The following is a 230,686-nucleotide window of genomic DNA, read 5'->3' on the forward strand; positions in this document are numbered from 1 at the left end:
GCCCGCTGGGCCGCACCCCCTTCGACAGGTCGGGAGTCCCACAGGTGACCGGTAAGGAGCTCAGCCCCTCCGCGCACCAGAAGAGCGAGGTCCGCAACGTGCTGCGTGCCCTGGTGGCGGACGGGTGGACGCTCCGCGGGGAAGGTCACTGGGGGCGGTTGCACTGCCCGTGCGGGTGTTCCGCTATCCAAGTGCCGGGCACGCCCCGCAATCCGGGTCAGGCGGCCCGGCGCATCCTGCGGGAGGCGCGGCGCTGCCCGCTGCCGCAGGACGATCCGCGTCGGCTCCGGCCCCGGTCGGACAGCTCCCCCACCTCGTCGCGTTGACGTTTGTCAACAGCGATGCGAGACTGGACCATGGCTGGGCGCCTGCCTTCCCCCGCCCGTTGCGCCCACCCTTCGGAAAGGGACCGCTGTTGCCCGACTACGAATTCATTTTCGTGGTCGACGGGATCACTCTCGACGACCACGCCGCCGTCAACGCTCTCACTGACGAACTCGACGCCGTGCTGTCCTGCTCGCACGGCGTGCACCGCATGACGGTGTCGGGCAGCGGGCCCGACGCGGTGACTGCGGCCGGGTCCGTAGTGGCGCGGGCGCGCGCCCTTGTGCCCGGCATGCGGATCCTGCGGCTCGACCCCGACCTGGTCGGCGTGTCCGACATCGCGGAACGCACCGGCCGCAGCAGGCAGAACGTCACCCAGTGGATCCACGGGCAGCGCCGCGACGGTGTCCCCTTCCCCGCCCCGGAAGGCACGGTCGGCCGGTCCCTGGTGTGGCTGTGGTCAGACGTCAACGCTTGGCTGCGCGGTATCGGCTTGGACGACGGGGAGGACCGGCCCACGCGGGACGAGGCCACCGAGATCAACTGGCTGCTCCGGCACGGGGTGCCGCCGGTACACGTCAACGTCGACGTGGACTTCGATGTGCTGCCTGGGCGGGAGGACACGCAGCGCATCGCCGCGCTCCTGGTGGAGCACGCCCGCATGACTCCCCGGTTCATCGAATACCTGCTGCGGCATCCCCAGGTGCGGGATGCCCGCGGCCGCTCCACGGTCGTGGTGTGCTCGCCGGAGCACCTGGCCGCGGACGTGTTCGCCCGGTTGCGCGCCTATGGGCGTCCCGTCGTGGTCGCCACTATCACCACGGGGGTGTTCGCCCAGGTGATCAGTGCGTCCCGGCGTCCCGGCAGCACGCCGGTGGAGCTGCCGCCGGGGGCGACGGTGCGGGACTGGATCGGCCTCATCGCCTTGTACCCGGACCGGGAGTTCTCTGTCGGCTCCGACGACCTGGGTGCGATCGGGGAAAGCGACCCGCTGGAATTCGCGTCGCGGTGACCGTTCCGCTGCTCGTCGGCCGCACCACTGGCACGAGCTTGCTTTCCCGGTGTTTTTCTGCGCGTTTCCGGTAATGGCGTTCCCCACCACCCCCATTTACTGTGATGTACATCACTCTTTGGGGCTGGTGTGACCGGTGAGGTTCCCGGTTCCCCGTTCCCGCAGAGGAATGCGGCAGGGGTGGCCGATAATGGTCCGACGGTTAACGTTCTGCCCGACAACGCACGGAATGGGATTTCAGACGTCAATGGACCCGGACGCGACTCAGGTACTGACCTGGACCGGAGAATTCGCCAGCCCCGAAGCCCCTCTCCCGCAGTGGGAAGCCGACGTCCGCGGCCAACTCCACGCAGCGTTGGAGCGGTTCACCGGGCCCTTGCAGGACCTCATCGACCGGGACGCCAACGAAGGCGACACCCGGCTGCTGGTCACCGACTTCTTCAGCGACGGGCTGGGCTACAACAAGTACGACGAGGTCACCACCGAATACCGCACCAAGAACGAGTCCGTCGACTACGGGCTGAAGGTGGGGGACGACGTCTTCGCCCTCGTCGAAGTGAAACGCTGCGGCCAAGACCTCAACGCGCGCAGCCTGCGCCCCGCCCGGCTCAGCGCTGCGGAGGAAGGCGTCCAATGGCTGGTGCTCACCAACGGCCGCAACTGGGAGGTCTACTACGCGGAGACCGCTGAGGACTCCCCCATGCGGATCCTCGAGGTGGACCTGCTCGGCGACGCCGACCCCAAGGCCAAAGTGGACGCGCTGTTCCACATCAGCCGCGCCGGAGTGGTGAGCGGACGGCTGGACACGCTGCTCAAATGGCGGAAGGCGCTGCTGGGTGCGCCGCTCGCCGAGGCGCTGCAGAGCCCGACCGTGCTCGAAGCGATCCGCGCTGAGGTGCGGAACCGCACTGAGCACGTCGGCCACCTGGGGGACTTGGACGACGTGCTGCACGCTCTCCGCAAAGAAGTCATCCCGCCCCGGCTGTTGAACTGACCCCGCTGCCCGCGATTCCGGGCAGGGCGTCGACACGGCTCCGGTCGGCAGCGCGGGCAGGCGCTGCCAGCCGGAGCCGGTATCCATCCCGTGTGTGCGGCGGCAGCGCCGCTTTTTTCGTGCCCGCGGCCGGAATGCCGTGCCGCGCCAGCCCGGCTGCGGGGGCAGTACCGGGCCGAGACACCTAGCCTGAAACGCTGCGGCTGCGTTGCGGGACGGGCAAGGACCACCCGCCCCGCAACGGGAAGCGGGTTACTTCAGGGCCGCGTCCAAGGTGATGGGAGTGGCCGCCAGCGCCTTGCTCACCGGGCAGTTCTCCTTGGCGCCCTCGGCCGCCTTGACGAAGTCGTCGGCGGAAATCCCCGGGACCTCGCCGCGGACCACGATGTGGATGCCCTTGATGCCCTCACCCGGCTGGAAGGTGACCTGGGCTTCGGTGTGCAGCGACTTCGCCGGGGTGCCCGCCTTGGCCAGGGCGTTGCTCAACGCCATGGAGAAGCAGGACGAGTGGGCGGCCGCGATCAGCTCCTCGGGGCTGGTGAGGCCGCCGTGCTCCTCGGCACGGGCCTTCCAGGTGACCTTCTGCTGGGGCAGGTTGGACGAGTCGAAGAAGACCGTTCCGCTGCCCTCGAACAGGGTCCCCTCCCACACGGTGTGGGCGTGAGAGACGAGCGCCATGGCAGACTCCTGAATCTCTGTTGTCGTATTCCAACGTGGCTGTTCGACCGGGGGCGCGGTACTCCCGGCCCGGCGCACCCGCGGATGCACCGGAAACGATCATTCCTGATCCTCTGGGGATTGCGGTACGGCAGGGGCCTAGAACACCCCCGCACTTTCGCGCGCACACCGGTAACAGTACGGTGACGGTACGCAACCCCGGGCGCGCCTCTACCCTGCCGCGCCCCTGTTGACGCACCCCTGCAGCAGGAAAAGGGGGGACGGCACCGACCGTTCATCCCCGCTCCCAGATTGGTTTAGACCTTTTTGTCTACGATGAGAGCGCTCCCAGGTGTGAGGAGCACGCGACTCCCGGGCGAGAGCGGCGTCCGGGATCGACCACCGCCGACCCTGAAGAGAGGGCGCATGATCCTCACAGTTACTCCCAATCCCAGTGTCGACCGCACCCTGGAGATTGACACCTACGTGCGCGGTGCGGTCATTCGCATCCACAACGCGATGGCGCACGCCGGAGGCAAAGGCGTCAACGTCTCCCGTGCCCTGCGCAACCACGGTGTCCAGACGGTTGCCGTGCTTCCCGTCGGCGGTGCGGAAGGAGCCCAGCTCACCGCCCTGCTCGGCGAGCACGGTATCGCCGCGGTGACTGTTCCCGTTGCCGCGGTCACCCGGTGCAACATCACCACCGCGGAAGCCGACGGCACCACCACCCAGCTCAACGTGCCCGGCGCATCGCTGAGCGAAGCCGAAGTCGCGGCCCTGCTGCGTGCCGTCGAATCCCAGTTGCGGCACCACCCCAAGTGGCTCGTGGCGGGCGGCAGCCTGCCGCAAGGCACCCCCACCGACTTCTATGTGCGGCTGTCCGTGCTGGCCCGCCGCTACGGGGTGCCGATCGCCGTGGACACCTCCGGGGAGCCGCTCGCCGTGACTGCGCGGGCCGGGGCAGCCAACCTGCTCAAACCCAACCACCACGAGCTCGCGGAACTCCTCGACCGGGAACTCACCACCCTCGGCGACGTGGTGGACGCCACCCGGGAAGTGCTGTCCTGGGGCAACGACGCGGCCCTCGTCACCCTGGGCAGCTACGGGGCGCTGCTCGTGGAACCGGACCGCTTCTGGTGGGCGGGCGGACCGCCGATCGTGCCGCGCAGCACCGTGGGCGCGGGCGACAGCACGCTCGCGGGCTTCCTGTTCGACGACGGTGCCCCGGAAGAACGGCTGCGGCGCGCCGTGTCGTGGGGCAGCGCAGCAGTGGCCCTGCCCGGCACCACCATCCCCGGTCCCGCGGACATAAACGACGAAGGGGTCGTGGTCGTCCCCGAACCCGACCTGTCCCTGCCCATCACCGACCTGCCCGCGAAACTCGGCTCGGAAGCCGCGCGCAGCAGGCCATGAACAGCCGTGGGCCGCGCCGTGGCCGCCGTCCCCCGTTGCGGGGAGCGGCGGCCCGGGACCGGCCCCGCGGGCCCCAGTACGGCAGCGGGCGGCACGCGCAACGCCCGGGCGGAAGCCAGGAATAATGAGCGTCTGACTGCCTTGTTTCGCCCCTGGTGGCACGGCTTTCGAAGGAGGGGCACAGCGGTGGATGTCCGTACCCTGGCAGCCCGCATCCGCAACTCAAGCTACGGTCCGGCCAGCCCGGAAGCGGTGAAACGGCAAACCGTGGCGATCGCCCAACGGCTGACCCGGTACGCGGCAGAGTTCGGCTACAACCCGGCCGCATTGGAACCGGAGCAGGCCGACGCGTTATCCGAGGTCTACCTCGCGGAACGGGACGTGCCCGTGGTGGAGGCCGACCACATCCGCGAACTGTACGAGGCACACGACATGGATGCGATCCCGTACAACGACGACATCGCGGTGCTGGCGATCGACCCGGACGTGTGGGACGACTACGCGGTGATGAGCGCGGGCGAAGCCCTCGTCAAAGGCATGCGCACCGTCTACCACGCGCGGAAGCTCGCCGAACGCCTCGCGGGCGCTGAACTCACCGACGAGCTCGCCGAAGAGATCGCCTGGGAAATCACCAGCGAAGTCTCCCCCTACTAAGCGGTCTGCTCACCCGGTCTGGCAGCCCGGACACCAGTAGAGGGAGCGTCCCGCCAGCTCGGCGGAGCGGATCGGGGTGCTGCAGACCCGGCACGGCTGCCCGGTCCGGTAGGCCACATAGTGGGCTTCTTCGCGGGGGATGTCCGGTCCGGGATGGGTGCGGTGCTCGGGGCGGGTGGTGATGATCCGGCCGTCGCGCACCCCGTCGCGCAGCAGGTGGACCAGGTCCGCCCACAGCGCCTCCCACTGGGGTTCCGTAAGGTCGCGGCCCGGTCGGTAGGGGTCGATGCCCGCGCGGAACAGGGACTCGGCCCGGTAGATGTTGCCTACCCCGGCGATCACGTCCTGGCGCATGAGCAGCACCGCGATCGCGGTGCGGGACCGGCGGATCTTCTGCCACGCCGCGGCCGGGTCGGCGTCCGCGCGCAGCGGGTCCGGGCCGAGCCTGGCCTGCACCGCCTGTTTGCCTGCCGGGTCGATCACCTCGCACGCGGACGGGCCGCGCAGGTCCGCCCACGCGTCCGCGCTGACCAGCCGCAGCCGCACCGCCCCGGTCGGGGGCGGCGGGACCACGAACCCGTCCGCGTCCCGCTGCAAGGCCCGTTCCGTGCCCGCTTCGGTGCGCGGCGCGCCCAGGCTGCGCTCCCCAGTGGCGTCCCCGAACGTCCACGCCCCGTACAAGCCCAAGTGCACGCGCACCCATTCGCCGGAGTCAAACCCTAAGAACAGGTGCTTGCCGTGGGCTTCCGCCTCCCCCAGCACCCGGCCGTCGATCCGCTGCGCCCCTTCCGCGAACCGCCCCTGCGGGCTGGCGGCGCGTACCCGTTGTCCCCCGAACGTCTTCGTGAAGTGGATCGCTAGTCGGTGCAGCGTGTGGCCTTCGGGCACGGTGGTGTCGCCTCCTCCACTCCTCGCAGCCACCTCACGCGATTGTGCTGGCGATTGCACCCTACTTGACCGTTGTGCGGCATCCGCGTGGTGTGCGGGGGTGGGGAGGTTCAGGCCTTGCCGAGCAGGATCTCCTTCGCCAAGTCCACGGGGTTGTGGAGGCAGCGCCACAAGGGGACGCGCAGCACGGGCAGGTCGGTGACCTCCCGCAGCCGCTGCTGCCGGTCGAGCAGGCGGCGCAGGCCGCGGCCGTCCCGGGTGCGGTCCACGAGAATCAGCATCTGCCCGAGCGGGGTGGTCACGCACAAGTCCACGCGGTAGCCGGCCACAGCCACATTCGTCTCCACTTGGGCGGCCAGGTCGCTGAGCGCGTGCAGCAGAGGGCGCGGCACTTCGCTGTCCGCGGCCTCCCCGGTGCCGGTCTCCGCGGCTTCCACGACTGCGGCGGGCACTCCGCCGCCCGCTGCCCACAGGGCGCGGTCCCCGACCACGACAAGCTGGGCGATCGTGCCGGTGAGGATGGGATGCCACCACTGGGCGGTGGCGAGGGTGCGCGCCACCGTGCGGTGCGGGGTGTTCTGGCTCAGCACGGGGGAGACCACGAGCGCGTCGCACGGCTGGGCGCCGAACGCCTGCGGGGAGTCCACGCGGATCTCCCGCGAATAGCGGCGGCGGCCGGTCAACTGCCGCAGCAGCGCGCGCTGCCCCGCGAACGGGCTGGTCACGCCGAGAGTGGCTTCGTCGGGGAGGCGGAGGTCGAGCGCGGTGAGGACCGCTGCGACCCGGTGGGCCTCCGCGCGGTTCACATACGAGCCGTCCTCGTCCGTCTCATACTCCCCGGTCACGTCGTGCCACTGCACGGGCCGGGCCGGGTCCCCGGGCAGGCTCCACGGGTCGGTAAGCACCGTGGACTTGCCGCCGTAGCAGCACCGGTCCGCGAGCGCAGCGATCGCAGGCTGGGCCCGGTCGTGCTCGTCCAGCCACAGCACCCGGCCCCCGGTTTCCGTGCGGATGCGGGCCAGCGCCTGGTAGGCGGAGACGGTTTCCGGGCCCCGCCTGCCGAGCAGGGGCGTGCTCCCGGCTGCTGCCGGGTCGCCGATGATGAGGGCGCGGCGGGCCCGGTACAGCAGCGGCAGCACTTCGCGGATGCCGCACCGTTCCGCCCGGTCCACGATCACCAGGTCGAACATGCCGGCGCGGGGCGGCAGTTCGTGGTCCTGCCCCACGGCGACCGCCCACACCGGAGTGGTGGGCTCGGGCCGTTCCGCGCCGTTGCTGCTGCGGGTGTGGCGGGCCCGGGCGTGCACGGCGAGGTAGGCGGCGCTGGACCTGCGGTGGGCTTCGAGGGCCGCGACCAGGTCCGCGTACAGCTCGTCAAGAGCGGTGGCGCGGCGGCGCGCGTCCAAAGCGGCACGCCACTCCTGTTCCACGCGGGCGATCTGGCTGATCCGGGCGAGCACGGCCGGATCGGTTCCGGCCGCCATCCGCCGCGACGCGGTCCGCTGCCGGGAGCGGAAAGGGAAGCGCTGGGAGGCCTGTTCCGCCCAGCGCAGCCACTCGCGTGGACTGGTGGTGCGGAACAAGGCCTTGGGATCCCAGCCGGCCGCGATGATCTGCCCGCGCGCTTCTGCGAGGAGAGCTAGGTCGCGTTCGATGCGAGCGATCGCATCGATAGCTGCGCGGGCCACGCACACCGCGGCCCAGTCTCGGTAGAGGGCGGTGCGCGCCTCCGTCTCCTCCTCGGCACGGGTGCGGCACTCTTGGAGGGTGCCGTGCCCCGAGCCGCGGCCGCGCACCGCTGCTGGTCCGCCCGCGACCAGGTGCGCTGTTTCCAGTTCGGTGCGGACTTCGACGGTGAACGCGTCAGCGGACGCGGTGTCGGAGGCGACGAAGAGCACGCTCTGCCCGGAGGCGACAGCGGTGTGCGCGACTGCGGTCGCCAGGGTGTGTGCGCCGTTGCCGGGCGGGGCCGCCACCACGGTGAGGCGGCGGGTCATCGCCGACTCCACGGCGCGGTGGTGGGATTCGCTGACCGGGGCGGCGCTGATCGGGATCGCGGGGTCCCCTCTTCTCCCCGGTTCGGGGACGTGGGCGAGGCTGGCGAGCGCGGTGTCGCCGAACCGGGCCACGTCCAAGCCTTCGACCACGGCCAGGTCGGTCAGCAGCGACCGCGGGTCGGGGTGCTGGCCGTTGGCGTGGGGTTGTTGCCTCGGGGTGGGCGGGCCGCCGGGCTGGCGGGCCAGTGGCACGGGGGGTGCGTCGGTGATGAGCACGGGCCGGGCGTCCCCGCTCGTCGCCCGGTTCAGGTATTCACTCAGGTCTCCGGTGTCGATCCAGCCGTCGCCGTCCCGGTCGGGTGCGGCCCCGCGCAGGGCGCGGGCCACGTGCAGGCTGAGCGGTGTGGCCGTGGGATAGCCGACTCCTGGGGCGGCGAGCACGGTGCAGCCTTCGCGGGGGAATGCTCGCCGCAGGTCGAGTTGGGGGACTGTCGCGGTGAAACCGTCCGGCCCGTCGTCGAACCAGCCACTGTAGCCGCAGTCGAGCAGGATGACTGTGCTCCGGACCGGGGCGGTCTGGATCACTTCGCTCACCGTGTCCAAGAGCACGGCCCCCGAGACGAACCGGCGTCCCCGGGCGGCGGGGAAGCACAGGCGGCCGTCGCTGTCCCGCACCACGACGCCGTGCAGCGAGAGCAGGAGCACGTCGGTGGGTTCCGCTGCCGAGAAGAAGGAGCGCAGCTCCTCCACCATGCGGGTGCGTCCCGGGTCGTCCAAGGCGCGGACTTCGTCGAACGCGATGTCGGTGAGTGCCGAGCCCAGCGCTTCCACGCCCAGCCGGATCGTGGCCTCGTACCCGGGCCTGTCGCCGTGGGCGGTGGCTGCGATGAGGAGCGCCCTGCGTGTCCGAGGCCTCATCGCCGTCCCGTTCCGTGCCCCGTCCCCGGCGTGAACGGTGGAGGAAATGTGTGGAATAACCGCACGTGACACCTCTGTTCCCACTGACCGACCAAAACCGGACTGTCAGGTGACGAATGAGTCACTCAAAGCGACTTATCGCATTCTCGCGATCGATAGTCCCATGTGTGGTACGTATGCGAAAAATATCCGGACGGATTCTCCGAACCGGGGTGTACCACCACGCGTGCACAACGGTAATCCCGGGTAGGGAGCATTCGCGCCGCCTGGGCCAGAGTCATCTCATACCGTGTTCCGATTCTGGGTGTGTCCGACACCGTACCGTGTCTCCGCTCCTGGGTGTGCCAGTGTGCGGTGTGCTGCTTTTGATTCTCGCCTCTCCGCGGGCTTTCACGGTACTCCCCGACACAGGGGTGATTTCCTTATTTCTGGATCGTCTTTCCTGGTCAGATCGGGTCTGACCGTGTTCAGGAAGGTGTGCGCTGCGGTTTGTGCTCCACATCCACTGCCCGTCAGATTTTCCAGTATTACCGGTATGCCGCTTTGACGAATTTACCTCATGACAGGAATGCACGGTATGCCGTTTTTATTCCTTCAGGAAAGACGTGGACTTAGCGTCCTTTACACCGGTATCGACGGGGGAATCTCTTGTGCTCCGTTGCAGGGGACACCTCAGAACAAATCGCGAACTTTCTCCCTTATTTCCCTGATGGGATTTTTGCGGGGGCACCGGTTCTCGAATTTCCGTGCCCCGCACTCCAGGAATCCCGCCACCAGCGTGCCGGACCTTCCCCCGCTCTGGGGACAGGTTTTCCGGATGATGTTCCTGCCCATGGCATCCGGTTTACTCGCCCCGCGGGTGCGGCTGCGCCGCATCGGCACCGTCCTCCACCGGCGGGGCCGGCCACGGGATCTCCTTCTCCTGGCGGACCGGGATCATGAGCAGTGCCCCCACCCCCAGCACGATGAGAAAAGGCAGCGCATACAGCAGGACGTCGATAAGGCGTTCGACGGCACTGTTCCCCTCCGACGCGTCCTCCAGCCGCGCCGCCAGCGCGGTGAGCGTGGCCGTGGCACTGTCGCTGTCCCGGGCCCCCGTCACGATCTGGGACAGGCTGCCCTGGTCCAGTTGGGACCGCAGCCCCACCGCCGTGCTGCTCGCCGACCCCGCGGTCACCCGCCCGTTCTCGTCCACCAGGTAGACCACGGCAGGCACATCCCGCTGCCCCTGCACCAGCTCCGCGATATTGCCCGCCCCGCGACGCACCACCCCACCCTCGTACTCGACCGCGTCCCGGGGCAGGAGCGCCACCCGCACCGGCTCCGGCAGTCCAGCGAACCGCTGCGCCAGGTCGCGAATCCGCTGGTCGGTGAGATCCGTGGACAGTCCCGGGGACACGTACAGCGACGTCTCCGCGAGCTGCTGCGCGGCCGTAGACAGCACCTCCCCCCGCAGGATCACCGCCACGGCTGCCACGTGGACGAGCAGGTCGTCGGGGGCGACCCGGCGGCTCGGCCCCGCCAAAGTCCGCTTGGTCCGCGGGACTTCCGCACCCGTCACCACATCGGCGCGGAACGCGTCCCCCTGCCAGGTGTAGAGGGCCACCGGCTGCCGTCCCTGCGCCAGGTGAAGCTGGGAGGCAAGTTCGGGCGGAGGGGTCTGCGGCTGGAGGACCACCGCCACCCGCGCCGCGGTCTCCTCCCCCAACGCCTCCGCCACAGCTTCCGCAGTGACCTCGGGAAACATGGCGGTGATCCGGTGGTGGACGTACACATCCGACTGCTCCCAGGCACTGCGGACCTCCTCAAGGCAGGAACAGTCGCCACCACCGGACAACGGCACCGCCGGGACCGCTGCCGCCCCCGCCGGGGCGCCCGCCAGCAGCACCGCCAGTAGGCCCACCCCTGCCGCCACTGCCCGTAGCGCACGCCTGACCATCGTTCCCCTGGCTTCGGCTCCTCGCGTCCCCACCCACAGCCCTGGGGTGGCCTCGCACCCGCGCCCCGAATCCGACATTCCGCCATCGGGGTCGAAACACCACCCCAACACGAGGCCACCCGCCTGTTCCTGAAGAACCCGCTAGTTTCGGCACAGGATGCGGCAAAAGATCCACCAACCGGCGGGGCGCACCGAACCGGCCTAGTCCCGTTCCGTCATCCGCAGCGCCAGCCACAGCTCTGCCCGGTAGTCGGGGTCGTCCAAATCCCCAGGAAGCAGTTCGCGGATCCGCGCGATCCGGTAGCGCAGCGTGTGCCGGTGGACCCCCAGCGACTCGGCTGCGGCATCCCACCGGCCCGATGCGGCGAGATAGGCGCGCAGTGACGCCAGCAAGTCCGCGCTAGCCCGGTGCTCGCGCAGCGGGGCGAGCAGCCGCTGGGCCATGCCTGTCCCGGCCGGGGTGTCCAACAGTCCCAGGAAACCGCCTGGCAGGTCGGTGTGGCGGACCAGGGCGGCAGCGTCGCGCTGCGCGACCTCCAAGGCCCGCTCCGCCTGGGCCAGCGCTTCGGGAAGCGCGTCGTAGCCGACCTCCTCGCTCACGCCCACCGGGCCCCCGGTGAACGCGGCCAGGCTGCCCGCCGGATCCGAGCGGGCACTGCCCAGGAACGTGAACCGGCCGTCCACCACAGCGGCCAGGCCTTCCTCGGCGCCGCGCCCCCACGACACGGCGGCCGGGCTCGGGTCTGCGGCGACGACCACCACCGGTTCGGCGGGCAGAGCCGCCCGCAACGCCTCCGCCTCCGGCCCGGTCACGGTCACCGCCCCGCGCACCAGCGCGTGCAGCAGGCCGCCGCGCAGCCGGTCGGTGACCGCGGAATCGCCGCGCTCCAATTCCAGCGACAGCAGGGAGCTGGCCGCGTTGAGCAGGGTGCGCTCCTCAGTGCCGAGTGCGCGGGGCGCCCCCACGGCCAGGAACCCGCGGACCCGTCCCGCCACGCCCAGCGGTTGGACAGTGATGTGCCGGGAATCCGCGGACAGGGAGACGCTGGCGGGTTGGCGCAGCTCCTGCAGGCGGCGCAGCTCCCCGGCGAGTCCGGCCGCATGGGACGCGGCCTGCGCGGGCCGGGCGTGCAGGGGGGAGCCGTCCGGGGCCAACAGCAGCACCCACCCTTCGGGCAGCTCCGCGCCGAGCCGGTCCACCACCGCTTCTGCGCCCTGCAGAGCGGCCCGCGTCAACTGGCGCTGCGCGGCGAACGCCTTCGTCAGCCCTTCGTACTCTTCCCGCGCCAGCATGCGGGAGACCTCTTTGCCGATGGCGATGAACGGGGTGGGGCGGGGCACCGCGATCAGCGGCAGCCCGTATTCGGCGACCGCGTCCACCAGGGTCGACGGCACCTGCTCGTGGACCACCCCGATTCCGAACCCCAGGCCCGCGACCCCGCGGTCCACGAGGCGTTGGACGTAGGCGCGGGCGTCCACCATCTCGTGCGTCCACCGCATCCCCGTGGTCAGCAGGAGCTCTCCGCCCTCCAAGTAGGGGGTGGGGTCGGTGAGTTCGCTGACCGCCACCCAGCGCACCGGGGTGTCGAGTTTGTCGGTGCCGTGGAGCAGCCGTAACTGCAGCCGGGGAGTGCGCAGGATTGCTCCGAGAGAAGGCGGCACGCTCACTCCTCGCTTGCTCCAGGCCAGGCCCACACCACGACGTTTCCGACAAAAAGTCTAAGAACCTTCCGAAAGCCTATCCATACCGGCGAGGAAATTCGGAGGTTATTCGCTTACTGTCGATCCGGTAACCACGGATCGCCAACCACACCCACGGAGGAGGGCAGGGAACCATGGCTAGCGAGCACGCGGATCTCCCCCAGGAACGTCGGCTCGTCACCGAGATCCCCGGTCCCCGGTCGCGTGCGCTGCAGGAGCGCCGGACCGCGGCCGTCGCTCAAGGAGTAGGCAGCTCCCTGCCGGTCTACGTGGTGCGGGCCAGCGGCGGCATCGTTGAAGACGTGGACGGCAACCGGCTCATCGACTTCGGTTCCGGTATCGCCGTCACCAACGTGGGTAACGCCAACCCCCGGGTGGTGGCCCGCGCCAGCGAACAGCTCGCCCGCTTCACCCACACCTGCTTCATGATCAACCCCTACGAGGGGTACGTGGACGTGTGCGAGGCGCTCAACCGGATCACCCCCGGCGACCACGAGAAACGCTCCATCCTCGTGAACTCGGGTGCTGAGGCGGTGGAGAACGCGGTCAAGATCGCGCGGCACGCCACCGGACGCCAGGCAGTGGTCGTGTTTGACCACGCCTACCACGGCCGCACCAACCTGACGATGGCGCTCACCGCCCGGAACATGCCGTACAAGCAGGGCTTCGGCCCGTTCGCCGGCGAGGTGTACCGGATGCCGATGGCCTACCCCTTCCGCTGGCCGACCGGGCCGGACAACTGCGGTCCGGAAGCCGCCGCCCAGGCCATCGACCTGATCACCACCCAGATCGGCCCGGAGAACGTGGCCGCAGTGCTCATCGAGCCGATCCAAGGCGAGGGTGGTTTCATCGTGCCCGGTGAAGGGTTCCTGCCCGCGCTCGTCGAGTTCTGCCGCAAGCACGGCATCGTGTTCATCGCCGACGAGATCCAGACCGGGTTTGCGCGCACCGGCCGCCTGTTCGCTTGCGAGCACGAAGGGATCGTGCCGGACCTCATCACCACGGCCAAGGGCATCGCCGGCGGTCTGCCGCTGGCCGCAGTGACCGGCCGCGCCGAGCTCATGGACGCCGTGCACGGCGGAGGCTTGGGCGGCACCTACGGCGGCAACCCGGTGGCCTGCGCGGCCGCGCTCGCCGCCTTGGAGACGATCGAACAGGACAACCTGGTGGAGCGCGCCCGCGCTATCGGGGACGTGCTGCTGTCCCGGCTGCGCGCGCTGGCGGAACGCTACGACATCATCGGCGACGTGCGGGGACGCGGCGCCATGGTCGCCATGGAACTGGTGGCGGGTGCGGGCGACAAGACCCCCAACCCTGAAGCGCTCGCCTCCGTCGTCAAGTACTGCCACGCCAAAGGCCTGATCCTGCTGACCGCGGGCACCTACGGCAACGTGATCCGGCTGCTGCCGCCGCTCGTCATCAGCGACGCGCTGCTGGACGAAGGCCTGACCATCATCGAAGAAGCGTTCGCGCAACTGTAGCGGAGCTTTCCAAGCCGGGCCGGGTACGGGCAGACGCTGGGGGGATCGTCTCGTCCCGTCCCGGCCCTTTACTGTGGTGTGCGTCCGCAGCCGGAGCGCTGCGCAGCCCAGAAGCACACACCAGTGGGGAGCAGGCATGGTCGGGGTGGCCGTCGCACAGTTCGCACCGGGAATGGACAAGCAGGCGAACCTGCGCCGGGCTGTCGAACTGGTCCGCGCCGCCGTCGACCAGGGGGCGCGTCTCGTCGTGCTCCCCGAGTATGCGATGTTCACCGCCCCCGCCACCGACCACCGGTTCGTGGCCGCTGCGGAACCCTTGGACGGCCGCTACGTGTCCGGGCTGCGGGACCTGGCGCGCGACTGCGGCGTGTACCTCGTGGCCGGGGTCAACGAGGCGGTAGACGATCCGGAACGGTTCGCCAACACGACCGTGGCTGTAGGCCCGGACGGGGCGCTCCTCGTCTGCTACCGCAAACTGCACTTGTACGACGCTTTCGGCTTCACCGAGTCCGCGGTGGTCCGGCCCGGGGAGATCACCGATCCTGCGGTGTTCACCGTCGACGGGCTCACCTTCGGCGTGCAGACCTGTTACGACCTGCGGTTCCCCGAAGTCACCCGCAGGCTGGCCGACGCGGGCGCCCACGCTGTCGTGCTCGGCGCGGAATGGGTGCCGGGCCCGGAGAAGAAAGAGCACTGGAAGCTGCTGGTGCGCGCCCGGGCCGTGGAGAACACCCTCTACGTTGCTGCCGCCGGGCAGACCGCGCCGATGGGGTCCGGGCACAGCATGGTGGCCGACCCCATGGGAGTGGTGGTGGCGTCCCTCGCCGACGACGAGGGGGTCGCGGTCGCCGCAGTGGACCCGGCCCGGGTCGCGGAAGTCCGCGCACTCAACCCGGTGCTGGAGCTTCGGCGTTTCACCGTGGCGCCGAAATACCCCGTGTGATCCCGCCTCCCGGTGCGCTCCCCTTTTTCACACCAAAAATTGCGGTATGCAATTCCGGTTTTGACTACTCAGAGTTAACGACACTAAGCTCCAGGTCACAGTTTTGATTCTGCTTTATTCAGCGAACACATCCGGTCTGATTGAATCCAATCACCGGCATCTACCTGTCTGTCTGCATCAATCCGCGACTGTCCTGTGCCACGGGGGGAGTAGGGACGTTGAGCGGTATGAGCACTATGTGCGAACGCGGGGCGCCCGCGGACCATGACGACGACTACGTCGTCGCACCGGAAGGACTCAGCGACGCCCAGGTCATGGGGGAGGCCTGCGTCGTCTGCCATGCCCGCTGGCCGAGGCCACGCCGCCAACTGGGCGTACTCCCCGACGGGACCCGTCTCTACGGCTGCTCCGAGTGCGCGCAACTGGCCATGGGCGCCCCCGCGGATTTCGACTTGCTGGTCACCCACTGAGCGGGGTGGGTAGGTGTAGGGAGTACTCCGGACTGGGGGGAGAGACGGTCCGGAGTACCCCTTCACCGTGCGCCCGATTCCGGAGGGGGGAGGGGAATTGGACGCATATCCTCACGGTTTCCACCGTCGACGGGGGGTGTGAACCGGCCAGCATCCCCGAGGTGGCGAACCGGCAACCACGATACTCCGCACAGTGGGCAACTGATCATCAGTAGGGCAATCCGCTGTCAATTCGTGCGCGAGACAACCGTTTCGTTGGAATCGGCCCTTACTTCGTGGTGGGGAAACCGAGGTTGACTCCGCCGTGGCTGGGGTCCTGCCAGCGCACGGTGACCGCTTTCGTGCGGGTGTAGAAATGCACGCCTTCGGTTCCGTGTGCGTGCGAGTCGCCGAACAGGGAATTCTTCCACCCGCCGAACGAGTAGTAGGCCATCGGCACCGGAATCGGCACGTTGATACCGACCATGCCCACTTCCACCTCGTTCTGGAAGCGGCGTGCCGCCCCGCCGTCGTTCGTGAAAATCGCGGTCCCGTTGCCGTAGGGGTTGGCGTTGATGAGGTCGATCGCCTCCTCGTAGGTGTCGACGCGCAGGATCGACAGCACCGGGCCGAAAATCTCGTCGCGGTAGCAGGCCATGTCGGGGGTGACGTGGTCGAGCACCGACGGACCCAGCCAGAAACCGTCGCGTTCCCCGCCGATCACCGGGTGGATCCGGCCGTCCACGACCAGGGTCGCGCCTTCGCGCACCCCGGACTCCAGGTAGGAGGCGACCCGATCGCGGTGCTCCCGGGTGACCAAGGGCCCCATTTCGCTGCGTTCGTCATCGCCGGGGCCGACACGCAGTTGCGCCACCCGCTGCTTGATCCGCGCCACCAGGTCGTCGGCGATGCCGCCCACCGCCACCACCGCGGAAATCGCCATGCACCGCTCCCCCGCCGAGCCGAAGCCCGCGGAGACGGCGGCGTCCGCAGCCAAGTCCAGGTCCGCATCGGGCAGCACCACCATGTGGTTCTTGGCGCCGCCCAGCGCCTGCACGCGTTTGCCGTGGGCGGCCGCGGTCGCGTAGACGTAGCGGGCGATCGGAGTGGAGCCGACAAAACTGACCGCTTTGACGTCCTCGTGGGTGAGCAGCGCGTCCACCGCTTCCTTGCCGCCGTGCACCACGTTGAACACGCCGTCAGGCAGTCCGGCTTCGGCCCACAGCTCGGCGAGACGCATCGGGGCGGACGGGTCCTTCTCGCTCGGTTTGAGCACGAACGTGTTCCCGCAGGCGATCGCGATGGGGAACATCCACATCGGCACCATCGCGGGAAAGTTGAACGGGGTGATCCCGGTGACCACGCCCAGCGGCTGCAGGATGGAGTAGGCGTCCACGCGGGTGGAGACGTTCTCCGAATAGCCGCCTTTGAGCAGGTGCGGGATCCCGCAGGCGAACTCGACGACCTCCAGTCCGCGGGAGACTTCGCCGAGCGCATCGGAGACCACTTTGCCGTGCTCGGCGCTGATGATGCGGGCCAGTTCGTCGCGGTGGGCGCGGACCAGTTCCCGGAACGCGAACAGGATCTCGGTGCGCCGGGACAGGGAAGTGTCCCGCCAGGCGGGGAATGCCCGCTTCGCGGCGGCAACTGCGGCGTCGACTTCAGCCGGTCCGGCGAAGTCGACGGTTCCCGACACGCGCCCGGTGGCCGGGTTGTAGATGTCGCCGCGGCGCTCGGCCGGGCCCTGCCAGGGCTTGCCATCGATCCAGTGGGAAACGTGCGTGACAGACAACGGACAACCTCTTCGGGTGACGAGAGTGTGCGGGCAAGTGGGGGGCGCACCCCCGGGTGCGGCGTGAGGGTGCGCCCGTTCAACTGGTTACGCGACGGCGTCGTTGACCGCGGTGACCGCGTCGACGAGGATGGCCGCCCCTTCTTCTGCTTCCTCCTCGGTGAGGGTGAGCGGCGGCGCCATGCGCAGGGTCTGGCCGTGCAGGCCGCCCTTGCCGATGAGGAGGCCGCGCTTGCGGGTCTCCTCCAGTACAGCGACTGCGAGTTCCGCGGAGGGCGCGCCCGTGGCCGGGTCGGCCATGTCGATCGCGAACATGAGGCCCCGGCCGCGTACCGCGCTGACCGTGGGCAGCTGCTCCAACGGTTGAAGCCGTTCCAGCACCAGCGGGCCCAGGCGTGCCGCGTTGGCTTGCAGGTCGTGGTCGAGGACGTAGTCGAGGGTGGCGTTGGCCGCGGCAGTGGAGATCGGATTGCCGCCGAACGTGGAGACCCCGTTGGCCGGGAGGGCGTCCATCAGGTCTCCGCGGGCCACCACCCCGCCGATCGCGAACCCGTTCCCCAGGCCTTTCGCGAACGTCATCATGTCGGGGGTGACGCCGTGGTTGCCGATCCCCCAGAAGCTGGTGCCGGTACGGCCCCAGCCGGTCTGCACTTCGTCGGAGATGAACAGGATGCCCTGCTCGTCCAGGACTTCCTTGTAGGCGGCGAACAGGCCGTCCGGGGGCATCACGAACCCGCCGACGCCTTGGATGGGTTCCGCGATCAGGCAGGCCACGTTCGGTGCGGTGGTGCTGAGCACGTCGCGCAGGTCGGCCACGCACACGTCGATGTACTCGCGGTCCGACAGGTGCGCGAACGCCGGGTGGGAGCGGTCGGTGCCGTGCAGGTAGTGCACGGTGAGCGGGGAGAGCGACGAGTTCTTCCACCCGCGGTTGCCGGTGACCGCGATCGTGCCGTAGGAGCGGCCGTGGTAGCTGTTGCGCAGCGCGAGCACTTCGTCGCTGCGGCGCGCATAGGTGGCCAGCAGCAGCGCGGTCTCGTTGGCTTCGGTGCCGGAGTTGGTGAAGAACACCTTGGCATCGGGGATCCCGGAGAGGCGGGCGATCTTCTCGGCCAGCTCCACCTGGCCGCGCAGCAGGTAGAGGGTCGAGGTGTGGACGACTCCGCGGGCGAGCTGGGCTTCGACGGCCTCCCGGACTTCGGCCACGTCGTAGCCGATCATGTTGGTGACGATTCCAGCGAAAAAGTCCAGGTAGGTGTTGCCGTCAGCGTCGACGACCCGGTTTCCTTTGCCGCTGACGATCTCGATAGGCGTCTCGTAGTACAGGGGCATCCACGCGGGCATGACCGCGCGGTGGCGGGCGAGCAGATCCGACATGGTTTTAGTCTCACCGCTCGCCGCCCCCTTGACTAGCGACAGAGTGGTCGCCTTTCGCTGCTTTGCTTGACATGGTGTCAATCGTGCCTGGTAGTGCGGCGTACACTCAGGCCGTGGTGCTCTCCCTCGCTGATGTCCTCGACTTGCCCGTGGTGCGGCGGGCCCGGCCCCGGGTCGTGGTGGGCGCGGACCGTCTCGACACGCCCGTGCGCTGGGCGCACGTCGCCGAAGTCACCGACCTGGCGCATCTGCTGCGCGGCGGTGAACTCGTGCTGACCACGGGGATCGCGCTTCCCGACGCCGCAGCAGCGCTGCGCCGGTACGTCACCGACCTGGCCGAGGCCGGGGTCAGCGGGATCGCCGTCGAGCTGGGCCGCAAATACCGGCGGAGGCTGCCGGATGCGCTCGTGGACGCGGCCCGGGAGGCGGGGGTTCCCGTGATCTGTCTGGAACGGGAGACCCGGTTCGTGGAGATCACCGAGGCCGTGCACAGCCGGGTGCTCACCGAGCAGTTAGAGGAGTTGCGCGCCTCCGAGCGGATGCACACCGTGTTCACGGAGCTGTCGCTGGAAGGGGCGCCCCGGGACCGGGTCCTGCGGGAGGTGGCGCGGCTGTCCGGTTGTCCCGTGGTGGTGGAGAACCTCGCCCACCAGGTGCTGGCCTACGACCTCAACGGCGAAGACCCGGGAGTGGTGCTCGCGTCCTGGGAGAACCGGTCCAGGTCGGTGGCTTCCACGCGGCGGACCTTCCACGACCCGGTGACCGGCTGGCTGGTCACCACGGTGGGGGCGCGCGGCCAGGACTGGGGGCGGCTCATCCTCGTCTGCGGGGCCTCCCCCACCCCGTCGCAGACCACACTGGTGGAGCGGGCGGCGACCACGCTCGCGCTGGGCCGTCTGCTGGAACGGCAGCAGGAGAGCCTGGAACGCCAAACGCATCGCACGATCATCGCGGGGATCATCGACCGCTCCTACTCGGACCCGGAAGAAGCACTGGTCCGGGCCCGGGCTGTGGGCGTGCCGCTGGCCGGCCGCACCCTGGTGGTCGTGGTGCTGCGGCTCCGCGACGCGGGTACCGGGCTCGCCACGCAGGCCCGGCTCGCCGAAGCAGCTGAGAACGTGGCCCGGGTGTGCCGGGAGCTGCGGCTGTCCGCCCTGGTGGGGTCGCTTGACGACCTGCGCGTAGGCGTCCTGCTGGCGCTGCCCGCCACCCAGCGGGTGGAGCGCTGCCTGGACCGGCTCGCCCCGCTCATCCACGAGCACGCCGGCAGCAGAGTGGTGGTCGCCGTGGGGTCACCGGTTGACGACATCCGGCGGGTGCGGTCCTCGTTCCTGGAAGCCCGGCAGGTGGCGGACGTTGCCGTGCACCAGGCCGCGGACCGCCCCTACCACCGGCTGTTCGACCTGCGGCTGCGCGGCCTGCTGCACCTGCTGCGGGACGACGAGCGGCTGCAGACCTATGTGGAGCGGGAGCTGGGCCCGCTGCTCGCCTACGACGCCCAGCACGGCGAAGACCTCACGTCGATCCTGCGGCACTATTTGGACGCGGGGCGGAACAAGGCGCTGGCCGCGTCCCGTGCCCACCTGTCCCGTCCCGCTTTCTACGGCCGCCTGCACCGCATTGCCCGTATCCTCGGCGCGGATCTGGACTCGGTCGAGACCTGTCTGTCTCTCCACGTCGCGCTTTTAGCGCTGGAGTCCGTACGCGACCGAATCTCTCGGTAAGGTTTCCACGGCTTTCCCATCCCGACGGAACCTTTTGATTCCGTTGCAGGGTCTATCCTTAACAACCAATTCGTGAAATTTCACGAGAAAAACTCACTGATAGCGGAGGGACAGGTGACTGGGGGTTCGGAGTCCACGCCCACGCAGCGCCGCAACAGTGGCGGAGTGGTCCTCGACGACACCGCCAAGCGGATCATCGAACAGCTCCAACAGGACGGGCGACGCTCCTATGCCGCGATCGGCAAAGCCGTCGGCCTGTCGGAAGCCGCGGTACGCCAACGCGTCCAACGCCTCCTCGAAAACGGTGTCGTCCAAGTCGTGGGCGTCACCGACCCCATGATGCTGGGCTTCAAACGCCAAGCGATGATTGGGATCCGCTGCAACGGCGACCTCAACGAAGCGGCCGACGCGATCGCGGACATCGACGGCGTCGAATACGTCGTCATCACCGCGGGCTCCCTGGACATCCTGGCGGAAGTCGTCGCCGCCGACGACGAGCAGCTCCTCAACATCCTCACCCGGATCCGCTCGGTGCCCACGGTCATCTCCACCGAGATCTTCCTCTACCTGAAGCTCCGCAAGCAGACCTACGCGTGGGGCACCCGCTAGCAGACCCGGTCAGGCCCGCCGCGCACCGCAGAGCCGTCACCGCGGTCGCAGCCCCCACCAGCACCGCGACACGGGTGTACAGGTCACCATGGTTACCGCGACGCAGACGGCCAAGGGCATCCGGACCGTCCCCGCCCGCACCGGGCCCGCCAGGAACAGGGGAACACTGGTCGACGCCCTCACCGCGACCAGTCCGGCTCGCCACGCCGGATGCCCCTCGGCCCTGTCGTGCTCCCGGGCTCCGCGCCCGCCAGTGTCCTGGCCCCTCGGAGGCGCGCCGCACCTGGGAAACCGCGAACGTCCCCGCCGGAGAGTAGGCGGTCTTCCCCCGGGCCTGCCCCGCACCGCGACAACCCCAGCGGCCCGCCTCGCCGAGGAGGCCTCGGAGGTGCGGCACGGCAGCACCGCGGACACCAGTGCGACGCCGGCGGGACCGCTTCCCTACCGGGGCTGTTCACGCCGCTACGCCCCTGACGCGGCGAGCTGGCCGCAGGCCCCGTCGATCTCCCGCCCCCGGGTGTCCCGGACCGTCACAGAAACCCCGTGCGACCGCAGCCGGCGCACGAACTCCCGTTCCACCTCGGGCCGCGACGCCGTCCACTTGGACCCCGGCGTGGGGTTCAACGGGATCAGGTTCACGTGCGCCAGCCGGCCCGCCACCAGCCGGCCCAGCAGGTCCGCCCGCCACGCCTGGTCGTTGATGTCCCGGATCAGGGCGTACTCGATCGACACTCGACGCCCTGTCGTGTCCGCGTACCGCCAGGCAGCGTCCAGCACCTCGGCAACCTTCCACCGGTGGTTGACCGGCACCAGCTCGTCGCGCAGCTCGTCGTCGGGCGCGTGCAACGACACGGCGAGCCGCACCTGCATCCGCTCCGCGGTGAGCTTCTCAATCGCCGGAACCAGGCCCACCGTGGACACGGTGATCCCGCGCTGGGAAATCCCCAGCCCGTCCGGCACCGGGTCGGTGATCCGTCGGATCGCCGCCAGCACCCGCTTGTAGTTGGCCAGCGGCTCCCCCATGCCCATGAACACGATGTTGGAGATCCGCCCCGGGCCGCCCGCAACCGTGCCGCGCGCCAGGTCTCGGGCACTGGACACCACCTGGTCGACGATCTCCGCGGTCGACAGGTTACGGGTCAGCCCCGCCTGGCCGGTAGCGCAGAACGGGCAGTTCATACCGCACCCGGCTTGGGAGGACACGCACAAGGTGACCCGGTCCGGGTAGCGCATCAGCACCGACTCCACCAGCACCCCGTCGAACGCCCGCCACAGCGTCTTGCGGGTCATCCCGTTGTCGCACGTGACGTGCTTGACCGGGGTGAGCAGTTGCGGCAGAAGCGCTTCGCCCAGCCGTTCCCGGGACGCGGCCGGCAGGTCCGTCATCCGGGCCGTGTCCGCCTCCAGACGACCGAAATAGTGCTGGGCCAACTGCCGGGCCCGGAACGGTTTCTCCCCCAGTTCCGCAACCGCGTCCCGCCGCTCCTGAGGGTCCAAGTCAGCGAGGTGGCGGGGTGGCGGCGTCCGGCGCGGCGCTACAAACGTGAGCTCAGCAGGCATGGATTCAGGTCCAAGTCGAGAAAGGGTGTCTGTCGTCGGCGACAACGGTGAAGGTTGGGCAGTGCGCGGTAATTTGGAGCCGACTACAACGCTTTCCCGGGAAAGGTGGCGTGTTCCCCCAACCGGCACTGTCGTCCATACTATGCGGCGCGGGGAGGCCCGCGCGCGGTGAACAAGAGACGAGGAGGAGTGTGTGGCCCCGACCCAGGTTCTCCTCGACGAGACCAGTCCCTACCGCAGTCGCCGGGTCATCGTCGAGTACGACACCCGCACCACCGCTGCCTATCTCCTAGACCCGCGCGGCCAAGTACGGGTCCCCGTGTGGCTGGCCAACCACGAAATCGCCCCGGAAACCAGTGACGCCTCGGGACTCTACGAAGGCCGAGCCCCGCTGATGCCCGCCGCCCACACCAAGCACCCCCAGGGCCGCGCCCCGTTCGACCCCGCCACCCTGCGGGCCGTGTGGTTCGAAGAAGGCGACGGCGTAGCCCTGCTCGACGAGGAAGGGCTGCTCGCCGTCATCCCCGGCTGGGCCGAAGCCGACCGCGGCCTGCCCGGCTACTCGCGTGACGCGATCGGCCGCAGCGCCTACGCGTGGGCGCTCGACGACGTCGCCGCCCAACTGTGGCCCCGCGTCGTCCACGCCGAAGCATACTGGTCGTGGCGGTGCGCCCCCGGGGCCTGGCGCAGCGTGCAGCGTTCCGTGTTCAACCACCTCCGCACGCTCGGCCCCGCCGGACACTACTGGGACGTCTCCGACGGCTACGACCCGCTCATCCGCGTCTCCGAACGGCCCCCCACCCCGACCAGGCCGTACACGATCCTCAGCACCGTCGGCATGTGCGGCCAGCGCATGCCCACCCTCGACCGCTACATGGCGGACACGTCCGCTTATGCGCGGATCGAACTCGCCCTCGCCACCACGGCCCCCGCCCACTTGGCGGCGCGGATCTTCCGCTGGCTGGGCACGTTCCCCTGGCGGGCCGTCACCTGGTTCGGCCCCGGCCACAGCGTCAAATGGCTGGACAACGGCGAAGACTCCCCGCTCCGCGGCAACCACACCGCGGTCCTGCTCGTCTCCGACCCCGGTGTCCTCGCCGGACCGCCCCCGCCCGACCTGTCCGGACTGACCTTCCACGGCGATCCGGTGAACTGGCTCTGGGTCATCCCCATCACCCGCCCCGAGCACCTGTTCGCTAAAGAACACGACGCGGAAACCCTCATCGCCAAACTCGCCGCGGAGGGACGTAGCTGGATCCTCGGCTGACCTCGCGGTCTAGCCTGGTCTCTGCCTGACCTACGTGGACGGAAGGAAGATCGGGTGTTTCCCTTGCTCGAACGCGGCACACACGCCTACCTCAGCACTCTGCTCCGGCTCGCCCAACAGGAGGGGCTGCTGACCTTCCACGAGGATCAAGGACGCGACGTCTACCGGATCACCACTCGGGCGGGACGCACCCTCACCCTCACCCCCGACCAGGTCGTCCCGTTCTGCGAAGGGCTCTGCGCGGCCCACGCAGCACTCGCCGACGAACCTTTGGGCACGGTGGCCCGCGCTATCGACGAAGGCCTCGGCACCGTGTCCTGCAGCGCATGCCGGGCCCCCAACCCCAAGCACGCCCTGCGCTGCCGGATCTGCGGGCAGCGCCTCCTCGACGAACTTCCCCCGGAAACGTGACAAGCGGGCTTGCGCCCGCCTCCATGCGCGGGGCCGCGACAAGAGACGCCGCGGCCCCAAAACTCTACGGTCAGCCCGTGACCGGAACGAGCAGACTCAGCACAATCCAGGCCACCGGCCCCGCGATCAGCAGCGAATCGACCCGGTCCAGCACACCGCCGTGACCTGGCATGAAAGACCCCATGTCTTTGAGGCCGAAGTCGCGTTTGATCAGCGACTCGATCAGATCGCCCACGGTTGCGGCAAGCACCACCGCAACCCCGAGCACCGCCCCGACCCACAACGGGCCGTCCAGCATGAGAGAGACCGTGAGCACTCCGGCGACCATGCAGCTCAGCACGGACCCGGCAAACCCCTCCCATGTCTTGTTGGGGCTGATCACCGGTGCCATCTTGTGGCGGCCGAACAGGATGCCCGCGAAATAGCCGCCGATGTCGCTGCTGATCGTCACCACGATGAACGCGATGATCCGCAGATGGCCTTCCGGCTGGGCGAGCAGCAGCAGCCACGTGCCCAGCAGCAGCGGGAGGTACACCAGTGTGAACAGGGTTGCCGTGGAATCCTGGACATACCCTTCAGCCCCGCCGCGCAGCCGCCACACCAGGCTGAGGATCGCTGCCACTGCCAGCGTTCCCACCAGCCACAGCGGCCCGCCGAAGAACGCCGCCACCTGCATGGCCACGCCCCCGGCGAGGAGGGGGACCACGGCCAGGTGCACGCCCCGCGAAGCGAACGCCCGCCGCAGCTCCCGCACCCCCAGCACCACCGCGAGCGAGGTGACGATCACGAACAGGGGCGGGTACGGCACGATCGTGACGTAAGCGAGCGCGCCCAACGCCAACCCGCTCGCGATCGCTACGGGCAGGTTGCGTCCGGTGCGCACGGGCTTGCCACCGGGCTTGTGCAGGGTGAAACGCTTCGGGGAGTCAGCAGCGTGGTCCGTTCCCGTCCCGGCCTCCTGGGACGGAAGCGCCTGGGAGTCGCCCCGCGCCGGCATCGCACCCTCGAAGGAATCAGAATCGGACAAGGATCAGACCTCGAGCAGCTCTGATTCCTTGTGCTTCAACAGTTCGTCGATCTCGCCGACGTACTTCTGGGTGAGCGCGTCCAGCTCCTTCTGGGCGCGGTGCCCCTCGTCCTCGCCGATCTCGCCGGCCTTGACCGCCTTGTCGATGGCGTCCTTGGCCTGCCTGCGCACGTTCCGGACCGACGTCCTGCCGTCCTCAGCCTTGTTCCGCGCGACCTTGACGTACTCTTTGCGGCGCTCCTCCGACAGCTCCGGGAAGACCACCCGGATGATGTTGCCGTCGTTGCTGGGGTTCACCCCCAGGTCGCTTTCCCGGATCGCCTTCTCGATCGCAGGCATCGCCGCTTTGTCGTACGGGGAGATGATCACCATGCGCGGCTCGGGCACCTGGAACGACGCCAACTGGTTGACCGGGGTCATCGCCCCGTAGTACTCCACGGTGATCCGGCTGAACGTGGCTGGGCTGGGACGCCCGGTACGGATCGAGGCGAAGTCTTCCTTGGTGACGAGGACGGCCTTCTCCATTTTCTCCTCTGCTTCGAGGAGTGTTTCTTCGATCATTTCGGGACTCCCGTGTGTCGCTTTGCCGGAGTAATACGAGGACTGGGCAGACCTGTCAGACATCCGGGGGACACACGATCGTGCCGATCTTCTCCCCCTGCACCGCGCGGAGGATATTGCCCTTGCCCATGAGGTCAAAGACCACGATCGGCAGACCGTTGTCCATGCAGAGACTCACCGCTGTGGCATCCATGACCTTCAATCCGCGGGTGAGCACTTCGTTGTAGTCAAGACGGTCGAATCGGACCGCCGCAGGGTTCTTGCGCGGATCAGAGTCGTAGACGCCGTCGACCTGGGTGCCCTTGAGCACGGCCTGCGCGCCAATCTCCAACGCCCGCTGTGCGGCGGCGGTGTCAGTGGAGAAGAAGGGCGCTCCAAGTCCCGCCCCGAAAATAACGACGCGGCCCTTCTCCAAGTGTCGGATCGCGCGACGCGGGATGTAAGCCTCGGCGACCTGGCTCATGTGGATCGCGGTCTGGACCCGAGTCTCAATCCCCAGCCGCTCCAAGAAGTCCTGGAGCGCGAGACAGTTGATCACGGTGCCCAGCATGCCCATGTAGTCGGCACGGCTGCGTTCCATACCGCCCTGGGACAGTTCGGCACCTCGGAACATGTTGCCGCCGCCGATGACGACAGCTACCTGAATGCCCTTGGCGACAGCTTCAGCGATCGCTTGGGCGATATAGCCGACAACCTTGGGAGAGATGCCCAGTTGTTCTTCGCCTGCGAACGCCTCCCCCGACAGCTTGAGCACCACGCGCTTCCATCCACCGTCGCGCCTGGCCACACTGTGCTGTCCCTCGTTGTCCGGCACGGAGATCGGCCCCCTTCTGGTTCCCCGGTGGTTGTGCTGCGCGAACCCGCTGGGTTTCCAGGAGGCTCACACACCGTCCAGATTTGATGGAGGTGCCGGAGAAATTCATCCCGGCACCTCCATCATCGCAGAAGCTTTAGGCCTGACCGACCTTGAAGCGGACAAAGCGGCGCACGGTTACGCCCGCTTCGTCGACAACCTGCTGGATTGTCTTCTTGTTGTCCTTGACGAACGGCTGACCGAGCAGCGTCGCGTCCTTGAAGAAGCCGTTGAGCCGGCCCTCCACGATCTTGGGCAGTGCCTGCTCCGGCTTGCCCTCCTCGCGCGCGGTGGCCTCGGCGATACGGCGCTCGTTCTCGACGACGTCGGCCGGCACGTCGTCCCGGCTGATGTACTTCGGCGCCAGCGCGGCGATCTGCTGCGCCAGGTCCTTGGCGACCTCGGCGTTCGGCTTGTCCAGCTCGACCAGCACACCGAGCGTGGGCGGCAGGTCAGGGTCGGACTTGTGCATGTAGCTGGCCACGTAGGCGCCCTCGACCTTGGCAAAGCGCCGGAGCTCGATCTTCTCCCCGATGACCGCGCTGAGCTCCTCGATCACCTGGGAGACCGTCTTGCCGTCGGCGTAGTCGGCGCTGAGCAGCGACGGCACGTCGCTCGGGCTGGTGCGCGCCACGAACCCGGCCAGCTCGGCGGCGAGTTCCTGGAACTTGTCGTTCTTCGCGACAAAGTCGGTCTCGCAGTTCAGCTCCAGCAGCACGGCGGAGGTGTCGCCGTCCTGGGCCAGCGCGATCAGACCGTTGGCCGCAGTACGCTCGGCGCGCTTGCCGACGTCCTTGGCGCCCTTGATCCGCAGGGCCTCGATCGCCTTGTCGAAGTCGCCGCCGGACTCCTCCAGGGCCTTCTTGCAGGCCATCATGCCAGCGCCGGTCAGCTCGCGCAGCCTCTTCACATCGGCGGCGGTGTAGTTCGCCATAGCTTCGTTTCTCTATCCGCTAGGTGTGGATCGGGAAAGGACTGTGGAGGATCCTAGGCTTCCTCGCCGCTCCCGGCTTCTTTTTTTTCCTCCGGGGCCTGGGCCTTCTCTTCCTTAGCCGGAGCCTCAGCGGCGGGAGTCGCTTCCTCGCCCGCAGCCTCGGTCTTGCCTTCCAGGAGCTCGCGTTCCCACTCGGCCAGCGGCTCCCCAGCGCCCTTCTCCGAACCCGGGGCACCGCCGGAGCGGATCATCAGACCCTCGGCGACAGCGTCCGCGACCACGCGGGTCAGCAGGCTGACGCTGCGGATCGCGTCGTCGTTGCCCGGAATCGGGTAGTCGACCTCGTCCGGGTCGCAGTTGGTGTCGAGGATCGCCACCACCGGGATGTTGAGCTTGCGGGCCTCGCTGATCGCGATGTGCTCCTTCTTGGTGTCCACGATCCACACCGCGCTCGGCACGCGGTTCATGTCGCGGATACCACCCAGGGTGCGCTCCAGCTTCTCCTTCTCCCGGCGCAGCCCGAGGAGCTCCTTCTTCGTCAGGCCGGAGGAAGCGACGTCGTCGAAGTCGATCTCCTCCAGCTCCTTGAGGCGCTGCAGGCGCTTGTGCACGGTGGAGAAGTTGGTGAGCATGCCGCCCAGCCAGCGCTGGTTCACATACGGCATGCCGACGCGGCGCGCCTGCTCGTAGATGGCTTCCTGAGCCTGCTTCTTGGTACCGACGAACAGGATGGTGCCGCCGTGCGCGACCGTCTCCTTGACAAACTCGTAGGCGCGGTCGATGTAGGACAGCGACTTCTGCAGGTCGATGATGTAGATGCCGTTGCGCTCAGTGAAGATGAAGCGCTTCATCTTCGGGTTCCAGCGCCGGGTCTGGTGCCCGAAGTGAACGCCGCTCTCCAGCAACTGGCGAATGGTCACCACTGTGGCCATGAGCTTCGGCCCTTTCTTGTGCGGCGGACATGCCGTCCGCCTCCGGTTACTCCTGACGCCCCGACCGGACCGCCGCGCCACCCTGAGGTAGGACACGGACCGTAAGTCCGATCCCTCCACCTAGGGGAGGTTAAAGGACGTGCGTGATAGGCGGCCCGTGAACGGGCCACTTAACGGATTCTAGCCCTCCGTCGGGCCGGGCGCGTTGCTGCATGGCGCGCCTCCGCGTCTGTCCACAGGCGCGCAGTCCACTGCTCGCCGTCCCGAAACGATCCCCCACGCTGGAGCCATGTCTGTACTGCTCCGCGTGCTCGTGCCCACTGTTCTGCTGCCTCTAGCGGTCGCAGCCGTCCCGGCTCGCCATGCCGCGGCCGACACCGGCCCGTGGACGTGGCCGCTGTCCGGCACCCCCGTAGTGCTGCGAGCCTTCGACCCGCCCGCGCAGCGCTGGCTTGCTGGCCACCGCGGGGTCGACCTCGCCGCGGAGCCGGGGGATCCCGTGCTCGCCGCGGGAGCGGGCCGGGTGGGTTTCGCCGGAACCGTGGGCGGGGTCCCGGTAGTGACCGTCGTCCACGGCACGCTGCGCACCACGTATCTTCCGGTGGCGCCACTCGTCCGCAAAGGTGAGGAAGTCCACGCCGGGCAGCCGATCGGACACCTGGCCGAGCATCCCCGCCACTGCGCTCCGCGGCCCTGCCTGCACTGGGGGCTGCTGCTCGGCCGCGACTACATGGACCCGCTCTCCCTGCTCGGGGAAGCGGCTGTGCGGCTGCTCCCCCTCACCGGCGACCTATCACGCCCGCGGATGGGCCTGCTGGTAGACGCTGGCCAGCCGCCCGATAGAGACGTGCGTGTAGATCTGGGTGCTCGCCAGCGACGCATGGCCGAGGATCTCCTGCACGCTGCGCAGGTCAGCACCCCCGTTGAGCAGATGGGTGGCGGCGCTGTGCCGCAGCCCGTGCGGACCGGTGCGCGCCACCGCCGCGGTGGCGGCGTAGACGTCGCGGCGGGCGGTGCGCTCCCCCAGCCTGCCGCCGCGGGCCCCCAGAAAAAGGGCGCGACCGCTGTGCGCGGTCGCCCACTGGGGGCGGCCGTCCCGCAGCCACCGGTCGACAGCGTCGAGCGCGGGAACCCCGATGGGCACCACTCGTTCCCGGCCGCCTTTGCCGAGCACCCGCAGGGTGTGCCGTTCCCAGTCCACGTCGTCAAGGTCCAGCCCGCACAGTTCCGCAACCCGGATCGCAGTGCTGTAGAGGACTTCCACCACGGCGCTGCGGCGCAGCACGAGCGGTGATTCCTCCCCGTCACGGGCGGCTGCGCACACGCGGGCGGCTTGGTCCTCGTCGAGGACGGCGGGCAGGCGGCGGTGCCGCCGCGGCGTGGCCAGCCGCAGCCCTGGGTCGGTGGCGAGCCGTCCACTGCGGTGCAGGTAGGCGGTGAAGACCCGTGCCGCGGCGGTGCGCCGCGCCATCGTGGCCCGGCTCGCCCCCGCGTCGTGGAGTGTCCCTAGCCAGCCGCGGAGCGTTGCCAGATCGAGGTCCTCCAGGCCGCCTGCGCCCGTGTCCGCGAGATAGTCCAGCAGGCTGCGCACGTCGGTGAGATAGGCGCGCACCGTGTGTGGCGAACAGCCGCGTTCCACGCGCAGATGCCGGTCGAATTCGGCGAGGATGCGCGCGGTGTCCGCTGTCGTGGGAGAGTCGGTCATCACCACCAGCTTTCCGGCTGCACTGCGGGAGGAAACCGGGTCTTCGCCGGTCTGTTGCGCGGCCAGGGGCGTTAGGACGCGGTGTCCGTGGACGGGGCCGGTTGGACCGCCACCGCGTCGATTTCCACCAGGTAGCGGGGATCCACCAGTCCGCTGCTCTCCACCAGGGTTCCCGCGGGGCGGGGTTCGTAGACCAGTTCTTCGTCTAAAACGAGGTGCAGCGCGGGCAAGTCGGCGATGTGGCGCAGATAGTAGGTGAGTTTGACGACGTGGCGCAGGTCCGCGCCGTACGGGGCCAAGGCGGCTTTGAGGTTCGCGAAGACTTGCCGGGTCTGCGCGATCGCATCGCCTTCGGCCACACTGCCGTCCGCAGCCTCGGGCACCTGCCCGGAGACGAAAATCAGCGGTCCTTCGGCGAGCCGGACGGGACTGGAATACCTGCTCACGCTCAGCACCCTACCCACGAGGACGGCGCCAACCGGGGATTCCGTCAGCAGGGCGCCTGTTCTTCGGTGGTGGAGTAAGCCTCGACCGTGGAGAGGGTGCGGCAGCAAAGCCGGAGAACCGCCCGTGGCTGCGCAGGCTGGGCCAGTGGAAAGCCAACGTGCGCGGCACAGCAGCCGCGGTCAGGCGAGGGAATTCTGCCGTGGGAAAGAACACCCGTCGCGTGCCCTATCCCCATCCCGGAATCTGATTGGCGAGGTAGCCGATCACCCCGCCGACCAGCGTCCAGAAAGCAGACACGCCGCGGTCAGCGAAAAGCCGCTCTATGAAGGGAGGGCGTTCCGATCTGGGCACATTGAGGATGACGTCCTCAAGCTTGTTCTTCTCCATGATGGCTATATCAGCCAGAGAGAAAAACGCAAAAATAGCGAGAACAACAGAAAACAGCACGGTCCACTGAGAAGAGCTTAGCTGCTCTTTAAGCAGAGGACTCAACAAGGCGAATACCACGAAGAGCAAGAAATAGAGGAAAATCCTCCACCCGCGCCGGACAACACGAGGAGCGCAGATCTCCTTGATCCTTGCCTGCGCCCCTCGAGCTGCCAGCCCAGGCTCGATGACCTCTATCTTTGCCCCTTGGCCCAGCTCGACTCTGACCATGGCCTCACCTGCAGCGGCCTCCATCACCACGCTCTCGAGCCGTTCGGGGAGCTGGTTGCCGAGTTCAGCGAATCCCCCGGGATCGCTGCACCGCACTTCTCCGTTGACGGTGATCTCCAAGTCACCGAATTCATCCAATGTCTTAGCGATAGCTTCCAGGTCATCCCGGTAGAGTCTGAGCGGCCCGAGACGTTCGGTCTCTTGGCGTTTTCTGATCTGCTTCCACGACATGACTGAAATTTTGCCATAGGGCAGAACAAAAGCTCCAGAGAATACCTGCATGCCAAGCGCATATCCTCACCTTTCCCGGCTTTTACTCACCCGGCTCCCCTCCCGCTGAGGAAATAACCCGAAGACAGGCCGCTGCGGAATGGCGGAACAACAGGAGAGCAGCACCAGGGGGAGAAAGGTACGCGGAGATTCCTGGCTGCCCCGGTGCGCTATCCGCGGGGCCGACGTGCACCGGGGATTCGTCGCCGCCACCCTGTGGGGGTACGTTCCACATGCCCCGCGGCGGCGAGCAGGCCGAGCTGCCGCAGCGCCGCGTCCGGGCCCAGCCCGCTGGCTGCCGCGATCCGCGCCACGCCCGCGCTGCCCCGCTCCGGCAACGCGCCCAGCACGCGTTGTGCAGTGTCGTCAAGCAGGTCGGCACTCACCTGGACTCCCCCGCTGCTGTCGCCCTCCGCTGCGCCCAGCGGACTGAGCTGTTCCATGACGTCGCGGGCACCGGTCACGCACACCGCCTGGTAGTCGCGGAGCAGGCGGTGGCATCCCGCTGACAGCGCCGAAGTGACCGGTCCGGGCACCGCCATCAGCGTGCGGCCCAGCTCCTGGGCGTGCGCGGCCGTGTTCATCGCCCCGCTGCGCTGCCCGGCCTCGACCACCACCGTTCCCGGGGTGAGCGCGGCAATCAGCCGGTTACGCACCAGGAAAGCGTGACGGGTCGGCGCAGTACCCGGGGGATACTCGCTCACCACCACCCCGTGGTTGACGACCTCCGCGAAAAGCTGCTCGTGCCCTTTCGGATAGGCCAGGTCCACCCCGCACGCTAAGACAGCCACCGTGGCCGCGTCCCCGCTCAGCGCGCCCCGGTGGGCTGCCCCGTCAATGCCGTACGCTCCGCCCGACACCACACACCAGCCGTGGTGGGCCAGTGTCGCAGCCATCTCCACCGCCACGTGGAGCCCGTAGGCGGACGCGGCCCGCGACCCTACGATGGACACCGAGCGCAGGCACGCGTTCCGCAAGTCGTGCGTACCGCGAACCCACAGCGCGTACGGGCGGCGTTCCGCGAGCAAGTCGAGCTGGCTCGGCCACTCGGGATCCCCCGGCACGACCAGGCGGATACCGAGCTCCCCGGCGCGGGTGAGCATCCCATCGACGTCGGTGTCACGGGCGCAGGCCTGCCACCGTTCCCATCGGCGGTAGGCCGTCGTGCTCACCGCCGTGCCGGGCAGCGGGAGCGGTGTTCCTGCACGCACCGCCTCCCATGCCTGTGCGGCAGAATACGTGCGCAGCAGCGCGTCAAGCACCGGATCCCCCGGTTCAGCGACTGCGCTCCACCCGGCCCGGGCTGCCGCCTCCCCCGCCGAGCATGCTGCTTGCGGCTGTTCCGCCGGGGTCACTGGGCGCTCCCCGTCCACAAGGCGAGCGCATACCCGACCTCTTCGGCAGTGGGCCGGTCTTTGTCTGCCAGGTCGGCGATCGTCCACGCCAGTTTGAGGACCCGGTCGGCGCCGCGGGCGCTCAACGTGCCCCGGTCCATGGCTTCGCCGAGCACGCGCAGCGCTTCCGGCTGCGGCGGGAAGCGGCGGCGCAGTTCCGTCCCTGGCACTACCGCGTTGCACGACCACGGGGTTCCCTGCAGGCGGGACGCTGCCCGCTCCCGGGCTTGGGCGACCCGCTCGGCAACCATGGCGGAAGACTCCACGAACGCCTGGTCGGCGAGCAGCTCGGCGCGGGACACCGGGTGCAGCTCCACTTTGAGATCGACCCGGTCCAGCAGCGGCCCCGACAGGCGGCCGAGATAGCGGCGACGGGCCGCCGACGGGCACACGCACCGGGGGCCCGACGTGCCGCACGGGCACGGATTCGCCGCCATGACCAGCAGAAAACGGGCGGGAAACCGGGCGGTGGCGGCGGCGCGCGCCACCGTCACCTCCCCGTTCTCCAACGGCTGGCGCAGGCAGTCCAACACTCCCCGGGCGAATTCGGGGGCCTCGTCCAAGAACAGCAGTCCACGATGGGCGAGGCTCACCGCGCCCGGCCGCAGCATGCTGCTGCCGCCGCCGATGATGGCGGCGCGGGTCGCCGTGTGGTGCGGGGCGCAGAACGGCGGCCGGGTGATCAGCGGCTTGTCCGGGGGCAGGCTGCCCGCTACCGAGTGGATCGCGGTGACTTCGAGCGCCTCCTCGCGTTCCAAACGGGGCATGATCGTGGGAATGCGTTCCGCGAGCAGGCTTTTGCCGCTGCCCGGCGGCCCCAGCAGGAAAAGGTTGTGTCCCCCGGCCGCGGCGATCTCCGCTGCTTTGCGGGCCACGGGCTGGCCTAGCACGTCGGCGAGGTCGGGGCGCGGCCCGGCCGTGCCCTCCCGGGACTCTGGTAGGGCACTGGCCTGCTCCTCGGTGTCGGCTGGCTCGGTGGCCTCGACGGGTTCGCCTCGGAGCCACTGGACGACTTCGGCGAGCGACCCCAGGGCGTGGACGTCGGCTTCACCTACTAGCCGGGCCTCCGCTGCGTTGGCCCGCGCCACCACGAACGTGCGGCAGCCGTGCACGGTCTCGGCCAGCACCATGGGGAGGATCCCGTGGATAGGGCGGGTCCGCCCGTCCAGGCTCAACTCCGCCAGGAACACGGTCTTTTGGACCTTTGCTGCGGGGACGACGCCGCTGGCCGCGAGGATCGCCACCGCGATGCTCAAATCGAAGCCGCTGCCGCGTTTCGGCAGGCTGGCGGGGGACAGGCTGACCGTGATGTGGGTTTCCGGCCAGTGCTCGCCGCTGTTGACGATCGCGGCCCTGATCCGGTCGCGGGCCTCCCGTAGCGCGGCATCCGGCAGGCCCACGAGTGTCAGCCCGGGTTTGCCGGTCCCAATGTGGGCTTCAACGTCGATGCCGTAGCCTTCCACCCCGAGCAGGGCTACAGAACGGGTGCGGGCGAGCGCCATCGCTACGCCACCCCCCGCTGGTGGCGGAGGAACCACTGGTTGCCGGGGAGTACGAGGATCCCCACCACGTCCACCCGGATCCGGGCGGAGCAGCCGTGGTCCCGCGCCCAGCGGTATCCCAGAGCGCGCAGCCGGGCGCGTTTCGTCTCGTCCACTGCTTCGAGCGGGGTACCGAAGCGTCTCCCCGCCCGGGTCTTCACTTCCACCACCACGAGAGTGCGGTCCTGGCGGGCGAGAATGTCGATCTCGCCGTCACGGCACCGCCAGTTGCGCTGGAGGACGCGCATCCCGTGCCGGGTCAGATAGCGCGCGGCAAGCTCCTCGCCGCGCTGGCCCAATGTACGGCGTTGGTCCGCCAACCGTGCTCGTGTGCGCACCCGCACCACCTCCCCCAGCTACGGTGGTGGACGAGCACGGGGCGTAGCGTGAGCTTTCTTCAGCTGTGGACAACCGTCACGTACCAGTGACCAGGCGGGGTAGGCGTGCCGTGCGCCGCACAGCCCCGCTGCAGGTCCTCACGGGGTGTCGCCGTTCCCGACCTGGTGAGGGGGTCTTCCCATCATCGGAGCAATTCCGAGGTGATGCGTCCTTGCTGCCTGCCCAGGAGGCCGCACGACGGCGGTCATGTCCACGGTTTCGCGGGAGAGGGGGGGCAACCGCGAACGCCAGCTCAGTCCCCGGGATGGTGCGGCGGGATCTCCAAGTCGGTCTTGGTGATCTCTTCGATGTTGACGTCCTTGAAGGTCACCACCCGGACGTTCTTGACGAACCTGGCCGGCCGATACATGTCCCAAACCCAGGCGTCCCGCATGGTGACCTCAAAGTACATTTCGCCGTTCTCGGCGGAACGCGGCTGCAGGTCCACGTGGTTGGTCAGGTAGAAGCGGCGCTCAGTCTCCACCACGTAGCTGAACAGTCCGACGACGTCCCGGTACTCGCGGTAGAGCTGGAGCTCCATCTCGGCTTCGTATTTTTCCAGGTCCTCAGAACTCATCACACAGCTCGCTTTCGTTGTGCCGTTCCGGTACGGTGACCCGACCCCCTTATCGGTCACGCCGCGGGACGCATATGCCTCATCACTGCGGTGAACGGAAATACACCCACAGCACCATAGTGAGGCACATGTCAACTACCCGCAGCTAGTTCTGGCAATGCCCGTCTGCTCCGCCGCTCCGCCACCTGCGGATCACACCCCGTCCCAGCAGGTGCACGGGGACTGCACCGGCGAGCCCCAGTGCCAAGGGGAGCGCTGCTGCAGCCTGGTCTGCGACTTTGCTGTTCTCGTTGAACTCAGCGAACGTGTCCGGCGACGAAAGCAGCCCGATGTTCTCCGGCGGCCAGACGATGACGAACGCGTGGCCGACCACCGACTCCTCGGGGATGCTGCCGCCCCCGTTGTCGCTCTGGTGCATACGGGAGTCGTAGGAGATGGCGCGGTGGTCGCCCATCACCCACAGGTGGCCTTCCGGAACCGTGACCGGGCCGAACTCCTGGTGCGTAGCGAGACTGTCCGGGTAGAGGTAGTCCTCGTCCAGCGGCACCCCGTTGACCATGAGCCGGTTCTGCTCATCGCAGCATTCCACGGTGTCGCCGGGCAGACCGATCACCCGTTTGATGTAGTCCTTGCCGGTGGGAGCGGCCCCCATCTGCTGGCCGACCCAGGTGAAGAACCGCGAAATCGGGTTGCCGCCTGAAGGAACGACAACGTCGCTGCCCTCGTCCCAGCTTCCACCGCCGTTGAAGACAATGACGTCGCCGCGCTCGATGTCGCGGAACTGGTAGACCAGCTTGTTCACCAGCACCCGGTCGCCCACCATGAGCGTCTCTTCCATCGACCGGGACGGGATGTGGAAGGGCTGGACTACCCACCTTTGGATGACGAACGCCAACACTAGGGCGATCACGATCAAGATGGGGAGTTCCTTCCAGAAGGATCCCTGGTTCTCTTCGCCCTTCTTTTTCGCGTTCATGGTGTCATCCGAATTCTTTGCGGTGTCGTCGCGCCCTGCGGCTGCCCTTTCGGAAAGCACGTCGGCTCCCCCGTGCGCAGGCACGGGGGAGCCCGGGGTGTCGACCGGATCACCTGCAGCGGGACGGCCGACAGCGTCGTTTGTGTCGTCGTTCCTGGCTGGGCCAGACCGTTCGTCGTTGCTCATCGAATCTGAAGCCTAGCCGAGCGCAACGACTTCCGCCGCTAGCGATGCCGTGACTCGCGGGCACCACCCCGCCGCTGTCGCGGCACCGCACGGACCGACTAGCGGCGCTCGCGGATCCGGGCGGCCTTACCGCGCAGGTTGCGCAGGTAGTAGAGCTTGGCACGGCGGACCCGGCCGCGGGAGACAACCTCGATCTTCTCAATCACCGGGCTGTGCACCGGGAACGTCCGCTCCACGCCCACGGCGTAGCTGATCTTGCGGACGGTAAAGGTCTCGCGGATCCCCGACCCCTGCCGCCGGATCACCACACCCTTGAAGACCTGGATCCGAGTCCGGTTGCCCTCAGTGACCCGAACGTGGACGTTCAGCGTGTCGCCCGGACGGAAGTCGGGCACGTCGGAGCGCAACTGGGCTTTCTCAAGCTCCTGAATGGCGGTGTGCATCTCAGCGGTTCCTCATCGACAGCGCGCCGCGCCGACGGGTTGCGCTCGCGCGGGCGGATTGCTGGGTGGAAATGTCGCCCCTGCTACCCGAGCCCGATCCCTGTGAGGAAACCCTAGGGCTCACGGAACGCCGACACAGATCGGCTGTCAGGGACAACCCTTCCTAGTCTGCCACAGGTTCCGAGGTCTCCTGTAACCCCACCTCTGCAAGGACCTCGCGGTCCCGCTTGTCAAGGCTCTCCGGGTCCAGGCGCCTGATCAGGTCGGGACGGTTGCGGGCGGTCTTGCGCAGGGCCTCGTCGCGCCGCCAGCGGTCGATCGCCGCGTGGTGCCCGGACAGCAATATCGGCGGCACCTCGTGGCCGCGCCAGACCGGAGGCTTAGTGTAGACCGGTCCCTCTACCAGATTGTCCATCGTCCCCGGCGCGAACGAGTCCTGCGTGATGGACTCCACATTGCCGAGGACGCCGGGCAGCAGCCGAGAGATCGCCTCCACGATCACCAGCGTCGCGACCTCGCCCCCGTTGAGCACATAGTCGCCGATGCTGAGCTCCTCGACCGGCATGCGCTGGGCCGCATCCACCGCCACCCGCGCGTCAATACCCTCGTAGCGCCCGCACGCGAAAATCAGCCAAGGCTCCTTCGCCAACCGGACCGCGTCCTGCTGGGTGAAAGGCAGTCCGCTCGGCGTCGGCAGGATCAGCCGGGGAGTCCCCGCGTCCGCGTCAGCGGTGATCTCATCCAGCGCCTCCCCCCACGGCTCCGGTTTCATCACCATGCCGGGCCCGCCCCCGTACGGGGTGTCGTCCACGGTGTGGTGCCGGTCGTAGGTCCACCGCCGCAGGTCGTGGAGGCGCACGTCGATCAGCCCGGAACGGCGTGCCTTGCCGATCAGGGACAGGTCGAGCGGGGTGAAGTAGTCGGGGAAGATCGTGATGATATCGATGCGCATAGGCTCAGGGCGGCCTTTCCGGCTCCCGGGCCGATCCGGTAGCGCGCTGCGGCAGCACACGCGGACCAGGCCCGCATCCTAATCTCTCTCGCCCCCGGCCGGGCTCTGCGTCCCGACACTGCTCCCCGGGCAGCAGACAGCAACGCTCCCCGGCGGAAGGCCCGCAGGGCACGGTCAGCGACCGAGTTCCAGCAGGCCGGGGGGCGGGTCGATGACGACACGGCCTGCCGCGGTGTCGACGTCGGGGACCAGCTCGCGGACGAACGGCACGAGGACCTCCGAGCCTTTCTCCCCGCTGACCACCAGCATGTCCTGGGCGTGGTGCAGGACGTCCACGACTTCTCCGACCGCTTCGCCGTCGACCGTCTCCACCCGCAAGCCGATGAGCTCGTGGTCGTGGAACTCGTCGGGGTCGTCCAACGGGGGCAGCTCGGCAGAGTCCACGACTAGGAAGACGCCGCGCAACTGTTCAGCCGTGGTGCGGTCGGGAACTTCCTCGAAACGCACCAGCAGCCGGTCCTTGTGCCACCGCTGCGCGGTGATCGTCAACGGTCCGACGTCAGCGGGGTCGGTCTCCAGTGCCTTGCCCACCACGAAGCGTTCCTCGGGTGAGTCGGTCCGCACCTCAACGGTCACTTCGCCTTTGACCCCGTGCGGGCGGCCGATTCGTCCAACGACGAGACGCACTCTCTTGTCTCCCGGGCAACGTGTGGTTGCGCGTCACAGCCGATGCCGCAGAACACGCCAGTGGAGGAACAGACGGCAAAGCGAGCGCGCGGACAGAGCAGTCCCCTGTCCTCGCGCTCGCATCACAAGTATGGGGACGCCGCTCGTTCCGGCGTCGTGGGCGCGAGTCAGTGCACCTCGTTCAGGTCGAGCAGGTCGACCCGGACGTACCGGTTGCCTGCCAGAGAACCAATAACGGTCCGCAGCGACTTGGCGGTACGGCCGTTGCGACCAATGACCTTCCCGAGATCGTCAGGGTGGACCCGGACTTCGAGTACCTTGCCCTTACGAATCCTGCGGGACCGCACGTGAACGTCGTCGGGATTCTCTACGATCCCCTTGACGAGGTGCTCAAGCGCCTCTTCCAGCACGTCAGGCCTCGCCCTCGGACTTCTCCGCGGTCTTCTCGGCCGACTTCTCCTCGGCCTTCTTGGACTTTCCGCCCTTGTTCTCGCTGCCCGGCAGGACGAGCTCCTTCAGGACAGCCTGGAAGGCGGCCTCCTGAGCCTCCTTGTCCTTGGGCTCGGCGACCTTGAGCGGCTTGGTCGGTGCGGGCAGCCCTTTGAACTTCTGCCAGTCACCGGTGAGCTTGAGGATGTGCCGCACCGGGTCGGTGGGCTGAGCCCCCACGGACAACCAGTACTGCACCCGCTCGGAGTTCACCTCGATGAGGCTCGGCTCCTCTTTCGGGTGGTACTTGCCGATCTCCTCGATCGCCTTCCCGTCACGCTTGGCACGCGCGTCGGCCACGACGATCCGGTACTGGGGCGTACGGACCTTCCCCATACGCTTGAGCTTGATCTTGACAGCCACTGGTGTGGTCTCTCCCGGTTAAGCGGAAACACCCTGGCCGACACACCGCGTGGGGCTGCGGTGCCGCGTCGGGTGGGACGTGGGCGTGAGGAGTGAGATAGAGGGCTGACTCCGCACGCCGTTAGTCACCACCCAATTGTGCCAGATAATCGGACGCGGGTTGTGCAGGCTCCCAAACCGTGGCGCGGCCGTTTCCGCGGCCCGGAGCGGCACAACGCTGCCACTCCGGCAGCCAGGGTGTTCGGTCCTACTTTTTCTTCTTCGGCGGTTTGAGAGCGGACAGGTCCGGAAGCCCGCCCCCGAACGCGGGAGGCAACTGGGGCATTCCGGCGCCCAGCCCCGGCGGCAGGGTGGGGGGAGCGGGCTCCTCGGCCCGCTTCCGTTCGCGCTGTGCGGCGCGCTCGGCCTCCTGCTGCCGGGCTTTCAGCGGGTTGCCGCTGCGCTGCTTGTTCTTCTTGCCCTTCTTCCCCGCTGCCTTGGCCGCCTTCTTCCGGCCGGGCCCCATGCCGGGCATGCCGGGGAAGCCGGGCATCCCGGGCATGCCGGGGAGCCCGCCCTGCTTGAGCTGGCGGAGCATCTTCTGCGCTTCGAAGAAGCGCGTGACCAGGCCGCTGACGTCGCTGACCTGGGTTCCCGAACCCTTGGCGATCCGCAGGCGGCGGGAGCCGTTGATGATCTTGGGGTTGGCTCGCTCTTCCGGGGTCATCGACCGGATGATGGCCGCCACCCGGTCCAGCTCGCGCTCGTCGATGTTCTCGATCTGCTCCCGCATCTGCCCCATCCCCGGCATCATCTGCAGCAGTTTGCCGATGGGGCCGAGCTTGCGGATCATCATCATCTGCTCGAGGAAGTCTTCCAGAGTGAAGTCCTCGTCCGAGGCCAGCGTGCTGGCCATCTTCGCGACTTCCTCTTCCTCGAACGTCCGCTGCGCCTGCTCGATCAGGGTGAGCACGTCACCCATGTCGAGGATGCGCGACGCCATGCGGTCGGGGTGGAAAAGGTCGAAGTCCTCGAGCTTCTCCCCCGTGGACGCGAACATGATCGGCCGACCGGTGAGGTGCCGGATCGACAGCGCGGCACCGCCCCGCGCGTCGCCGTCCAACTTGGTCAGCGCGACCGCGTCGTAGCCGACACCTTCCAGGAACGCCTGCGCCGTCGTCACCGCGTCCTGACCGATCATCGCGTCGACGACGAAGAGGATCTCGTCCGGGGAGACCGCGTCGCGGATGTCGGCGGCCTGCTGCATCATCTCCTCGTCGATGCCCAGGCGGCCCGCGGTGTCGATGATGACGACGTTGTAGTTGTTGCGCCGCGCATAGTCGATCGACGAACGGGCCACCTCGACCGGGTCGCCCACGCCGTTGCCCGGTTCAGGCGCGTACACCGCGACATTCGCCCGCTCCCCCAGCACCTGGAGCTGGGTGACCGCGTTGGGGCGCTGCAAGTCGGCTGCGACCAGCAGCGGAGTGTTGCGCTGGTCGGCCAGCCACTTGGCGAGCTTGCCGGCCAAGGTCGTCTTACCGGCACCTTGCAGACCCGCCAGCATGATGACCGTCGGCGGGGTCTTCGCGAACCGGATCGTCCGCGTCTCCCCGCCGAGGACCTCGATGAGCTCCTCGTGGACGATCTTGATGACCTGCTGGGCCGGGTTCAGCGCCTTGGAAACCTCCGCACCGCGGGCCCGCTCCTTGACCCGTGCGATGAACTCGCGCACGACGGGCAGCGCGACGTCGGCCTCCAGCAAGGCGACACGGATCTCGCGTGCGGTGGTGTTGATGTCCTCCTCAGAGAGACGGCCTTTGCCGCGCAGCGAGGAGAAGACCGTGGTCAGGCGGTCGGAAAGCGTCTCGAACACGGGTGAGCTCTGTCCTTCGTCTCTCGGGTTAGACCCTCAGGGTACCCGCCGGGGGGCGAGGGCCGCGCCGGCTGTGGTGACGGTGTGAGAAGCCCTTGCAGTGGCGCCAGCCGTGCCGGGTCAGGCTTCCTCCCCCTCGTCCGCGTCCTCCCCGGCGTCACCGGACAGGGTGGCCTCCCGCTGCTCCTTGAGCGCGGCGACCAGCTCCTCGCGGGCATCCCCAGAGAGTGCACGGGTGGACAGTTTGGCTTTGAACTCGATCTGGTAGGTGACCGGGTCCGGGCTCGGCGCCAACGCGTAGTCGATCGAGCACGAGAGTTCGAGCGTGCCGCCGGCCTTCAGGCTGCCGGTCGTGTTGCACGTCTTCTCTCCCAGCTCGTCGTTGGTGAAGGAGCCGTCCATGCGCACCAGGATGGAGCCCTCGGTTGCCCCGCTGATCTCCTTGACCTTGCCGATCATGGTGCACGCGCCGCCGGTCTGGCAGTCACCACCGAGCTCCTCTTCTGCCCAGGCTACCTCCAAACGGGCATCCCGCGCAGATCCCAGCTCCTCTTCGGCGTAGGCGACGAGATCGTCGTAGAGCTGTTCCACGGTGGCGGTGTCCACCTCGGCGAAGCTCGCGTCGATCCGGCTGGCCACCCCTTCCCCGTCTGCCGGGGCGAGCTCCTCGATCTGCATGCGGACCAGCGTGTGCGGGGCTTCCGAGGTGATCCACGCCGTGCCGCCCGCCAAGTCGACGCGGTAGACGACAACCCCGTCCAGCTTCTCCTCGACGGCTTCGGCGTTGTCGCTGGGGGCCTGGGCGCGCAGGCTCTCGGCGAGCTTCGGCGGTGCCAGCACGCCTCCCGGGTCGAGCCCGAACTGTTCTTGGGTGACCCGCACCCAGTGGTCGGGGTAGGCGTCCCCGTCCGGGTTGAACACGTCGTGGGTCAGCCAGTAGTCGGAGTCGGCTTTGAGGAAGAGCTTGCCGTCGGCTTCGAAGTAGTCGGCTTCACTGCCCGAACGGGCCTGGAAAGTGCCGAGTGCCGCCCCGGTGTTGGTGACCGTCACCGAAGTGCTCACCACGTCACTGGTGTCGTCGGGGTCGGAGAACTGTCCCTGGATCTGGATCGCGGCGGCTTCTTCTAACGCGGCCACCGCCTCTTCGAAGAGCGGCCCCGCGCTCACCGGAGTCGGGGAGGGCGACGGCTCCGGCCCTTCTCCTGGTCCCATGCCGAGCAACCCACATCCGGTGGTGCTGAGTGCGAACACCGCGACCCCCGCGACGGGGATTGTCGTTCTCACTGATCGCCAAGGCATGCGAATCGCCCGCGCCATAGTGCCTCCTGGCCTTCACTGAAGGGGGATGGGGGTGTACTCGAAGTTTTTGGACGTACCGGGGTCTGCTCTGGTTCTGCGGGAACCGAGAAACCCGGAGGATCGCGATCGTGCCGTGTGCCTCCCGTCCACCACGCGCGGGGACTAAGTTCCGACCGGCACGGCGTCGAGTCGGGTTCTGAGCCTATCCAACCTCACCAGGGTTCTCGCAGCGGTTGGACGACCCCCGGTCGCGTCCCGGCCGAAGAATTATGGTCGCAGACGACAGCGAGGCCGGTGAGGGTTTTCCTCACCGGCCTGCCGTCCCCATCGCCTACGGCTTAGGCTGCGTCCTCTCCGTTGGGGACGCTAGACCCGCACCTGCGCTGAGGGCTTCTCCTCGCCCGGAGGCAGCGACGAGGAGAGTTCCACGGTGTCGAGTTCGTCGAAGGCGTAGGCGGACTGAGCGTGAAGCTCGGTGTCCAGCCCGTTGGTCTCCACGTGCTCCGGCAGGCGGAAGCCCATCGCCATGTCGATGGCCTTGGCGATGAGCCACGTGACCGCGAAAGAGTAGAGGGTCGTGGCCGCCACGGCGATGAACTGCACGAGGAGGAACATCGGGCTGCCGCCGAAGAGGATGCCGTCGGGTGCGCCCTCCCCCACGGTGGCGGAGGCGAACACGCCCAGCGCCAGCGAACCGATGATGCCGCCGACCATGTGGATGCCCACCACGTCGAGGGCGTCGTCGTACTTGAACTTGAACTTCCAGCTGATCGCGTAGGCGCAGACCGCTCCGGCGACCAGGCCCAGCACCACTGCCCAGACAGGAGTGAGGTTGGCGGCGGCCGGGGTGATCGCGACCAGCCCGGCGACGGCCCCCGAGGCGAATCCGAGCGCGGTCACCTTGCCGTAGCGGACGCGTTCCACCAGCATCCACGCGGCGGTCGCTGCGGCGGTGCACACCTGGGTGTTGACCAGGGCCAGGCTGGCGGTCTCGTTGGCGCCGTAGGCGGATCCGGCGTTGAATCCGAACCAGCCAAACCACAGCAGTGCCGCGCCGAGCAGAACGAACGGCAGGTTGTGCGGGCGCATGGACTCGGAGCCGAACCCTTTGCGGCGGCCGAGGACGAAGGTGAGGGCGAGCGCGGCAGCACCCGCGTTGATGTGCACCGCGGTCCCGCCAGCGAAGTCGACGACGCTGGCACCGAACCAGTCAGCCAACTGGTCGAACCAGCCGCCGCCCCACACCCAGCGGGCCACAGGGAAGTACACGAACAGGGACCAGAGCGGGACGAAGAGGAGCCAGGCGCCGAACTTGGCGCGGTCGGCGATGGCACCGCTGATCAGGGCGACGGTGATGATGGCGAACATCATCTGGAAGCCGACGTCGACCAGGAGCGGGTAGCCGCCCTCCTCGTCGACAGCGTTGACGAAACCGCTGGAGCCGAAGTCACCGAGACCGCCGATGAGGTGGGTGAGCGGGCCGTAGCCCGGGCTGTAGGTCAGCGAGTAGCCGACCAGCACCCACAGGACGCTCACGATGGCGATGCTGGTGAAGCTCATCAGCATCATGTTGAGGACGCTCTTGGCCCGCGCCATGCCCCCGTAGAAGAAGGCGAGGCCGGGGGTCATGAGCATGACGAGTGCGGCGCTCATTAACAGCCAGGCAGTGGTACCGGTATCGAGCACGTTGCCTCCATGATGGTGCGCGCGGGGATGGTTGGGGTCCAGGGCTTGGGTTTTCGCTCGGGTGTGCCCTCAAGCGCGTTCCGCCCTTGCCCTGAAAGCTTCCGCCGGGCGTGTTACACGGTGTGCTGCGGACTGTTGCGCGCACGTGAAGACCTGAAGCGGTGCGTTACAGGCGTGTGAAACGTGCTGGACCCTGCCGGGCTTCCGCCGGCTGCGGCCAGTGTGGGGTGGGGACGGGCGGGAGCGGGACGGGATAAAGAAAAAGACCGTGCGGGATGCGGCTCCCACCGGTCTGCTGTCTGCTGGCTGCCCGCGGTGTGCCCGTGGGGCTGTTCGGCGCGGCGCGGGTCGCCCCGCGCCGCGGTGGTTCAGGAGGTCTCCAAGATGGCGTCGACGAAGGTTTCCGGGTCGAACGGCGCCAGGTCGTCGGGGCCTTCACCGAGCCCGACGAGTTTGACCGGCACCCCGAGCTCCCGCTGCACTTGGATGATGATGCCGCCCTTGGCCGTGCCGTCCATTTTGGTCAGCACGATGCCGGTGACGTTGACGACCTCGGCGAACACGCGCGCCTGCCGCAGGCCGTTCTGCCCAGTGGTGGCGTCCAGCACCAGCAGGACCTCGTCGACCTGGGCTTTCTTCTCCACGACGCGTTTGACTTTGCCCAGCTCGTCCATGAGGCCGGTCTTGGTGTGCAACCGTCCCGCGGTGTCGATGATGACGGTGTCGGCCCCCTGCTCGATGCCTTGAGAGACCGCGTCGAAGGCCACGCTGGCCGGGTCCGCGCCTTCGTGTTTGCGCACCACGGTTGCGCCGACGCGCTCTCCCCAGGTCTGCAACTGGTCTGCGGCGGCTGCCCGGAACGTGTCCGCAGCGCCCAGGACGACGCTGCCGCCGTCGCCGATCACGACCCGAGCCAGTTTGCCCGCGGTGGTGGTCTTACCGACCCCGTTCACGCCCACCACCATGATCACGGCGGGACGCTCCCCCGGCCCTTTGGTGCGGACGGTACGGTCCAGCTTCGGGTTGATGTGGGCGAGCAGTTCTTCTCGCAGCAGGGCACGGACTTCGTCGACACTGCGGGTGCCGAGCACACGCACCCGGGTGCGCAGCCCTTCGGTGATCTGCGTGGCCGAGGTGACACCGACGTCGGCGGTGATGAGGGTGTCCTCGATCTCCTCCCAGGTGTCCTCGTCCAGTTTGTCGCTGGCCAGCAGGTTCAGCAGGCCGCGGCCGAAGACGTTCTGCGACTTGGCGAGACGGGCGCGCAGCCGCACCATCCGCCCGGCCGAGGGCGGCGGGAGTTCGATCTCCGGTGCCGGGGGAGGTGCCGGCACCGGAGGGGCTTCGGGTTCGGCGACCGCGGTGGCCCCCTCGGTCTCTTCCGGTTCGAGCACCGCGGTGGCCCCCGCACCCGAACGGCCTTCCGGCTGGTCGAGTTCGGGTTTCTGCTCCGCTTTCCCCACCCGGCGGCGCGGAACGATCAGCAGCGCGCCCCCGACCGCCACCAGTGCCACGATGGCGATCGCGATGACAACAATCGTGTAGTCCATAGCGCCTTCAGTCTTCCAGACCGCGGGTCATGTGCCGGTATCCCCTCGTCGTGGCGTCTTCGCGGTGCTGCGGGGCAGCTACCTGGCCCGCGACCGGGTGGCGCGCAGGACGAGCACGAAGAAGGGGGCGCCGACGAACGCGGTCACCACGCCGAGGGGAAGCTCGGCCGGGGCGAGCAGGGTGCGGGCCGCGATGTCCGCGACGACGAGGAAGGCTCCGCCGAACAGCAGCGACACTGGGAGGATGCGCCGGTAGCCGGGGCCGGCCAGGCGGCGCACGATGTGCGGGACGACGAGGCCCACGAAGCCGATCAGGCCGCTGACCGCGACGGCTGAGGCGGTGGCCAGGGACGCCGCGAAGATCACGACAATCCGGACGAGGCCGGGCCGCACTCCCAGGCTGACGGCTTTCTCGTCGCCGAGGGCGAGCAGGTCGAGGAGGAATCCGCTGCCGAGCAGGACCGCTATGGCCACGGCCGCATACGGCACGACCAGCCCCAGGCCTTCCCAGCCGCTGTATCCCAGACCGCCGAGCATCCAGGCGTAGACGCGCCGCAGCTCGTCGATCCGCGCCTGCTGGATGAACGTCTGGGTGGCGGTGAGGAAGGACGACACTGCGACCCCGGCGAGCAGCAGGGATGCCGTGCCGCCGCCCCCTGCCGTGCGTCCCAGCAGGTAGGCGGACATCACCCCGACCAGGGCCCCGAGGAACGCGGCGACCGGGATGAGCTGCGGCCCGCTCGGCAGGAATCCGCCGCCCACGATGACCAGGGTCGCGCCTAGCCCGGCCCCGCTGGCCGCGCCCAGCAGGTAGGGGTCGGCCAGCGGGTTACGGAACACTCCCTGATAGGCGGCGCCGGCGCTGGCCAGCAGCCCGCCCACCAGGGCACCGAGGACGACCCGGGGCACCCGCAGTTGGTCGAGCACGGCCCGCTGCCGGTCGTTGAGCGTGGACTCCACGTCGAGGAACGGGATGCGGCTCAGGAACTCCCGGACGATCTCGGCCGGGGTGAGGGAGGCCGCGCCCGCGCTGATCCCCAGGACCATCGCGCTGCACAGGGCGACCAGCCCCACCCCGAGCCAGAGCGGGCCGAGTAGGTCCCGGCGTCCGACGCCCATCCGAAGCCCTGCCTGGGGGCCAGCTCGGAAGGGCTCACTGATCATTCGCTGCGCGCCGTTTCGATGGCCTCAGCCACTTCCTCGACGAAGTCGGCGACCCGCGGCCCCCACCGGGAGGAGATGTCGGCGTCCACTTCGACCACGTTCTTCTGCTGCACCGCGGTCACCGTGGCGAACGCGGGACGGCCCAGGACGTCGTCCACGCCGCCCGGGTAGGAGACGAAGATGAGGTCGGGGTCTTGTTCGACGATGAACTCCGCGGACAGTTGCGGGTAGCCGCCCGCGGGGTCTTCTGCTTCGTCGGCGATGTTGACCAGGCCGAACAGGTCGTAGATCTGCCCGATGAAGGTGTCGGAGGTCACCGAGTACAGTTGGGCGTCGATCTCGTGGTAGTAGCTCAGCCCGGCTGCGCCGTCGTCGACGACCTCCGCGACGATGGCGTCCATGCGTTCCCGCAGTTCTTCGGCTGCGGCGATGCCTTCGTCGGCGTTGCCGGTGGCTTCGCCCAGCAGTTCCATCTGGGCGAAGGTGTCTTCCAGTTTCTCGGCGGCGGGCAGCAGCAGGACCGGGATGTGGAGCTTCTCCAACTGTTCGGTGATGTCGCTGCTGTCGCCGGAGAGCACCACCAAATCGGGTTCGTAGTCGGCGATCGCCTCCACGTTGGGGGTGAACCCGGACAGGTCGGTGGTGGGGGCTTCCGGCGGGTAGTTGGAGTATTCGTCGACGGCGACGACCTGGTCGCCGGCGCCCACCTCGAACAGGATCTCGGTCAGGGACGGGGACAGCGAGATGATGCGGGTGGGCTTTTCTTCGATGGTGACGTCACCGCGCGCGTCGGCGACGGTCACGGGGAACTCTCCTGTGCTGGACGACTGGTCCGCGGCGGGTTCTTCAGCGGGGGAGCCGCAGGCGGCGAGGGCAAGCAGGAGAGGAAGCGACAGCGCGGTGAAGCGACGTGCAACACGCACTTGGGGCTCCTTAGGCACACGTCAGGGGAATAGAGCCCGCAGCAATGACGGACCGCTCTTCCCACGAGAACAGTGAACGTCGGCGACCACGCAAGGCGACCTGGCTCCACTCCGTTCCCGCCGGGGCGGGAGCGGAGTGTCACAGTTGCGGGGACAGCGCCGGTTTCAGACCGGACTTCGCTTACGTGGTGCCATCGCCTCGTACCTGTGCGTTTCCGCCGTAGTACGACGCGACCAGGCCATCTTAGGCCGCCGCTGATCTTGTCCGCCAGGAAGGGTGGACCAAAAGGGCAAAAAGGGCTTTCCCCTGGAGTCTGCCGTGGTCTCCTCGCTGTCGCCCCGAAGCAATGCAGGCCAGGTCAGCTCGCTTTCCGCTCCAGCTTCTGGCTGATCACCTGGGAGATCCCGTCGCCCTGCATCGTCACGCCGTACAGGGCGTCAGCGATCTCCATGGTGCGCTTCTGGTGGGTGATGACGATGAGCTGGGACGTGGCCCGCAGCTCTTCGAAGACCACGAGCAGCCGCTGCAGGTTGATGTCGTCCAGCGCGGCCTCCACCTCGTCCATCACGTAGAACGGGGACGGCCGGGCTTTGAAGATCGCGACGAGGAAAGCGACCGCGGTCAGTGACCGCTCCCCACCGGAGAGCAGGGAGAGGCGCTTCACCTTCTTCCCGGGCGGGCGGGCCTCCACTTCGACCCCGGTGGTGAGCATGTCGTCGGGGTCGGTGAGGACGAGCCGCCCCTCCCCTCCGGGGAAGAGGCGCGCGAAGACGCGGGAGAACTCCCGTGCCACGTCGGCGTAGGCGGCGGAGAAGATCTCCTGAACCCGGTCGTCGACCTCTTTGACCACGGTCATCAGGTCGCGGCGGGTCTTCTTCAAGTCCTCCAACTGGGCGTTGAGGAAGTTGTGCCGCTCCTCCAGGGCAGCGAACTCTTCCAACGCCAGCGGGTTGATCTTGCCGAGCTGGTTGAGCTGGCGTTCCGCGGTCTTCGCGCGCTTCTCCTGCACTGCGCGCACATACGGCACCGGGACAGCCTCGTCCTCCGGGGTGCCGGGGGGCGGGGGCACGGGCACGTGCGGGCCGTACTCGGCCACGAGCGTCTCCACTTCCATGCCCCACTCTTCACGGGCGCGCGTCTCCAACTGTTCCAGCCGCAGGCGGCGCTCGGCGCGGGCCATCTCCCCGCTGTGCACGGCGGAGCGCAGCTTCTCCAGTTCCGTGGAAAGTTCCCGGATCCGCACCCGAACCGTTTTGAGTTCGGCTTCCCGGGCGTCGCGCTGCTCCTCGGCGAGCCGACGCTCCCCGTCGGCTTCGGCGAGGGAGACGGTGATCCGTGCCAGCGCCTGGGAGGCGCCTTCCGCGACCGCCTGGGCGACCTTGGCTTGGGCGGCGCGGCGCTGTCGGCGACGGGCCGCCTCCTCCCGGGCCCGGCGTTCCGCGGCTGCGGCCCGCAGGAGCCCTTCTGCCCGCCCAGTGATCGCGCGGACCCGCTCTTCAGCGGTGCGCACGGCCAGGCGCGCCTCCATTTCCACGGACCGCAGCCGAGCGGCTTCCGCGGCCCACTGGTCACGGCGGGCCGTGTCCGGCTCGCTTTCGTCCACGGGTTCGCTCTCCGCCTGGGCGACCCGTTCCTCGAGTTCCGCAAGGGCTGCCCGGGTGGCTTCGCGTTCACGGACGGCCTTCTCCACGGCAGCGGTGTACCGTTCGGCTTCCTGGGTGGCTGAGCGGACTTGAGCGCCGAGACGGCCCACGCGCTGCGCAATCTCGCTGCGGCGCCGGTCCACCTCCCGGCGGCGGGCGGTGATCGCGTCCACGGCTGCCGCCGCCCGCTCCCGTTCGAGCTGGGCGTCACCGAGGTCCTCGGTGATCCGCTTGCAGACCTCCTCGGCCGCGGCCAACTGGCTGGCTGTTTCGTCGATGGCAGCGCGCACTTCCAGTTGACTGGGCCCGGTGGCGGCGCCGCCGTGCACAAACGCGGAAGTGAACACGTCCCCTTCCGGGGTGACAGCGCGCAGGGCGGGACGTTCCGCGATGACACGGGCAGCCGTCGCCATGTCGGGGACCAGCACGGTATCGGCGAGCAGCGCAGTGACGGCGGAGCGGAGCCGCGGGGGGACGGTGACGGAGTCCACCGCGTAGCGGGCGCCCGCGGGCGGGTCGGGCCACTGCTCCCGCGGCTGGACCTCAGCGCTGTCGGCGACCACGATCCCGGCTCGGCCGGCGTCACGCTGTTTGAGGAGGTCCAGGGCGCTGCGGGCGGCGTCGTGCGTGCCGACGACCACTGCGTCCGCGGCCGCGCCCAACGCCGCGGCGATCGCGCTCTCGTCGCCCGCGGCCACGTCGATGAGGGAGGTGAGGGCGCCGATCAGGCCGAGCGCGTCCCCGTCCGCGGTGAGGAGGGCGGCAGCACCGTCCCGGCGCTCCAGCCCCATCTGCAGGGCGTCCCGCCGGGCCTCCAAGGCGGCACGTTCCCGCTCCGCGTTCCGTTCTGCGTCGCGCAGCTCAGCCAGGCGGGCCTCCGCGGCGGCGAGCTCTTCGCGGGCCTGCTCGTAGGCTTCGTCGAGTTCGCTGTCCCCGAGGTCCAGGCTTTCCGCGTCGGCGCGGGCGTCCGCGAACTCCTCTTGGGCTTGGGCGGCGCGTTCCCGGGCTTCCGCGGCAGCCTGGGTGAGGCGTTCAATCTCAGCGTCCTGCGCTTCCAGGGTGCGGCGCAGCGCTGCGGCGCGTTCGTGGAGCCGGGCCAGGCCTTCCCGGCGGTCGGCGGCGGCACGCACGGCCGCGGCCACCCGCTGCTCTTCGTCGCGCAGCGCCGCCTCGGCTTCGGCCCGCTCCACGACGACCTCTTCCAGCCGGAGGCGCGCCTCTTCCAGTTGGGCGCGGAGCTCTTCCTCCTCGGCGCGGATCTCCGCGGCTTCCGCTTCCAGCTCTTCCGGGTCGCGGCCGCGGTGCTCTTCCCTGCTGGCGGCGCTGAGGTTGCGGTGGCGTTCCGTGGCGAGGCTGGCGACCGCGCTGAGCCGCTCTTTGAGCCGCTGCAGGGCGTGGTAGGCCTCTTGGGCGCGGGCGAGCAGCGGAGCGGCTTCGGCTGCGGCCTGCTCCAACTGGTTTTCGCGCTCCTGGGCTTGGGTGAGCTCTGCTTCGACAGCGGCGCGGCGGGCGCGGACCTCGGCCTCGTCGGCTTCCTCCTTGGCGAGGGCTTCCCGCAGGGTGACGATGTCGTCGGCGAGCAGCCGGAGCCGGGCGTCCCGCAGTTCCGCTTGGATGACCGTGGCGCGGCGGGCCAGTTCCGCTTGGCGGCCGAGCGGTTTGAGCTGGCGGCGCAGCTCCGCGACCAGGTCACTCACCCGGTCGAGGTTGCTCTGCATCGCGGAGAGTTTCCGCAGCGCTTTCTCTTTGCGTTTGCGGTGTTTGAGGATGCCCGCGGCTTCTTCAATGAGCGCACGGCGCTCCTCCGGTCCGGCGTGCAGCACCGTGTCGAGCTGCCCTTGGCCGACGATGACGTGCATCTCCCGGCCGATACCGGAGTCGCTGAGCAGTTCTTGGATGTCGAGGAGGCGGCAGGGGTCGCCGTTGATGGCGTACTCTGAGCCGCCGTTGCGGAACATGGTCCGCTTGATGGTGACTTCGGAGTAGTCGATGGGCAGCGCACCGTCGGTGTTGTCGATAGTGAGGCTGACTTCGGCGCGGCCGAGCGGAGGGCGGGACGACGTTCCCGCGAAGATCACGTCCTCCATCTTGCCGCCGCGCAGCGTCTTCGCGCCCTGTTCCCCCATGACCCACGCCAGGGCGTCAACCACATTGGACTTTCCCGACCCGTTAGGTCCGACCACACAGGTGATCCCGGGTTCGAAGCGGAGTGTGGTGGCCGACGCGAAGGATTTGAATCCGCGCAAGGTGAGGGTCTTCAAGTACACGGTTGCGCGTTCACCTCCGCGGTCTCCCGACTTTGTCGCTGTCAAGCGTGCCATGCCTTGGCGAGTGCATGGCACGCTTTCGGGACGCTGTGGCCTTGCCTTTCATGGGGCAGGGCGCGGTATGCGACAGGATGTCGGTCGACCCACGACAGCGGAGAACCCTGCGTGGCGGAAGGTCTGTTCTGGCCCCTATAACGCGGCGCGGTGCGGGGCGTCAGAACCGGGTCGGAAGACGAAGAGGCGACCGGAAACGGCCTCTTCTCCCGCTGCGACACACCGGGATGGCCGCCACTGGGATCATACGGAGCGCTGCCCGGACCTGGTGTGTTGGCAACGTCGGGAGGAATATGATCTTTCAGGATTACGGAAAAGGATTTCCGGGTAAAACCTGGTTAATTCCAAGGGAAAGAAAGATCTTCACAGTGCTCTGCGGTTTCCCGCGTTTTCGAGGGCGCCAGGAGATTTGAGGTGCAGGCGCCCTTCGTCGACTGGGATCCGCGCAGCGCTGGTGGGGTTGGATCAGGCCAGAGCCGGCTCGCGATCGGAGGTGGAGACGGTGAGATCCGTGATCGTCTCGGAAAGCCGGTCGTTTTGGGCCTGGAGCCTCATGACCTCGTTTTCGAGGTCGCGTACGCGCTTCTGCAAACGCCGCAGTTCCTGGACCATACGAGGGTCCGGACCTCCGACGTGACCAAACAGAGCTTTTGCCATGATTACGGGTCCTCCACACTGAGTGACCAACGGGAATCGCACACGGAAATGACGCCACGGCCAGGTAGGAGAAATGCCTGAGTCAGCCTGGCGTGAAGGTGGATAAGCGCATTATGTACCTTCCAGCGTCTCACCGTGCGCGCCGTCGGTCAAGAATTGGACGAAAAAGCCGGCGACAACTGTGTCTGTACACCGTTATTGGGCATGCGAGGTCACGCGATTCGTCGGTGATCCCCCGGGTGGGTGGTGCTCTATCCCCGGGGCGGGGTGAGAGCCCTCTCAGCAGTCCCGTGTCGCGTTCCGGGTTCTCACACGAATCGCGTCCCCATATCCAGGATACTCACCGCTCCTCGAATCCGGTGAAAGAACCCCTATGGTTTGTCCAACGCTCAACGACGGAATCCACACGCCCCGGTGTCTGGCCGCTGCGCAGCAACTCGAGGAGCCGTTCACAGGCCGTGCGATCCCCTTCCGCGACCACTTCCACTCTGCCGTCATCCAGATTGGTCGCGGCTCCGGTAAGTCCGAGCTCCAATGCGCGTGCTCGCGTCCACCACCGGAAACCTACGCCCTGGACGTGCCCGCGCACCCATGCGGTCAGACGAACCTTCTCCATGACTCCCCTGGTGACTCTCGGTGCGCTTACCCGGGAAAACAAGCGCTCACGCTCGCGCGTGCCGCGGTCTCGGCTGGCACCGCGGACAACTGTACGACGAGCGGTTCATGAACGTCTCCCGTTGGATCGGCGTGCCGCAGCGTGCACACGGCTGGTCGTTCCGGCCGTAGGCGTTGAGACTGCGCGCAAAATAGCCGCTCTCCCCGTTGACGTTCACATAAAGGCTGTCGAACGAGGTCCCGCCCTGGGCCAGGGCCGCGACCATCACCTCGCGGACCGCGGCCAGCAGCGTGGCGACCTGGGAGCGCGACAGGGCCTCGGTAGGGGTCGCCCAGTGCAGTTGGGACATCCACAGCGCTTCATCGGCGTAGATGTTGCCGATCCCGCTGATGAGGGACTGGTCGAGGAGGGCGCGTTTCAGCTCAGTGCGTTTGCGGCACAGCGCCGCGGCGAACGCGTCCTCGTCGAAAGCAGGGTCCAGGGGGTCGCGCGCAATGTGGGAGATCACCGAAGGCAGCCCGGTACCGGTGCCGTCATCCACCAGCCGGTCCACGAGCAGGTGGCCGAACGTGCGCTGGTCGACGAAACGCAGCTCTTGCGGGGCCTCCGGGTCGTGGCCTTGACGCGCCGTCAGGGGCAGGCGGACCCGCAGATGCCGTTCGGCTGCGGCATGGCGCGGCTGGACCAGCAATTGGCCGCTCATCCCCAGGTGGGCGAGGAGCGCCTCCCCGGAGTCCAAGGTCAACCAGAGGTACTTGCCGCGGCGGCGCGCCTCCGTGACCCCGCACCCGCTGACGCGCGCGGCGAAATCCGCCGCACCCGGCGCGTGGCGCCGGACCGCACGCGGATGCAGGACCTCGACCTCGCCGAACGACGCGCCGACCACCCACTTTTCCAGGCCGCGCCGCACCACCTCGACTTCAGGCAGCTCCGGCATGCCCTCAGCTCTCCTGCTTGGCTTTCTCGGTGGCGGCGCGGATCGCCTTCCACGCGGATTCCGCGGCCTGCTGCTCTGCTTCCTTCTTGCTGCGGCCCTCTCCCGAGCCGTAGGTCTGCCCGGCGACCCGCACCGTGGCGCGGAACGTCTTCTGGTGGTCCGGGCCGCTCTCTTCCACCACGTATTCGGGAACACCGAGCAGTTCAGCCGCGGTGAGCTCCTGCAGGGACGTCTTCCAGTCCAGTCCCGCGCCCAAGCCGGAAGCCCGGGCGATCAGCGGGTCGAACAGCCGGTGGACCAGCTCAGACGCCTCGTCCAGTCCGCGGTCCAGGTAGACGGCCCCGATCAAGGCTTCCAACGTGTCGGCGAGGATCGACGACTTGTCGCGGCCGCCCGTGGCCTCCTCGCCGCGTCCCAGTCGCACATAGCGGCCGATCCCCAGTTCGCGGGCCACATCGGCCAGCGCCCGCATGTTGACCACCGCGGCGCGCAGCTTGGCCAGTTGCCCTTCGGACAGGTCCGGGTGGGTGCGGTAGAGGGTGTCGGTGACCACGAGGCCGAGCACTGAGTCGCCCAGGAACTCCAACCGCTCGTTGGTGGGAAGACCGCCGTTCTCGTAGGCGTAGGAGCGGTGGGTGAGGGCGCGGGTGAGAATGTCGGGAGCGATCTCGACCCCGACAGTCTCCTGGAACTCACGGACTTCGGCAGGGGAAAGCTGCGTTCCCATCGACCTTCACATCCTTACGGATCATGCGGAGCTCCCGCCTGAGGCAGGAACCGCCGCAGGATGAACTGACCGTTGGCACCGGCTGCAGGACCGGGAGACTCCGATCCGGTCGAGAACGCTCGAAGACGAGGTGGACGTCGTGGGGCGCGCACGGCAACCACCACGGCTTCGGGGATTCCCGAACCATGTCGGAAAAAGACAGCACGCACCGGCAGCGCGTTGGCGGAGGTACGGAACGGCGGGCCCGACCATCTGCGGACCCGCCTTCGTGCTGTCACGCCGGGTTGATGACCTGGCGGTTGCTGTAGGTACCGCACGTAGGGCAGGCGACGTGCGGGAGCTTCGGGTCACGGCAGCGCGGGCAACTGGTCAGCAGCGGGCGCGCTGCCTTCCACTGAGAACGGCGGACACGCGTGTTGCTCCGCGACATCTTCCGCTTCGGGACGGCCACTTCAATCCTCCTGGGTCATGGCCCGCTTTCGCGGGGGTGCGTGTGCTCCTCGATGACCTGCCCGCCCGCGGCGCAGGAGAGGTCCCGGTACGAAGAGCACGGAGTTACCGGGCTTCGCCGGCCAACCCGCCCGGCGCCCGTCGGTGGCACGCTCAGCTCCCTCCGGACTCCTCGCGCAGTTGACGCAACGCCTCCCACCGGGGGTCGAAACTCTCGCCGTGGCTGTGCTCCGGGCCAACGTCAGCTAGTTTGACGCCGCACTCCACGCACAGGCCAGGGCAGTCGTCCCGACACAGCGGCGACTGCGGCAGTGCAAGCACTACCGCATCGCGGATCACCGGTTCGAGGTCGAGCAGATCGTCCTCAAGATAGTAGTCCTCATCCTCATCGCCGACGTCCACCTCGTCTACGAGAGGGTGGTCGTCGTCGAGCGGATAGCGGAACAGCTCCTGGAAGTCGACCTCCAGCTCCCTGGACAGCGGATCCAGGCAGCGCGCGCACTCGGCGGCGTACCGGGTCCGCGCCTCACCCGTCACGAGCACGCCCTCCATGACAGCTTCGAGCCGCAGATCCAGCTCGATGTCGCTGCCCGCGGGCACCTCGGCCATGCCGACAGCCATCGGCGGAGGCGCGGGGACGACACGGGTTTCCTTCCGCATCGAACCGGGCTGCCTGCCGAGCGGTCGGGTGTCGACCACAAGCGGAGATTCGGAGTCTAGACGAGACAGAGTGATCGCGCTTTCGGTTGAGACGGGTCCCACACGCGGTGGGAACAGGGACTAACCGGACCGGCAGCCGGAGACCGGCGCCGGATGGCTGTCCCGAGGGCACACTTTGCCCCGGAACCAGCCAGTCACCGATTCTACCTGCGGGGTCCTTCCGTCCCAAACCGCGGAACCTGAGGACTCTAGCCCTAGCCGTTCTTCTTGGCCAGCTCGGCGTACTTGGCGCGCAGGCGCTCCTCCACATAGGGCGGGACCAGCGCGCTCACGTCCCCGTTGTACTGGGCGATCTCCCGCACCAGGCTGGAGCTGAGGAACGAATACTTGGGATTCGCGGTCAAAAACAGCGTGTCGATCCCCGAGAGCTGGTAGTTCATTTGGGCGATCTGCAGCTCGTAGTCGAAGTCGCTGACCGAGCGGAGGCTCCGCACGATCGCGGAGACGTCGTGGGCCCGGCAGAAGTCGACGAGCAGCCCGTCGAACTTGGCGACGGTGACGTTGTCGAACTCCTTGGTCGCTTCCCGGAGCATCTCGAGCTTCTCGTCCGCCGTGAAAAGCCCACGTTTATTGACGTTCACCAGCACCGCGACAATGACTTCTTCGTTCTGTTTCGCCGCTCGGCGGATGATGTCGATATGGCCATTGGTGACGGGATCGAAAGATCCAGGGCAGACGACACGGCGCACGGGACCGCTCCTCTCTGACTGGTTTGCGGATCAGCGAGCCGGTATCACAGGATTCTGCCCACCAGGTCAGTCCCGATCAGGGAGGCTCGCGGCGTGACCGTACCAAAGGGACGTTTCGCCGTATTGACGGACCTTGCCTTTTTGGTAACCGTCAGGCCATCCCATGGGTTCCTTTCGAGATGAGCGTTCCACAACGATGAGAGTGCCCGCGGTCAGCCAGCCGTGGTCGCGGAGTGCCTCCAATACCGCGGTGACCTCGCGGTCTTCAATCGCGTAGGGCGGGTCAGCGAACACGAAGTCGTAGGGGCCGCCGTCCGGGCCGCGGGACAGGACGCGTTCCACCCGGTCGACGACCAGCCGCGCCCCGGGCAGTCCGAGCTGGGCGATATTGCGGTCAATGACCGCGGCCGCGCGCCGGTCGGCCTCCACGAGCAGGGCGTGCGCGGCTCCCCGGGAGAGCGCTTCCAGCCCGATTGCGCCGGAGCCCGCATAGAGGTCGAGCACCCGCAGTCCCGCGAGCGTGCCCAGTTCCGACAGCACCGAGGCGAACAGGGCTTCGCGTACCCGGTCGCTGGTGGGCCGGGTGGTCCGGCCTCGGGGGACAGCCAGGCGACGGCCTCCCGCAGTACCGGCGATGATGCGGGTCATCGGTGGTGTGCTCCCTCGTCTGTGCGCTGTTTTCCGCCCACCCTAGACCGGGTCCCGCAGGCGCCGGGACGGGCCGCAGCGCGGTGCCGCACTGCGGCGGCTCCCCTCAGGCTTTCTCTAGGTACTCTGCGCGGTCGTCGCCGAGCAGTTCGGTGAGGGCCTGGGCCAGCACGGGGTGGTCGGACAGCTCCGGGTCGGCGTCCACCAGGGCGGTGGCCTCCGCACGGGCCTGGCCGATCAGCTCCTCGTCCTGCTCGTGGGTGATGGTGAGCAGCCGCAGGGTGCCGCTGCGGCCGGACTGGGCCACGCCGAGGATGTCGCCTTCGCGGCGCTGCTCCAAGTCCAGCCGGGACAGGGCGAACCCGTCGGTGGTGGACGCCACCGCGTCCAGGCGCCGCCGGGCCGGGCTGCCCTCTTCAGCCTCGGTGACCAGCAGACACAGTCCGGGCAGGCTGCCCCGGCCGACCCGGCCGCGCAACTGGTGCAGTTGGGAGACCCCGAACCGGTCCGCGTCCATGATCATCATCACAGTGGCGTTGGGCACATTCACGCCGACTTCGACCACGGTGGTCGCCACGAGCACGTCGATTTCGCCCGCGGCGAAGGCCCGCATGACCTTGTCCTTCTCGTCAGGGGCCAGCCGGCCGTGCAGCGCGGCCAGCCGCAGGCCTGCAAGCGGCCCCTGCTCGACTTCGGCGAGCAGGTCGACAACGGCGAGCGGGGCGCGCCGCCCCGCGGTCTCCCCGCCGTCCGGTTCGGCGAAGAGCCGTCCGTTCTCCTCGGGGTCTTCGGCTTCCCCGCCGATCCGGGGGCAGACGATATAGGCCTGGCGGCCCTGCGCGACTTCTTCGCGGATGCGCTCCCAGGCCCGGGCCAGGTAGTGCGGTTTGTCGCGGGACGGGACCACGTGGGTAGCGATCGGGGACCGCCCGGCGGGGAGCTGCCGGAGCGCCACCACGTCGAGGTCGCCGTAGACCGTCATCGCCACGGTGCGCGGAATCGGGGTCGCGGTCATGACGAGCACGTGCGGCCGGCCACGGGTGGACTTGTCGCGCAGCGCGTCGCGCTGTTCTACGCCGAAACGGTGCTGCTCGTCGATCACGACCAGGCCGAGGTCGGCAAACGTGACCTGTTCTTGGAGCAGGGCGTGGGTGCCGATGACGATGCCGGCCCGGCCGGAGGCTGCGTCCAGCAGCGCTTCCCGGCGGGCGGCCGCGCCGAGCGAGCCGGTGAGCAGGGCGACGCGGGTCGCCTGTTCCGCGCCGTCGAGCTGGCCAGCCCGGGCCAGGGGGCCGAGCATCTCAGTGATCGAGCGGTGGTGCTGCTGGGCCAGCACCTCGGTGGGGGCGAGGAGAGCCGCCTGCCCGCCCGCATCCACCACTTGGAGCATGGCGCGCAGGGCGACCAGGGTCTTGCCTGCGCCGACATCGCCTTGGAGCAGGCGGTGCATGGGGTGGTCGGAAGCGAGGTCGGCGGAGATCACCTCGCCCACCTCGCGCTGTCCGTCGGTGAGCGTGAACGGCAGGTTCGCGTCGAAGGCGTCGAGGATCCCGCCGGAGATGCGGGGGCGGGGCTGGGCGGGCTGCCGCTGGGCGGTACGCCGCCGCTGGGCGAGCGCCACCTGGATGACGAACGCCTCGTCCCATTTCAGCCGCTTCCGTGCCGCGCGCACATCATCCCAGTCTTTCGGGGTGTGGATGAGCCGGTAGGCCTCGGACAGGCTCACCAGGCCGTGCCGGGCGCGGAGGTCGGCGGGCAGCGGGTCGGGGAGGTCCCCCAGGATGTCGAGGACCGTGGCCACGGCTTTGGCGATCTTCCACGAAGTGATCTTTTCGGTCGCCGGATAGATGGGGATGAGCGTGTCCGCGTAGGTGCGGGCCCGTTCCTGGATCGCGTCGTCGGACTCGAACAGCTCGTATTCGGGGTGGGCGAGTTGGCGGCGCCCCCGGTAGACGGAGACTTTTCCGGCGAACAGCCCGCGCCGGCCCGGCAGGAGCCGGTCGCGGTGCCAGCCGACCCGGTGGAAGAAGAGCAGGGAGAGCCGGCCGCGGCCGTCGGTGACGACGACTTCGAGGATGGAGCCGCGCCGCTGGCGCATCGGGCGGACCGTGCAGGTGAGGACTTCGGCAAGGACAGTGACCTGTTCCCCTTCGACCAGCCCGTCCAGGTCGGTGAGCTCGCCGCGGCGGTCGTAGCGCCGGGGGTAGTGGCGCAGCAGGTCTCCCACGGTGTGCAAGCCCAGTGCGGAAGCCAGGACCTTCGCGGTGCGGTCCCCGACGACGCGCAGCGACTCGGTCAAGTCGGTCATGGTCCCCCGCCTTCCCAGCCTCGTTCCCTGGCCGTGCGGCCCGCCACTGTGGCATCTTACGGATCGTCGCAGGGCTATACTTGGAGAAGCGTTGTGTCTTGGGACGGCTCCTCAGCGGGGGACTTCCTGAGCCGGATTCTCCCTTCCGGTTGGTGATCCGGCGCTCGTCCGGAGACATGGATCCCTGGTGTGGGGTCTTGTCCTGTCTTCGGGTACGCTTCCACGGTTGGCGTTCCGCGTCGACCTGCTTGCCCATCAGACCTTTCTCGGGTCATCGACGTGCGTGCGAGCACAGCCGGCCCGAGCGCGTGAATGGAGTTACCGTGGCTTCCGTCTGTGACATCTGCAGCAAGGGACCGGGGTTCGGGAACCGTATCTCGCACTCGCACCGCCGTACCCGCCGCCGCTGGAACCCGAACATCCAGACTGTCCGTACCCGGGTGGGGGGTACGCCGAAGCGGCTGAACGTGTGCACCTCCTGCATCAAGGCGGGCAAAGTCGATCGTTTCTGAATGCCCTTTCAGCGCGCACTCCGCGTGCGCACCATCGTCGAGCGTCACAGACGAACTGTCGTGGCGCTCGATCGTTTTTCTGGGCAGTGTGCGGCAAGGGAGTTCCCCAGGCCGGGAGACAGACGGCTTGCCGCTCACAGGGAGCAGGGCACGCCGTTGAACGAGCAGCTTTCCGGGGTGTGACTGGTGCCCCGCGCCGTGAAGCTGATGGTGATGGACTGCCCCGGGGGAATACCGTTGGACCAGTGCGGCTGGCGGGCGATGAACCCGCCGGGGACCGGTTCCCATTCGGTGCCCCAGGCGGAGACGATGCGGGCGTCGCTGAACTTCACTCGCAGTTCCCAGTTCTCCACCACGGCATCGCTGGCGTTGGTGATCGTCACATGCCCCATGAAATGGGTCTCGTCGTAGGCGATTTTCTGGTAGGAAACCCGCGGGGTTCCGGGCGCGCTCTGCGGGACGGGGAAAGACTGGTGTCCGCCGGGCGGGGCCGTTTCTCCGGGATCTGGAACCGGTGCCGTGCGCTCCGTTCCGTCGGGTGCGTCCTGTGACGGGGAGGGGGCGCTGCTCTCCTCGGCCCCCACGGTGATCTCCACTTGCGTGGAGATCGCTGCCTGCGGGCTGCCGTGTCCGTCCGTCGGCGGGGCTGCCGACGTGGTGACGCTCGGTGCCGGCGGCGTCTGGTCAGGTTCGGTAAAACGCAGGTAGATCTGGGTGGTGCTGTAGCTGAACAGCAACGCGCCGACGATCGCTCCGGAGACCACCGCGACGCGCAGCGGCCGCGGTGGGGATACGCGTTTGGGAACGGTGCTGCCCAGCACATGGCCCACTGTGGCCAGTGGGCCGCTGCCGGTGGGCTCTGCGCGGTGGGCGCCGCGTCGCCCCCGTCCCCGTCCGTGCCTCCGCATAGCTTCCGCGCCTTTCCGCACTCCTGTCGACCGGATCCGTGCCCTGGGCGTTTCCGGTAACGGACAAGCCGTCGGTCGCCAGAGCTTAGCGCGGCCAGTCACCCAAAACCGGAATCTTGCCTCTGGGTGACTTACTCATGACCGATCACTGTTGTCTGGCGTTCTTCGGAAATGGTCCCATCCGGAAAGTTTCGGGATTGCCCCATCGACCGTGACCCCGTCGCCGTCGACCACGGTGCCGATCACGGTCCACTGGCGGGGCAGTGACGTGCGGGGAGGGAAGGTGGCGGCGAGCGCGTGGTCCTCTCCGCCAGCGAGCATGTAGTCGAGCGGCGAGCGTACGGCGTTTCCGCCGCGGATCAGTGTCTCAACCGCCTCGACCAGCCCGGCAGGCGGGTGCAGGTCAGCGCTGCGTACCGCGATTCCCACCCCGGAGGCCGCAGCGATATGGCCGAGGTCTTGGAGCAGTCCATCGCTGATGTCGATCATGGCGGTGGCGCCCAGCCGCGCCGCTTCCGGCCCCGCTGGATAGGGGGGTGCAGGGCGGCGGTGTGCGGTCAGGCAGTCAGGGTGCCCTTCAGCCTGACCGGCGTGGAGAAGGGCGAGGCCTGCTGCGGCGAGTCCGAGATTACCGGTGACGGCGACGAGGTCGCCAGGCCGGGCCCCGTCCCGGCGGACGGGGGCAGCGCCGCGCAGGTCGCCGAGCGCGGTGATGGCGATGGTGAGGGTGTCGGAGCTGACGACGTCCCCTCCCACGACCGCGGCTCCGGCAGCGGCGCACTCGTCGCGCAGCCCGACGCTGAACTCGTCGGCCCAGGCGGTGGGGAGGTCGGCGGGGGCTGCGAAGCCGACGAGGAGCGCGGTGGGGTAGGCCCCCATGGCGGCGATGTCGGCGAGGTTCTGCGCGGCGGCTTTGTGGCCGACGTCGCGCGCACTGGACCAGTCCCGGCGGAAGTGCCTTCCCTCCACGAGCAGGTCGGTGGTGGCAACGACGCGGCCGTCAGCGGCCCGGACGACGGCTGCGTCGTCGCCGGGGCCGAGCAAAACGTTCTCGGTGGCGGGGAAACGGGCGGTGACCCGAGCAATCAACCCGAATTCACCGAGATTTCCGATAGTGCTTGACACGGTCTCCAGGGTACGGTGACCCTTCCGGTCACAGTGGTCTAGACCCGTGCCCCGTTCCGGACGCGGGATTGCCGGCGGTGCGGTCCGTGCGGGTCCCCACACGACAGACGCTCCAACGCAGAGTCGCGGAGGCTCACCCATGGTGCAGGCGTACATTTTGATCCAGACCGAGGTCGGCAGGGCAGCCCAGGTAGCGTCGGCGATCTCCACGGTAGAAGGGGTCACCCAGGTGGACGACGTCACCGGACCCTACGATGTGATCGTGCGCGCACAGGCCGAAGACATCGATGCCCTGGGGCGCCTGGTGATCGCGCGCATCCAGCGGCTCGACGGCATCACCCGCACTTTGACGTGCCCGGTTGTGAATGTGGAGTCCTAGTCCCGTGTGTGGAGTCGATCTCTGATGCACCCTGCGTCTCGTGCGGTCCGCGGCGTTTCGCTGCTGGTCGTGCTGTTGGCTGCGGCCACCGGGTGCGGTGTGGTCCGGATGGAGCCCCCCACTCCGGATGCGCACACCGCGAAACTGTGCCGATCGATGATGGCACGGCTGCCCGACACGCTTTATGAGCAGGAACGCATCCGAGTCGAGCCTGACTCCGAGTTGGTGGCGGCCTGGGGGTCGCCGACCATCGCGGTGCGGTGCGGGGTGGAGCGTCCCGCGGGGCTGCGTCCCGACTCGCAACTGCTGTCGGTCAACGACATCGCGTGGCTTCCCGAGCCCGCGGATGCGCCGACCCTGTTCACTGCGGTGGGCCGCGAAGCGTACGTGGAGCTGACCCTGCCGGCGACATACTCCCCTGCCGCCGAAGCGCTGACGACGCTCAGCGCACTGATCGACCAGGAGATTCCGGCCCTACCCCCGGGAGAACTGTGAGCGGGGCGCCTTGGCGCCCCGCTTGACCGCCGCCGTACCGTGGGACACGGCTGGGGAGCTACTGGTCTTCGCTCTGCTCCATGGTCTGGACTTCTCCGAGCAGGGCTTCCCACTCTTCGTCCGAGTCGGCGGTGGTCAGACCGACCGCGCCGTGGCAGGCAGCCCCGGGTTCCGGGGTCTGGGGGCCGCGCTCGTAGGCACGCAGGAAGCGGGGCAGTCGGGGGTCGTCGGCGCTCTCCACGCCCAGTTGCAGGCCCCAGGCGGAGGCCACGATGGGCGCGGGCATGTCGCCCTCGTACGGGCTGACCAGGACGTAGCTGCCTGGGGTGTAGAACTCCGCGAGTTTCTTGACTTCGTCTTCGGGCAGGTCGGGCCGGTAGGTGATCCAGACCGCGCCGTGTTCCAGAGAGTGGACGGCGTGGAGGTCGCGCAGCGGGGCGTCGTAGACGCCGCAGTTCTGCCAGGCCGCGTGGTGGTCGCCGCCCACGGGCGGGCTCTGCTCGTAGTCGACGTCTTCGGTGACGTGCTTCCGGGTCAGTCCGGTGTACTCCTTGAGCCCTTCGATGTTGCGGTCGCGGTAGTCGAGGTAGAAGAGGTAGCCGATTCCTCCCGCCACCAGGCTGACCGTCGCGATGATCGCGGCGATCTTGGTGATCTTGCGGTTCCGGGCTTCGCGCTCCCGCCGTGCACGCATTTCTAGGGCTACCTGGCGGCGCCGTTCCGCTGAACTCTTGCCCACCCGTTACTCCTCGTGGTTGTCCTCGATGAGGACTGTAAATTTTGTCACTTATGCTCCACTAGGGAACATACGCACCCTTAACGCAATTTCCCCCCAGGATGGTTCCGTTGGGTAACGAAGGCGATGCCAGAGCCGTAACAGGCCCACTACCGTGGGTATCGCGACGTGTTCCGCTGCCGGTCGTCCTCTTTCTGGTCGTGCTGACCGCAGCGGCGACTTTCCTGTTCACCAACCGGTCCGACAGGCCGTTGGACACCTCCGCTGACGTGGGCTTCCTGCGCGACATGAGCGCACACCACGCCCAGGCGGTGGAGATGGCGCTGATCATCTACGACAAGACTGAGGACCCCAAGCTGAAGACGGTCGCCTACGACATGGCCGTCACCCAGCAGGGGCAGATCGGGCGGATGGACGGGTGGCTGGCCGCGTGGGATCTGCCGATGCGCAGCAACCAGCCGCCCATGGCCTGGATGGCCGGGCACGACCACGGCGGTGGGGGCAGCGGCGAAGTCCCGGACCGGATGCCCGGGCTGGCCACGGACGAGCAGATGGCGCAGCTGCGGGAGGCGACCGGCCTGGAGGCGGAGGTCCTGTTCTTGGAGCTGATGATCGAACACCACCGCGGCGGGGTGGACATGGCCGAGGCGGCGGTGAGATTCGCCACTGACGAGAAGGTGATCTCGCTGGCTCAGGGCATGATCGACGCCCAGGAGAGCGAGATCGACCTGATGAACGAGATGCTGGTGGAAAGGGGCGCTGAGCCGCTCGAATAGCGGCCGCGCGCCTCGCGTCATCCGGCCCTGTCTGGCGGACGGCACGGTCTGCCGGGCAGGGCCGGATTGCTGTTTTCCCCGGTCGTTGCAGGGTTTTGCGATCTACTACACATCGTAGAACTACAACTTGTAGTAGTAGACTGCGAGGTAGTACGGGCCACGGGGCCGTTCCGGCTTTCGGAGAGGCGGTATGGACGCACTAGACCTTGCTCGGTGGCAATTCGGCATCACCACCGTCTACCACTTCCTATTCGTCCCGCTGACGATCGGACTCTCCGTCATCGTCGCCAGCCTGCAGACGGCCTGGTACCGCACCGGCAAGCACGAATACCTGCAGGCGACCAAATTCTTCGGGAAGCTCTTCCTCATCAACTTCGCCATGGGCGTGGTCACCGGCATCGTCCAAGAGTTCCAGTTCGGCATGAACTGGAGCGAATACTCCCGATTCGTCGGTGACGTGTTCGGCGCCCCGCTGGCGATGGAAGCCCTCCTCGCCTTCTTCCTGGAGTCCACCTTCATCGGCCTGTGGATCTTCGGCTGGGACAAGCTGCCCCGCAAGATCCACCTCGCCACCATCTGGGCAGCGGCCATCGGCACCAACCTGTCCGCCTACTTCATCCTCGCCGCCAACGCCTGGATGCGGCACCCGGTGGGCTACCAGGTCAACCCCGAAACCGGACGCGCGGAACTCACCGACATCTGGGCGGTGCTCGCCAACGACCAGGCCTGGTCCACCTACCTCCACACCGTCGCCGGGTCGTTCATCGCCGCAGGCCTGTTCGTGGTCGCGGTCAGCGCCTTCAAACTCATGCGCGCCCGCTTCCACGGTGACACCGGCACCCCCGGACAGGCCCCGCACCCCAGCGAACACGGACTGTTCCGCAAGACCCTGCGCGCCGGCCTGGCCGTCACCGCTCTCGCGGGCATCCTCGTCGCCTTCTCCGGCCACCACCAGGCTCAGCTCATGGCACAAGACGAACCCATGAAGCTGGCCAGCGCGGAAGCGCTGTGGGAAGACGAAGACGGCGCGGGCTTCTCGATCTTCGCGGTCGGCGACGTCGTCGACGGACGCAACCACATCAACATCCAGATCCCGCACCTGCTGAGCATCCTCGCCACCAACAGCCTCGACGGCAACGTCCAGGGCATCAACGACGTGCAGGAACGCTACGAAGCCCAGTTCGGTCCCGGATCGTACGTGCCGAACGTCCCGGTCATCTACTGGTCGTTCCGGCTCATGATGGGCTTCGGCCTGGCCGGAGTCGCCGTAGGCTTCATCGGCCTGTGGCTCACCCGCCGCGGCCGGCTGCCCGAGCACCGCTGGATGTACTGGGCCGCCATCCTCGGCCTGCCCGCGGCTCTCGCCGCCAACATCTGCGGCTGGATCCTCACCGAGATGGGCCGCCAGCCGTGGACCGTCGTCGGGGAGCTCCTCACCGCGGCCAGCGTCTCACCCGGTGTCTCCTTGACCGAGGTGGCGCTCTCCCTGGCCCTGTTCACGCTCGTCTACGGCGTGCTCGCCGTCATCGAGGCCGGGCTGCTGTGGCGCTACGTCAAGGCAGGGCCCACCCACGTGGTGCCCCCGCAGGACGACGACTCGGATGAAGACCGCGACGCCCCTGTCCCCGCGTTCGTCTACTAGGAGCCCGGCATGGATCTTCCAACTCTCTGGTTCGCCGCCATCGCGGTGCTGTGGATCGGCTACTTCGTCCTCGAAGGATTCGACTTCGGCGTCGGCATCCTGCTGCCCTTCCTCGGCAAGACCAACACCGACCGCCGCGTCATGATCAACGCGATCGGCCCGGTGTGGGACGGCAACGAGGTGTGGGTCCTCACCGCGGGAGGCGCGATGTTCGCCGCCTTCCCCGCCTGGTACGCCTCCCTGTTCAGCGGCTTCTACCTGCCCCTGTTCCTCGTGCTCCTCGCCCTGATCGTCCGCGGCGTGGCCTTCGAATACCGCGGCAAGGTCGACAGCGTGCAGTGGCGGGCCCGCTGGGACCAGGCGATCTTCTGGGGCAGCGCCATCCCCGCCCTGCTGTGGGGGGTGGCCTTCGCCAACATCGTGCGCGGTGTGCCGATGGACGCCGACCACATCGTCACCGCCAACCTGCTCGACCTGCTCAACCCGTACGCGCTGCTCGGCGGACTGACCACGCTGTCCCTGTTCACCCTGCACGGCGCCATGTTCCTCAGCCTCAAGACCGGCGGTGAAGTGCGGCTCCAGGCGCGCCGCGCCGTGCCGATGATCGCGCTGGTCGCGGTGCCCGCTGCGGCCGGATTCCTGCTGTGGACCCAGGTCTCCTACGGGACGACGTGGACGCTCCCGCTCGTCGCTATCGCCGCTCTCACCCTGGTTGCGGCCGTGGCGCTCGCCCTGCGGGGCCGGGAAGGCTGGTCGTTCACCGCAACCGCCACCACCATCGCCGTCGCTACGGTAGTGCTGTTCGGCTCGCTGTTCCCGAACGTGCTGCCCTCCACCACCAACCCGGCGTACAGCCTGACCGTGGAGAACGCGGCGTCGGCCGACTACACGCTGTCCGTCATGACCTGGGTGGCGGTGATCTTCCTTCCCGTGGTGCTCGGCTACCAGAGCTGGAGCTACTGGGTGTTCCGCAAGCGCATCACCCGGGAACACATTGAGCCGACCCTTGTCCCCGCCGGACGCCCCGGCGACGCCTGATCACTCCGTGAGGAAGCCGCTGTATGAAACCCCTCGACCCTCGGCTGGTGCGCACCGCTAGCGCGGTCCGGGTCCACCTCGCCGTCACCGTGCTGTGCGGGGTCGCCACGACCGGGCTCGTCCTCGCCCAAGCCTGGCTGATCGCCCGTGTCATCTCCGGCGCGGCCGCGGGCGAGGGGCTCACCGAACTGTCCTGGGCGATCGCTGCCGTCGCCGCGATCGCCCTGGGCAGGGCAGCGGTGTCCTACGGCACCGAAGCCGCCGCCCTGCACTCGGCGGCCCGCGCCAAATCCCAGCTCCGCCGACGCCTCATCGCCCACGTCACCGGCGTCGCGGTCCCCGGCTCTCCCGAACCGCCCCGGGGAGGGCCGGCACCGGGACCGGTCTGGTTGTCAGGGGCCAGCGGTCCCGCCGACGGCGAGGGGACGGGCACCCCGCGGGCCGGGGAACTGGCCACACTCGCCACCCGTGGCCTCGATGCACTGGACGACTACTTCGCCCGGTACCTTCCCCAACTGGTGCTCGCGGTCCTCGTCCCCCTCGCTGTCCTCGCCGTCGTCGCCCAAGCCGACTGGATCTCCGCGCTCGTCATCGCCCTCACCCTGCCCCTCATCCCGATCTTCATGGCGCTGGTCGGCTGGCACACCCAGGCCCGCACCCAGCGCCAGTGGCGGCTCCTCAACCGCTTGGGCGGCCACTTCCTCGACGTGGTCGAAGGGCTGCCCACTCTCGCCGTGTTCCGGCGCGCCAAAGCCCAGGCCGCGATCATCCGCCGGATCACCGACGAGCACCGGCACGCCACGATGGGCACCCTGCGGATCGCGTTCCTGTCCGCGCTGGTCTTGGAACTGCTGTCCACGATCGCGGTCGCCCTGGTGGCCGTGGAGATCGGCCTGCGTCTCATGTACGGGCTGCTCGACTACCAGACCGCGCTGCTCGTCCTCATCCTCGCCCCCGAGGCGTACCTGCCGCTGCGGGAAGTGGGGGCCCGCTTCCACGCCAGCATGGAAGGGGTGGCCGCGGCGGAACAGGTCTTCGCCGTGCTGGACGAACGCGCCGACCAGGCCAGGACGCAACCCGAAGCGGACTCCGCCCCGGCCCGGGAAACCGCCTCCCGCGCCCTGGTGCGCCCCTGCCTCGACAACGGCTGCACCGCCCCGCAGATCCGGTTCGCCAACGTCTCCCTCACCTACCCGGGGCGCAACCTGCCCGCGCTCTCCCAGGTCTCCCTGGTCATCCGCCCCGGGCAGCGGCTCCTGCTCACCGGTCCCAGCGGGTCCGGGAAGAGCTCCCTGCTGGCGCTGCTGCTCCGCTTCGTCGAACCCACGGAAGGCGCCATCCTCGTGGAACGCCCCGGCGGGACGGGGAGTGCGCCGCTCAGCCACATCCCCGCCGACCTGTGGCGGCAGCTCATCGCCTGGGTGCCCCAGCACCCCTACCTGTTCGACACCACGGTCCTCGAGAACATCCGGCTCGGCAAACCCGAGGCGAGCGTCGCCGAAGTGCGGCGCGCCGCGGAACTCGCGGAAGCACACGACTTCATCTCCACCTTGCCGTTGGGCTACGGCACCCGGCTCGGAGAGCGTGGCACGCGCCTGTCCGCGGGACAACGCCAGCGGATCGCCTTGGCCCGCGCTTTCCTGCGCGACGCGCCGATCGTGCTGCTGGACGAGCCCACCGCCCACCTCGACCCGGACCATGCCGCTGCGGTCCGCCGCGCGGTCGCCCGCCTCCTGGAGGGCCGCACCGGAGTCATCGTCGCGCACGACACCGGATGGTCGGAACTGGTGGACGAGACCGTGCACCTTGCTGGCGGTCGGATCGGAGCCCCACTATGAACCTTCCCGCACCGAAACCTGCCTGTCGGCCACTGCTGCGGATGATCGCGCTGGCCCGCCCGCGCACCACCCGGTTCGTGCTGGGAGTGCTGCTGGGGGCGCTGGCCACCGGTGCGGGCGTCGGCCTGTTGAGCGTGTCCGCGTGGCTGCTGGCCACCGCGGCCACGCACCCGCCGATCACCGCGCTCGGGGTCGCCGTGGTCGCCACCCGGGCCCTGGGCGTGACCCGGGGGGTGGCCCGCTACTTGGAACGCCTCGTCACCCACGATGCGGCGTTCCGCACGCTCGCCGAGGTGCGTGTGCGGGTCTACGAGCGGCTGGCCCGCAGCGAACCCGTGCGCCGCTTCCGCTCCGGTGACCTGGTGTCGCGGCTCGTCAACGACACCGACGCCACCCAGGACCTGCTGGTGCGCGGCCTCACCCCGCCGCTGTCCGCCCTCGCCGTCGGCAGCGCAGTCGTCCTGTTGAGCACTGTGCTGTTCGTGCCCGGCGGACTGCTGCTCGCTGCCGGGCTGCTCCTCGGCGGGCTGGCGGTGCCGCTGTTCGCGGCCGCGCTGGGCCGCACGTCGGGGCGCCACCAGGCCGCAGCGCGGGGAGAACTCTCCAGCTCCCTCGTCGACACGCTCTACGGGGCCCCGGACCTGGTGGCCTATGGGGCTATGGAGCAGGCGGTGCGCCGCGTGGAGCGGGCCGACGCCGAACTCACCCGCCTGGCGCGGCGGGACGCCGCGGTGCTGGGCCTCGGCACGGGTGCCAGCGCGCTCGTGGCAGGGCTGACAGTGTGGGCCACTCTGCTGCTGGGCGTCGCAGCGGTCGCGGGAGGCACCCTGGACGCGATCGCGTTCGCGGTCGTGGTGCTGACCGCGCTGGCTGCTTTCGAAATCGTCGCGCCCCTGCCCGCAGTCGCCGCGAAACTCGAGGCGATCCGCACGGCAGGCGCCCGCCTGTTCGACGTGCTCGACACCGAACCCGAAGTGAAAGCCGCGGCCGCTCCCGAACAGTCTGGGCTGCCCGACCAGGCGGCCACCCTCCGGGTGCGGGACCTGCGCGTCCGCTACGGTCCCGACGAGCCGTGGGCACTGGACGGCGTGGACCTCGACCTTGCTCCGGGCAAGCGGATCGCGGTGCTGGGGCCGAGCGGATCAGGAAAGAGCACTCTGGCTTCGGTGCTGTTCCGGTTCCGCGACCCGGATGCGGGCACGGTGACCCTCGACGGTGCCGACATCACCGACTACCCCGTGGACGAGGTGCGCCGCCTCATCAGCGGGGTGCCCCAGGACCCGCACATTTTCGCGAGCACGCTGCGCGAGAACCTGCGGTTGGCCCGGCCCGGCGCGGACGATGCGGAACTGTGGGCGGCCCTTGAGCGGGCCCGGCTGGCCGACGACATCCGCGCGACCATGCCTGACGGGTTGGACACCGAGGTCGGCGCGCACGGGGCCCGGCTCAGCGGGGGCATGCGGCAGCGGCTGGCCCTGGCCCGGGCACTGCTGGCGCAGCCCCGCATCCTGGTGCTGGACGAGCCCACCGCGCATCTGGACCCGGACACCCGGGATGCGGTCCTCGACGACCTGCTGGCGGCGTCCGCGGGCTATGCCACGCTCCTCATCACCCACGACCTGGCGCGGCTGGAGGAGATAGACGAGATCTATGTGATCGTCGACGGCCGGGTGGTGCAGCGCGGCTCCCACGACGAACTGCTGGCGGAGAAAGGCTGGTACCGCAACGCCCACGGCTTGGGCGACCCGCCGCGCGGCGGACTGCGGGCTGTGCGCTGACCCGGGGCGGCCGCGGTGGGCTGCCCGGTACGGCCGGGCGGGTCCGCGGGGACAGGGTTCGCACCCCAAGGCCGGTCCCGCTACGGTTGAGACCGTCATGCCCACCGTGCCGGGGTTGATGGGTGTCTGCGAGCCCCGCTGGTGGCTGAACTGTCGTCCCCCGTTATTGTCGCCCCGTGACTCTGCTGCGCGAAATCTTCACCGGCATCGGCACGCTCCTCCGCGGGTTCAGCATGATCCTGCGGCGGCCCAAACTGTTCTTCCTGGGAGCGCTGCCGCCTTTCCTCACGTCCATCCTGTTCGTCATCGCGCTGATCGCGCTGCTGGTGCGCCTCGACGACCTCACCACCTGGATGACACCGTTCGCCGCGGACTGGGCGCCCGGTTGGGCCACGACGGTGCGCGTCATCCTCGGCATCGTCGTCGTGGCCGCGTCCGTGCTGCTCATGGTCATCGGGTTCACCACGGTCACGCTCGCCCTCGGCTCCCCGCTCTACGACATGATCGCCGAAGAGGTCGAGGAGGAGCTGGGCAACGCCCCCAAGGCACCAGACGAACCGCTGCTGCGGTCACTCCTGCGCGCGCTGCGGATCTCGCTGGCCCTGATCTCCCTCTCCGTGGCCGCGGCGATCCCGCTGTTCTTCGCCGGGTTCATTCCCGTCGTGGGCCAGACGGTCGTGCCGGTGCTCTCCACCCTGGTCGGCGGCTGGCTGCTGGGCGCGGAACTCATCGGCTCGGCGTTCGACCGGCGCGGCCTGGTCCGGCTCCGGGACCGGTTCGCGGGACTGCGGCGGCGCCGGCTGCTGTCCCTCGGTTTTGCTGTGCCCGCCTTCCTGCTGCTGTCCATCCCGTTCGTGGCAGTCCTGGTGTTCCCGGCGGCCACGGCGGGCGGCACCATCCTGGCCCGCAGTCTGCTTCCGCCCTCACTCACACCGCAGGCGGAAACGGAACCTTCCCGCCACCCGAACGGTGTTTCCCGCCCGTGAGGGCGGAGTGAGGCGCGGGCCCCGGCGGCACGACAGCGGTGTCCCGGGGCTCTTTGCGCTGCGGCAGGACTAACGCAGGCCGGTGCGACGCACGAGCGCGGTGCGGATCAGCCGGTCCACCAGCGCCGGGTAGTCCAGACCGCTCGCCGCCCACATCTGCGGGAACGCCGAAGCCGGCGTGAAGCCCGGCATGGTGTTGATCTCGTTGATGTAGATCTCCCCGTCGTCGCCGTAGAAGAAGTCCACGCGGGCCAGTCCTTCGCAGCCCAGCGCGTCGAACGCTTCCGCGGCGAGTTTCCGCACCCGCTGGGTCACCTCGTCAGGCAGGTCCGCGGGGATGCTCAGACCGCTGTTGGAGAGGTACTTGGCCTCGAAGTCGTAGAAGTCGTACCCCTCGGCCACGTGGATTTCCGCGGGCAGCGACACGTCAGGCTCCCCGCCGTCCAGGCTCTCCAACACGCCGCATTCGATCTCCCGGCCCTGGATCCCGGCTTCCACGATGACCTTCGGGTCGTGGGCGCGTGCGGCCTCGATGGCTTCGGTGACCGCGGCGGTGTCGGTGGCGTCGGGCACCCGGCTGATGCCGATGCTGGACCCGGCGCGGGCAGGCTTGACGAACACCACCCCGCCGAGCGCGGCGATGTTGTCCAGCACGCGTTTGCGGTGGCGGGTCCACGCCCGGTCACTGACCGCAAGATACGGGCCGGTCTTCAGGCCCTGCGCGGTGAGCAGCGCCTTCATGAAGACCTTGTCCATGGAAGCGGCGCTGGCGAACACTCCGGCACCCACGTAGCGGACTCCGGCGAGTTCCAGCAGCCCTTGGATGGTGCCGTCCTCCCCGAAGGGGCCGTGCAGCAGCGGCAGCACCACGTCGACCTGGCCGACGAGCCGCGGCAGGCTGTCCGGGGCGACCTCCAGGAAAGCGCCGGGCGTGTCGAGGGCCAGGGCCAGTCGCGCGCCGCTGTCGGGCACGGCCGGAAGCTTGCCGTCAACGATTGCCAACTCGCTGGGATCCGCGGTGACCAGCCTCCAGTCACCGTCCCGCGTGATTCCGATGGGCAGGATGTCGTAGCGGTCGGTATCGATGGCGGACATCACGCTTCCCGCGGTCACGCAGGAGATCTCGTGTTCGGAACTGCGTCCGCCGAAGATGACGGCAACCCGGATCTTTCGCTGCTCACCCATGATGCTTGACCTTATCCCGCTCCACCCCACCCGTGACAATGGTCGCGGCCCACGGAAACACGGGATTTGTCACTTTTTGACCGGCAGTCCGTCGAGGGCCTGCCGGGCATCGGCGATCAGGTCGGCAGGGTCTTCCACGCCGATGGAGAACCGCACTGCTCCCGGGTCGATCCCGGCTGCGTGCAGGGCCTCGTCGCTCATCTGCCGGTGGGTAGTGGAGGCGACGTGGCTGACGACGGTGTGGGTCCCGCCCAGGGAGGGGGCGATCGTCGCCAGGCGGAGCCGGTCCGCGAACGCGATGCCCGCTTCCCGGCCCCCGCGCGGGGTGACCGTGACGACCGCGCCGTAGCGGGGGCCTTCAGGCCCGGTGTCGAAGAGTTTCCGGGCCAGTACGTGCCCCTGGTGGGTGGGCAGGCTCGGATGGTCGACGCGGGCCACGGCCGGGTGCTCGGCGAGAGCAGCGGCGAACTCGGCTGCGGTCGCGCACTGGCGGGCCATGCGCAGCGGCAGGGTCTCCAAACCGCGGTGGAGCAGGAACGCCTCATCGGCGGCCAGGTGCGGCCCCAAGTCGATGCGGGCTTCACGGATACGGGCCAGCAGGTCGGGGCGGCCCACCGCCACTCCCCCGGTCGCGTCCGAGTGCCCGCCAAGGTATTTGGTGGCCGAATGCAGCACGATGTCGGCGCCGTGCTCCAGGGGACGGCACACCACGGGGGAGGCGAAAGTGGAGTCCACCACGAGCAGCGCCCCCGCCTCGTGGGCGAGCGCGGCGAGCACGGGCAGGTCCGACACGGTCATGGTCGGATTGGCCAGCGTCTCGGTGTAGACGAGCACCGTCTCGGGGCGGAACGCAGCGCGCACCGCGGCCGGATCGGTGATGTCCACGAAGTCCACGGCCACCCCGAACCGGCGCAACACGACGTCCAGCAGTTTGTAGGTGTTGCCGTAGAGGGCGCGGGAGGCTACAACGTGGGCTCCGGCATGGGTGAGGGCCAGCAGGGTGGTGCTGATCGCGGCCATGCCGGAGGCGAACCCCTGCCCGTGGACTTCACCCTCCAGGTGTGCTCCTTCGAGGGCGGCGACTGCCGCGGCGAACGCGTCGCTGTTGGGGGAGTCGATGCGCGCATAGGCGTACTGCCCATCGCCGGTCAGGCTCGCGGCATAGTCGCGGGAGGTCGCAAAAGCGTAGGTGGAGGCGCGGTATACCGGGATGCGCATCGGAGTGCCCGGTGCCGGGGCTGCGGCAGTCGCGCGGACCGCCCTGGTGTGTTCGCCGTAGTGCTGTGCCATGTCGCCTCCTTGGAACGCTGCTCCCGAATACGCCCCCATGACATAAAACCGGATAACGACAGCGAAGGTTGCAGGGAGGAGGGGGACAGGCCGCGGGCACGGCCCTGCGTGAAGCCCGGCAGCCCCGCACCGCAGGCACCGCCTGCCTCCGCGAAGGTGCAGCCTATGCCCGGCTCAGACCCCGTAGCGTTCCGGTTTGGCGCTGCGGGACATGAACGCCAGCAGCGCCTCAGCGGGCGGCAGGCCGTGGTACATCATCGCTACCACCGCCTCGGTGATCGGCATCTCTACGCCGTGGGCGCGCGCCAGCTCCAGGATCGACGTGGAGGACTTGACGCCTTCCGCGGTCTGCTTCGTCTCCGCGATCACCTCGTCCACGGTCATCCCGGAGCCCAGCTTCTCCCCGAATGTGCGGTTGCGGGACAGCGGAGAGCTGCACGTGGCCACCAGGTCCCCCAGGCCGGCCAGCCCGGCAAGCGTGTGCTCGTCGGCGCCGAGCGCCACCGCGAGCCGCACCGTCTCCGCCAGGCCCCGGGTGATCAGCGCAGCCTTGGCGTTGTCCCCGAAACCCATGCCCACGGCCACGCCCACCGCCAGCGCAATGACGTTCTTGACCGCTCCCCCCAGCTCCACGCCGATGACGTCGGTGTTGGTGTAGGGGCGGAAGTAGGGGGACTTGCACAGGTGCTGCAAACGGACAGCAGTCTGCTCGTCCGTGCAGGCGACCACGGCGGTGGCGGGCTGCCGTTCCGCGATCTCCCGCGCCAGGTTGGGGCCGGACAGCACCGCGATGCGGTGGTCGGGGAGTTCCAGCACCTCCGCGATGACTTCGCTCATCCGGAGGCAGGTGCCGACCTCGATCCCCTTCATCAGGCTGACGACAACCGTGCCGGGGTCCAGTGCCTCAGACCAGGCGGCCAGGTTCGTGCGGAGCGTCTGCGCCGGGACGGCGATCACCGTGAAGTCGGCGCCCGCCATCGCCTCGGCCACGTCGGTCGTAGCGGTCAGCCGGGGGTTGAGGGTGATCCCTGGCAGGTAGTCGGGGTTCTCGTGTTTCGTGTTGATCGCCTCGACGATTTCGGGCCGTCGGCCCCACAGGACTGTCTCCGCGATTCCCGCATCGGCCACCACGTTCGCGAAGGCTGTTCCCCACGAACCGCTGCCGAGCACCGCCACTTTGGTCACTTCGCGCCCTCGCTGTTGTTGGGTCCCAGGTTCTGTCCGCGCGCCTTCTTGGGATCGTACGGTTCGAGCGGCGGCTCTTCGCCGCGGATCTCGGCCTGGAGCCGCGTGATGGCGGTCATGATCTCCGCGGTCGCCTCACGCAGCGTGGTCGCGGTCAACGGCTGCTCCCGGTAGCGGGACAAGTCCACCGGCGGCCCAGCCACTACTTCGACGGGGGTGCGGGGAAAGAGCCGCAGCTTTGCGGTGCCGTAGGGCAGGAGGTGCTGCTCCCCCCAGTGGGCGACGGGGATCACCGGGACACCGGTACGCAACGCGAGCCGCGCCACCCCGGTCTTGGCGACCATGGGCCACAGGTTGGGGTCCCGGGTGCAGGTGCCTTCCGGGTAGAAGATCACCGCAGCACCGTGCTGGGTGAGCGCCTCCTCCGCTTCGTGCAGTGCTTTAGCCGCGTCAGTGGTGCCGCGGTGCACGGGGATCTGGCCGAGCTTGCGCACCGCCGGTCCCACGATGGGGATGCGGAAGACCCCTTCCTTCGCGGTGAACGTCGGCCAGCGGCGCCCGGCCACGTAGAGGAAGTGCGCCACGGTCAGCGGGTCCGCCACGGACAGGTGGTTGGCCGCGATGATCACCCCGCCTTCCCGGGGGATGTGCTCTTGGCCGCGCCAGGTGGGTTTGGTGACCGCGGCGATGAGGGGGCGCACGACGGTGACGGCGACCGCTTTCAGCCAGCGCGACTCGCGGCGTTTCATGTGGACTCCTCCGATCGGTTGATGTTGGGCGCCCGCCCCGTCGCGGGTGTCCGCGTCATCTTCCAGCACTCCATTGTCCGGGCTATGGGAAGGGCCCGTTCCCCCGTTTTCTGGCTGGGACATACTCTCTTCTACCGGTTCCGATCGACCGGGCGGGGGGATGGTGACGCTGTGGACACACGTCAGCGCTGGTCGGTGGTGATACCGGTGAAGCGGTTGTCCATGGCCAAGTCCCGACTCGCCGAGTTCGCCGGCGAACGCCGACCGGAGATGGCCTTGGCCGTGGCCTGCGACACGGTACGCGCGGTCACGGCCACCCCCGAAGTGGCGGCGATCTTCGTGGTCACCGAGGATGCCACGGCAGCCGCGGCACTGGAACGGTTCGGGGCGCACGTGGTGACCGGGGAGCCGGGCACGGGGCTCAACGCCGCGCTGCGGCACGGTGCGGCCCGGGCCCGCCTGGCCTATCCGGACGCGGGGGTGTGCGCGCTCTCCGCTGACCTTCCGGCACTGCGCCCAGCGGAACTCTCCCAGGTGCTGGCCGCAGCGGCAACCTACCCCAACGCTTTTCTCGCGGACGCCCACGGGGTGGGGACCACGGTGTACAGCGCTCTGCCGCGGGCGGTGTTCGCTCCCGCGTTCGAGGGGTGGTCGCGGCTCCGGCACCGGCAGAGCGGTGCGGTGGAGCTCGAACTGGCGGGGGTGCCCACGGTCCGGCACGACGTGGACACTCCGGAGGACCTGTGGGCTGCGGCACGGCTCGGTGTGGGCCCGCACACGGCTGCCCTGCTGGACTCGCTGGGTCTGGCGCGGACCGGCGGCTGATCCGGGCAGAAAGACGCCGCTGCCCGGGGCCTTGACGGGCTCCCGGGCAACGGCTGTGGCCGAGTGTCGTGGTGGTTACTTCTTGCCGTTGTTCACCAAGGCTTTGAAGTCAGCTCCGGGACGGAACTTCGGAACGTAGCTCGCCGGAACGTGGATGGTGGCGCCGGTGGAAGGGTTTCGCGCGGTCCGGGCCGCCCGCTGGGCTTTCTCAAAGACCCCGAACCCGGTGATGGCCACCTTGTCACCCTTGGCGACAGTCTGCTGGATGGTCTCCAGCACGGCGTTGACGGCTTCGGTGGCGGTCTTCTTGTCCCCCAACCGCCCCGAGATTGCGTCGATCAGATCACGTTTGTTCATAGTTCCTCCGGTTCCCCCTTGCTCGCTTGAAACTAGGGGAAACCGTGGCCGGGTACAAACACTCAACGCCGATCTGATCAGCGTGTCGGGGTTTCTTTCGCCGTCTGACCCAGCTCAGCCAGCATGCGATCTAGGCGTTCTGAAGCTTGAACTGGGTCTCTTTTGACCCGCTCTGTCACCATTAAAAGCTTACGAATCACCGGAATTCGGACGGATTCCGGAAGAGCATTGGCTTTGCGATGGGCATCTTTAAGCCGCTTTGCCAAATCTCGGTAAAATTCCCACTCCGCCGCGAATTCCGGGTCATCGTCGGTCGCATCAGGTCCTATTGGGTGACCGGAAGCCATGGCTTGCGGCGCTTCTCGTACTCGGCGATCGCGTCGACGTGACGCAAGGTCAGGTCGATGTCGTCGAGCCCTTCCATGAGGCGCCACCGGGTGTAGTCGTCCAGTTCGAACGGCTCGACGATGTCCTTGGCGCGCACCTCGCGATTCACCAGGTCCACGGTGATCTCGGTAGCGGGGTCGGCCTCGACCATCTCCCACAACTGCTCGATGACCGGCTGCGGGAGCACCACGGTCAGCAGACCGCCTTTGAGGGAGTTGCCGCGGAAGATGTCGGCGAACCGTGAGGAGAGCACGGCCTTGAACCCGTAGTTCTGCAGCGCCCACACGGCGTGCTCACGCGACGAGCCGGTGCCGAAGTCGGGTCCGGCGATGAGGATGGTGCCGTCCTTGTACTCCGGCTTGTTCAGGACGAAGTCGGGGTCAGTACGCCAAGCGGCGAACAGGCCGTCTTCGAACCCGGTGCGGGTCACCCGCTTGAGGTAGACGGCGGGGATGATCTGGTCGGTGTCCACGTTGCTGTAGCGCAGCGGAACCGCACGGCCGGTGTGGACAGTGAACTTCTCCATGGTGACGTTTCCTCGACAGTCGCGGGCGGGCTACAGGTCGGCGGGAGAGGACAGCGTGCCGCGCACCGCGGTGGCGGCGGCGACCAGCGGCGACACCAGGTGGGTGCGGCCGCCCTTGCCCTGCCGGCCCTCGAAGTTGCGGTTGGAGGTGGAGGCGCTGCGCTCCCCGGGCTTGAGCGTGTCGGGGTTCATGCCCAGGCACATCGAGCATCCCGCTTCACGCCACTCGGCGCCAGCAGCCTTGAAGATCTCGTCGAGGCCCTCGGCCGCGGCCTGCTGCTTGACCCGCTGGGAGCCGGGGACGACCAGCATCCGCACCCCGTCGGCCACCTTGCGGCCCTTGAGGACCTCGGCGGCGGCGCGCAGGTCCTCGATCCGACCGTTGGTGCAGGAGCCCAGGAAGACCGTGTCGATCTTGATGTCCCGCATCCGGGTGCCGGGCTTCAGGTCCATGTAGGCCAGGGCCTTCTCGGCGGCGGCACGCTCGACCGGGTCGGTGAAGGACTCGGGGTCGGGGACGACCGAGTCCAGGGGGACGCCCTGTCCGGGGTTGGTGCCCCAGGTGACGAACGGGCTGAGCTCGTCGGCGTTGAGGAAGACCTCCTTGTCGAACACTGCGCCTTCGTCGGTGGGCAGGGTCTTCCAGTATTCGACGGCCTGGTCCCACAGTTCGCCCTTGGGGGCGTGCGGACGGCCCTTGAGGTAGTCGAAAGTGGTCTGGTCGGGGGCGATCATGCCGGCCCGGGCGCCCGCCTCGATCGACATGTTGCAGATGGTCATGCGGGCTTCCATGGACAGCGACCGGATGGCCTCGCCCCGGTACTCGATCACGTGGCCCTGGCCGCCGCCGGTGCCGATCTGAGCGATCACGGCGAGGATGATGTCCTTGGCGGTCACCCCCGGCTTGAGCTTGCCCTCGACGTTGACCGCCATGGTCTTGAACGGCGTCATCGGCAGCGTCTGGGTGGCCATGACGTGCTCGACCTGGCTGGTACCGATGCCGAAGGCCAGCGCGCCGAACGCGCCGTGCGTGCTGGTGTGGCTGTCGCCGCAGACGATGGTCATCCCCGGCTGGGTGAGGCCCAGCTGCGGGCCGATGACGTGCACGATGCCCTGGTCGATGTCGCCCATCGGGTGGAGGCGCACCCCGAACTCCGCGGCGTTCTTGCGCAGGGTTTCGACCTGGGTGCGCGACACCGGGTCAGCGATCGGCAGGAAGATGTTCTCGGTGGGGACGTTGTGGTCCTCGGTGGCGATGGTGAGGTCCGGGCGGCGCAGCTTCCGGTTGGCCAGGCGGAGCCCTTCGAACGCCTGAGGGCTGGTCACCTCGTGGATGAGGTGCAGGTCGATGTAGAGCAGGTCGGGTTCACCCTCGGCTCGCCTGACGACGTGCTCCTCCCAGACTTTTTCGGCCATCGTGCGGGCCATGGACGCCTCCTCGCGTCTCGATGATTGTCGTGGGGTTCTCGCCGCCGTACGCCGATCCCCTCGGCGACCGGCGCGGACATCCTCCCCGCGCGGTCCGCACGTACGGGCTGGCGGATTTGCATTCCAAATAGCGAGACGGCAATATCAAGCCATGGACAACTCTAGCCCATCCAGCGGGGTAGGTGTGCTGGACAAGACCATGTCCGTCCTCACCGCCCTGGAATCCGGTCCCGCGTCCCTCGCCCAGCTCGTACGGCTCACGGGACTGTCACGGCCTACAGCGCACCGGCTGGCGGTCGCCTTGGAGCGACACCGCATGGTCGCTCGGGACAGCCAAGGGCGCTTCATCCTGGGGCCCCGGATCACCGAGTTGTCCATCGCCACCGGGGAGGACCGGCTGCTGGCCGTCGCCACCCCGATCCTCGCCCAGTTGCGCGACCACACGGGGGAAAGCGCGCAACTGTACCGCCGTCAAGGGGACGTCCGGGTGTGCGTGGCCGCCGCGGAACGCATGAGCGGACTGCGCGACACGGTCCCGGTGGGCAGTGAGCTTCCCATGACCGCGGGCTCAGCCGCCCAGGTCCTGCTGGCCTGGGAGGACTCTGAGCGGATCCGCCGCACGCTGCGCGGCGCGCACTTCACCGCGGCGACCCTGGCCCAGGTGCGCCGCCGCCGGTGGGCAGAGAGTGTAGGCGAACGGGAGCCGGGGGTCGCCTCCGTGTCCGCGCCGGTCTTCGCACCGAGCGGGCGCATCATCGCCGCGGTCTCCGTCTCCGGTCCGCTGGAACGGCTGACCCGCTCCCCAGGCCGGCTGCACGCCCCCGCTGTACTCGCGGCCGCAAACAAGATCAGCGAAGCGCTGCGCCACACCTGACCCGGGTTGCCTGGACCGGCCGCGGCCAAGGACTACGACCCGGTGTCCAGCGGAAGGCGCAGGATCCGGTCGTCGTCGGCGTCCGGGTCTCCCCGGCCGTCCCGGTTGCTGGTCGTCACCCAGATCGCCTGCCCGCCCGGTTCAGCTTCGACCGCGCGCAGCCGGCCGTAGTCGCCGACGAGGAGCGCTTCCGGGGCCCGGACCGGCTCTGCGGCGTCCCCGGTGAGCGGTACCCGCCACAGGCGTTCGCCGCGCAGTGCGGCCACCCAGAGCGCCCCGCCCGCGATCGCTGCCCCGCTGGGGGACGCCTCCTCGGTGCTCCAGGTGACCACCGGGTCGGTGTACTCGGGAGCACCGCCGATCCCCTCCACCTCCGGCCACCCGTAGTTGCCGCCCTTGACGATCACGTTCACCTCGTCGACCGTGTTCTGCCCGAACTCGGTGGCGTACAGGGTGCCGTCCTCATCCCAGGCCAGTCCTTGCACATTGCGGTGCCCGTAGCTGTGCACGAGGTTGCCGAAAGGGGCGTCGGCAACGGGCGCGCCGTCCGGGGTCATCCGCAGGATCTTCCCGGCCAGGGAGTCCGTGTCCTGGGCCAGCTCGGGGCGGCCCGCGTCACCGGTTCCCGCGTACAGCGTCCCGTCGGGGCCGAACGCGATCCGCCCGCCGTTGTGCAGGTCGGCTTTGGGGATACCGTCCACGACGACCTCTGCCGTGCCGAATCCGCGTTCCGGGTCGTAGGGCATGCGGATGATCCGGTTGTCTGATTCGGTGGTGAGGTAGGCGTAGACCAGCGAGTCTGTGGCGAAGTCCGGGGAGACCGCGAGCCCGAGCAGACCGCCCTCCCCCTGCGGGACGACTCCCGGTACGGTCCCCGCCTCGGCGACGGCGCCGTCCGGAGCAACTCGGAGGACGCGCCCCGAATCGCGCTCTGAAACCAGTGCCGCGCCGTCGGGGAGGAACGCCACCGCCCAGGGCACGTGCAGCCCGGAGGCGACCGTGGTCGCCTCCCCCACGCTGGCGTGGCCTTCCGTGGACTGTGCGGCGGACGGGGTCGCAGGGCCTGGGGCCTGCCCCGTATCCGTGGTGCATCCCGCGGCCAGTAGGAGCACGGCCGCTGCTGCCCACACTCGTCTCCCCATGGCTGTGCCCTCTCCAGTGTCGCGCTGCGCTCTTCGGGCCTGTGCCCGGTGGACGCGCCCTCACACGTCCCGAGACCCGGCTGCGCGGCACAGGTGCGGCTTCCTGCGCCACCTGAGAGGCAGGGAGGGAGAAAACGGGGAAGCCCCGCCTCACGTGAGGCGGGGCTTCCCCGTGTGGTACCCCCGACCGGATTTGAACCGGCGTTACCGCCTTGAGAGGGCGGCGTCCTAGGCCGCTAGACGACGGGGGCCGTGGACAACTCAAAGCCGTGGTGGAGGTTCAACGCGGAAAATCTTCCGAGGAGGACCACCGCTGGGGTACCAGGACTCGAACCTAGACTAACTGAACCAGAATCAGTCGTGCTGCCAATTACACCATACCCCAGTGCTCACGAGGGACCGGTTCCTTTGGATCCGCTCCCCGCGGCCATGCATAACTCTAGCGAACATTTTGCGCAGGTGCGAACGGATACCCGGCAAAGCCGGTGGGGCGGCGCTCCACCGCCCCACCCCGGGCTCACTCACCAGCAGCTTTGAGCTTCTCCAACGCCGCGCGGAGACGCTCCTGGACCCGGCTCCGGCCCAGCAGTTCCAGCGACTCGAACAGGGGGAGCCCCACCGTGCGTCCAGTGACGGCGACACGGACCGGCGCCTGGGCCTTGCCCAGCTTGAGCCCCTGTGCCGCGGCAACCTCCTCCAAGGCAGCCTTGAGCGGCTCGGCCCGCCACTCCAGGTTCGGGTCGGAGAACCGCTCCAAGGCCGCGGTGAGCATCTCCTCACCCACCCCCGGCTTCATGGCCTTGGCCCAGCTCTTCTCGTCCTCCACGGGGCGGTCCAGGAAGAGGAAGTCCACGTAGGAGACGATCTCGCTGAGGACCGAGATCCGGGTCTGCGCCAGCGGCGCCACGGCCTCGAACACCTGGGCGTCGAAGTTCTCCGCCGGCCAGGGCGCCTTCTCCGATCCCAGCCAGGGCGCACACCGCTCCACGAACTCGGTCGTGTCGAGCGCGCGGATGTACTCGCCGTTGAACGCGCGCAGCTTCTTCTCGTCGAAGAACGCGCTCGAACTGTTGACGTCCTCCAGCCGGAACAGCGGCACCATTTCGGAGAACGGCATGATCTCCCGGTCGTCGCCCGGGCCCCAGCCCAGCAGCATCAAGTAGTTGACCATCGCCTCGGGCAAGTAGCCTTCGGCGAGGTAGTCCTCGAGCGCTACCTTGTCGCGGCGCTTCGACAGCTTCTGCCGTTTCTCGTTGACGATCACCGGCAGGTGGGCCCAGACCGGCGGAGTCTGGCCCAGCGCCTCCCAAAGCAGTTGCTGCTTGGGCGTGTTGGACAGGTGCTCTTCGCCGCGGACCACGTGGGTGATGGCCATTTCCACGTCATCCACCACGTTCGCCAGGACGAACAGCGGGGAGCCGTCCGAGCGCGCGATCACGAAGTCTTCGATCGCGCTGTGGTCGAACTCCACCCGGCCGCGGATCTTGTCGTCCACGACGGTGGGCCCGCCCTCGGGTACCCGGAAGCGCAGGGCCCGGCCCGGCCCCGGCTCCAGCCCTCGGTCCCGGCAGTACCCGTCGTAGCCGAGGTGGGGGTTGCCCCGCCGCTCTTGGATCTGTTCCCGGGTGCAGTCGCAGTAGTAGGCGCGGCCCTTGCGGTAGAGCTCCTCTGCGACCTCCCGGTGCTTGTCGGCGTAGGCCGACTGGAAGTAGGGCCCTTCGAAGTGCGGGTCGCGTTCGTCGATTCCCAGCGCGGACAGGGCGCGCAGGATGCCCTCGGTCCATTCGGGGCGGTTGCGCGCGGCGTCGGTGTCCTCGATCCGGAGCACGAACTTGCCTTCCGGCTGCTGCAGGGCGAGCGCCCAGTTGAACAGCGCCGAACGCGCGCCGCCCACGTGGAACATCCCTGTCGGAGAGGGCGCGAAGCGGGTACGAATAGCCTTGTCAGTCACGGAGTTCAGCCTATCGAGGGGCGTCGCCCGCGCCGGTATGCAACGAACTGCCCGCGGTGTCCCGCCTCCGGGCGGTGCGGCGGCCCGCAAGCCAGGGCTGGGCCTGTCCTCAGCGTCGGGATGCCGCGGCCGCGGTCGTTGGCCACCGCTCCTGTCTCGGAGTAGGTGACACGTGGTGCCAGCGGGGCACCGGAACGGAAATTGTCAGAAAACATCAAGAAAACGCTGCGGCCTCTCGGTTATCCGCAGGCGCAACAGAATCGTTTTCTCCTCGGTTTCCCTGTTTTCTCTCCTCCGCAATCAGAACTGCGCCAGCGTCCCACTGCACCGCTGTGACCAGCATCGATAGCGCTCCAAGCGGCCGCTGTCTTCCGCGAAGGCTTCCCTAGACCGGGACACGCCGCCGCAATCTATATAAAAATGGATTTCTGAACGTGCGCCCGCTATGTCCGTTTAGCTCGGAGACAATAGCTGCCGTCTGACCGACGGGGGAAGGGGAATCATGACCGGACACGACCCCACCGGACCACCGACATCCGACGACGCGGGTACCCACGAGCCCCGGGAGTCGACCGCTCCCGCCCAGCCTGCTCCCCCGTCGCTGAGAGGCCCGGTCCGCCCCGGGGAGCGCGCCTTGGCGCCCGACCTGGCACGCGGCTTCATGCTGCTGCTCATCGTGCTCGCCAACTCGACCTGGTACCTGTGGGCCGCGAGCCCCGGCGAGCTGAGCATCCACCCCTCCGACGGCTCGCTCCTCGACCGGATCGTGCAAGGCGTGCTCATCACCGCGGTGGACGCTCGTACCTACCCCATATTCGCCTTCCTATTCGGCTACGGCATGGTGCAACTGTGGCTCCGGCAGCGGGCCGCTGGAGCTACGGAGCGGGACGTACGCGCCCTGCTACGCCGTCGCAACCTGTGGCTCCTGGTGTTCGGCTTCGTCCACGCCGCACTGCTGTGGCTGGGGGACGTCCTCGGCGCCTACGGCTTCGCCGGTCTCATCTTCGGCTGGCTCTTCCTCCGCCGCACCGACCGGACCCTGCTCGTCTGGTCCGGCATCTTCACCGGGCTCCTCGCGGCCTTGACCGCGCTGTCCGTGCTGGCCTTCATCGTCGCGCCGGAAGGCGCCGCGCCCGCAGAGCCCGCAGAGTCCGGCTCCCCCTCGTGGTTCCCGTCCAGTGAGCTCAACGCCGAAGAGAACTACCTCGCCTCCATGGTGCTCCGGATCCAGGTCTGGGCCTTCCTGGTGGTCGGCCAAGGACTGCTGACCATCAGTGTCCCGATCGCGATCCTGCTGGGCTTCTGGGCTGCCCGCCGCCGCATCCTGGAGGAGCCCGGCAACCACCTGCGCCTGCTGCGCATCACCGCTGCCGTGGGCATCCCGCTGGGCTGGCTCACCGGACTGCTGCACGCTCTGGACCACGTCGGCATCCTGTCCCTGTCTGCGGAGGAGAGCGTCGCAGTGGCCTCGATCGCTTCGACGACGGGGATCGCTACCGGGCTAGGCTACGTCGCCCTGTTCGGCCTCATCGCGCACCGTCTCAGCCGCCGCACCAGCCGCGGCCCCGTGCTCACGGCTCTCACCGCGGTGGGCAAACGCTCTCTGTCGTGCTACCTCGCCCAGTCGGTGCTCTGCGCCCCCGTCCTGACGGCCTGGGGCCTGGGGCTGGGCGCCCACTTGCACAGCGCCACCATGGCCTTGTTCGCCACCGGGGTGTGGCTGGTCACGGTGCTCCTCTCCTACCTGCAGGAACGGGCTGGCCAGCGCGGTCCCGCGGAGGTCCTGCTCCGGCGGCTTTCCTACCGCGCCTCCTACAGCTAGTCGGCGTCGTCGCCCTGGACCCGTGGCCCAGACGGGTGCCTCCGCAAGGCACGATGGGGCCACGGGTCCGACGCGTGTGAGGCCTGCGGCGGCGAGGGGCATCCACGGACAGCGCGGCCCCGGCTGCTCCTGCGGATGCGGTGTGTCGGTGCGGGCTTCCTGCACACCGCACGACGGTGCGCCTCCCCGCAGTGCTGCGGGCCGGCAGCGGCTCAGTCGCGGGCCACCACCGGGTTGCTCAGTTCCCCGATCCGGTCGATCGCCACGGTCATCCGCTGGCCTACCCGGACCGGTCCGACCCCTGCGGGGGTGCCGGTGAGGATCACATCCCCCGGCAGGAGCGTCATGAAAGAGCTCACGTAGGAGATGATCTCGGGAATGCTGTGGATCATCTGCCCGGTGTTGCCGTCCTGGCGGACCTCCCCGTCCACGGTGGTGGTGATGCGCAGCTGCGAGGCTTCCTCAACGCTGAGCCCGGTCTCAATCCACGGTCCGAGCGGGCAGAACGAGTCGAACCCCTTGGCGCGGGTCCACTGGTGGTCGGCCTGCTGCAGGTCGCGGGCGGTGACGTCGTTGCCGATGGTGTAGCCGAAGATGACGTCCTTGGCGCGTTCGGCCGGCACCTCCCGGCAGAGCCGGCCGATGATCACAGCCAGTTCTCCCTCGTAGTCCACCCGCGAGGAGAGTTTCGGGTGGAAGACGGGGTCGTTGGGCCCGACCACGGCGGTGGAGGGCTTGAGGAAGACGACCGGCTCCTTGGGGTCCCGTTCGTCCTCAGCGCTGCCTCCCATCTCCGCGATGTGGTCGGCGTAGTTTTTGCCGATGCACACGATCTTGGTGGGCAGGATCGGGGAGAGCAGCCGCACGTCTTCGAGTTTGGTGCGTTCTCCGGTGAGCTGGATCGGCCCCACCAACGGGTGGCTCTTCATCCGGGTGACGAACTGGTTGCCCTCATCGTCGGTATCGACCAAGCCGAAACCTACGTCATCACCGGCCGAGAATCTCGCGATACGCACGGGATTCCCCCTCATCATTTCAGGTGCGGTTAGTTCCCCCAGGCTACCGAGAACCGAATTTCGGTCCGTTTTTCTTGCGCGAGCCCTGAGACCGTTTCCTGTTCCGTTCCGTCACCATCCTTGCGCGTCCCGTCGGAGGGGGGAAAGCACCCCGCGAGATGGCTCCGCCACGGCCTGTTTCCGACCCCCGTCACAAAAGCCCATTTAACGCGGTATTTACAACCGGTCATGAAGTGGCTACTCTCTTTTGGGAGCGCTCCCGTGCCGCTAGTCACACTGGGACGTGAATGGCGTCACGGTAGGGCTCGTCGTGTGACACGCATTTTCGACCCTGCTTTAAGTCCCTAAGTGGGAGCGCTCCCAGCCTTCGGGAGAACTCCCACACAACCAACCGTCCGACGCCACTCTCCCAGCGCTCAAACGGAGGCAGCAGTGTTCACCATCCCCCGCTCCCCTCCGGGGCGCCCGGCCGTCGTCCGCGCAACCACGCCGACCGGTCGGCTGAACACTGCAGCGTCCGGTTCTCGACCATCCCCTTGCGAGAGAACATCCTCCAACCAAGGAAGACACCGATATGAGTAAAGTTCGTGCCACGAACAGACGTTCGTGGATGCGGCGCGGCCTGGCAGCCGCCTCTGGACTGGCGCTTGGCGCCTCTATGGTGGCGTTCGCTGCTCCGGCCAACGCCGCCGGCTGCTCGGTGGACTACACGGTCAACTCCTGGGGTACCGGGTTCACCGCCAACGTCACCATCACCAACCTCGGCAGTGCGATCAACGGCTGGACCCTGGAGTGGGACTTCCCCGGCAACCAGCAGGTGACCAACCTGTGGAACGGGACCTACACCCAGTCCGGGCAGCACGTGTCGGTCAGCAACGCCCCGTACAACGCCTCCATCCCGGCCAACGGAACGGTTGAGTTCGGGTTCAACGGCTCCTACTCGGGCAGCAACGACATCCCCTCCTCCTTCAAGCTGAACGGGGTTACCTGCGACGGCTCGGACGACCCCGACCCCGAGCCCAGCCCCTCCCCCAGCCCTTCCCCCAGCCCCACAGACCCGGATGAGCCGGGCGGCCCGACCAACCCGCCCACCAACCCCGGCGAGAAGGTCGACAACCCGTTCGAGGGCGCCAAGCTGTACGTGAACCCGGTCTGGTCGGCCAAGGCCGCCGCTGAGCCGGGCGGTTCCGCGGTCGCCAACGAGTCCACCGCTGTCTGGCTGGACCGTATCGGCGCCATCGAGGGCAACGACAGCCCGACCACCGGCTCCATGGGTCTGCGCGACCACCTGGAGGAGGCCGTCCGCCAGTCCGGTGGCGACCCGCTGACCATCCAGGTCGTCATCTACAACCTGCCCGGCCGCGACTGCGCCGCGCTGGCCTCCAACGGTGAGCTGGGTCCCGATGAACTCGACCGCTACAAGAGCGAGTACATCGACCCGATCGCCGACATCATGTGGGACTTCGCAGACTACGAGAACCTGCGGATCGTCGCCATCATCGAGATCGACTCCCTGCCCAACCTCGTCACCAACGTGGGCGGGGACGGCGGCACCGAGCTCTGCGCCTACATGAAGCAGAACGGCGGCTACGTCAACGGTGTCGGCTACGCCCTCCGCAAGCTGGGCGAGATCCCGAACGTCTACAACTACATCGACGCCGCCCACCACGGCTGGATCGGCTGGGACTCCAACTTCGGCCCCTCGGTGGACATCTTCTACGAGGCCGCCAACGCCTCCGGCTCCACCGTGGACTACGTGCACGGCTTCATCTCCAACACGGCCAACTACTCGGCCACTGTGGAGCCGTACCTGGACGTCAACGGCACCGTTAACGGCCAGCTCATCCGCCAGTCCAAGTGGGTTGACTGGAACCAGTACGTCGACGAGCTCTCCTTCGTCCAGGACCTGCGTCAGGCCCTGATCGCCAAGGGCTTCCGGTCCGACATCGGTATGCTCATCGACACCTCCCGCAACGGCTGGGGTGGCCCGGACCGTCCGACCGGACCGAGCTCCTCCACCGACCTCAACACCTACGTTGACGAGAGCCGTATCGACCGCCGTATCCACCCCGGTAACTGGTGCAACCAGGCCGGTGCGGGCCTCGGCGAGCGGCCCACGGTCAACCCGGCTCCCGGTGTTGACGCCTACGTCTGGGTGAAGCCCCCGGGTGAGTCCGACGGCGCCAGCGAGGAGATCCCGAACGACGAGGGCAAGGGCTTCGACCGCATGTGCGACCCGACCTACCAGGGCAACGCCCGCAACGGCAACAACCCCTCGGGTGCGCTGCCCAACGCCCCCATCTCCGGCCACTGGTTCTCTGCCCAGTTCCGCGAGCTGCTGGCCAACGCCTACCCGCCTCTGTAAAGCGGAGTGAGGCAACGGCTGACAGCCTCAACGAGGAACTGATCAGCACCTCCTAGCCGGAGACGGCGCCCGTCCACTCCCCGTGGGCGGGCGCCGCTTTTATGCCGACCCGTGCCCCAGCCGCAAGGGGCACGGGTCGGCCTATTCCGGCGATGTCGGTCACGTCGCCCTAGCACCCGGAAACGCCGAGAAAGACTGCCCCGAAACGGTCCTCTCCCATCCCTGCATTAGGTTGGGCCGCAGTCCGGCCTATGGCTTCGTGGGCCGGAACCCAACCCACCATCAACGAGAGGTATCACCATGGCCAGTGTGGTGAAATTCAATGTGCTGACGGTTCCTCCCGGTGCCGGCGCCACCCTGGAGGAGCGTTTCGCCAAGCGCGCAGGCCTCGTGGAGAACCAGCCCGGCTTTGAGGAGTTCCAACTGCTGCGTCCCGTCGACGGGACCGACAAGTACATCGTCTACACGCGCTGGCGCTCCGAAGAGGACTACCAGAACTGGCTGAACAGCGAGGCCTTCCAGCGCGGACACGCCCAGGCCTCTGAAGACTCCCGCCGCAGCAGCCAGGGCGGCCCGGCCGCGTCCGCGAGTGAACTCTGGTCCTTCGAAGTCGTCCAGCACGTCCAGGCCCAGGACTGATCCCGGTGCGGCCCTCGGTTCTTCACCGGGGGCCGCCCACCCCCTTCATCCCTTTTCTTCTCCCCCGCACCCCTTTTGATCTGCAATGATGGAATTTGCGATTCTTGAGAAAGGCCGATCGTGTCCATGACTGCGCAGAAGGCAGGACGACCACGCCGTACCGGTCGACATCGACGGCGTCAACTGCCAGTGGGGACTATCGCGGGGCTGATTGTCGCGCTGTCAGGCGTGGGGATGGTCTCGGCCAACGTGCTCCCGTGGGAACCGTCGGACCCGGCATCCGTGGTCCCCGCCACCTCGCAGGGCAGCAGTTCTCCCATGACGCCGGAGCCCTCGCCGTCCCCGGTACCCCCACTGCTGCGCTCCGTGGTCGAAGAGGTGCCCAGCGCAAGCGGAGAACTGCGGGTCGTCGAAGGTGACGGGGAGGTCGTCGGCGAAGGCACGCTCCTGCGCTACCTGGTGGAGGTCGAAGAAGGGCTTCCCGGAGACCCCGCCGACTTCGCTGCAGCGGTCGAGCACGTGCTCAGCGACCCCCGAAGCTGGACCCACGACGGCACGCTGGCCTTCCAGCGGGTCGACGAAGAACCAGTGGACTTCCGGGTCACCCTCGCCTCCCCCGAGACCGTAGACCAGCAGTGCGCGCCACTGCAGACCAACGGCTACGTCTCCTGCTTCTCCGGGGAACGCGCGATGATCAACCAGAACCGCTGGGTGTCCGGCGTGCCGCACTTCGACGGCGACCTGGAGACCTACCGCGCCTACGTCATCAACCACGAAGTCGGCCACGCGCTCGGCTACGGCCACGTGGACTGCCCTGCCCCCGGGGAACCCGCGCCAGTCATGCAGCAGCAGACGTTCGGGCTGCAGGGGTGTGAGAAGAACGGGTGGGTGAGCCCCTGACCAGGGTCAGGGGCCGCCCGCGCGGCAAGGGCAGCCGGGCAGCGCCCTGTCCCGGCTGCCCGCCACGTCACTGCTGGGTGTAGCCGCGGCGCAGCAGCCCGTAGGTGAGGGCCTGCTCCAGCGCCGTCCACGACGCCTCGATGACGTTCTCACCCACTCCGACCGTCGTCCACTCGCCCTGCCCGTCACTGCAGTCGATGAGCACCCGGGTGACCGCGTCCGTTCCGGACGTGCCCTCCAGGATGCGGACCTTGTAGTCGACTAGTTCCATCGTGGCCAGGTCGGGGTAGACGCTCTCCAGCGCCGAGCGCAGTGCCCGGTCCAGGGCGTTGACCGGACCGTTGCCTTCCCCGGTTGCCACCACCCGCTCACCCTTGACGTAGAGCTTCACCGTGGCCTCGCTGGCGCTGGACCCGTCGGGGCGCCGCTCGGAGATAGTGCGCCACGACTCCACTTCGAAGTACCGCACCGGCTGGCCGATCTCTTCGCGCAGCAGCAGCTCCAAGGAGGCGTCGGCCGCTTCGAAGCTGTACCCGGCCATCTCCATGTCCTTGACCCGCTCCACGATCCGGCCCAGGGTCTCGCGGTCGCCGGACAAGTCCACGCCGAGCTCTTTCGCCTTCAGCTCCACCGAGGCCCGCCCGGCCATGTCGGAGACCAGCATGCGCATGTCGTTGCCGACCAGCGCCGGGTCGATGTGCTGGTAGAGGTCCGGGTCCACCTTGATCGCAGAAGCGTGCAGCCCGGCCTTGTGGGCGAAGGCGGAGATGCCGACGTAGGGCTGGTGGGTGGCTGGAGCGATGTTCGCGATCTCGGCGATGGCCTGGGACACCCGGGTCATCTCGCGCAGGCAGCCTTCGGGCAGCACATTGCGGCCGCGTTTGAGCACCAAGGCGGGGACGACCGAGAACAGGTTGGCGTTGCCGACCCGCTCCCCGTACCCGTTGGCGGTGCACTGGACGTGGGTGGCGCCCGCGTCGACCGCGGCCAGCGTGTTGGCCACGGCGCACCCCGAGTCGTCCTGGGCGTGGATGCCCAGCCGGGCCCCGGTGGCTTCGCGGACTTCGCTGACGATCTGGAAGACGTCGGACGGCAGCATGCCGCCGTTGGTGTCGCACAGCACCACCACGGAGGCCCCCGCCTCGGCCGCGGTGCGCACCACACGGAGTGCGTATTCGGGGTTGTGCCGGTACCCGTCAAAGAAGTGCTCGCAGTCAACGAAGACGCGCTGTCCCTGGCCCAGCAGGAAGGAGACCGTGTCCGCGATCATCTCGAGGTTCTCCTCGAGCGTGGTGCGCAGCGCCAGTTCGACGTGCCGGTCGTCGCTCTTCGCCACGAGGGTGACGACGGGCGCCCCGGAGTCGCGCAACGCGAGCACCTGGGGGTCCTTCGCAGCCGTGGTTCCCGCCCGCCGGGTCGAGCCGAACGCGGTGAGCTGCGCATGTTTGAGGGACAGTTCTGTTTGGGCCCGTCGGAAGAATTCTGTGTCCTTCGGATTCGCGCCGGGCCAGCCGCCCTCGATGAAACCCACACCGAACTCGTCGAGCAGCTTCGCGACCGCAAGTTTGTCGGCGACGGTGAAGTTGATGCCTTCGCGCTGAGCGCCGTCACGCAGGGTCGTGTCGAATACGTGGAAACTGTCGTCCAGCATGTGGGAACTCCCGGGTCTGGTCTGTGTCACCTGGTGGCCGACCCGCTCCCGCCAACAAAAAAGACCTCTCGTGGACACGAGAGGTCTGCGCGCTGGCGGGGTCCGTTTCAGCCAGCGCGCCTCACGATAATGATCGCCTGAGGCGGCATAGCACCAAGTGTGCCACATCTTGTTCTCTGGGTGCACCCAGGCCCCACATGCACCTGGGGTTTCCCGAGCGGGGGTAGCTCGGGAAACCCCAGGATCGTCACACCGGTGTGCTGGGCTTATGGCCGGTTCGCTCACCCGCGCCCATTAGCGGCCGAACTTGCGGATCCAGCCGTGGGAGTCGGGGCGGGTGCCGTACTGCAGGCCGACGAGCTCCTCCCGCAGGCGCATGGTGATGGGGCCGGGGGTGCCGTCACCGATCTGGAACTCGCCCTGCCGACTCTTCACGTGCGAGACGGGGGTAATGACGGCGGCAGTACCGCAGGCGAACACCTCGGTGAGCTCTCCACTGGCCGCGGCCTCCCGCCACTCGTCGGTAGAAATCCGCCCCTCTTCCACCGGGTAGCCGAGGTCGGGGGCGAGCTTCAGCAGCGAGTCACGGGTGATGCCGGGCAGGAGGGTGCCGGTCAGTTCAGGGGTGAGGAGGCGGGCGTTCTCTCCGGAACCGAAGACGAAGAAGAGGTTCATGCCGCCCATCTCCTCCACCCAGCGGTGTTCCACTGCGTCCAGCCAGACGACCTGGTCGCAGCCCTGTTCGACGGCTTGGGCCTGGGCCAGGAAGCTGGCCGCGTAGTTGCCGCCGAACTTGGCCGCACCGGTTCCGCCGGGCGCAGCCCGCGTGTAGTCCTCGCACAGCCACACGGTGACCGGTTTGACCCCGTTGGCGAAGTAGCCGCCGGACGGGGAAGCGATCAGCACGAACAGGTAGCTGCTGGACGGGCTGTTGACGCCCAGGCCGACGTCGGTGGAGATCATGAAGGGGCGCAGGTACAGGCTGGTGTCAGCCTGGGTGGGGACCCAGTCGCCGTCGTAGGTGAGCAGGGTGTCGATCGCCCCCAGGAACAGTTCTTCGGGAAGTTCCGGCATCGCCATGCGCTTCGCACTGGAGTTGAACCGTGCGGCGTTGGCTTCCGGCCGGAAGCAGGCGATGCTGCCGTCGGGGTGGCGGTACGCTTTGAGCCCTTCGAAGATCTCCTGGGCGTAGTGCAGGACTGAGGTGGCCGGGTCCAGCGACAGCGGCCCGTAGGGCTCGAGTCGGGCATCGTGCCAGCCGCGGTCTGCGGTGTAGCGGATGGTCACCATGTGGTCGGTGAACACTTTGCCGAACCCGGGGTTTTCCAGGATCGCCTCTCGCTCCTGCGGGGTCTTCCGCTCGGTGGAGAGTCGAATATCGAACGTCAACCCGCTTGTGGTGGTGCCGTTGCTCATGTGCTGCCGATCCTCTCGGATACGTCGGAACGGCGACGCTGCCGTCCCGAGGACTCTAGTGTGACGGAAACGACGCACCCGGAGCCAGAGCCAGACCCAAAACCGTGGACACGGCGACGGGCGCGCCATGGGCGCGCCCGTCGCATCAAGGGGTACTGGTGCTCAGCCGCGCCGCGCGTGAACAGCAGGGCATGAGCGGTGGTGTCCGCCTAGCCCTGCTCCGCTACTCGCTGAGCGATGTCGTCGCCAATCTGGGTGGTGGAGCGGACTCCACCGTTCTTAGCACGTTCCTGCAGGTCCTCGGCTACCGCCTGGTCGATTTGTGCTGCTGCGTCGGCGTAGCCCAGGTGTTCCAGCATGAGGGAGACAGACAGGATGGTCGCCGTGGGGTCAGCCTTGCCCTGTCCTGCGATGTCGGGTGCGGATCCGTGCACCGGCTCGAACATGCTGGGGAAGTCGCCCTCGGGGTTGATGTTGCCACTAGCGGCCAGGCCGATACCGCCGGCCACGGCCGCGCCGAGGTCGGTGATGATGTCGCCGAAGAGGTTGTCGGTGACCACCACGTCAAAGCGCCGCGGCTGGGTCACGAAGAACATGGTGGCTGCGTCGACGTGCAGGTAGTCGACTTCGACCTGGGGGTATTCGGCGCCGACCTCGCGGACCACGCGCTGCCACAGTTCGCCGGCGTAGGTCAGCACGTTGTCCTTGTGGACCAGGGTGAGCTTGTGACAGGGACGCTCAGCGGCTTTGGCGAAGGCGTAGCGGACGACGCGTTCCACACCGAGACGAGTGTTGACGCTGTCCTGGGTGGCGATCTCGTGGGGGGTGCCCTTGCGCAGCACGCCTCCCATGCCGGCGTAGGGGCCCTCAGTTCCCTCGCGCACGACCAGCATGTCGATGTCTTCGGGTGCGACACCGGCCAGCGGGGTGGTCACCCCCGGGTAGAGCCGGACCGGCCGCAGGTTGACGTAGTGCGAGAAGTTGAAGCGCAACCGCAGCAACAGGCCACGCTCCAGGACTCCACTGGGCACCGTGGGGTCGCCGACCGCTCCAAGGAGGATGGCGTCGTGCTGGCGCAGCTCCTCCTCGACCGCGTCCGGCAGGACCTCACCGGTGGCATGCCACCGTTGGGCACCCAACTCGTACTCGGTGGTGTCGAGGGTGAGTCCGTGCCGGGGGGCGACGGCGGAGAGGACCTTGAGCCCTTCGGCAACGACTTCGGGCCCGATGCCGTCACCGGGGATCACGGCCAGCTTCACAGTACGAGCGGACATAGGGAGCCTTGCCTGCCTTCAGTCTGATGGTGTCTTCACGGTGCGGCCGACACGCCGGGTTCCCAGCGGCGGACACGCGACCCGGTGTCTCATGAGTTGAGACGAGCGACAACAGGGATGAGACAAGAGTACCGAAGCAGGCGGGTTGTCGGTGAGGTCAGCACCCTTCCCCCGGGTGGAGGGCGCGCCGCCCAGTGGGAGTCGGCCGCGCACGGACCGGGCCCTCAGTGGCCGGTGGGGCCGCCGTTGTCTCGACGGTCCAGGGCGCGCTGCACGGCTTCGCGTGCCTCGTTGGCTTCAGCAGTCGTGGTTTCGTCCATGGTCAGTCCTCGATTCCTGATCCGGGAACCCATCGGGTTCAGGCATACGCCCCGATGGGTGAGCGTGGAGAAGCCGGACTCCCGGGCTTGAGGAGTGGGGCCGGGTCCGGCGTGACAACGCCTCCGGTGGGATCACCTGACCGGTCCGCAGTGCCAACGTCCTGGGTGAGGTAGTGGCACACCGTTCGCGCCGCGGGCGGTTCTCGTGGTCCGTCGCCCAGCAGGCACGCAACGCTATCTGCTAGGAAGACAGAATATCGGACGCCCAACTAAAAGGGCGGTCCAGGGCCCGGAAAATAGCGCCATACCGGACAAAGCACCCTGATGCCCGGCATAAGAAAAGGGCCCCTCCGAAGGAGCGGGCCCTGGCACGCTGCTGCCGGTCAGTCAACCAAGTCCACGCGGCTGATCTCGGCGCCGATCTCCTTGGAGATCGTCTCGAGGGTCTCGTCGGGGATCGCCGAGTCCACGGTCAGCGCGATCAGCGCCGCACCGCCCTCCTTGTCCCGGCTGACCTGCATGCCGGCGATGTTCACCTGCGCCTGTCCGAGCAGTTGGCCGACTACGCCGACCACACCGGGACGGTCGTGGTAGGAGAAGAACGCCATGTGCTCGCTGGGCGCGATCTCCATGGTGTAGCCGTTGACCTCGACAAGCTTCTCCAACTGGCGCGGCCCGGTCAGCGTGCCCGAGACCGACACGCGCTGGCCGTCGGAGAGGATGGCCCGCACCGTGATGACGTTGCGCCAGTCGGGGCTCTCCTCCTCGGTGGTCAGGCTCACCTCGATACCGCGCTCCTTGGCTACCAGAGGCGCGTTCACGTAGGTCACAGCCTCTTCCACGATGTCCGTGAAGAGGCCCTTGAGCGCGGCCAGCTCGATCACCTTGACGTCGTGGGCGACGATCTCGCCCCGGACCTCCACCTCGACCCGGGTGATCGCACCGTCGGCGAGCGCGGCGAGGATACGGCCGAGCTTCTCCGTCAGCGGCAGCCCCGGCTTGATGTCCTCGGCCACGCCCTTGCCCTGGATGTTGACCGCGTCCGGCACGAACTCGCCGGCGAGCGCAAGCTTGACGGACCGGGCCACCTGGGTCCCGGCCTTCTCCTGCGCCTCGTGCGTGCTGGCCCCCAGGTGCGGAGCCACCACCACGTTCTCCAGCTCGAACAGCGGGCTGTCCGTGCAAGGCTCCTTGGCGAACACGTCCAGCCCAGCGCCGGCCACACGACCTTCCTTGAGCGCGTGGTAGAGGGCCGTCTCGTCCACGATCCCGCCGCGCGCAGCGTTGATGATCCGGACCGTCGGCTTGACCTTGCGCAGCTCTTCCTCGCCGATCAGGCCGATCGTGTCCTTCGTCTTGGGCAGGTGGATCGTGATGAAGTCGCTGCGCTCCAGCAGCTCGTCGAGCTCGACGAGCTCCACCCCCAGCTGCGCGGCCCGGGCAGGCTGCACGAAGGGGTCGTAGGCGATCAGCTTGGTGCCGAACGCCTGGAGCCGCTGGGCGACGAGCACGCCGATCCGTCCCAGGCCCACGATGCCGACGGTTTTGTCGTACAGTTCGACGCCGGTGTACTTGGAACGCTTCCACTCGCCGCGCACGAGGGCCGCGTGGGCAGCAGCAGTGTTGCGGGCCGTGGCCAAGAGCAGGTTGATGGCCTGTTCCGCTGCACTGATGATGTTGGAGGTGGGCGCGTTGACGACGAGCACGCCCGCCTTGGTGGCGGCCTCGACATCCACGTTGTCCAGTCCGACGCCCGCACGCGCCACAACCTTGAGGGAGGGCGCCGCGGCCAGCACCTCAGCGTCCACTTTGGTGGCGCTGCGCACGATCAGCGCGTCGACTCCGGCGAGCGCGGGAAGGAGCTGGGAACGGTCGGCGCCGTTGACGTGGCGGACTTCAAAGTCCTCTTCCAACAGCGCGATTCCTGCGGGCGAAAGTTCTTCCGCGACCAGGACGACTGGCTTGGGCACAACGAATTCCTTAGAGGGAGTGCGTGTGGGTTCGACTGCGGTCGCAGCCACGACATTGCCGGCGTCGGCTCCGGCCAGGCGCCAGAACGAGGAGAAGTCTAGCGCTGGGTGGCTCTACCGTGACAGGAATCCAGCTTAACCGACCCCCTGTCCCGGGATTGGTGTGGACCACCCCTCCACGCGAGGAGGGTCCCGGAGTGTCACACACCCGGGACCCGTGAGCGACTGCCGTAGCCGGATCAGTTCTTCAGCCAGCTCATCAGCGAGCGCAGCTCAGTGCCGACCTTCTCGATCTGCTCGCCCTGCTCGGCCTCACGCCGCTTGAGGAAGTTCGGACGGCCCTTGTCGAACTCCTCCACCAGCTCCTTGGCGTAGGTGCCGTCCTGGACCTCCTGGAGGATCTTGCGCATCTCCTCGCGGGTGGACTCGGTGATGACGCGCGGACCCCGGGTGTAGCCGCCGTACTCGGCGTTGTCCGACACCGACCAGTACATCTTGGAGATGCCGCCCTCGTACATGAGGTCGACGATGAGCTTCATCTCGTGCAGGCACTCGAAGTAGGCCACCTCAGGCTGGTAGCCCGCCTCGACCAGGGTGGCGAAGCCGGCCTTGATCAGCTCGGAAACGCCGCCGCAGAGCACGGCCTGCTCGCCGAACAGGTCGGTCTCGGTCTCTTCCTTGAAGGTGGTCTTCAGCGCACCGGCGCGGGTGCCGCCGATGGCCTTGGCGTAGGAGAGGGCCAGGTCCCAGGCCGAACCGGAGGCGTCCTTCTCCACGGCGACCAGCACGGGAACGCCGCGGCCGGCCTCGAACTGGCGGCGCACCAGGTGGCCCGGGCCCTTGGGGGCGACCATCGCCACGTCCACACCCTCCGGCGGGGTGATGAGGCCGTAGCGGATGCTGAAACCGTGCCCGAAGAACAGCGCGTCGCCCTCGTTGAGGTGCGGGGCGATCTCGTTGGCGTACAGGTCGCGGTGGATGTGGTCGGGCACCAGGATCATGATGAGGTCGGCTTCCTGGGCCGCCTCCGCCGGTGTGACGACCCGCAGGCCGTCCTCTTCGGCCTTGGCCCGGCTCTTCGAGCTCTCGGGGAGCCCGACCCGCACGTCGACGCCGGAATCCCGCAACGACAGCGCGTGCGCGTGCCCCTGGCTGCCATAGCCGATGACGGCGACGGTACGCCCCTGGATGATATTCAGGTCTGCGTCGTCGTCGTAGTACATCTGTGCTGCCACTTCGGCTTAACTCCTTGCTGAGAGATCTGTCGTCCGTACGACGCGACGGGCGGAACCGGGCCGGACGCCGCCGCGCCGGGACTTGTGGAATCCCCGGCGGGAATCCCCGGGATACAGGGTCAGGCGCTGCGCTCGACCACGCGCAGCGACCGGTCAGTGATGGACCTGGGACCGCGGCCGAGAGCCACCACTCCCGACTTCACTAGTTCCTTGATCCCGAACGGCTCCAGGTTACGGATCAGCGCTTGGAGCTTCTCCGGTTGCCCGGTGGCCTCGATGACCACCACGTCCGGGTTCACGTCGACGACGTTGGCGCGGAACAACTGGGCCGTCTCCAGCACGTGGGAACGGTTGCTCGAATCGGCTTTGACCTTGATGAGCAGCAGTTCCCGACGCACCGACGCCTCGGGGTCCATCTCGACGATTTTGATGACGTTGACCAGCTTGTTGAGCTGCTTGGTCACCTGCTCCAGGGGATGGCGGTCGCAGTTGACCACGATTGTCATGCGGGACAGCCCCTCATATTCGGTGGGTCCCACCGTGAGGGAGTGGATGTTGAAGCCGCGACGGGAGAACAGGGAGGCTACGCGAGCGAGCACTCCAGGCGTGTCCTCCACCAGGACGGACAGCGTGTGCAGACTCATTCGTCAACCTCTCCTATTCTTCCTCGTCGTCCCATTCAGGCGCCATGTCGCGCGCGTACTGGATGTCGTCGTTGCTGACTCCAGCCGGGACCATCGGCCAGACCATTGCGTCGTGGTGGACCGTGAAATCGATCACCACGGGCACGTCGTTGATGGCCATGGCTTTCTCGATGGTGGCGTCCACGTCTTCTGCGCGGTCGCAACGCAGCCCGACACAACCGTACGCCTCTGCGAGGCGGACGAAGTCCGGAATGCGCACCTTCCCGTCTTCGGGGGTGGGCGCGGTGTGCAGGTTGGTGTTGGAGTAGCGGCCGTCGTAGAACAGGGTCTGCCACTGGCGGACCATACCGAGGTTGCCGTTGTTGATCACCGCAACCTTGATCGGGATGCCTTCGATCGCGCAGGTGGCCAGCTCCTGGTTGGTCATCTGGAAGCAGCCGTCGCCGTCGATCGCCCAGATGACCCGATCGGGGTCGCCGACCTTGGCGCCGAGGGCCGCGGGGATGGCGAAGCCCATCGTTCCGGCGCCGCCCGAGTTGACGAAGGAGCCGGGACGCTGGTGGTCGATGAACTGGGCAGCCCACATCTGGTGCTGGCCCACTCCGGCGACGTAGGTGGCGTCGGGGCCGACGATCTGGCCGATGCGCTTGATCACGTACTGGGGGGCGAGCGAACCGTCCTCCGGCTCGGTGTAGCCCAGCGGGTAGGTCTCGCGCATTCGGTTGAGCTGCTCCCACCACGCGGTGTAGTCGCCCTGGCGTCCGGCGGCTTGGTCGGCACGGACCGCCACGATCAGATCCGCGATGACCTCCCGGCAGTCGCCCACGATCGGCACGTCGGCGTACCGGTTCTTGGAGATCTCGGCCGGGTCGATGTCGGCGTGCACGATGGTGGCGTGGGGGGCGAACGAGCTGAGCTTGCCGGTGACCCGGTCATCGAACCGGGCGCCCAGCGCCACGATCAGGTCGGCGCGCTGCAGGGCGCCGACCGCGGCGACGGTGCCGTGCATTCCCGGCATGCCGAGGTTCTGGGGATGGCTGCTGGGGAAGGTGCCCAGTGCCATGAGGGTGGTGACGACCGGAATCCCTGTCAGTTCAGCCAGTACACGCAGTTCTTTGGACGCACCCGATTTGAACACTCCGCCGCCGACGTAGAGCACGGGGCGTTTGGCTTCGGCGATCAGCCGTGCCGCCTCCCGCACCTGCTTACCGTGCGGTTTGGTGACGGGGCGGTAGCCGGGCAGTTCGGGCCGTTGCGGCCATTCGAAGCGGGTCTGTGCTTGCAGCGCGTCCTTGGCGATGTCCACGAGGACCGGGCCAGGACGGCCGGTGGAGGCGATGTGGAAGGCCTCGGCGATGGTGCTGGCGATCTTGGAGGGGTCCCGGACCAGGAAGTTGTGCTTGGTGATCGGCATGGTGATGCCGCAGATGTCGGCTTCCTGGAACGCGTCGGTGCCGATCGCCGGGCTGGCCACCTGCCCGGTGATCGCGACCACGGGGACCGAGTCCATGTAGGCGTCTGCAAGCGGGGTCACCAGGTTGGTCGCGCCGGGGCCACTGGTGGCGATACACACCCCTGGTCGTCCCGTGGCGTAGGCATATCCTTCGGCTGCGTGCCCGGCCCCCTGCTCGTGGCGCATGAGGATGTGGCGCACCTTGGTGGAGTCGTACAGCGGGTCGTAGGCGGGGAGGATCGCCCCCCCAGGGATTCCGAACACGACATCGACGCCGACATGCTCCAGCGCCCTGATGAGCGATTGGGCTCCGGTCATCTGCTCGGTCATCACTAGATCCTTCGGAGAGGGCGGGTAACGCGTGACTGGCAACAAAAAAACCCCCACCGCGTAGCGGTTGAGGGGAGCGCGCAGCGTCGACTCGGTCAGCGGGCTGCGCGCTGACCAAGTACGAGAATCAGAAAGTTGCTCTGCACGTCAACAACAATGACCGAGCTGAGGGTGTCACGTCAAACAGAACGCCCATTCGTCTCACAATGTGAGATACACACTCCGCTATTCGAACCGGGGGCGCCTGATGGGCACCCTCTCCCCCACACCCGTCTGACCTGGACTTTCTTGGGGTAAGCGCCGGCATTCTCCGGCCGCCGTGGACGGACTGTGCCGGGAATCTCACAGCGCGGCGGCGTTCGTTTCGCCGCCCACCAAGGCTTCCACCCCGGCAGCGTCCATCGGCCGTCCCACCAGGAACCCCTGGCCGTAGGCGCACCCCATCTCCCGCAGCCGCCGCAACTGCCACGGGTGTTCGATCCCCTCAGCGACCACCTGCACCCCCAGGTCCTGGCCCAGGCGGATGAGAGTCCGCGTCAACAGGGTCACCGTCTCATCGGCGTCCAAGTCTCGGACGAACGACGGGTCGATCTTGATCTCGTCCACGCGCAGCCGCCGCAAATGGGACAGGGACGCGTGGCCCATCCCGAAGTCGTCCACGGCCAGCCGGACCCCCAGCTCGCGCAGCTTGGTGAGGTGCTCCGCCGCGACCACCGGGTTCTCCAGCAGGACCTCCTCGTCGACCTCCACGGTCAGCGCTTCCGCGTTGAGCCCGCTCTCCGCGAGCACTTCCTCCACGCTCTGCACGAACCCCGCGGAGAGCACCTGCCGGGCCGACACGTTCACTGACAAGCCGATGTCCAACCCTGTCGTGGCGCGCCACACCGCGACCTTCTGGCAGGCCTCCCGCAGGATCCACTCGCCCAGCGGGACGATGAGCCCCGACTCCTCAGCAGGGCCGAGGAACTCCTCCGGGGGCACGAGCGACCCGTCCGCCCGCCGCCACCGCACGAGCGCCTCCACCGCGGTCACCTGGGAAGTCTCCAAGCTGACGACCGGCTGGTACTCCAGGACAAACGCGTGCTCCGCGAGCGCCTGCCGCAGCTCGGTCTGCAGTTCGAGCCGCTCCACCACCTGGGCGTGCATGTGCGCCGCGTACACCTCGACGCGGCCGCCGCCGTGCTCCTTGGCCCGCGCCATCGCCATGTCCGCGTTGCGCAGCAGCTCCGCCCCGTCGATCCCCGGCTCCGCGAACGCGACCCCCACGCTGGCGGTCACGATCACGTCGCGGTCCGCCACCGGGAAAGGCTCGCCCTCGATCACCTGGATCATCCGCTCGGCCAAGTCGACCACGCTGTCGGCCCGCGGACGGTCCTCCACCAGCGCCACGAACTCGTCGCTGCCCCACCGGGCCAGCGTGTCACCCGTGTCCAAAACTGCGCGCAGCCGGTGTCCGACCTGGGCGAGCAGGTAGTCGCCGAACGCGTGCCCCGCAGAGTCGTTGACCGCGGTGAACCCGTCCAGGTCCAGGAAAATGACGGCGACCTCCGGCTGTTCCCGGCCGCCCTCCGCCTCAGCGTGCCCGCTCAGCACCTCCCGGACCCGCTCTTCGAGGTAGGCGCGGTTCGGCAGCCCGGTCACCCCGTCGTGGAAAGTCAGGTGGTCGACCTGCTTCTGCAGCTCCACCTGGGCGCTGATGTCGCGCGTGGTCAACAGGAACCGGACCGGCTCACCGGGGCGTTCGTATACCGAGACGGTGGACGTGGTGTGCCGCCAGGTGCCGTCGGCGGCACGCACCCGGGCGCGCACCCGCGCGCTCTCCGCCCCGTTCCGCAGCTCGGCGGCGGCAGCGGCCAAGTCGGGCAGGTCCTCGGGGTGGACGAGCGACGTGACCGGCTCCGCGAGCAGCGGATCGCCGTCGCGGTACCCGAACATGGCGCCCGCCCCCGGGCTCATGTAGCAGATCCGGCAGTCCTCTTCCAGGATCACGATGATGTCGCCGCTGTGCTCCGCCAGATCGTGCAGGTGTCGCTCCCGGGTCTGCACGATTCGCGCCAAGACGGTGGTCTCGTCCATCAAGCCGACCATGCGCACCAGGAGGACGAGGACCGCGGATCCCGCGGTGAGCGGGAGCACCGGGGCGATGCCTTCCGCGCGCAGCCCGGCAATGGTGATGACCACGGCCGCCGTGCTCAACGCGGTGACCGCGGCGATCTCCGGGGCGACCCGGTAGAGGCCGCGTCCGGTGATCCGCCGGGGCGCCGTTCCCGGCTTCCGCTTCACCACTGCCGGGATCGCGCCCAGCAGCAGGAAGCCCAGCAGCCGCACCGGGTACTCGATTCCTCCCGCGACCGCCTCCCCGGACAGTCGGCCCACCGCCCCGATGAGGTCGGCAGCGCAGATGGTGACGAACGCGCCCATCGCGAGCAGCACCGCGCGCCGGGTGCTGTGCGGTGAGGTGAGGACCAGGGGCGCCAGCAGGCACACCACGGCGATGTCCGTGACCGGATAGACCAGCGCGAACGCCATGGCCCCCGCATTGCCGCCCAGCTCCTGGTAGAGCGGTTGGAAGAGCACCAGCCACACGGTGCTGAACACCGCGGCGGCGCACACGTAGCTGTCTGTGACATGCCGGACCAGGGCCCGGGGGCGTCGCGGCAGCGGCGCGAACCGCAGGAAGCCCACCGTGAACAGGGGCAGCGCCACCAGGGAGAACAGGTCGCCGAAGGTCAGTGAGAACGCGCCCGCGTTGAGGAGGCCGGTGACCCCGTAAGTGATTGACCCCGCACACCAGGCCAGGGCAGCGAACCCGAACAGCCGCAGCGCCCCGGCACTGTCCGGGACGTCGCCGTCCGCACCCTCGACGCGCATCCGGGCGCGGGCAGCGTAGAGCAGTGCAGCTGCCGCTCCTGCGGCCGCCACCGCTGTGGGCCACGTCCCCGCCCATACAGTCAAGGGCACCTCACCGACACGGACGAGGGTGCCCAACACGTAGCTCAGGAACAAGCCCAGGATCGCGCTCAGCCATACCCGTGTCCCGCCCTTCATGGCGCCCTCCTCGCCTGGAGGGCTCCCTGAAGGGCGCTTCCGCTTCTGCGGAGGCTTTTCCTGGTGGTGTTGACCGCAGCCATGGGCACCCCTCCGTTGACGGCAGTGGAGTCCTTCGGGCTCACGTCCCGGGATGCGCCCCGGTGCACTGACAGGACCTACGTCCAGGTGGTCTGCCGGGCTTGCGTCGCTCTCTCCCGACCTTGCGCACCCGAAGGCCGCGGGGCCAGGCAGACCACGCTCCCGATAGGGGTGCGAGGTCTTCTCACGGCTTCTTCAGGTTGTCTCACGCTAGTCAACCAAGGTCACGGGGAGGTTGAGAGCATAGCGAGAATATGTGACATGTTGATCACTCTCGGTGATCAACATGTCTGTCATCCCCGGTGGAGGCCCGTGCCGTAGCACTCCTCCGTCAGCCCGAGACCCCCAGCCGCTCCAGGATGAGCTGCCGTGCCCGTCCCGCGTCCGCCTGGCCCTTGGTCTCCCGCATGACCGCACCGACCAGGGCGCCCACCGCGGCGATCTTGCCGTTGCGGACCTTCTCGGCGGCGTCCGCGTTGTTCGCGATCGCCTGGTCGACGATCGCGCCCAGGGCAGCGTCGTCGCTGACCACCCGCAGCCCGCGGGCTTCCACCACCTCGTCCGGCTCGCCTTCTCCTGCGAGCACCCCGTCGACCACCTGCCGGGCCAGCTTGTTGGTGAGCGACCCCTCGGCAACCAGCTCCACGACCCGGGCGACCTGGGCCGGGGTGATCGGCAGCTCGCTCAGCTCCACACCGGTCTCCGTGGCCCGCCGCGACAGGTCGTTCAACCACCACTTGCGCGCCTCAGCCGGGGGAGCGCCCGCGGCAACAGTCTGCTCGACCAGGTCGACCGCGTTCGCATTGACGAGGTCCTGCAGCTCCTTGTCGGTCAGGTTCCATTCGGCCTTGAGCCGGCGCCGCTTCGCGGAAGGCAGTTCCGGCAGGGTGGCGCGGAGCTGCTCCACCCATTCGCGGTCGGGCGCGACCGGCACCAGGTCAGGGTCGGGGAAGTAGCGGTAGTCCTGCGCCTCCTCCTTGCTGCGCCCCGCCACAGTGGTTCCCGTGCTCTCCTGGAAGTGCCGGGTCTCCTGCACGACGCGGCCGCCCGCGGACAGGACCCCGCCCTGCCGTTCGATCTCGTGGCGGACCGCCCGCTCGATCGAACGCAGCGAGTTGACGTTCTTCGTCTCAGTCCGGGTGCCCCACTCCGTGCTCCCGCGCGGCTTCAGCGAAACGTTGACGTCGCAGCGGAGCGAACCCTCCTCCATGCGCACGTCGGAGATCCCCAGGGCGCGGATCAGGTCACGCAGCTCCCGTACATAGGCGCGGGCCACCTGGGGAGCCCACTCCCCGGCGTCCTCGATCGGCTTGGTGACGATCTCCAGCAGCGGAATCCCCGCGCGGTTGTAGTCGACGGTGGAGTACTCGGCGCCGTGGATCCGGCCGTCAGCCCCGCCCACGTGCGACGTCTTACCGGTGTCCTCCTCCATGTGGACGCGCTCGATACCGATCCGGAACTCGCGCGGCCCTTCCGGGGTGTCCACCGTGACGTCGAGGTACCCGTCGTAGCAGAGCGGCTCGTCGTACTGCGAGATCTGGTAGTTCTTCGGCATGTCCGGATAGAAGTAGTTCTTCCGGGCAAACCGGCACCACTCGGCGATAGAGCAGTTCAGCGCAAGACCGAGCCGGATCGCGCTCTCCACTGCCGCGCTGTTGACCACCGGCAGCGCACCCGGCAGCGCCAGGCACACCGGGCACACCTGGGTGTTCGGTTCGGCGCCGAAAGTAGTGGCGCAGGAGCAGAACATCTTCGAGCGGGTACCCAGCTCGACGTGGGTCTCCAATCCCAGTACCGGCTCGTACCCGCGCAGTACCTCGTCGTAGGGCATCAGCGCCGTAGCACCGCCCTTGGCGGAGTGGTCACTCGTCACCGCGCTACCCATCGCCGCACAACCCGCTTCCGTTGTTTTTCGTTTCGAACCGTTCCCGTCCGGTGCTGCCCCACCGAACAGGTCACTTGTCGTTGAGCACCTCGTGGCCCGCCGTCCGGGCAGCGCACCGACGGGCACCTTCCGAGCCTACCGAGGGCCGAACACAGGGATGACTTTTTAGGGCCGCATCGGCGAAGGCTTCTGGGATATTACGGGAAGCGTACGATTGTTCAGCGGTTTCGCCGGGACCGCCAGCGGGTCCCGCCCCAGAGGTTAGGCTTTCCTTCGACCGTTCCGACCCCGCGCCAGCCAGCCCTGAGCTCGCGCCGGGAGCCACTTCCCCGCCACCCGCTGTTTTCGCCTGGAAGACATCGTGCCGAGTCTGCTGTCCCGCGTGCGATCCGGACTGTGCGCCGCCACCGCAGCCATCCTCCTCGCCTGCTGGGGGCCTTCGCTTCCCGCGGCCGCGGAGTCCACGTCTATTGCACGTGTCGACCGCAACGGGACCCCTGGCGAGAACGTCCACTTCACCAACGGGGAATCCGCCACCACCACGCTGTTCGAACTCCGAGTGGACGACGACACGACGGTGGCCGCCTACTGCGTGGACGTCAGCCGCAACGTCGACTACACGGCTGCCTACACCATGGCGGAGTGGCCGCAGCTTCCGGGGGCCGCCCACGCCGGCAAGATCGTCTGGATCGTGCGCAACTCCTACCCTGTGCTGCCGTTGGAGGAAGTGGCGGAGCACAGCGGCATCGACGGGCTGAGCGCCGAACAGGCGATCGCGGGCACCCAGGCGGCGATCTGGCACTTCAGCAACGGCATCCAGTTGCGTCCGCCTGGTTTCGGGGACTCCGGTGCCGCACACGTGCACGCGCTCTACCGGTACCTGCTGGACCATGCGACTCCCGTAGCCGAACCCGACGCCCCGCTAGGGCTCGTCCCGACCGAGGTCGTCGGGGAGACGTCGTCCTCGCTGGGCCCGCTGACCGTGCACACCACGGGTGACGCACCGGTACGGCTGACCGTGAACGGGATTGGAGAAGCCGCGCTGGTCGACGCCGACGGCTCCCCGGTCTTTGAAGCCCGTGACGGCGATGAAATCCTCCTCGCGCTCCCCGCAGACGTCGAGGAGGGCACGGCCACCGTGTATGCGCGCACCGACCAGGCAGAAATCCTGCCCGGCCTGGTCTACACGGGTAAGGACGGGGTGCAGACCCAGCCTTTGGTCGTCGCTGATACGGCGACCATTGCCCTGACTGTCGCGGCGCGCGTGAGCTGGAACGCGCCTGATTCCGCCGCCTCCGCGTCTCCTTCCGGATCGCCCTCGGATGCCCCCGCCCCCGAGCAGTCCGCCTCAGCGCCTGCCCCTACGCCGCCTGCTGAGCCTGCCGCGCCGATCGTCGCCGAGGACAAGCGCATCGAAGCGGACCTGCCCCTCACCGGCACCTGGCTGGGTGCTGTCCTGGCCGGCGCGCTGGCACTGCTGGGCCTCGGCGCAGTACTGATCCTGGTGACCTGGCGTAGGCGGCGCTGACGTTTCCCGCACGTGAGACGGCACACACAGTGAGGTGACCGAGACCGACCAGAGCTTTCCGCTTTCCCCAGAAAAATCATCAACTTTAGGTAATCCGGACACCTGTTCTGCGCGTCCTCTTCCCCTGGAGACTATCCGGCATCATAAAAATTGATGACCCACGCCGGAGATGTCCGGTTCATTACTCCTATTACCGCAGGTCGCCGCGGGAAAAGAAAAACCCGCGGAAGTTTGTGTGCATATATCACCTCATGGTTGATACCTCAAGAACCAAAAGCACTTCCGGGGTTTTCTCCTACCGTAGAAAGATCGGATAAAGACGGCTATTATCTGCCGTGCGGTGATACCCACCGCCCCGCGGCTTTGGTGCCGGTGGTCTGGTGAGCGGCCTGACGCCACACGTCCACTCTCTGCTGCGACCGGGCACCCGCATCGAAGCACCAACGATCGAGTTGCTTTCCTCAAACGCGGTCCCCGTGCGACCCCTGGCCGCACGCGGCGTCCCGCACGGTCGGATCGCCTGTCCACCCCCTCAACAACTCTGGGATACGACTTGTTGACCACAGACTCTTCCTCCCGTACACCCCGCGGTGTGCGGCGCGCGCTGGTCACTGTCGCCGGTACGGCGACCGCCGCGTTCCTCGCCTTCGGCATGTCGGCCGCACCCGCGTTCGCTGACCACTACTCCGGTGGTGCCGACGCCCAGTACACGGGCAACGTCGCGAGCGGTCACACCCTGTCGTTCGACCGCGGTTCGGTCGGCACCGTCCTCTTCCAGCTGACCCTCAGCGACGGCACCAAGATCCCCGCCTACTGCATCGACTTCGAGACCCCCATCCGGTCCAAGGCGAAGTACGAGGAGGGGGACTGGAGCGAATACCCCGGTGAGGGCGAGTTCGCCAACTCCCAGCCGGGCAAGGTCCTCTGGATCCTCCAGAACTCCTACCCCGAGCTCTCCGCGGACCAGCTCAGCGAGCGGACCGGGATCAAGGACCTCACCGCCAAGGACGCCCTCTCCGCCACCCAGGCCGCGATCTGGCACTTCAGCAACGGTGTCAACCTGAAGGAGAAGGGCACCCCGAAGAAGGTCTGGAAGCTCTACAACTACCTCATCGAGAACGCCACCGAGATCCAGCAGGCTCCGGCCTCGCTGACCATCAGCCCCAACGAGGCTTCGGGTGAGTCCGGCGGCCTTATCGGTGAGTTCACGGTCTCCACCACCGCCAGCTCGGTGCCGCTGACCCTGAACGGCCCGGAGGGCGTCCAGACCGTTGACCTCGAGGGCAACCCGGTCACCGAGGTCGGCAACGAGGACAAGTTCAGCGTGCTGGTGCCGGAAGGCACTGCGGACGGCGAGGCCACCGTCAGCGCTTCCGTCTCCGCGACCGTGGAGATCGGCCGCCTGTTCAAGGGCCTGCAGGGCGACCCGCCCACCCAGACCCTGATCACCGCAGACAAGGCCGAGACCACCGCCAGCGCTGAGGTCAAGGTCACCTGGACCGCTCCCGCCCCCTCGGACGACGAGACCCCGGGCGATGACGAGACCCCGGGTGACGACGAGACCCCGGGCGATGACGAGACCCCGGGTGACGACGAGACCCCGACCCCGGGCGACGACGAGACCCCGCCTGCCACGGAGTCGCCGAAGCCCACTCCTCCGGCTGACGACAAGCCCGGCCTGCCCGTGACCGGTGCTGCGCTCGGCGGTCTGATCGCCGCTGCGGTCGTCGCCGTCGGCGGTGGCGGTGCCGCAATGTACCTGGCCCGCAAGCGCAAGAGCAACGCTGACGACGCCTGATCCGTCTCCGCTCTGCTGAGAGACGCTACCTGACGCGAAGGCCCCTGCCGCAGCCGCGGCGGGGGCCTTCCTCCTGTGTGCGGGGTGCCGTGCCCCGCACACAACACACAGCGCCTCCGGGAGGCTCCCGGAGGCGCTGCAGCGGCTTCAGGACGTGTTTAGACCGCGTAGGCGCACTGCGACAGCAGGTCGCCGCCCCACTTGTCCCGCAAGGCCGCCTCCACGGCCGCACCCGCCTGGTAGGCGCGGTCGTCGGCCAGCGTCGGCGCCATGATGTGCAGGCCCACCGGCATGTTGTCTTCCGGAGCGAGCCCGCACGGCACCGACAGCGCAGCGTTCCCCGCCAGGTTCGTCGGGATCGTGCACAGGTCGGCCAGGTACATCGCCATCGGATCGTCGATGCGCTCGCCCAGCCGGAACGCCGTAGTCGGCGTCGTCGGCGAAACCAGCACGTCAGCCTGCTGGAACGCGGCTTCAAAGTCCCGTTTGATGAGTGTGCGCACCTTCTGCGCCGACCCGTAGTAGGCGTCGTAGTAGCCGCTCGACAGCGCGTAGGTGCCCAGGATGATGCGGCGCTTCACCTCGGGACCGAACCCTTGGGCGCGGGTCAGCGCCATCACCTCGTCGGCGCTCCGCGTCCCGTCGTCGCCGACCCGCAGGCCGTAGCGCATGGCGTCGAAGCGGGCCAGGTTGGACGAGCACTCGCTGGGCGCGATGAGGTAGTACGCCGCGAGCGCGGCGGTGAAGCTCGGGCAGGACACTTCGACGATCTTGGCGCCCAGCGACTCGAAGAGCTCCACAGCCTCGGTGAAACGCTGCATCACACCCGGCTGGTAGCCCTCGCCGGACAGCTCCTTGACCACGCCGATGCGCATTCCGGAAACGTCGGCGCGTCGGGCCGCTTCCACCACCGGAGGCACCGGCTCGTTCACCGACGTAGAGTCGCGCGGGTCGTGCCCGGAGAACGCCTCGTGCAGCAGAGCCGCGTCCAGGACATTGCGGGCGATCGGCCCGGGCGTGTCGAGCGAGGACGCGAAAGCGATCAGACCGTAGCGCGACGACGTGCCATAGGTGGGTTTGGCGCCGACGAGGCCGCACACAGCCGCGGGCTGCCGGATGGAGCCGCCGGTGTCGGTTCCGGTCGCCAGCGGGGCTTCGAAAGCGGCTACTGCGGCAGAGGAGCCTCCGGACGACCCGCCGGGCACCCGGTCGGTGTCCCACGGGTTGCGGGTGGGACCGTAGGCGGAGTTCTCCGTCGAGGACCCCATGGCGAACTCGTCCAGGTTGGTCTTGCCGAGAATGACGAGCCCGGCGTCCCGGAGACGTTCCGTGACCGTGGCGTCGTAGGGCGACTGCCAGCCCTCGAGGATCTTCGACGCCGCGGTGGTAGGCATGTCCTTGGTGGTGAACACGTCCTTGTGCGCCACGGGCACCCCGGCCAGCGGACCGAGTTTCTCCCCTGCGGCGCGCCGGGCGTCCACCGCGCGGGCCTGTTCCAGCGCTTTGTCGGCGGCGACGTGGAGGAACGCGTGGATCTGGCCGTCGACTTCCGCGATCCGGTCCAAGTAGGCCTGGGTGGCTTCGACCGCGGAGGTCTCCCCTGAAGCGATGGCCGCGCCGAGTTCAGCAGCGCTCAGCTTGAGCAGCTCGGTCATCCTTCCTCCCCCAGGATCTGCGGGACCCGGAACCGGCCGTCCTCCACCGCTGGAGCCTCCGCCAGCGCCTGGTCGGGGGTGAGGCCGGGCTTGACCTCGTCAGGACGGTAGACGTTGGTCAACGGCAGAGCGTGCGAGGTCGGTGGGATGTCGCCCTTGGCGACCTCCTGCACCTTGGCCACAGCGGAAATGATCACATCAAGCTGGGCAGCGAGCTGGTCGAGCTCGTCCTCGGGCAGCGCCAGCCGCGCCAACCGGGCGAGGTGCGCGACCTCATCACGGGTGATGGCGGACATGGATTGCAAACCGTTCCTTCGGCAGATTCGGACAGGTCAATCCTATGGCTGCTGCGGGGTGGTCGGTGGTCTTATTCCGCTGTGCGGCCAGGATGTCCCGGTGCTGCTCGCCGACGGCGAGATCGCCAAGTCACCATGCTCCAGCAGCCATCCGGTGACCGCACCCGCATCCAGCGGCGGGGTGAAGTACCGGCCCTGGGCCGCATAGCAGCCGAGGGCGCGGACCGCTTCGACCTGCTCCGCATTCTCCACCCCTTCGGCGATAGCCCGCAGTCCCAGCGTGTTCATCAGGTCCACAGCGGCTTCTACGACCACCTTGCTGTCGGAATCATCGATCACGTGGCGGACGAACGACCCGTCCACCTTGACTTCCCCGACGGGCAGGCCGTTGAGGCGGGCCAAGGTGAAATAGCCGGTGCCGAAGTCGTCCAACGCGACCGTGACTCCCAGCTCCGCAAGGGACATGATGGCGGGAATGATCGCTTCCGCGTCCGAGACCAGGGCGCGTTCGCTGATCTCCAGCCGCAGGGCCTTCGGCTGGAGCCGGTACCGCCGCAGCCCGGATTCGATGCTCTCCGGCAGGGTCGGGTCCAGCAGCTCCCGGGCAGACAGGTTGATCGCCACGGGCAGGGTGATGCCCTCGCTCCACCAGCGGGCAGCCTGCGCGCACGTCTGCTCGATGACCTCGTGGGTGAAGCTCCGCATCAGATAGGACTGTTCCACCATGGGGACGAACTCCTCCGGCGGGAGGATCCCCCTCCGGCGGTGCCGCCAGCGCACCAAGGCTTCCAGCGCGACCACGCGCTCATCGGCCAGCGCGACGATCGGCTGGTAGAACATCTCCAGCTCGTTTTCGATGAGGGCGCGGCGCAGTTCCCCGAACAGGCTCAACCGGGCCGCGGAGTTCCGGTCCTTGTGCGGAGCGTACAGCTCCACCCCGGTGCGCTGTTCCTTGGCCACGTACATGGCCACGTCGGCGCGCTGCATCAGCAGTTCGAAGTCGGGGGCGTGGTCGGGGTAGAGCGCGATGCCGATGCTGGCTTCCAGGTCGAAGTCCATCCCGTCCAGGCGCAGGGGTTCCGCCAAAGCGACCCGCAGCCGCGCCGCGACTTCGCGGGCCGAAGCCGCGTCCCGCACCTGGGGCAGCAGCACCGCGAACTCGTCCCCGCCGAGCCGGGCCACCAGGTCTCCGGGGCGCACGCTGTGGGTGAGGCGGTAGGCGACGGTCTGCAGCAGCCGGTCGCCGGTGGGGTGGCCCAGGGTGTCGTTGACTTCTTTGAAACGGTCGAGGTCCAGCAGGAGGAGTCCGACGCACTGCCGGCGCTCCTGGGCTTCGCTGAGCGCCTCCTGGGTGCGCAGAATCAGCAGCTTGCGGTTGGCCAGGCCGGTGAGTTCGTCGTGGTTGGCCTGGTATTCGCGCTTCACCGACAGGGAGGCGCTGCTGTACAGCGCGGCAAGCGGGAAGAAGAACAGCGGCACCAGCCAGATCGAGTGCGCCATGGCGATGACGACGAGCGGCGCCAAGCTGAGGAGGACCCCGGCGACGAAGAGGCGGTAGCCGAGGTCCTTCATCAGCACCCGGTGCAGCGGGATGCGCTCGTGCATGGCGACCGCGCACTCGACCAGCAGCAGGTTGGTGACGAAATAGGCGCCCGCGGCCAGGACGACCATCACCAGCCCCGACCCCTGCGGCACCCACGGCACGAGGGGGGTGCGGGGGTAGGCCAGTTGGATGACAGCGTCCGCGACCCCGAAGCTCAGCGTGTACTGGGCGATGTTGAACGCGATGCGGTGCGGCTCCTGTCCGCGCGTGACCCCTGCCAGGAGGGAGCCCACGGCCTGGACCAGCCCGGCGATCGGCAGGCCGTGGTAGATGACGAGGGCGAAGGAGAACGGCAGGGACGTAGGGGCGTTCCCGCCCGTGGGCCGCTGCGCGGCGATAGGACGCAACTCTCCGATGATCACCATGCACAGCAGGACCCACACGAGCGGCTCGGTAGCGAACACCTGGAGTCGGTCAGCCCCCAGCCAGATCAGGGACACGACGAGGAGAACGCAACCGGCCACCGTGGTACTGGCGAAGTACAGCCACAGCGGCGTCCCGACCCGGGGGCCGACATCCCGGGTGCTGGTGGGATCTTTCATGACGTCCTCGGGATGGTTCGTGGAACGCGCGGACGGCCGAATTCCCCTCCGCCCTTCGCGCCCCGCACGGGTTCTGACACGACGGTTTTCCGGACATGTCCGGACCCGGAAAACGGTCGCGAACGGCTTGGACCGCTGCTGGTCAGCTTACGCCGTTTCGTCACCAAGTGTCGCTGATTGCAGACTTTCAGTAAACCGATGGTTGTGGCGGGTGTCCCTTTCCGCTTCAAACGACACCGCAGCGGTGACCTTTCGATCGCGTATCGTATTACTCCCCTAGCAGACTGACATCAGGTCCTGGTGGTGATCAGACCGACTTTTTGGCCGGGAATGCTCAGCTCAGGACGGATTCATCCTCGGAGAGACGGGCTGCCCTGGCCGCTTCCGGACCTTGAGTGAGCAACACCTCGAACCCTGCCTCGTCAAGGATCGGCACCCCCAGCTTCACAGCTTTGTCGTACTTCGAACCGGGGTTTGCTCCGACCACGACGAAGTCAGTCTTCCTGGACACCGACCCGGTGACCCTGCCACCGAGCTTCTGCACCGCCTCCTTCGCTCCGTCCCGGCTGTACTTCTCCAGTGTGCCGGTGATCACCGTGGTAATGCCGTCCAGCAGGCGGGGACCATCGTCGGCGCCCTCCTCCTCCATGCGGACCCCTGCGGCCCGCCACTTCTCCACGATCTCACGGTGCCAGTCCACGGAGAACCAGTCGACGATGGACCGGGCAATGGTCGGACCGATCCCCTCGACTGCCTCCAGCTCCTCCTCACTGGCCTGAGCAATAGCATCCAAGGAGCGGAAGTGGCGGGCAAGGTCCTCGGCAGCGCGCGGGCCCACATGCCGGATGGACAGGGCGACCAGCACGCGCCACAGCGGACGCTTCTTCGCTTCCTCCAGCTGCTGGAACAGCTTCTCGACGATCTTCTTCGGCTCGCCCTTCTGGTTAGCGAAGAAGCTCACCACCTTGGGTTTGCCGGTCTTCGGGTCGATCTTCGGCTCGGCGGTGTCCGGGTCGAGGACAAGCGTGCGGATCGGCAGCAACTGCTCAACCGTCAGGTTGAACAGGTCGCCTTCGTCCCGCAGCGGCGGTTCGGCCGGCTCCAACGGCTGGGTGAGGGCGGTGGCCGCCACGTAGCCCAGGGCTTCAATGTCGAGGGCTTTGCGTCCGGCGATGAACGCGAGCCGCTCCCGCAACTGCCCTTTGCAGTAGCGGGTGTTGGGGCAGCGCAGGTCGACGTCGCCTTCCTTCTGCTGGCCGAGCGGGCTGCCGCACTCGGGGCACTCGGTGGGCATCACGAACGGCCGCTCGGTGCCGGTGCGCTTCTCCACCACCGGGCCCACGACCTCCGGGATGATGTCCCCGGCTTTGCGGACCACCACGGTGTCGCCGATCAGCACGCCTTTGCGGGCCACTTCCTGGGCGTTGTGCAGGGTGGCGAACTCGACTTCGGATCCGGCGACCTTCACCGGCTCCAGCACCGCATAGGGGGTCACCCGCCCGGTGCGGCCCACACTGGTTTTGATGTCGAGCAGCTTGGTGGTCACTTCCTCGGGCGGGTACTTGTAGGCGATCGCCCACCGCGGGGCCCGGCTGGTGGAGCCGAGGCGGCGCTGCAGGGAGACATCGTCGACTTTGACGACGACCCCGTCGATCTCGTATTCGGGGTCGTGGCGGTGCTCCGCGTAGTAGGCGATATATTCGCGCACCTCGTCCAGGGTGGAGACCACCCGGACCCGGTCGCTGACCGGCAGTCCCCATGCGGCCAGCAGCTCGTAGGACTGCGACTGGTGGGTGATGGTCACCCCGCGGTGCGCGCCGATCCCGTGCACCAGCATGCTCAACGGCCGGGACGCGGTGACCCGCGGGTCCTTCTGCCGCAGGGACCCGGCCGCGGCGTTGCGGGGGTTGGCGAACGGGGGCTTGCCTTCGTCAGCGAGCCGGGAGTTGAGCTGTTCGAATGCCTTGACCGGCAGGAACACTTCACCGCGCACCTCAAGCAGTTCGGGCGCGGGATAGCGGGACTCGTCCAGGCGGAGCGGCACCGTGTCGATGGTGCGGATGTTGAGGGTGATGTCCTCCCCGATCCGGCCGTCTCCCCGGGTGGCGGCACGCACCAGGCGCCCCTTCTCATACACCAAGGCCACGGCGAGACCGTCGATTTTGAGCTCGCACAGGAACGCGTCAACCGGGACTTCCGCGCTGACCCGGTGCGCCCACGCCTCCAACTGCGCGTCGCTGAACGCGTTGTCGAGGCTCTGCATCCGCTCCAGGTGCTCTACGGGAGCGAACTCGTTGCTGATGGGCGCGCCCACCTTCTGGGTGGGCGAATCAGGGGTCACCAGGGACGGGTACTGGGCTTCCAGGTCCCGCAGCTCCGCCATCAACTGGTCGTACTCGGCATCGGAGATGATCGGCGAGCCGAGGTAGTAGCGGTAGCTGTAGTCGTCGAGATCCTGGCTCAGCCGGGCGTGCCTTTCCCGCACGTCAGCGGGGACGTCGTCAGAGAAGGTCGGGTCTGGTGCGCTCACGCACGCGTCCTTTCGTTCACTGCCGGGGCCGTGGTTCCTCACGCAGCACCCGAGCGGCCTCGCGGCACAGGTCGAGTGCGGCTCGGGCATGCCGGGGGGATGCTCCGGCAAGCCCGCACACGGGGGTGATGACCACGTCACGGGTCGCGTGTTCGGGGTCGAAACCGATGCGGTGCCACAGTTCACGTACTGGTTCGACCGTATCGACCGGGGGTGACATCCGGCTGTCGACCGCGGGTACTACGCCGAGGAGGAGTCCCACCCCGGACTCCACTGCCGTGCCGATGGCCTCATCGGATTCGCGGGTGAGCCGGGTGGCGTCGAGGCTGAGGGCGCGGGCCCCGCACCGGCGCAGCAGGTCGACGGGGACTCGGGGGGCGCAGCAGTGCACGAGGGGATACCCTCCGGCGGTGTCGATCGCGGAGAACAGGGCGCGCAGCCGCTCTTCCACGAGGACTCGGTCCACGGCGCGCAGCCGCCCGTATCCGCTCGCGGTGGGTACTGAGCCGGTGAGCACGGCGGGCAGCGACGGTTCGTCGACCTGGACCAGGATTGTCGCTTCAGGGACCCGTTTGCGCACTTCGGCAAGGTGGGCGAGCAGTCCTTCGCGGAAGGATTCGCACAGGTCCGCGACTGCTCCGAGGTCGGCGATCATCTTCTCGCCGTTGCGGAGCTCTACCGAGGCCGCCATGGTCCACGGCCCGGTCGCCTGGATTTTCAGCGGACCCGTATAGCCGGAGGTGTGCTCTTCGAGGGCGTCGAGGTCCCAGGAGAGGAAGCTGCGGGCCCGTGTCAGGTCGCGGCCTGCCCGCTGGGTGACCCGCCACCCTGAGGGCTGCACCTCGATCGGCAGTTCCACCAGCAGGGCCCCGGTGCGGCCGATCATGTCGGCTCCCGGGCCGCGTCCCGGGAGTTCCGGGAGGTGCGGCAGGTGGGGAAGCTCCCCGAGGATGGTGCGGATGGCTTCGCCCGGATCGGTGCCGGGCCAGGATCCGATACCGGTGTAGGCCCCCGGTTGCCAGGGATGGCGCTGCTCCTCATTCACGAGGCATCAGAGTAGACGACTCGCTTCCCCGCACTGGGAATCTTCCCGACCGTGCGGGGTTCCGCGTGGTCTACGGCTGTGGCGGTGCGGTAGTGCACCGCTCGCAGGCGTGCGGTCTGCCCAGGCCCTGGGGCCGCGCAGCCGCGGCACGGTCGCCGCGGGGCGGCCCGGGCCGGAGCACGGTGTCGAGGGCCGCCGAGGGCATCGTCCCGCTGGCTGCGGGTCCGGCTGGACGCGTCCCCGGCACAGGGGCTACGGCGCTGGTGGCAGGGTGGGGGCTTCGGCGTGCTGCGGCGCCGACTCTGCCGGCTGCTGCGCTTGCACCGGTGCGGGGGCCGGTGCCGTCGGCGATAGGCCTGCGGGTGCCGCCGCGCTGCGCCGCTTCCGCCAGGTTTTCACGCCCACTACCGCGGCGATGACGGCTGCTGCCGCCGCTGTGGCCGCCCACGGCGAGTGGAGGAACAGTCCCCACCAGGCAGCGAGGACTGCCATTCCGCCGAGGCTGTAGATCGCGGCCCAGGCCAGGCAGCCCACGAACATCGCGATCAGGTAGCGGACGAAGCGCATGCGCATCGCCCCGGAGGTGAGGTTGACCGCGGTCTGGATTCCTATGGTGAGGAAGGAGAGGGTGACCGCGGGAGGGCCGTACCGGTTGATGAGGTTTTCGGCATGCTCCAGACGGGGTCCGATGCGCTGGCCGAGGCGGGAGCGGTGCACTCCGGCGCCGAGCCCGCGACCGAGCCAATAGGTGGCCTGTGCCCTCGCGAAGACGATGCCGAGCAGGGAGAGGTAGACCACCCAGAAGGGACGGCCCTCCAGGAACTCGTACGGCATGCAAAGCCCTCCCAACACTCCCAGGGAGAACTATGCTATGCCTTACCTAACTTAAAGCGACAGAGTCGGACGAAAAGAACTTTTAGGACTTTCGCCCCGCTCATTCGGCGTGGTTCGCTGCCGCCTGCTCCACCCGGGAGGTTTCAGCGATCGTCGACGAGCCCATCACCACGTCGCCGTCGTACAACACCGCTGCCTGCCCCTTCGCCACGCCGAGCGCTGGCTCGTCCAGCAGGATCTCGACCCGCCCCTCGTACTGCCGTGCCCGGCAGGAGTACACCTCGCCATGGGCCCGCAGCTGGACGAGGAACGGCGTCCACTCCTCCGGCGGCTCACACCCCGACCACACGGGACGCTCCCCGACGATACGGTCCACCTTGAGCGCCTCGCGCGGCCCCACCCGCACTGTGTTGCTCACCGGTTCGATCGACAGGACATAACGGCGGTGGGGGGCACCGCTCAGGTTGAGCCCGCGGCGCTGGCCGACAGTGAACGCGTGTGCTCCCAGGTGCTCGCCGACCACCTGGCCGGTCTCGTCCACGATGGGACCCGGGTTGCTGCCGAGCCGGCGTTCCAGGAAACCGCTCGTGTCCCCGTCCGCGATAAAGCAGATGTCGTGGCTGTCCGGCTTGTCCGCCACGGTGAGCCCGCGTCGCGCAGCCTCGGCCCGCACCTCCTCCTTCGTGCAGTCACCCAACGGGAATATGGCGTGGGCGAGCTGCTCGCGGGTGAGCACCGCCAGCACGTACGACTGGTCCTTGGCCGCGTCGACACTCCGCCGCAGCCGGCCGTTCTCCAAACGCACGTGGTGCCCCGTGCACACCGCGTCGAAGCCGAGAGCCAGAGCCCGCTCCAACACCGCCTGGAACTTGATCTTCTCGTTGCAGCGCAGGCAGGGGTTGGGGGTGCGGCCGGCCGCGTACTCGGCGACGAAGTCCTGCACCACGTCGCGGTCGAACTCTTCGGCCATGTCCCAGATGTAGAACGGGATACCGATCACGTCGGCAGCCCGGCGGGCGTCCCGAGAGTCCTCGATCGTGCAGCAGCCACGTGCCCCCGTCCGATACGACTGGGGGTTGGACGACAACGCCAGGTGCACGCCGGTGACGTCGTACCCGGCCTCGACGGCCCGTGCGGCGGCCACGGCGGAATCCACGCCGCCCGACATGGCGGCCAATACTCGCAGAGTCATAACATCTTCCAGCCTAAACGTTCTTTCCCACCCCTCTTACCGGAAAAGGAAACCAGGGGCGGCAGCGCGGTGTTCCCGGCGAGAACACCGCGAGACTCTGCGAAAATCAGGGTATGGCTCTGTTCCGTCGCCGCCGCTCCGACGAGTCCGCTGTCGCCATCGACGACTTCTGGTCCGGGTGGGGTGAGCTCCGCAGCGCTTTGGCCGCGTCCATCGACGAAGGGGCCCCGGTTCCCGCCGAGGTCGCCCAGCAGCTCGATGAGAGGGTGCAGCGTATCCACCCCTCCCTCACCTGGGAGGTGTCGCGCGCGCCTGAACCCGCGCCCACCAACCTCGCCTCCTCCCCGTTCGAGTCCCTGGACAGCCCGGAAGCGCTCTTGGCCAGCCTGGACGCCGAACCGGCCTCCGCACGCGCCTCATATGCGCTAACCTTGCGGGCCGGGGACGACGACGAGGCCCGCGTGCTCGCGGAACGCTGGTACCGCGCCGCGCCGGAGGACGCCGAGTGGACGTTCTTCCCGGCCCGTCCCGCCGACCACGCCCAGCTGTCCCGCACGATCACGTGGCACGACCACGAGCTCGACCTGTCGCACGTCTCGGTGTCGATGCGGGTGAACCACGCCACCGGGAAGATCGAGGCGGGCGTCTACCACCCTGACTTCATGTTCCTCCCGGAGGAGACCCAGCGCGAGGTCGCCGAGCATGTGATGCTGCTGGCTGTCGGCGAAGACGACATGGTGCGCTGGGTCGACTCGGTCAAGCCGCTCGTGGAGAAACCCCTCGACCCGCTCCCCCCGACGTCGGTGCCTGCCGTGGTCCGGCAGCTCTCCGGGATGAGCGGGGGAGGCGGATGGGTCACCTTGCAGGGGCGGATTCCGCTGCGGGGCGCCATGCAGTTGTCGGCACGCCATCCCCTGCACCGCCGCGACTATCCCGCGCTCACCTTGTACGTCCAAGTGGTGGCCTCCTACACGGAGGCAGACAAGGACCGCCTGCCCACGGGCTCCTCAGCGGCGGCCTTGGAGTCCTACGCCTTGCGGCTGCGGGAAATGCTCGGCGCCAACGGTGCCCTGTTCGCGGTGCAGACTCTCGGCGGTCAGCGGGTCTTCCACTTCTACCTCGACCCGGAGTCGGGCATCTTCCCCGAGTTCGAGAAGGCTGCCCGGGAGTGGTCGGAAGGCCAGGCCTCCGTCACCAGTGAACTGGACCCTGAGTGGCGCATTATCGAGCAGCTCCTCAAACCCATCCGCAAGCAGTTGGGGCGCTGATGCCCGCCCTGGCGGGGTGCACGCGTGCCGGACGCGTGCACCCCGCCAGTCGCGGAAGCAGCCGAGGAGAAGGACGCGCTGCGGTTAGGCGCGGCGGCGGGCCCGCGCCTGCCGGGCGCGCGCCACGGCCGGGCCGATCGCGTCCGCGAGGGCTTTGATGTCGGCTGAAGTAGAGCCGCGGCCCAGGGAGAAGCGCAGCGATTCCCGCGCTGTGTCCGGGTCGGCGCCCATCGCCAGGAGCACGTGGCTGGCCTGGGAGACGCCAGCGGAACACGCTGACCCGGTAGAGCAGTAGATGCCTTGGGCGTCCAGCAGCATGAGCAGCGCGTCCCCTTCGCAGCCGGGGAAACCGATATTGGCGTGGCCGGGGAGCCGCTCGGTGGGATGCCCGTTGACCCGGATGTCGGGCACGACTCCGCGTACCGCGGCGACAAGCTCGTCACGCAGGTCCGCCAGGTGAGCTGCGTGCTCTTCCCGCTCGGCTACCGCGAGCCGCACCGCGGTAGCGAACCCGCGGATCAGAGGGGTGGCCAGGGTCCCGGAGCGGACGTCGCGCTCCTGGCCGCCGCCGTGGAGCACCGGGACCGGGTCGACGCCGCGGGCGAGCAGTAGCGCCCCCACCCCCACAGGCCCGCCCAGCTTGTGCCCGGTGAGGGTCAGCGCGGACACGCCGCTCGCCGCGAAGTCGATGTCTTCGAGGCCCACGGCTTGGACCGCGTCAGTGTGGAACCAGATGCCGTGCTCGGCGGCGATCGCGGCGAGCTCCGGGATCGGCTGGAGGGTGCCGACCTCGTTGTTGGCCCACATCACGGAGACCAGTGCCACGCTCGCGGGGTCGCGTTCGATCGCTTCCCGCAGGGTGTCCGGGTGGAGCCGCCCGTAGGAGTCCACGGGAAGTTCTTCCACGACGGCCCCCTGGTGGTCGGCCAGCCACCGCGCCGGGTCGAGGACCGCGTGGTGTTCGACCGCGCTGACGAGGATGCGCTGCCGCGTCGGATCTTGGGCGTTCCGCGCCCAGTAGAGGCCTTTGAGCGCGAGGTTGTTGGCCTCGGTGCCGCCACTGGTGAACACGACCTCGTGCGGGGTGCAGCCCATCGCTTCGGCAAGGGTCTCCCGGGCTTCTTCCACCACTCGCCGGGCATGCCGTCCGGCTTCGTGCAGCGAGGACGCGTTGCCGAGGAGGCCGAACGCGTCCGTGAGGTCGGCGAGCACCTCGGGACGTACCGGGGTCGTGGCGGCGTGATCGAGATAAACCATGGCGTTTTCAGGATACGGCCGGGATGCCCGGACAGGTCCGGGGCGGTCAACCCGGCGCAGGGGTCTGCTTCCCGGCCTTCCCCGGTGCTGCGGACGGAAGCGTGCCTCACCCGCCTCGACTGCCCGCTCCAGCAGCGTGGCCCCCACCGGAACTCCGGTAGGGGCCACCGCGATCAGTGCGGTGCGCTTACTTGCGCTTGTTGATCTCCTCGGTCAACTGCGGGGCGACCTTGTGCAGGTCACCGATGACCGCGAAGTCGGAGATCTCCAAGATCGGAGCCTCGGGGTCCTTGTTGACCGCGACGATCGTCTTGGAGGTCTGCATACCAGCCCGGTGCTGGATCGCGCCGGAGATGCCCAGAGCGATGTACAGGTTGGGCGAGACGGTCTTACCGGTCTGGCCGACCTGGAAGGCGTGCGGGTACCACCCGGCGTCAACCGCGGCCCGGGAGGCACCTACGGCGGCGCCGAGCGCGTCCGCGAGGTTCTCCACCACGGAGAAGTCCTCACCCACACCGCGGCCGCCGGAGACTACGATCGCGGCCTCGGTGAGCTCGGGGCGGGCACCCTTCTCTTGCTTGACCCGGTCGGTGATCCGGGCGGCCTTGGCGGCGTCGGACAGCTCGATCTCGACGGCTTCCACCGCGGCGGCACCAGCCGACGGCTCGGCCGGGATGGCGTTGGGCCGCACGGCGACCACGGGAACGCCCTTGGTGACCTTCGCGTGGGTGATGATGGAGCCACCGAAGATGGAGTGCTCAGCCACCAGCTCGGAGTTGATGTCCACCACGTCGGTGAGGACACCGGAGCCCAGCTTGACCGCGGTGCGGCCGGCGATCTCCTTGTTCTCCGGCGTAGCCGAGACCAGGACGGCGGCAGCGGACTTGTCGTTGGCGAGCTTGGCCAGCAGCTCGGCCTTGGGCGCCACCACGTAGTCGTCGAGCTCAGCGGGAGCCGTGTAGATCTTCTCCGCGCCGTACTCGCCGAGCTTCGCCTTCAGCTCGTCGGTGGGCTCTCCCACGACCACCGCCGCGGGCTCCCCGATCCGGCGAGCCGCGGTCAGCAGCTCCAGAGTGACCTTCTTGACCTGCCCGTCGACGTGGTCGACGAGGACGAGGACCTCAGCCATGTTCTCTTCCCCTCTCTCGTCTCGCCGCTACACGAACTTCTTGCTGGCCAAGAAGTCGGCGATCAGGACGCCGCCGTTGCCTTCGTCCTTGACGACAGTGCCCGCGGTACGCGGCGGAGCCGGTGCGAAGTCGACAACCTGAGTGGTGGCGTTGGCCAGGCCGACCTTGTCCGCGTCGATCCCCGCCTCGGCAATGCTGAGCTTGGTGACCGGCTTCTTCTTGGCGGCCATGATCAGCTTGAACGACGGGTAGCGCGGCTCGTTGATCTTCTCGACCACCGAGATGACGGCCGGAAGGGTGGCCTCGACCACCTGGTAGCCGTCGTCGGTCTGACGCTGGATCTTCACCGACGTGCCGTCGACGTCGACCTTGTTCGCGAGGGTGAGCTGCGGCAGGCCGAGGTACTCGGCCAGGGCGGCACCCACCACACCGGTTCGGGCGTCGGTGGACTCCGAGCCCAGGATGACCAGGTCGTATTCGAGGGTGCCCAGGGTCTGCGCGATCGCGTAGGCGGTCTGCAGCGCGTCAGAGCCGGCCAGGGCGTCGTCGCAGACGTGGACCGCCTTGTCCGCTCCCATGGAGAGCGCCTTGCGGATCGAGTCGGTGGCCTGCTCCGGGCCGACGGTGAGGATGGTGACCTCGCCGCCGTGCTTCTCCTTGAGCCGGAGCGCCTCCTCGATGGCGTACTCGTCGAGCTCGTTGATCACACCGTCGGAGGCAGCACGGTCTACCGTGCTGTCCGCGGGGTCGAGCTTGCGTTCGGTCTCGGTATCCGGGACCTGCTTGACCAAGACGACAATATTCATGTCGGTGGTCGACCTCCCTGCCCTTGTCTGCACCGTTCTGGTGAACGGTCGGGACGCGGGCGCGTCCGTGGTTTCTCCCCAAGAGTGCCAAACAGCCGAACAGAATTCGGAGCCGGGTCGGTGTTAGCACCGACCGCTGCCGCGGCGTGTGGTGTTCTTGTCTCCCCACCAAATGTTACTGGCTAGTAGCATGAGGCGCGACCGCGAACAGGCACCCTTATTGGGAAGGCTATGACCAGGTCAGGAGCCAAACCACTCCGAAGGTCCGGGAATGGGGTCCCATGCTGGCACCAACTGGACACCAAATACCACCAGGAACAGGGCGAGCAGGCTGATCGCGATGATGGTGCCCCAGTAGACGTAAGGGTTGCGGATCGTGATCTTGCTGACCAGCCACCGCGACTGGCGCTGCGCACCCCGGGCATGCGGGCCGAACAAGAAATTCATCAACACCACGACGCCGAGTGCCCACGAGCCCACGACGTTGGCGGAACTATTGCCGCTGACCATTCCGATCGCGATACCCACCACGATTCCGGCCAGCAAGTAGCCAAGGCCGTAGAGCGCGGCGTGGCCCAGCGTGCGGAGCAGCGCCCACGGCATGCTCAACGCGATCACCACGTTGTCGGAGCTGCGCGGCCCGCGTTCGTGCAGTCGGCGGGCATGCTCGCGGCGGGCTAGGTCGAGACCGCCGAGCACGGTGACAGCGAGAGTCCCCAGGATGAGACCGATCGTCGGCATCATGAGCGTGAGCCCGACGATCCCCAACGCCACCGGGACCACCATCACCCACGGCAGGCGCTTTGCCTCGTACTCGTCGTAGTAGTCGTCCTCGTCGTCCGAGAAGTAGTCGGAGAGCCGGTCCTCGCCCCTGCGGTAGGCACGGAACCGCTCCAGCAGACTGGGCGGCTCGTCGTCGTAGTCGGCAGAGTCCCGATTCCGCCCTTCGTAGTCGACGGGGGTCAGGATGTCGCGGAACTCTTCGGGGCGCAGCGTGGCGTCGTAGTAGTGGTCGTAGCGGCGCCCGCTGTCCTGCTCCTCCTCGTCGTCACCGAAGCCTTCGGGGGCGACCATGGTGCGGTCCGGGGCGGCAGCCTCCGCTACCGCAGTGGCCTGGTTCTCTTCGGGCTCCGGCGGGGCAGGCTGGGGGGTGCTCGTCGGCAGGTCAGCGGAGACCGTGTGCAGGCCCGTCATCCCCGACGAGCGGTACTCGTCCTCCATCCACGGCAAGTCGAGGTTGAGCTGCTCGGTCCGGGCCACCAGCTCTTCAGCGGTGGGACGCTTCCGCGGGTCGCGCTGGACCGCGTCCTGAACGATCGGGCGCAGCGGCTCCGGAACCCCGTCGAGGTTGATCTCTCCGTTGAGGATGCGGAAGAAGATCACTTCGAACGCGCCCGCGCCGTACGGCGGGTTGCCGGTGGCGGCGAACGCGACCGTCGCACCCCAGGCGTGGATGTCCGTGGCCGGGCTCAGGTCCGAGCCTTCGATCACCTCGGGGGACAGGTAGCTGGGCGTGCCGACGAACGTGCCGGTCTGGGTGAGTTTGGAGCCGTCCACCGCGTACGCGATACCGAAGTCGATGATGATCGGCTCGCCGTTGCAGATGATCACGTTGCCGGGCTTGAGGTCGCGGTGGATGATCTCGGCCGCGTGGATGTCCCGCAGGGCGCGCGCTAACCCGGTGACGACACGGGTGAGGGCCCGTCCGCGCAGCGGGCCGTGGTTGGTCACCGTGGAGTCCAGCGTGGGGCCCGGAATGTACTCGGTGACGACCCAGGGCAGCGGCGCGGTGGTGTCGGCGTCGATGACCTCGGCCACGTTGCGGCTGCGTACCCGCCGCATGGTCATGACCTCACGGGCCAGCCGGGCACGGGCGATATCATCCCCCGCCACCTCTGCACGCAGCACCTTGACCGCGACCAGACGGTCCTGAGGGTCTACGGCTTGATACACAACGCCCATACCGCCTTGGCCGATGCGCCGGCGGATCTTGTACGGGCCGATGTACTCCGGCAGCTCCTCACCATCGGGGAAACCTGCCGCCATTGCCATAGTGATCTCATCCCCTCGAACACCGTTTGGTGCAGCCTATTCGGCCGGGATCCACCGGACTGTGCGGTGTTGACCCGACCGCTTCGGAGCCGTGACCGCACAGGCCCGACGACACAGCTTCTCGGTGACACCAGACTGACGGAGAGCGGTACCACCGCAGTTTTCTCACGCTAGTCGGATCACGCACGGCCGCAAACGGGGCGTTCGTGCTGACCCCACGTCTTTGGTGAAGCGACTCAATGAGTATGACGGAAAAAGTCGAAGTGAGGTTCCGGTCAAGGTTACGGTTGAACCACCATGCTGCCATCCCCCGCTTCTAGCCTGCACACAGTACGCACAGTAGAAGGATTCTTATTCTGAGTGACAGGGAGGCGGGAGGATCCCGCCTCCCTGTCACGCCGGTCGGGCGAGACCGTCGAGGACTTCCGCGCCCGGCAGTTCGGCGAGGGCCGCTCCCGGAAGGATGAGCTTAGAGCGGCGCAGCCCGCTGCCCACCACAACCTCGGGCTGGGCGACCACGGCGGAGTCGATGAGAATCGGCCACTCCGGGGGCAGTCCCACCGGGGTGATCCCGCCGTACTCCATCCCGGTCTGCTGCACCGCCTCCTCTTGGGGGGCGAAACTCGCTTTGCGCGCCCCCAAGTGGCGGCGGACCACCCCGTTGATGTCGGCGCGGGTCGTGGCAAGGACCACACAGGCCGCCAACCGGGTCTCCCCGCCGCGCCGGGCCGCGACGATGACGCAGTTGGCCGACGCGTCCAGCGGCACCCCGTAGGCCGCGCAGAAGTTCGCGGTGTCAGCCAGTTCCGGGTCGATAGCGGCGACCCGGAGCCGGTCCACCGGGGTGTCGTGCTTCCACTCGGTCACCGCGGCGGCAACCGGGGCGGCGAGCAGGTCGGTCCGCTCCGCGGCGGGATACTCGGTCAGTTGCCACATCAGTGGCCTACCTCCCAGAGAACGTGGCCTTGCCGGGACCGTGCTCCATGAAGCTCCGCATCCCGGTCTTCTGGTCTTCCGTAGCGAAAAGCGCGGAGAACTGCAGCCGTTCGATCTCCAGCCCGGTGTCCAGGTCGACTTCGAGCCCGGCGTCAATGGCCTGTTTGGCGGCGCGCAGCGCGAGCGCCGGACCGTTCGCGTAGCGGGCTGCCATGGCCACCGCTGTCGCGTACACCTCTTCGGCGGGCACCACCTTGTCCACGAGACCGATCTCCAAGGCCTCCGCTGCATCCACGTGCCGGCCGGTGAAGATCAGGTCCTTGGCCTTCGCCGGGCCGATGAGGCGCGGCAGCCGCTGGGTGCCGCCCGCGCCAGGAATAATGCCGAGCTGGATCTCAGGCTGGCCGAGTTTGGCGTTGTCCGCGGCGACCCGGAAGTCGGCGCACAGCGCGAGCTCGCATCCGCCGCCCAGGGCGTACCCGGTGATGGCGGCGATCACGGGCTTGGGGATGCGGGCCACCGCGGTGAAGCAGTCCTGAAGGGTGCGGGAGTGCGCGGCCATTGCCGCGTAGTCCATGTCCGCCATCTCCTTGATGTCGGCTCCGGCGGCGAACACGCGCTCTCCCCCGTAGATGACGGCGGCGGCGACCGCCGAGTCTTCGCTGACCTGGGCGGCGGCTTCCGCGAGTTCCCGCTGAACTTGGGTGTTGAGCGCGTTCATCTTCGGCCGGTCCAGCCGGATGACGGCGACGGCTGGATGGTCCGCATCCGTTTCGACCCGAACAAACTCCCCCATGGGTTCTCCCTCTCCACTTCCCGATGTGGACTGTTGTCTGTCCCTCTCCCTATCACCCCGCCGTGCCCGGCTTGGGCAGCGCCCCGCCCTTGCCGCTTCCCATCCGGGCGCTTCTCAGCGGGAACGTCAACGCTCGCCCTGAGGTGCCCCAAAAAAGACCATCTGGGGCACGGCGGCCTCCTCCCGCGGGCAGGCCCCGGGCAGAATGCACGGCACAGGAGGATGCCCTGGTCGGTGACCCCAGGGCATCCTTGCCTGTGTCAGGTGAACAGCAGCCGCAGCGTGCCGAGCTGGGCGGAGACCGTGTAGGCGGCGGCAAGCAGCAGCAGACTGGCCGCGACGAGCACCGTGTCAGCGAGACGCCACCGGCTGACCCGGGCGTGCGACCGCGGCCCCGTGCCGAACGCGCGGGCGTCCATTGCTGTCGCCAGCAGCGTGCCGGTGCGCACCGCACGGACCAGCAGCGCGAACAGCTTCCCGAAGAAGATGGAGAGCGCAGCCAGCGGGTTGCGCCCGGCTTCCAGGCCGCGGGCCCTCCGGGCGAGGGTGACGGTACGCCACTGGTCGGCCAGCAGCGGGACCAGCCGGAGCGCGGCAAGCACCCCCATCGCGGGCCGCTCCGGGACTTTGAGGCGCTGCACGAGCGCGTCCGCAAGGTCAGTGGCGTCGCTGCTGACCGCGGCCAGCATCCCCGGCAGGGCGATCGCGAGGATGCGCACTGCCGCGCCGGACGCCCCCCACAGGCCTTCTTCGCCGTAGAGCAGGTTGACCACCCATGTGGAGAGCCCCATGAGGCAGAACGGGACGCTGAGCACCAGCAGGGTGGCCCGGTTGATCCCGCTGAACGGCAGCAGCAGGGCTGTGACGGCGAGGACGATCCCGCCGGTGACCGGGTCCACGGCGGGGATGAGGCCGAAGGAGATGACACAGGCCGCGATCAGTTTGGCGGCCGGGTTGATGCCGAGCAGCCAGGACCGGACGCCCGGCTGTCCGTTGCCGGGTGCGGCGCGGCCCGCAGGGGCAGAGGTGAGGTTCACCGGCTCTCCTCCATCCCGGTGCGCGCTGTCTCCGTGACCGAGCCGTCCGCCACCCGCAGTTCCACGTCGGCGAGGTGGCGCAGCAGCAGCGTGTCGTGGGTGGCGAGCACGATCGCCCGGCCTTGGCCGCGCAGCGCATCCAGCAGTTCCACCAGTTCCACCCAGGTGCGGGTGTCTTGGCCGAACGTGGGCTCGTCGAGCACCAGCACGTCGGGGGCGTGGGCCGGGCCGGAGCTGAGCGCGGTTGCCACGGACAGCCGCCGTTTCTCCCCGCCGGAGAGGGTGTAGGGGTGCTTGTCGGCCAGATGGGTCAACCGCAGCCGTTCCAGCAGTTCGTCCACCCAGGCCGCGGTCTCTGCCTCGCCCATGCCCAGGCGCAGCGGCGCGAACCGGAGCTCGTCGCGCACGGTGGCGGTCACGAACTGGTCTTCGGCGTGCTGGAACACGGTACCGACGTGCCGGGCGAGTTGCCGCGCCGGCCATTTCACCAGCGGACGCGGGTCGGCTGCGGCGAGCGGCCCGCAAGGGCGGATCTGTCCTGACTGCGGTTTCGCCAGTCCCGCTAGCGCGGTGAGCAGGGTGGATTTTCCGGCGCCGTTGGCTCCGGTGAGCGCGGTCGCGGTCCCCGCAGCCACGGTGACGTCCACCGCATTGAGGACGGTTTTCGGCCGTCTTCGCCCCGGGGTGCGCGGAGTGCCCAGAGTGCAGTCCGCCGCTTCGATGAGGACGGGGCCTCCCGGGGCCGGCGTGGTGCAGGGGACGGGGTCTGCGTGGGGGACCCACACGCCCCGCTCGGCCAGGGCAGTCCCGTGCCGGGCGAACACCGTGCGGGGAGCACCGTCGGCGATGACTCCCCCGCCCGGTTCGACGACTACGACCCGGTCAACCAGGTCGACGACGTCGGCGACCCGGTGTTCGACGAGTACCAGGGTGGCCCCGGTGTCGGCGAGCAGCCGGGCCAGCACGTCGCGGATCAGGCGTGCCCCGGGCGGGTCGAGGTTGGCGGTGGGTTCGTCGAGCAGCAGCAGCCGGGGGCGCATGGCGAGCACCCCGGCGATCACCAGGCGCTGCTTCTCCCCGCCGGAGAGGGCCGCGGTGGGATGGGCGCGCCCATAGGGGAAGCCGACCCGGGCGAGGGCTTCGTCTACCCGTGCCCAGATCTGTTCGCGGGGCACGCCGAGGTTCTCCAAGCCGAACGCGACGTCGTCCCCGGCGCGGGCCATGACGAGCTGGCTCTCCGGGTCCTGCGCCACCAGGCCGATCCGGCCGCGCTGGCTCGTCGCGGGTTTCCCGTCGACGAGGAGCCGGCCTTCCTCTTCGCCGGTGATGGCGCCGTTGGGCCCGGTGAGTCCCGCCAGCGCGTGCAGCAGGGTGCTCTTCCCTGCCCCGGAAGCGCCCAGCAGCAGGACGCGTTCCCCTGGTTCGATCACCAGGTCGACGCCGCGCAGGGCGTAGTCGGCGCGGCCGGCGTGCCGCCAGCCCCAGCCGGACAGTTCCACCCGCGCGCCGTGACCGTCGCGGTTTCCGGTACCCATCGGCCTATCCCCGCGCCGAGGCGAAGGGGGACAGCGCTCCGGCGGCGGCCAAGCGCGTGGTGAGCACACGCGAGCCCGCCCCGGCGATGAGGCCGGCGCTGATCAGGACGAGTACCCCGTAGACGACCTGGTAGCTGAGGGGCCAGGTGACATGGTAGGTGAGGTTGTCCCGGATCGCGGGGGAGATCCCGCCGGCCACTCCCGCGAGGACTGCCACCCCCATGCCCCAGCTGCGGTAGCGGAAGGCGAGGAAGACCAGTTCACTGAGCAGTCCTTGCAGGGCGCCGGAGATGAGGACCGAGACGCCCCACCCGGTGCCCAGCAGCATCTCCAGGGAGGCGGCGGCGATCGACGTCAGCACGGCGGCCCCGGGTTTGCGGATGATGAGTCCGCCGAGGACACCGGGGACCATCCACATGCCGTAGAGAATGGCCTGGGCCGGAGGGAAGAACGCGAACAGTCCCGTGGTGGCGTTCCACAGGACACTCCACACCCAGAAGACGATCCCCACGGCGACACCGATGACGGCAGCCACCACGATGTCCACGGTGCGCCAGTGGAGGAGGGATTGACGATCCTGGCCGGGTTGCGGCTCGGCCGGGCTCATGATTGGTCACGTCCCTTCGCGGAGTCACGGAGGGCTCTTGGCCAAGAGCGCACACCGGCCGCTATGACACGCACCAGAAGCACCGGTGCGCGAGACCACGCCACCGGTGGCGGTTCCCACGACTTCCTTCGCTGGCATTACCCAGATCAGGTAGTAAGGGTCTGCGGCTGTGCCGCACTCTCAGCGCTAGAGGCGCTCCCCTGTCGTTTGGTTGTGCTGTCGGGCCTCATTATGGCCGCAGGACGGCGGCGCGCGTCAACCCGCCCCGGATCCGGGGTGCGCCGCTCCCCGCCGTACCACGGGTCGACGCAGCTCTTCTCCGGCCGCGGTGGCCGGTTGCGGCCGCTTCCCTTCCCTTTTTTCGGCTGCGATGGTGCCCGCCGCCAGGCGGTCTCCCCGAGACGGCGGCCGCGGCTGCCGCTGCCCCGGGGACAACCGCCGGGTACCGCACCAGGGTCGCCGTACCCGGCCTGCCGCTGCGGTGCGGGTGTCCTGGTCAGTGCGGCACGAGGGTGCCGATACCCATCGTGGGTTCGGCTACCACGGCCATCCCCGCTTCTGCGGGATGGGTGAGGAGCCGGTGCCGTGGGCGGATGCGGACCGTGTACCCGCACGTGCCCGCGCGGTCCAGTGGGACGGTCCCGCCGAAGCGCACCAGCGGGTAGACCACGTCCGAGGCGGGCAGCGGCACGAGTTCGGTCGTGGTCGGGTTGATCAGTTCGTCGTCGTCGTTGACGAGTCCCAGGACGACCTCCACGCACACGTCGTCCGGGTCGAGCCCGCCCAGGACCAGGGTGGCGCGCACCTCCAGTTCCCCGCCGACCTGCGGGGTGTCCCCGTTCATCGACGTTTCGACGTGTTCGATGCGCACCCCCGGCCAGGCGTGCTGCACCCGCTGTTTCCAGGCGGCGAGCTCCCGGGCTCCGCGGTAGTTGTCTGCGGCGAGCCGCCGCATGGCGAGCGCGGCTGGCTGGTAGAGCTGGTCGACGTATTCGCGGACCATGCGGGTGGCCTGCACTTTCGGTCCCAGGGAGACCATGGTGTGCTTGACCGTCTCCAGCCACCGCCGGGGCAGTCCGTGGTCGTCCCGCTCGTAGAACAAGGGGGCGACCTGCTCCTCGAACAGCTCGTAGAGGGCTGCCGCTTCGATGTCGTCCCGCCGGTCCGGGTCGTCGACGCCGTCCGCGGTGGGGATCGCCCACCCGTTGGAGCCGTCGAACCACTCGTCCCACCAGCCGTCGCGGATCGACAGGTTGAGTCCGCCGTTGAGCGCGGACTTCATGCCTGAGGTGCCGCACGCTTCCAGGGGACGCAGCGGGTTGTTCAGCCACACGTCGCAGCCCTGCACGAGGAGCGCGGCCAGCGCCATGTCGTAGTCGGGCAGGAAGACGATGCGGTCCCGCACCCGAGGATCGTCGCTGAACCGCACCATCTCCTGGATGAGCCGTTTGCCGCCTTCATCAGCGGGGTGGGCTTTGCCCGCGATGATGATCTGGATGGGGCGTTCCGGATGGCGCAGGAGCGCGGTGAGGCGTTCCGGGTCGCGCAGCATCAAGGTGAGCCGTTTGTAGGAGGGCACGCGGCGGGCGAAACCGACGGTGAGCACCTCCGGGTCGAGTGCCTCGTCGATCCAGGCGAGTTCCGCGTCGGTGGCCCCCCGCTGCCGCCAGGAGGCGCGGAGCCGTTTGCGGGCCTCGATGATCAGCCGTTCGCGCAGGGCGCGGCGCATCCGCCAGAGCTCTTCTGCGTCCCGTTCCACCAGCCGCTGCCAGCCTGCGGGGGTTTCGAGCTCTTCCAGGCCGAGGCCCATGGCCTGTGCCGCGTCCCACGCTTCTTCTGCCATCCAGGTCGCAGCGTGCACGCCGTTGGTGATGGAGGTGATGGGCACTTCGTCGACGTCGAATCCCGGCCACAGTCCACCGAACATCTCCCGGCTGACCGCGCCGTGCAGGGCGCTGACGCCGTTGACCCGCTGGGCGAGGCGCATACCCATGACAGCCATGTTGAACACGTTGGGGTCGCCGCCCGGATAGGTTTCGGCGCCGAGCGCCATCACCCGTTCCACGGGGAGCCCGGGCAGCGCCACCGGGCCGCTGAAGTGGCGTTCCACGAGTTCCTTGGGGAACCGGTCGATTCCGGCGGGCACCGGGGTGTGGGTGGTGAACACGGTTCCGGACCGGGTGGCTTCCAGCGCCTGGTCGAAGTCGAGTCCTGCGGTCTCGATGTATTCGCGCAGCCGTTCCAGGCCGAGGAATCCCGCGTGCCCTTCGTTCATGTGGAAGACCTCGGGCTCGGGATACCCGGTGCGCAGGCAGTAGGCGCGGACCGCGCGCAGTCCGCCGATGCCGAGCAGCAGTTCTTGGCGGAGCCGCTGCTCGGTGCCGCCGCCGTAGAGGCGGTCGGTGACACCGCGCAGGTCGAGGTCGTTGTCGTCGTGGTAGGTGTCGAGCAGCAGCAGCGGCACGCGGCCCACCCGCACGATCCAGACGTGCGCGGTCAGCGTGCGGTTCTCGGGAAGGTCGACGGTGATGCGCACCGGGGTGCCGCGGTCCTCCAGGCGGGTCATCGGCAGGCAGTGCGGGTCGATCTCGGGGTAGCGCTCCAGTTGCCATCCGTCGGGCGACAGGGTCTGGGAGAAGTAGCCGTGCCGGTAGAGCAGTCCCACGCCGATCACGGGGATGCCCAGGTCGCTGGCGCTTTTCAGGTGGTCTCCCGCGAGGATGCCCAGACCGCCGGAGTACTGGGGCAGGGTGGCGTCGAGCCCGTATTCGGCGGAGAAGTAGGCGATCGCTGCCGGCGGCGGGGTGTCGGAGCTGTCCGTGAGCTGCTGGTACCACAGCGGAGCGGTGAGGTAGCGGTCGAGGTCGGCGGCGGCTGCGTCGAGCCGGGCGCGGAACTCTGCGTCGGCGGCGAGCTCCCGGAGCCGTTCCGGGGTGACTTCTCCGAGCAGCCGGATGGGGTCCCGGCCCACGGCTTCCCAGAGGCGGGGCTCCACCGCAGCGAATACGGCGCGCGTAGGGGCGTGCCACGTCCACCGCAGGTTGGCGGCCAGGGTGCACAATGCAGCGAGCTCGTCAGGCAGAACGGTACGGACGGTAAACCTACGAATAGCCTTCACGAATCGGGAGGCTAACGAACAGAACGGCTGTATGCGAGCCTTCCACGCCGCCGCACCGCAGACGCGTAGTCTTCATTTCCTCCCCCGTGAACCAATCCCCGAAAAAGGATTTTTTGCCAAAGGTTTCCCTGCGGATTGGGGCGCATTGGGAGAAGCGGTTTAATCCTTCGAGAATTCCAAGTCTGATCTTGGTATCCGCGACGAGGAGTTTCTCATCTCCTCGCGACTGTCCCGCCTAGTTTGCACCAAACCTGCAGGTGGCGTGGGGCACTTCGAGCACCGTGCCCCTCTTGCCCCTTCCCTGGTCTTTGTTTCTCTCGCCTCCGAGTGTCCCTCTTGTCCACCCGATCGCCCTGTGACTAGCCTCACAGAAATACCTCGCTGCGGACTGCCGGAGAACGGGGAATTCAGTCCGACAGCAACGATCGGGACAACTCATCCAGATTCCTCACAAAATACTCCTTTTAGAGATTTTTACTCTCTTCCACTATTCACGATTCACCGTTGTCCCTCACCATCTATGCCAATCCACAGAAAACACCCATACCTCAACCTTTCGATGGTGTACCCGTGATCGGACGATTTCCCATCCTTGACGTCTCACCGGTCGTCGACATCGGCACCGCCAAAGCCGTCGTCGGCGAGACCTTTCCCGTGCGCGCAACCGTGTTCCGTGAAGGGCATGAGGCGCTCGGCGCAGGTGTCGTCCTCTACACTCCCGAAGGCCAGCGCCAGCCCTTCGTCCCGCTCCGCGAGATCGCCCCGGGCACGGACCGCTACGAAGCCGAGGTCACCGTCACCTCGGAAGGACTCTGGCACTTCGCTATCGAAGCGTGGAGCGACCCGTACGCGACCTGGTGCCACGACGCCCGCATCAAAATCCCTGCCGGCCAAGACGTCGAGCTGATGCTGGAAGAAGGTGCGCGTCTCCTCGAGCGCGCCGCCCGGCGGGTGCCCCGACGCCCCGCGCTCGCCGAGATCGCCGCAGCCATGCGCGACGGGTCCCGCTCCGCCCACGAGCGCCTCGACCTCGCCCTGTCCGACCTGGTCCGCGACGAGCTCGCTGAACGTCCACTGCGGGAACTCGTCACCCGGTCGCAGCGCTTCCCCGTCATGGTGAGCCGCCGACGCGCACTCTTCGGCTCCTGGTACGAGTTCTTCCCACGGTCCGAAGGCGCGGTGCTCGACACCGAGGACGGCGAACCCCGCTCCGGGACCTTCGCCACCGCCGCCCGCCGGCTGCCCGCCATCGCCGACATGGGGTTTGACGTCGTCTACATTCCGCCCATCCACCCGGTCGGCTACTCGTTCCGCAAAGGACGGAACAACTCGACCGTGGCCCAGCCGGGCGATCCCGGATCCGTGTGGGCCATCGGCTCCCACGAAGGCGGGCACGACGCGATCCACCCGGACCTGGGCACCATCGACGACTTCGACGCCTTCGTGGCCCGCGCCCGCGAACTCGGCTTGGAGATCGCCATGGACCTGGCCCTCCAAGCGTCGCCCGACCACCCGTGGGTCAAAGAACACCCCGAATGGTTCACGGTCCGCGCCGACGGGTCGATCGCGTATGCGGAGAACCCGCCCAAGAAGTACCAGGACATCTACCCGATCAACTTCGACAAGGACCCGGAGGGCATCTTCACCGAAGTGCGCCGCATCGTGCGGTACTGGATGTCCCACGGGGTGCGCATCTTCCGCGTCGACAACCCGCACACCAAACCGGTGGCGTTCTGGGAACGGCTCCTGGCCGACATCGCCGCAACCGACCCCGATGTCATCTTCCTATCCGAAGCGTTCACCCGGCCCGCGATGATGCACACCCTCGCCAAGATCGGATTCCACCAGTCCTACACGTACTTCACCTGGCGCAACACCAAGCAGGAGCTGGAGGAGTACCTCACCGAGCTCACCGGCGAAGCGGCCGCGTACATGCGCCCGAACTTCTTCGTCAACACGCCCGACATCCTCCACGCCTACCTGCAGCACGGGGGACGTCCGGCCTTCGAAGTCCGGGCGATCCTCGCCGCCACGCTCTCCCCCACGTGGGGCATGTACTCCGGGTACGAGCTGTGCGAGAACCGCGCGCTCAAACCCGGCAGCGAAGAGTACCTTGACTCGGAGAAGTACCAGTACAAGCCCCGCGACTGGGAGGCAGCGGAGGCCGCCGGGATCACCATCACCCCGCTGATCCGCAAACTCAACTCCCTGCGGCGCAGCCATCCCGCGCTCCAAGAGCTGCGCAACCTGCGGTTCCACTACGCCGACCAGCCGGAAATCATCTGCTACTCCAAACGGCTGGCCGGAGCCAACCACGGAGCTGACGACACCATCCTGGTCGTCGCGAACCTCGACCCCCACCACACACGGGAGGCGACAGTGTGGCTGGACATGCCTGCGCTCGGCTTCGCCCCCGGCGACCACATCACCGTCACAGACCAGTTGTCGGGGCACTCGTATCACTGGGTAGAGGCCAACTACGTCCGGCTCGACCCGCACGTGCAGACCGCTCACATATTCACCGTCGCCCCGGCCTAAGACCCCGGCCCCGCACCCGGGGTCCTGCGAGAACACAGTGGACAGCCAACCCTGGTGGAGAAGTCGATGACCACACAGCCGGCTCCTGGTGCCCGCCCGACGCCGACCGGGTCCGTTCCCGACACGTTCACCCACGCAAAGCCGCGCGACCCCTACTGGTACAAGCACGCGGTGTTCTACGAAGTCCTCGTCCGCGGCTTCTACGACTCCAACGGGGACGGCACCGGCGACTTGCGGGGCCTCATCGAAAAACTGGACTACCTGCAGTGGCTCGGCATCGACTGCCTCTGGCTGCTGCCGATCTACGAGTCCCCGCTCCGCGACGGCGGCTACGACGTCTCCGACTACATGAAGATCCTGCCCGAGTTCGGCCGGATCTCCGACTTCGTGGAACTCGTCGAAAAAGCCCACCAGCGGGGCATCCGGGTCATCACCGACCTGGTCATGAACCACACCAGCGACCAGCACCCGTGGTTCCAAGCCTCCCGGCACGACCCCGACGGACCGTACGGCAACTTCTACGTCTGGTCGGACACCACGGAACGCTACAGCGACGCGCGCATCATCTTCATCGACACCGAGCAGTCCAACTGGACCTACGACGAAGTGCGCGGACAGTACTACTGGCACCGCTTCTTCTCCCACCAGCCCGACCTCAACTTCGAGAACCCGGACGTCCAGGACGCCATCCTCGAAGTGATGCGGTTCTGGCTGGACCTTGGCATCGACGGTTTCCGCTTGGACGCCGTGCCCTACCTGTACGAGCGGGAAGGCACGAACTGCGAGAACCTCAAGGAGACCCACGAGTTCCTCAAACGCATCCGCGCCGAAGTCGACCGGCTCTACCCCGACCGGGTCCTGCTCAGCGAAGCCAACCAGTGGCCCGCCGACGTCGTCGACTACTTCGGCGACTACGAATCCGGCGGCGACGAATGCCACATGAACTTCCACTTCCCGCTGATGCCGCGCATGTTCATGGCGGTCCGGCGCGAACAGCGCTACCCCATCTCGGAAATCCTCGCGCAGACCCCGCCTATTCCGCGCAACTGCCAGTGGGCGATCTTCCTGCGCAACCACGACGAGCTGACCTTGGAGATGGTCAGCGATGAAGAGCGGGACTACATGTACTCCGAATACGCCAAAGACCCGCGGATGCGCGCCAACATGGGGATCCGCCGCCGGCTGGCACCCCTCCTGGAAAACGACCTCAACCAGATCAAACTGTTCACCGCGCTGCTGCTGTCGCTGCCCGGCTCCCCGGTGCTCTACTACGGCGACGAGATCGGGATGGGCGACAACATCTGGCTGGGGGACCGCGACAGCGTGCGCACCCCCATGCAGTGGACCCCGGACCGCAACGCCGGATTCTCCCGCTGCGACCCGGGCCGCCTCTACCTGCCGGTGATCATGGACCCGATCTACGGGTACCAGGCGATCAACGTCGAAGCACAGCAGAACAACCCGAACTCGCTGCTGAACTGGACCCGCAACATGATCCAGATCCGCAAGCAGCACCCGGTGTTCGGGACGGGGGACTTCACCGAACTCCACGCGAGCAACCCCAGCGTGTTCGCGTTCGTGCGCGAATACGGCGACGACCGGATGCTGTGCGTCAACAACCTGTCCCGGTTTCCCCAACCGGTGGAACTGGACCTCCGCCGCTTCGAAGGGATCACCCCGATCGAATGCACGGGGGGAGTGCACTTCCCGCCCATCGGGGAACTGCCCTACCTGCTGACTCTCCCCGGGCACGGCTTCTACTGGTTCCAGCTTCCGCCCGTCGCCGAAGAGCAGCCGCTCGCCCAGCCCGTCACCACCGTCCCCGCAGCCCTGCAGCCTCCTGCTCCGGCAGACCGTCCCGCGTCCGACCCGACCCAGCGGTCCTGAGGGGAAATGGATCGATCTGTCATGACTCAGCTCGAGGAGCTCCTGGCTACGTGGCTGCCCGCCCAGCGCTGGTTCGCGGGCAAGGGGACGGCTATCGACACGCTGCGAATCGACTCCGACCACATCCTGCTGCCCGGCCTTCCCGGGCTGCGCCTGCTCGTAGCCGAGGTCGTCCAAGGCAGCAGAACCGACCGCTACCAGGTACTTCTCGGGATGAGAGCCGTTGGAGCGGTCCCGGACGAACTCGTCCACGCTGTCATCGGCACCTGCCCGGCCCCCGCCGACCTGGACAGTCCGGCACCCGTGGTCGTCTACGACGCCGCGCACGACGCGGCCATGACCGGGCACCTGCTGAGCTGGATCGCGGAGAACCGGGACGTCGGCGCGGTGCGTTTCCGCGCTGCCCCCGGAACCGAGGTGCGCACCGGGCTGCGCAGCCTCGTCATCACCGGGGAGCAGTCCAACACCAGCCTCGTCTACGGCGAAGAGTACGTGCTGAAAATGTTCCGGCGGCTGTGGCCCGGGACCAACCCCGACCTGGAGTTGACGTCTGCGCTGGCCACAGTGGACTCGCCGCACATTGCGCGGCCGCACGGCTGGATCGACGTCGACCTGGTCGACCCGGCCAGCGGGCGCACCGTGCCGACGACGCTGGCGATACTGCAGACGTATCTGCGCAGCGCCACCGACGGGTGGGTGCTGGCCGCCACCAGCGTGCGCGACCTCTACGCTTCCCCGGAGCTGGCGCCCAGCGAGGCGGGCGGCGACTTCGCCGGGGAAGCCCAACGGCTGGGGGCGGCGACCGCTGCCGTCCACCGAGACCTGGCCCGGGTCCTGCCCACGGGCGTGCTCAGCCCGGAAGGCCAAGCCCACCTGGCCGCCACCATGATGGCGCGGCTGCACACCGCGGTGGACGAAGTCCCGGAGCTTGCCCCGTACGCGGAGACGCTGTACTCGGCGTTCGAAGCCTTGGGCAACACCAGCACCGACCTGCCGGTCCAACGCATCCACGGGGACTACCACCTGGGCCAGGTGGTCCGCACCGACGCGGGATGGGTGCTATTGGACTTCGAAGGCGAACCCGCGGTGCCGGTCAGCGAACGGCAGAAGCTCAGCAGCCCGCTGCGGGACGTCGCCGGCATGCTGCGGTCCTTCGACTACGCGGCCCGGTACCAGCTCGTCGGCCGCACCGACAACCCCGCCCTGGTCACCGCGGCACGGGCGTGGGCGCAGCGCAACCGGGAAGCGTTCTGCGCGGGATACACCCGCGGCGGCGGGATCGATCCGGACCTGCACCAGGTGGTGCTGCGCGCGTTCGAATACGACAAGGCGGTCTACGAAGTCCTGTACGAGGCCCGCCACCGGCCGCACTGGATCAGTATTCCGCTGGACTCGATCACGGCGCTGACCGGGTGACCGCCCGGCCTGCAGTCCGCCAACCCGCTGGCCTGCCCTGCCCGCAACCCTGCAACCGGTACGGATATCCGATGACCAACGCACTCCTCGCTGAAATCGACGCCCTGGTCGCTGGCACCCACCACAACCCGCACGCCCTGCTCGGCGCGCATCCCGGCCCGGAAGGGGTGTGGGTGCGTGCCTTGCGCCCGCTCGCCCGCTCCGTGCACGTGCTCCTCGCCAACGGCAGCCGGGTCGAACTTCCCCACCTGCACAAAGGCGTGTTCGCCGGGGTGGTTCCGGGTGCCGAAGTCCCCGACTACCGGCTGGTGGTGCGCTACGACGACGGCACCGAGCTCACCGTGGACGACCCCTACCGGCACCTGCCCACTCTCGGAGAGCTCGACATCCACCTCATCCAGGAAGGGCGGCACGAAGAACTGTGGCGCGTGCTCGGCGCGCACACCAAACGCTTCCCTTCTGTCCTGGGCGACACGGAAGGGACCGCGTTCACCGTGTGGGCGCCCAACGCCCGCGGGGTACGGGTGATTGGGGACTTCAACCACTGGGACGGCACTGGGCACCCCATGCGTTCGCTCGGCTCCTGCGGGGTGTGGGAGCTGTTCATCCCCGGGGTCGGCGACGGTACCCGGTACAAGTACCAGGTGCTCGGCGCCGACGGAGTGTGGCGGGAGAAAGCCGACCCGGTGGCGTTCGCCACCCAGGCGCCGCCAGAGACCGCGTCCGTGGTGTTCACCTCCCGCTACACCTGGCAGGACGACGAGTGGCTGACGCAGCGCGCCGCCGCTGACCTGCACCGCAAGCCGATGAGCATCTACGAGGTGCACCTCGGTTCGTGGCGGCCCGGCCTGTCCTACCGGGAGCTTGCCGACCAGCTCGTGGACTACGTCCGCGAGCTGGGGTTCACGCACGTGGAATTCCTGCCGGTCGCGGAGCACCCGTTCGGCGGCTCGTGGGGCTACCAGGTCACCTCCTATTACGCGCCCACCGCCCGGTTCGGCTCCCCCGACGACTTCCGGTACCTGGTCGACCGCCTCCACCAGGCGGGGATCGGGGTGTTCCTGGACTGGGTGCCCGCGCACTTCCCGAAAGACGACTGGGCGCTATCCCGCTTCGACGGCACCGCCCTGTACGAGCACCCGGACCCGCGCCGCGGCATCCACCCCGACTGGGACACGCTGATCTTCAACTACGGCCGCACCGAGGTCCGCAACTTTCTGGTCGCCAACGCACTGTTCTGGCTGGAAGAGTTCCACATCGACGGGCTGCGCGTGGACGCGGTGGCTTCCATGCTCTACCTGGACTACTCCCGGGAGTCCGGCCAGTGGGAGCCCAACGCCTACGGCGGGCGGGAGAACCTGGATGCCATCGACTTCCTGCGGGAGCTCAACGCCACCGCCTACCGCCGCAACCCCGGAATCGCGATGATCGCCGAGGAATCCACCGCCTGGCCCGGGGTGACCCGCAGCACCGATACGGGAGGGCTCGGCTTCGGGTTCAAGTGGAACATGGGGTGGATGCACGACACCCTGTCCTACCTGCAGCACGACCCCGTCCACCGGCAGTACCACCACAACGAAGTCACCTTCTCCATGGTGTACGCCTACAGCGAGAACTATGTGCTGCCGCTCTCCCACGACGAAGTCGTGCACGGCAAGAGGTCGCTGCTGTACAAGATGCCGGGGAACGAGTGGCAGCGCTGCGCGAACCTGCGGGCGCTCCTGGCCTACATGTGGGCGCACCCAGGCAAACAGCTCCTGTTCATGGGCAACGAGATCGCCCAAGGCGACGAGTGGTCGCACGACGCCGGGGTGCAGTGGTGGCTGCTGCGCTACCCCCACCATGCCGGGATGCGCCGGCTCGTCGCCGACCTCAACCGGCTGTACCGGAACACGCGGGCGCTGTGGAGCCAAGACACGGTCCCGGAGGGGTTCACCTGGTTGGACGGCGGTGACGCGAGCGGCAACACGCTGTCGTTTCTGCGGTGGGGAGACGACGGGTCGGTCCTGGCCTGCCTCGTGAACTTCAGCGGCCGCCCGCACCCGGAGCGCCGGGTCGGCCTGCCCTATGCGGGCCGGTGGCGGGAGATCCTCAACACGGACGCCGTGCTTTACGGCGGCAGCGGCGTCTCGCAGCCGGGGATCATCGAGGCCTCCGAGGAGACGCCGTGGCAGGGCCAGCCCGCTTCCGCTCTGGTGACCTACCCGCCGCTGGGGGTGTCCTGGCTGGTGTTCGACGGGACGTGAGCCCCGGGCGCGTCCCTTGTCCGCGTCCGGGCTGCCCGCCGCCTCCCGTCCCGGAGACCTCCAGCGGTGGCATGCCCGTCAGTCGTCGTCCTGGTTGTCACCCTGGTCCTGGTCCCGGTCGTTGTCCCGGTCCCGGTCTCTGTTGCGCCGTTCCTCTTCTTCTCTGATGCGCTGCTTGTACTCGGTGACGTCCATCGACTCGGCGATGGTGAGGTAGAGGCTGTCGTAGCGCTGGTCCACCGACCAGACGTAGACGAGGACGTCGCTTTCCGGGAGGAACCACAGCCGCACCTCGAAGGTGTCGTCGTTCTCGCACGTCACCTTCCAGGTGGAGTAGTGCGACTTCAGCCCGTCGGCGTGGGTGGTCAGCCCGTCGCCGATCAGGTGCAGCGTGGACTCTTTGATGCCGACGTTGCCTGCCTCGGCGGTGGTGAGGCTGCGGCAGGTCGTGGGATCCGCGGCCCACCCGTCGTCCTTGTGGAAGGAACTGTCTCGTTTCGGCCAGTTGTCGGGGTGCCGCTGGGCGGCTTTGGGCCGTACCTCGACCGCGCCGTAGCCGCACGTGTCCTGACCGGGGGGCCGCATGCACAGCATTCCCTCCCCCTGGTCGACCTCCCACCCCTGGGGCGCGTTGATCTTGACGCCCTCAATGTTGAGCTGGGTGAACCCCGCGGGTGCGGGCGCCTCGGCAGCTTCGAGGACACCGCCGTAGGTGGCCTCCGGTTCGGGAACGGGGGGACGCTCCGACGAGGCCGAGTCGGAGTCGTCGCTGCACCCCGTCATTGCCAGGGCTCCGGCGGCCAAAGCCGCCATCAGGCGGACGGGGAGACGTCTCCGAGGGGCTTCGAACCGCGATCGGCTGGGGATGCCGGACATGCGATTCCCTTCTCTACACGCTTGACCTCAACGACGATAGCGGGCGAATCTGACGTTCTGCGCCACACTCTGTGACACCGACCGCCCAGATGCGAGAGGACCCCCGGTGCGTATCATCGGCTACTTTCCCCAATGGGGTATCTACGACCGTCACTACTTTCTCCGTGACGTCCACTCCAGCGGACAGGCAGCCAAACTCACCCACCTCACCTACGCTTTCGGCGAGCTGGACGAGAAAGGCGTCTGTGTCATGACCGACGAGGCGACCGGGGACGCCTGGGCGGACTACCAATGTCGGTTCAGCACTGCGCAAAGCGTAGACGGCCGGGGCGATTCCTATGAACAGCCCCTGGCCGGAAACTTTAACCAGCTCCGGAAACTGAAGAAACGGCACCGGCACCTCAAGGTGGGGATCTCCTTCGGCGGCTGGAACGCCTCCCGCTACTTTTCCAACGCCGCACGCACCCCCGCGTCACGGGCCGCGTTCGCTTCTTCCCTGGTCTCCCTCTACTTCGACGGCAATCTCCCCATCCTGCCGGGCGAGCCCCAGGGCGGCCCCGGGGTGGCGGCGGGAATCTTCGACTATGTCGACTTCGACTGGGAGTGGCCAGGGTCCCCGGGCCACGAGCACAACGTGGTCCGGGCAGAAGACCGGCGCAACTACACGCTGCTCGTCGCCGAGACCCGCCGCCAGTTGGACGCGTTCACGGCCCGGACTGGCCGCCCCGTGGAGATCAGCGCCTACCTGCCCGCCGACCCGGAGCGGGCCGCGGCAGGGATCGAACCGGAGCTCTTCGACTACCTGGATTTCGGGATCGTCCAGGGCTACGACTTCAACGGCGACTGGGACCTGACCACGAACCACGCGTCCCAGTTGTACACGCCCCCGGATGACCCTTCGCCCCGCAAACTCAGCCTGGACGTCGGCGTAGTTACCTACCTGGAAATGGGGGTTCCCCCGGAGAAGCTGGTGATCAGCGTGCCCGGCTTCGGTCGGGGCTGGCGCGGGGTGCCCCGCGGCCGCCGCAACGGCCTCTACCAACGAGCCCGGGAAGTCGCCCCCGGCACCTGGGAGCCGGGGGACGAAGACTACAAGACCTTGGCGCGCCGCCCCGGGCGGCGGTTCCGCGACCGGGAGTACGGGGCGCTGTGGCTGTACGACGGGAACGAGTTCTGGAGCTACGACGACCCGGAAATCATCCGGATGAAAGCCGCCTACGCCAAAGACCTGGGGCTGGGCGGGTTGAGCCTGTGGTCGCTGGACAACGACGACTCCCGAGGCTCCCTGGTCCGCGCCATGCACGGGTGACCGGTAACGGACAGGCGGGATTTCCGTTTTGTGCGCGGGAATCCCTGAGGGGAAATGCTCGTCTAGGCTGAGGGGCATGGTGGATGCCGCAAAGCTGTTCGACCCTCTGACCACAATCCGGCGTCGGCGCACTGCCCCGCTGGTCCTGGAATTGGACCTGACGGAGGGGATGATTGACGAACCGCCGGGTGACCCCCTCAGCCAGATCATGGCGATGCGGCGGCAACGGCTGTTCGACATCGTCGAAGGCATCCGGCGCGGGGCCCACGACCCCCGGGTCAAAGCCTTGATCGTCAAGATCGGCTCCCAGTCGCTGGGCATGGCCCTGGTGCAGGAGCTGCGCCAGGCCGTAGCCATGTTCCGCCGGGCAGGCAAGCACACGGTGGCGTGGAGCGAGTCGTTCGGAGAGTTCGGCCCCGGTTCGCTCCCCTACTATCTGGCCACCGCGTTCGACGAGATCGCGCTGCTGCCTTCCGGTTCGGTGGGGCTGACCGGGCTGCGGGTGGAGAACCTGTTCTTCGCCGAGGCCCTGGAGAAGCTCGGTGTCGACTACCAGGGCGGCGCCCGGCACGAGTACAAGACCGCGCTCAACATGTTCACGGAGCGCGGTTTCACCGACGCGCACCGGGAGGCGAGCGGCCGCATCGTGGAATCCCTCACCGAGCAGTTGGTGGCGGGGATCAGCAGCGGCCGTGACTTGTCCGAGGAGCGGGTGCGCGAGCTCATCGACCAGGGGCCGTTCCTCGCCACCGAGGCGGTGGAAGCGGGCCTCGTCGACAAGGTCGCCTACCGGGACGAGATCTACTCCGACCTGCTGGACCGCTACTCCGCCGACGGCACTCCCGCCCACTTGCAGTACGTCTCCCGCTACCAGCGGACCCGGTCCCTGGCCGACCGCGTGCCGGTCGCGCAGCGCAGCGGATATGTGGCCCTCATCTCCGGGGTGGGGCAGATCGTCACTGGGCGGAGCCGCCGCTCACCGCTGGGCGGGGGCGCAGTCATGGGTTCGGACACGGTGGCCGCAGCGTTCCGCGCGGCCCGCAAGGACCCGAACGTCCGCGCCGTAGTGTTCCGGGTGAACAGCCCGGGCGGCTCCTACACCGCGTCCGATGTGATCTGGCGCGAAGTGGTGCTGACCAGCCAGGCGGGTACCCCGGTCGTGGTGTCGATGGGCGACGTCGCCGGGTCGGGCGGCTACTTCATTGCCGCGGGTGCTGACGTCATCATCGCGCAGCCGGGGACGATCACCGGGTCGATCGGTGTGGTGGTCGGCAAGGCCGTGCTGTCGACCATGCTCGCCAAGCTCGGGGTCACCAGCGACTGGATCGACAGTGGCAACCACGCGGGCATGTTCAGCCCGAACCGCCCGTTCAGCGAGTCCGAGTGGGAGCGCGTCAACACGATGCTCGACCACATCTACGACGACTTCGTGGGCAAGGTCGCTGAGGGCCGGAAGATGACCCGCGACCAGGTCCACGAGGTGGCCAAGGGCCGGATCTGGACTGGTCAGGACGCGTGCGAGCGGGGCCTGGTGGACGAGGTCGGCGGATTGGAGACCGCGATCCGCATCGCACGGGACCGGGGTGGGCTGCCTCCGTCCGCTCCGGTGCGGCACTTCCCCCAGCTGGGTCCGCTCGAGCGTCTGATTCCGGCGGAGTCCAGTGAGGACCGGACCGCTCAGGCACAGTTGCGGTTGAGCGGGTGGGGGCCGCTGGCGGAACTGTCGGCACGTCTGGGCCTGCCGGCGGCGGGGCCGCTGGTGATGCCGGGCACGTGGGAGATCCGGTGATCAGTGCCGGGGAGTTCACCGAGGCGCTGGCCCATTTCGCCACCGGGGTGACGGTGGTGACGGTGGCGGACGGCCGGGACGACATCGGCAGCACGATCACCGCGTTCGCGTCGATCTCCGTGGAGCCGCCGCTCGTCATGGTGAGCATCACGTCGACCAGCTATCTGGCCGAGGTGATCGACCGCCGCGGCCGGTTCGCGGTGAATGTGCTGAGCGCCCGGCAGAAAGCTCTTGCGGGCCGGTTCGCTGCTGCGGGGCGCCCCAGTGCGCGCCTGCTGCTGGCCGCTGAACCGCACCAGCGGGGGGAGCACACCGGCGCGCTCGTGCTGACCACCGCGGTTGCCGCGTTGGAGTGCGAGGTGAGCCAGCGGGTCGTGGCCGGGGACCACACGATCTACCTCGCCTCGGTGCTGGCTCTTCCCCCGGTGACGGGCGGGGTGGACGGCCCGCTGATCCGCTACACCAGCCGCTACCGGACGTTGGGCTGAGGGCGGCGCACTGGCCGCTGGCTATCAGCCGGGGCGGGCGTCCCCGCTTGTCCCGGCTCGGCCGGTGCGCCGGGACCCGCGGCAGGCGTCCCTGCTGCTAGGGGCGGGCGAGCCGCGCGGTCAGCCACTCGGTGAGTTCGGTCAGGCTGGACACGATCACGTCGGCTTGGGCGGCTTCGGGGCGTTCCGCGTGCAGGTAGCCCCAGGGGCCGCGGCGCACCAGGGCGGTGCGCAGCCCGGACGCCCGGGCCGGGATCACGTCGTTGTCGACGCGGTCGCCCACGTAGAGGATCTCCTCGGCGGGCACCCCGGCTACGTCGATCACGCGGGTGAAGAACTCCCGTTCCGGTTTCGCCACTCCCCATTGGGCGGAGACGTAGATGCCTTCCGCCGGCAGGTCCATGGCACGCAGCGCGTCCGCGGCTTGGGGAGGCTGGTTGCCCGCGATGATCACCCGCAGGCCGAGTCCGCGCAGGCGTTCCAGGGTGGGGCGGGCATCAGGGTAGAGGTCGGCCTCGTCGAAGTTCTCTCGCAGCGAGTGGGGTTCGTCCCGCTGCCACGCCTCGAGTTCGGCTTCCAGGTCGAAATCGGGTTTGACGAGCCGGAAGGCGTCAAGCATCGGGCGGCCTTCGGCAAGCACCCCGCCCAGGGTGCCGAAGAAGGCGAGGCGGGGGACTCCGAGCCGGTCAGCCCAGCGGCCGAAGATCCGGGTCTCGTCGATGAGGGTCTCGCCGACGTCGAAAACCACGCTGCGAATCATCACAAAGGGGACGCTAACACAACGCTTTTCCCACGCTTGGTGGGGGCGAGGCGTGGCGGGGTCACGTCGGCGGGCGGAGCACCGCGAAAGCGTCGGTGATCTCCAGCGTGCGGGTGCGGAAGCGGAAGAGTGCGGCTGGGCGGCCTCCGAGCCGTCCCGAGGGCACGCTTCTCCCGGTCTCTTCGATCTGCCCCCGGCGGAGCAGGATCCGCCGCAGGTTGGTGGCTGTGACGTCGTGCCCCAAGGCAGCCCGGTAGTAGCGGGAGAGCTCGGATATCGTGAATTCCGGTGGGGCGAGCGCGAATCCGATGTTGGTGTAGGAGAGTTTGGCGCGCAGCCGCTGCCGGGCCGCGCCCACCATGGCCGCATGGTCGAAGGCCATAGGCGGCAGGTCGGTCACCGGGAACCACTGGGTGTCGTCTGGAATGAGCGGGTCGATCCCGGCGGGTACGAGCCCTAGATAAGCGGTGGCCACCACGCGGCCGAGGGGGTGGCGGTTCGGGTCGCCCCAGGTTTGCAGCTGTTCCAAGTGGGCGAGTTCCCGCACGTCGACTTTTTGCGCGAGCTGGCGGCGGATCGACTCGCCGAGGCCTTCGGTGGCGCCGAGCCTGCCGCCGGGCAGTGCCCACAGCCCTTCGTAGGGGGGACGGCCGCGCTGCCAGATGAGGACGCAGAGGCGGTCCTGGCGGATCTGGAAGACAACAGCGAGCACCTCGTGGGCGGTCCCGGACGTGTTCTCAGTTGGGTGCCGCACCTGGGCGAGATTCGCGGGATCTGCTCCGACCCCGTCCATACTCCACCCCCGCTTCCTTTTGTCCATTGGGAATCATGTTAGGCTGCCTTGAGTTTTTGCCTATGAGACAAAAACTAGCCGACCCACCGGAACCCCACCTGCCCGAACGGGCAGTTCCCCGGTCCATCTGAAGGAAGAAGCACCGACATGGCAACGGTCACCACCTCCGCGGACACGATGACCCGACAGGAGTGGGCCGCCGAGGTCCGCCGCCTAGCGAAAGAACGCGACGCGGTCATCCTCGCGCACAACTACCAGCGCCCCGAAATCCAGGACGTCGCCGACTACACCGGTGACTCCCTGGCCCTCTCCCGCCTGGCAGCCACCGTTGAGGCGAGCACCATCGTTTTCTGCGGCGTGCACTTCATGGCGGAAACCGCCAAACTGCTCTCCCCGGAGAAAACCGTCCTGCTCCCCGACCCCGCGGCCGGGTGCTCCCTGGCGGACACGATCACCGCCGAAGACGTCCGGGCGTGGCGCGCCGAGCACCCCGACGCCGTCGCGGTCGCCTACGTCAACACCACCGCCGCGGTCAAAGCCGAGGTCGACATCTGCTGCACCTCCTCCAACGCGGCTGACGTCATCCGGTCCATCCCCGAAGACCGGGAGATCCTCTTCCTGCCCGACCAGTTCCTCGGCGCCCACGTCAAACGGGTCACCGGCCGGGACAACATCCACGTGTGGATGGGCGAATGCCACGTGCACGCCGGGATCGACGGCCACACCCTGCGGCAGCGGGTCGAAGCCGAGCCCGACGCCGAACTCTACGTGCACCCCGAATGCGGCTGCGCGACCTCGGCGCTCTACCTGGCTTCCTCCGGCATGGTGCCTGAAGAGCGGGTCAAAGTGCTCTCCACCGGAGGCATGCTGCGCGCCGCTGAGAAGACCACCGCACGCAAGGTCCTCATCGCGACCGAGACCGGCATGCTGCACCAGTTGCGCGCCGCCAACCCGTCGACCGTGTTCGAACCGGTGAACTCGCGCGCCGAGTGCCACTACATGAAGATGATCACCGCGGAAAAGCTGTTGGCGTCCCTGCGGGACGGGACCACGGAAATCACCGTTCCCGAGGATGTGGCAGCCCGGGCCCGCGCCTCGGTGGAGCGCATGATCGCGATCGGTTCACCGTCGCGCGGCGGCGAATAAAACCCTCCAGCCACGTGGGATCCGGTGGAAATCGTCCGGATCCCACTGGCTTTTCCGCAGCACTCCCCCACATCATCCTTTTTGGGCAAATATTCCACGAAACCAAGACAATGCCGCCCTTGTCCGCTACCGTCTCAAACAACCTTCAGTTTCCGCGGTTAGAGCCGGACCGTAACACCTGAAGGCGTGAGGGGAAACGATCCAAGCGGAGGGGCCTTGACAGCGCCGCAGAGACCGGAGCGTCAGCAGATCAGCGAAGACCACGCGTTCGCCCTGCTGCTGCGGCAGGGCGAAGGGTACGAACGGTGCTACGACGCTTTCGCACCCGCGCTCTACCGCTACTGCTGGACCCTGCTCGGCGCCGAGCAGGAGGATGCTGCGGCGGAAGCCGTCTACGAAACCTTCCTGGCTGCCGTCGAACTCCTCCCCCGCCTGTCCGATCCTGACCTGTTCCGGGCCTGGCTGTTCGCGCTCGCCCGGGCCGCCTGCGAGCGGCACGGATTCGCCGCGCAGCCCGCGTATGCGCACCTCACCGTCCACAGTGAGCAGCAGCCTTTCGTTGCCGCGCTGAGCGCCCTCCTCCCCAGCCAGCGGGAACTGCTGGAGCTCTCCCTGCGGCACGGGCTGACCCACACCCAGATCGCTGCCGTCCTGGGCCTCGACCCTGAAACGGTGAGCGACCTCTGCCGCTCCGCAGCCCAGCAGGCCGCAGACCTACTCACCGAGCAGCAGCCCGGCGGCAGTCCAGGATCCCGGTGGTTCATCGCGGACATTCCCCTGGTCGTGAGCTCTATCGCGCTGCCCGGCCCGCCGCGTTCCCTGCGCGCCCGAGTCATCGCCGACTGTTCGGACGCCACCGCAATCACGCGGCGGGAGCAGGCTGCTGCCCTGCTCTGCCCGCTCGGAGCCAACGGCTTCCCGCTGCCGGGGGCGCGCGGCGCGGAAGCGGAGGCAGCCGAGCCCGTCCAGGCCGACGCGGCCGTCCCCGCGGCCTCCGCATCTGAGGCGGACGCCTCCCCGGCTGCCGCCGAGCCCGAAACCACGGACAGCGCTATTGCGGGGGAGCCGCACCGGCTCTCCGGCTGGCTGGTTCCCGCCACCGCCGGTCTCGTCACCGCGCTGGTCGCATTCAGCCTGTGGGGCCTGGGCGCGTTCACGAACCGGCCCGGGAACGGAACCGCGGCCGGGACCCCGCCCCCGGTGGACGGGGTGAGTGTCGCCCCCATGTCCGATCACGTCCCCGCGAGCGCCGCCCCGGACACGGGCAAGGTGCCTTCCATCGAACTCACCGAGCCGACACTGGAGCCCACACCGGAAGAACCCGTCGAACCGGTGGCACCGGACAGCGTCGAGGACGACACTGCCGAACCCGCCGCCCCGCCAGCAGAGCCCGACCCAGCGCCTCCTGCCAGCGAAGACGCGGCAACGGTCGACCCTCCCGCGCCTGCTCCGCAGCAGCCTGCCCCGGCACCGCGCGAGGAACCGGCCAGTCAGCCCCAGCCTGCTCCCACGGCGCCTGCCGCCCCCGCGCCGGCACCGGCTCCCGCCCAGCCCGCCCAGGAAGACCCGCCGCCGCGCCGCCCGGGAAGCGGCGTGATCTCGCTCCTCGAAGGAGTCCTGGGGCTCCTCGGCTTGCACGGCAACCGCTGACGCGCCCGCATCTCCACGGGGGCGGCCTGGAGGTCCAGGCCGCCCCCGTGTGGCATGTGCGGGGTTCCTCCCGGAAAATCCCCGACAGTCGTCGCTCTGTGTGATCGAATGAATACGCTCGCCCCTGCGGCGGCCGGTGGTCCCGTACCCCCGGAAAAGATCCGCAAGCGAACTGGTGGGTAATATGCGAGGCGGGTGACGGACAGGTGGGTTATCAACAATGTCGGAACGAGAAGCAACCGCACCGCATCCCGAAACCGCCCGACGTCCCCGCTGCCCTGAGCGACTCCACCGCCATCGTGAGTACGCGGACCAGCCCGCTACCCGCGGGTTGACCCGCGCCTCCTCGCCTGTGATGGGTTCCCATGCCTCTTGACCGTCCTCTGCGCATTGCCCTGCTCTCCTACCGCAGCAAGCCCCACTGCGGCGGCCAAGGTGTCTACGTCCGGCACCTCTCCCGCGAACTCGCCGCGCTCGGACACCATGTGCGCGTCCTGTCCGGCCAGCCCTACCCCGTGCTCGACGACGGTGTCACCCTCGACCCGGTCCCCAGCCTGGACCTGTACAACGACGAGCACCCCTTCCAGGCGCCGCCGATGCGCGAATGGCGGGACTGGATCGACGCGCTGGAAGTCGCGACCATGTGGACCGCGGGCTTCCCGGAACCGCTCACCTTCTCCCTGCGCGCCTTCCGGGAACTGCGGGCCCGCCGCCACGAATTCGACGTGGTCCACGACAACCAGACACTGGGATACGGCCTCCTCGGCATTCAGGCGATCCTGCCCACCGTCACCACCATCCACCACCCGATCACCGTGGACCGCCGCATCGAACTGGAGTCCGCCACCGGCTGGCAGCGCTGGTCCAAACGCCGCTGGTACAGCTTCGTCACCATGCAGGGCCGGGTCGCCCGGCGGCTGCGGTCCATCCTGGTGCCCTCCCAGTCCTCTGCGGACGACGTGGCCCGCGAATTCCGGGTCCGCCCCTCGGTGATCAACGTGGTCCCGCTCGGGGTGGACACCAGAGTCTTCCACCCGCGCCCCGACATCACCCGCGTACCCGGCCGGATCGTCTGCGTGGCCAGCGCCGACAGTCCACTCAAAGGCGTCGCCGTCCTGCTGCGGGCCGTCGCCAAACTCGCCACCGAACGGGACATCGAACTGACGGTCGTCAGCAAACCCCAGCCGGGCGGCCCCACCGAACAGCTCGTCGACGAACTGTCGCTGCACGACCGTGTCACCTTCGTCAGCGGGATCGACGAGACCGAGCTCGCCTGCCTTCTCTCCAGCGCCCAGATCGCGGTGATCCCCTCGCTGTACGAAGGCTTCTCCCTGCCCGCAGTGGAAGCCATGGCCACGGCGACGCCGCTCGTCGCCAGCCGAGCGGGCGCCCTGCCCGAAGTGGTGGGAGACGACGGGGCAGGCCGCCTCGTCCCGCCTGGTGACGCGGAAGCGCTCGCCGCGGCCATCGCCGAACTGCTGGACAACGACGCGGCACGCGCCCGCATGAGCGAGGCCGCCTGGCGGCGCGTCCAGGAAAAGTTCACGTGGCGCACCGTGGCGGAGAACACGGCCCGCCACTACGCCGCCGCGCTCGACGCTGCGCAGCGCGGCCGGGCAGACCGCTCCGCCGCGGCCTCGTAGCCGGGGCCGGGGAACGCACCCCAGACGCGTGTGACGCAGAACACCGCAGGTACACCAACCCGAAGGAGCCTTCCCTGATCACCATCGACTTCACCCTGTTTCCTGTCGGCCCCGGTCACCGGGTTCTGGACCTGGGCTGCGGTGGCGGCCGGCACGCGTTCGAGGTCTACCGCCGGGGCGCCGACGTGGTGGCTTTCGACCAGAACGCGGAAGACCTGGCTGCGGTCTCCGCCATGTTCGCCGCCATGCGCGCCGAAGGAGAAGCCCCCGCTGAGGCCACCGCCGAGACGGTGCGCGGGGACGCGCTCGCCATGCCCTTCGACGACAACACGTTCGACCGGGTCATCGCGGCCGAGATCATGGAGCACATCCCGCACGACACCGCTGCCATGGCCGAGATGTACCGGGTCCTCCGCCCCGGGGGGATCGCCGTCGTCACCGTGCCGAGCTGGTTCCCGGAGCGGATCTGCTGGGCGCTGTCCGAGGAGTACCACACCGTCGAAGGCGGCCACATCCGCATCTACACGCGTGCGGAACTGGAAGCCAAACTCAAAGCCACGGGGTTCATCATCGGCCCGCACCACCACGCGCACGCCCTGCACTCCCCCTACTGGTGGCTCAAATGCGCGGTGGGCACCACCAACGACTCCCACCCGCTCGTCCGCGCCTACCACAACCTTCTGGTGTGGGACATGCTCAAAGCCCCCCGCATCACCCGGGTCACCGAACGCCTCCTCAACCCGCTGATCGGCAAAAGCGTCGTGGTCTACCTGCGTAAACCCCGGAATGATGGGGACACCGGATGAACCGGCACGACCTTCCCGAGCTGCCAGGTGTCCTCCGGGCCGACGAGATCGCGCGCAGCGCCGCCTACCTGCTCCACGCCCAGGAGCCTTCGGGGGCGATCCCGTGGTTCCCCGGCGGGCACCTCGACGTGTGGGACCACATCGAATGCGCCATGGCGCTGTCCACCGTCGGCCACTACACGGCAGCGGTGCGCGCCTACGACTGGTTGGCGGCAGTGCAGCACCCGGACGGGTCCTGGCCCGCAAAACTGCGGCAAGGCACTGTCGTCAACCCGCTGCGGGAAGCCAACCACGCCTCCTACCTGGCCGTCGGCGTCTGGCACCACTTCCTGGTCACCGGGGATGACGCGTTCCTCGAACGGCTCTGGCCCACCGTGCGTGCCGGGATCGGTTTCGTGCTCGGCCTGCGCACCGAACGCGGCGAGATCCTCTGGGCGCGGGACGCCGACGGGTCCCCCGGCGACCACGCGCTGCTCACCGCTTGCGCGAGCATCCACCATGCGCTGCGCTGCGCAATCGCGCTCGCCGACCACTTGGACCACCCCCAGCCGGACTGGGAGCTGGCTGCTGCCCGCCTCGCCCACCTGATCTGCGAACACGAAACCGTGTTCGCTGACCGCAGCCGCTATTCCATGGACTGGTACTACCCGATCCTCGGCGGGGCGATGCGCGGCGCCCGAGCGGAGAAACGTATCGCGGAGCGCTGGGACACGTTCGTCGTCCCCGGCCTCGGCATCCGCTGTGTCAGCGACCAGCCGTGGGTGACAGGGGCTGAAACATCCGAACTGGTGCTCGCCCTGGCAGCGATCGGCAGCCGGGACCGCGGTGCTGAACTGCTCGCCTCGATCCAGCACCTCCGCGACCCGGACGACGGCGCCTACTGGACGGGCTACCAGTTCGTCGAAGACGTGCGGTGGCCGGTGGAACGCAGCACGTGGACGACGGCGGCGGTCATCCTGGCGGTGGACGCCTTGTGCGGGGCCACGCCGGGCTCCCAGGTCTTCACCCGTATCCCCAGGGCTGCGGAGCAGAGCGCCGAAGGGTGCTGCGACCAGCCGGTCGTGCTCCCCGCGGAAGCCGGTCTCGCCTAGCCGCTGACCTGACGTGAAAGGGTGGGGCCGCCCCACTGTCGAGACGGCCCCCACCCCTGATCAGCCTGACGGAGGTAGCCCCCCTCCCGGGAAACCAGGATCCGGGCCTCCCGGCTCGGGCACCACGGGTTCCGGAACAACCGGTTCGGGCACCACAGGCTCAGGCACCACAGGTTCGGGAGCCGGTTGCGGTACTTCAGGCTCGGGCGCCGGGTTCAGGCCGTCCTGGTTCGGGCCCTGGTCCTGCGGGGTGTCCGCAGGCGTGCTCGGCTCCGGCTGGGGCGCCCAGTTCTGCGCGGATCCGCCGAACGAGGGCGACGGGAAGTCCTCCACCGGCTTGTCCGCCAGCGCCTTCTGCATGAACGTGCGCCACACGGTCGCCGGGAGCGTACCGCCGGACAGGGTGCCCCAGCCCGGCACGTAGAACCTCTGGTTGTCGCCGCTGTAGATGCCCACCGCGGCAGACAATTGCGGGGTGTAGCCGACGAACCAGGCGGCCACGCTTCCGTCGGTGGTCCCGGTCTTGCCCGCTGCCGGACGCCCAATGTTGGCGGCCGTTCCGGTACCGGAGGTGATCACCTGGCGCATTGCGTAGGTGGCGTCTGCTGCCTGCTCCTTGGTGAGCACCCGGTTGCGTTTCGGCTCGGGGCGTTCCTCTTCACCTTCCTTGTTGATGATGGAAGCGACCACGTGGGTCTCGATGTGTTCGCCGCCGTTGGCGAAAGTCGCGTAGCCGCCCGCCTGGTCGGTGGGGCTCACACTGTTGGCGCCCAACGGCAGCACCGGCACCAGGTCGATGCTTCCTTCGGGCAGCCCCATGGCGTAGGCGGTTTCCGCGACCTTCTCCAGTCCGACCCGCTGAGCGAGGTCGATGTAGCCGAGGTTGTTGGAGACCGCGGTGGCCTGGATGAGGTTCATCGGACCACCGGGGGCGTTGCCCGCGTTCTGGATCCGCGTGCCGTTGATGTACCGGGGGCCGCGGCCGTCCACCACCGTGTGCAGGCTCAACCCTTCCTTGAGGGCTGCGGCCAGCACGTACGGCTTCATCGCCGACCCTGCCTGCGCGGTGCCGAGGAACGCGCTGTCGTACTGGTTCTCGAAGTAGTCCTCTCCGCCGTAGAAGGCCAGCACCCCGCCGGTCTTCGGATCGACCACGCTGAGCCCGACCCGCACCCCTTCGGGGAGGTCGTCGATGGGCACGGTCTCCTGCACGGCTTCGTAGGCCAGCTCCATCAGCTTGGGGTCGAAGGTGGTGTGGATCTCGTAGCCACCCCGGTTGATGTTGTCCTCGGTGTAGCCGAGCTCCTCCAGCTCCTTCATGGCCTGCTGGAACATGTAGCCCTTGTAGCCGCTGAGGTCGATGTTGTCCTGCGGCCGTTCCGGCAGGGGTTTGGGGAACTTGTACTCTGCCGCCTCGGCTTCAGTGATCGACCCCATGTCCACCAGGCCGTTGACCACGTACTGCCAGCGGCTCTCCATCTCAGGAGTGGTGTCGCTGTCCGCGAAGCCGAACTTGGTGGGCTGCTGGATGGCTGCGGCGAGGAACGCCGCCTCATCCGGCGTGAGGTCGCCGACATCCTTGTCGTAGTAGGCTTCCGCGGCCGCCTGGATGCCGTAGGCGTTCCGTCCGAAGTAGATGGTGTTGAGGTACTGCTCCAGGATCCACTCCTTGCTCTGGGAGCGGTCGACCTTGAGCGCGATGATGATCTCCTTGAGTTTGCGCTCGATGGTCTGCTCCTGGCTGAGCCCTTCGTAGTAGTTGCGGACGAACTGCTGGGTGATGGTGGATCCGCCCTGGAGCTGCTTTCCAGTGACGGTGGACCACACCGCACGCGCCGTACCGGTGATGGACACGCCCGGCTCGTCCCAGAACCCGCGGTTCTCCGCGGAGAGGATGGCGTTCTGGACGTGCTCGGGAACCTCGTCGAGGGAGACCGGTTTACGGTTGACGCCGCGTTCGGTGAGGACTGATCCGTCGGCGTAGTAGAAGATGGAGCCCTGCGCAGTCGCGTCGGCCTGGGCTGCGTCGGGGACCTCGAACATCGAGTAGGCGTAGGCGAATGCGCCGGTCACCAGCCCCACGAGCAGCACGATGACGATCAGTCCGGCGCGGGTGATCCGCCACCACAACGGTTTCTTCCGCTTGGTTTTCTTCGCTGGTGCCTTCTTCTCCGCGGGGCCGCTGGAGTGCGAGGTTCCCGACGGGGCGGTGGGGGGAGGCGGACTGGCGGGTCCCACACCGCCTGCGGCAGCAGCCGACTTCCGGAACCGCGGACGGAGGGGGCGCTTCCGGAGCCGCGATTTCAGGTTCTCGCGGAGGACCGCGGTGGTTTCGAGCTTGGTGCTCTCGGAGGGGTCGGTCGTGGAGGGTGCGGCCTGGCTCTGCGCTGCCTCTACCGGGGAGAGCTGGACCGTGGTCTCTTCGCCGCTGCCGTGACCGGTGGGGGTGACGGGGCTGATCCGTTCGGTGGTCTCCTCCGCATCCACCGTGGCAGAGGAGGCTGGCACATCAAGCCGTTCCGTGGCTTCGTCGTCTCCCGCTCGTGCAGCAGACGGACTGAGCCGTTCGGTGGTCTCCTCCGCATCCACCGCACCTACCGGGGCTATCTGCACCGTGGCCTCATCAAGACCACCAGAATCGCCGCCCGCAGCATCAGCCGGGCGGAGCTGCTCCGTCGCCTCCTCCGCATCCACCGCGGTAGAGGAGGCTGGCACATCAAGCCGTTCCGTGGCCTCGTCGTCTCCCGCTCGTGCAGCAGACGGACTGAGCCGCTCCGTGGTCTCTTCGTCGTCCGCCGCGGCCGACGACGGCAGGTTGATCTGTTCGGTGGCTTCGTCGTCTGCCCCGGGGCCGGAGGAGGACGGCGGGCTGAGCCGTTCAGTGGTCCCTTCCTCGTCCACCGCAGACGCATCCGCCGCATCTGTCGGGGTTATCTGCACCGTGGCCTCATCAAGACCACCAGAATCGCCGCCCGCAGCATCAGCCGGGCGGAGCTGCTCCGTCGCCTCCTCGTCCTCCTCTGCACCAGCCGCAGCCGCTGCAGCCTGGTCGGTGTCCTCGGCGGGAGACGCGGTCCCGGCATGCGTGTCTGCGTCCTGGGCCTGCTGGCCGTCTGCTCCGCTACTGGCTGCGGAGTCCGCGGCCTGGTCTCCGGCGTCGTCGAGATCGATCCCGTACTCTTCGGCCAGGCTGCGGGCAACCTTGTCTCTAAAGAAACTGCCGCTGTCTTTGAACGCGCTGGCCTCGAGGTAAGGGGATTCCCCAGCGGAAGCGAACCATTCGGGTTCGCTCCCGTCGTCGACATCGTCAGCACGAGCGTCAACGCCAGACTCGTCGACGCTCACATCGTCGTTCGTTACGGAAGAATCGGCGACAGTCGCTTCCTCGGTCTCAGGGCGCGGAGTGGTGTCGCCTCTACTGCTCTCGCTCAGTTCGTCGCCCCCTGGCATCGTCGCTCCCACACATTGCAAGCGCTAACGGTTTGACGCGCAGACGGGGGCGATGGGTTCACGAAAGGGTCGTTTTGAGACAGGCGTTACTGGGGGCCGCCTGCTCCCTCACGCCTTACGATACCGGCCCTTACTGACGGACCCGCCCCCCGTCCGCTCCTGCGGACTTCCGGGGATGTGCTTATGGTCAGGTCGAAGAAAATCCGGGCTCCTGTAGGACAGGAAGCGACACCTCACCTCTCATACAGTGCATCGTCGGCAAGTGCACGAAGTCACCGTGCTCTGTTCTCATTGGCCCACCAGCCCAAGCGTTCAACGGTTTCCCTCACCCGTCCGTGAGCAGCGTGCTGGTCCGGCGCAGTGAACAGGTGCTGCTGCGGAAGGTCTCACCCGGATGGTACGTAAACCCTAGGACGAAGCACGGTGGAGGTGGTCAGCCGTTCTCGTCCCCGCCACGGTCTTAGCGTCAGCGCCCTCAGCGCGGCCCGTGTCCCGGCCACGCGGCTTCTTCTTCCCAGCGCCGCACGCACGGACGAGACGTGCGCCTGGTGCACTTTTGTGTATACCACCGCAGACTCCCCCAGTTGCGGGAGAAATCTGCAGAAATCCATTCCGGGGCGGAGTGCCGTGCCCGGTTTCTTCCCGCTGGGACGCCTGTCACCGTTTGCGGCGCAGGACGCGCAAGGAACCGTGGGCTCGTTCTTCGACGAACTCTCCCGACTCCAGCGCCCGCCGGTAGATGTGATAGGGCGGCCGTCCCCCGTCTGCAGGGTTAGGGAACACGTCGTGGATGACTAGGGCTCCGCCGACGCATACGTGCGGACTCCAGCCGGTGTAGTCGGCTTGGGCGGCTTCTTCCGTGTGGCTCCCGTCGATGAAGACCATGCCGAGCGGGGTGTTCCACAGGCGCGCGACCGCAGCGGAGTGGCCCACGATCGCGATCACGTGGTCTTCCAGGTCAGCCGCGGCCATGGTTTCCCGGAAGGCGCCCAGCGTGTCCAGTTTGCCGGTCGTGGGGTTCACGAGGGAGGGGTCGTGGTATTCCCAGCCGACCTGGTGTTCCTCGGAGCCGTGGTGGTGATCCACGGTGATCACGACCCCGCCGACCTGTTGGACGGCTGCGCCGAGGAACACGGTGGACTTCCCGCAGTAGGTGCCGATTTCCAGCACGGGTCCTAGGGGCGCGTAGGCGAGCGCGGTCTCGTACAGGACCAGTCCTTCATCGGTGGGCATGAAGCCTTTGGTGTTCTCGGCCACGCGCAGGAGGTGGTCGGGCATGGGTGTGGTCACGGCGATCCTCCCGTTGTTGTCAACCGTTCCCGGGGAGCACTGCTGGTGCTCCTTTGAGCGGGTACGCTACCGGTCGCCCCATGCGCGGAGCCGAGCGGCTGCCTCGTCCAGCACGTCGTCGCGTTTGCAGAAAGCAAACCGGACCAGGTGGCGGCCGTGGCGTTCGTCGGCGTAGAAGACCTGAGCCGGTATGGCCACGACCCCGGCGCGGCGGGCAAGGGTGCGGACGAAGGTGAGGCCGTCGTCGTAGCCGAGCGGGCGGATGTCCGCCATCACGAAATAGGTGCCCTGGGGCGGGTGCACCTGGAATCCTGCGGCAGCCAATCCGGCCACTAACCGGTCGCGTTTGGCGTGGAGTGCGTCGCGCTGCTCGGAGACCCAGTCCATGCCGTGGCGCAGCGCGGTGGCGACCGCGAGCTGTTGGGCGCCGTTGGCGGTGAAGGTGAGGTACTGGTTGACCGTGGCCACGGCACGCACCAGGGGTTCGGGTCCGGTGACCCAGCCGATCTTCCACCCGGTGACGGAGAAGGTCTTCCCTGCTGAGGAGACGCTCAGGGTGCGCTCGGCCATGCCGGGGAGGGCGGCGAGCGGCAGGTGGGGTGTCCCGTCGAAGGTCAGGTGCTCGTAGACCTCGTCGGTGACGGCGACGAGGTCGTTCTCTCGGCACAGCCGGGCGATCCACGCCAGCTCGTCGGCGGTGAACACGGTGCCGGTGGGGTTGTGCGGGGTGTTGACGATGATCGCCCGAGTGCGGGGGGTGATCGCGGCGGCCAGTTCGTCCGGGTCGAAGGTGTACCTGCCGTTGTCGGGGGACGGCCGGAGCGTAACCGGGCGGCGCACTCCGTGGGCGAGCGCGATCACCGCGGAGTAGGAGTCGTACATGGGCTCGAACAGCACCACTTCGTCGCCCGGTTCGACGAGGGCGAGGATGCTCGCCGCAATGCCCGCGGTGGCTCCAACAGTGATGTACACCTCGGTTGCGGGGTCGTAGGCAAGGCCGTAGCGCTCTTGCCGGTCCGCGGCGATGGCGGTGCGGAGTTCTTCCCGCCCGTACCCGGGGGGATACTGGTTGACGCCTTCGGTGAGGTACCGGGCGGCTTCCGCGAGGAGGAAGGGCGGCCCGTCCGTGTCCGGGAAGCCCTGCCCCAGGTTGATCGCGCCGGTGTGCTCTGCAAGCCGCGTCATCTCAGCGAAGATGGTCTCGCCGAATGCGGCCATCCGCGCTACTAGGGGTTCACTCACGGCCTTACCTTAATCCGCTTTCCTCCGTTTCCGGAGAGGACCGTGAGGTTTTCTGCTATCCCGCACGGGAGTTTATGAGGCGATCCCCCGACGTATTCGCATTTCTGAGAGCGCTTCGTGCAGGCGGGTCATCTCTTCGTCGCTGAACTGTTCGATGAGACGGATCATGGTGGCCCCGCGGTCTCCTCCGGAGTGCAGTACTTCGCTCATGATGCGCGCTGTGTGCTCCTCACGGCTTTCCCGGGGCTGGTACCGCCATGCTCTCCCCACTTTCTCGCGGTCCAGGATCCCCTTGTTGACGAGGATGTTCGCGACGGTCATGACGGTCGTGTAGGCGATATTCCTCCGGTAGGTCATGGTTTCGCGTATTTCGCGCACGGAAAGCGGACGGTCCGCTTTCCACAGGGCGTCCATAATGGCGGATTCCAACTCACCGAATTCTCGTATCTTCATGCCCCCACCTCCGTGGCAGCATGCTAAGAGCGGAGCCCTCTCAAGTAGGGGGAAACGCAGCGAAACACACCGATCCGTGCTTTTCTTTCGGGCACCACTGCCGTTTTCACCGTGCTGCCGGGATCTCTCCGGTGTTTTCGTGACCGAGCAACCCGTTTTCGTCGTCTCCGCAAGGTGGAGGTGGTGGACCGCCGGGCCAGGGCGACGACTGCGCTGCCGGGGTGGTGCGGGCTGCACCGCAGACGTGGGCGGGGCGCAGGGCCGATGGTGTCGCGTCGGGGATGAACCACCGCGCGATGTTCCGCCGTTGTTTGCGGGATGCGGATTGTGGGACGATCGTCGCGGCTCGATAGGGCGGGCAGCGCACTGTCCGCGGTCCGGCATGCGCTGTCGGGCAGCGCATCCGAGAAAGAGGGTCTTTATCCGGGTTTCCCGGATGCTTCTGCTGCCCGGCTCCGTCCCGAATCCAGGGTTTCCCGGCCGGCGAGGACACTCTTCTGGCAGCGGAGGCGGGCTCGCGCAGAGGCTGATCCGACCAGCTCTTCCACCCTGTGCAAAAATGTGAATCAGATCACAGATTAGCCGCCATTAGAGGCGGGGATCCTGGACACAACGCCGCCCGAATCCGCTCCCCGCACGTGGCTGCTGACCTGTCCATCTGGGGCTACCCTTGATTTGTGAATAAATGTTAGGTATATCCCAGCGTGGCACCCTGCTAGAGGTGCCGTAGGCGCCTCTGGCAAAGTAGCCTGTTACCACGAGACGGTCTGCTGGGCATGCCCTAGTGCAGTCATACGGAGTACAGCCACATCCCTCTGACTGGACACCCGTCTCACCACCCATACACAAACGAGCTGCGGAAGAGGGCGATCTCCGCCGTGTCGTCTGAGGCGTCTCAACCCCTGACAGATTTCGGCCCCAACGAGTGGCTGGTCGACGAGCTTCACCGAAAGTACCTCGCCGATCCCAACTCAGTTGATAAGGCATGGTGGAATTTCTTCGCGGACTACAAGTCCGGAACCGCCGCCGACGGGTCAACCTCCCCTGCTAAGAGCACCGTAGCCGGCAACGGTGCTGGCGGCGCGGTCAGAGCCGCGGCATCGAAGGCGGCCGCCCGGCCCGCCACAGCCACCACCCCCGACGGCTCTGACGATGCACTCGCGGTGTCCCAGGAACGGCTGCGTGGTGCATCGGCCCGTACCGCCGCGAACATGGAGTCCAGCCTCACCCTGCCTACCGCCACAAGCGTGCGCGCGGTGCCGGTGAAACTCCTGTTCGACAACCGCATCGTGATCAACAACCACCTGCGGCGCGCGCGGGGAGGCAAAGTCTCCTTCACCCACCTGATCGGCTACGCCATGGTCAAGGCGCTGGAGTCGGTCCCGGTGATGAACTACTCCTACACCGAGATCGACGGCAAGCCCGCCGTGGCCAAGCCCAAGCACGTCAACTTCGGGCTGGCGATCGACCTCGCCAAACCGGACGGCTCCCGGCAGCTTGTGGTGCCGAACATCAAAGCTGCCGACACCATGAACTTCAAGGAGTTCTGGTCCGCCTGCGAGGAGCTTGTCCGCAAGGCGCGCAGCAACAAGCTGACCGTGGCCGACTTCCAGGGCACCACTATCACCCTGACCAACCCGGGCGGTATCGGCACGGTGCACTCGGTGCCGCGGCTGATGCCGGGCCAGGGCACCATCCTGGGCGTGGGTGCTATGGAGTACCCGGCCGAGTTCCAGGGCGCTTCTCCGGCGACCTTGAACGAGCTCGCCGTCAGCAAGGTCATGACTCTGACCTCCACCTACGACCACCGCATCATCCAGGGGGCGGAGTCCGGAGAGTTCCTGCGGCGGATCCACCAGCTGCTGCTCGGCGAGGACGGCTTCTACGACGAGATCTTCGAGTCGCTGCGCATCCCCTACGAGCCGGTCCGCTGGGTGCAGGACATCTCGGTTAACCGGGACAACCAGCTTGACAAGGCCACCCGCGTCCAGGAGCTCATCCACGCCTACCGGGTGCGCGGCCACCTGATGGCCGACACGGACCCGCTGGAGTACAAGCAGCGCCGCCACCCCGACCTGGACGTCCTCGAGCACGGCCTCACCCTGTGGGACCTGGACCGCGAGTTCCCCACCGGAGGCTTCGGCGGCAAGCCGGTGATGAAGCTCCGCGAGATCCTGGGGATCCTGCGGGACAGCTACTGCCGCACCGTGGGCATTGAGTACATGCACATCCAAAGCCCTGAGGAGCGGGAGTGGATCCAGGCCCGGGTGGAGCGGGAGCCGGAGAAGCTCAGCCGGGAAGAGCAACTGCACATCCTGAAGCTGCTCAACAGCGCTGAGGCGTTCGAGACCTTCCTGCAGACCAAGTACGTGGGCCAGAAGCGCTTCTCCCTGGAGGGCGGAGAATCGCTGATCCCGCTGCTGGACGGGGTGATCACCAAGGCGGCTCGAGCCCAGTTGGACGAGGTCGTCATCGGTATGGCCCACCGCGGCCGCCTCAACGTGCTGGCCAACATCTGCGGCAAGTCCTACGCGCAGATCTTCGGCGAGTTCGAAGGCAACCTCGACCCGCGCAGCGCCCACGGTTCGGGTGACGTCAAGTACCACCTCGGTACCGAGGGCACCTTCACCACGATCACCGGCGAGAAGATCGCGATCAGCCTGGCGGCCAACCCGAGCCACCTGGAGACGGTCAACCCGGTCGCCGAAGGTATCGTGCGGGCCAAGCAGGACATCCTCAACAAGGGGGCCACGGGCTTCACGGTCCTGCCGATCCTGATCCACGGCGACGCCGCGTTCGCGGGCCAGGGTGTGGTCGCCGAGACCCTCAACCTGTCGCAGCTCCGCGGCTACCGCACCGGCGGCACCATCCACATCATCGTCAACAACCAGGTCGGGTTCACGACCTCGCCCAAGGACAGCCGCTCCAGCGTGTACGCGACGGACGTGGCCCGCATGGTGCAGGCGCCGATCTTCCACGTCAACGGGGACGACCCGGAGGCTGTGGTGCGGGTGGCACGGCTGGCGTTCGCCTACCGCCAGGAGTTCAACAAGGATGTCGTCATCGACCTGGTCTGCTACCGGCGGCGCGGGCACAACGAGGCGGACAACCCCTCGTTCACCCAGCCGCTGATGTACGACATCATCGACGCCAAGCGGTCCACCCGGAAGCTGTACACCGAGGCGCTGATCGGCCGCGGCGACATCACGCTGGAGGAAGCCGAGGAGGCGCTGCGCGACTACCAGGAGCAGTTGGAGCGCGCTTTCGCCGAGACCCGCGAGGCCGCCAAGAAGCCGATCGAACCGGGTTCGGTCATCAAGCCCGAGGTGTTCACCGAGGCCCCGATCGACCACTCCGCGACCCCGACCGCGGTCAGCGAAGAGGTCATCAAGCGGGTGGCAGAGACCCAGGTCACGTTCCCCGAGGGCTTCACCGTGCATCCGCGGCTGCTGCCGCAACTGCAGCGGCGGGTCCGCATGGTCGAGGAGAACGCGATCGACTGGGCGATGGCCGAGACGCTGGCGTTCGGTTCGCTGCTGATCGACGGCCACCCGGTGCGCCTGGTCGGCCAGGACAGCCGCCGCGGTACGTTCGGCCAGCGGCACGCCGTCCTCGTGGACCGCAAGACGGGCGAGGAGTACACCCCGCTCAAGGTCTTCGACCGGGGCACCGCCAAGTTCCACGTGCACGACTCGCTGCTGAGCGAGTACGCGGCCCTGGGCTTCGAGTACGGCTACTCCTTGGAGCGTCCGGACGCCCTGGTGGCCTGGGAGGCCCAGTTCGGTGACTTCGTCAACGGCGCCCAGACCGTCATCGACGAGTACATCAGCTCGGGCGAGCAGAAGTGGGGCCAGAAGTCGAGCGTGACCCTGCTGCTGCCGCACGGCTACGAGGGCCAGGGGCCGGACCACTCCTCGGCGCGCATCGAGCGTTTCCTGCAACTGTGCGCGCAGGAGAACATGACGGTCACCATCCCGACCACGCCGGCGAACTACTTCCACTTGCTGCGCTGGCAGGTGAAGTCGCCGTACCGGCGCCCGCTGATCGTGTTCACGCCCAAGTCGATGCTGCGGCACAAGGCGGCCGTGTCGGCGGTGTCGGAGTTCACCTCCGGATCGTTCCGTCCGCTCATCCCGGACACCAGCGGCATCGCTCCGGAGGACGTGCGGCGGGTGATCCTGTGCGCGGGCAAGATCTACTACGAGCTGGACGCGGCCCGGAAGCGGACCGGTGACCAGCACACCGCGATCATCCGGGTGGAGCGGCTCTACCCGCTGCCGATCGACGAGATCCGCCAGCAGCTCCGGTCGTTCCCCAACGCGGGCGAGGTGCTGTGGGTGCAGGAGGAGCCGGCGAACATGGGGCCGTGGCCGTTTGTGGCGCTGGTCTTCGCCGAGCAGCTCGACCGTCCGTTCACCCGGATCTCGCGTTCGGCGAGCTCCTCTCCTGCCACGGGTTCCGCCAAGCGGCACGAGGTGGAGCAGCAGGCCCTGGTGAACACGGTCTTCCCGCCGACCGAGTAGAGGCGAGGTACCGATGTACTTCACCGATCGCGGTATCGAGGAGTTGGAGAAGCGCCGCGGTGAGGAGGAAGTCACGTTGGCGTGGCTCGCCGAGCAACTGCGCATCTTCACCGACTTGAACCCGGAGTTCGAGACCGCTGTTGACCGGCTGGCCACGTGGCTGGCCCGCAGCGACGAAGACGACGAGTAGCGCGACATCGTCGACGTAAGGCCCCGGACCGACTCGGCCGGGGCCTTACGTGTTCGCGGGCTCATGCGGGTAGTTCCGAAGCCGGGGTAGGGAGCTCCCTGAGGGCGGGTCAGGGAACCCCCTGGTATTTCACGACATATCTTGAGAGCACCGCCATCGCGACATATCGTGTTTTCAGAGACGCCGATGAGAAGGGGACCGCGATGGCACGGTGGACCATCGACCGACCAACCACACATACCTTGGACGGGATCGTGGCCCTGCGGGTACGCGTCGTCGGCGGCCACGTCAACATCCTGCCCACCGACGACCCGGCGACCTTCGAGATCTCCGAAATCTCCGGGGAGCCGCTCCTCGTCTCGCACGAAGCCGGGATCCTCACCATCACCTACGCCGACCTGACCCGGGACGGGCTCCTGGAACGGCTGCGCCCCATCCAGTTGGGCAGCTACCGCGGCCTGCCGCGGCGCAGCGCCACCATCAACCTCCGCATTCCCCGCGACTGCCCGGTCGAGGTCACCGCGGCCACCGCCTCGATCGTGGTGGCCCAACTGACCGCGAAAACCCAGATCCGCAACGGTTCCGGAGACATCACCCTGGACGGGGTAGGCGGGGACACGGAGATCAACACGGTCTCCGGAGATGTGGAGGCCCGCAACCTCACTGGCCGGCTCGGCTACAAGAGCGTCAGCGGCGACCTGGAGATCGCGGGCGGCCAGCTTTCCGAACTGTCTGCCAAAACCGCTTCGGGGGAACTCCTCGCCGACATCGACCTGGCTCCTGCAGCCCGGGTCACTCTGGGAAGCATCTCCGGTGAGATCGCGCTCCGGGTGCCGGCCGACACCTCGGCCACGGTCGAGCTGCGCTCCGCCACCGGGCGCCTGGACTCCGCGTTCGGCCTGGACCGGCAGAGCACGCGCGGATTCACCCGGCTCAGCGGAACGATCGGCCCGGGGATCGACCCCGCCACGATCACCACGACCACTGTCTCCGGCGCCACCTCGCTGCTGCGCCGGGCTGCCGACACGCCAGCCGCGATCCCGAAGGGGGACGCATGACCACCATCTTCGGCCACGGCCGACTCCGCCTGTACCTGTTGAAACTGCTGGACGAAAGCCCCCGGCACGGCTACGAGATCATCAGCCTGCTGCGGGACCGGTTCCTGGGGATCTACTCGCCGTCGCCCGGAACCATCTACCCGCGCCTGGCCCGCCTCGAAGAGGAAGGGCTCGTGACCCACGAAGAGGTCAACGGGCGCAAGGTCTACCGGCTCACCGACAAGGGCCGCGCAGAACTGCGGGAACGGGAACGGGACCTCGAAGACCTGGAACGGCAGATCACCGAATCGGTGCGGGACATCGCCCAGGCGGTCCAGCGCGACGTCCGCGACACCATCAGCCACCTGCGCGAAGAGCTGAAGGCCGCCGCCCAGCACACGCGGCGGAGCCGCTCGGAGCGGCAGGAGAGCGCGAAGACCGGTGCCGACGACGTCTGGAGCCGGGCCGCTGACGAGCAGGAGGAGCGCCGGGACAGGGAGCGCGAGCACGGGTTTGCGTGGAACCGCGAGTGGGAGAAGTTCGCCCACACCTTCGGCTGGGTCTGGCCCAAAGGGCCTAAGGACCGCGCCGCAGGCAGCGGGTTCGAACGGATCCTGCACGACTTCACCCACCGGGTCCGCGACATCATCCGCGAAACCGGCGGGATCAGCGAGGCCGCGATCGCGGACCTGCGCCGCATCCTGGACGAGACGCTCGACATCATCCGCCGCGACGCTGCCCGCTGGGGACCCCCGCCGACGGACTCTGCGTCGCGCGCCACAGACAACGCGGACAAGGAGCAGACACCGCGCAGCACGGAGTGAGCCGCGCCGGCGCGGGAACGGCCCTGAGGGATTGCCTCAGGGCCGCACGCTCTCTCCTCCGGCCCTCCGGTTAGGCCCGGGCCACGCCGTCCTTGCGGGCCTGGTCGGCCACTGCGGCAGCCACCGCCGGGACGACCCGCTCGTCGAACGGCTTGGGGATGATGTAGTCGGGGGCGAGATCGTCGCCCACCAAGTCGGCCAGCGCGGTGGCCGCCGCGAGCTTCATGTTCTCGGTGATCTGCGTGGCCCGCACGTCCAGGGCCCCGCGGAAGACACCCGGGAAGGCGAGCACGTTGTTGATCTGGTTCGGGAAGTCGCTGCGCCCGGTCGCCACGACCGCCGCGTACTTGCGGGCCACATCGGGGTGGACCTCAGGGTTGGGGTTGGCCATCGCGCAGATGATGGCGTTGTCGGCCATGGTGGCGACGACCTCCTCGGGCACTTCGCCCGCGGACAGGCCCACGAACACGTCTGCTCCGGCCAGCGCGGACTCGATGGAACCCTGCAGACCGGCCTTGTTGCTGATGGCCGCCAGTTCCGCCTTGTACTTGTTGAGCCCGGGCCGCCCCTCGTAGATCAGGCCCTTGCTGTCGGCCACCGCGATGTCGCCGATCCCGCCCCGGATCAGCATGCGGGAGACCGCGATCCCGGACGCCCCTGCGCCGGAGACAACCGCGCGCAGGTCGCTGAGTTCGCGGCCGGTGACCCGGGCCGCGTTGCGGATCGCGGCCAGCGCCACGATGGCCGTACCGTGCTGGTCGTCGTGGAAGACCGGGATGTCGAGCCGCTCCCGCAGCCTCTGTTCGATCTCGAAGCAGCGGGGCGCGGAGATGTCCTCCAGGTTGATGCCGCCGAAGGACGGGGCCATGCGGACCACCGTCTCGACAATCTCGTCGACGTCAGTGCACGCGAGCGCGATAGGCACCGAGTCGATCCCGGCGAACTGCTTGAACAGCAGCGACTTGCCCTCCATGACGGGCAGGGAAGCCTCCGGGCCGATGTCCCCCAAGCCGAGCACGGCCGTACCGTCGGTGACGACGGCGACAACGTTGTTCTTCCAGGTGTAGGTATCCGCCAGCTCCGGGGTGTCCGCGATGGCGGTGCAGACACGCGCCACACCCGGGGTGTAGGCCAGGGACAGGCTCTTTTGGTCGTTGACCTCAACGGTGGAGCGGACTTCCAGCTTGCCCCCGCGGTGGAGAGCAAATGCGGGATCGTCGTCAAGCCGGGAACTGCGGTCGCTGGTCACGTAGAAACCCCTCAATGAATCCGTGCGCGTCCCCATCCACGTTGACGGGGACAGTGTGCGATGGGAAGCAGCGAGCGGAGAGGGTCGAAGATGCGGTTTGTGGGACACGTCCACACCGATCGGCTTGATCGGTTGCGGCGGTCAGACTCTCCGCAACGGTTGTGCGGAAGCGCTGCCAGCGGTACGGGGGGTGGCCCGTGGCTTCATCATCTCACAACGGTGTCCCGGAGACCTATGCCAGGAGGGGACCATTGATATCTCTCACCCCACAAGTGGGCTTTGCACCGGGTGCACCTTAGGCCCGCGTCCGCCCCGGAACCGCCTGGTGGCAAGGGCATCGGGGCATTCTGCGGGAGAACGCTCGGGTATCGTGTCCCAGCGTGATTTTCTTGTGCCGCGCCGCCCGCCCCGTCGTGCGGGGTCCGCGCGGCCCGCGGCCGCCCTCCGCATCACCCCTGGTGCGGGGCCGCGTGGTCAGATCGTCCTTCCCGAGTATCCGCTGCGAGGTCTATTGTGATCCGTCCGGCCCGGCCTGACGACGTTCCCGTCATCACCGCGCTGGTCCGCGAACTAGCGGAGTATGAGAAGGAGCCCCAGTCCGCGACAGCCACCGAAGAGGACTTCGCTGCCGCGCTGTTCGGCCCGAACCCGGCGGTCTTCGCGCACGTCGCCGAGCACACCGCCGAGGACGGTTCCCCGATGGTCGTGGGCATGGCCCTGTGGTTCCTCAACTTCTCCACGTGGACCGGACGCCACGGCATCTACTTGGAAGACCTGTACGTACGCCCTGAGTTCCGGGGGCGCGGCTACGGCAAGGCGCTGCTGACCGAACTGGCGCGGATCTGCGTAGCCCGAGGCTACCGTCGGCTGGAGTGGTCGGTGCTCGACTGGAATACGCCCGCGATCGAGTTCTACAAGTCGCTTGGCGCGGTGCCGATGGACGGGTGGACGGTCTACCGGCTCACCGGGGAGGCGCTGACCGCCCTCGGCCAGCAGTGACCCAGCGGGAAGCACCCGGCAGGCTTCCGCTGTCTGCGGGGGGTTGCTGCCGCTGTCCCGGCCGCGCCCGGAGCAGCAATTCCCCCGCTCACGGACGTCCGGACACTGATATCGCAAAAATTTTCGCTTTCCCGTGCGGTTTCGGCAGTACCCTCCCGATTGTCACCGTCCGTGGTCGCCACAGATCAGTGTGCACCTGGCACGGACCAGGGGGGAACAAGATAGATTGCTTACAAGCGGCAATCTCGCTTCCCTTAAGGAGGGACGTGACCAACGACACCGCTGTACCGACGGCGGACGCCATGGGTGTAAGAGACACGGTGACCGTCCGCATGCCCGCGGACAGCGCCTATCTCTCCGTGCTCCGCACAGCCACGGCTGGACTCGCCGCCCGCCTCGATTTCACCCTGGATGAGATCGAGGACTTGCGCATCGGTGTGGATGAGGCGTGCGCGATGCTCCTCACCCAGGCGCTACCCGGTACAGATCTGACCACGGAGTTCGAACTCACCGGGGACGGGATGCGCATCAGTGTCTCGGTGCTCACCTCAGACGGGCGACTACCGGCACGCGACACGTTCGCGTGGACCGTACTCTCGGCGCTGGCCGGTGACGTGGACGCTGTCGTCGGTTCTGATGACCGAGTATCGATCGTCCTGTACAAGCGCCGCAACCCGGTGGAGTCGGTGTGAGTGAAAGGGGGCCCGCTCTGACGGCGCAAACAGAACACTCGACGCCTGACCGGGCCCGTGCGCGGGAGCTATTCGAACGTCTGGGAGAACTCGACCCAGACTCGCCGGAGCGCCAGCGCATCCGGGATGAACTCGTCGAACTGCACCTCCCTCTCGTGGAGTACCTCGCCCGGCGATTCCGTAATCGGGGTGAGTGGCTCGACGATCTCACCCAGGTGGCCACGATCGGGCTCATCAAGTCCATCGACCGTTTCGACCTGAGCCGCGGGGTGGAGTTTTCCACCTACGCCACTCCCACCATTGTCGGCGAGATCAAGCGGCACTTCCGGGACAAGGGGTGGGCGGTACGGGTTCCGCGCCGTCTCCAGGAGCTCAAGCTCTCGCTGACCAAGGCCGTCAGCGAACTGTCCCAGCGGCACGGCCGGGCGCCCACGGTTGCCGAGCTCGCCGAGTACCTCAAGATGTCCGAGGAAGAGGTGCTCGAAGGGTTGGAGTCGGCCAACGCCTACTCCACGGTCTCGCTCGACGCGCCAGACAACGGTGATGAGGACGCTCCCGCGGTCGCTGACTCGTTGGGGATCATGGACGAGTCCCTCGAGGGCGTGGAGTACCGGGAGTCCCTCAAGCCGCTCCTGGAGCGTCTGCCGCCGCGGGAGAAGAAGATCCTGCTCCTCCGCTTCTTCGGCAACATGACCCAGTCGCAGATCGCCGCGGAGCTCGGCATCTCGCAGATGCACGTGTCCCGGTTGCTGGCGCGCACCCTCGCCCAGCTACGTCAGGCGCTCACCGCTGACGACTGACCTTGCCTACGACCTACCCGCGTCACCGCTGTGACGCGGGTTCGTCATCTCTGCTTCTTCGCCGCGCCCTCCGGGGGGAAGAGCGTGGCGGTCGTCGGCGGGGCGAGCACGAAGAGCAGGGTGAGGACCGCAAACGCCCCCAGCCCGAGGCTCAGGTGGACTTGGTCGCTGGTCCACAGGTAGTAGGCGATCACCAGTGCGAAGAGCTGGGTGAGCACGATGGGGGTGCGCGCCCACTCCTTGAGGTGGAACAGGCCCCAGGCGACATAGCAGAGCGCAGCGCTGCCGCCGAAGGCGAACACGGCGAGAGGGAGCGCGAAGTTCACGTCGGTCGCGTTGCCGAGCAGTGTGTTGACCAGGACGTAGCCGCCGAGGATGAACAGCAGCACTCCGAGGAGTCCTTCGCACACTGCCGCGAGGAGAAGGGTGATCGGTCGTCGAGACACGGCTTCACTGTAACCTGCCTCTTTGGTCCCCTGTTCTGCGGGACCTTCGGCGCGCAGCACCGGTCTCCGGTCCACTCCCGTGCTGGACGGCAGGGTCAATAGACTGGCGGCGTGCGCGCGTTGTTCATCGGGAATCCTCAGGCCACAACGGCTACCCCCCGCTCGCGCGACGTCATTGTCCGTGCGCTCGCCAGCGACATGGCGGTGGACACGGTGTTGACGGAGTATCGGGGCCATGCGCGGGAACTGGTGCAGCGGGCCGCTGAAGAGGGCTATGACCTGGTGGTCAGCTTCGGCGGTGACGGGACCGTGAACGAGGTGGTCAACGGGATTCTCGCGCTTCCTGCGAAGCAGCGCCCGCTCTACGCTGCCTTGCCTGGGGGCAGCGCGAACGTGTTCGTCCGTGCCCTGGGCCTTCCCGCCAACCCCGTGGAGGCCACCGGCGCGGTCTTGGAGGCGCTGCACAGCGGGTCACGCCGCACGGTGAATCTGGGGCACATCGACGGACCGGATGGCGGACGCTACTTCACGTTCTGTGCGGGGTTCGGCTGGGACGCGGAGGTGGTCCATGAGGTGGAGCGGCAGCGGCAGCGCGGGCGACGGGCCACCCCCGCCCTGTACACCGCCATCGCGTTGAGCCTGTTCCTGCGCGGAGGGATGGGCGGGGATCCTTCGCTGAGCGTGGAGGTGCCGGGGCGTCCTCCGGTGCGGAACCTGTTTTTCGTGCTGGTGACGAATACGACGCCGTGGACGTATGCGGGGCCGTCGCCGGTGCAGCCGACTCCTCGGTCGCGTTTCGAATTGGACCTGGACGTGTTCGCGTTGACCAGGGTGGACACGATCACGACCGCCAACGTGCTGCGGATGATGTTCTCCGCGAAAGGGGTGCCGCCGCGGGGCCGCGGCTACCGCACCTGGCACAACTGCGCAGAGTTCACAATCCGGTCACAACACCTCAGACCATTCCAAATCGACGGAGAATACCTCGGACACCGACAACAGGTCAATTTCCGATCGGTTCCGAAGGCGTTACGAATCGTAGCTTAAGGCGACATAAAAGCCCAGTTCAGGGCACTTGTGACGTACGCGACACCCTTGATCGCGCTTTAGTGCTCCATCTCTCTTGAAAGCTTCTCTTAACCCTGCCACGCTCAAAGTACCGCCGCACGTTACGGGCGTGTTAACCGTTGGTGCCCAGGCCCGGCTGTCGTGTTTCAGGGATGTCCGCGCCCAGCGACTGCCGGAACCAACGGCAGCCGCCCGTGTGGGGCGCACGAAGAAGGTAGCGGGACCCGTCCAATACGCCACTTGCGACGGATCCGAGCACCCTACTTCGTGAAGTATTTCACAAGTCTGACGCCCCGACCGCCTCACCGTGAGGAGTGACCCGCATGGACTGGCGCCACCACGCTGCCTGCCGTGACGAAGACCCCGAGCTCTTCTTCCCCATCGGCAATTCTGGCCCGGCACTGATTCAGATTGAAGAAGCCAAGGAAGTATGCCGTCGCTGCTCCGTAAGCACCGCCTGCCTTGAGTGGGCCTTGGAAACCGGCCAGGACGGCGGTGTCTGGGGCGGCATGAGCGAGGACGAGCGCCGCGCGCTCAAGCGCCGCCGCGCCCTGCGTCCCGCTGCCCGGTTGAGCACCGCGGTCTGATCTGCCCCCTTGTCTCAGTTGTAGTACTGCACTTCATGGTCTACCGGCAGATCCAACAGGACCTTGGTGCCGCCGCCCTCTTGGGGAGTCATTTCCATCCGGCCCGCGAGTTCGCCCGTCACCAGGGTCCGAACGATCTGCAGTCCAAGGCTACTACTGGTTTCCAGGTCGAAGTCCGCGGGTAGCCCCGTTCCGTTGTCGACGACTTCGATGATGAGTCGTCCGGTACTTCGACGACCGTCGTCTGGTCCCGGCGCTGGCGCCTGACGGCGTACCCGCACCTCGATAGTGCCGGGACCATACTCCAACCCGTGCTCGACCGCGTTCTGCACCAGTTCTGCCAAGACCATGGAGAGCGGGGTCGCCACCAGCGCGGACAGCATGCCGAAGTTGCCGACCCGGCGCAGCCCCACAACCGCCTTGTCGGTGGACGACACCTCCGCCGCCATTTCGATCACCCGGTCGGCGATGTCGTCGAAGTCCACCGTCTCGTCCGGGGTGTGGGAGAGCATCTCGTGCACGATCGCGATGGAGCCGACCCGGCGCACCGCCTCCTCGAGCGCTGCCCGCCCTTCCGGGTTCTGCAGCCGTCGGGCCTGAAGCCGCAGCAGGGCCGCAACCGTCTGCAGGTTGTTCTTCACCCGGTGGTGGATCTCGCGGATCGTCGCGTCCTTGGTCATCAGTTCGCGTTCCCGGCGCCGCAGCTCGGTCACGTCCCGCACCATGACCAGGGCTCCGATCCGCTCCCCGCCGACGATCAGCGGGATGGCGCGCAGCTGCACGGTGGTGCCGCGGGCCTCCACTTCGGCTTCGAGCGGGACCCGGCCGCCCGCAGTCCAGCTCAAGGACTCGTCCCGAGGGTCGGGATCGTCGGCCAGTTCCACGGTGGTCCGGGCCAGCGACGTGCCGACGAGGTCGGTGGCGAGCCCGAGGCGGCGGTAGGCGGACAGGGCGTTGGGGCTGGCGTAGATGACCCGGCCCTCACGGTCCAGGCGGAGCAGGCCGTCCCCGACCCGGGGTGAGCGGACCATGAGCGGGCCCTGGTCGCTGAACGGGAAGCTGCCCTCAGCGATCATCTGCGCGAGGTCGCTCGCGCTCTGCAGATAGGTGAGTTCGAGACGGCTGGGAGTCCGCGCGGCGCTGAGGTTGGTGCTCCGCTGGATCACCGCCACCATGGTCCCCTCCCGGCGCACCGGGATCGTCTCTTCCCGGACCGGGACTCCGCCTGACCAGTCCGGGTCGCCTTCCCGGCAGACCCGGCCCTCCCGCCAGGCCCGGTCGATCAGCGCACGCTTGCTCCGCATCGGAGGGGGCACGGGGTCCTCCTCGCCCGGAGTAGCGGGCGCGTCGTACAGGATCGTCTCCACCAGGTCGTCCTGGTATGCGGTCGGACCGGTGGTCGGCCGCATCTGGGCGACTGCGATCCACCCGTTGTCTTCGCGCAGCCGCGTCCACAGCAGCAGGTCTGCGAACGACAGGTCAGCGAGCAACTGCCAGTCGGAAACCAGGGCGTGGAGCCACTCCAGGTCTGCGGTGCTGAGCGCCGTATACCGTCGGATGAGATCGCTGAGGTGAGGCACTCACAAATCATCCCATGAGTGAGGGCATACTCAAGAGGTGCACTTTTCTACCATTGGACTAGACCAGTCGCCGCTGTTGGGGCGGCCCGGCGCAGTGCCGGACCGCCGGCACTGCGAAGATGCGTCCAATGGCGAACTGGCGGGGAGTGGTGGAGGAAAACAACGTGACGGGTCAACGAACTGTTGAGGACAGTCCCCGGGTTCCGAAGTACTACCAGGTCAAAAAACAGCTGTTGCAGTTGATCGAGACGATGCCCGCGGGCAACCCGGTCCCCCCGGAGCGGACGCTGGCGACCCAATTCGGCACGTCCCGCACGACGGTGCGACAGGCGCTCAGCGAAATGGTGGTGGAGGGACGGCTGCTGCGCATCCAGGGCAAGGGCACCTTTGTCGCCAAGCCGAAGGTGACTCAGGTCCTGCAGTTGACCAGCTACACCCAGGAGATGCGTTCGCACGGCCTCCAGCCAGACACCCGGATTCTCGACGTGGGCTACATCAACGCGGATGAGGAGCTGGCCGGGCTGCTGGCGATCCGGCTCGGCGGCCGGGTACTGCGCATCGAACGACTGCGGCTGGCCAACGGCGAGCCGATGGCTGTGGAAACCGCGCACCTGCCCGCACGCCGGTTTCCCGGGCTACGCCGCCGCCTGGACCGGCATGCTTCGCTCTACGAAGCGCTGGCGACCGTCTACAACGTGCACCTCGCGGAAGCGGAAGCGACTATCGAGACGGTGCTGGCTACCCCGAAAGAAGCGCAGTTGCTCGGCGTGGACGTCGGCCTGCCGCTGGTCCTGCACTGCCAGCACAGTTTTGACGACGAGGGCAATCCAGTGGAGTGGGTACGGTCGCTCTATCGCGGCGACCGGTACAAGTTCGTCACCCGGCTCCGCCCGCCGAAGGAGCGGACGTAGGGGCCTGACCCGCACTTCCCCATGGACCGGCACGTGTGAACCACCTCACCCACTCGTGCTACTCGTTGGTAATTTAGTGGGTGGGGCGGCTCCCCCTGCCCTAACCAGCGATACAACCAAGGAGCGTGACGGCCCATGGGCTCCCCCTCGTTCTCCGGGAAACTCACCGGCCACGGCGGCAACCACGCCGTGGAGGTCGCCCGCCACCACGGCGTAGACACCCTCTTCACGCTCTCCGGCGGGCACATCTTCCCGATCTACGACGGTGCGGTCAAAGCTGACCCTCCGATGCGCCTGCTCGACGTCCGCCACGAGCAGACCGCGGTCTTCGCGGCCGAAGCCGTCGGCAAACTCACGCGGCGGGCTGGCTGGGCGGCCCTCACCGCCGGCCCAGGGGTGACCAACGGGGTGAGCGGCATAGCCACCGCGCACTTCAACGGCTCCCCCCTGGTGGTCGTCGGCGGCCGGGCGCCCGACAACCGCTGGGGGCAGGGCCTCCTGCAAGAACTGGACCAGTCCCCGCTGTTCACCACCATCACCAAACGCGCGTGGACGGTCCACGACACCGCCCAGATCGGCCCCGCGCTCGACGAGGCGTTCACCCTCGCCAACACGGCGCACCGGGGCCCGGTGTTCCTGGACATCCCGATGGACCGCCTCTACGACCAGGCCGAGATCACCGTCACCGGACAGGCCGCTGCGGAAGACCGCTCCCCCGACCCTGACGCGGTGGCCGCGGTAGCCCGACTGCTCAGCGAAGCAGAACGGCCGGTCCTGGTGTACGGCTCTGACGTGTGGCTGGACCACGCCGAGCAGGCCGCCTTGGAGGCAGCCGAGGAGTTGGGCGTCCCGGTCGTCACCAACGGCCAGGGCCGCGGTGTGCTCCCCGCCGGCCACCCGCTGCTGGCCACCCGGGCCCGCGGGCTCGCCTTGGGCCGCGCTGACCTGGTCATCGTCGTAGGCACCCCGCTGGACTTCCGGCTCAACCACGGCCTGTTCGGCGGCCGTGACGGCGCTCCCCTGGCCCGGACCGTGCACATCACCGACTCGCCCGCACAGCTCGCCACGCACCTCACTTTGGCGGGAGCGGTCTCCGGCGACCTGTCGGCCATCCTGCGCGCCCTCGCCGAGCAGGCGAAGCCCAAGCGCGAGGTCGCCCAGTGGCGGACAGAAGTGGCCGAAGCCGCTGCGGCGACCGCGGCCAAAGACCGCGAAGTCCTCGACAGCGACGCCTCCCCGATCCACCCTGCACGGATCTACGGGGAGCTCAACCGGATCCTCGACGACGACGCGGTCGTGATCGGCGACGGCGGCGACTTCGTCTCCTACGCGGGCAAGTACATCCAGCCGCGCCGCCCCGGCAACTGGCTGGACCCGGGACCGTTCGGCTGCCTGGGCACCGGCATGGGGTATGCGATCGCCGCCCGACTGGTCCGCCCCTCCTCCCAGGTGGTGGCGCTGTTCGGCGACGGGGCGCTGGGCTTCTCGCTCGCGGACGTGGACACTCTCGTCCGGCACAACCTGCCCGTGGTCATGGTGTGCGGCAACAACGGCATCTGGGGCCTGGAGAAAGCGCCGATGCAACTGGTCTACGGCTACGACGTGCTCGCCGACCTGGCGCCGCAGACCCGCTACGACCAGGTGGTGACCGCGCTGGGCGGCGGCGGGGAGCTCGTCACCGACCCCGCGGAGATCGGTCCGGCGCTGCGTCGGGCCTTCGACTCCGGCGTGCCCTATCTCGTCAACATCGTCACCGACCCGGAGAACGTCTACCCGCGCAAGACCATGGGGGTCTAGGCCCCGCCGGAGTCACTCCCCGGGGCGCAGCCCGGACAGGAAGCGCTCCCGGGGAACCACGACCCGTTCCACGGTTCCCACGGCCACCTGCCGGCCCTCCTGGGTGACGGAGACCTCGAAGACCAGCCGTCTCCCTTCGGCCCGGACCAGGCGGGCCGTGGCCACCACCTGCGCTCCCACCGGGGTGGGAGCGGTGTGCTTGAGGTGCACCTCGGCCCCTACCGACGTGTGGCCGGCCTCGAGGCGGCCGTCGAGTGCGGCGACCGTGGCGGCTTCGGCCAGCGCCAGCACGCGCGGAGTGCCCAAGACGGGGACGTCTCCACTGCCCAGTGCCTCGGCGGTGTCCGCCGTGGTGACCGTCAGTTCCGCGGTACCGGTGAGTCCGGGGTCGATCGCCATGGCCTGCCTTTCTCGTGGTCTGTTGCCGTCCCTGCCGGTAGGGCTCGGCTTCGGCGCTGAGGATAGTGCTTCCCGCAGCGGCCCGCCCTGGGCACCCCGCTCCCGTCGGATCAGCGGGGCGAGGCTGCTTCCCAGCCCGCCTTGTCTGGGCGGCGGGCTGTCAGCCGGACCGCCAGTCGAAGTCTGGACGTTGCAGCACCGTTGCCAGCGCTTCCACCACCACCGGGTCGTATTCGTGCCCGGTGTCCATGCGCAGCCGCTGCAGCACCGCGTCGACACGCTCCTGGTCGGTAGAACCTCCGACCAGGTCGTCGAACGCGTTGGCTACTTTGATGATCCGGCTGCCCAGCGGGGGCGGTCCAGCCTCGCCGTCGCCGAGGTAGGGCTCGCACTGGCGGCGCACCAGCTCCGCTACACCGTCGAGCACCCCGGTCTCCCGGATGATCGCCGCGCCTAGTTCGGCGATGCTGCGCTGTTCCCGGGGGGAAGCCAGCACGGTGGCGCCGCTGGGGATGGGGTCGCGGAGGGACAGCTGACCGATGTCGTGCATGAGCGCCGCATACTCCAGCTCCAGCAGCGTGGACTCCGACATGCCCAGCTCGCGGCCGATCCCCTGCGCCAGCCGGCTGACCCGGCGGGAGTGCCCGGCCTCCACGTAGCCGCCGACCTCGGTCACCCGGGACAGGGCCCGCACCGTCTGCAGGTAGGTGCGTCGGATCTGCGCGAACCTCCGGAAAGCCACCTGGGTGACGAGCAGCGGGGCCGTGAACACCAGCAAGGTGGTCAACCCCATGACGTGGACGGAGAGCGCCATCAGGATGGCCGAGGCTCCCACGGCCATACCGATGGCGACCTGGGCGCGCATCTCGTCGCGCAGGGTGACCCCGAAGCGGGTCCGCATCCGGTCGGCACGGATCGCCGCGGCGGCCACCGAGTCGGCCAGCCACACCACCACCACGATCGCGGCCATGAGGAGCAGGCTCAGCCACCACAGCGGACCGTCCAGGTCGATGTGCCCGATAAGGGGCCGGAACAGCAGGGTGGTCACCGCGATGTTGAGGAACCTGCGGGCGAGGTCGCCCCACTGAGGGTGGCGGCCCACCAGGATGTGCGGCAGCTCGCCCAAGCCCATGCCGACCGCGACCACCGCGACGACCTGCGGACTCGGCAGCGAGACCGGGTCGCCGATGATGGTGAAGAGGAAGGCGTACGACATGGCGGAGGCGGTGGCGATAGGCGCGGCTTCCCGGCCTCCGGGCAGGGTGATCCGTGCGAACTCACCGAGCGCGACCAGCACCCCGAAAGCCAGGGCGACCCGCGGCTGCTCGAAACCGCTCACCGCAGTCCACAGCAGGGAGACCGCTGTGCTGACCAGTGCCGCTCCGATCAGCAGCGGCCGGGTCCAGCCGACCGCCCGCCACTGTCTGCCATGGCGGGCACGCTGGGGGATGTGCGACGCGACGGTCGGCGCGCTGTTCATCATCCGGTTGTCTCTTCCACGACTCCGACCGTGAGGTTAGTGTCGGTCTGAGTATCACCGTCTGCGGCGGTTTGCGCAGCCCCTGTCGGGACTGTTTCAGGGGCGGCTTCGGAGGCGCCGACCGGCTGGGCGGTGCAGGGTTCGCACGCGTCCTCGACCGGCTCGACCAGGTCGGGAACCTCCCAGCCTTCGCGTTCCACGGCGCGGACCAGTGCCTCCACCATCCGGGGGTCGAACTGGGTGCCGGCGCACCGGCGCAGCTCTGCGATGGCGGCTTCCGTGCTCCACGCCTTCCGGTACGAGCGGGTGGACGTCAAACAGTCGAAGACGTCGGCCACCGAGACCAGTCGGGCCGCCTCGGGGATGTCCTCGCCCGCCAGGCCTTTGGGGTAGCCTCCGCCGTCTATGCGTTCATGGTGGTGCAGGATGCCGGCGAGCGCCTCGTCGAGGAAGTCGATCTCGCGCACGATCTCGTAGCCGCGCATGGGGTGCAATTGGATCGCCGCGTACTCCTCCTCGGTGAGTTTTCCGGCCTTCTGCAGGATTTTGGTGGGGACGCCGAGTTTGCCGATGTCGTGGAGCATGCCTGCGTAGCGCATCGTCTGGACGCGCTCGGCCGACATGCCGAGCTCCTCCGCGATCATGGCGGCGGCCTTCGCCACGCGCATGCAGTGTCCGCGGGTGTAGTAGTCCTTCGTCTCCACGGCCTGGCAGAGCGTGGCCAGGGTGGCTTCATGGGCGCGCTGTTGGAAGACGTACTGGTCGAACGCCCAGCGGGCGATGAACAACGGGAGCAGGACGAGGAGCACGGCGAAGGGGCCGACCGCTCCCCAGATCGCGGCGATGAACAGGCCGAGCATGGCGTAGCCGATCGAGGAGAGCTCCAGGGTGGCCAGCGGCCGCCACCGCATGCGGCGGGGGCGCTTCAGCCGCAGCTCCCCCAGCGACCACATCAGCCCGGCCATCAGCAGGGTGTTGCATAGCGAGAACGTCAGTACCGCACCGGTGAAGGGCAGGAGGATCCACGGGAACATCTCCGGTTCCGGGACGCCCATCCTTCCGCCCAGCAGTTGGAACACTGTTCCCGAGGCGTATCCGGCGATGACGAACTGTGCTCCGTTGAAGAGCCGCTTGACGAGGTTCTGTCTTCGGATGACCAGCCCTGAGGCGATACCGACGATGGCGGCGCCCACCGGCCCCACCAGGACAACAGCGGCAAGCGAGGCCGCCGAGGCCGGCGAAATCCCCGTCTTGCCGCTGTCGACCATCGTGGCAATGGATTCCGCGATCACGAACAGGATCGCGAGAAGCAGGAGGGTTCCTAGGTCAACCTCGGTGATAGGTCCGAGGAACACTCCCAGGAGTATGGCGGTGGCGGCACCGAGCGCGACAAGACCCACGTACAACCGCGCAGCCACGGGTAGGGCACGCAATTCCCGCTCCTTCTCGTCGTTCTGCAGCCGACCATTCCGCCATGGTTGCAGAGATCCGGATCTACCACCAGGTCCATCCGGTAACCGTGGTAACAAACATGGCTAGGGCAGCCAAGTGCATCATGACACCGTTGAACAACCAGAACATACCTATCCCCGCCTTTCTCTTTCCCCCATGCTTTCGCACTGTAAACGAAGGCATGAAATTTCCTGCCTGAAGGGGATGTGGCGGCCAGTTTAACGCTAATCACGGCGCGATACATTCAATCATCACGAACTCATCCCCTTCGACAGCAGAGAAGCGCGTTTCTTTTCCAAAATGCGGAATTACTAATCTGATTAGTAATTCGCAATGTAACTCTCTGCAATCACAGAGAGGCCGAAAACAAGCGAACCAAACTCCCTCCAGTACGCCATCCCGGCACGCCGACTACTCCCAGCACCACCATGGACAATCACTATGAGTAATCAAATGCAACTTTTAGGTCAAAGATCATTGGATCGTTTGCGCCACGCCTCAGCACCCTCAAACAAAGAGAGAAAACACGCTCCACAACATCGGACAATATCCCCCAAAATGGTCATCAACGGAGCCATTGCAGAAATCACCACAAAGCAGTCATAAAATAACAAAAGCTGGGGGGTCACACGGAATTTCCGTGTGACCCCCCAGCTTTTCTTCCCGTCACTCCGGAAAGATCAGCGATCATTCAGCCACGGCTTCCCGCCCTCTCATGGCAGCCCGAGCCTGAGCCAACTGCTCCATCAGCCGGGCCCGCAACTGGGCCGGCGCCGGATCGCACCCGCAGCACTTGGCCACGATCTTCTTCACCGCCTCCTCCAGGCCGTACTCGCGCAGGCAGGGGGCGCACTCGTCCAAATGCCGCCGGATCTCAGCGCAATTGGCCTCCTCGAGCTCACCGTCAAGATAGGCGTAGACCTTGTCTAGCACCTCGCTGCACGGAGTGGCGTACGGTTCCTCACCGCTCATCGCTGGTCCTTCCCACCATTCACCGCGCCCACGGACTCCCTCTCCGCAACAGAGAGGAAACCGCGCTCCAACGCGTACTCCTCCAACAAAGAGCGCAGTTGACGTCTGCCACGATGCAGTCGGGACATCACGGTGCCGATTGGAGTGTCCATGATCTCAGCGGCCTCCTTGTAGGCGAAGCCCTCGACATCCACGAGGTAGACCGCGATACGGAAATCCTCCGGCAACTCCTGCAGCGCCCGTTTGACATCGGTGTCCGGGAGGTGCTCTAGTGCCTCGGCCTCAGCAGACTTCAGGCCACTGGAGGTATGGGAGGCCGCCCGGGCAAGCTGCCAGTCCTCAATGTCCTCCGTACCGGCCTGCCGCGGCTCGCGCTGCTTCTTGCGGTAGGAGTTGATGAAGGTGTTGGTGAGGATCCGGTAGAGCCACGCCTTGAGGTTCGTCCCCTCCTTGAACTGGTGGAACGATCCGAAGGCTTTGGTGAACGTCTCCTGGACGAGGTCCTCCGCGTCCGTCGGATTGCGGGTCATCCGCAACGCCGCCGAGTACAACTGGTCCAGGAGCGGCATGGCGTCTCGCTCGAACCGAGCCGCCCGGTCCTCAATGGTCTCCTGACTCTGACTCAACCCCGTCGGCCTCCTTGCACGGTTCTCCCCGGTGGCAACCGCAACCTCACCATATGGCTGGAGCGGTTCGAACCGCACACGTGCCATCCCCGTCGCAGTCACGGACCGCTCCCGGAGCAGGGTTCCCACGGAGGCCGGCATCAACCACTCCCACTGTGTGCCCTACCTCGCTCATGCAGATAGGGACGTTTCCCGATCACATGAATAGGAACAACATCAACGACGGACTGATTCCTGAACAGTTGCGGTCCACCCGAGAGCCCGCAACCGCAACGCAATCTCCAGGAATCTCCCGTTGTGAGCTGCATTGACGGATACATCGTGCGAAAGTGGGGTTAGTCCCCAGACGACGTCCGCCACGGTCCGCTCAGCGGGCCAGCCCGGAAAGCAGGGCGCGGTCGCCTGGGGTCGGGCACCCATGCCCACCGGACAGGAGAGGAGTGTGCGTGCGTCTCACCGGTTCCGCACCCCAGCCTGCGACATCGCCGCTGCCAGCCGACTCCCCGGCAGACCGGAGTATCTCCCGACTCACCGCGAGCCATCTCGTCACGGCTGGCTCTCCATCGGCTTACTGGAGGTTCTACTGGGCGGTCGCCGCCGCCCAGCTCTCCCGCTGGCTGCCCCGAGAACCAGGACGTCTCCTCGACCTTTCCGGCCCCGGGTATCGGGCCACGTCACGTGCGGTCGCTGCCGGGCACGACGTTCTCGTCCTGCTCCCCACGGCAGACTCCACCCCAAAACGGACCCTGTCCCTCGTCAACGGCCATGCCCCGGTCCGTTCCGAGCGCCGTCCCGGACGGCTGAGCCAGGTCGTGGGAGACACCGCTCTCCTGTCCGGCGTGGCCTCCGCGGTCTTCGACGGCGTCATCGCCGACAACCGGATGCTCTCCCACCAGCTCGCCACCGAGGCGTGCCTGGCGGAGATTGCGCGGGTCCTGCGTCCGGGAGGCCGCGTCCTGCTGTGCGTGGACTCGGTCGTGCTCGGCATGTCGGTCCTCGCGGAACAGGACTGCTGGCCCGAACTCAGCTACGCGCCCAACGCCGACGTCCTCCTCGTCCCCTGGCCGGACGGCACCATCACCCGGTGCTTCACCAGTGAACAGCTCCGGGAACTCCTCACCGAGGCCGGACTGGACGTCGAATGGATCAGGCCCCGCACCGTCCTGTCGGCGTCCACCGTGGAGAAAGTGCTCGCCGAGCGTCCCCGGGCCCTGAACCGGCTGGTGGAAATGGAGCTGAAAGCTGCAGAGTCCGGGGAGGACGTCAGCATGCACCTGGTGGCCAGCGCCCGCAAACCCGAGTGAGTGCCGCGCCGTAGCCGGTTCCGGTCTACCGCTGAAAGACCGGAACCGGCCGCGCGTTCCGCCTGAGGCGGCACCCGGATACCGGTTCCGTACCTGGGTGCACCAGTGCCCGGCGCCACTTCTTCAGGCGTGGGCAACCCTACTGGTCCTCTGCACGGGATTCCACCGTTTCCACGCCGCCGAAAGCATTCCGTGGCCACGGTTTCCACAGCTCACCACGGAAGGAAAAATCCTGGTAAAAAGCTCACCAAGACCAGGTTCAGAACAGCGTCTCCGAAGTTCCTTCGGATTCCGCGGACACCGGAACGAGCAGGTGCGGACCGTTGTTCCGCACCGCGTTCACCTCGGTTCCCACCGGGTAGACCGTGAAATCCTCCACCGGTGTGGCGTCAAGCACAGACAGCAAGTCATCCCGGTCTGCCTCCGGGTCTAGCCACGTGGCCCAGTCCTCCTCCCCCACGACCACCGGCATCCGCTCGTGGATGTGGGCGAGCTCCGGTGCAGCCTCGGTCGTGATGATCGCGAAACTCCACAGCCACGCGGCTGGGTCTTCTTCGGGGACGGCCGGGTCCCGCCACCGCTCGAAGATGCCTGCCAGGGCGAGCGGCCGGTCGTCGGCGTAGCGGACCGCGAACGGGCGTTTGCGGGTCTTCGCTTTACGCGACCGGTGCTCCGGGTCGGTCACCGGGGACGTGCCCGGCTGGGCTTCGCCGGAGGTATGCAGCAACTGCCATTCGTAGTAGGCGTCGGCCGGCAGCAGGCAGCGGCGGCGCGCAAACGCGGCGCGGAACGCCGGCCGGTCCGTCACCGTCTCCGCACGGGCGTTGATCATCCGGTAGCCGACGTTGCTGTCCTTCGCCCACGACGGCACCAGCCCCCACCGCAGTGTGACGAGATGACGGGGCCCGGCCGCCCCGGAGACCGGCTCGCCCGGGGCACGGCCGAGTACCGCATAGGCGTGCTTGCCGGGGGCGATGTTGTAGTCGGGGGCGAGCTCCTCCCGCGGCGGCCAACGCCGGGCTTCGTCCGCGCCGGGCGCGTCGACCTCCGACTCAGGCAGGCCGAAAACCCGCCGGATCTCTTCTTTTTTGCGTCCCAACGCGTACCGACCGCACATACTCCCAGCTTAGGGCTGGCCGGTGACATTGGGTCAAAACCCAGGCAATCTCTGTCATGACCCGGCGATTGGATGCGGATGTTCCCGACAGAGGCGGGTAGAGCGGTATCCACCACCCCGGTGGGCATTCCAGGATCCTGTCCTGCCCCTGTCAAGGAGAGACATCGTGGGAATACTACGCACCCAGGCCCGACGCCTCCTCGGCGTCCCGTTCGTCATGGACGGAGTCAGCGTCCTGCGCGACCCGACCCCGCGGGCCCAGCAGCTCGCGCCGCTCATCCGCAACCTGGCCCTGCGCTACCCGAGCGTGCCGAACGCCCCGGAGGCCCTGGCCCGTCTCCACGGCATCATCGGCGTACTCGGCGGCGCGCTCCTGTGCTTCGGCCGCGCGCCCCGCACCGCCTGCGCGCTGCTGGCAGTGCAGTCGGTGCCGACCGTGCTCACCGAGCTGCGGACCTTCCGCGAAGGGCGCCCCGACGACCTCGGCGGGCACCGGGCTGCCACGGCTAAAGACCTCAGCCTGCTGGGGGCGCTCGTCCTGTCGGCCACCGAACCGAAACGGAAACGGTGTTCCCGCAAGCACCGCCAGCAGACCACCGGAATGGTCCAGCACCTCCGCGCCATGCCTCAGCGCCCGCGCGGCCGCAGACAGGCCAGTCCGCTTCCCGTGCCGATCCCGCGTCCGCGGCGCTGACCCTCGGCTGTGCCGCACGGGGCGCCTCCCGCTGCTGGCCGGACGGGACCTGACTGCCCGGCCAGCAGGGGCCTGGCCAGGACCCGTCCGGTGAGGAGCTGTGGGACGGGCAGCCAACGCCCCTCGCCGGCGGCATGCCGCTCGCGGCCCCGCGGGCACGGCAACGTTCCGTATCCGCAGCGTGACGTCCGCGTTTCCCCGGCACACCGTATTCCTGGATACCCTTCAAGCATGGCTGAAACCGCGTCGCACTGGCCTGCCCCGACCGTGTCCCGTCCTGTGGACGCCACGGTCAGCCTGCCCGGCTCCAAATCGATGACCAACCGCGCGCTGATCCTGGCCGCGCTGTCGGAGACTCCCAGCGTGGTGCGCGCCCCCCTGTACAGCCGCGACACCACGTTGATGGTGGGCGCGCTGCGGGCGCTCGGTATCGGCGTGCACGAAGCAGACGGGGACTGGGAGGTGACTCCGACACCGCCGCAGGGCCCCGCAGCCATCGACGTGGGCAACGCCGGGACAGTGATGCGGTTCGTGCCGCCGCTGGCCGCCATGGCCCGTGGCGAGGTGTCCTTCGACGGCGACCCGCGCGCCCGGGAGCGGCCCGTCGGTCCCCTCCTCGCCGCGCTGCGCACCCTGGGCGCGGAGATCGACGACGGGGGTCGCGGCGCCCTTCCCATGGTGATCCGCGGCCGAGGTGAACTCCCCGGCGGTACGGTCACCCTGGACGCTTCCGGCTCGTCCCAGTTCGTCTCCGCCCTCCTGCTCAGCGGAGCCCGGTTCAGCAAGGGCGTGGAGGTGCGGCACGTGGGGCCCCCGGTTCCTTCCCAGCCCCACCTGAACATGACCGTGCAGATGCTGCGCGACGCCGGGGTGGAAGTGGACACGGACACCCCCGACGTGTGGCGGGTCGCGCCGGGACCGATCCGGGTCACCGAGATCACGGTCGAACCCGACCTGTCCAACGCTGCCCCTTTCCTGGCTGCCGCCCTGGTCACCGGTGGGCGGGTCACGGTCCGCGGCTGGCCGCGGCACACCACCCAGCCGGGGGACGCATTGCGCACCCTGTTCGCCGAGATGGGCGGCCGTGTCGAGTTCACCGACGAAGGGCTGACCCTGCACGGCACCGGGGAAATCCGTGGACTCACCGCTGACCTGCGCGACGTCGGAGAGCTCACCCCGACCATCGCGGCCGTGGCCGCACTCGCGTCCACCCCGTCCCGTCTCACCGGTATCGCGCACCTCCGCAGGCACGAAACCGACCGGATCGCAGCGTTGGTCCGCGAGATCAACCGCCTAGGCGGGGACGCAGAAGAGCTTCCCGACGGGCTAGTCATCCGCCCGCGCCCCCTGCACGGCGGTGTCTTCCACTCCTACGACGACCACCGGATGGCCACTTCCGGGGCGGTCATCGGACTCGTGGTGCCTGGAGTGGAGGTGGAAAACATCGCTACGACAGGCAAGACCCTTCCGGACTTTCCCCGTCTGTGGAGCGAGGTTCTCTCTTGAGAGACGGCCGCTATCTCGACATCGACGAGGACGACGTCCGGGTACGCGCCCGCGGAGGCTCCCGGCCGCGTACCCGGAAACGCCCCAAGCACGAGAACGCGCGACTGGGATTCGTGACCGCGGTGAACCGCGGCCGCTACCAGTGCCTGGTCGGCGACCTCTCCGTGGTGGCGATGAAGGCCCGCGAACTCGGTCGGGGCAGCATTGTCGTCGGCGACATCGTCGCCCTGGTCGGTGACCTTTCCGGACGGCCGGGCACCCTGGCCCGGATCGTCCGGGTAGAGAAGCGCTCCTCTGTCCTGCGCCGGACCGCTGACGATACGGACCCGGTGGAGCGGGTCATTGTCGCCAACGCGGACCAGATGGTCATCGTGACAGCCCTGGCCGACCCGGACCCGCAGCCGCGGTTCATCGACCGCTGCCTGGTGGCGGCCTATGAGGCCGGGCTGGATCCGCTGCTGTGCCTCACCAAGTCCGATCTGGCTTCCCCCGATGCCCTGCTGGACATTTATGCTCCCCTCGGGCTGCGCTGGGTGGTGACCCGCCGGGACGGCGACCTCTCTACGCTGCGCGAACAGCTCATGGGGCGGATCAGCGTGCTCGTCGGCCCCTCAGGGGTGGGGAAGTCGACTCTGGTGAACCTGCTCGTGCCGGAGGCGCGTCGCGCGGTCGGCGACGTCAACGTGGTCACGGGTCGGGGACGGCACACGTCGACGTCGGCGGTGGCGCTCCCCATCGGCGCTCCGGCGAGCGCCGAAAGCGTGGAGCGACTGCACGCGGCGCGGGAAGGCCGCATCGACCGCAGTGAACTGGACTACGGCTGGATCATCGACACGCCGGGGGTGCGCAGCTTCGGGCTGGCACACGTCACCCCGGACGACCTGCTCGCGGCCTTCCCCGACCTGGACGACGCCGTGGCTGACTGCCCGGACCACTGCTCCCATCTGGGCGACGGCTGCGCCCTCGATGAATGGCTGGCTCGGGGAGAGCTCAACCCGGCCCGGGTCACCTCGTTCCGCCGCCTGCTCGCCAGCCGCGAAGGCGAGCTTGAACGCTGAGTTCCCGCCGCGCCACGCGGAGCGAACATAGCCTCCACTCAGGAAAGAACGGTAGCGTTACCGGCCATGGCGGCCTTTGATGATGACCTGCGTCTCGCGCATGTGCTCGCTGACGCGGCAGACGACATCTCCCTGCGGCTTTTCCGCTCCCTCGACCTCAAGGTCGACACTAAGCCTGACCTGACGCCGGTCACCGAAGCCGACCGTGCGGTGGAGGAGACGGTGCGCTCCATCCTCTCCCGGGCCCGGCCCCGGGACGCCGTTGTCGGGGAGGAGTACGGCACGAGCGGGAACAGCGCCCGTCGCTGGGTGGTGGACCCGATTGACGGCACCAAGAACTATGTGCGGGGCGTGCCCGTGTGGGCCACGCTGATTGCGCTGCTGGAAGGCGACCAGCCCGTGGTGGGTGTGGTGTCGGCGCCCGCGCTGAACCGCCGCTGGTGGGCGTCGAAGGGCGGTGGCGCGTGGAGCGGCCGCAGCCTCGCCAAGGCCACGCGCTGCCGGGTATCTGCCGTGTCCCGTTTGGAGGACGCTTCCCTGTCCTTCTCTTCGCTGACCGGTTGGGAAGAGCAGGGGCGCCTCGACTATTTCCTGGACCTGACCCGCTCCGTGTGGCGGACGCGCGCCTACGGCGACTTCTGGTCCCACGTGATGGTCGCGGAAGGCGCCGTGGACTTGTCGATGGAACCGGAGCTGTCGCTGTGGGACGCGGCCCCGCTGCCGCTCATCCTGGAGGAGGCGGGCGGTCGGGCCACGAGCCTGAACGGCGGCCCGTTCACCGACGGAGGAGCGCTGGTGTGCAGCAACGGGCTGCTGCACGATGCCGTGCTCACCCAGCTCAACGGCGGCCCCATTCCGCTGCGCCGGACGTGAGCCCGCAGCCGCAGCAGGGTTCAGACAGCGGCGGCACTGGTGAGGGGCCCCAGAAACGCGTGAGGCCAACTGTGTTTCCACAGTCGGCCTCATGGCGTAGTAGCGGGGACAGGATTTGAACCTGCGACCTCTGGGTTATGAGCCCAGCGAGCTACCGAACTGCTCCACCCCGCGTCGGTCTGTTCTTAACCCTAGACACGGTTGCTAGGGAAAGCAAATCAGAATCCCGGTGTCATCGGTCTGCGACGACCGCGCGCCGGGGCCTTGGGTTCCGGCTGCGGCATCCCCTGCCGTGCTGACCCCTTCCGGCTGGGGGACGTGCGACCGGTGTGGCCCGGGCCCACTGCCGTGTCCTGCCCACGGACCCGGTAGGTGGACCCGGAAACGCCGTGGTCCCCACACTCGGTGGGGACCACGGCTATGCCTAGCGCATCTAGTAGCGGGGGCAGGATTTGAACCTGCGACCTCTGGGTTATGAGCCCAGCGAGCTACCGAACTGCTCCACCCCGCGTCGCTGTCGCTTTACAGGCTAGCGTGATCTCCCAGCAGCGCCAAATCGGCGCCGTGCCGTCTGTGTCACACCGCTTTCTGCTGTCGTTGATGACAACAGCCGGGGTGCCGCACGTATTCCCGCGGCACCCCGGCTTCAGCAGCGCGGCAGCCGGCTACTCGTCCTTCTCCTCGTTGCTTCCGGATGCGGCCTTCGCGCGGTCGAGGGCCTCCTTCAACCGCTCGTTGGCCTCGCCGTAGGCGGCGAAGTCGCCTTCCCGCAGCGCTGCCTGACCCTCTTCGTACGCTTCCGCGGCGTCCTCCAGCGCCTGGGCGAGGTCGCTGCTCGCCTGCGGCTGCTCCTCTTCCTCCCGGGCCTCTCCGTCTGTGGTGGGCTCCTCCAAGGGGGCCTCGTCCCCGTCGAAGAGGTTGTTCAGCGCCTCCTGGAGGTTGCTGCCGATAGCGACCTGGTCGCCGAAGCCGACCAGGACCTGCTGCAGCAGCGGATAGGAGGCGTCGCTGCCCCCGGCCTGCACGTAGAGCGGTTCCACATAGAGCAGACCGCCAGCGAAAGGCAAGGTGAGCAGGTTGCCGTAGGTGACCTGGGCCGAGCTCTGCTCCAAGGGGAGCAGCACTTCACGCACCTCAGCCGAGGACTGGAAGGTGTTCTGGATCTGCCCCGGCCCTTGGACCGCGGTGCTCCGCGGCAGCTCCAGGATGCGCATCTGGCCGTAGTCCTCCGACGACGCGTCGCTGTTCACGGCCATGAACGCCGCCAGGTTCTCCCGGCCCCGGGGCACGAAGGTCGACGTCAGCGAGTACGTCGGCGTGTCGTCGCCCGGGAAGCGGATGGTCTGGCGGTAGGGCGGCTCCGGGTTGTTGCCCGCCTGCGGCTTCGGGTCGTTGGGCACGGTCCAGAAGTCCTGGCCGCCGTAGAAGGCGTCGGCGTTGGTGATGTGGTAGCGCTCCAGGATCTCCCGCTGCACCTTGTACAGGTCGTCCGGGTAGCGCAGGTGGGACAGTAGCGTGTCGCTGATCTCGTCCTTGCTGGTGACCACTCCAGGGAACGCCTTGGACCAGGTCTGCAGGACCGGGTCTTCCTCGTCCCAGCCGTACAGGGTCACGGTCCCGTCGTAGGCGTCCACGGTGGCCTTGACCGAGTTGCGGATGTAGTTCACCCGGTTGCCCGGCAGCGCGTTGACCGCCGTGGTGCTCTCGGTGAAGGTGTCCGTCGTGGCTTGGGCCAGGTCGATCGGCGTGGAGTAGGGGTACCGGTCCGAAGTGGTGTAGGCGTCGACGATCCACACGATCCGGCCGTCCACCACCGCCGGGTACGCCTTGCCGTCCACGGTGAGGAAAGGAGCGACCTTCTCCACCCGCTCAGCAGGGTCGCGGACGTAGATGATCTGCGACTCGTTGCTGATCGCGTTGTTGAGGAGGATGTTGATCTCCTGGTACTTGAGCGCGTACATGAGCTTGTCGAAGAAGCTCTTGAGCTGCACGCCGCCTTTACCGTCGTAGTAGTTGTTGGCCTGGCCGCTGCCCTGGCCGGACTGCTCCTCCTCAGTGCCCTGGGCGTCCTCCCCGCCGTCCTGGCCTTCCTGGTCCTGCTGCTCTTGCGCGGAGCCTTCCTCGCGGCTGTCGGCAGGTGCTGGAGCTTCGTCCGCCTCCGGCGACGGGGAAGGGGTCGGAACGACCGCGTCTTCGGTGGTGGGAACCTCCGGCGTGTCGGGGTCCACCGGGTAGTCGTACTCGGCTTCGGCGTTGACGATCACGTACTCGGCGCCTTCGCGGCCGAAGTAGATGCGCGGCTCGTAGCCCTCCCCCACCTGGGACAGTTCACCGGTCGGCGGAATGTTGTACTCCAGGAACACTGGACGCCCCTCGGAGTCCACCTGGTTGCCCGCGGCGGCGACCATGCCGAAACCGTGGGTGTAGACCAAGTGGCGGGTCAGCCACCGGTCCTCCTGGCTGGGGGGACCGTCGAGTTCCCGGGCTGCCACGATCGTGTCCACCGTCTCGCCGTCCGAGGTGGTGTACCGGTCGACCTCCAGGACCTGGGGGAACTGGTAGAAGCCGCGGACCTGCTGGAGCTGCTGGAAAGTCTGCGAGACCACGGCCGGGTCCACCAGGCGCACGCTGGGAATGGTCTCGGCCTCCGCTGCCAGCTCCGCGGTGGTCAGCTCGGTCTGCGCGTCGTAGTCGATCACCTCGGCGCCGTCGATACCGTACGCGGCCCGGGTGGCCTCGATGTTGCGCTGGATGTAGGGCCGTTCCAGCCGCTGCTCGTTGGGGGAGACGGTGACCTGCTGGACGATCGCCGGGTAGACCCCGCCGATGAGGATCGCCGAGAGCACCATCAATCCCAGGCTGACCAGCGGCACCCTGGCGTTCTTGAAGTAGATGTTGGCGAAGAACAGCACCGCGCACACCAGCGCGATGAAGAACAGGATGATCTTGGCGTACAGGACCGCGTTGACGTCGGTGTAGGACGCGCCGAAGGTGTAGCCGCGGTTAGAGAAGACCAGCCCGTACTGCTCCAGCCAGTAGTCGGCAGCCCGCAGCAGCAGGAAGACGCCCAGCAGGACGGACAGGTGCACGCGCGCTGCCGGGGTGACGCGCTGCCCTTGGGCTTGCAGCCGCACCCCGCCGTACAGGTAGTGCACCACCACACCCGCGATGAACGCGATGACCACGGCCGTGTACAGGTAGCCGATGATCACCTGGAGGAACGGGTACGTGAAGGTGTAGAACGAGATGTCCAGCCCGAACTGGGCGTCTTGGGCTCCGAACTTCGTGGCGTTGGCGAACTGCAGGAAAGTCTGCCACTCCGCGGTCGCAGAGGCCCCGGTGAGCAGTGCAAGCCCGCCGACAAGCCCCCAGAAGAAGACTTTGCGGTGAGGGTCGATAGAGGACCGGTAGCGGTCAAGCCCTTGCTGTTCCAGGCTGAACGGCCGGTAGGCGGGTCTGGTCCGGTAAGCGAAGTAGACGCTGAGGCCGACGGCGAGGGCCATCAGCAGCGCTCCCCCGGCAAAAAGCAGTGCCCGGGTGCGCAGCTCCGTCCAGAAGACCGTGGTGTAGCCGACCGAACCGAACCACCGGTACTCGGTCCAGAAATTCGCGGCGAACATGATGCCCGCGATGATGACGACCACGGCTGCGCCGACCGGCGCGAGCAACCGGGACCGTCGGGGCATGCGCGCAGTGGGCGCGCCTGGCGATCGGAAGCTCACGCCTCCCCCTCGTTCCTACTGGCTATCGTGGCACGGGTCCCCGGACACGGCAGGGGACGGGACAGAACGTAGGGCCGTCCCTGTACTCCGGGTGACTTGGTGCTGATCGAATATGCGGACATGGTGTCCCCTACTACAGTGGCAACTTATCGGGATCTCGTTGGGTTCCCGCTTCACTGCGTCGAAACCTCACCGAGACGGCTTCGACACCCCGCCCGCGAGGAAAACCGGGTTCCCTGGGACAACCTTCACCCCGAACCTTACTTTGCGTTGCGGGGGCGTGCGTGCCGATCCTTTTCCCCACAAGACCGTTCCAAGGGCAGGAGAAATCGTGTCTTTCAACCTTCGGGAAGCCGTGCTGGGCCTGGAGCGCCACGCCGCCAAGCAGGGCTGGGACCAGCCCGTCCGGATGTACGCCCTGGTGCCCACGGCAGAACTGGTGCAACGGGAACCCCACCTTGCCGAACTGCTGGGGATCAGCGAAGAGGCGGACCCTTCCGGGCTCACCCCCGTGGAGCAGGAGCCGCTGCCGAGCGACATGCCCTTGGAAGAGGTGCTGGGCAGGATCATGTGGCCCGAGACTGTGGCGGGCTGCGCGCTGGTCATGGAGCGCCTGGTCGTCCGAGGCTCGGATGAGACCCTGGACCCGCCGCGGGACGGGGACACCGCGGCCTGGGCCCAGGCGCAGCCGGGGGCCGAGGAGGTCCGCATGGTGGCGGGCGTGCTGCGGGACGGCAGCCGGTACTCGGCGCTGCGGATGCGCAGCTACGACTCTGACGACCAGGTCCTCAACGGGGAAGACCTCATTCCCGGGCTCACGTCGGCCCTCACGTTGACGTTCGAAGAGGACCACTGAGCCCAGGGCCCTGCGGCGCGCGCTGAGTCGGGTGCGGGGCCCGGCTCAGCAACGGGGCAGGTCGTCGAGGTTGCCTTCGCGGATGTTTTCCAGCGCTGCCACGGCGTCTTTGAGTGTCTCCACTTTGACCACTTCGATCTGGCCGGTGACCGGCGAGTCGAAAGTCTGGTCGCAGCTTTCCGCGGCGACGAGGAAGTATTCGGCGCCTTCCCGCTTGGCGCTGATCATCTTCTGCTGGACTCCGCTGACCCCGCCCACGTTGCCTTCCGGGTCGATGGTGCCGGTCCCGGCGATCCGGTGCCCGCCGGTGAGCCCTTCCGGGTCGAGGCGGTCCATCACTCCCAGCGCGAACATCATTCCCGCGCTGGGGCCGCCCACCCGGCCGACACTGATCTGCACTTCGAACGGGAAGACCATCGTGTCTTCGACGGTGATGCCGACGATGGGGTCTCCGCTGTCGGAAGCGACCGTGCCGACTTCGACTTCTTCCCGCTGGCCGTCGCGTTCGATGAGGAAGCGGACCGTATCCCCGGGCGAGCGGTCTTTGACCGCTGCCACCACCTCGTTCTTGTCGGCGACGGGCTTGCCGTCGACCTCCACGATGACGTCGCCTGACTGCAGGACGCCTTCGGCCGGGTAGCCTTCGTTGACCGCGTGCACGGTCGCGGTGGTCTCGTAGTCGATCCCCAGCTCGTTGAAGGCCGCGGCAACAGCCGCGTCCTGGGAGTTGTCCATCTGGGCCGCCTGGGTCTGGCTGACCTCTTCGGCACTGGTGTTGGGCGGGAAGATCGCCTCTTCCGGCAGCACCGCCTGGGTCGGGGAGAGCCAGGCGCTCAAGGTGGTGAACAGGTTCATCCGCGAGTCCGGTCCGCCCGAGTACTGGACGGTGACCATGGACAGCGCCCCGTCGTGCTCGTAGACCGGCTGCCCTTCGATCCGGATGACTTGTTCCCCGTCGATTTCCCCGAGCGTGTTCAATGCCAGGCCGGGAGAGGCCACCACGTAGGGGACGGGGATCGCGAGCGCCGCCACCGTCAATCCGACGAGCAGGACGGCGGACGTGAGCAGAGTCATCGCACGACGGACCATGGCGGAAAGCCTATGCGGCTCAGCCTTCCGCTGTGACTCTGGTGCTGGATCAGGGGTTAGTAAGCGCCCACCCACTCGCTGTCGCCCTCGGTGAATGTTTGGTGCTTCCAGATCGGCACTTCTGCTTTGATGTCGTCGATGAGCCGTCGGCAGACCGTGAACGCTTCCTCCCGGTGGGAGGCTGCCGCGGCGACAACCACTGCCAGGTCGCCTACGGTGAGGTCGCCGACCCGGTGCACGGCCGCGACCCGGTGCACGGTGCCGTCGGCCGTATCGGCCACGATCTTCTCCATGACGTCGCGCATCCGCTGCTCGGCGGTGGGATGCGCCGAGTAGGACAGCGCGGCCACGTCGCGGCCGTGGTCATGGTTGCGGACGGTCCCCACGAAGAAGGCGGTCCCTCCTGCCCGGTCGTCTTTGACGGCCGCGAGGACTTCGTCGACGGACAGCGGAGTGGTACGGATCTCCGCGAGCGCGATGGCTTCCACGCTCCAGACAGTACCAACGGGCCGCGTTTCCGTGCCCTCCCGGAACCGGCGGCGCAGTCGTGCCGCTCAGTTCTTGCGCCGTTTGCGGAGGTGGTGGGCGGCGACGGCGGTGCCGATCGCGGCGACCGCGCCGGCGGCTCCTGCTGCGGTGATGGTGACCTCCTTGCGGCCGAGGTTGCGTCCGACGAGTGCGGGGGTGCCGGACCGGGACTCCAGGAGGGCCCGCAGCGCCGCGACATTGTCGTAGGCCGGGCGCCATCCCGCGTTCCGCAGGGTGGCGCAGTCCACGACGCACGGGTAGACGAGGAATTTCAGTTCGCTGGCGGGGGCAGGGGTGATGCCCAGCCGGTGCAGCCGCTGGGTGGTGCCGAACGCCAGGTTGGCGGGGAGTTCGAAGGAGCGCAGTTGGGCGATCTCTTCGACTTCGGCGTGGTCGAGGTAGCCGTCGCAGCCCACGGCGAGGGCGCCGCCTTTGCCTTCGGTCTCCGCACGCACCACGAAGTCCAGGGCGCTGGCGAGGTCTTCGATGTGGCAGAACTGCCATTTGGGGGTGCACCCTTTGACGGTGAGCAGCCGGGGGGCGGAGAAGTGCCGGCTGAGCAGGGTGTCCATGCCGGGGCCGACGAGCGGTGCGGGGCGCAGCACGGTCACGGACAGTCCGGGGTGGGCTCTGCGGGCCAGCGCGGCCAGTTCTTCGATTTCGACGAAGTCGCCGACGAGGCCGGTGTCGACTTCGCTGCGGAACGGCAGGGTCTCGTCGAGGGGAACCTCGTTGTTGGGGTCGGCCCCGTAGACCATGGTGCTGGTGATGAGGATGACTCGGGGGACCCGCTGCGCGGCGGCGGCAGTCAGCACAGTCTGTGCGGAGCGGATGTTGTGGGTGCGGCGCTGCCGTCGCGGAGTCTCCAGGGAGCGGTCGTCGGCGGTGTGGACGAGGACGTCCACCCCCGCAAGCAGGGTGGCGAGCCGCGGATCGCACACGTCCGCGACGTGCCAGGACACTCCTGGAATGTCTCCCCGGCGCGAGTCGATGCCGATAATTCGGGAGATTTTTCTGGAACCCTCCCCGGTGAGCAGACGTTCTACCAGTAGACGGCCAACGCCGGAGGCCGCGCCTGTCACTGCGACGACCAGGCCTTCGGACATTTGGCTGTGCTGTGGGCGAACCTGGCCAGATTGAGTATTCACTCCGGGCGGCTCCCAGCTAACGTGACAGTGGAGACGTTCCTATCCTGCCCGAGGTCTGATCGTGAACGACCTACCTTTCGGTTTCAGCATGTCGAACGGCCCGGACGACGAATCCGGTCGTGGCCCTAACGATTCCGGTTCGGGAGCCGGTCAAGGCGGTTCCGGCGGTGGTTTCCCTCACATGCCGCCGGGCGGTTTCCCGTTCGGGGACCCCCAGCAGTTCGCCCAGATGCTCCGTCAGTTCGCCGACATGATGTCCGCCGCGCAGCCGACTTCTGGATCGGGGCAGGATTCCGGCGCGAGCGGGATCAACTGGGCTGCTGCCACGAATATTGCCCGGCACGTCGTCTCCCAGCACGGCGATCCGAGCATCGGCCCGGTCGACTACGCGCGCGTCCAGGAGGCGCTGCGGCTGGCGGACCTCTGGTTGAACGAGGTCACCGCACTGCCGTCGGGCCTGCACACGATGGAGGCGTGGAGCCGGTCCGAGTGGGTCGAGAAGACGGTGCCGACCTGGACGAAGCTGTGCGAACCGCTGACCGGCCGGGTCGTGGAGACCATGGGGCAGAACCTGCCGCAGGAGATGGCGGCGGTCGCTGGTCCGCTGCTGGGCATGTTCCGGCAGATCGGCGGGGCGCTGGTCGGCCAGCAGGTGGGGCAGGCGATCGGGGAGTTGGCCCGCGAAGTCGTGGGGTCGACCGATGTGGGGCTGCCGCTGGCGGGTGAAGGCCGCGCGGTCCTGCTGCCCGAGGGGGTCCGGGAGTTCGGTGAAGGGCTGGGCGTCCCGCTGGACGAGGTCCGCTTGTACCTGGCGGCCCGGGAGGCTGCCCACCACCGGCTGTTCCGGCACGTGCCGTGGCTGCGCTCGCACCTGTTCGCCCTGGTCGAGGAGTATGCGGCCGGGATGTCGTTCGATATCAGCGGCTTCGAGAAGCAGCTGGGCCACATCGACCTCACCAACCCCGAGTCGTTGCAGGAGGCGCTGTCCAGCCTGGAAGGCCAAGGGCTGTTCCAGACCGAGGACACTCCCAGGCAGAAGGCGTCGCTGGCCCGTTTGGAGACCGCGCTGGCGCTGATCGAGGGCTGGGTGTCCACCGTGGTGGATGCGGCGGTGTCGCAGCGGCTGCCGCAGGCTGCCGCGCTGGGTGAGGCGCTGCGGCGGCGCCGGGCCTCGGGCGGTCCCGCGGAGCACACGTTCGCCACCTTGGTGGGCTTGGAGCTGCGGCCCCGCCGGCTGCGCGACGCCGCGAAGCTGTGGCAGGCCCTCACCGAGGCGCGGGGGATCGACGGCCGCGACGCCGTGTGGGAGCACCCCGACCTCATGCCGTCCGGGGAGGATTTGGACGCGCCCGACGATTTCGTCCGCGGCTCCGCGTCCTCTCCTGACCTGGACCTGTCCCAGTTGACCGAGGAGCCGTCCGAGGAGCGGCGGGACGGAGACGACGAGGACAAGGGCGAGCGTTGAGCCTGCACGCTGACGCTCGCGCGGTGTTGGCGTCCTGGACCGCCCCGGATGCGGACCAAGAGCGGCTGCGCCGCGCCTACCTGGACCATCTCGACCGCTACCCGGACGCCATGTGGCGGTCGTGCCTGCCCGGTCATCTGACGGCGAGCGCCGCGGTCGTGGACGCTACCGGGCAGCGGGTGCTGCTCACCTTGCACCGCAAGATACGGCTGTGGCTGCAGTTGGGGGGACATTGCGAGCCTGGGGACTCTTCGCTAGCTGCGGCAGCGCTGCGGGAGGCGACGGAGGAGTCGGGGATCGCGGGTCTCCGCCTGCTGCCCACGCCGGTGCGGTTGGACCGGCATGCGGTGCCGTGCGGCGGCGGGTCGTGGCACCTGGACGTGCAGTATGTGGCGGTCGCACCGCCCGGCGCTGAGCCCGTGGTGGATCCGGCTGAGTCGGATGGTCTGGCCTGGTTCGAGGTGACCGCGCTTCCGGAGCCGTCTGATGACGCCTGCCGCGCTCTGGTGGCCGCAGCGGTCCAGCGGGTCCGCGCCGCGGCAGCAGCGGGGTAGGCTCCGACTACGTTCAGCGGCGGATTATCCACAGTCCGTGATAGAGCCTTGATTCCGACGGTGGGGATTGGCCTTCACTGGGTGAGCGCATTGGGATGCCGCTCTCCGGGGAGGGATCGTGTCCACCACCGTCGTGCTGTTCACCCGTGACCTTCGGGTGTCCGACCATCCCGCACTGCACGCCGCAGTCACCGAAGCGGACCGGGTGGTGCCGCTGTTCGTCGTCGACCCGGCGCTGGTGCGGGTCTCGGCACGCAATCGGATCGCCTATCTGCTCGAGGCGCTGGCCGAGCTCCGCGGGCTGCTGCGGGAGCGCGGCGGCGAGCTTGTCGTCCGCCAGGGGGACACGGTCGCCGAAACCGTCCGTATCGTGGCGGAGACCGGGGCACAAGCGGTGTATCTCAGCGCGGATGTGAGCGCGGCCGCGGTGCGGCGGGCCCGGCAGTTGACGGAGGCGGTGAGGGCTGCGGGGGCCCACGTGCGGACTTTTCCGGGGGTGACCGTGGTGCCGCCGGGAGCGCTGCGCCCCGCGCACGGCGACCACTACCAGATCTTCACCCCGTATCTGAACGCGTGGCGTGCCGCGCAGTGGCGGTCCCCGCGGCCCGCCCCGGAGCGGGTGAGGCTGCCGGAGGGTCTGGTGCCGGGGCCGCTGCCCGGCGCTGAACTGATCCGGCTGGGGACGGGGGTGCTCGCCCCGCAGCGGGAGCAGGGCGGACCTCGTACCGCGCGGGAGCGGATCCGCGCGTGGCTTGCCCAGCCCAACCAGGATTCCCGGTTCGGCTGCCATCTGCATTTCGGTTGTCTTTCCCCGTTGGAGGTGGCGCTCGTGGCGCGGGAGCACCCTCGGGGTGCGCTGCTCCTGCGGCAGTTGGCGCTCCGCGACTTCCACCACCAGGTGCTGCAGGCTTTCCCGCGGTTGCCCCGGGCCGACTATCGGCCGCGGCCCATCCAGTGGCGGGATGACGATTCCGCGTTTGCGGCGTGGTGTTCGGGCAGGACGGGTGTTCCCATCGTGGATGCGGGAATGCGCCAATTGCTGTGGGAGGGGTACGTGCCGGGGCGGATCCGGATGCTGACCGCCACCTATCTCACCCAGGTGCTGCGCATCCACTGGAAGCGGGGCGCGGACCACTTCTACTCCCTGCTGGTGGACGGGGATGTCGCGAACAACTACGGCAACTGGCAGCAGATCGCGGGCACCGGGGGCGTGCCGCGGCCAGCGCGCCGGATCAATCTGTACCGGCAGGCGGAGCGCTACGACCCCAGCGGCGACTATGTGCGCCGTTTCGTTCCGGAGTTACGCAGCATTTCCGGGAGCGCGGTCCACCATCCTCCGGTGCCGCGTCCGGGCGGCTATCCGCCGCCGCTGCGGTAGCGCAGCTTCGGACACTCCGGTGGCGCGCCCGCTGGGTATCCGGCCGCCCAATCCTTTTCACCGGTCTGGGTACGGCCGGATGATCCTGTGCGCGGCCACGTGCAGCGGCATGTCGGGGTTTCTTGGCTGCGGTGAGAAATCAGGTCAGCTCTGTCCCGGAAAAGGGGTGCGTTCTTCGTCGCTGGCGGGCAGGGTGCGGGTCCTGAGTGCCGCCAGGGTCTGTGCGGGGTCAGTCGTGTGCGGGGTGCTCGTCGGGTTCGGTGGTGTGGGAGTGTTCTGCGGTGAGCAGCCGCGGAGCGTCCGTGAATCCTTCCAGGTAGCCGCGGGCCCGTTCGCTGTGCGGGTAGCGGTTGACGAGTCTCCAGAACTCTGGTCCGTGGCCGGGGACGATGAGGTGGACGAGTTCGTGCATGAGCACGTAGTCGAGGACCCAGCCGGGCATGCCTGCCAGGCGGTGCGCGATCCGGATCGTCTTCTCGGCCGGCTTGCAGGCGCCCCACCGGATCCTCGGGTCGTCCGCCCAGCGGACGCTTGAAGGGCGGACTTTCCCGTCTAGGTAGCGTTCAGCGAGCTCCACTGCTCGGGTGTGCAATGCCAGGTTGCTGGGGTGGCGGTATGCTTCTCTGCTCCGCAACCGCTGCAGGATGAGGTCCACCCACTTCTGTTCCTCAGTGTGGGAGAGCCCTGTGGGAAGCAGCACGACTGTCCGGTTCCCGCTGCGGTAGGCCGAGACGATCCGCCTGCGGCGGGAACTTCGACGCACCTCAATTTGCGGTTCTCGTGGCACAGTTGCGACGGTAGCCCAGCAGTGTCTGACGTCACAGGGGAGGTCAAGCTGCCCCCTTGGACTGGTGCTCTGCACTGCGGCAGACCTGCGCACACGATCACGAGGTACGCCTCATCAGGCGTTTTCCGTTCCCTTCTCCAGCGGCCACTTCCGGCCACATTTCGGATGCGCCGGAAATTCCTTTTTCTGAATCCGCGGGGAAAAGGGCGGGGGCGGCGCACGGCCACCCCCGTTTCATCAGCTCACACCGGTGGTGTCAACACCGGCGCGACTCCGGTATTCGTGAGGCTGGCCTTTCCCGGCGGCGCTGCTCCCGCAGTCGGGCACGGAGCTGGCGTGCCCCGAGGAGATAGCTCTGCCGTCGCTGCCGGGGGTCGGTGCCTGCCTGCAATGCCTGGTCACGTCGGTACAGCGCCATGGTGGTCCTCTTTCGCGGTTGACTCAGGGGTGTCGTGGTACAGGGAGAAAGGTCGAGATTATGCGGCGATCGGCTCGGTCTGGTTCTTCCGCGGACGGCCACGCGGACGCTTGCGGGCGACCACCTTGCCGCTCACCAGCAACTGACCGCCCCACACCCCCCAGGGCTCCCGGCGTTCGAGCGCACCGGCAAGGCACTGCTCCCGCACCGGGCAGTCCACACACAGCGCCTTGGCTGCCTCCACTTCAGCCGGGGACTCAGCGAAGAAAAGATCGGGCTGGGAGCGGCAGGGGATCTCGACTCCCTCCAACCACGGGGACCCAAGGACCGACGCGAGCATCGGCGTCCTCCCTGAAATTCTCTTTTTGGTTTTCAACGCGGTAGGCGACAGGAGACTGGGCTTGTGGCCCAGCACTCTCGGGGCCTTGACCTGCACAGTTCCGCAAGCTCTGCGGTTTTCTTCTGGGAGAGCTCGGAACACGAAAAAGGCCGCGGCCCCGTGTGTGGGGATCCGCGGCCACTGGGAGGACTACCCGGCCTGAATACTCAGACCGGACGTCTCATCAGTGGACACTTCCCCACCGCGCCCCCGGGGCGCCGGGCTTCTGCGAATTGCTGCGTACCTCGGCGGTGCTTGATCAAAAGCGCTCCCGACTCTGTCGGTTCTCCGATGGTCGAGATCCGGCCGGACGCATTCCACACATTCGCGCGCGTATCACTGCTATCGGCGATGCCCCAGGCGTCGCGCAACGGCAGTTCGAGGCCGGCGGTCAGCGATGCCATGAGATCGGAGCACCTCCTTCGCAGTGTGGTCACGAGGATTCCTCCCGTGACGGACGCTGAACGATGCCTTCAGACTAGAACGGGCTACCGAAAATCAGCAACCTATTTTTGACCTGGGATAGTGTCCGGTTTAGGCCGTCAATGCCCTGTCTTTTCCTGCGGTGCGGGCTATGCGTCGTCCACGATTCGGATCAGGCCTTCCTGCACGACCGAGCAGACCAGTTCTCCTGTGCGGGTGAAGACCAGTCCGCGGGCCAGGCCGCGCGCCCCGCTCGCTACCGGGGTCTCCTGGGCGTACAGCAGCCACTCGTCGGTGCGGAACGGCCGGTGGAACCACATGGCGTGGTCGAGACTCGCCATGAAGACCCCGGAGAACGTGCGGCCGTGCGCCAGGAGGACCGTGTCCAGCAGGGTCATGTCCGAGGCGTAGGTCATCAGGCAGACCTGGAGCAGCGGGTCGTCTGGCACTTTCCCGTTGACTTTGATCCAGATCGGGTTCTCGGTGCGGATGAGGGACGGGTCTTGCTGCACTTCGTAGGAGAGCGGTCCGACGGGACGCCGTTCAAACGGGTGCCATTCCGCTGACCGGGGCACACGTCCGAGGACGTGGATGAGGCGTTCCTGCATGGTGGGCAGCTCTTCGGGGGGCGGCACCTGCGGCATCGGGACCTGGTGGGACAGGCCCGGCTCAGTCCGGTGGAACGACGCGGACAGGGTGAAGATCGCTTTGCCGTGCTGGATGGCGGTGACGCGCCGCGTGGTGAAGGACTTTCCGTCCCGCACCCGGTCCACCTCGTAGATCACCGGCACGGAAGGGTCCCCGGGGCGGATGAAGTAGGCGTGCAGCGAGTGGACGAATCGGTCTTCGGCCACCGTGCGTCCCGCGGCGACCAGCGCCTGGCCGGCGACCTGTCCACCGAAGATCCGCTGCGGCCCTTCGGCAGGACTGCGGCCGCGGAAAATGTTCACCTCGATCTGCTCCAAGTCGAGGATGTCGAGCAGTTCCCGGAGGCCTTCTTCCCCGGCCCCTATCGCTGGGCTGCCCTCGTGGTCCGGTGGTCCGCTCACGGTGTCTCCTCTCTGAGTCCACTGATGGCCTGCTCGGGTGTGCCACCCGCACAGAGCGTCAAGATTGCTTCACCGTAGCGCCTCAGTTTTCGCTCCCCCACACCGGATATGCGGGCGAGTTGCGCGGCGGTGGACGGCTCCTGTTCCGCGATCGCCTGCAGCGTGGCGTCGGTGAAGATGACGAAGGCGGGCACTTTCTGCAGTGCGGCCGCCTCACGCCGCCAGTGCCGCAGCCGTTCCAGCAGCTCCTCGTTGACGCTGGCCGGGCAGTCCTGGCAGCGTCCCAGGGTGCGCTCCACGGCTTCCAGCAGGGTGGCGCCGCAGACCCTGCAGCGCACCATGCGGTCTTTCTTCCGGTGCCGTTCCCGGTGCTGCCGCGCCGGTGCCGCAGCGGCGGGCCGCAACCCGTCGAGGAAACGGGAGGGCGTGCGGGTGCGGCGGCCTCCCGGGGACCGGGCCAGCGCCCACGACAGGTGGAGGTGCTCCCTGGCTCGGGTCACCCCTACGTAGAAGAGGCGGCGTTCCTCTTCCACCTGTTCCGGGGTTTCGGCGTAGATGATCGGCAGCAGGCCTTCGGTGAGCCCGACCAGGAACACCGCGTCCCATTCCAAGCCTTTGGCCGCGTGCAGGGAGGCGAGGGTGACCCCGTCGAATCCGGGCGCGTGTTCGGTGGCGGCGCGGGTGTGGAGTTCCGCGACGAAGTCCGCGAGACGCGCCTCTGGGCGCTGGGCCGCGATGGTCTCGGCGAGCTGGGCGAGCGCCGCCAGCGACTCCCATTTTTCGCGGGCCTGGCGGCCTTCGGGCGGTTGTTCGGTAAGGCCAAGCGGCTGGAGCAGGTGGCGGACCGTGGTGACCAGCGATTCCCCGTCATCGGCCCGGGAGGCGCCGCGCAGGGTGTGCAGGGCCGCGCGGATTTCGGGGCGGTCGAAGAACTGGGCGGCGCCGCGCACGGTGTAGGGCACTCCGGCGTCGGCGAGCGCCTGCTCGTAGGTGGCGGACTGGGAGTTGGTGCGGAACAGGACCGCGATCTCCCGGGCGGGGGTGCCCGCGTTGATGAGCCCGGTGATCTTCTCGGCGACCGCAGTGGCTTCCGCGAGGTCGTCGTCGTACTCGGTGTAGGTAGGTTCGGGGCCGTCCGGCCGCTGGGCGACAAGCTCCATCCGGTAGTCGGGGGAGAGCGCCGCGGCGCCGCCTGATCGGAGCACGGCGTTGGCGACCCGCACCACTTGGGGTGTGGACCGGTAGTCGCGGACGAGTCGGACGACAGTGGCGTGGGGGTAGACCTCGGGGAAACCCGTGAGATAGCTGGGGGTGGCCCCGGCGAAGGTGTAGATGGTCTGGTTGGGGTCGCCGACCACGCAGATGTCGTCGCGGTCCCCCAGCCAGGCGTCCAAGAGGAGTTTCTGCAGCGGGTTGACGTCCTGGAACTCGTCGACCACGAAGTAGCGGTACTGGCTGCGGATGCGTTCCGCGATGTCCGGCCGTTCGTGGATCATCGCCACGGTGAGCTCCAGCATCGACTCGAAGTCGAGCAGGTTGTGTTCGCTGCGGAGCTCCTCGTACGCCTCGTAGACGCGGGCGACGTCGCGGGGCGGCATCGGGGGGGTGCGGCCCTCTTTGGCCACGGCGGTCTCGTAGTCGGTGGGCCGGGTCTGGGTGACTTTCGCCCATTCGATTTCGGCGGCGAGGTCGCGCAGCTCGGTCCGGTCCACTTGGAAGCCGCAGGAGTGTGCGGCCGCGGCCACGGTTTTGATCTTGCTGTCGATGAGGGTGGGTTTGGGGCCGCCGACCGCATCCGCCCAGAAGTAGGAGAGTTGGCGCAGGGCCGCGGCGTGGAAGGTGCGGGCTTGCACGCGGGGCGCGCCGAGGGCACGCAGTCGCCCGCGCATCTCCCCGGCGGCTCGCGTGGTGAACGTGACGGCGAGGATCTGCTGTTCCGGGACGACCCCGGTGGCGACGGCGTAGGCGATGCGGTGGGTGATTGCGCGGGTCTTCCCGGTTCCTGCCCCGGCGAGGATGCACACCGGGCCGCGCACGGCTCGGACCGCTTCCTCTTGTTCAGGGTCGAGACCACGCAGGATCTCCTCGGCGGACGGCATTCTCCTCCATGGTTCGCCGGACTCTGCTGGCCCCATGAACGCCTCTCCCTTCCTCCGGCCGGGTCCCGGGCCTCCCGGCGTCCTGCGGTGTGCTCACCCGGCTGGTCAGCCTCTCCAGTATCCCCGTGCCTTCCCCCTCCTCACGGGATGCGGTCCGGGGAGGCCGCAGATGTTCGGCTGCACTTTGCCGGAACTTCGGCGCGGCTGGCGGCGTCAGAGAGGGCATACGGACCGCTCAGGGAAGCGAAACATGGTGATCTGTGTTGGGGCAATCGAAGCCCTCGACACGACCAATGGAGAGTAAAGGAGAGCTGCATCGTTATGGCGACCTCCACTGGCGCGCAGATCACCATGTACACGACCCCCTGGTGCGGCTTCTGCAAAAGACTGAAGAGCCAGCTTGACCGGGAAGGCATCCCTGTCGTGGAGGTCGATATTGAACGCGACCCGAAGGCAGCGGAGTTCGTGATGCAGGTCAACGGCGGCAACCAGACGGTTCCGACCGTGGTTTTCGCCGACGGCACGGCCTTGACTAACCCGTCGCTGGCCGAGGTCAAGCAGAAACTCGCAGCCCAGTCGTGAGGGAGGGTTGCCGTCCCCCGTGCGGGGGACGGCAACCCCGCACCGTAAGAGGGACGGGGGAGAAAAGGCGTGGGAGTACACACATCGGTTCGCCGTGGACACGACTGTGAAGGGCACAACCGGGGCACCCTGATCCGTCGGGCGCCGCAGGGCTGGCGGGTCGACGGCACCGAAGAGCAGCTTCCTGACCTGCTCAACGCCATGATCCTCGCCGATCTGCTCGCCGGTGGCACCCCGCCGACTGACCTCCCCACTCCGCCCCGCGCCACCCCTGACTCGTCGGAGACCGAGCGGCTCCGGGTGACCGTGCAGCAGTTGGAGCATGCGCTGCGCACCCGGGTCGTGGTCGAGCAGGCGATCGGGGTGCTCGCGGAACGGCATCGGATCGCCCCGCGCACGGCGTTCGAACGGTTGCGCCGTGCCGCGCGCTTCCGGGGGAAGAAGGTCGCCGCGCTCGCGCACGAGGTGGTGGAGAGCACCCGGAATCCGTTGGTGGCGCTCCCCGAAGAACTGGCTCGGGAGGGTTCAGCGGTGCAGGCGTGGCCCCCGAAGCGCGCTAGTTGAGCGGCCGCAGGCCGTTTCCGGTGCCGCTACCGGCTGGCCCACCTGCCGGGCGGCAGAGGCTGCCCGTACCAGTGCTCGATGAGCTGGTGGGCGATGGAGACTGGTCCGGGCAGGAGGATTTCGCCTCGGGTGACGGCTTCCCCTAGTTCGTGGCGGGTCAGCCAGCGGATGTCGGCGATCTCCTCGTGGTCGGTGCGCGGCGCGCTGCCGACGGCCCGCGCGAGGTAGCCGACCATGAGGCTGCGCGGGAACGGCCACGGCTGTGATCCCAGGTAGACGGGGTCGGTGACGAGGATGCCTACTTCTTCGGCGACTTCGCGGACTACCGCGTGTTCCAAGGATTCCCCGGGTTCGACGAACCCGGCCAGGACGGAGTAGCGGCCTTCCGGCCAGGCCGGGTTGTGGGCGAGCAGGCACTGTTCGCCCGCATCGGTCTCCCGGTGCACCAGCATGATCACAGCCGGGTCGATGCGCGGGAAGTGCTCGCTGCCGTCGTTGTCGCAGACCCGCACGTGTCCGGCCGATTCGATCCGGGTGGGTGAGCCGCAGCGGGGGCAGAACCCGTGTTCGGCGTGCCAGTGGGCGAGTGCCGCGGCGTGGGTGGCCAGGCCCGCGTCGCGGGCGTTCAACAGCGCGCCCACCCGGCGGAGGGAGACCGGTTGCGTGCCGGGCGCGGCGGGCAGTTCTTTCCCGGGTTTGAGGCGGACCGCGAAGTAGACGGTGCCGTCCGAGTCCTCGCCGAGCAGGTAGCGTTCCCCTTCCGGTGCCTGCTCGGGGCTGCAGAACACCAGTTCCGGGGTGGGAGTGGACGCGGTGACGAGGAAGCGGACGGGAATGCCGCCCGGGTTCCGCCTGCCGTGCCGCTGCGGGTCCCCGTGGTCGAGCAGCAGGACCCGGGTGCGGGCGTCGGCCCAGGCGTCGGCCAGCCACCGTTCGTCGCGGCGCCGGTCTGCGGCCCGGTCGAGGGTGCTGCGGGCGAGGGCGGGAGTAAAGGGCCGCCCGGTCATGCCCGGTCCCCGCTGCGGAGCACGGTGGCATACGAGTCCCACAGGTAGGCGACGGTTTCGGCGCCTTTGAGCAGCAGCGGGATCTCGACTTTCTCGTTGGGAGCGTGGATGCGGTCGGAGTTGAGGCCCACCGCGACGAAGACCAGGGGGGCGCCGAGGATGTCGGCGAGGTCCGCTTCGGGGCCGCTGCCACCTTCCCGGGTGGAGTAGACCTTGGTTCCGAACGCCTTGGCCATCGCGTCGCGGGCAGCGCGCACCGCCACCGAGTCCAGGTCGGAGGCGCAGGGCCGCACTCCGGCACCGCTGAAGCGGACGTCCGCCCGCACTCCGGGGGGAAGGTTGTCGTGGACGTAGCGGCGGACGAGTTCTTGGATGCGCGCCGGTTCCTGGTTGGGGACGAGGCGGAAGCTGAGTTTGGCGTGGGCAGACCGCGGCACGATCGTCTTGCTGCCTTCCCCGGTGTATCCGCTCCACATGCCGTTGATTTCGGCGGTGGGCCGCAGCCAGACCCGTTCGAGGATGCTGTACCCGGCTTCGCCGACCGTGGCGTCGCTGCCGGCGTTGGCGAGCCAGGCTGCTTCGTCGAAGGGCAGTTGGGCGATGGTGTCGCGTTCGGCTTGGGACGCTTCGACGACGTCGTCGTAGAAGCCGGGGATGGCGACTCGGCCGTGGGCGTCGTGGAGTCCGGCGAGCAGGGCGGCGAGGGCGCGCGCCGGGTTGGGGACGGCGCCGCCGAAGGAGCCGCTGTGCAGGTCGGTGCGGGGGCCGTAGACGTCGATCTGGCAGTCGGTGAGGCCGCGCATGCCCATGCACATCGACGGGGTGTCCGCACTCCACATGGTGGTGTCGGAGATGACGATGACATCGCAGGCCAGCCGGGCGCGGTGGCGGGTGAGCAGGTCCGCGAAGTGCGGGGAGCCGGATTCTTCCTCGCCTTCGATCAGGAATTTGAGGGTGACCGGCGGGGCGTCGGCACCGGAGACAGCCAGGTTGGCGCGGAGTCCCAGGGTGTGGAAGAGGATTTGTCCTTTGTCGTCGGAAGCGCCGCGGCCGACGAGCTGGTCTCCGCGCACGGTGGGGGTGAACGGGTCGGTGTGCCACGCGTCGACTGGGTCGACCGGTTGGACGTCGTGGTGACCGTAGACGAGGACGGTGGGGGCCTCCGGGTCGGCGGCGGGCCATTCGGCGAAGACCGCGGGCATTCCGGGGGTCTCCCAGATTTCTACGGTCGGGAAACCGGTCTGGGTGAAGTGGTCGGCCAGCCATTGGGCGGAGCGGCGCACGTCATCGTGGTGGGCAGGGTCGGCGGAGATCGACGGGATGGCGAGCCACTGGCTGAGTGTGGCGACAAACTCGTCCCGGTGCGCCTCGATGTGGGCTCGCACGTCCATCGTCTCCCCTCTCCTCTCACTACGGCTCCGATGCCGTACTGAGCTTACGATCGTGCGAGCCTTCCGCGGAGCGCGCCCCCGTGCGGCAGGCGCCGGGCTGGCCCTTAGACGAGACCGGTGGTGCCGATGAGGGAGCCGATCGCGTAGGTGACGGCGAGGGCCAGGGCACCGCCGAGGGTCACCCGAGCTGCCGCGCGCAGTTGGGAGCCGCCACCGATCCCGGCTGCGATCGCGCCGGTGAGGGCCAGGCTGAGGAGGGTCGCGCCGAACGCAACCGGCACCCGCAGCTCGGGGGAGGGCAGGAGGATCGCGAGCAGCGGCAGCAGCGCGCCGACCGCGAACGCGAGGAACGAGGCGATTGCGGCATGCCACGGGCTGGTGACCTCGTCCGGGTCGATGTTGTGCCGCTCGCGCATCTGGGCTTCGAGCGCGTTGCTGGCGAAGAGTTCTTCCGCGGCGCGCCGCGCCGTGGCCGCGGAGATGCCGCGCTCCTCGTAGCTGCGGGCCAGGGCGAGGAGCTCCCCTTCCGGGTCGTTGCGGAGGGCCTGGCTCTGCTGCTCGATGAGATGGCGTTCACTGTCGCGCTGGCTGCTGACGGAGACGTACTCGCCGAGTGCCATGGACACGGCTCCACCGACGGCGGCGGCAAGGCCCGCCATGAGGATCGGCCCCGCATCCGTGGTGGCCCCGGCGACGCCGACGACGACGGCCGCGGTGGACACGATGCCGTCGTTCGCGCCGAGCACTCCCGCGCGCAGGGCGTTGAGCCGCTGGGCGAGCCCTCCGCTGCGGATCTTGCGGTCGCTGGTGCGCTGTGCCGTGTCTGGACGTTCGTCGAGCTGGACGGTCCCCTTCATTGCTGCGCTGTGTCCTTTCTGCCGTCGAGCGCGCAGAGCACGCTCCCGAAGTTTCTCCGGTGGCCCCACAGGACTAAAGCCACAAAACCCCGAGAAACGTACTTATAAAGTACCATTTCTTAAAAAGAAAACAAGTTTTCAAGAAGTGGGCGAAACCACTAAGGAAAGCCTTTGTTAAGGGTTTTTAGGCCAGCCAAACCAAAGTTAGGAAAGGCTGGCCGAAGCTCTTTATCCCTTGGCGTCCCCCGCCTCCGCGGCACCCCGGACCACCACTGCCGCGCTCTGTGAACGAGCAGATGCTCACAGAGAAAACCGGATCACTTCCGGCGAACCCCTTTTCGAGAACACCTTATTTCCTCGCCGCCACCTTAGACCGGCGGCCGGTTTTTCTTTCTCTTCCCCGACCCCCGAAAAACCGCCGCGGAGAGATTTTCGACACAGGAAAGCAGGCGGTGGTTTCCGCACCGCAGTTCCAGGACAGCACGGTAAAAAGGTAAGGCTTTCCTCACTCGAATGACGGGGCGGAGAATACGGGACGCTGGTCGAATTGCGCCCTGCCCGGCGGGCCGCGGCCACCGGTGCGGCGCCGCGACCCGCCGCAGACCGGCTCTCACCGGTCGCCCGTTGCCCCCTCAGCGGCCTCCCCTGGGACGCTCGGCTGCGGGACCGCGGCGATGAGCGCGGCTAGGCCGTCCGCGTCCAGCAGGTCTTCGGGATAGACCGTCACATTGGCGCGGACGTAGTGGAACGCGGCGCGCACCCGCTCCAGCGGTATGTCCGCGATCCGCGCCCAGGCCACCCGGTAGGCCGCCAACTGCACGGCCGCCGCACGGCGTTCCCGCTCCGTGGCGGGCAGCCGCCCGGTCTTCCAGTCCACTACCTCGTAGACGTCGTCTTCAGGGTCGTGGAAGACCGCGTCCATCCGGCCCCGCACCAACCGGTCGCCGATGATGGTCTCGAAGGGGACCTCCACTTCCAGCGGCACCCGGTCCGCCCACACGCTCTGTTCAAACTGGCGCTGGAGTTCGTCCAGGTCAGCGTCGCCCGTTGCGGTCTCGTCCGCAGCCCCGGGAAGCTCGTGCGGGTCGATCAGCGTCTCCTGGCCGAAACGCCGCTCCAACCAGGTGTGGAAAGCGGTTCCTCGGCGGGCGTGCGGGGCGGGCGGGCGCGGCAGCGGGCGGCGGATCTGCTGGGCGAGCGCGGCCGGATCGCGGGCCAGCGACACTAGCGCGGAGACCGTCAGGTGGTCGGGGAGTTCCACCTCGATAACGCGGGGGGCGCCTTCCTCCTGGTCGCGGTGGCGCAACAGGAGCTCCACGTCCCGCGCCCAGTCGCGGATCCTACGGTTCGCTGCGGGCCGCAGGAGAGCGCGGTTCATCAGGGCGAGCTCCCGCTCCCACTCCCCGTTCCGGTACCGGGCGACCAAGGCGGCGGCACGCTCGGCAGCGTCGCGGCGCTCGTCGGTCTGGGGCGGCCACACCACGGAGTTGTCCGCCACCAACTGCGGGTTGGGCTCCCCCTCGTCGGGCGGATCAGTCCACAGCGCGACCTGTCCCACGCCCGTCTCGCACACTTCGCGGATCTCTTCGAGGAACTCTGACGGTCCGCGGCTCCGCTGGGTCTCCTGCCCCCACCAGTGCCCGGTGCACACCAAGGAGAACGCGGCCCGGGTCACCGCAACGTAGGCGAGCCGCCGCTGCTCCATCAGTTCCCGGGCGCGTTCTGCCGCGGTGAACTGCTTGATCTCCTGAACCGTCACGTCGGCCAGTTCGGGCAGGCTGTCCCGGTCCCCGCGCAACGCGAACGGCAGGCTCGCCGCCTTGCCGGTCCAGCCCTTCACGGTCTTCGGAACCCCGGGGAACTGGCCGCGGCTCAGCCCGGGGATGACCACCATGGGCCACTGCAGGCCTTTCGCGGCGTGCACCGTCATGAGCTTGACCGTGTTGCTGGACCCGACGCGCTCCCCCGGTTCCAAGCCGTGTTCGGTGTCCTCCGCAGAGGTGAGGTAGGCGAGGAACGCGCTCAGCGTGGGCGTATCGGTGGAACCGCTGAACCGCACCGCGGCGTCCACGAACGCGTCCAGGTCGGCCCGGGCCGCACTCTGGTCGCGGCCCGGCCGCGCCCCCACCTCGATGTCCAGCCCCAGCACCCGCTCCACTTCCATGATCAGGTCGGGCAGCGGCTGGCTGATGCGGGTGCGCAGCGTGCGGAGCTCTTCGGAGAGAGCCTGCAACCGCTGGTACCCCGTCGCGGAGTAGCGTTCCGGCGGGCCGAGATCGTCGAGGGCGTCAAGGAGACTGCCGGCCTCCGCTGTCAGGTCGAGCACGGTCTGCCGCAGCGGGTCCTCCTCGTCCACGCGGGCTTCCGCGGCCTCCCCGCGCAGGTCCCGGCGGGCTTCCTCGGCGAGTTCTTTAGCGCGCTGGTTGAGTGCGACCAGGTCGCGCGGGCCCAGCCGCCAGCGCGGCCCGGTGAGGATCCGGGCGAGCTCGTTCGCGGCGGTGGGGTCGTGGAGCACCCGCAGCGTAGCGACGATGTCCCGGACTTCCGGCACTTCGATCAGCCCGCCCAGTCCGACGACTTCGACGGGGATGCCGCGTTCTTCTAGGGCGCGCCGGATCACGGGGAACTGGGCGCGTTTCCGGCACAGGACGGCGATGTCCCCGTAGCTGAGCGGCCCCCGATGCTCCTGTTCCGGCCAGGGCAGGCCGTCGGGCGCCGTGTGGTGTTCCGCGGATTCGCGCAGCGCCCGGTCGATCTGCTCGGCGATCCACTCCGCTTCCTCGGTTTCGGTGCGCAGCAGGGCGCACGTCACCCGGCCGCGCCCGGCCCGGGCAGGCCCCGGGTAGAGCACAGGCACATCCCGGGCTGCGGCACGCAAAGGCTCCGCGATACGTTTCGCGACCTCCAGGATGCGTTCGCCGTTGCGGAAGCTGGTGGACAGCTGGCGGACGGGCGCCGGCCGGTCCGGCTTCTCCGGAAAGTCGACGGGGAAACGCGACAGGTTGCCGGCGCTGGCGCCCCGCCACCCGTAGATGGACTGGCAGGGGTCGCCGACCGCGGTGACCGGGTGGCCGTTGCCGAACAGGGACTGCAGCAGCACCAGTTGGGCGTGGCTGGTGTCCTGGTATTCGTCGAGCAGGACCACGGCGTAGCGTTCGCGTTCGATCCGGCCCACCTCGGGGTGGCGTTGCGCGATACGCGCGGCCAGCGCGACCTGGTCGCTGTAGTCCATCACTTCGCGTTCCGCTTTGAGCTGGGCGAACTGCTCCAGCAGCGGCAGGAGCTGCTCGCGGTGGCGTTGGACAGCCAGCAGGTCGCGCACCAGGGCAGGGGTTTTCTTCAACTGGGCGGCGCGTTCGCGGAGCCAGTCCCCGTAGGCGCGTACGTCGTCGGGGGTGCACAGGTGCTCGGCGAGTTCCTGGGCGAGGGCGAGGACGTCATGCACCACGGTGGCGGGAGCAGAGGTGACCGCGTCCATCGGCCCGTCATAGGTGCTGACCACCCGGTGGACGAACTGCCAGGCGATCGCCGGGGTGATGATGCGGGTCGTCGGTTCGATCGCTTCCCGCAGCGCGTGGTCGCCGACCAGGCGGGTCGCATACGCGTTGTAGGTCGCAACGGTGGGCTCCCCGTCGAGGACGTCGTCGGGGACGACGCCCGCGCCCCGCAGTTGATCGAGCCGTTTCCGCACGCGTTCCGCGAGCTCGGCAGCGGCTTTCCGGGTGAAGGTGAGGCCGAGGACCTGTTCGGGGCGTACGTGGCCGTTGGCGACCAGCCACACCACCCGGGCAGCCATCGTCTCGCTCTTCCCGGAACCGGCCCCGGCGACGACGAGGCCGGGGCGTAAGGGTGCGGCGATGACCGCTGCCTGCTCAGGAGTGGGTTCAGGCAGTCCGAGCAGGCGCGCGAGCTGTGCGGGTCCGTAGACGTCTGTCATGGCGTCCTGTCTGTGGGATGCGGCTAGACCCCAGGCATTGTCGCAGACCCGGCTGGGCCGCGGAGTGCCGTCGACCGCGGGCCCAGGTCGCTTCCCTCATCCCCGCAGCACAGGTCAGACGTGGTCGCCTTCGCTCTGCACTGGGCAGCTTGCCCGGACTGAACAGTGCCGGCACGACGGCGTGGCTTTCGCGCGGAACCGGGCCCCCGCCATGCCCGCGGCCACCTTCTGCACCAGCCGCTGCGGCCATTCAGGGTCCGCGTCGTCGGCGAGGGCCGGCTGGGTCTGCTCTTTCGCGGTTTTCCGGTCGCCGATCTGCAGCAGTGCTGCGCCGCCCGGCTCGACCAGGCCGTAGTGTTCGAACGCCGCCATCAGCAGCGCCAACTGGTAGACGCCGAGCTGGGGGTGGCGGCTGATCTCCCGGTCCGGTACCGCGGTCCCGGTCTTGATGTCGACGATGACACCGCGTCCTTCCGCGTCGCGTTCCAGCCGGTCCACTTGGCCGGAGATTTCGATGTTGCCGACTTCGACCCGGAACTTTTTCTCGGTGGCGACGAGTTCCCGCGGGTTCTCCTTCTGCCAGTCCAGGAACCGCTGCAGCATCTCCTCGGCGCGCTCCCGCTGTTTTTCGGCGTACCACGGGCCGCCGAAGTCAAGGTCGGACCAGATCTGGTCCATGCGCCGCAGGAGTTCCGGAAGGTCCGGGTTCTCCGCGGCGATGCGGGCCAGCGCGTGGACGATGCTGCCGATCCCGGACGCGGCCCGGCGTTTTTCCGCCCCCGCGGCGGTCTCCAGCAGCCAGCGCAGTTCACAGGTGGTGAACTTCTCCACTTGGGAAGGGGAGATACGGATCTGCTCCCCTTCGAGGACGAGGGGTGAGCTGTCGGAGAGTTCGGTGAGGGCGTACCACTCCGCGGGGTCGGCGCCGCGCACTCCCGCATCGGCGAGGCGGGCCAGATGGGCGGCTGCGGCGCGGCGCACCGGCTCGTCGGTGTGCGGGTCGAGGAGCGTGGCGCGCAGGTCGGCGACCAGGGCGGGCAGCGACAGCCAGCGGTATCCGGTGGCCAGGCGTTCCGGTTCGCCGAGGCCGAGTTCGGTGAGGAACCGGGAAGGCCGTTCTTCGACGTCCTCCCCGCCGACCGCGGTCACCACGAGTTCCCGCCGGGCCCGGGTGAGCGCGACGTAGAACAGCCGCCGTTCTTCGTCGAGCTGCTTGGACACCACGGCGGCCGGGGAAGTCTCCGCAAAACCGCCCACCGTGTCGAGAAGCTGTTCCACGCCGAGCAGGGAACCGCGCAGCCGCAGGTCCGGCCAGGTGCCTTCTTGGACGCCGGCAACCACGACCAGATCCCACTCCAGTCCTTTGGAGCGGTGGGCGGTGAGAATCCGCACCGTCTCTCCTTGGGGGGCCTGTTCGGCGAGCGTGTCCCCGGGGATCTCCTGGGCTTCCAGGTCTTCCAGGAAGCCTTCCGGGGAACCCGGCGGCAGCCGGTCGCAGTAGCGGGCGGCCCGCTCGAAAAGCGCCATCACCGAGTCCAGTTCCCGGTCTGCGGCCGCACCGTGGCGGCCGCCCGCTTGGCTGGCGCGCAGCAGGGTGTCGGCGAGCCCGGAGTGGTGCCACATCCGCCACAGCACTTCTTCTGCGTTGGCGCCTTCGGCGATGCTGTCGCGGACCAGGCGCAGCAGGGTGGCGATCCGCTCCGCAGGGGCCCGCACCTCCGGGTCGACCATCACCAGGTCGCGGGGGTCGTGGAGGATCTCAGCGAGCAGGGCCGCGGCGGGGCGGCGGCCGCCGGCGTCCAGTTCCAGTTGTCGCAAGGCGCGCCCGAGCCGCCGCAGTCCGAGCGCGTCGGCTTCTCCGAACGCGCTCGTCAACAGGTTGTGGGCGGCTTCCTCGTCCAACCGCTCCGGGTGGAGTGCGCAGCGGAGGAGCAGCAGCATGGACCGCACAAGGGGTTCGGACGCCAGCGGCAGATCGTCGCCGTCGACGGTCACGGGGACGTCGGCGGCGATGAGTGCGCGGCGCAGTACGGGGACGTGTCGGGTCACGGAGCGGACAAGGACTGCCATGCGCGACCAGGGCACTCCGTCGATGAGGTGGGCGCGGCGCAGCAGGTCCGCGATGACAGCGGCTTCGTGGACCGGGCTTTCCGCGAGGAGCATTCGAGCCCGTCCCGGGGGTGTCCCTTCGGCGGGCACGAGGTTGCGGTGCGCGTTGACCCCTTCGCCGCCGGGCCCGGGGACGGCGGGCAGCCGCTGGGCGAGGGCCCGGGAGACCCGCAGCAGTTCCGCGCCGCTGCGGCGGCAGGTGTGCAGCGCCACCACGGGCGCGGGGTCTCCTGTGGGGGTGCGGAACCGGTCGGGGAAGTTGAGGATGTTGCGGACTTCAGCTCCCCGGAAACCGTAGATGGACTGGTCGGGGTCGCCGACCACGACCAGGTCGCGGCCGTCTCCGGCCAGGGCGTGAAGCAGTTCCTCCTGGGCGGGGTCGGTGTCCTGGTATTCGTCGACGAACACGACTTTGCGGGCGGCACGCTCCCGCGCCTGGATGTCCGGGTCGTTGAGCAGGTTGGCGGCGACCCGCACGAGTTCCGCGTAGTTGAAGGTGGGCACGGGGGCGATGTCGAAGCGGCCGGTGTAGCGTTCCAGGAATCCCCCGGCGGCCACCCAGTCTTCTCGCCCGTGGCGGCGGCCGAGCTCCCGGACGTCGTCGGCGTGGAGTCCGCGTTCTTGCACCCGCATGAGGAAGTCGCGGAGCTCCTCGGCGAAGCCGCGGGTGTGCAGCATGGGGCGGAGCTGTTCGGGCCACTCGGGGGCGCCGTCAGCGAGTTCGCCTTTGAGGAGTTCCCGCACTTCCATCAGCTGCTCCGGGCCGGACAGGAGGCGGGGCGCGTGGTCGCCGACCCGCTGGAATTCGCGGCGGATCAGCGCGTAGGCGTAGCTGTGGAAGGTGAGGGCGAGCGGTTCGCGGACGGTGCGCCGCAGCCGGGCGGTGATGCGTTCCCGGAGTTCTTGGGCCGCTTTGCGGCTGAAGGTGAGGACGAGCACGTGCGCGGGGTCCACGCCCCGGTTCTCGACCCGGTCGACGATCGCTTCGACGATCGTCGTGGTCTTCCCGGTTCCTGGACCGGCGAGCACGAGCAGCGGGCCGCCTTCGTGGTCGACGACCCGGCGCTGGTCGTCGTCGAGCTCGGGTGCGGGCGCACGGTGCCGGATGCGGCGTACAAGACGGTACGGGGGGTTGTCCACTCGATCTAGTTCAGCAGACTTTGATCTCTTCCGGGGAGGCGCAGGCCGCTTCGTTGGCCTTCATCTCATCCGCTGTCCGGGTTTTCTGTGGGATCCCGCACTTTTCGGACCACGGGTGGCCACTGCGGGTCGGGCCCTGTGTCCTCGTTCACTGGGTGCTGCGGCGGTGTCTCTGCGGCAGGGCCGGAAAGCCGGCGGCCGCGGTCCGGCTGCAGCGCGCAGTATGCGGGGCACGGCACAGGCCAGGCACAGGAAACCGTCCGCGCTGCCCACCGAGGACAGCGCCCTGCGGGGTCGGCTGGGCACTGCTGGCAGGCAGACTCGGCGGGGGACGGGCGCCAGCGTCCATGGCTGCGCGGTGGTCGTCGCCCGCCGCGGCGGGCTCGGCAGTCGGCTGCTGCCGCGCCCATCAGGCACCGCCCCGGGTTTGGGCCCACGTCCCTGGGCGCCGCCTATGGGTCGACCTGCTCGGCCGCGTGCTTCCCGTCCCAGCGGGCCTGAGCCATGTCCACCTGGGCGACGCCGCGCCGCAGCGGAGTCCCCTCGGCCGCGTAGTGGGCGAGAGCGGCCACCTCGTGTCCTTTGGGCGGCGATCCGTCGGCACGCACCACCCGCCACCAGGGGACCGCCCCGCCCCAGGTCGCCAGGACCGATCCGACCTGGCGGGGTCCGCCCTCGCCGAGGTATTCGGCCACATCCCCGTAGGACATGACCTTCCCCGGCGGAATGGACTCCACTACGTGGAGGACACGTTCGACGTAGTCGTCCGGAAGCGGCATGCCCGCCACTCTAACCGCGGCAGGCCAGGTGCACCCCCGGTACGGTCCGGCTCAGGTGAGGGCGCGCATCGTCGGCGAACGCGTCGCCGACCCCGAAGGGCCGCGCGGCTCCTGGGTGCCGTGGCTCCGCCAACTGCGCACCAGTCCCACCGCTCCGGTCACCGCGATGACCACGCCCGCAACCCACGCGGTCCACGCCGCAGCAAGGTTTCCCGTGAAGCCGAACAGCCACGGGGTGAGGACCAGCAGCACCCCGATGCCGATGAGGACCGCTTCACTGGAGAGCATGCCCGGCCGGGTGAGGGACAGGACCGCGGTGAGCACGGTGGCCAAGCCGAGGAGGAACAGGACGACCATGCCCAAACCAAACAGGCCGTGCCAGACCCAGCTGAGCCCCACCACGATCCCTGCTGCCAGCGCCACCCAGTTGTCCCACTGTCCGCCCATCACACACCTCCGATCGCGCTTCCGCTGTGGAACACCGCTACCCGAGGCGGCGTGGAACTCACGTTCCCGACGCAAATGCGCGGGGCCGCCGCGGTGTGCGGCGGCCCCGCAGGACGCCCAGGTCAGTACTTGGGGAGACTCGGATCGACTGTTTCGATCCAGGAGAGGATTCCGCCGCCCACGTGCACGGCGTCGGAGAAGCCTGCCTTCTTGACCGCGGCCAGCGCCTCGGCGGACCGTCCGCCGGACTTGCAGTGCAGGATGATCTGCTTGTCCTGCGGCAGTTTGGCGAACGCCTCGCCGGTCAGGAACTCTCCCTTGGGGATGAGGACCGCGCCGGGGATGTTGACGATCTCGTACTCGTTCTTCTCCCGGACGTCGACGAGGAAGAAGTCCTCGCCCCGGTCCATCTTCTCCTTGAGCTCCTTGGCGGTGATCGTGGATCCCCGGGCGGCCTCCTGGGCCTCTTCCGGGATCGTGCCGCAGAACGCCTCGTAGTCGATCAGCTCGGTGATCGGCTCGGCGTTCGGGTCCTTGCGGATCTTGACGGTCCGCCAGGTCATCTCCAGGGCGTCGTAGATCAGCAGCCGGCCGACGAGGGGGTCGCCGATGCCGGTGATCAGCTTGATCGCCTCGTTGGCCATGACCGAGCCGATCGTGGCGCACAGGACGCCCAGGACACCGCCTTCCGCGCAGGAGGGGACCATGCCGGGCGGCGGCGGTTCCGGGTACAGGTCGCGGTAGTTGGGCCCGTACTCGTTCCAGAACACGCTGACCTGGCCGTCGAACCGGAAGATCGACCCCCACACGTACGGCTTGTTCAGCAGGACGGCGGCGTCGTTGACCAGGTAGCGGGTGGCGAAGTTGTCCGTCCCGTCCAGGATCAGGTCGTAGTCCGCGAAGATCTCCAGCGCGTTGCTGGAGTCCAGGCGCTCCTTGTGCAGGACGACCTTGACGAACGGGTTGATCTCTTCGATCGTCTCCCGGGCGGATTCGGCCTTGGGCTTGCCGATGTCACTCTGGCCGTGGATCACCTGGCGCTGCAGGTTGGACTCGTCCACGACGTCGAAGTCGATGATGCCCAGGGTTCCCACACCGGCGGCGGCCAGATACATCAGCGTGGGAGAGCCGAGCCCGCCCGCCCCCACGACCAGGACTTTAGCGTTCTTCAGACGCTTCTGACCGTCCATGCCGACGTCGGGGATGATCAGATGGCGCGAGTACCGTTGTACCTCGTCGATAGTGAGCTCGTCGGCTGGTTCGACCAGCGGCGGAAGCGACACAGCAGCTCCTCAAACAATCGGTAACGCAGCGTAGACACAGCAAGCGCGGATCTTGACTGCCTTTACACGCCGCGGGCTTGCTCATTATCCCAACCCACGGAGTAGGGTTTATCATTCCCCGGCAGGGATACGGGAACGGAAGCGATATCCGCCCTACCGTTTTTTCGCAGGTCAGTACTGATCTTGTGGACTCCGCCACGCCCACGAGGCAGCGAGGCCATGCGGCGGAGAACGGCGCCACCGACTGGAGGTCCCATGGCACCTGAACCGAAGCGCCCGCACGTCGCACCGGACGATGACGACCACCCCCTCGAAGCCCCTGAGGCGGATGTCGCTGACCAGCGCATCTCCGACGACGAGGAAGAGACGCCCCTGGAGCTCGAACTGGACCGCGGCTGGGAGGTCCCGGAGGCCGACGCGGTGGAGCAGGCCCTGGAGGTCCCGGAGGACGAGGACGATTACCGGTGACTGAGGGCCGGTTGTCCGCGATGACGTGCGCGGATCATCTGCGTCCCCTTACGGACGAGTAAGATAGCTCGGTACGCACTTCGGTCGCAGCAGGCTCGGAGCGGGGAGCCTGCCGGAGCGGCCGATCAAGAACGCGGCCTCCGGCGCCGCGAAGGTTCGGGGAGTGTGGCTGTGACGGCTCCTTCAGAAGCCCAACCACGGGGGACCAGGCTCCCTCGGATAGCCCGACGGCGGCAGTTGCTCGCCGCGGCTCAGCAGGTCTTCGTGGAACGGGGATACCACGCAGCGGCGATGGATGAGATCGCCGAACGCGCCGGGGTCTCCAAACCCGTGCTGTACCAGCATTTCCCCGGAAAGCTGGAGCTCTACCTGGCTCTGCTGGAACAGCACTCTGAGGCACTGGTGGAAAAGCAGCGGGCTGCGCTGCAATCCACCGACGACAACTGGCAGCGCGTGGTCGCGAGCTTCAAAGCGTATTTCGACTTCGTGTCCGGGGAAGGCGGAGCGTTCCGCCTCGTCTTCGAATCCGACCTCCGCAACCTCCCGGCAGTGCGGGAAATCACAGAACAGACCACGCTCCGCTGCGCGGAACTCATCGGCGAAGTGATCCGGCAGGACACGAGCGTTTCCGACGAAGAGGCGCACCTGCTCAGCATCGGCCTGGTCGGCATGGCGGAGACCAGCGCCCGCTACTGGCTGAGCCGGGGCACGATCCCCAAGGATGCTGCCGAGCAGCTCATCGCCCGCCTCGCTTGGCGTGGGATCAGCGGCTGGGATCTCACGCGCCACTAGCCCTCTACTTCTCCTCTCCTCCCCTACCCCGATGGTTGGCTCCCTCCTTCTTGGGTAGTCGCGCTGGGCGGAGGCATTCTCCGAGTTCAGTCGGGGTCTTTCGGCACGCCGACGCGACCCCGGCATCCCCTCAGGGGAGGAGACGAGATGTTCACACCACTGGCCGTCACTGATATCGGACAGGGCATCGGCAGTGTCTGGGGATCCCTGGTGGCTTTCATCCCCCGGCTCGCTGTCTTCCTCGTTGTCCTGATCCTGGGCTGGCTTCTTGCCAAGCTCATCGGCCGCCTGGTCGCCAAAGCACTGGCCAAAGTCGGCTTGGACCGGGCACTGGAACGCGGCGGGCTGGGAAGCTACTTCCAGCGCAGCCGGTTCAACGCGAGCGATATCGCGGGGAAGTTCGTCTACTACGCGGGGGTGCTGATCGTCCTTCAGCTCGCGTTCAGCGTATTCGGCCCCAACAACCCGATCACCCAGATGCTCAACAGCGTGGTGGCGTGGCTGCCGCACCTCGCCGTGGCGTTGATCATCGTCGTGGTGGCGGCGCTGATCGCCCGGGCCGTGCGCGAGCTGGCTTCGGAAGCGCTCGGCGGGCTGAGCTACGGCAAGGTGCTGGCCAATACGGCAGGGGTTTTCATCGTCGGCCTCGGTATTATCGCCGCCCTCAACCAGATCGGGGTGGCTGCCGCGGTGACCTTGCCGATCCTCATCGCTGTGCTGGCTGCGGTGGCGGGCATTCTCATCGTCGGTGTCGGCGGCGGTCTGATCCGCCCGATGCAGCAGCGGTGGGAGGGTTGGCTGGACCGGGCCGAGTCTGAGACGAAAAACTTCCGCGCCCAAGGGGCAGGTGACCGTGGCCCGGCCACGGCGGGTTCCCGCTCCACGGAGACAGTGGCCCCGCCGCGGCAGGAGTCTGCTCCGGGAGAGCCGCTTGCCTCGTCCGGGGAGCGTCGACGCCGTCACCGACGCCCCTGAGCACCTGAATCCCTAGCCTCGCCCGCAGTCGTGGTCCGTGGGCGAGGCACACGCCTGTCGGCGTGCGGCTGTCTGCGCTGCGCTGGGCGAGCGGCCCATCAGAGCAGGTCGCTTTCGGCGAGCTCTTCGCGGGCCAGCCGGTCGATCCGCCGGAAGAAGAGGACGACCCCGCCGAACAGCAGCAGGAAGCACAGCCAGAAGACCGGGCTCGCCGGTCCCGTGAGAACCATGATCACCAGTGTGACTGCTGCTTGCAGGCCGTAGATGGAGAAGTCGACTCGATCCCGGTGAATCAGGACTCCGATCGGTGGACGCGCTGCTCCGTGCCGACCGCTCCCCATTGACTGTCCTTTCTCGCGGCGCGTTGGCCGCCGCTTCGTCGTTGTCGAGCCGGGCATCCCAGCACGTAATGGTGGAGCCCATCGTCCTGTTCGCGCCGCTTGCCCCATTCCCGCGCGGGAGGGGTACGCTGCCGCGTAGCCCAGGGCTTAGCGTACGCCCGCCGCGCAGGGCTTTGTGCCCGGTTTGCGGATCCTCGCAGTGAACTTCCCCGCACGGGACGCAACGTCCAGGACAATTCGTGACATCGGGTCCTCGGCGTAGCCCGCGTCCCGGTGCCGTGCCCGGTGCACCGCCCTCAGCGGCAGGCCGGGTCCGCGGCCCGCCGTGCCGGACGCGCCGTCAGCCTGCCAGCCCCATCGCCTGGAGCCGCGCGTTGTGGGACTCGGTCAACCGCGCAAAGATGCGGCTGACCGCGGCCAGGTCGCCGTTCCGCTCCTCGCTGCTGTCCCCTTTCGCCAGTAGTTCCGCGAGTTGCGGCCGGTCGAGTGCCACCCGCTGGGCTTGGCTGAGCGCCTCCCCGACCAGGCGGCGCGCCCACAGCGCGAGTCGGCCCGCCAGCGTGGGCTCCTCGGCAACCGCCTGCTTGACCTTGGCGGCAATGAACTCGGCCCGCCCCTCCTCGGAGAGGACGTCGACCACCAGTTCCCGGATCTCCGGGTCGGTCACTTCGGCGACCTGCCGGTAGAAATCGGCCGCGATCCCGTCCCCCACATACGCCTTGACCAGGCTTTCCAGCCAGGTTTGCGGGGTGGTGTGGGCATGCCAGGCGTCCAGGGGGGCAATGAACGGCTGCATCGCCTCCTCGGGATCCACTCCCAGTTCGACGAGCTTGCGCCGCAGGACCTGGTGGTGGGCCTGCTCGGTGGCCGCGAACGCCGCCAGTTCGGCTTTGTCCGCCAACGTGGGGGCGAGTTCAGCGTCGGAAGCCAACCGGAAGAACGACACCAGCTCGGCGTAGGCCAGCAGTCCCAGCAGGTCGATGACTCCGCGGTCAACAGGAGTGGTCACCCGGCTGGGGTCGGGAGCGACTGCGGAACTCATGCCTTCCAGCCTATCGCCCCAGCACCGGTGTCCCTCCCGTCACGGGACGGCTCGGGACTATTCACGATTCTTTCCGTGTTTTCTCACAAGTGAACAAGGCAGGAAAGCCATGCCCTATCCAGCGCGGATGACGCGGGATAGACTCGTAACCGTGATCGGATCCCACCGGTCACACATCCAATGCCCCGTCGCGGCCGGTCGCGTCGCCCCGCTACGGAGGCCCCGTCATGAGACCACTGGCCTGTCCGGCAGCGGCACCGCGTCCCAAGACGAGTCACGGACTCGCGGTAGGAGACAAGCCGCAGCCTCCTACGGCCGCGACCGCTCCCGCCCGCTGTGGCCTCCGCGATCCGCGAGTATCCACCAACGGAGGCCCTGGGACCGCTACCTGTCACGACCGACGTCCTCGTCTCGGCGTACCGGGGCGCCGCGCGAGCTCCTCGCTTTGCTGAGCCGCGCCGGTCCCGCAGCCGGGCTCGTCCGACCCGCCGCGTACGCGGCCCGCCTAGATGGAGGCATCGACCCTGACCACTGTCAGAAGTACGCACAGTTCAGATCAGACCACTTTTCGCGATCTCGGCGTCATCGACGACATCGCCGACGCCTTGGAAGCCGAGGGCATCGTCGCCCCCTTCCCCATCCAGTCCATGGCCCTGCCCTTGGCACTGACCGGCGCCGACATCATCGGACAGGCGCGCACCGGAACCGGTAAGACGTTCGCTTTCGGGCTCCCGCTGCTTCAGCGGGTCCACACACAGCCCGGATCAGCCAAGCGCCCCCGCGCGCTCGTGGTGGTGCCGACCCGGGAACTCGCGATCCAGGTGGCCGCGGACCTGGCCACGGCAAGCAAACGCATCGACGTGCGGATCGCCACCGTGTACGGGGGACGCGCCTACGAGCCGCAGATCTCTGCCCTGCGCAAGGGTGTCGACATCGTCGTGGGCACCCCGGGGCGCCTCCTGGACTTGGTGAAGCAGCGCCACCTGATCCTGTCCGAGGTGACCGCGCTCGTCCTGGACGAAGCCGACAAGATGCTCGACCTCGGCTTCCTGCCCGACATTGAACGGATCCTCGCGAAAACCCCTGACCAGCGGCAGACCATGCTGTTCTCGGCGACAATGCCGAGCGAAATCGTGGCGCTGTCCCGCAAATACCTGCGCCGCCCCACCCACATCCGCGCTGAAGACGATCCCCTCGACACCGGTTCCGGCCAGGTCACCCAGCATGTCTTCCGCACCCATCCGCTGGACAAGCTGGAAATGCTGGCCCGCCTGCTCCAGGCGCGCAACCGGGGCCTGACCATGGTGTTCTGCCAGACCAAACGGGAATGCCACCACGTCTCCACGGAGCTGTGCCGCCGCGGGTTCGCTGCCGCAGCCGTCCACGGCGACCTGGGGCAAGGCCAGCGGGAGCGGGCGCTGCGCGCGTTCCGCAACGGCAAAGTCGACGTGCTGGTTGCCACCGACGTGGCCGCCCGGGGCATCGACGTGGACGACGTGACGCACGTGGTCAACTACGAGTGCCCCGACGACGAGAAGACCTACACGCACCGCATCGGCCGGACCGGCCGGGCGGGACGGTCCGGGACCGCTGTCACGTTCATCGACTGGCAGGAACTCCTGCGGTGGAAGCTGATCAACCGGGCGTTGGGGCTGCCTTTCGCTGACCCGCCGGAGACCTACTCCACGTCGCCGCACTTCTTCGACGCTCTCGACATTCCGCGGGACGCCAAGGGAGTGCTCGCCAAGGAGGAGCAGGACCGGGCCGGTCTGGCAGCGGAAGAAGTAGAGGACATCGGGGAGACCGGGCGGGCCTCCCGCACCAAGGACCGGGAGCGTTCGCGGCAGCGCCGGTCCCGGCCCCGGAAACGCACCCGGCGTGGCGTCCCCACGACCCGCTCAGCTGCGGAGCCCACCGGTGAGACCGCAGCGAAAAGCGACGCGGACTCGTCTGCCCGCACCCGTCGGCGCACACGCCGCCGCAGTCGCCGGAACGCCGGGACGAACAGCGACCGCGCCTAACCCCGCGGAGCCCAGGGCCTGCTACGCAACGGCCCGCCCGGTGCCGTGCCGGTTTCCGCGCCCGCACCGCGGTCCTCTAGGGTGAGCGCTCGTGAGCACTCCTCGGATCCTGACCCTTCCTCCCGGTGCCCACCGCACCACCATCCCCACCCCGTCCGGTCCGATCGCGGCCCTCGCCGCCGGCCCGGTCGGCGGGGCCCCTGACCGGCACACCGCAGTGCTGGTGCCCGGGTTCACCGGAAGCAAAGAAGACTTCATTGCGCTGCTGGGACCGCTGGCCCAGGCGGGGCGCCGAGTGTATGCGATCGACCTGCCGGGCCAGTACCAGTCTCCCGGCAGCGACACGCTGGACGCCTACTCGTGTGCGGCGCTGGGCCGGGCGGTTGCCGAGGTCATCGCCGCCCTCGAGCAGGGGCCGGTCCACCTGCTGGGGCACTCGTTCGGCGGACTGGTCACCCGGGAGACCGTGCTCTCCACAGCGGTCCCGCTGCTCTCCCACGCGTTGCTGGGGTCCGGCCCGTCCGGGGTCGAAGGGTCGCGCCGGGAGGACGCCCTGCGGCTGATCGCCGCGCTCGGCCCCTCCCCCACCCGGGAGATCGTTCACCGGATCTGGTGGGAGCACTTGGAAGACCAGTACCGGGCCAGCGGGCTGCCCGAGGAGATCCATGTCTTCATGCGGGAGCGGATGCTGGCCAACCATCCCCTGGGCCTGCTCCGCATGGCGCAGGAGGTGACTTCCGCCCCGGACCGCACCGCGGAACTGGCCGCGGCCGGGCTGCCCACTCTGGTGCTCTACGGGGAGGACGACGACGCCTGGTCCCCGGCGACCCAGTCCGCGATGGCTGCCGTCCTGAACGCCCGGTGCGTGGTGATCTCCGGGGCCGCCCACTCGCCTAACGTGGAAGCCCCCGAAGCCACCGCTGCCGCCCTCACCGCCTTCTGGGACCAGGCAGAGTCCCGTTGACGCGGCCACCGTGGCACCGGCAGGGCTGTGCCGCTGAGTGCCGACACCACGGTGGCCGGGCCGTCACTCCCCGAGCACCCAGGAGTCGAAGTTCTTGGACTCCTCGGCGATGGTGGTCTCCTCGCCCGTGGACGGCAGGACCCGGGTCTCCTCCGGGAGCGCCAGCAGGACCTCGCCGACCGAGGCGAGCTGGGACGTGTAGTCCATGTAGCCGTCGCCGACCGTGCCGAGTTTTCCGGCGAGCAGCGTGTCGCCGCTGCACACCGCCTTGATGTGAGGGAAGTAGTAGGACAGCGAGCCGGGAGCGGTGCCGGGAGTGGGCAGGATCTCCACTTCCACATCGCCGATGGTCAGCTTGCCGCCGCCCTCCGCCTCGATCTCGGGGCTGTGCTCGACACCGTGGACTTTGCGCCAGCGGCGCAGCTCCTTGGGGTGCAGGGCGATCGGCGCTTCGTCCCTCTCGGCGACTTCCACCGCGCCAGCGATGTGCGGCCGGTAGCCGTTGGTGCAGGCAACCAGGTAGATCTCGCGGTCGCCGACTTTTTCGAGGATGGCTTTGGCGTCCTCCCCCGGGTTGACGACGACGACACCGTCCTCGTCGATCTGGACGATCCAGGTGTTGGTGACGACCTCGTACTCTTCGCCGTCGACCTCGAGGGTTCCTGCCATTTCGACCCGCTCGATGGACAGGTCGCTGCTGTCGGAGCTGCCGTCCCCGGCCTCGGACGCCTTCTCCGCACCGTCGGACGCATCCGCACTGCTGCCCGTGTCGGCCTGCGCGGATTCCTCGTCGGAGCTGGCGTCCGCAGCCTCCTCCGCGTCTTCGACGGTGGTCACGGCGGCGTCCGCCTCGGCCTCACTCTTCTTCTTGGCCTTCCGTTTCCAGAACACGTGCCGCCCCTTCGGTTTGCTTACGACTGATCACTGGTGCGGGCCTATTGTTACGGCCGGAGGTCACTGATCGGTATTCGACGAGGCCACACCAGGACTCTGCGTGGGCGCCCCGCCTCGTTGTGGCCCGTATCCAACCAGTTCACAGCCAGTATCGACCGGAATGGTTAAAAGTACTCAAGAGTCGGTGCGGCAGGATCAGCCCACGTACGGCTCGGCCCCGCTTGCCTGGGCGGCAAGCGCAGCGTAGGCGTCGGGCTCTGTCGTGCAGCAGCCCAGGCGGCGTCCGGTCAGCTCACCGTGGTCGTCGCTGGACCCGGTAACGACCAGGCCGAGCTCTTCGGCCCGGCGCCGCCAGGAGGCGCGCTCTTCGTCGTCGTGCGACGGGTGGTCGGCTTCGATCCCGTTGAGCCCCGCCTCGGCCATGCGTTCCACCAGGTCGTCGGGGACGGCGTGCGTCAACGCGCCTTCGCTGCGGGCCGGGTGCGCCAGCACGCACACGCCGCCGGCAGCACGGATCAGTCGGACAGCCCGCACCGGGTCCAGCGCATACCGGGTCACGTGGGCGGGTTTGCCGGAGCCGATCCACCGGTCGAACGCGTCCTGCACGTCCTCGGCGGCACCGGCTTCGACGAGGGCTTGGGCGACGTGCGGACGGCCGACCACGTTGCGGCCGTCCTCTTCCCCGGCGAGGGCGCGGACACGTTCCCAGGTGACCGGCACCCCGTGGGCTTGCAGCCGCTCCACCATGGTCTTGGCGCGGATGACGCGGTCGTCGCGGATGCGCTGCAGTTCCGCGGTGAGTTCGGGGTGGTCCGGGTCGAAGAGGTAGCCCAGCAGGTGCACGCTGGACCCCTGGTAGGCGCAGGACAGTTCGATGCCGGGAACCAGGGTGAGCCCGCGGGGGAGGTGTTGGGCGGCCTCCAGGATTCCCGCCGTGGTGTCGTGGTCGGTGAGGGCCAGCACGTCGAGCCCGGCCGCGGCCGCGTGGGCGACGACCTCGGCGGGAGTGTCGGTGCCGTCAGAAACAGAGCTGTGGGAGTGCAGATCGATGCGCATCGCCCCGATCATAGGTCAGCGCGGGGAACCTCACCCGGCGGGTTTCAGCGACTCGGTGAGGAACGGGGAGGGCGCACCGAACGGGAGTGTGGGGAAGGGGCCGACATCGCGGGCGTCGCGCAAGTCGTGGATGGCGTCGATTTCGCACATGAGCACCCCGCTGTCGGCGGGGCTGAAGATGAACCACAGCCACTGGGCCATCGCCTCGCCGACGTAGATGGCGCGCTCCGGTCCCCCGTCAAGGGACCACAGGGCGATTTCGTGTCCGTCGTTGCGGACTTTGGCTGCGGGCGGGTTCCGGTCGAAGCTGTTTCCTGGATCGGGGCCGTCGAGGCGCGCGATGCGGGCGGCGAGCCCGATGCCGGGTTCTTCGGAGACGATCACCAGTTCTCCGAGCCCGCCTAGCGGGGCGGGGCCGGACAGGGCGACCGCTGCAGCGAGCGTCCCCGTGCGTTCTTCGCCGACGTCGGCGAACCCGGTGATCACCCAGTTGTCTGGCAGCGGCCACGGCAGCCAGACCGGCACCTTCGCTTCGTCGAGTACGACTTCCAAAGACGTGGGACTGGGGTCCCGTACGGCCCGCAACGGGGTCACCGGTCCGTGCGCGTCACACCGCCACGCGCTCGACCAGAGATCAGGTTCGTGGACGGCGCGTCCGCAGCGGGGACACGTAGGCGCAGTCTTCATGGTCCTTCGGGAGCTACCCGAAGGACCATGGAAGAAACGTTCTTTACGACCACTGGGGGGACGGTGGGGGAGACTGCGGCCGTGCCGGTGGGGTGGCCTCTGCTTCCGGCGTAGTGTGGCGTATCGCCTGTTTGCGCCGCATCCACGCCACCACCAGGCAGAACACGCTCACTTCGACGATCGTGGCGAGGAGTGACTGCCAACTGCCGGTGTCGCCGGAACTGTCGAAATCTCCTTCGTAGGCAGCCAGCACGAACGCCACGAGGTTGTGGACGACGTGCAGGGCGATCGCCGCTTCCAGTCCCCCGGTGTACCAGGTGAGCCACGCCATGCCCAGGCCGAACACTGCGACGTCGAGCAGCGCCCAGTCGTAGTAGTCGTGCAGCAGGGTGAAGATCAGGCCGCTGACCAGGATAGCGGGCACTGGGGAGGCGAGGAACCGGTGGAAGAGACGGCCCGGCGCGGAACGCCCCGGCCGTGTCGGGTCTCCGTAGCCGCCGACAAGCTGCATGAGGAAGCCGCGCAGCGCGTACTCCTCAGCCGCGGCCTGGAAGGGCACCAGCAGGAAGATGACCGCCAGTGCGGCGAGGAACGTCTCCATTCCCGCGAACTCGCCGAACAGCGGTTCTCCCGGTTCCGTGATCACCAGGAGCGCCATCAGCCCGCCGAAGGAGACGACGACGCATCCGACGGCCACGGCAGTGCAGCGCAGCAGCCACCGCCAACGCAGCCGCCCCTCCACAGAGGACAGCGTGCCGGCCCGTCGCCGCTGGACGACCCGCACCGCGATCAGCACCGCGGGAAGCAGCACGATCACCAGCACCAGTTCCACGGCGAGGTCGGCGACCGGGTGGCCGAGCTCCGCCACGTCGGCAGGGATGTGCCGGATGGCTTTCACCAGTTCCAGCACGAGCACGAAGAACAGGCCCAAGCCGAAGGAGAGCGGGATCGCGCAGCCGATGGCCAGTGGTGGTTTCCACCAGCGGTGCCGTTCGGTGCGGCCCATTCTGTGATAAGGAACACCGGGCGGCGGCGTGTCGACCCGCGGCCGGGGTGGTTTTACGGGCGGCGGCCACGCCCATACCGCATCCGGTCCCCCCGGATGCGCTGCCTGGCCGGGCGATGCCCATACCTGAGAATGCTGTGGAACCGCCCGTTCCCGAGGGTCGGGTCCGGACGGCCAAGGTGGTGGCACGTTTCCCATCGTCCGTCCGACACTACTAGTGGAACGTGTATTACCGGTGTTAAGAACGTCCCACTTCGGCTACGGCAGGTGGGCAAGGTCACCTGCGCGTGGGGCACCTGGGCTTTCGTACCATTGATGACATGTCCACCACACCCACCACCGAGCAGGTGAACGCGGCTCTGGCCACCGTCAAGGACCCGGAGATCCACCGCCCCATCACCGAACTCGACATGGTCAAAAGCGTCGAGATCCACGACGACGGCACGGTCTCCGTCGGTATCTACCTCACGGTGGCCGGCTGTCCCATGCGTGGCCGCATCGAAAAGGATGTCGCCGACGCAGTCAGCAAAGTGCCGGGGGTGACCGGAGTCAAGGTCACGCTCGACGTCATGAGCGACGAGCAGCGCAAGGCGCTGCAGGCCAAACTGCGCGGTGGCCACGCAGAGAAGGAGATCCCGTTCGCCAAGCCGAACTCACTCACCAAGGTGTTTGCTGTCGCCTCTGGCAAGGGTGGGGTCGGCAAGTCCTCGATCACGGTGAACCTGGCTGCTGCCATGGCGGCCCAGGGCCACAAGGTGGGGGTTGTGGACGCCGACATCTACGGACACTCCGTGCCGCGGATGCTGGGTGTCAGCGACCGCCCCACCAAGGTTGAGGACATGATCCTGCCGCCGACCGCGCACGGGATCAAAGTGATTTCGATCGGCATGTTCACCCAGGGCAACCAGGCGGTCGTCTGGCGCGGCCCGATGCTGCACCGCGCACTGCAGCAGTTCCTCGCCGACGTCTACTGGGGTGACCTGGACGTCTTGCTGATGGACCTTCCCCCGGGCACCGGTGACGTCGCGATCTCGGTGGCGCAGCTCCTGCCGAACGCCGAGATCCTCGTGGTGACCACCCCGCAGCAGGCTGCGGCCGAGGTTGCCGAACGCGCCGGGTCGATCTCCGCGCAGACCCACCAGCGGGTCGCTGGCGTGGTCGAGAACATGTCCTACTACCAGGCCCCGGGCAGCGACGAGCGGGTCTACATCTTCGGTGAAGGCGGGGGCCAGGCGGTCTGCGACGGGCTGTCGCGGACCTTGGGCACCAAGGTCCCGCTGCTGGGCCAAGTGCCGTTGGACGTGGCGCTTCGGGAAGGCGGCGACCGCGGTGTTCCGCTGGTGCTCGACGCCCCGGACAGTGAGGCAGGCAAGGTGCTGCGGTCGATCGCCGAGGAGCTGCTCGGCAAGCCGCGCGGCCTGGCCGGCATGATGCTGGGGTTGAGCCCCACCCGCCGCTGATCGAACACCGACTCAAGGAACTGGAAGACGTGCGAGGTCCCGGCCCTCACCAGGAGGACCGGGACCTCGATGCGTGTACGGCCTAGTCGTTGGACGACCCCAGCACCAGGGTCGTGGTGTGTTCTCTCCCGTTCCGCAGGTAGCGGACCTCCACCCGGTCGCCGGGGGCTTTGGTGTGGATCAGGGTGATGAGCTGGGTGGCGTCCCGCACCGTGGTGCCGTCGAACTCCACGATGACGTCGCCGGGCCGCAGGCCGGCCTGGTCCGCGGGGCCGCCCCGCATCACGGTCTCCGCGCCCCGGCCCGCTTCCATGATCAGCGCGCCCTGCTCCGGATAGCGCAGGTCGAGGATGGCGCCGATGACGGCATGCGGTGCTTCACCGGTTTCGATGAGCTGTTCCACCACCCGCGAGGCCTGGTTGGAGGGGATCGCGAATCCGAGGCCGATGCTGCCGCTCTGCTCCCCGCTCGACCCGCTCATGGTGGCGATCGCCGAGTTGACCCCGATCACCAGGCCCTGCTCGTTGACG

General features: G+C 68.2%; 190 protein-coding genes, 4 tRNA genes, 1 pseudogene and 2 riboswitches (1 of these 197 only partly in view). Of the genes and pseudogenes, 71 read left to right on the forward strand and 124 right to left on the reverse strand.

The genetic code is table 11. From position 1 onward, the window contains the following. Window positions 1-44 precede the first annotated feature (44 nt). From CW348_RS06070 to CW348_RS06080, 3 genes are all read left to right on the forward strand, one after another. On the forward strand, window positions 45-326 hold the full coding sequence (locus CW348_RS06070; RefSeq protein ID WP_081430390.1) for a hypothetical protein: 282 nt from the start codon (window positions 45-47) through the stop codon (window positions 324-326). Window positions 327-415: 89 nt separating this feature from the next. Next, on the forward strand, window positions 416-1,336 hold the full coding sequence (locus tag CW348_RS06075) for an AlpA family transcriptional regulator (RefSeq protein ID WP_011291146.1): 921 nt from the start codon (window positions 416-418) through the stop codon (window positions 1,334-1,336). Window positions 1,337-1,583: 247 nt separating this feature from the next. After that, window positions 1,584-2,330, forward strand: coding sequence for a hypothetical protein (locus CW348_RS06080; RefSeq protein WP_011291145.1), 747 nt, complete (start codon window positions 1,584-1,586; stop codon window positions 2,328-2,330). A gap of 252 nt (window positions 2,331-2,582) precedes the next feature. On the opposite strand, the gene CW348_RS06085 is transcribed toward CW348_RS06080, so the two are convergent. Then, window positions 2,583-3,008: an OsmC family protein gene (locus tag CW348_RS06085; protein WP_011291144.1), complete on the reverse strand. Its 426-nt coding sequence runs from the start codon at window positions 3,006-3,008 to the stop codon at window positions 2,583-2,585. Window positions 3,009-3,413: 405 nt separating this feature from the next. Between CW348_RS06085 and pfkB the strand changes: the two genes are divergently transcribed. Both pfkB and CW348_RS06095 read left to right on the forward strand, forming a co-directional pair. Then, entirely contained in the window at window positions 3,414-4,400 is a 987-nt protein-coding gene (gene pfkB, locus CW348_RS06090; RefSeq protein WP_016188294.1) for a 1-phosphofructokinase, read from the forward strand. Window positions 4,401-4,586: 186 nt separating this feature from the next. Next, a complete protein-coding gene (locus CW348_RS06095; RefSeq protein WP_011291142.1) occupies window positions 4,587-5,054 on the forward strand; it encodes a hypothetical protein in 468 nt (155 codons plus the stop codon). A gap of 9 nt (window positions 5,055-5,063) precedes the next feature. Here CW348_RS06095 and CW348_RS06100 read toward each other — a convergent pair whose 3' ends face one another. From CW348_RS06100 to CW348_RS06115, 4 genes are all read right to left on the reverse strand, one after another. Further along, on the reverse strand, window positions 5,064-5,942 hold the full coding sequence (locus tag CW348_RS06100; RefSeq protein WP_011291141.1) for an Fpg/Nei family DNA glycosylase: 879 nt from the start codon (window positions 5,940-5,942) through the stop codon (window positions 5,064-5,066). Window positions 5,943-6,052: 110 nt separating this feature from the next. Next, window positions 6,053-8,857: a DEAD/DEAH box helicase gene (locus CW348_RS06105; RefSeq protein ID WP_011291140.1), complete on the reverse strand. Its 2,805-nt coding sequence runs from the start codon at window positions 8,855-8,857 to the stop codon at window positions 6,053-6,055. An 844-nt stretch (window positions 8,858-9,701) separates the two neighbouring features. Then, the gene (locus tag CW348_RS06110) at window positions 9,702-10,796 is read right to left on the reverse strand and encodes a hypothetical protein (RefSeq protein ID WP_104612527.1); all 1,095 of its coding nucleotides are present in this window, start codon (window positions 10,794-10,796) and stop codon (window positions 9,702-9,704) included. Between the two features lie 201 nt (window positions 10,797-10,997). Further along, the gene (locus CW348_RS06115; protein WP_011291138.1) at window positions 10,998-12,458 is read right to left on the reverse strand and encodes a PucR family transcriptional regulator; all 1,461 of its coding nucleotides are present in this window, start codon (window positions 12,456-12,458) and stop codon (window positions 10,998-11,000) included. A 173-nt stretch (window positions 12,459-12,631) separates the two neighbouring features. On the opposite strand from CW348_RS06115, the gene gabT reads away from it, so the two are divergent. From gabT to CW348_RS06130, 3 genes are all read left to right on the forward strand, one after another. Continuing rightward, window positions 12,632-13,978 (forward strand): 4-aminobutyrate--2-oxoglutarate transaminase, encoded by a 1,347-nt coding sequence (gabT, locus tag CW348_RS06120; protein ID WP_011291137.1) that lies wholly within the window; start codon window positions 12,632-12,634, stop codon window positions 13,976-13,978. 136 nt (window positions 13,979-14,114) lie between these two features. After that, window positions 14,115-14,921 carry a carbon-nitrogen hydrolase family protein gene (locus CW348_RS06125; protein ID WP_011291136.1) on the forward strand — a complete coding sequence of 269 codons (807 nt, stop codon included), beginning with the start codon at window positions 14,115-14,117 and terminating at the stop codon, window positions 14,919-14,921. Window positions 14,922-15,148: 227 nt separating this feature from the next. Continuing rightward, entirely contained in the window at window positions 15,149-15,391 is a 243-nt protein-coding gene (locus CW348_RS06130; RefSeq protein WP_011291135.1) for a hypothetical protein, read from the forward strand. A 268-nt stretch (window positions 15,392-15,659) separates the two neighbouring features. Here the strand turns inward: CW348_RS06130 and CW348_RS06135 are convergent, their stop codons facing one another. Together CW348_RS06135 and CW348_RS06140 are read right to left on the reverse strand one after the other, a co-directional pair. Continuing rightward, window positions 15,660-17,162 carry a CoA-acylating methylmalonate-semialdehyde dehydrogenase gene (locus CW348_RS06135; protein WP_011291134.1) on the reverse strand — a complete coding sequence of 501 codons (1,503 nt, stop codon included), beginning with the start codon at window positions 17,160-17,162 and terminating at the stop codon, window positions 15,660-15,662. 87 nt (window positions 17,163-17,249) lie between these two features. Beyond that, the gene (locus CW348_RS06140) at window positions 17,250-18,539 is read right to left on the reverse strand and encodes an aspartate aminotransferase family protein (RefSeq protein ID WP_011291133.1); all 1,290 of its coding nucleotides are present in this window, start codon (window positions 18,537-18,539) and stop codon (window positions 17,250-17,252) included. Window positions 18,540-18,610: 71 nt separating this feature from the next. On the opposite strand from CW348_RS06140, the gene CW348_RS06145 reads away from it, so the two are divergent. Both CW348_RS06145 and CW348_RS06150 read left to right on the forward strand, forming a co-directional pair. After that, complete coding sequence (locus tag CW348_RS06145; protein WP_394296557.1) at window positions 18,611-20,263, forward strand: PucR family transcriptional regulator; 1,653 nt, start codon at window positions 18,611-18,613, stop codon at window positions 20,261-20,263. A gap of 114 nt (window positions 20,264-20,377) precedes the next feature. Next, window positions 20,378-20,872, forward strand: a complete 495-nt coding sequence (locus tag CW348_RS06150) for an Lrp/AsnC family transcriptional regulator (RefSeq protein WP_011291131.1) — start codon at window positions 20,378-20,380, stop codon at window positions 20,870-20,872. Window positions 20,873-21,334: 462 nt separating this feature from the next. Here the strand turns inward: CW348_RS06150 and rlmN are convergent, their stop codons facing one another. Then, window positions 21,335-22,432 (reverse strand): 23S rRNA (adenine(2503)-C(2))-methyltransferase RlmN, encoded by a 1,098-nt coding sequence (gene rlmN / locus CW348_RS06155; RefSeq protein WP_011291130.1) that lies wholly within the window; start codon window positions 22,430-22,432, stop codon window positions 21,335-21,337. Between the two features lie 193 nt (window positions 22,433-22,625). On the opposite strand from rlmN, the gene CW348_RS06160 reads away from it, so the two are divergent. After that, complete coding sequence (locus CW348_RS06160) at window positions 22,626-23,699, forward strand: suppressor of fused domain protein (RefSeq protein WP_011291129.1); 1,074 nt, start codon at window positions 22,626-22,628, stop codon at window positions 23,697-23,699. Window positions 23,700-23,753: 54 nt separating this feature from the next. Continuing rightward, on the forward strand, window positions 23,754-24,110 hold the full coding sequence (locus CW348_RS06165; RefSeq protein WP_011291128.1) for a hypothetical protein: 357 nt from the start codon (window positions 23,754-23,756) through the stop codon (window positions 24,108-24,110). A 70-nt stretch (window positions 24,111-24,180) separates the two neighbouring features. Here CW348_RS06165 and CW348_RS06170 read toward each other — a convergent pair whose 3' ends face one another. From CW348_RS06170 to rpsB, 5 genes are all read right to left on the reverse strand, one after another. After that, complete coding sequence (locus CW348_RS06170) at window positions 24,181-25,107, reverse strand: phosphatidate cytidylyltransferase (RefSeq protein ID WP_011291127.1); 927 nt, start codon at window positions 25,105-25,107, stop codon at window positions 24,181-24,183. Window positions 25,108-25,140: 33 nt separating this feature from the next. Beyond that, window positions 25,141-25,698, reverse strand: a complete 558-nt coding sequence (gene frr / locus CW348_RS06175) for a ribosome recycling factor (RefSeq protein ID WP_011291126.1) — start codon at window positions 25,696-25,698, stop codon at window positions 25,141-25,143. Between the two features lie 55 nt (window positions 25,699-25,753). Next, a complete protein-coding gene (gene pyrH / locus CW348_RS06180; RefSeq protein WP_011291125.1) occupies window positions 25,754-26,512 on the reverse strand; it encodes a UMP kinase in 759 nt (252 codons plus the stop codon). Window positions 26,513-26,648: 136 nt separating this feature from the next. Beyond that, complete coding sequence (gene tsf / locus CW348_RS06185; protein ID WP_016188287.1) at window positions 26,649-27,485, reverse strand: translation elongation factor Ts; 837 nt, start codon at window positions 27,483-27,485, stop codon at window positions 26,649-26,651. 53 nt (window positions 27,486-27,538) lie between these two features. Continuing rightward, window positions 27,539-28,417, reverse strand: a complete 879-nt coding sequence (gene rpsB / locus CW348_RS06190) for a 30S ribosomal protein S2 (protein ID WP_011291123.1) — start codon at window positions 28,415-28,417, stop codon at window positions 27,539-27,541. Between the two features lie 289 nt (window positions 28,418-28,706). Between rpsB and CW348_RS06195 the strand changes: the two are divergent. Beyond that, window positions 28,707-29,096, forward strand: a pseudogene (locus CW348_RS06195) (peptidoglycan DD-metalloendopeptidase family protein); the annotation flags it as partial. Between the two features lie 114 nt (window positions 29,097-29,210). Here CW348_RS06195 and CW348_RS06200 read toward each other — a convergent pair. The 29 genes from CW348_RS06200 to recG form a co-directional block, all read right to left on the reverse strand. Next, on the reverse strand, window positions 29,211-30,122 hold the full coding sequence (locus tag CW348_RS06200; protein ID WP_011291121.1) for a tyrosine recombinase XerC: 912 nt from the start codon (window positions 30,120-30,122) through the stop codon (window positions 29,211-29,213). A gap of 71 nt (window positions 30,123-30,193) precedes the next feature. Further along, complete coding sequence (locus CW348_RS06205) at window positions 30,194-30,568, reverse strand: RidA family protein (RefSeq protein ID WP_011291120.1); 375 nt, start codon at window positions 30,566-30,568, stop codon at window positions 30,194-30,196. Window positions 30,569-30,794: 226 nt separating this feature from the next. Then, window positions 30,795-31,457 carry a hypothetical protein gene (locus tag CW348_RS06210; RefSeq protein ID WP_107491179.1) on the reverse strand — a complete coding sequence of 221 codons (663 nt, stop codon included), beginning with the start codon at window positions 31,455-31,457 and terminating at the stop codon, window positions 30,795-30,797. A gap of 209 nt (window positions 31,458-31,666) precedes the next feature. Then, window positions 31,667-32,851 carry a DNA-processing protein DprA gene (gene dprA, locus CW348_RS06215; RefSeq protein ID WP_051122458.1) on the reverse strand — a complete coding sequence of 395 codons (1,185 nt, stop codon included), beginning with the start codon at window positions 32,849-32,851 and terminating at the stop codon, window positions 31,667-31,669. Beyond that, window positions 32,848-34,392, reverse strand: a complete 1,545-nt coding sequence (locus CW348_RS06220; RefSeq protein WP_011291117.1) for a YifB family Mg chelatase-like AAA ATPase — start codon at window positions 34,390-34,392, stop codon at window positions 32,848-32,850. Before CW348_RS06220 ends, dprA begins: the two co-directional genes overlap by 4 nt. 2 nt (window positions 34,393-34,394) lie before the next feature. After that, window positions 34,395-34,769, reverse strand: coding sequence for a YraN family protein (locus CW348_RS06225; RefSeq protein ID WP_011291116.1), 375 nt, complete (start codon window positions 34,767-34,769; stop codon window positions 34,395-34,397). A gap of 293 nt (window positions 34,770-35,062) precedes the next feature. Continuing rightward, a complete protein-coding gene (locus CW348_RS06230; RefSeq protein ID WP_011291115.1) occupies window positions 35,063-35,386 on the reverse strand; it encodes a DUF2469 domain-containing protein in 324 nt (107 codons plus the stop codon). A gap of 145 nt (window positions 35,387-35,531) precedes the next feature. After that, the gene (gene lepB, locus CW348_RS06235) at window positions 35,532-36,548 is read right to left on the reverse strand and encodes a signal peptidase I (RefSeq protein ID WP_104612525.1); all 1,017 of its coding nucleotides are present in this window, start codon (window positions 36,546-36,548) and stop codon (window positions 35,532-35,534) included. A 98-nt stretch (window positions 36,549-36,646) separates the two neighbouring features. Next, window positions 36,647-36,991 (reverse strand): 50S ribosomal protein L19, encoded by a 345-nt coding sequence (rplS, locus tag CW348_RS06240; protein ID WP_011291113.1) that lies wholly within the window; start codon window positions 36,989-36,991, stop codon window positions 36,647-36,649. A 163-nt stretch (window positions 36,992-37,154) separates the two neighbouring features. Next, the gene (trmD, locus tag CW348_RS06245; protein ID WP_011291112.1) at window positions 37,155-37,943 is read right to left on the reverse strand and encodes a tRNA (guanosine(37)-N1)-methyltransferase TrmD; all 789 of its coding nucleotides are present in this window, start codon (window positions 37,941-37,943) and stop codon (window positions 37,155-37,157) included. Between the two features lie 174 nt (window positions 37,944-38,117). Beyond that, on the reverse strand, window positions 38,118-38,630 hold the full coding sequence (rimM, locus tag CW348_RS06250; protein ID WP_104612524.1) for a ribosome maturation factor RimM: 513 nt from the start codon (window positions 38,628-38,630) through the stop codon (window positions 38,118-38,120). A 167-nt stretch (window positions 38,631-38,797) separates the two neighbouring features. After that, window positions 38,798-39,040 carry an RNA-binding protein gene (locus tag CW348_RS06255; protein WP_011291110.1) on the reverse strand — a complete coding sequence of 81 codons (243 nt, stop codon included), beginning with the start codon at window positions 39,038-39,040 and terminating at the stop codon, window positions 38,798-38,800. A 1-nt stretch (window position 39,041) separates the two neighbouring features. Then, on the reverse strand, window positions 39,042-39,482 hold the full coding sequence (rpsP, locus tag CW348_RS06260) for a 30S ribosomal protein S16 (RefSeq protein ID WP_011291109.1): 441 nt from the start codon (window positions 39,480-39,482) through the stop codon (window positions 39,042-39,044). 247 nt (window positions 39,483-39,729) lie between these two features. Beyond that, window positions 39,730-41,337: a signal recognition particle protein gene (ffh, locus tag CW348_RS06265; protein ID WP_011291108.1), complete on the reverse strand. Its 1,608-nt coding sequence runs from the start codon at window positions 41,335-41,337 to the stop codon at window positions 39,730-39,732. Window positions 41,338-41,457: 120 nt separating this feature from the next. Then, the gene (locus CW348_RS06270; RefSeq protein ID WP_016188283.1) at window positions 41,458-42,504 is read right to left on the reverse strand and encodes a hypothetical protein; all 1,047 of its coding nucleotides are present in this window, start codon (window positions 42,502-42,504) and stop codon (window positions 41,458-41,460) included. A 498-nt stretch (window positions 42,505-43,002) separates the two neighbouring features. Continuing rightward, window positions 43,003-44,322, reverse strand: coding sequence for an ammonium transporter (locus CW348_RS06275; RefSeq protein WP_011291106.1), 1,320 nt, complete (start codon window positions 44,320-44,322; stop codon window positions 43,003-43,005). A gap of 368 nt (window positions 44,323-44,690) precedes the next feature. Then, entirely contained in the window at window positions 44,691-45,872 is a 1,182-nt protein-coding gene (gene ftsY, locus CW348_RS06280; RefSeq protein ID WP_011291105.1) for a signal recognition particle-docking protein FtsY, read from the reverse strand. Between the two features lie 78 nt (window positions 45,873-45,950). Continuing rightward, window positions 45,951-46,991: an iron ABC transporter permease gene (locus tag CW348_RS06285; RefSeq protein WP_011291104.1), complete on the reverse strand. Its 1,041-nt coding sequence runs from the start codon at window positions 46,989-46,991 to the stop codon at window positions 45,951-45,953. Between the two features lie 41 nt (window positions 46,992-47,032). Continuing rightward, complete coding sequence (locus CW348_RS06290) at window positions 47,033-47,959, reverse strand: ABC transporter substrate-binding protein (RefSeq protein ID WP_104612523.1); 927 nt, start codon at window positions 47,957-47,959, stop codon at window positions 47,033-47,035. Window positions 47,960-48,035: 76 nt separating this feature from the next. Next, a riboswitch (cobalamin riboswitch) is annotated at window positions 48,036-48,176 on the reverse strand. Between the two features lie 142 nt (window positions 48,177-48,318). Beyond that, window positions 48,319-51,870, reverse strand: coding sequence for a chromosome segregation protein SMC (smc, locus tag CW348_RS06295; protein ID WP_104612522.1), 3,552 nt, complete (start codon window positions 51,868-51,870; stop codon window positions 48,319-48,321). Between the two features lie 519 nt (window positions 51,871-52,389). Beyond that, a complete protein-coding gene (locus tag CW348_RS06300) occupies window positions 52,390-52,581 on the reverse strand; it encodes a hypothetical protein (RefSeq protein ID WP_038043324.1) in 192 nt (63 codons plus the stop codon). 340 nt (window positions 52,582-52,921) lie between these two features. Then, complete coding sequence (locus CW348_RS06305) at window positions 52,922-53,197, reverse strand: acylphosphatase (RefSeq protein WP_011291100.1); 276 nt, start codon at window positions 53,195-53,197, stop codon at window positions 52,922-52,924. 46 nt (window positions 53,198-53,243) lie between these two features. Continuing rightward, the gene (gene mutM, locus CW348_RS06310) at window positions 53,244-54,134 is read right to left on the reverse strand and encodes a bifunctional DNA-formamidopyrimidine glycosylase/DNA-(apurinic or apyrimidinic site) lyase (protein ID WP_011291099.1); all 891 of its coding nucleotides are present in this window, start codon (window positions 54,132-54,134) and stop codon (window positions 53,244-53,246) included. A gap of 4 nt (window positions 54,135-54,138) precedes the next feature. After that, window positions 54,139-54,861: a ribonuclease III gene (gene rnc / locus CW348_RS06315; protein WP_011291098.1), complete on the reverse strand. Its 723-nt coding sequence runs from the start codon at window positions 54,859-54,861 to the stop codon at window positions 54,139-54,141. Window positions 54,862-55,135: 274 nt separating this feature from the next. Next, window positions 55,136-55,312, reverse strand: coding sequence for a 50S ribosomal protein L32 (rpmF, locus tag CW348_RS06320; protein WP_011291097.1), 177 nt, complete (start codon window positions 55,310-55,312; stop codon window positions 55,136-55,138). 152 nt (window positions 55,313-55,464) lie between these two features. Further along, complete coding sequence (locus CW348_RS06325; RefSeq protein ID WP_016188281.1) at window positions 55,465-56,010, reverse strand: DUF177 domain-containing protein; 546 nt, start codon at window positions 56,008-56,010, stop codon at window positions 55,465-55,467. A 215-nt stretch (window positions 56,011-56,225) separates the two neighbouring features. Then, on the reverse strand, window positions 56,226-56,720 hold the full coding sequence (gene coaD, locus CW348_RS06330; protein ID WP_011291095.1) for a pantetheine-phosphate adenylyltransferase: 495 nt from the start codon (window positions 56,718-56,720) through the stop codon (window positions 56,226-56,228). 66 nt (window positions 56,721-56,786) lie between these two features. Continuing rightward, window positions 56,787-57,368: a 16S rRNA (guanine(966)-N(2))-methyltransferase RsmD gene (rsmD, locus tag CW348_RS06335; RefSeq protein ID WP_011291094.1), complete on the reverse strand. Its 582-nt coding sequence runs from the start codon at window positions 57,366-57,368 to the stop codon at window positions 56,787-56,789. Between the two features lie 106 nt (window positions 57,369-57,474). Further along, a complete protein-coding gene (recG, locus tag CW348_RS06340) occupies window positions 57,475-59,676 on the reverse strand; it encodes an ATP-dependent DNA helicase RecG (RefSeq protein WP_011291093.1) in 2,202 nt (733 codons plus the stop codon). 323 nt (window positions 59,677-59,999) lie between these two features. On the opposite strand from recG, the gene rpmB reads away from it, so the two are divergent. After that, window positions 60,000-60,188: a 50S ribosomal protein L28 gene (gene rpmB, locus CW348_RS06345; RefSeq protein WP_011291092.1), complete on the forward strand. Its 189-nt coding sequence runs from the start codon at window positions 60,000-60,002 to the stop codon at window positions 60,186-60,188. 134 nt (window positions 60,189-60,322) lie between these two features. Here rpmB and CW348_RS06350 read toward each other — a convergent pair whose 3' ends face one another. Both CW348_RS06350 and CW348_RS06355 read right to left on the reverse strand, forming a co-directional pair. Continuing rightward, window positions 60,323-61,009, reverse strand: coding sequence for a cellulose binding domain-containing protein (locus CW348_RS06350; RefSeq protein ID WP_016188280.1), 687 nt, complete (start codon window positions 61,007-61,009; stop codon window positions 60,323-60,325). 222 nt (window positions 61,010-61,231) lie between these two features. Then, on the reverse strand, window positions 61,232-62,221 hold the full coding sequence (locus CW348_RS06355; protein WP_011291090.1) for a thiamine-phosphate kinase: 990 nt from the start codon (window positions 62,219-62,221) through the stop codon (window positions 61,232-61,234). Between the two features lie 139 nt (window positions 62,222-62,360). On the opposite strand from CW348_RS06355, the gene CW348_RS06360 reads away from it, so the two are divergent. Both CW348_RS06360 and CW348_RS06365 read left to right on the forward strand, forming a co-directional pair. After that, the gene (locus CW348_RS06360; RefSeq protein ID WP_011291089.1) at window positions 62,361-62,600 is read left to right on the forward strand and encodes an Lrp/AsnC family transcriptional regulator; all 240 of its coding nucleotides are present in this window, start codon (window positions 62,361-62,363) and stop codon (window positions 62,598-62,600) included. A 24-nt stretch (window positions 62,601-62,624) separates the two neighbouring features. Beyond that, window positions 62,625-63,095: a DUF3515 domain-containing protein gene (locus CW348_RS06365; RefSeq protein ID WP_011291088.1), complete on the forward strand. Its 471-nt coding sequence runs from the start codon at window positions 62,625-62,627 to the stop codon at window positions 63,093-63,095. A gap of 58 nt (window positions 63,096-63,153) precedes the next feature. On the opposite strand, the gene CW348_RS06370 is transcribed toward CW348_RS06365, so the two are convergent. Beyond that, entirely contained in the window at window positions 63,154-63,834 is a 681-nt protein-coding gene (locus CW348_RS06370; protein ID WP_011291087.1) for a DUF3105 domain-containing protein, read from the reverse strand. A gap of 197 nt (window positions 63,835-64,031) precedes the next feature. On the opposite strand from CW348_RS06370, the gene CW348_RS06375 reads away from it, so the two are divergent. From CW348_RS06375 to CW348_RS06400, 6 genes are all read left to right on the forward strand, one after another. After that, window positions 64,032-64,607, forward strand: coding sequence for a DUF305 domain-containing protein (locus CW348_RS06375; RefSeq protein WP_011291086.1), 576 nt, complete (start codon window positions 64,032-64,034; stop codon window positions 64,605-64,607). A gap of 190 nt (window positions 64,608-64,797) precedes the next feature. Beyond that, the gene (locus tag CW348_RS06380) at window positions 64,798-66,249 is read left to right on the forward strand and encodes a cytochrome ubiquinol oxidase subunit I (protein WP_104612520.1); all 1,452 of its coding nucleotides are present in this window, start codon (window positions 64,798-64,800) and stop codon (window positions 66,247-66,249) included. Between the two features lie 9 nt (window positions 66,250-66,258). Beyond that, the gene (cydB, locus tag CW348_RS06385) at window positions 66,259-67,287 is read left to right on the forward strand and encodes a cytochrome d ubiquinol oxidase subunit II (RefSeq protein WP_011291084.1); all 1,029 of its coding nucleotides are present in this window, start codon (window positions 66,259-66,261) and stop codon (window positions 67,285-67,287) included. Between the two features lie 23 nt (window positions 67,288-67,310). Then, window positions 67,311-69,125 (forward strand): thiol reductant ABC exporter subunit CydD, encoded by a 1,815-nt coding sequence (gene cydD, locus CW348_RS06390; protein WP_011291083.1) that lies wholly within the window; start codon window positions 67,311-67,313, stop codon window positions 69,123-69,125. Further along, complete coding sequence (cydC, locus tag CW348_RS06395; protein WP_104612519.1) at window positions 69,122-70,903, forward strand: thiol reductant ABC exporter subunit CydC; 1,782 nt, start codon at window positions 69,122-69,124, stop codon at window positions 70,901-70,903. Before cydD ends, cydC begins: the two co-directional genes overlap by 4 nt. 176 nt (window positions 70,904-71,079) lie before the next feature. Continuing rightward, the gene (locus tag CW348_RS06400) at window positions 71,080-71,889 is read left to right on the forward strand and encodes an EI24 domain-containing protein (RefSeq protein WP_011291081.1); all 810 of its coding nucleotides are present in this window, start codon (window positions 71,080-71,082) and stop codon (window positions 71,887-71,889) included. 69 nt (window positions 71,890-71,958) lie between these two features. Here CW348_RS06400 and CW348_RS06405 read toward each other — a convergent pair whose 3' ends face one another. The 4 genes from CW348_RS06405 to CW348_RS06420 form a co-directional block, all read right to left on the reverse strand. Beyond that, entirely contained in the window at window positions 71,959-73,074 is a 1,116-nt protein-coding gene (locus CW348_RS06405) for a D-alanine--D-alanine ligase family protein (RefSeq protein ID WP_011291080.1), read from the reverse strand. Between the two features lie 69 nt (window positions 73,075-73,143). Beyond that, window positions 73,144-74,364 carry a PLP-dependent aspartate aminotransferase family protein gene (locus CW348_RS06410; protein ID WP_016188277.1) on the reverse strand — a complete coding sequence of 407 codons (1,221 nt, stop codon included), beginning with the start codon at window positions 74,362-74,364 and terminating at the stop codon, window positions 73,144-73,146. A gap of 174 nt (window positions 74,365-74,538) precedes the next feature. Next, entirely contained in the window at window positions 74,539-75,549 is a 1,011-nt protein-coding gene (locus CW348_RS06415; protein ID WP_011291078.1) for an NAD(P)H-dependent glycerol-3-phosphate dehydrogenase, read from the reverse strand. Continuing rightward, window positions 75,546-76,298 (reverse strand): 1-acyl-sn-glycerol-3-phosphate acyltransferase, encoded by a 753-nt coding sequence (locus CW348_RS06420; RefSeq protein WP_104612564.1) that lies wholly within the window; start codon window positions 76,296-76,298, stop codon window positions 75,546-75,548. Before CW348_RS06420 ends, CW348_RS06415 begins: the two co-directional genes overlap by 4 nt. A gap of 171 nt (window positions 76,299-76,469) precedes the next feature. Between CW348_RS06420 and cofC the strand changes: the two genes are divergently transcribed. Continuing rightward, entirely contained in the window at window positions 76,470-77,123 is a 654-nt protein-coding gene (cofC, locus tag CW348_RS06425) for a 2-phospho-L-lactate guanylyltransferase (RefSeq protein WP_081430389.1), read from the forward strand. A 75-nt stretch (window positions 77,124-77,198) separates the two neighbouring features. On the opposite strand, the gene CW348_RS06430 is transcribed toward cofC, so the two are convergent. The 3 genes from CW348_RS06430 to leuC form a co-directional block, all read right to left on the reverse strand. Beyond that, window positions 77,199-77,480, reverse strand: a complete 282-nt coding sequence (locus CW348_RS06430) for an HU family DNA-binding protein (RefSeq protein ID WP_011291075.1) — start codon at window positions 77,478-77,480, stop codon at window positions 77,199-77,201. A 325-nt stretch (window positions 77,481-77,805) separates the two neighbouring features. Then, window positions 77,806-78,393, reverse strand: a complete 588-nt coding sequence (gene leuD / locus CW348_RS06435) for a 3-isopropylmalate dehydratase small subunit (protein WP_011291074.1) — start codon at window positions 78,391-78,393, stop codon at window positions 77,806-77,808. Between the two features lie 30 nt (window positions 78,394-78,423). After that, complete coding sequence (gene leuC / locus CW348_RS06440; protein ID WP_011291073.1) at window positions 78,424-79,821, reverse strand: 3-isopropylmalate dehydratase large subunit; 1,398 nt, start codon at window positions 79,819-79,821, stop codon at window positions 78,424-78,426. A 199-nt stretch (window positions 79,822-80,020) separates the two neighbouring features. On the opposite strand from leuC, the gene CW348_RS06445 reads away from it, so the two are divergent. Then, complete coding sequence (locus tag CW348_RS06445) at window positions 80,021-80,695, forward strand: IclR family transcriptional regulator (protein ID WP_038043346.1); 675 nt, start codon at window positions 80,021-80,023, stop codon at window positions 80,693-80,695. Window positions 80,696-80,727: 32 nt separating this feature from the next. Here the strand turns inward: CW348_RS06445 and CW348_RS06450 are convergent, their stop codons facing one another. From CW348_RS06450 to gltX, 4 genes are all read right to left on the reverse strand, one after another. After that, window positions 80,728-81,837: a sorbosone dehydrogenase family protein gene (locus CW348_RS06450; RefSeq protein ID WP_011291071.1), complete on the reverse strand. Its 1,110-nt coding sequence runs from the start codon at window positions 81,835-81,837 to the stop codon at window positions 80,728-80,730. 175 nt (window positions 81,838-82,012) lie between these two features. After that, window positions 82,013-82,088, reverse strand: a tRNA-Glu gene (locus CW348_RS06455). Window positions 82,089-82,150: 62 nt separating this feature from the next. Then, window positions 82,151-82,222: transfer RNA gene (locus CW348_RS06460), tRNA-Gln, on the reverse strand. Window positions 82,223-82,354: 132 nt separating this feature from the next. Beyond that, window positions 82,355-83,788, reverse strand: coding sequence for a glutamate--tRNA ligase (gene gltX / locus CW348_RS06465; protein WP_011291070.1), 1,434 nt, complete (start codon window positions 83,786-83,788; stop codon window positions 82,355-82,357). A 502-nt stretch (window positions 83,789-84,290) separates the two neighbouring features. Here gltX and CW348_RS06470 point away from each other — a divergent pair. Next, window positions 84,291-85,610, forward strand: coding sequence for a DUF418 domain-containing protein (locus CW348_RS06470; protein ID WP_011291069.1), 1,320 nt, complete (start codon window positions 84,291-84,293; stop codon window positions 85,608-85,610). Between the two features lie 212 nt (window positions 85,611-85,822). Here CW348_RS06470 and CW348_RS06475 read toward each other — a convergent pair whose 3' ends face one another. Continuing rightward, window positions 85,823-86,626: a fumarylacetoacetate hydrolase family protein gene (locus CW348_RS06475; protein ID WP_011291068.1), complete on the reverse strand. Its 804-nt coding sequence runs from the start codon at window positions 86,624-86,626 to the stop codon at window positions 85,823-85,825. A 574-nt stretch (window positions 86,627-87,200) separates the two neighbouring features. On the opposite strand from CW348_RS06475, the gene CW348_RS06480 reads away from it, so the two are divergent. The 3 genes from CW348_RS06480 to CW348_RS06490 all read left to right on the forward strand — a co-directional run bounded on the left by CW348_RS06480 (window position 87,201) and on the right by CW348_RS06490 (window position 90,530). Continuing rightward, the gene (locus CW348_RS06480; protein ID WP_038043313.1) at window positions 87,201-88,991 is read left to right on the forward strand and encodes a glycoside hydrolase family 6 protein; all 1,791 of its coding nucleotides are present in this window, start codon (window positions 87,201-87,203) and stop codon (window positions 88,989-88,991) included. Between the two features lie 300 nt (window positions 88,992-89,291). After that, entirely contained in the window at window positions 89,292-89,630 is a 339-nt protein-coding gene (locus tag CW348_RS06485) for an antibiotic biosynthesis monooxygenase (protein WP_011291066.1), read from the forward strand. Window positions 89,631-89,756: 126 nt separating this feature from the next. Further along, on the forward strand, window positions 89,757-90,530 hold the full coding sequence (locus CW348_RS06490) for a DUF3152 domain-containing protein (protein ID WP_011291065.1): 774 nt from the start codon (window positions 89,757-89,759) through the stop codon (window positions 90,528-90,530). A gap of 67 nt (window positions 90,531-90,597) precedes the next feature. On the opposite strand, the gene cimA is transcribed toward CW348_RS06490, so the two are convergent. The 9 genes from cimA to gatB all read right to left on the reverse strand — a co-directional run bounded on the left by cimA (window position 90,598) and on the right by gatB (window position 105,837). Next, window positions 90,598-92,181: a citramalate synthase gene (gene cimA / locus CW348_RS06495; protein WP_011291064.1), complete on the reverse strand. Its 1,584-nt coding sequence runs from the start codon at window positions 92,179-92,181 to the stop codon at window positions 90,598-90,600. Window positions 92,182-92,475: 294 nt separating this feature from the next. Further along, window positions 92,476-93,597 carry a branched-chain amino acid aminotransferase gene (locus CW348_RS06500; protein WP_011291063.1) on the reverse strand — a complete coding sequence of 374 codons (1,122 nt, stop codon included), beginning with the start codon at window positions 93,595-93,597 and terminating at the stop codon, window positions 92,476-92,478. A 209-nt stretch (window positions 93,598-93,806) separates the two neighbouring features. Beyond that, on the reverse strand, window positions 93,807-94,871 hold the full coding sequence (locus CW348_RS06505; protein ID WP_011291062.1) for a 3-isopropylmalate dehydrogenase: 1,065 nt from the start codon (window positions 94,869-94,871) through the stop codon (window positions 93,807-93,809). Window positions 94,872-95,574: 703 nt separating this feature from the next. Continuing rightward, a complete protein-coding gene (gene serA, locus CW348_RS06510; RefSeq protein ID WP_011291061.1) occupies window positions 95,575-97,161 on the reverse strand; it encodes a phosphoglycerate dehydrogenase in 1,587 nt (528 codons plus the stop codon). 239 nt (window positions 97,162-97,400) lie between these two features. Next, window positions 97,401-98,396 (reverse strand): ketol-acid reductoisomerase, encoded by a 996-nt coding sequence (ilvC, locus tag CW348_RS06515; RefSeq protein ID WP_011291060.1) that lies wholly within the window; start codon window positions 98,394-98,396, stop codon window positions 97,401-97,403. 119 nt (window positions 98,397-98,515) lie between these two features. After that, window positions 98,516-99,040: an acetolactate synthase small subunit gene (gene ilvN, locus CW348_RS06520; protein WP_011291059.1), complete on the reverse strand. Its 525-nt coding sequence runs from the start codon at window positions 99,038-99,040 to the stop codon at window positions 98,516-98,518. A 13-nt stretch (window positions 99,041-99,053) separates the two neighbouring features. Next, window positions 99,054-100,823, reverse strand: coding sequence for an acetolactate synthase large subunit (locus tag CW348_RS06525; RefSeq protein WP_011291058.1), 1,770 nt, complete (start codon window positions 100,821-100,823; stop codon window positions 99,054-99,056). Window positions 100,824-101,165: 342 nt separating this feature from the next. After that, window positions 101,166-103,871 carry a bifunctional diguanylate cyclase/phosphodiesterase gene (locus CW348_RS06530; protein ID WP_104612517.1) on the reverse strand — a complete coding sequence of 902 codons (2,706 nt, stop codon included), beginning with the start codon at window positions 103,869-103,871 and terminating at the stop codon, window positions 101,166-101,168. A 412-nt stretch (window positions 103,872-104,283) separates the two neighbouring features. Further along, the gene (gatB, locus tag CW348_RS06535; protein WP_011291056.1) at window positions 104,284-105,837 is read right to left on the reverse strand and encodes an Asp-tRNA(Asn)/Glu-tRNA(Gln) amidotransferase subunit GatB; all 1,554 of its coding nucleotides are present in this window, start codon (window positions 105,835-105,837) and stop codon (window positions 104,284-104,286) included. A 361-nt stretch (window positions 105,838-106,198) separates the two neighbouring features. On the opposite strand from gatB, the gene CW348_RS06540 reads away from it, so the two are divergent. Further along, window positions 106,199-107,365, forward strand: coding sequence for a thioester domain-containing protein (locus tag CW348_RS06540; RefSeq protein WP_011291055.1), 1,167 nt, complete (start codon window positions 106,199-106,201; stop codon window positions 107,363-107,365). A 592-nt stretch (window positions 107,366-107,957) separates the two neighbouring features. Further along, window positions 107,958-109,163: a thioester domain-containing protein gene (locus CW348_RS06545; RefSeq protein WP_016188268.1), complete on the forward strand. Its 1,206-nt coding sequence runs from the start codon at window positions 107,958-107,960 to the stop codon at window positions 109,161-109,163. Between the two features lie 158 nt (window positions 109,164-109,321). On the opposite strand, the gene gatA is transcribed toward CW348_RS06545, so the two are convergent. The 7 genes from gatA to mnmA all read right to left on the reverse strand — a co-directional run bounded on the left by gatA (window position 109,322) and on the right by mnmA (window position 118,860). Then, complete coding sequence (gatA, locus tag CW348_RS06550) at window positions 109,322-110,818, reverse strand: Asp-tRNA(Asn)/Glu-tRNA(Gln) amidotransferase subunit GatA (RefSeq protein WP_011291053.1); 1,497 nt, start codon at window positions 110,816-110,818, stop codon at window positions 109,322-109,324. After that, window positions 110,815-111,114: an Asp-tRNA(Asn)/Glu-tRNA(Gln) amidotransferase subunit GatC gene (gatC, locus tag CW348_RS06555; RefSeq protein ID WP_011291052.1), complete on the reverse strand. Its 300-nt coding sequence runs from the start codon at window positions 111,112-111,114 to the stop codon at window positions 110,815-110,817. The genes gatA and gatC overlap by 4 nt, the downstream gene beginning before the upstream one ends. A gap of 42 nt (window positions 111,115-111,156) precedes the next feature. Then, window positions 111,157-113,259 carry a bifunctional diguanylate cyclase/phosphodiesterase gene (locus CW348_RS06560; protein ID WP_104612516.1) on the reverse strand — a complete coding sequence of 701 codons (2,103 nt, stop codon included), beginning with the start codon at window positions 113,257-113,259 and terminating at the stop codon, window positions 111,157-111,159. Window positions 113,260-113,593: 334 nt separating this feature from the next. Further along, window positions 113,594-115,789, reverse strand: coding sequence for an NAD-dependent DNA ligase LigA (gene ligA, locus CW348_RS06565; RefSeq protein ID WP_061783757.1), 2,196 nt, complete (start codon window positions 115,787-115,789; stop codon window positions 113,594-113,596). 16 nt (window positions 115,790-115,805) lie between these two features. Further along, a complete protein-coding gene (locus tag CW348_RS06570) occupies window positions 115,806-116,834 on the reverse strand; it encodes a methionine synthase (RefSeq protein ID WP_016188264.1) in 1,029 nt (342 codons plus the stop codon). 252 nt (window positions 116,835-117,086) lie between these two features. After that, entirely contained in the window at window positions 117,087-117,668 is a 582-nt protein-coding gene (locus tag CW348_RS06575) for a DedA family protein (protein ID WP_082797703.1), read from the reverse strand. Between the two features lie 100 nt (window positions 117,669-117,768). Next, window positions 117,769-118,860, reverse strand: coding sequence for a tRNA 2-thiouridine(34) synthase MnmA (gene mnmA / locus CW348_RS06580; protein ID WP_287463148.1), 1,092 nt, complete (start codon window positions 118,858-118,860; stop codon window positions 117,769-117,771). A gap of 113 nt (window positions 118,861-118,973) precedes the next feature. On the opposite strand from mnmA, the gene CW348_RS06585 reads away from it, so the two are divergent. Then, window positions 118,974-120,128, forward strand: coding sequence for a DUF695 domain-containing protein (locus CW348_RS06585; RefSeq protein ID WP_011291043.1), 1,155 nt, complete (start codon window positions 118,974-118,976; stop codon window positions 120,126-120,128). An 84-nt stretch (window positions 120,129-120,212) separates the two neighbouring features. Here CW348_RS06585 and CW348_RS06590 read toward each other — a convergent pair whose 3' ends face one another. The 10 genes from CW348_RS06590 to glgP form a co-directional block, all read right to left on the reverse strand. Further along, the gene (locus CW348_RS06590) at window positions 120,213-121,385 is read right to left on the reverse strand and encodes a cysteine desulfurase family protein (RefSeq protein WP_011291042.1); all 1,173 of its coding nucleotides are present in this window, start codon (window positions 121,383-121,385) and stop codon (window positions 120,213-120,215) included. 187 nt (window positions 121,386-121,572) lie between these two features. Next, on the reverse strand, window positions 121,573-122,514 hold the full coding sequence (locus CW348_RS06595) for an electron transfer flavoprotein subunit alpha/FixB family protein (RefSeq protein WP_011291041.1): 942 nt from the start codon (window positions 122,512-122,514) through the stop codon (window positions 121,573-121,575). 27 nt (window positions 122,515-122,541) lie between these two features. Beyond that, window positions 122,542-123,321: an electron transfer flavoprotein subunit beta/FixA family protein gene (locus tag CW348_RS06600; RefSeq protein WP_011291040.1), complete on the reverse strand. Its 780-nt coding sequence runs from the start codon at window positions 123,319-123,321 to the stop codon at window positions 122,542-122,544. 240 nt (window positions 123,322-123,561) lie between these two features. Continuing rightward, a complete protein-coding gene (locus CW348_RS06605; protein WP_011291039.1) occupies window positions 123,562-125,373 on the reverse strand; it encodes a serine/threonine-protein kinase in 1,812 nt (603 codons plus the stop codon). A 393-nt stretch (window positions 125,374-125,766) separates the two neighbouring features. Further along, on the reverse strand, window positions 125,767-126,309 hold the full coding sequence (locus CW348_RS06610) for a YbaK/EbsC family protein (RefSeq protein WP_011291038.1): 543 nt from the start codon (window positions 126,307-126,309) through the stop codon (window positions 125,767-125,769). A gap of 7 nt (window positions 126,310-126,316) precedes the next feature. After that, a complete protein-coding gene (locus CW348_RS06615) occupies window positions 126,317-127,105 on the reverse strand; it encodes an enoyl-CoA hydratase/isomerase family protein (protein ID WP_011291037.1) in 789 nt (262 codons plus the stop codon). 260 nt (window positions 127,106-127,365) lie between these two features. Continuing rightward, window positions 127,366-128,142 carry an energy-coupling factor transporter transmembrane protein EcfT gene (locus tag CW348_RS06620; RefSeq protein WP_011291036.1) on the reverse strand — a complete coding sequence of 259 codons (777 nt, stop codon included), beginning with the start codon at window positions 128,140-128,142 and terminating at the stop codon, window positions 127,366-127,368. Next, window positions 128,139-129,677 (reverse strand): ABC transporter ATP-binding protein, encoded by a 1,539-nt coding sequence (locus CW348_RS06625; RefSeq protein WP_016188259.1) that lies wholly within the window; start codon window positions 129,675-129,677, stop codon window positions 128,139-128,141. Before CW348_RS06625 ends, CW348_RS06620 begins: the two co-directional genes overlap by 4 nt. Before the next feature lie 4 nt (window positions 129,678-129,681). Beyond that, complete coding sequence (locus CW348_RS06630) at window positions 129,682-130,284, reverse strand: ECF transporter S component (RefSeq protein ID WP_011291034.1); 603 nt, start codon at window positions 130,282-130,284, stop codon at window positions 129,682-129,684. A gap of 106 nt (window positions 130,285-130,390) precedes the next feature. Next, a riboswitch (TPP riboswitch) is annotated at window positions 130,391-130,496 on the reverse strand. Between the two features lie 284 nt (window positions 130,497-130,780). Further along, window positions 130,781-133,402: an alpha-glucan family phosphorylase gene (gene glgP / locus CW348_RS06635; protein WP_011291033.1), complete on the reverse strand. Its 2,622-nt coding sequence runs from the start codon at window positions 133,400-133,402 to the stop codon at window positions 130,781-130,783. 570 nt (window positions 133,403-133,972) lie between these two features. Here glgP and CW348_RS06640 point away from each other — a divergent pair. The 4 genes from CW348_RS06640 (at window position 133,973) to glgB (ending at window position 141,489) form a co-directional block, all read left to right on the forward strand. Beyond that, on the forward strand, window positions 133,973-135,940 hold the full coding sequence (locus CW348_RS06640) for an alpha-1,4-glucan--maltose-1-phosphate maltosyltransferase (RefSeq protein WP_104612866.1): 1,968 nt from the start codon (window positions 133,973-133,975) through the stop codon (window positions 135,938-135,940). A 66-nt stretch (window positions 135,941-136,006) separates the two neighbouring features. Beyond that, window positions 136,007-137,827 carry a maltose alpha-D-glucosyltransferase gene (gene treS / locus CW348_RS06645; protein ID WP_104612865.1) on the forward strand — a complete coding sequence of 607 codons (1,821 nt, stop codon included), beginning with the start codon at window positions 136,007-136,009 and terminating at the stop codon, window positions 137,825-137,827. A gap of 21 nt (window positions 137,828-137,848) precedes the next feature. Next, a complete protein-coding gene (locus CW348_RS06650) occupies window positions 137,849-139,243 on the forward strand; it encodes a phosphotransferase (RefSeq protein WP_104612864.1) in 1,395 nt (464 codons plus the stop codon). A 71-nt stretch (window positions 139,244-139,314) separates the two neighbouring features. Continuing rightward, window positions 139,315-141,489, forward strand: a complete 2,175-nt coding sequence (glgB, locus tag CW348_RS06655; RefSeq protein WP_041427663.1) for a 1,4-alpha-glucan branching protein GlgB — start codon at window positions 139,315-139,317, stop codon at window positions 141,487-141,489. 78 nt (window positions 141,490-141,567) lie between these two features. Here glgB and CW348_RS06660 read toward each other — a convergent pair whose 3' ends face one another. After that, entirely contained in the window at window positions 141,568-142,302 is a 735-nt protein-coding gene (locus CW348_RS06660) for a hypothetical protein (RefSeq protein ID WP_104612868.1), read from the reverse strand. A gap of 169 nt (window positions 142,303-142,471) precedes the next feature. On the opposite strand from CW348_RS06660, the gene CW348_RS06665 reads away from it, so the two are divergent. The 3 genes from CW348_RS06665 to CW348_RS06675 all read left to right on the forward strand — a co-directional run bounded on the left by CW348_RS06665 (window position 142,472) and on the right by CW348_RS06675 (window position 145,951). Beyond that, a complete protein-coding gene (locus tag CW348_RS06665; protein WP_011291027.1) occupies window positions 142,472-143,674 on the forward strand; it encodes a glycoside hydrolase family 18 protein in 1,203 nt (400 codons plus the stop codon). Window positions 143,675-143,750: 76 nt separating this feature from the next. Continuing rightward, on the forward strand, window positions 143,751-145,463 hold the full coding sequence (gene sppA / locus CW348_RS06670) for a signal peptide peptidase SppA (protein ID WP_016188254.1): 1,713 nt from the start codon (window positions 143,751-143,753) through the stop codon (window positions 145,461-145,463). Beyond that, a complete protein-coding gene (locus CW348_RS06675) occupies window positions 145,460-145,951 on the forward strand; it encodes a flavin reductase family protein (RefSeq protein ID WP_011291025.1) in 492 nt (163 codons plus the stop codon). Before sppA ends, CW348_RS06675 begins: the two co-directional genes overlap by 4 nt. A 97-nt stretch (window positions 145,952-146,048) precedes the next feature. On the opposite strand, the gene CW348_RS06680 is transcribed toward CW348_RS06675, so the two are convergent. Both CW348_RS06680 and CW348_RS06685 read right to left on the reverse strand, forming a co-directional pair. Continuing rightward, complete coding sequence (locus tag CW348_RS06680; RefSeq protein WP_173668167.1) at window positions 146,049-146,711, reverse strand: HAD family hydrolase; 663 nt, start codon at window positions 146,709-146,711, stop codon at window positions 146,049-146,051. 61 nt (window positions 146,712-146,772) lie between these two features. Beyond that, window positions 146,773-147,504, reverse strand: a complete 732-nt coding sequence (locus CW348_RS06685; protein WP_011291023.1) for an NUDIX domain-containing protein — start codon at window positions 147,502-147,504, stop codon at window positions 146,773-146,775. Window positions 147,505-147,651: 147 nt separating this feature from the next. On the opposite strand from CW348_RS06685, the gene nadA reads away from it, so the two are divergent. The 5 genes from nadA (at window position 147,652) to CW348_RS06710 (ending at window position 153,840) form a co-directional block, all read left to right on the forward strand. Next, window positions 147,652-148,650, forward strand: coding sequence for a quinolinate synthase NadA (gene nadA / locus CW348_RS06690; RefSeq protein ID WP_011291022.1), 999 nt, complete (start codon window positions 147,652-147,654; stop codon window positions 148,648-148,650). Between the two features lie 216 nt (window positions 148,651-148,866). Beyond that, window positions 148,867-150,300, forward strand: a complete 1,434-nt coding sequence (locus CW348_RS06695; RefSeq protein WP_011291021.1) for an RNA polymerase sigma factor — start codon at window positions 148,867-148,869, stop codon at window positions 150,298-150,300. 365 nt (window positions 150,301-150,665) lie between these two features. Next, window positions 150,666-151,943 (forward strand): glycosyltransferase family 4 protein, encoded by a 1,278-nt coding sequence (locus CW348_RS06700; protein WP_011291020.1) that lies wholly within the window; start codon window positions 150,666-150,668, stop codon window positions 151,941-151,943. A 74-nt stretch (window positions 151,944-152,017) separates the two neighbouring features. Continuing rightward, a complete protein-coding gene (locus tag CW348_RS06705; RefSeq protein ID WP_011291019.1) occupies window positions 152,018-152,749 on the forward strand; it encodes a class I SAM-dependent methyltransferase in 732 nt (243 codons plus the stop codon). Further along, window positions 152,746-153,840 (forward strand): prenyltransferase, encoded by a 1,095-nt coding sequence (locus CW348_RS06710; protein ID WP_011291018.1) that lies wholly within the window; start codon window positions 152,746-152,748, stop codon window positions 153,838-153,840. Before CW348_RS06705 ends, CW348_RS06710 begins: the two co-directional genes overlap by 4 nt. Window positions 153,841-153,900: 60 nt before the next feature. Here CW348_RS06710 and CW348_RS06715 read toward each other — a convergent pair whose 3' ends face one another. The 4 genes from CW348_RS06715 to CW348_RS06730 all read right to left on the reverse strand — a co-directional run bounded on the left by CW348_RS06715 (window position 153,901) and on the right by CW348_RS06730 (window position 160,275). Next, entirely contained in the window at window positions 153,901-157,290 is a 3,390-nt protein-coding gene (locus CW348_RS06715) for a transglycosylase domain-containing protein (RefSeq protein WP_104612862.1), read from the reverse strand. A 657-nt stretch (window positions 157,291-157,947) separates the two neighbouring features. Then, complete coding sequence (locus CW348_RS06720) at window positions 157,948-158,568, reverse strand: class I SAM-dependent methyltransferase (protein WP_016188247.1); 621 nt, start codon at window positions 158,566-158,568, stop codon at window positions 157,948-157,950. A gap of 78 nt (window positions 158,569-158,646) precedes the next feature. Next, entirely contained in the window at window positions 158,647-159,822 is a 1,176-nt protein-coding gene (locus tag CW348_RS06725) for a pyridoxal phosphate-dependent aminotransferase (protein WP_011291015.1), read from the reverse strand. Between the two features lie 72 nt (window positions 159,823-159,894). Then, window positions 159,895-160,275, reverse strand: coding sequence for a BlaI/MecI/CopY family transcriptional regulator (locus tag CW348_RS06730; protein WP_011291014.1), 381 nt, complete (start codon window positions 160,273-160,275; stop codon window positions 159,895-159,897). Between the two features lie 878 nt (window positions 160,276-161,153). On the opposite strand from CW348_RS06730, the gene CW348_RS06735 reads away from it, so the two are divergent. The 4 genes from CW348_RS06735 (at window position 161,154) to CW348_RS06750 (ending at window position 166,849) form a co-directional block, all read left to right on the forward strand. Beyond that, complete coding sequence (locus CW348_RS06735) at window positions 161,154-164,798, forward strand: multifunctional oxoglutarate decarboxylase/oxoglutarate dehydrogenase thiamine pyrophosphate-binding subunit/dihydrolipoyllysine-residue succinyltransferase subunit (RefSeq protein ID WP_011291013.1); 3,645 nt, start codon at window positions 161,154-161,156, stop codon at window positions 164,796-164,798. Between the two features lie 13 nt (window positions 164,799-164,811). After that, window positions 164,812-164,988, forward strand: coding sequence for a DUF6104 family protein (locus CW348_RS06740; protein ID WP_011291012.1), 177 nt, complete (start codon window positions 164,812-164,814; stop codon window positions 164,986-164,988). Between the two features lie 203 nt (window positions 164,989-165,191). Further along, window positions 165,192-166,046 (forward strand): DUF4097 family beta strand repeat-containing protein, encoded by an 855-nt coding sequence (locus CW348_RS06745; RefSeq protein ID WP_011291011.1) that lies wholly within the window; start codon window positions 165,192-165,194, stop codon window positions 166,044-166,046. Continuing rightward, window positions 166,043-166,849: a PadR family transcriptional regulator gene (locus CW348_RS06750; protein WP_016188244.1), complete on the forward strand. Its 807-nt coding sequence runs from the start codon at window positions 166,043-166,045 to the stop codon at window positions 166,847-166,849. Before CW348_RS06745 ends, CW348_RS06750 begins: the two co-directional genes overlap by 4 nt. A 70-nt stretch (window positions 166,850-166,919) precedes the next feature. Here the strand turns inward: CW348_RS06750 and CW348_RS06755 are convergent, their stop codons facing one another. After that, window positions 166,920-168,134 carry an NADP-dependent malic enzyme gene (locus CW348_RS06755; protein ID WP_049754918.1) on the reverse strand — a complete coding sequence of 405 codons (1,215 nt, stop codon included), beginning with the start codon at window positions 168,132-168,134 and terminating at the stop codon, window positions 166,920-166,922. 477 nt (window positions 168,135-168,611) lie between these two features. Between CW348_RS06755 and CW348_RS06760 the strand changes: the two genes are divergently transcribed. The 3 genes from CW348_RS06760 (at window position 168,612) to CW348_RS06770 (ending at window position 170,589) form a co-directional block, all read left to right on the forward strand. Then, complete coding sequence (locus CW348_RS06760; RefSeq protein ID WP_011291008.1) at window positions 168,612-169,097, forward strand: GNAT family N-acetyltransferase; 486 nt, start codon at window positions 168,612-168,614, stop codon at window positions 169,095-169,097. 266 nt (window positions 169,098-169,363) lie between these two features. Next, window positions 169,364-169,789 carry an anti-sigma factor gene (locus CW348_RS06765; protein ID WP_011291007.1) on the forward strand — a complete coding sequence of 142 codons (426 nt, stop codon included), beginning with the start codon at window positions 169,364-169,366 and terminating at the stop codon, window positions 169,787-169,789. Then, window positions 169,786-170,589, forward strand: a complete 804-nt coding sequence (locus tag CW348_RS06770; RefSeq protein WP_011291006.1) for an RNA polymerase sigma factor SigF — start codon at window positions 169,786-169,788, stop codon at window positions 170,587-170,589. Before CW348_RS06765 ends, CW348_RS06770 begins: the two co-directional genes overlap by 4 nt. 44 nt (window positions 170,590-170,633) lie before the next feature. Here the strand turns inward: CW348_RS06770 and CW348_RS06775 are convergent, their stop codons facing one another. After that, window positions 170,634-171,035 carry a hypothetical protein gene (locus tag CW348_RS06775; protein WP_227480999.1) on the reverse strand — a complete coding sequence of 134 codons (402 nt, stop codon included), beginning with the start codon at window positions 171,033-171,035 and terminating at the stop codon, window positions 170,634-170,636. Window positions 171,036-171,146: 111 nt separating this feature from the next. Between CW348_RS06775 and CW348_RS06780 the strand changes: the two genes are divergently transcribed. Continuing rightward, on the forward strand, window positions 171,147-172,082 hold the full coding sequence (locus CW348_RS06780; protein WP_287463191.1) for a diacylglycerol kinase family protein: 936 nt from the start codon (window positions 171,147-171,149) through the stop codon (window positions 172,080-172,082). 344 nt (window positions 172,083-172,426) lie between these two features. Then, on the forward strand, window positions 172,427-172,690 hold the full coding sequence (locus tag CW348_RS06785) for a WhiB family transcriptional regulator (protein ID WP_011291003.1): 264 nt from the start codon (window positions 172,427-172,429) through the stop codon (window positions 172,688-172,690). A 14-nt stretch (window positions 172,691-172,704) separates the two neighbouring features. On the opposite strand, the gene CW348_RS06790 is transcribed toward CW348_RS06785, so the two are convergent. Then, window positions 172,705-174,270 carry a sensor histidine kinase gene (locus CW348_RS06790; RefSeq protein WP_011291002.1) on the reverse strand — a complete coding sequence of 522 codons (1,566 nt, stop codon included), beginning with the start codon at window positions 174,268-174,270 and terminating at the stop codon, window positions 172,705-172,707. Window positions 174,271-174,434: 164 nt separating this feature from the next. On the opposite strand from CW348_RS06790, the gene CW348_RS06795 reads away from it, so the two are divergent. Next, the gene (locus tag CW348_RS06795; RefSeq protein WP_011291001.1) at window positions 174,435-175,181 is read left to right on the forward strand and encodes a GntR family transcriptional regulator; all 747 of its coding nucleotides are present in this window, start codon (window positions 174,435-174,437) and stop codon (window positions 175,179-175,181) included. 135 nt (window positions 175,182-175,316) lie between these two features. After that, on the forward strand, window positions 175,317-176,978 hold the full coding sequence (locus CW348_RS06800) for an acetolactate synthase (protein WP_011291000.1): 1,662 nt from the start codon (window positions 175,317-175,319) through the stop codon (window positions 176,976-176,978). 12 nt (window positions 176,979-176,990) lie between these two features. On the opposite strand, the gene CW348_RS06805 is transcribed toward CW348_RS06800, so the two are convergent. The 5 genes from CW348_RS06805 to CW348_RS06825 all read right to left on the reverse strand — a co-directional run bounded on the left by CW348_RS06805 (window position 176,991) and on the right by CW348_RS06825 (window position 181,907). Next, the gene (locus tag CW348_RS06805) at window positions 176,991-177,377 is read right to left on the reverse strand and encodes a thioesterase family protein (RefSeq protein ID WP_011290999.1); all 387 of its coding nucleotides are present in this window, start codon (window positions 177,375-177,377) and stop codon (window positions 176,991-176,993) included. Window positions 177,378-177,537: 160 nt separating this feature from the next. Continuing rightward, window positions 177,538-178,860 (reverse strand): HD-GYP domain-containing protein, encoded by a 1,323-nt coding sequence (locus CW348_RS06810; protein WP_011290998.1) that lies wholly within the window; start codon window positions 178,858-178,860, stop codon window positions 177,538-177,540. Then, entirely contained in the window at window positions 178,857-180,212 is a 1,356-nt protein-coding gene (locus CW348_RS06815) for an HD-GYP domain-containing protein (protein ID WP_353801424.1), read from the reverse strand. The genes CW348_RS06810 and CW348_RS06815 overlap by 4 nt, the downstream gene beginning before the upstream one ends. Before the next feature lie 784 nt (window positions 180,213-180,996). Next, window positions 180,997-181,281 (reverse strand): mycothiol system anti-sigma-R factor, encoded by a 285-nt coding sequence (gene rsrA / locus CW348_RS06820; RefSeq protein ID WP_011290996.1) that lies wholly within the window; start codon window positions 181,279-181,281, stop codon window positions 180,997-180,999. Beyond that, a complete protein-coding gene (locus CW348_RS06825) occupies window positions 181,278-181,907 on the reverse strand; it encodes a sigma-70 family RNA polymerase sigma factor (protein WP_038043278.1) in 630 nt (209 codons plus the stop codon). The genes rsrA and CW348_RS06825 overlap by 4 nt, the downstream gene beginning before the upstream one ends. Window positions 181,908-182,353: 446 nt before the next feature. Here CW348_RS06825 and CW348_RS06830 point away from each other — a divergent pair, with 446 nt between their 5' ends. Continuing rightward, complete coding sequence (locus CW348_RS06830) at window positions 182,354-183,211, forward strand: class I SAM-dependent methyltransferase (protein WP_016188237.1); 858 nt, start codon at window positions 182,354-182,356, stop codon at window positions 183,209-183,211. 259 nt (window positions 183,212-183,470) lie between these two features. Here the strand turns inward: CW348_RS06830 and CW348_RS06835 are convergent, their stop codons facing one another. Further along, window positions 183,471-184,328 carry an SOS response-associated peptidase gene (locus CW348_RS06835; RefSeq protein ID WP_011290993.1) on the reverse strand — a complete coding sequence of 286 codons (858 nt, stop codon included), beginning with the start codon at window positions 184,326-184,328 and terminating at the stop codon, window positions 183,471-183,473. Between the two features lie 166 nt (window positions 184,329-184,494). Here CW348_RS06835 and CW348_RS06840 point away from each other — a divergent pair, with 166 nt between their 5' ends. The 4 genes from CW348_RS06840 (at window position 184,495) to hisN (ending at window position 188,459) form a co-directional block, all read left to right on the forward strand. Beyond that, window positions 184,495-185,022: a DoxX family protein gene (locus CW348_RS06840; protein WP_016188235.1), complete on the forward strand. Its 528-nt coding sequence runs from the start codon at window positions 184,495-184,497 to the stop codon at window positions 185,020-185,022. 231 nt (window positions 185,023-185,253) lie between these two features. Further along, complete coding sequence (gene aroA, locus CW348_RS06845) at window positions 185,254-186,528, forward strand: 3-phosphoshikimate 1-carboxyvinyltransferase (RefSeq protein ID WP_011290991.1); 1,275 nt, start codon at window positions 185,254-185,256, stop codon at window positions 186,526-186,528. Beyond that, entirely contained in the window at window positions 186,525-187,586 is a 1,062-nt protein-coding gene (rsgA, locus tag CW348_RS06850) for a ribosome small subunit-dependent GTPase A (protein WP_104612830.1), read from the forward strand. The genes aroA and rsgA overlap by 4 nt, the downstream gene beginning before the upstream one ends. A gap of 66 nt (window positions 187,587-187,652) precedes the next feature. Further along, the gene (gene hisN / locus CW348_RS06855; protein WP_011290989.1) at window positions 187,653-188,459 is read left to right on the forward strand and encodes a histidinol-phosphatase; all 807 of its coding nucleotides are present in this window, start codon (window positions 187,653-187,655) and stop codon (window positions 188,457-188,459) included. A gap of 100 nt (window positions 188,460-188,559) precedes the next feature. Here the strand turns inward: hisN and CW348_RS06860 are convergent. The 3 genes from CW348_RS06860 to CW348_RS06870 all read right to left on the reverse strand — a co-directional run bounded on the left by CW348_RS06860 (window position 188,560) and on the right by CW348_RS06870 (window position 192,145). After that, window positions 188,560-188,633 (reverse strand) — tRNA-Met (locus tag CW348_RS06860). Between the two features lie 263 nt (window positions 188,634-188,896). Beyond that, window positions 188,897-188,970: transfer RNA gene (locus CW348_RS06865), tRNA-Met, on the reverse strand. A 154-nt stretch (window positions 188,971-189,124) separates the two neighbouring features. Beyond that, the gene (locus tag CW348_RS06870; protein ID WP_049754916.1) at window positions 189,125-192,145 is read right to left on the reverse strand and encodes a UPF0182 family protein; all 3,021 of its coding nucleotides are present in this window, start codon (window positions 192,143-192,145) and stop codon (window positions 189,125-189,127) included. Window positions 192,146-192,512: 367 nt separating this feature from the next. On the opposite strand from CW348_RS06870, the gene CW348_RS06875 reads away from it, so the two are divergent. Continuing rightward, window positions 192,513-193,037: a PPA1309 family protein gene (locus CW348_RS06875; protein WP_011290987.1), complete on the forward strand. Its 525-nt coding sequence runs from the start codon at window positions 192,513-192,515 to the stop codon at window positions 193,035-193,037. A 45-nt stretch (window positions 193,038-193,082) separates the two neighbouring features. On the opposite strand, the gene CW348_RS06880 is transcribed toward CW348_RS06875, so the two are convergent. The 3 genes from CW348_RS06880 to CW348_RS06890 form a co-directional block, all read right to left on the reverse strand. Next, window positions 193,083-194,126 (reverse strand): PDZ domain-containing protein, encoded by a 1,044-nt coding sequence (locus tag CW348_RS06880; protein ID WP_016188233.1) that lies wholly within the window; start codon window positions 194,124-194,126, stop codon window positions 193,083-193,085. Between the two features lie 56 nt (window positions 194,127-194,182). Continuing rightward, the gene (locus CW348_RS06885) at window positions 194,183-194,614 is read right to left on the reverse strand and encodes a molybdenum cofactor biosynthesis protein MoaE (protein ID WP_011290985.1); all 432 of its coding nucleotides are present in this window, start codon (window positions 194,612-194,614) and stop codon (window positions 194,183-194,185) included. A gap of 66 nt (window positions 194,615-194,680) precedes the next feature. Next, window positions 194,681-195,760 (reverse strand): NAD-dependent epimerase/dehydratase family protein, encoded by a 1,080-nt coding sequence (locus tag CW348_RS06890; RefSeq protein WP_038043264.1) that lies wholly within the window; start codon window positions 195,758-195,760, stop codon window positions 194,681-194,683. A 103-nt stretch (window positions 195,761-195,863) separates the two neighbouring features. Here CW348_RS06890 and CW348_RS06895 point away from each other — a divergent pair, with 103 nt between their 5' ends. The 3 genes from CW348_RS06895 to CW348_RS06905 all read left to right on the forward strand — a co-directional run bounded on the left by CW348_RS06895 (window position 195,864) and on the right by CW348_RS06905 (window position 199,199). Further along, entirely contained in the window at window positions 195,864-197,267 is a 1,404-nt protein-coding gene (locus CW348_RS06895; RefSeq protein WP_011290983.1) for a zinc-dependent metalloprotease, read from the forward strand. Continuing rightward, a complete protein-coding gene (locus CW348_RS06900; RefSeq protein ID WP_016188230.1) occupies window positions 197,264-197,821 on the forward strand; it encodes an NUDIX hydrolase in 558 nt (185 codons plus the stop codon). Before CW348_RS06895 ends, CW348_RS06900 begins: the two co-directional genes overlap by 4 nt. Before the next feature lie 118 nt (window positions 197,822-197,939). Beyond that, a complete protein-coding gene (locus CW348_RS06905) occupies window positions 197,940-199,199 on the forward strand; it encodes a deoxyribodipyrimidine photo-lyase (protein ID WP_016188229.1) in 1,260 nt (419 codons plus the stop codon). A gap of 229 nt (window positions 199,200-199,428) precedes the next feature. On the opposite strand, the gene CW348_RS06910 is transcribed toward CW348_RS06905, so the two are convergent. From CW348_RS06910 to CW348_RS06925, 4 genes are all read right to left on the reverse strand, one after another. Next, window positions 199,429-199,962, reverse strand: a complete 534-nt coding sequence (locus CW348_RS06910; protein WP_227480998.1) for a M48 family metallopeptidase — start codon at window positions 199,960-199,962, stop codon at window positions 199,429-199,431. Between the two features lie 500 nt (window positions 199,963-200,462). Then, on the reverse strand, window positions 200,463-200,744 hold the full coding sequence (locus tag CW348_RS06915) for a WhiB family transcriptional regulator (RefSeq protein ID WP_011290979.1): 282 nt from the start codon (window positions 200,742-200,744) through the stop codon (window positions 200,463-200,465). 611 nt (window positions 200,745-201,355) lie between these two features. Continuing rightward, window positions 201,356-202,255 (reverse strand): acyl-CoA thioesterase II, encoded by a 900-nt coding sequence (tesB, locus tag CW348_RS06920; protein ID WP_011290978.1) that lies wholly within the window; start codon window positions 202,253-202,255, stop codon window positions 201,356-201,358. Continuing rightward, entirely contained in the window at window positions 202,252-204,354 is a 2,103-nt protein-coding gene (locus CW348_RS06925; RefSeq protein ID WP_104612832.1) for an ATP-dependent DNA helicase UvrD2, read from the reverse strand. Before CW348_RS06925 ends, tesB begins: the two co-directional genes overlap by 4 nt. 321 nt (window positions 204,355-204,675) lie before the next feature. Here CW348_RS06925 and CW348_RS06930 point away from each other — a divergent pair, with 321 nt between their 5' ends. Together CW348_RS06930 and CW348_RS06935 are read left to right on the forward strand one after the other, a co-directional pair. Next, on the forward strand, window positions 204,676-204,936 hold the full coding sequence (locus CW348_RS06930; RefSeq protein WP_011290976.1) for a mycoredoxin: 261 nt from the start codon (window positions 204,676-204,678) through the stop codon (window positions 204,934-204,936). A gap of 69 nt (window positions 204,937-205,005) precedes the next feature. Next, window positions 205,006-205,500, forward strand: a complete 495-nt coding sequence (locus CW348_RS06935; RefSeq protein WP_104612833.1) for an ANTAR domain-containing protein — start codon at window positions 205,006-205,008, stop codon at window positions 205,498-205,500. 26 nt (window positions 205,501-205,526) lie between these two features. Here the strand turns inward: CW348_RS06935 and nudC are convergent, their stop codons facing one another. From nudC to moeZ, 8 genes are all read right to left on the reverse strand, one after another. Continuing rightward, the gene (gene nudC / locus CW348_RS06940) at window positions 205,527-206,507 is read right to left on the reverse strand and encodes an NAD(+) diphosphatase (protein ID WP_016188226.1); all 981 of its coding nucleotides are present in this window, start codon (window positions 206,505-206,507) and stop codon (window positions 205,527-205,529) included. Continuing rightward, the gene (locus tag CW348_RS06945; protein ID WP_011290973.1) at window positions 206,504-207,898 is read right to left on the reverse strand and encodes a dipeptidase; all 1,395 of its coding nucleotides are present in this window, start codon (window positions 207,896-207,898) and stop codon (window positions 206,504-206,506) included. The genes nudC and CW348_RS06945 overlap by 4 nt, the downstream gene beginning before the upstream one ends. Before the next feature lie 104 nt (window positions 207,899-208,002). Next, window positions 208,003-208,755, reverse strand: coding sequence for a VIT1/CCC1 transporter family protein (locus CW348_RS06950; protein ID WP_011290972.1), 753 nt, complete (start codon window positions 208,753-208,755; stop codon window positions 208,003-208,005). 610 nt (window positions 208,756-209,365) lie between these two features. Continuing rightward, the gene (locus CW348_RS06955) at window positions 209,366-212,692 is read right to left on the reverse strand and encodes a UvrD-helicase domain-containing protein (protein WP_011290971.1); all 3,327 of its coding nucleotides are present in this window, start codon (window positions 212,690-212,692) and stop codon (window positions 209,366-209,368) included. Between the two features lie 114 nt (window positions 212,693-212,806). Further along, a complete protein-coding gene (locus CW348_RS06960; RefSeq protein WP_104612834.1) occupies window positions 212,807-215,941 on the reverse strand; it encodes an ATP-dependent DNA helicase in 3,135 nt (1,044 codons plus the stop codon). A gap of 452 nt (window positions 215,942-216,393) precedes the next feature. Further along, window positions 216,394-216,720 (reverse strand): MGMT family protein, encoded by a 327-nt coding sequence (locus CW348_RS06965; RefSeq protein WP_104612835.1) that lies wholly within the window; start codon window positions 216,718-216,720, stop codon window positions 216,394-216,396. A gap of 51 nt (window positions 216,721-216,771) precedes the next feature. Continuing rightward, window positions 216,772-217,167, reverse strand: coding sequence for an SPW repeat protein (locus CW348_RS06970; protein ID WP_011290968.1), 396 nt, complete (start codon window positions 217,165-217,167; stop codon window positions 216,772-216,774). A 122-nt stretch (window positions 217,168-217,289) separates the two neighbouring features. Further along, the gene (gene moeZ / locus CW348_RS06975; RefSeq protein ID WP_011290967.1) at window positions 217,290-218,450 is read right to left on the reverse strand and encodes an adenylyltransferase/sulfurtransferase MoeZ; all 1,161 of its coding nucleotides are present in this window, start codon (window positions 218,448-218,450) and stop codon (window positions 217,290-217,292) included. 255 nt (window positions 218,451-218,705) lie between these two features. Here moeZ and CW348_RS06980 point away from each other — a divergent pair, with 255 nt between their 5' ends. From CW348_RS06980 to CW348_RS06990, 3 genes are all read left to right on the forward strand, one after another. Continuing rightward, window positions 218,706-218,918 (forward strand): hypothetical protein, encoded by a 213-nt coding sequence (locus tag CW348_RS06980; RefSeq protein WP_016188223.1) that lies wholly within the window; start codon window positions 218,706-218,708, stop codon window positions 218,916-218,918. A gap of 171 nt (window positions 218,919-219,089) precedes the next feature. After that, window positions 219,090-219,710 (forward strand): TetR/AcrR family transcriptional regulator, encoded by a 621-nt coding sequence (locus CW348_RS06985; protein WP_011290965.1) that lies wholly within the window; start codon window positions 219,090-219,092, stop codon window positions 219,708-219,710. Between the two features lie 147 nt (window positions 219,711-219,857). Next, the gene (locus tag CW348_RS06990; protein WP_011290964.1) at window positions 219,858-220,685 is read left to right on the forward strand and encodes a hypothetical protein; all 828 of its coding nucleotides are present in this window, start codon (window positions 219,858-219,860) and stop codon (window positions 220,683-220,685) included. Between the two features lie 98 nt (window positions 220,686-220,783). On the opposite strand, the gene CW348_RS06995 is transcribed toward CW348_RS06990, so the two are convergent. Next, window positions 220,784-221,026: a hypothetical protein gene (locus tag CW348_RS06995; RefSeq protein ID WP_011290963.1), complete on the reverse strand. Its 243-nt coding sequence runs from the start codon at window positions 221,024-221,026 to the stop codon at window positions 220,784-220,786. Window positions 221,027-221,366: 340 nt separating this feature from the next. Continuing rightward, window positions 221,367-222,068, reverse strand: a complete 702-nt coding sequence (locus CW348_RS07000) for a ferritin-like fold-containing protein (RefSeq protein ID WP_016188221.1) — start codon at window positions 222,066-222,068, stop codon at window positions 221,367-221,369. 509 nt (window positions 222,069-222,577) lie between these two features. Between CW348_RS07000 and CW348_RS07005 the strand changes: the two genes are divergently transcribed. Both CW348_RS07005 and CW348_RS07010 read left to right on the forward strand, forming a co-directional pair. After that, window positions 222,578-224,089 carry a DEAD/DEAH box helicase gene (locus CW348_RS07005; protein ID WP_011290961.1) on the forward strand — a complete coding sequence of 504 codons (1,512 nt, stop codon included), beginning with the start codon at window positions 222,578-222,580 and terminating at the stop codon, window positions 224,087-224,089. A gap of 91 nt (window positions 224,090-224,180) precedes the next feature. Continuing rightward, complete coding sequence (locus CW348_RS07010; RefSeq protein ID WP_011290960.1) at window positions 224,181-225,053, forward strand: alpha/beta fold hydrolase; 873 nt, start codon at window positions 224,181-224,183, stop codon at window positions 225,051-225,053. 63 nt (window positions 225,054-225,116) lie between these two features. Here the strand turns inward: CW348_RS07010 and CW348_RS07015 are convergent, their stop codons facing one another. From CW348_RS07015 to CW348_RS07030, 4 genes are all read right to left on the reverse strand, one after another. Continuing rightward, the gene (locus CW348_RS07015; protein ID WP_011290959.1) at window positions 225,117-225,944 is read right to left on the reverse strand and encodes an MBL fold metallo-hydrolase; all 828 of its coding nucleotides are present in this window, start codon (window positions 225,942-225,944) and stop codon (window positions 225,117-225,119) included. A gap of 198 nt (window positions 225,945-226,142) precedes the next feature. Next, a complete protein-coding gene (locus tag CW348_RS07020) occupies window positions 226,143-227,003 on the reverse strand; it encodes a PHP domain-containing protein (RefSeq protein ID WP_104612843.1) in 861 nt (286 codons plus the stop codon). Window positions 227,004-227,033: 30 nt separating this feature from the next. After that, complete coding sequence (locus CW348_RS07025) at window positions 227,034-227,690, reverse strand: DUF6758 family protein (RefSeq protein ID WP_011290957.1); 657 nt, start codon at window positions 227,688-227,690, stop codon at window positions 227,034-227,036. Window positions 227,691-227,733: 43 nt separating this feature from the next. Continuing rightward, window positions 227,734-228,696 carry a CPBP family intramembrane glutamic endopeptidase gene (locus CW348_RS07030; protein WP_016188216.1) on the reverse strand — a complete coding sequence of 321 codons (963 nt, stop codon included), beginning with the start codon at window positions 228,694-228,696 and terminating at the stop codon, window positions 227,734-227,736. A gap of 320 nt (window positions 228,697-229,016) precedes the next feature. Here CW348_RS07030 and CW348_RS07035 point away from each other — a divergent pair, with 320 nt between their 5' ends. After that, complete coding sequence (locus tag CW348_RS07035; protein ID WP_104612836.1) at window positions 229,017-230,156, forward strand: Mrp/NBP35 family ATP-binding protein; 1,140 nt, start codon at window positions 229,017-229,019, stop codon at window positions 230,154-230,156. Between the two features lie 82 nt (window positions 230,157-230,238). On the opposite strand, the gene CW348_RS07040 is transcribed toward CW348_RS07035, so the two are convergent. After that, window positions 230,239-230,686 carry the end of a S1C family serine protease gene (locus tag CW348_RS07040; protein WP_287463216.1) on the reverse strand. It continues 884 nt past the right edge of the window, so 448 of the gene's 1,332 nt are visible here — the last part of the coding sequence; its start codon lies beyond the right edge, outside the window; the stop codon is at window positions 230,239-230,241.

The sequence above is a fragment of the Thermobifida sp. genome (assembly GCF_017577275.1).
GTDB lineage: Bacteria > Actinomycetota > Actinomycetes > Streptosporangiales > Streptosporangiaceae > Thermobifida > Thermobifida fusca.

Excerpts from the sequence above, each read along its gene's own strand:
- CW348_RS07005 (WP_011290961.1), top strand. The coding sequence starts at position 222,578 with ATGGAGGCATCGACCCTGACCACTGTCAGAAGTACGCACAGTTCAGAT.
- CW348_RS06365 (WP_011291088.1), top strand. The coding sequence starts at position 62,625 with ATGCACCCTGCGTCTCGTGCGGTCCGCGGCGTTTCGCTGCTGGTCGTG.
- CW348_RS06745 (WP_011291011.1), top strand. The coding sequence starts at position 165,192 with ATGGCACGGTGGACCATCGACCGACCAACCACACATACCTTGGACGGG.
- hisN (WP_011290989.1), top strand. The coding sequence starts at position 187,653 with ATGGCGGCCTTTGATGATGACCTGCGTCTCGCGCATGTGCTCGCTGAC.
- CW348_RS06625 (WP_016188259.1), bottom strand. The coding sequence starts at position 129,677 with ATGGGTACCGGAAACCGCGACGGTCACGGCGCGCGGGTGGAACTGTCC.
- CW348_RS06430 (WP_011291075.1), bottom strand. The coding sequence starts at position 77,480 with ATGAACAAACGTGATCTGATCGACGCAATCTCGGGGCGGTTGGGGGAC.
- CW348_RS06715 (WP_104612862.1), bottom strand. The coding sequence starts at position 157,290 with ATGCCAGGGGGCGACGAACTGAGCGAGAGCAGTAGAGGCGACACCACT.
- CW348_RS06835 (WP_011290993.1), bottom strand. The coding sequence starts at position 184,328 with ATGTGCGGTCGGTACGCGTTGGGACGCAAAAAAGAAGAGATCCGGCGG.
- nadA (WP_011291022.1), top strand. The coding sequence starts at position 147,652 with ATGGCAACGGTCACCACCTCCGCGGACACGATGACCCGACAGGAGTGG.
- CW348_RS06700 (WP_011291020.1), top strand. The coding sequence starts at position 150,666 with ATGCCTCTTGACCGTCCTCTGCGCATTGCCCTGCTCTCCTACCGCAGC.
- CW348_RS06140 (WP_011291133.1), bottom strand. The coding sequence starts at position 18,539 with ATGTCGGATCTGCTCGCCCGCCACCGCGCGGTCATGCCCGCGTGGATG.
- CW348_RS06410 (WP_016188277.1), bottom strand. The coding sequence starts at position 74,364 with ATGGCACAGCACTACGGCGAACACACCAGGGCGGTCCGCGCGACTGCC.
- pfkB (WP_016188294.1), top strand. The coding sequence starts at position 3,414 with ATGATCCTCACAGTTACTCCCAATCCCAGTGTCGACCGCACCCTGGAG.
- CW348_RS07035 (WP_104612836.1), top strand. The coding sequence starts at position 229,017 with ATGTCCACCACACCCACCACCGAGCAGGTGAACGCGGCTCTGGCCACC.
- CW348_RS06490 (WP_011291065.1), top strand. The coding sequence starts at position 89,757 with ATGACTGCGCAGAAGGCAGGACGACCACGCCGTACCGGTCGACATCGA.
- CW348_RS06615 (WP_011291037.1), bottom strand. The coding sequence starts at position 127,105 with ATGGGGGAGTTTGTTCGGGTCGAAACGGATGCGGACCATCCAGCCGTC.
- tsf (WP_016188287.1), bottom strand. The coding sequence starts at position 27,485 with ATGGCGAACTACACCGCCGCCGATGTGAAGAGGCTGCGCGAGCTGACC.
- CW348_RS06170 (WP_011291127.1), bottom strand. The coding sequence starts at position 25,107 with ATGCCGGCGCGGGGCGACTCCCAGGCGCTTCCGTCCCAGGAGGCCGGG.
- CW348_RS06610 (WP_011291038.1), bottom strand. The coding sequence starts at position 126,309 with ATGTGGCAACTGACCGAGTATCCCGCCGCGGAGCGGACCGACCTGCTC.
- frr (WP_011291126.1), bottom strand. The coding sequence starts at position 25,698 with ATGATCGAAGAAACACTCCTCGAAGCAGAGGAGAAAATGGAGAAGGCC.
- CW348_RS06660 (WP_104612868.1), bottom strand. The coding sequence starts at position 142,302 with ATGGCGGCTTTGGCCGCCGGAGCCCTGGCAATGACGGGGTGCAGCGAC.
- CW348_RS06145 (WP_394296557.1), top strand. The coding sequence starts at position 18,611 with ATGGTGTCAATCGTGCCTGGTAGTGCGGCGTACACTCAGGCCGTGGTG.
- ilvN (WP_011291059.1), bottom strand. The coding sequence starts at position 99,040 with ATGAGTCTGCACACGCTGTCCGTCCTGGTGGAGGACACGCCTGGAGTG.
- CW348_RS06785 (WP_011291003.1), top strand. The coding sequence starts at position 172,427 with ATGGACTGGCGCCACCACGCTGCCTGCCGTGACGAAGACCCCGAGCTC.
- aroA (WP_011290991.1), top strand. The coding sequence starts at position 185,254 with ATGGCTGAAACCGCGTCGCACTGGCCTGCCCCGACCGTGTCCCGTCCT.
- CW348_RS06450 (WP_011291071.1), bottom strand. The coding sequence starts at position 81,837 with ATGGGGAGACGAGTGTGGGCAGCAGCGGCCGTGCTCCTACTGGCCGCG.
- CW348_RS06925 (WP_104612832.1), bottom strand. The coding sequence starts at position 204,354 with ATGCCGTCCGCCGAGGAGATCCTGCGTGGTCTCGACCCTGAACAAGAG.
- rsrA (WP_011290996.1), bottom strand. The coding sequence starts at position 181,281 with ATGAGCGGTGAGGAACCGTACGCCACTCCGTGCAGCGAGGTGCTAGAC.
- CW348_RS06605 (WP_011291039.1), bottom strand. The coding sequence starts at position 125,373 with ATGGCAATGGCGGCAGGTTTCCCCGATGGTGAGGAGCTGCCGGAGTAC.
- CW348_RS06740 (WP_011291012.1), top strand. The coding sequence starts at position 164,812 with ATGTACTTCACCGATCGCGGTATCGAGGAGTTGGAGAAGCGCCGCGGT.
- leuC (WP_011291073.1), bottom strand. The coding sequence starts at position 79,821 with ATGGCCCGCACGATGGCCGAAAAAGTCTGGGAGGAGCACGTCGTCAGG.
- CW348_RS06505 (WP_011291062.1), bottom strand. The coding sequence starts at position 94,871 with ATGTCCGCTCGTACTGTGAAGCTGGCCGTGATCCCCGGTGACGGCATC.
- rnc (WP_011291098.1), bottom strand. The coding sequence starts at position 54,861 with ATGGGAACGCAGCTTTCCCCTGCCGAAGTCCGTGAGTTCCAGGAGACT.
- rsmD (WP_011291094.1), bottom strand. The coding sequence starts at position 57,368 with ATGACCCGCATCATCGCCGGTACTGCGGGAGGCCGTCGCCTGGCTGTC.
- CW348_RS06970 (WP_011290968.1), bottom strand. The coding sequence starts at position 217,167 with ATGGGCGGACAGTGGGACAACTGGGTGGCGCTGGCAGCAGGGATCGTG.
- gatC (WP_011291052.1), bottom strand. The coding sequence starts at position 111,114 with ATGTCCGCCATCACCCGTGATGAGGTCGCGCACCTCGCCCGGTTGGCG.
- CW348_RS06405 (WP_011291080.1), bottom strand. The coding sequence starts at position 73,074 with ATGGGTGAGCAGCGAAAGATCCGGGTTGCCGTCATCTTCGGCGGACGC.
- CW348_RS06305 (WP_011291100.1), bottom strand. The coding sequence starts at position 53,197 with ATGGAGAAGGTTCGTCTGACCGCATGGGTGCGCGGGCACGTCCAGGGC.
- CW348_RS06945 (WP_011290973.1), bottom strand. The coding sequence starts at position 207,898 with ATGGACGTGCGAGCCCACATCGAGGCGCACCGGGACGAGTTTGTCGCC.
- sppA (WP_016188254.1), top strand. The coding sequence starts at position 143,751 with ATGGTGGATGCCGCAAAGCTGTTCGACCCTCTGACCACAATCCGGCGT.
- CW348_RS06480 (WP_038043313.1), top strand. The coding sequence starts at position 87,201 with ATGAGTAAAGTTCGTGCCACGAACAGACGTTCGTGGATGCGGCGCGGC.
- nudC (WP_016188226.1), bottom strand. The coding sequence starts at position 206,507 with ATGACCGGGCGGCCCTTTACTCCCGCCCTCGCCCGCAGCACCCTCGAC.
- CW348_RS06230 (WP_011291115.1), bottom strand. The coding sequence starts at position 35,386 with ATGAGTTCTGAGGACCTGGAAAAATACGAAGCCGAGATGGAGCTCCAG.
- CW348_RS06105 (WP_011291140.1), bottom strand. The coding sequence starts at position 8,857 with ATGAGGCCTCGGACACGCAGGGCGCTCCTCATCGCAGCCACCGCCCAC.
- CW348_RS06380 (WP_104612520.1), top strand. The coding sequence starts at position 64,798 with ATGGACGCACTAGACCTTGCTCGGTGGCAATTCGGCATCACCACCGTC.
- mutM (WP_011291099.1), bottom strand. The coding sequence starts at position 54,134 with ATGCCGGAGCTGCCTGAAGTCGAGGTGGTGCGGCGCGGCCTGGAAAAG.
- CW348_RS06080 (WP_011291145.1), top strand. The coding sequence starts at position 1,584 with ATGGACCCGGACGCGACTCAGGTACTGACCTGGACCGGAGAATTCGCC.
- CW348_RS06755 (WP_049754918.1), bottom strand. The coding sequence starts at position 168,134 with ATGGGGACGCGCACGGATTCATTGAGGGGTTTCTACGTGACCAGCGAC.
- gatB (WP_011291056.1), bottom strand. The coding sequence starts at position 105,837 with ATGGGTAGCGCGGTGACGAGTGACCACTCCGCCAAGGGCGGTGCTACG.
- CW348_RS06485 (WP_011291066.1), top strand. The coding sequence starts at position 89,292 with ATGGCCAGTGTGGTGAAATTCAATGTGCTGACGGTTCCTCCCGGTGCC.
- CW348_RS06870 (WP_049754916.1), bottom strand. The coding sequence starts at position 192,145 with ATGCCCCGACGGTCCCGGTTGCTCGCGCCGGTCGGCGCAGCCGTGGTC.
- CW348_RS06680 (WP_173668167.1), bottom strand. The coding sequence starts at position 146,711 with ATGATTCGCAGCGTGGTTTTCGACGTCGGCGAGACCCTCATCGACGAG.
- CW348_RS06710 (WP_011291018.1), top strand. The coding sequence starts at position 152,746 with ATGAACCGGCACGACCTTCCCGAGCTGCCAGGTGTCCTCCGGGCCGAC.
- trmD (WP_011291112.1), bottom strand. The coding sequence starts at position 37,943 with ATGCGCATCGATATCATCACGATCTTCCCCGACTACTTCACCCCGCTC.
- CW348_RS06420 (WP_104612564.1), bottom strand. The coding sequence starts at position 76,298 with ATGAAACGCCGCGAGTCGCGCTGGCTGAAAGCGGTCGCCGTCACCGTC.
- lepB (WP_104612525.1), bottom strand. The coding sequence starts at position 36,548 with ATGAGCAACGACGAACGGTCTGGCCCAGCCAGGAACGACGACACAAAC.
- CW348_RS06360 (WP_011291089.1), top strand. The coding sequence starts at position 62,361 with ATGGTGCAGGCGTACATTTTGATCCAGACCGAGGTCGGCAGGGCAGCC.
- rplS (WP_011291113.1), bottom strand. The coding sequence starts at position 36,991 with ATGCACACCGCCATTCAGGAGCTTGAGAAAGCCCAGTTGCGCTCCGAC.
- CW348_RS06930 (WP_011290976.1), top strand. The coding sequence starts at position 204,676 with ATGGCGACCTCCACTGGCGCGCAGATCACCATGTACACGACCCCCTGG.
- mnmA (WP_287463148.1), bottom strand. The coding sequence starts at position 118,860 with ATGACTCTGCGAGTATTGGCCGCCATGTCGGGCGGCGTGGATTCCGCC.
- CW348_RS06915 (WP_011290979.1), bottom strand. The coding sequence starts at position 200,744 with ATGCTCGCGTCGGTCCTTGGGTCCCCGTGGTTGGAGGGAGTCGAGATC.
- gabT (WP_011291137.1), top strand. The coding sequence starts at position 12,632 with ATGGCTAGCGAGCACGCGGATCTCCCCCAGGAACGTCGGCTCGTCACC.
- treS (WP_104612865.1), top strand. The coding sequence starts at position 136,007 with ATGACCACACAGCCGGCTCCTGGTGCCCGCCCGACGCCGACCGGGTCC.
- CW348_RS06560 (WP_104612516.1), bottom strand. The coding sequence starts at position 113,259 with ATGAAAGATCCCACCAGCACCCGGGATGTCGGCCCCCGGGTCGGGACG.
- CW348_RS06590 (WP_011291042.1), bottom strand. The coding sequence starts at position 121,385 with ATGGTTTATCTCGATCACGCCGCCACGACCCCGGTACGTCCCGAGGTG.
- CW348_RS06220 (WP_011291117.1), bottom strand. The coding sequence starts at position 34,392 with ATGGCGCTCGCCCGCACCCGTTCTGTAGCCCTGCTCGGGGTGGAAGGC.
- CW348_RS06200 (WP_011291121.1), bottom strand. The coding sequence starts at position 30,122 with ATGACCGACTCTCCCACGACAGCGGACACCGCGCGCATCCTCGCCGAA.
- CW348_RS06085 (WP_011291144.1), bottom strand. The coding sequence starts at position 3,008 with ATGGCGCTCGTCTCTCACGCCCACACCGTGTGGGAGGGGACCCTGTTC.
- CW348_RS06810 (WP_011290998.1), bottom strand. The coding sequence starts at position 178,860 with ATGATGAACAGCGCGCCGACCGTCGCGTCGCACATCCCCCAGCGTGCC.
- CW348_RS06600 (WP_011291040.1), bottom strand. The coding sequence starts at position 123,321 with ATGAATATTGTCGTCTTGGTCAAGCAGGTCCCGGATACCGAGACCGAA.
- CW348_RS06470 (WP_011291069.1), top strand. The coding sequence starts at position 84,291 with ATGACCGGACACGACCCCACCGGACCACCGACATCCGACGACGCGGGT.
- CW348_RS06285 (WP_011291104.1), bottom strand. The coding sequence starts at position 46,991 with ATGGGCGTCGGACGCCGGGACCTACTCGGCCCGCTCTGGCTCGGGGTG.
- rlmN (WP_011291130.1), bottom strand. The coding sequence starts at position 22,432 with ATGCCTGCTGAGCTCACGTTTGTAGCGCCGCGCCGGACGCCGCCACCC.
- CW348_RS06630 (WP_011291034.1), bottom strand. The coding sequence starts at position 130,284 with ATGAGCCCGGCCGAGCCGCAACCCGGCCAGGATCGTCAATCCCTCCTC.
- leuD (WP_011291074.1), bottom strand. The coding sequence starts at position 78,393 with ATGGAGAAGTTCACTGTCCACACCGGCCGTGCGGTTCCGCTGCGCTAC.
- CW348_RS06585 (WP_011291043.1), top strand. The coding sequence starts at position 118,974 with ATGGCTCTGTTCCGTCGCCGCCGCTCCGACGAGTCCGCTGTCGCCATC.
- CW348_RS06990 (WP_011290964.1), top strand. The coding sequence starts at position 219,858 with ATGTTCACACCACTGGCCGTCACTGATATCGGACAGGGCATCGGCAGT.
- CW348_RS06575 (WP_082797703.1), bottom strand. The coding sequence starts at position 117,668 with ATGCCGTACGAGTTCCTGGAGGGCCGTCCCTTCTGGGTGGTCTACCTC.
- CW348_RS06965 (WP_104612835.1), bottom strand. The coding sequence starts at position 216,720 with ATGCCGCTTCCGGACGACTACGTCGAACGTGTCCTCCACGTAGTGGAG.
- glgB (WP_041427663.1), top strand. The coding sequence starts at position 139,315 with ATGACCAACGCACTCCTCGCTGAAATCGACGCCCTGGTCGCTGGCACC.
- rpsB (WP_011291123.1), bottom strand. The coding sequence starts at position 28,417 with ATGGCCACAGTGGTGACCATTCGCCAGTTGCTGGAGAGCGGCGTTCAC.
- CW348_RS06730 (WP_011291014.1), bottom strand. The coding sequence starts at position 160,275 with ATGAAGATACGAGAATTCGGTGAGTTGGAATCCGCCATTATGGACGCC.
- CW348_RS06800 (WP_011291000.1), top strand. The coding sequence starts at position 175,317 with ATGGGCTCCCCCTCGTTCTCCGGGAAACTCACCGGCCACGGCGGCAAC.
- CW348_RS06805 (WP_011290999.1), bottom strand. The coding sequence starts at position 177,377 with ATGGCGATCGACCCCGGACTCACCGGTACCGCGGAACTGACGGTCACC.
- CW348_RS06880 (WP_016188233.1), bottom strand. The coding sequence starts at position 194,126 with ATGGTCCGTCGTGCGATGACTCTGCTCACGTCCGCCGTCCTGCTCGTC.
- CW348_RS06980 (WP_016188223.1), top strand. The coding sequence starts at position 218,706 with ATGGCACCTGAACCGAAGCGCCCGCACGTCGCACCGGACGATGACGAC.
- CW348_RS06685 (WP_011291023.1), bottom strand. The coding sequence starts at position 147,504 with ATGGACGGGGTCGGAGCAGATCCCGCGAATCTCGCCCAGGTGCGGCAC.
- CW348_RS06890 (WP_038043264.1), bottom strand. The coding sequence starts at position 195,760 with ATGTCCGAAGGCCTGGTCGTCGCAGTGACAGGCGCGGCCTCCGGCGTT.
- recG (WP_011291093.1), bottom strand. The coding sequence starts at position 59,676 with ATGACCGACTTGACCGAGTCGCTGCGCGTCGTCGGGGACCGCACCGCG.
- CW348_RS06720 (WP_016188247.1), bottom strand. The coding sequence starts at position 158,568 with ATGCCCGACCACCTCCTGCGCGTGGCCGAGAACACCAAAGGCTTCATG.
- CW348_RS06950 (WP_011290972.1), bottom strand. The coding sequence starts at position 208,755 with ATGAAGGGGACCGTCCAGCTCGACGAACGTCCAGACACGGCACAGCGC.
- CW348_RS06525 (WP_011291058.1), bottom strand. The coding sequence starts at position 100,823 with ATGACCGAGCAGATGACCGGAGCCCAATCGCTCATCAGGGCGCTGGAG.
- CW348_RS07030 (WP_016188216.1), bottom strand. The coding sequence starts at position 228,696 with ATGGGCCGCACCGAACGGCACCGCTGGTGGAAACCACCACTGGCCATC.
- CW348_RS06955 (WP_011290971.1), bottom strand. The coding sequence starts at position 212,692 with ATGACAGACGTCTACGGACCCGCACAGCTCGCGCGCCTGCTCGGACTG.
- CW348_RS06595 (WP_011291041.1), bottom strand. The coding sequence starts at position 122,514 with ATGGCTGAGGTCCTCGTCCTCGTCGACCACGTCGACGGGCAGGTCAAG.
- CW348_RS06210 (WP_107491179.1), bottom strand. The coding sequence starts at position 31,457 with ATGTCGTGGAAGCAGATCAGAAAACGCCAAGAGACCGAACGTCTCGGG.
- CW348_RS06750 (WP_016188244.1), top strand. The coding sequence starts at position 166,043 with ATGACCACCATCTTCGGCCACGGCCGACTCCGCCTGTACCTGTTGAAA.
- CW348_RS06650 (WP_104612864.1), top strand. The coding sequence starts at position 137,849 with ATGACTCAGCTCGAGGAGCTCCTGGCTACGTGGCTGCCCGCCCAGCGC.
- CW348_RS06300 (WP_038043324.1), bottom strand. The coding sequence starts at position 52,581 with ATGGCAAAAGCTCTGTTTGGTCACGTCGGAGGTCCGGACCCTCGTATG.
- cydC (WP_104612519.1), top strand. The coding sequence starts at position 69,122 with ATGAACCTTCCCGCACCGAAACCTGCCTGTCGGCCACTGCTGCGGATG.
- cydB (WP_011291084.1), top strand. The coding sequence starts at position 66,259 with ATGGATCTTCCAACTCTCTGGTTCGCCGCCATCGCGGTGCTGTGGATC.
- ftsY (WP_011291105.1), bottom strand. The coding sequence starts at position 45,872 with ATGGACTACACGATTGTTGTCATCGCGATCGCCATCGTGGCACTGGTG.
- CW348_RS06110 (WP_104612527.1), bottom strand. The coding sequence starts at position 10,796 with ATGGTCAGGCGTGCGCTACGGGCAGTGGCGGCAGGGGTGGGCCTACTG.
- CW348_RS06445 (WP_038043346.1), top strand. The coding sequence starts at position 80,021 with ATGTCCGTCCTCACCGCCCTGGAATCCGGTCCCGCGTCCCTCGCCCAG.
- CW348_RS07025 (WP_011290957.1), bottom strand. The coding sequence starts at position 227,690 with ATGAAGACTGCGCCTACGTGTCCCCGCTGCGGACGCGCCGTCCACGAA.
- CW348_RS07000 (WP_016188221.1), bottom strand. The coding sequence starts at position 222,068 with ATGAGTTCCGCAGTCGCTCCCGACCCCAGCCGGGTGACCACTCCTGTT.
- CW348_RS06500 (WP_011291063.1), bottom strand. The coding sequence starts at position 93,597 with ATGAGCAACGGCACCACCACAAGCGGGTTGACGTTCGATATTCGACTC.
- gatA (WP_011291053.1), bottom strand. The coding sequence starts at position 110,818 with ATGACCGAGCTGCTCAAGCTGAGCGCTGCTGAACTCGGCGCGGCCATC.
- CW348_RS07020 (WP_104612843.1), bottom strand. The coding sequence starts at position 227,003 with ATGCGCATCGATCTGCACTCCCACAGCTCTGTTTCTGACGGCACCGAC.
- CW348_RS06125 (WP_011291136.1), top strand. The coding sequence starts at position 14,115 with ATGGTCGGGGTGGCCGTCGCACAGTTCGCACCGGGAATGGACAAGCAG.
- CW348_RS06530 (WP_104612517.1), bottom strand. The coding sequence starts at position 103,871 with ATGAAGGGCGGGACACGGGTATGGCTGAGCGCGATCCTGGGCTTGTTC.
- cimA (WP_011291064.1), bottom strand. The coding sequence starts at position 92,181 with ATGCTGGACGACAGTTTCCACGTATTCGACACGACCCTGCGTGACGGC.
- cydD (WP_011291083.1), top strand. The coding sequence starts at position 67,311 with ATGAAACCCCTCGACCCTCGGCTGGTGCGCACCGCTAGCGCGGTCCGG.
- CW348_RS06130 (WP_011291135.1), top strand. The coding sequence starts at position 15,149 with ATGAGCACTATGTGCGAACGCGGGGCGCCCGCGGACCATGACGACGAC.
- CW348_RS06995 (WP_011290963.1), bottom strand. The coding sequence starts at position 221,026 with ATGGGGAGCGGTCGGCACGGAGCAGCGCGTCCACCGATCGGAGTCCTG.